Origin of the sequence: Bordetella petrii, from assembly GCF_000067205.1 — a bacterium.
GTDB lineage: Bacteria > Pseudomonadota > Gammaproteobacteria > Burkholderiales > Burkholderiaceae_B > Bordetella_A > Bordetella_A petrii.
Genome location: NC_010170.1, coordinates 1,240,172 through 1,467,440 on the forward strand (window position 1 = coordinate 1,240,172; position 227,269 = coordinate 1,467,440).

At 61.0% G+C, this 227,269-nt stretch carries 218 protein-coding genes, 1 tRNA gene and 12 pseudogenes (2 of these 231 cut by a window edge); 132 read left to right on the forward strand and 99 right to left on the reverse strand.

Features of this window, described 5'->3' with window-relative positions:
• Both BPET_RS05995 and BPET_RS06000 read right to left on the reverse strand, forming a co-directional pair.
• Positions 1–772: the 5' portion of an FAD binding domain-containing protein gene (locus BPET_RS05995; RefSeq protein ID WP_012248176.1), read on the reverse strand. The gene continues 443 nt to the left of window position 1, outside the view; the window shows 772 of its 1,215 coding nt (coding positions 1–772); its start codon is at positions 770–772; its stop codon lies off the left edge, out of view.
• Positions 756–1,241, reverse strand: coding sequence for a VOC family protein (locus BPET_RS06000; RefSeq protein ID WP_012248177.1), 486 nt, complete (start codon positions 1,239–1,241; stop codon positions 756–758). The genes BPET_RS05995 and BPET_RS06000 overlap by 17 nt, the downstream gene beginning before the upstream one ends.
• A 190-nt stretch (positions 1,242–1,431) precedes the next feature.
• On the opposite strand from BPET_RS06000, the gene BPET_RS06005 reads away from it, so the two are divergent.
• Genes BPET_RS06005 through BPET_RS06030 form a run of 6 tightly spaced genes read left to right on the forward strand, consistent with a single transcriptional unit; the run spans position 1,432 to position 6,765 of the window.
• Positions 1,432–2,634 carry an ABC transporter substrate-binding protein gene (locus BPET_RS06005; RefSeq protein WP_012248178.1) on the forward strand — a complete coding sequence of 401 codons (1,203 nt, stop codon included), beginning with the start codon at positions 1,432–1,434 and terminating at the stop codon, positions 2,632–2,634.
• 48 nt (positions 2,635–2,682) lie between these two features.
• Positions 2,683–3,558, forward strand: a complete 876-nt coding sequence (locus BPET_RS06010; RefSeq protein WP_012248179.1) for a branched-chain amino acid ABC transporter permease — start codon at positions 2,683–2,685, stop codon at positions 3,556–3,558.
• A 12-nt stretch (positions 3,559–3,570) separates the two neighbouring features.
• Positions 3,571–4,560, forward strand: coding sequence for a branched-chain amino acid ABC transporter permease (locus BPET_RS06015; RefSeq protein WP_012248180.1), 990 nt, complete (start codon positions 3,571–3,573; stop codon positions 4,558–4,560).
• Complete coding sequence (locus BPET_RS06020) at positions 4,550–5,302, forward strand: ABC transporter ATP-binding protein (protein WP_012248181.1); 753 nt, start codon at positions 4,550–4,552, stop codon at positions 5,300–5,302. Before BPET_RS06015 ends, BPET_RS06020 begins: the two co-directional genes overlap by 11 nt.
• An 8-nt stretch (positions 5,303–5,310) precedes the next feature.
• Positions 5,311–6,015: an ABC transporter ATP-binding protein gene (locus BPET_RS06025; RefSeq protein WP_012248182.1), complete on the forward strand. Its 705-nt coding sequence runs from the start codon at positions 5,311–5,313 to the stop codon at positions 6,013–6,015.
• Between the two features lie 51 nt (positions 6,016–6,066).
• Positions 6,067–6,765 carry a TetR/AcrR family transcriptional regulator gene (locus BPET_RS06030; RefSeq protein WP_012248183.1) on the forward strand — a complete coding sequence of 233 codons (699 nt, stop codon included), beginning with the start codon at positions 6,067–6,069 and terminating at the stop codon, positions 6,763–6,765.
• 4 nt (positions 6,766–6,769) lie between these two features.
• On the opposite strand, the gene BPET_RS06035 is transcribed toward BPET_RS06030, so the two are convergent.
• Positions 6,770–7,693 carry a LysR family transcriptional regulator gene (locus BPET_RS06035; RefSeq protein ID WP_158310074.1) on the reverse strand — a complete coding sequence of 308 codons (924 nt, stop codon included), beginning with the start codon at positions 7,691–7,693 and terminating at the stop codon, positions 6,770–6,772.
• A 126-nt stretch (positions 7,694–7,819) separates the two neighbouring features.
• Here BPET_RS06035 and BPET_RS06040 point away from each other — a divergent pair, with 126 nt between their 5' ends.
• Together BPET_RS06040 and BPET_RS06045 are read left to right on the forward strand one after the other, a co-directional pair.
• Positions 7,820–8,797: a Bug family tripartite tricarboxylate transporter substrate binding protein gene (locus BPET_RS06040; RefSeq protein WP_012248185.1), complete on the forward strand. Its 978-nt coding sequence runs from the start codon at positions 7,820–7,822 to the stop codon at positions 8,795–8,797.
• 16 nt (positions 8,798–8,813) lie between these two features.
• Positions 8,814–10,535, forward strand: a complete 1,722-nt coding sequence (locus tag BPET_RS06045) for a CocE/NonD family hydrolase (protein ID WP_012248186.1) — start codon at positions 8,814–8,816, stop codon at positions 10,533–10,535.
• Positions 10,536–10,586: 51 nt separating this feature from the next.
• Here the strand turns inward: BPET_RS06045 and BPET_RS06050 are convergent, their stop codons facing one another.
• Positions 10,587–11,051 (reverse strand): winged helix-turn-helix transcriptional regulator, encoded by a 465-nt coding sequence (locus BPET_RS06050; RefSeq protein WP_012248187.1) that lies wholly within the window; start codon positions 11,049–11,051, stop codon positions 10,587–10,589.
• Between the two features lie 190 nt (positions 11,052–11,241).
• Between BPET_RS06050 and BPET_RS06055 the strand changes: the two genes are divergently transcribed.
• The 5 genes and pseudogenes from BPET_RS06055 to BPET_RS06075 form a co-directional block, all read left to right on the forward strand.
• Positions 11,242–12,156: an NAD(P)-dependent oxidoreductase gene (locus BPET_RS06055; protein ID WP_012248188.1), complete on the forward strand. Its 915-nt coding sequence runs from the start codon at positions 11,242–11,244 to the stop codon at positions 12,154–12,156.
• Between the two features lie 13 nt (positions 12,157–12,169).
• Positions 12,170–13,123: an AEC family transporter gene (locus BPET_RS06060; RefSeq protein WP_012248189.1), complete on the forward strand. Its 954-nt coding sequence runs from the start codon at positions 12,170–12,172 to the stop codon at positions 13,121–13,123.
• A gap of 101 nt (positions 13,124–13,224) precedes the next feature.
• Positions 13,225–13,956 carry a LysR substrate-binding domain-containing protein gene (locus BPET_RS06065; protein ID WP_081483052.1) on the forward strand — a complete coding sequence of 244 codons (732 nt, stop codon included), beginning with the start codon at positions 13,225–13,227 and terminating at the stop codon, positions 13,954–13,956.
• A pseudogene (locus BPET_RS06070) lies at positions 13,901–14,542 on the forward strand (transposase); the annotation flags it as partial. The gene BPET_RS06065 and the pseudogene BPET_RS06070, both read left to right, overlap by 56 nt.
• A gap of 80 nt (positions 14,543–14,622) precedes the next feature.
• Positions 14,623–15,132: pseudogene (locus tag BPET_RS06075) on the forward strand (ISL3 family transposase); the annotation flags it as partial.
• A 30-nt stretch (positions 15,133–15,162) separates the two neighbouring features.
• Here the strand turns inward: BPET_RS06075 and BPET_RS06080 are convergent.
• From BPET_RS06080 to BPET_RS25800, 5 genes and pseudogenes are all read right to left on the reverse strand, one after another.
• Positions 15,163–16,715 (reverse strand): annotated as a pseudogene (locus BPET_RS06080) (IS3 family transposase).
• A gap of 151 nt (positions 16,716–16,866) precedes the next feature.
• Positions 16,867–17,769, reverse strand: coding sequence for a LysR substrate-binding domain-containing protein (locus BPET_RS25790; RefSeq protein ID WP_012248193.1), 903 nt, complete (start codon positions 17,767–17,769; stop codon positions 16,867–16,869).
• A 93-nt stretch (positions 17,770–17,862) separates the two neighbouring features.
• Positions 17,863–19,236 (reverse strand): efflux transporter outer membrane subunit, encoded by a 1,374-nt coding sequence (locus BPET_RS25795; RefSeq protein ID WP_231852657.1) that lies wholly within the window; start codon positions 19,234–19,236, stop codon positions 17,863–17,865.
• Between the two features lie 85 nt (positions 19,237–19,321).
• Positions 19,322–20,227 carry an efflux RND transporter periplasmic adaptor subunit gene (locus BPET_RS06090; protein ID WP_012248195.1) on the reverse strand — a complete coding sequence of 302 codons (906 nt, stop codon included), beginning with the start codon at positions 20,225–20,227 and terminating at the stop codon, positions 19,322–19,324.
• A 1-nt stretch (position 20,228) separates the two neighbouring features.
• On the reverse strand, positions 20,229–20,342 hold the full coding sequence (locus BPET_RS25800; protein ID WP_081482979.1) for a DUF1656 domain-containing protein: 114 nt from the start codon (positions 20,340–20,342) through the stop codon (positions 20,229–20,231).
• Positions 20,343–20,463: 121 nt separating this feature from the next.
• On the opposite strand from BPET_RS25800, the gene BPET_RS06095 reads away from it, so the two are divergent.
• From BPET_RS06095 to BPET_RS06170, 16 genes and pseudogenes are all read left to right on the forward strand, one after another.
• Positions 20,464–20,955, forward strand: a complete 492-nt coding sequence (locus tag BPET_RS06095) for a transposase (RefSeq protein WP_012247241.1) — start codon at positions 20,464–20,466, stop codon at positions 20,953–20,955.
• On the forward strand, positions 20,952–21,881 hold the full coding sequence (locus tag BPET_RS06100; protein ID WP_012248196.1) for an IS3 family transposase: 930 nt from the start codon (positions 20,952–20,954) through the stop codon (positions 21,879–21,881). Before BPET_RS06095 ends, BPET_RS06100 begins: the two co-directional genes overlap by 4 nt.
• Positions 21,882–21,916: 35 nt before the next feature.
• A pseudogene (locus tag BPET_RS06105) lies at positions 21,917–23,469 on the forward strand (IS3 family transposase).
• A 537-nt stretch (positions 23,470–24,006) separates the two neighbouring features.
• Positions 24,007–24,981 carry a Bug family tripartite tricarboxylate transporter substrate binding protein gene (locus tag BPET_RS06110; protein WP_012248198.1) on the forward strand — a complete coding sequence of 325 codons (975 nt, stop codon included), beginning with the start codon at positions 24,007–24,009 and terminating at the stop codon, positions 24,979–24,981.
• A 138-nt stretch (positions 24,982–25,119) separates the two neighbouring features.
• Complete coding sequence (locus tag BPET_RS06115; RefSeq protein ID WP_012248199.1) at positions 25,120–27,234, forward strand: acetate--CoA ligase family protein; 2,115 nt, start codon at positions 25,120–25,122, stop codon at positions 27,232–27,234.
• A 144-nt stretch (positions 27,235–27,378) separates the two neighbouring features.
• On the forward strand, positions 27,379–28,533 hold the full coding sequence (locus tag BPET_RS06120) for an acyl-CoA dehydrogenase family protein (protein WP_012248200.1): 1,155 nt from the start codon (positions 27,379–27,381) through the stop codon (positions 28,531–28,533).
• Between the two features lie 307 nt (positions 28,534–28,840).
• The gene (locus BPET_RS06125) at positions 28,841–29,617 is read left to right on the forward strand and encodes an enoyl-CoA hydratase/isomerase family protein (RefSeq protein WP_012248201.1); all 777 of its coding nucleotides are present in this window, start codon (positions 28,841–28,843) and stop codon (positions 29,615–29,617) included.
• A gap of 35 nt (positions 29,618–29,652) precedes the next feature.
• On the forward strand, positions 29,653–30,396 hold the full coding sequence (locus BPET_RS06130) for an SDR family oxidoreductase (RefSeq protein ID WP_231852658.1): 744 nt from the start codon (positions 29,653–29,655) through the stop codon (positions 30,394–30,396).
• The gene (locus tag BPET_RS06135) at positions 30,393–31,577 is read left to right on the forward strand and encodes an acyl-CoA dehydrogenase family protein (RefSeq protein ID WP_231852659.1); all 1,185 of its coding nucleotides are present in this window, start codon (positions 30,393–30,395) and stop codon (positions 31,575–31,577) included. Before BPET_RS06130 ends, BPET_RS06135 begins: the two co-directional genes overlap by 4 nt.
• Positions 31,574–33,742 carry an acetate--CoA ligase family protein gene (locus BPET_RS06140; protein WP_012248204.1) on the forward strand — a complete coding sequence of 723 codons (2,169 nt, stop codon included), beginning with the start codon at positions 31,574–31,576 and terminating at the stop codon, positions 33,740–33,742. The genes BPET_RS06135 and BPET_RS06140 overlap by 4 nt, the downstream gene beginning before the upstream one ends.
• Positions 33,739–34,731: an NAD(P)H-dependent flavin oxidoreductase gene (locus BPET_RS06145; protein WP_012248205.1), complete on the forward strand. Its 993-nt coding sequence runs from the start codon at positions 33,739–33,741 to the stop codon at positions 34,729–34,731. Before BPET_RS06140 ends, BPET_RS06145 begins: the two co-directional genes overlap by 4 nt.
• 190 nt (positions 34,732–34,921) lie before the next feature.
• Entirely contained in the window at positions 34,922–35,404 is a 483-nt protein-coding gene (locus BPET_RS25430; protein ID WP_158310076.1) for a TRAP transporter small permease, read from the forward strand.
• The gene (locus BPET_RS06155) at positions 35,397–36,716 is read left to right on the forward strand and encodes a TRAP transporter large permease (protein ID WP_012248207.1); all 1,320 of its coding nucleotides are present in this window, start codon (positions 35,397–35,399) and stop codon (positions 36,714–36,716) included. Before BPET_RS25430 ends, BPET_RS06155 begins: the two co-directional genes overlap by 8 nt.
• A 49-nt stretch (positions 36,717–36,765) precedes the next feature.
• Positions 36,766–37,872 carry a C4-dicarboxylate TRAP transporter substrate-binding protein gene (locus BPET_RS06160; RefSeq protein ID WP_012248208.1) on the forward strand — a complete coding sequence of 369 codons (1,107 nt, stop codon included), beginning with the start codon at positions 36,766–36,768 and terminating at the stop codon, positions 37,870–37,872.
• A 96-nt stretch (positions 37,873–37,968) separates the two neighbouring features.
• Complete coding sequence (locus BPET_RS06165; RefSeq protein ID WP_012248209.1) at positions 37,969–39,165, forward strand: CaiB/BaiF CoA transferase family protein; 1,197 nt, start codon at positions 37,969–37,971, stop codon at positions 39,163–39,165.
• A 49-nt stretch (positions 39,166–39,214) separates the two neighbouring features.
• Positions 39,215–40,348 carry a CaiB/BaiF CoA transferase family protein gene (locus BPET_RS06170; protein ID WP_041862746.1) on the forward strand — a complete coding sequence of 378 codons (1,134 nt, stop codon included), beginning with the start codon at positions 39,215–39,217 and terminating at the stop codon, positions 40,346–40,348.
• 40 nt (positions 40,349–40,388) lie between these two features.
• Here BPET_RS06170 and BPET_RS06175 read toward each other — a convergent pair whose 3' ends face one another.
• From BPET_RS06175 to BPET_RS06235, 12 genes are all read right to left on the reverse strand, one after another.
• Complete coding sequence (locus BPET_RS06175; protein WP_012248211.1) at positions 40,389–41,144, reverse strand: enoyl-CoA hydratase/isomerase family protein; 756 nt, start codon at positions 41,142–41,144, stop codon at positions 40,389–40,391.
• Positions 41,145–41,263: 119 nt separating this feature from the next.
• A complete protein-coding gene (locus BPET_RS06180) occupies positions 41,264–42,469 on the reverse strand; it encodes a CaiB/BaiF CoA transferase family protein (protein WP_041862747.1) in 1,206 nt (401 codons plus the stop codon).
• 36 nt (positions 42,470–42,505) lie between these two features.
• Positions 42,506–43,366, reverse strand: coding sequence for a MaoC/PaaZ C-terminal domain-containing protein (locus BPET_RS06185; protein ID WP_012248213.1), 861 nt, complete (start codon positions 43,364–43,366; stop codon positions 42,506–42,508).
• A gap of 13 nt (positions 43,367–43,379) precedes the next feature.
• Complete coding sequence (locus BPET_RS06190) at positions 43,380–44,360, reverse strand: Bug family tripartite tricarboxylate transporter substrate binding protein (protein WP_012248214.1); 981 nt, start codon at positions 44,358–44,360, stop codon at positions 43,380–43,382.
• Between the two features lie 62 nt (positions 44,361–44,422).
• Positions 44,423–45,403: a Bug family tripartite tricarboxylate transporter substrate binding protein gene (locus BPET_RS06195; RefSeq protein ID WP_012248215.1), complete on the reverse strand. Its 981-nt coding sequence runs from the start codon at positions 45,401–45,403 to the stop codon at positions 44,423–44,425.
• 76 nt (positions 45,404–45,479) lie between these two features.
• Complete coding sequence (locus BPET_RS06200) at positions 45,480–46,781, reverse strand: CaiB/BaiF CoA transferase family protein (protein WP_012248216.1); 1,302 nt, start codon at positions 46,779–46,781, stop codon at positions 45,480–45,482.
• A gap of 54 nt (positions 46,782–46,835) precedes the next feature.
• Entirely contained in the window at positions 46,836–47,306 is a 471-nt protein-coding gene (locus tag BPET_RS06205) for a MaoC/PaaZ C-terminal domain-containing protein (protein ID WP_012248217.1), read from the reverse strand.
• 65 nt (positions 47,307–47,371) lie between these two features.
• Positions 47,372–48,550, reverse strand: coding sequence for a thiolase C-terminal domain-containing protein (locus BPET_RS06210; RefSeq protein ID WP_151208941.1), 1,179 nt, complete (start codon positions 48,548–48,550; stop codon positions 47,372–47,374).
• An 8-nt stretch (positions 48,551–48,558) separates the two neighbouring features.
• Positions 48,559–48,972 (reverse strand): Zn-ribbon domain-containing OB-fold protein, encoded by a 414-nt coding sequence (locus tag BPET_RS06215; protein WP_012248219.1) that lies wholly within the window; start codon positions 48,970–48,972, stop codon positions 48,559–48,561.
• Positions 48,969–49,784: an enoyl-CoA hydratase/isomerase family protein gene (locus BPET_RS06220; RefSeq protein ID WP_012248220.1), complete on the reverse strand. Its 816-nt coding sequence runs from the start codon at positions 49,782–49,784 to the stop codon at positions 48,969–48,971. The genes BPET_RS06215 and BPET_RS06220 overlap by 4 nt, the downstream gene beginning before the upstream one ends.
• A gap of 428 nt (positions 49,785–50,212) precedes the next feature.
• A complete protein-coding gene (locus BPET_RS25435) occupies positions 50,213–50,914 on the reverse strand; it encodes a DUF4286 family protein (protein WP_012248221.1) in 702 nt (233 codons plus the stop codon).
• A 171-nt stretch (positions 50,915–51,085) separates the two neighbouring features.
• Positions 51,086–52,075: a Bug family tripartite tricarboxylate transporter substrate binding protein gene (locus BPET_RS06235; protein ID WP_012248222.1), complete on the reverse strand. Its 990-nt coding sequence runs from the start codon at positions 52,073–52,075 to the stop codon at positions 51,086–51,088.
• A 387-nt stretch (positions 52,076–52,462) separates the two neighbouring features.
• On the opposite strand from BPET_RS06235, the gene BPET_RS06240 reads away from it, so the two are divergent.
• Together BPET_RS06240 and BPET_RS06245 are read left to right on the forward strand one after the other, a co-directional pair.
• Positions 52,463–54,103, forward strand: a complete 1,641-nt coding sequence (locus tag BPET_RS06240) for a sigma-54 interaction domain-containing protein (RefSeq protein WP_041862750.1) — start codon at positions 52,463–52,465, stop codon at positions 54,101–54,103.
• Positions 54,104–54,337: 234 nt separating this feature from the next.
• A complete protein-coding gene (locus BPET_RS06245) occupies positions 54,338–54,802 on the forward strand; it encodes a PaaI family thioesterase (protein ID WP_012248224.1) in 465 nt (154 codons plus the stop codon).
• A 14-nt stretch (positions 54,803–54,816) separates the two neighbouring features.
• On the opposite strand, the gene BPET_RS06250 is transcribed toward BPET_RS06245, so the two are convergent.
• Entirely contained in the window at positions 54,817–56,013 is a 1,197-nt protein-coding gene (locus BPET_RS06250; RefSeq protein ID WP_109433485.1) for an ABC transporter substrate-binding protein, read from the reverse strand.
• A 347-nt stretch (positions 56,014–56,360) separates the two neighbouring features.
• Entirely contained in the window at positions 56,361–58,064 is a 1,704-nt protein-coding gene (locus BPET_RS06255; RefSeq protein WP_109433486.1) for a sigma-54 interaction domain-containing protein, read from the reverse strand.
• A 149-nt stretch (positions 58,065–58,213) separates the two neighbouring features.
• On the opposite strand from BPET_RS06255, the gene BPET_RS06260 reads away from it, so the two are divergent.
• From BPET_RS06260 to BPET_RS06300, 9 genes are read left to right on the forward strand one after another with little or no spacing between them, the layout of a single operon-like run.
• Positions 58,214–59,461 (forward strand): CaiB/BaiF CoA transferase family protein, encoded by a 1,248-nt coding sequence (locus BPET_RS06260; RefSeq protein WP_012248227.1) that lies wholly within the window; start codon positions 58,214–58,216, stop codon positions 59,459–59,461.
• 40 nt (positions 59,462–59,501) lie between these two features.
• Positions 59,502–61,208, forward strand: coding sequence for a class I adenylate-forming enzyme family protein (locus tag BPET_RS06265; protein WP_012248228.1), 1,707 nt, complete (start codon positions 59,502–59,504; stop codon positions 61,206–61,208).
• Entirely contained in the window at positions 61,205–61,975 is a 771-nt protein-coding gene (locus tag BPET_RS06270) for an enoyl-CoA hydratase/isomerase family protein (protein WP_012248229.1), read from the forward strand. Before BPET_RS06265 ends, BPET_RS06270 begins: the two co-directional genes overlap by 4 nt.
• 54 nt (positions 61,976–62,029) lie before the next feature.
• The gene (locus BPET_RS06275) at positions 62,030–62,725 is read left to right on the forward strand and encodes an SDR family NAD(P)-dependent oxidoreductase (RefSeq protein WP_231852660.1); all 696 of its coding nucleotides are present in this window, start codon (positions 62,030–62,032) and stop codon (positions 62,723–62,725) included.
• A gap of 43 nt (positions 62,726–62,768) precedes the next feature.
• On the forward strand, positions 62,769–63,944 hold the full coding sequence (locus tag BPET_RS06280) for an acyl-CoA dehydrogenase family protein (RefSeq protein ID WP_012248231.1): 1,176 nt from the start codon (positions 62,769–62,771) through the stop codon (positions 63,942–63,944).
• A complete protein-coding gene (locus tag BPET_RS06285) occupies positions 63,941–64,816 on the forward strand; it encodes a 3-hydroxyacyl-CoA dehydrogenase family protein (protein ID WP_012248232.1) in 876 nt (291 codons plus the stop codon). The genes BPET_RS06280 and BPET_RS06285 overlap by 4 nt, the downstream gene beginning before the upstream one ends.
• Positions 64,813–65,475 carry a 3-hydroxyacyl-CoA dehydrogenase family protein gene (locus tag BPET_RS06290; protein ID WP_231852661.1) on the forward strand — a complete coding sequence of 221 codons (663 nt, stop codon included), beginning with the start codon at positions 64,813–64,815 and terminating at the stop codon, positions 65,473–65,475. The genes BPET_RS06285 and BPET_RS06290 overlap by 4 nt, the downstream gene beginning before the upstream one ends.
• Positions 65,472–66,605: a CaiB/BaiF CoA transferase family protein gene (locus tag BPET_RS06295; RefSeq protein ID WP_012248234.1), complete on the forward strand. Its 1,134-nt coding sequence runs from the start codon at positions 65,472–65,474 to the stop codon at positions 66,603–66,605. Before BPET_RS06290 ends, BPET_RS06295 begins: the two co-directional genes overlap by 4 nt.
• The gene (locus BPET_RS06300) at positions 66,602–67,591 is read left to right on the forward strand and encodes an NADPH:quinone oxidoreductase family protein (protein ID WP_012248235.1); all 990 of its coding nucleotides are present in this window, start codon (positions 66,602–66,604) and stop codon (positions 67,589–67,591) included. Before BPET_RS06295 ends, BPET_RS06300 begins: the two co-directional genes overlap by 4 nt.
• Positions 67,592–67,652: 61 nt before the next feature.
• On the opposite strand, the gene BPET_RS06305 is transcribed toward BPET_RS06300, so the two are convergent.
• The 6 genes and pseudogenes from BPET_RS06305 to BPET_RS06325 all read right to left on the reverse strand — a co-directional run bounded on the left by BPET_RS06305 (position 67,653) and on the right by BPET_RS06325 (position 72,771).
• A complete protein-coding gene (locus tag BPET_RS06305) occupies positions 67,653–68,462 on the reverse strand; it encodes an enoyl-CoA hydratase/isomerase family protein (RefSeq protein WP_012248236.1) in 810 nt (269 codons plus the stop codon).
• 714 nt (positions 68,463–69,176) lie between these two features.
• A pseudogene (locus BPET_RS25805) lies at positions 69,177–69,404 on the reverse strand (transposase); the annotation flags it as partial.
• On the reverse strand, positions 69,392–69,706 hold the full coding sequence (locus tag BPET_RS27005) for a hypothetical protein (protein ID WP_012248238.1): 315 nt from the start codon (positions 69,704–69,706) through the stop codon (positions 69,392–69,394). The gene BPET_RS27005 and the pseudogene BPET_RS25805, both read right to left, overlap by 13 nt.
• 316 nt (positions 69,707–70,022) lie before the next feature.
• Positions 70,023–70,982: a Bug family tripartite tricarboxylate transporter substrate binding protein gene (locus BPET_RS06315; protein WP_012248239.1), complete on the reverse strand. Its 960-nt coding sequence runs from the start codon at positions 70,980–70,982 to the stop codon at positions 70,023–70,025.
• Between the two features lie 68 nt (positions 70,983–71,050).
• Positions 71,051–71,650 carry a GAF domain-containing protein gene (locus BPET_RS06320; protein WP_012248240.1) on the reverse strand — a complete coding sequence of 200 codons (600 nt, stop codon included), beginning with the start codon at positions 71,648–71,650 and terminating at the stop codon, positions 71,051–71,053.
• Between the two features lie 155 nt (positions 71,651–71,805).
• Entirely contained in the window at positions 71,806–72,771 is a 966-nt protein-coding gene (locus BPET_RS06325; protein WP_151208942.1) for a LysR family transcriptional regulator, read from the reverse strand.
• Between the two features lie 121 nt (positions 72,772–72,892).
• Between BPET_RS06325 and BPET_RS06330 the strand changes: the two genes are divergently transcribed.
• Complete coding sequence (locus BPET_RS06330) at positions 72,893–74,728, forward strand: gamma-glutamyltransferase family protein (protein WP_012248242.1); 1,836 nt, start codon at positions 72,893–72,895, stop codon at positions 74,726–74,728.
• A gap of 25 nt (positions 74,729–74,753) precedes the next feature.
• On the opposite strand, the gene BPET_RS06335 is transcribed toward BPET_RS06330, so the two are convergent.
• A complete protein-coding gene (locus BPET_RS06335; RefSeq protein ID WP_012248243.1) occupies positions 74,754–76,580 on the reverse strand; it encodes a CocE/NonD family hydrolase in 1,827 nt (608 codons plus the stop codon).
• A 278-nt stretch (positions 76,581–76,858) separates the two neighbouring features.
• Here BPET_RS06335 and BPET_RS06340 point away from each other — a divergent pair, with 278 nt between their 5' ends.
• Positions 76,859–77,827, forward strand: coding sequence for a Bug family tripartite tricarboxylate transporter substrate binding protein (locus BPET_RS06340; RefSeq protein ID WP_012248244.1), 969 nt, complete (start codon positions 76,859–76,861; stop codon positions 77,825–77,827).
• Here BPET_RS06340 and BPET_RS06345 read toward each other — a convergent pair.
• From BPET_RS06345 to BPET_RS06415, 15 genes are all read right to left on the reverse strand, one after another.
• A complete protein-coding gene (locus BPET_RS06345) occupies positions 77,824–78,762 on the reverse strand; it encodes a LysR substrate-binding domain-containing protein (protein ID WP_012248245.1) in 939 nt (312 codons plus the stop codon). The genes BPET_RS06340 and BPET_RS06345 overlap by 4 nt on opposite strands.
• 157 nt (positions 78,763–78,919) lie before the next feature.
• On the reverse strand, positions 78,920–80,068 hold the full coding sequence (locus BPET_RS06350) for a tripartite tricarboxylate transporter substrate binding protein (protein ID WP_231852662.1): 1,149 nt from the start codon (positions 80,066–80,068) through the stop codon (positions 78,920–78,922).
• A 24-nt stretch (positions 80,069–80,092) separates the two neighbouring features.
• Positions 80,093–81,673 (reverse strand): aldehyde dehydrogenase (NADP(+)), encoded by a 1,581-nt coding sequence (locus tag BPET_RS06355; RefSeq protein ID WP_012248247.1) that lies wholly within the window; start codon positions 81,671–81,673, stop codon positions 80,093–80,095.
• Positions 81,670–83,196 carry an alanine/glycine:cation symporter family protein gene (locus BPET_RS06360; RefSeq protein ID WP_012248248.1) on the reverse strand — a complete coding sequence of 509 codons (1,527 nt, stop codon included), beginning with the start codon at positions 83,194–83,196 and terminating at the stop codon, positions 81,670–81,672. Before BPET_RS06360 ends, BPET_RS06355 begins: the two co-directional genes overlap by 4 nt.
• A gap of 111 nt (positions 83,197–83,307) precedes the next feature.
• Positions 83,308–84,549: an NAD(P)/FAD-dependent oxidoreductase gene (locus BPET_RS06365; protein ID WP_012248249.1), complete on the reverse strand. Its 1,242-nt coding sequence runs from the start codon at positions 84,547–84,549 to the stop codon at positions 83,308–83,310.
• Positions 84,550–84,586: 37 nt separating this feature from the next.
• Entirely contained in the window at positions 84,587–85,621 is a 1,035-nt protein-coding gene (locus BPET_RS06370; protein WP_012248250.1) for an Ldh family oxidoreductase, read from the reverse strand.
• Between the two features lie 17 nt (positions 85,622–85,638).
• On the reverse strand, positions 85,639–86,637 hold the full coding sequence (locus BPET_RS06375; RefSeq protein ID WP_012248251.1) for a 4-hydroxyproline epimerase: 999 nt from the start codon (positions 86,635–86,637) through the stop codon (positions 85,639–85,641).
• A 49-nt stretch (positions 86,638–86,686) separates the two neighbouring features.
• Positions 86,687–87,943, reverse strand: coding sequence for a metal-dependent hydrolase family protein (locus BPET_RS06380; protein ID WP_012248252.1), 1,257 nt, complete (start codon positions 87,941–87,943; stop codon positions 86,687–86,689).
• An 11-nt stretch (positions 87,944–87,954) separates the two neighbouring features.
• On the reverse strand, positions 87,955–88,494 hold the full coding sequence (locus BPET_RS06385) for a hypothetical protein (protein ID WP_012248253.1): 540 nt from the start codon (positions 88,492–88,494) through the stop codon (positions 87,955–87,957).
• A 25-nt stretch (positions 88,495–88,519) separates the two neighbouring features.
• A complete protein-coding gene (locus tag BPET_RS06390; RefSeq protein ID WP_012248254.1) occupies positions 88,520–89,902 on the reverse strand; it encodes an MFS transporter in 1,383 nt (460 codons plus the stop codon).
• Positions 89,903–89,947: 45 nt separating this feature from the next.
• Entirely contained in the window at positions 89,948–90,673 is a 726-nt protein-coding gene (locus tag BPET_RS06395; RefSeq protein ID WP_012248255.1) for an amino acid ABC transporter ATP-binding protein, read from the reverse strand.
• The gene (locus tag BPET_RS06400; protein WP_012248256.1) at positions 90,666–91,328 is read right to left on the reverse strand and encodes an amino acid ABC transporter permease; all 663 of its coding nucleotides are present in this window, start codon (positions 91,326–91,328) and stop codon (positions 90,666–90,668) included. Before BPET_RS06400 ends, BPET_RS06395 begins: the two co-directional genes overlap by 8 nt.
• 3 nt (positions 91,329–91,331) lie before the next feature.
• On the reverse strand, positions 91,332–91,997 hold the full coding sequence (locus tag BPET_RS06405; RefSeq protein ID WP_012248257.1) for an amino acid ABC transporter permease: 666 nt from the start codon (positions 91,995–91,997) through the stop codon (positions 91,332–91,334).
• Between the two features lie 63 nt (positions 91,998–92,060).
• The gene (locus tag BPET_RS06410) at positions 92,061–92,900 is read right to left on the reverse strand and encodes an ABC transporter substrate-binding protein (RefSeq protein WP_012248258.1); all 840 of its coding nucleotides are present in this window, start codon (positions 92,898–92,900) and stop codon (positions 92,061–92,063) included.
• Positions 92,901–92,983: 83 nt separating this feature from the next.
• Positions 92,984–93,886: a dihydrodipicolinate synthase family protein gene (locus BPET_RS06415; protein ID WP_012248259.1), complete on the reverse strand. Its 903-nt coding sequence runs from the start codon at positions 93,884–93,886 to the stop codon at positions 92,984–92,986.
• 382 nt (positions 93,887–94,268) lie between these two features.
• On the opposite strand from BPET_RS06415, the gene BPET_RS06420 reads away from it, so the two are divergent.
• Both BPET_RS06420 and BPET_RS06425 read left to right on the forward strand, forming a co-directional pair.
• Positions 94,269–94,895, forward strand: a complete 627-nt coding sequence (locus BPET_RS06420) for a GntR family transcriptional regulator (protein WP_231852694.1) — start codon at positions 94,269–94,271, stop codon at positions 94,893–94,895.
• A 253-nt stretch (positions 94,896–95,148) separates the two neighbouring features.
• Positions 95,149–96,039, forward strand: coding sequence for a LysR family transcriptional regulator (locus BPET_RS06425; RefSeq protein ID WP_012248261.1), 891 nt, complete (start codon positions 95,149–95,151; stop codon positions 96,037–96,039).
• Between the two features lie 24 nt (positions 96,040–96,063).
• On the opposite strand, the gene BPET_RS06430 is transcribed toward BPET_RS06425, so the two are convergent.
• A complete protein-coding gene (locus BPET_RS06430) occupies positions 96,064–96,357 on the reverse strand; it encodes a helix-turn-helix domain-containing protein (RefSeq protein WP_012248262.1) in 294 nt (97 codons plus the stop codon).
• A gap of 107 nt (positions 96,358–96,464) precedes the next feature.
• On the opposite strand from BPET_RS06430, the gene BPET_RS06435 reads away from it, so the two are divergent.
• Positions 96,465–97,109, forward strand: a complete 645-nt coding sequence (locus BPET_RS06435; RefSeq protein ID WP_012248263.1) for a substrate-binding domain-containing protein — start codon at positions 96,465–96,467, stop codon at positions 97,107–97,109.
• A gap of 52 nt (positions 97,110–97,161) precedes the next feature.
• On the opposite strand, the gene BPET_RS06440 is transcribed toward BPET_RS06435, so the two are convergent.
• Entirely contained in the window at positions 97,162–99,087 is a 1,926-nt protein-coding gene (locus BPET_RS06440; RefSeq protein WP_012248264.1) for a tyrosine-type recombinase/integrase, read from the reverse strand.
• A 226-nt stretch (positions 99,088–99,313) separates the two neighbouring features.
• Positions 99,314–99,389 (reverse strand) — tRNA-Gly (locus tag BPET_RS06445).
• Positions 99,390–99,591: 202 nt separating this feature from the next.
• Here BPET_RS06445 and BPET_RS06450 point away from each other — a divergent pair.
• Positions 99,592–100,188, forward strand: coding sequence for a DUF2478 domain-containing protein (locus BPET_RS06450; RefSeq protein WP_231852663.1), 597 nt, complete (start codon positions 99,592–99,594; stop codon positions 100,186–100,188).
• Positions 100,185–100,979 (forward strand): methyltransferase domain-containing protein, encoded by a 795-nt coding sequence (locus tag BPET_RS06455; RefSeq protein WP_012248266.1) that lies wholly within the window; start codon positions 100,185–100,187, stop codon positions 100,977–100,979. The genes BPET_RS06450 and BPET_RS06455 overlap by 4 nt, the downstream gene beginning before the upstream one ends.
• 18 nt (positions 100,980–100,997) lie before the next feature.
• On the opposite strand, the gene BPET_RS06460 is transcribed toward BPET_RS06455, so the two are convergent.
• Positions 100,998–101,648, reverse strand: coding sequence for a glutathione S-transferase family protein (locus BPET_RS06460; protein ID WP_012248267.1), 651 nt, complete (start codon positions 101,646–101,648; stop codon positions 100,998–101,000).
• Between the two features lie 84 nt (positions 101,649–101,732).
• On the opposite strand from BPET_RS06460, the gene BPET_RS06465 reads away from it, so the two are divergent.
• Complete coding sequence (locus tag BPET_RS06465; protein ID WP_012248268.1) at positions 101,733–102,641, forward strand: LysR substrate-binding domain-containing protein; 909 nt, start codon at positions 101,733–101,735, stop codon at positions 102,639–102,641.
• Between the two features lie 12 nt (positions 102,642–102,653).
• Here BPET_RS06465 and BPET_RS06470 read toward each other — a convergent pair whose 3' ends face one another.
• Both BPET_RS06470 and BPET_RS06475 read right to left on the reverse strand, forming a co-directional pair.
• Positions 102,654–103,367: a glutathione binding-like protein gene (locus tag BPET_RS06470; RefSeq protein WP_012248269.1), complete on the reverse strand. Its 714-nt coding sequence runs from the start codon at positions 103,365–103,367 to the stop codon at positions 102,654–102,656.
• Between the two features lie 117 nt (positions 103,368–103,484).
• Positions 103,485–104,234: an IclR family transcriptional regulator gene (locus tag BPET_RS06475; RefSeq protein WP_012248270.1), complete on the reverse strand. Its 750-nt coding sequence runs from the start codon at positions 104,232–104,234 to the stop codon at positions 103,485–103,487.
• Between the two features lie 103 nt (positions 104,235–104,337).
• Here BPET_RS06475 and BPET_RS06480 point away from each other — a divergent pair, with 103 nt between their 5' ends.
• From BPET_RS06480 to BPET_RS06500, 5 genes are read left to right on the forward strand one after another with little or no spacing between them, the layout of a single operon-like run.
• Positions 104,338–105,327, forward strand: coding sequence for a Bug family tripartite tricarboxylate transporter substrate binding protein (locus BPET_RS06480; protein WP_012248271.1), 990 nt, complete (start codon positions 104,338–104,340; stop codon positions 105,325–105,327).
• 20 nt (positions 105,328–105,347) lie between these two features.
• A complete protein-coding gene (locus BPET_RS06485; protein WP_012248272.1) occupies positions 105,348–106,853 on the forward strand; it encodes a class I adenylate-forming enzyme family protein in 1,506 nt (501 codons plus the stop codon).
• A complete protein-coding gene (locus BPET_RS06490) occupies positions 106,850–107,635 on the forward strand; it encodes a citryl-CoA lyase (RefSeq protein WP_012248273.1) in 786 nt (261 codons plus the stop codon). The genes BPET_RS06485 and BPET_RS06490 overlap by 4 nt, the downstream gene beginning before the upstream one ends.
• Positions 107,636–107,637: 2 nt before the next feature.
• Complete coding sequence (locus BPET_RS06495) at positions 107,638–108,390, forward strand: SDR family NAD(P)-dependent oxidoreductase (protein ID WP_012248274.1); 753 nt, start codon at positions 107,638–107,640, stop codon at positions 108,388–108,390.
• The gene (locus BPET_RS06500) at positions 108,387–109,229 is read left to right on the forward strand and encodes an SDR family NAD(P)-dependent oxidoreductase (RefSeq protein WP_050978214.1); all 843 of its coding nucleotides are present in this window, start codon (positions 108,387–108,389) and stop codon (positions 109,227–109,229) included. The genes BPET_RS06495 and BPET_RS06500 overlap by 4 nt, the downstream gene beginning before the upstream one ends.
• A gap of 22 nt (positions 109,230–109,251) precedes the next feature.
• On the opposite strand, the gene BPET_RS06505 is transcribed toward BPET_RS06500, so the two are convergent.
• Positions 109,252–109,866 (reverse strand): hypothetical protein, encoded by a 615-nt coding sequence (locus BPET_RS06505; protein ID WP_012248276.1) that lies wholly within the window; start codon positions 109,864–109,866, stop codon positions 109,252–109,254.
• A gap of 718 nt (positions 109,867–110,584) precedes the next feature.
• On the opposite strand from BPET_RS06505, the gene BPET_RS06510 reads away from it, so the two are divergent.
• The 18 genes and pseudogenes from BPET_RS06510 to BPET_RS06595 all read left to right on the forward strand — a co-directional run bounded on the left by BPET_RS06510 (position 110,585) and on the right by BPET_RS06595 (position 128,415).
• Positions 110,585–111,484, forward strand: coding sequence for a LysR family transcriptional regulator (locus tag BPET_RS06510; RefSeq protein ID WP_012248277.1), 900 nt, complete (start codon positions 110,585–110,587; stop codon positions 111,482–111,484).
• 479 nt (positions 111,485–111,963) lie between these two features.
• The gene (locus tag BPET_RS06515) at positions 111,964–112,176 is read left to right on the forward strand and encodes an AlpA family transcriptional regulator (RefSeq protein WP_012248278.1); all 213 of its coding nucleotides are present in this window, start codon (positions 111,964–111,966) and stop codon (positions 112,174–112,176) included.
• A gap of 37 nt (positions 112,177–112,213) precedes the next feature.
• Positions 112,214–113,077 (forward strand): ParA family protein, encoded by an 864-nt coding sequence (locus BPET_RS06520; RefSeq protein ID WP_012248279.1) that lies wholly within the window; start codon positions 112,214–112,216, stop codon positions 113,075–113,077.
• Positions 113,061–113,318, forward strand: coding sequence for a hypothetical protein (locus tag BPET_RS25810; RefSeq protein ID WP_012248280.1), 258 nt, complete (start codon positions 113,061–113,063; stop codon positions 113,316–113,318). The genes BPET_RS06520 and BPET_RS25810 overlap by 17 nt, the downstream gene beginning before the upstream one ends.
• Positions 113,311–115,035, forward strand: coding sequence for a ParB family protein (locus tag BPET_RS06525; RefSeq protein ID WP_012248281.1), 1,725 nt, complete (start codon positions 113,311–113,313; stop codon positions 115,033–115,035). The genes BPET_RS25810 and BPET_RS06525 overlap by 8 nt, the downstream gene beginning before the upstream one ends.
• 11 nt (positions 115,036–115,046) lie before the next feature.
• Positions 115,047–115,607 carry a DUF2857 domain-containing protein gene (locus BPET_RS06530; protein WP_012248282.1) on the forward strand — a complete coding sequence of 187 codons (561 nt, stop codon included), beginning with the start codon at positions 115,047–115,049 and terminating at the stop codon, positions 115,605–115,607.
• Complete coding sequence (locus BPET_RS06535) at positions 115,604–116,800, forward strand: STY4528 family pathogenicity island replication protein (RefSeq protein ID WP_081482981.1); 1,197 nt, start codon at positions 115,604–115,606, stop codon at positions 116,798–116,800. The genes BPET_RS06530 and BPET_RS06535 overlap by 4 nt, the downstream gene beginning before the upstream one ends.
• Before the next feature lie 602 nt (positions 116,801–117,402).
• Complete coding sequence (locus tag BPET_RS06540; RefSeq protein WP_012248284.1) at positions 117,403–118,224, forward strand: PFL_4669 family integrating conjugative element protein; 822 nt, start codon at positions 117,403–117,405, stop codon at positions 118,222–118,224.
• Positions 118,221–118,751 carry a DUF3158 family protein gene (locus tag BPET_RS06545; RefSeq protein ID WP_012248285.1) on the forward strand — a complete coding sequence of 177 codons (531 nt, stop codon included), beginning with the start codon at positions 118,221–118,223 and terminating at the stop codon, positions 118,749–118,751. The genes BPET_RS06540 and BPET_RS06545 overlap by 4 nt, the downstream gene beginning before the upstream one ends.
• The gene (locus BPET_RS06550; protein ID WP_012248286.1) at positions 118,748–119,707 is read left to right on the forward strand and encodes a DNA-methyltransferase; all 960 of its coding nucleotides are present in this window, start codon (positions 118,748–118,750) and stop codon (positions 119,705–119,707) included. The genes BPET_RS06545 and BPET_RS06550 overlap by 4 nt, the downstream gene beginning before the upstream one ends.
• A 44-nt stretch (positions 119,708–119,751) precedes the next feature.
• A complete protein-coding gene (locus BPET_RS06555) occupies positions 119,752–120,195 on the forward strand; it encodes a single-stranded DNA-binding protein (RefSeq protein WP_012248287.1) in 444 nt (147 codons plus the stop codon).
• Between the two features lie 405 nt (positions 120,196–120,600).
• Positions 120,601–121,785 (forward strand): annotated as a pseudogene (locus tag BPET_RS06560) (DNA topoisomerase 3); the annotation flags it as partial.
• A 66-nt stretch (positions 121,786–121,851) separates the two neighbouring features.
• Positions 121,852–123,026, forward strand: a protein-coding gene (locus tag BPET_RS06570) for an IS3 family transposase (protein WP_085970191.1) whose coding sequence is annotated in 2 segments (ribosomal slippage) — positions 121,852–122,101 and positions 122,101–123,026 — 1,176 coding nt in all. Because the reading frame shifts where the segments join, the coding sequence is not laid out codon by codon here.
• A 23-nt stretch (positions 123,027–123,049) separates the two neighbouring features.
• A pseudogene (locus tag BPET_RS06575) lies at positions 123,050–123,910 on the forward strand (DNA topoisomerase); the annotation flags it as partial.
• Positions 123,911–124,463: 553 nt separating this feature from the next.
• On the forward strand, positions 124,464–125,033 hold the full coding sequence (locus tag BPET_RS25815) for a DNA cytosine methyltransferase (protein WP_012248290.1): 570 nt from the start codon (positions 124,464–124,466) through the stop codon (positions 125,031–125,033).
• 136 nt (positions 125,034–125,169) lie between these two features.
• Positions 125,170–126,378, forward strand: coding sequence for a site-specific integrase (locus BPET_RS06585; RefSeq protein ID WP_012248050.1), 1,209 nt, complete (start codon positions 125,170–125,172; stop codon positions 126,376–126,378).
• Positions 126,378–127,373: a tyrosine-type recombinase/integrase gene (locus BPET_RS06590; protein ID WP_012248049.1), complete on the forward strand. Its 996-nt coding sequence runs from the start codon at positions 126,378–126,380 to the stop codon at positions 127,371–127,373. The genes BPET_RS06585 and BPET_RS06590 overlap by 1 nt, the downstream gene beginning before the upstream one ends.
• The gene (locus BPET_RS06595; RefSeq protein WP_012248048.1) at positions 127,366–128,415 is read left to right on the forward strand and encodes a site-specific integrase; all 1,050 of its coding nucleotides are present in this window, start codon (positions 127,366–127,368) and stop codon (positions 128,413–128,415) included. Before BPET_RS06590 ends, BPET_RS06595 begins: the two co-directional genes overlap by 8 nt.
• Here BPET_RS06595 and BPET_RS26540 read toward each other — a convergent pair.
• Complete coding sequence (locus BPET_RS26540; RefSeq protein WP_151208944.1) at positions 128,369–128,857, reverse strand: hypothetical protein; 489 nt, start codon at positions 128,855–128,857, stop codon at positions 128,369–128,371. The two genes, BPET_RS06595 and BPET_RS26540, sit on opposite strands and share 47 nt — an antisense overlap.
• A gap of 3 nt (positions 128,858–128,860) precedes the next feature.
• Here BPET_RS26540 and BPET_RS25450 point away from each other — a divergent pair, with 3 nt between their 5' ends.
• On the forward strand, positions 128,861–129,733 hold the full coding sequence (locus BPET_RS25450) for a DNA cytosine methyltransferase (RefSeq protein ID WP_231852664.1): 873 nt from the start codon (positions 128,861–128,863) through the stop codon (positions 129,731–129,733).
• A 102-nt stretch (positions 129,734–129,835) separates the two neighbouring features.
• On the opposite strand, the gene BPET_RS06605 is transcribed toward BPET_RS25450, so the two are convergent.
• The 3 genes from BPET_RS06605 to BPET_RS27010 are packed head-to-tail and all read right to left on the reverse strand — an operon-like array spanning position 129,836 to position 131,357.
• Entirely contained in the window at positions 129,836–130,351 is a 516-nt protein-coding gene (locus BPET_RS06605) for a GNAT family N-acetyltransferase (protein WP_012248293.1), read from the reverse strand.
• Entirely contained in the window at positions 130,351–130,629 is a 279-nt protein-coding gene (locus tag BPET_RS06610; protein WP_012248294.1) for a type II toxin-antitoxin system TacA family antitoxin, read from the reverse strand. The genes BPET_RS06605 and BPET_RS06610 overlap by 1 nt, the downstream gene beginning before the upstream one ends.
• Positions 130,527–131,357 carry a hypothetical protein gene (locus BPET_RS27010; RefSeq protein ID WP_151208945.1) on the reverse strand — a complete coding sequence of 277 codons (831 nt, stop codon included), beginning with the start codon at positions 131,355–131,357 and terminating at the stop codon, positions 130,527–130,529. The genes BPET_RS06610 and BPET_RS27010 overlap by 103 nt, the downstream gene beginning before the upstream one ends.
• A gap of 75 nt (positions 131,358–131,432) precedes the next feature.
• Here BPET_RS27010 and BPET_RS06620 point away from each other — a divergent pair, with 75 nt between their 5' ends.
• The 15 genes from BPET_RS06620 to BPET_RS06690 all read left to right on the forward strand — a co-directional run bounded on the left by BPET_RS06620 (position 131,433) and on the right by BPET_RS06690 (position 144,201).
• Positions 131,433–132,146, forward strand: a complete 714-nt coding sequence (locus BPET_RS06620) for a DUF5983 family protein (RefSeq protein ID WP_012248295.1) — start codon at positions 131,433–131,435, stop codon at positions 132,144–132,146.
• A gap of 157 nt (positions 132,147–132,303) precedes the next feature.
• Positions 132,304–133,275 (forward strand): hypothetical protein, encoded by a 972-nt coding sequence (locus BPET_RS06625; protein WP_012248296.1) that lies wholly within the window; start codon positions 132,304–132,306, stop codon positions 133,273–133,275.
• Positions 133,276–133,528: 253 nt separating this feature from the next.
• Positions 133,529–134,341: a hypothetical protein gene (locus BPET_RS06630; RefSeq protein WP_012248297.1), complete on the forward strand. Its 813-nt coding sequence runs from the start codon at positions 133,529–133,531 to the stop codon at positions 134,339–134,341.
• A 321-nt stretch (positions 134,342–134,662) separates the two neighbouring features.
• The gene (locus BPET_RS06640) at positions 134,663–135,028 is read left to right on the forward strand and encodes a DUF3085 domain-containing protein (RefSeq protein ID WP_012248298.1); all 366 of its coding nucleotides are present in this window, start codon (positions 134,663–134,665) and stop codon (positions 135,026–135,028) included.
• Positions 135,029–135,133: 105 nt separating this feature from the next.
• Positions 135,134–135,475, forward strand: a complete 342-nt coding sequence (locus BPET_RS25820) for a hypothetical protein (protein WP_012248299.1) — start codon at positions 135,134–135,136, stop codon at positions 135,473–135,475.
• A 407-nt stretch (positions 135,476–135,882) separates the two neighbouring features.
• Positions 135,883–136,431 (forward strand): STY4534 family ICE replication protein, encoded by a 549-nt coding sequence (locus tag BPET_RS06645; RefSeq protein WP_012248300.1) that lies wholly within the window; start codon positions 135,883–135,885, stop codon positions 136,429–136,431.
• 106 nt (positions 136,432–136,537) lie between these two features.
• Positions 136,538–137,146: a DUF3275 family protein gene (locus BPET_RS06650; RefSeq protein WP_012248301.1), complete on the forward strand. Its 609-nt coding sequence runs from the start codon at positions 136,538–136,540 to the stop codon at positions 137,144–137,146.
• A 77-nt stretch (positions 137,147–137,223) separates the two neighbouring features.
• A complete protein-coding gene (locus tag BPET_RS06655; protein ID WP_012248302.1) occupies positions 137,224–137,565 on the forward strand; it encodes a hypothetical protein in 342 nt (113 codons plus the stop codon).
• A gap of 234 nt (positions 137,566–137,799) precedes the next feature.
• Positions 137,800–138,627: a DUF932 domain-containing protein gene (locus BPET_RS06660; RefSeq protein WP_012248303.1), complete on the forward strand. Its 828-nt coding sequence runs from the start codon at positions 137,800–137,802 to the stop codon at positions 138,625–138,627.
• A gap of 137 nt (positions 138,628–138,764) precedes the next feature.
• Positions 138,765–139,415, forward strand: coding sequence for a hypothetical protein (locus BPET_RS06665; RefSeq protein ID WP_012248304.1), 651 nt, complete (start codon positions 138,765–138,767; stop codon positions 139,413–139,415).
• Between the two features lie 14 nt (positions 139,416–139,429).
• On the forward strand, positions 139,430–140,587 hold the full coding sequence (locus BPET_RS06670) for a DUF6094 domain-containing protein (protein ID WP_284070600.1): 1,158 nt from the start codon (positions 139,430–139,432) through the stop codon (positions 140,585–140,587).
• Positions 140,588–140,666: 79 nt separating this feature from the next.
• The gene (locus tag BPET_RS06675) at positions 140,667–140,993 is read left to right on the forward strand and encodes a hypothetical protein (RefSeq protein ID WP_012248306.1); all 327 of its coding nucleotides are present in this window, start codon (positions 140,667–140,669) and stop codon (positions 140,991–140,993) included.
• 89 nt (positions 140,994–141,082) lie between these two features.
• Entirely contained in the window at positions 141,083–141,388 is a 306-nt protein-coding gene (locus BPET_RS06680) for a hypothetical protein (protein WP_012248307.1), read from the forward strand.
• Between the two features lie 125 nt (positions 141,389–141,513).
• Positions 141,514–141,825, forward strand: a complete 312-nt coding sequence (locus BPET_RS06685; protein ID WP_012248308.1) for a hypothetical protein — start codon at positions 141,514–141,516, stop codon at positions 141,823–141,825.
• A gap of 102 nt (positions 141,826–141,927) precedes the next feature.
• Entirely contained in the window at positions 141,928–144,201 is a 2,274-nt protein-coding gene (locus BPET_RS06690; RefSeq protein WP_012248309.1) for a DEAD/DEAH box helicase family protein, read from the forward strand.
• A gap of 15 nt (positions 144,202–144,216) precedes the next feature.
• Here BPET_RS06690 and BPET_RS06695 read toward each other — a convergent pair whose 3' ends face one another.
• The gene (locus BPET_RS06695) at positions 144,217–145,092 is read right to left on the reverse strand and encodes a helix-turn-helix transcriptional regulator (RefSeq protein ID WP_012248310.1); all 876 of its coding nucleotides are present in this window, start codon (positions 145,090–145,092) and stop codon (positions 144,217–144,219) included.
• Positions 145,093–145,247: 155 nt separating this feature from the next.
• Here BPET_RS06695 and hemA point away from each other — a divergent pair, with 155 nt between their 5' ends.
• Genes hemA through BPET_RS06720 form a run of 5 tightly spaced genes read left to right on the forward strand, consistent with a single transcriptional unit; the run spans position 145,248 to position 151,161 of the window.
• On the forward strand, positions 145,248–146,489 hold the full coding sequence (hemA, locus tag BPET_RS06700) for a 5-aminolevulinate synthase (protein ID WP_012248311.1): 1,242 nt from the start codon (positions 145,248–145,250) through the stop codon (positions 146,487–146,489).
• On the forward strand, positions 146,490–146,990 hold the full coding sequence (locus BPET_RS06705; RefSeq protein ID WP_012248312.1) for a GNAT family N-acetyltransferase: 501 nt from the start codon (positions 146,490–146,492) through the stop codon (positions 146,988–146,990).
• Positions 146,987–148,054: a Gfo/Idh/MocA family oxidoreductase gene (locus tag BPET_RS06710; protein WP_012248313.1), complete on the forward strand. Its 1,068-nt coding sequence runs from the start codon at positions 146,987–146,989 to the stop codon at positions 148,052–148,054. Before BPET_RS06705 ends, BPET_RS06710 begins: the two co-directional genes overlap by 4 nt.
• A gap of 38 nt (positions 148,055–148,092) precedes the next feature.
• Positions 148,093–149,937 (forward strand): asparagine synthase (glutamine-hydrolyzing), encoded by a 1,845-nt coding sequence (asnB, locus tag BPET_RS06715; protein WP_231852695.1) that lies wholly within the window; start codon positions 148,093–148,095, stop codon positions 149,935–149,937.
• Positions 149,938–149,991: 54 nt separating this feature from the next.
• Complete coding sequence (locus tag BPET_RS06720) at positions 149,992–151,161, forward strand: MFS transporter (protein ID WP_041862760.1); 1,170 nt, start codon at positions 149,992–149,994, stop codon at positions 151,159–151,161.
• A gap of 730 nt (positions 151,162–151,891) precedes the next feature.
• Here BPET_RS06720 and BPET_RS27155 read toward each other — a convergent pair.
• Positions 151,892–152,080 carry a hypothetical protein gene (locus BPET_RS27155; RefSeq protein ID WP_059391517.1) on the reverse strand — a complete coding sequence of 63 codons (189 nt, stop codon included), beginning with the start codon at positions 152,078–152,080 and terminating at the stop codon, positions 151,892–151,894.
• 34 nt (positions 152,081–152,114) lie between these two features.
• Here BPET_RS27155 and BPET_RS06730 point away from each other — a divergent pair, with 34 nt between their 5' ends.
• The 5 genes from BPET_RS06730 to BPET_RS06750 all read left to right on the forward strand — a co-directional run bounded on the left by BPET_RS06730 (position 152,115) and on the right by BPET_RS06750 (position 157,691).
• Positions 152,115–153,200, forward strand: a complete 1,086-nt coding sequence (locus tag BPET_RS06730; protein WP_231852696.1) for an FAD-dependent monooxygenase — start codon at positions 152,115–152,117, stop codon at positions 153,198–153,200.
• 22 nt (positions 153,201–153,222) lie between these two features.
• Positions 153,223–154,962 carry an FAD-dependent oxidoreductase gene (locus BPET_RS06735; protein WP_012248317.1) on the forward strand — a complete coding sequence of 580 codons (1,740 nt, stop codon included), beginning with the start codon at positions 153,223–153,225 and terminating at the stop codon, positions 154,960–154,962.
• Between the two features lie 65 nt (positions 154,963–155,027).
• Positions 155,028–155,654 carry a TetR/AcrR family transcriptional regulator gene (locus BPET_RS06740; RefSeq protein ID WP_012248318.1) on the forward strand — a complete coding sequence of 209 codons (627 nt, stop codon included), beginning with the start codon at positions 155,028–155,030 and terminating at the stop codon, positions 155,652–155,654.
• An 81-nt stretch (positions 155,655–155,735) separates the two neighbouring features.
• A complete protein-coding gene (locus BPET_RS06745; RefSeq protein WP_012248319.1) occupies positions 155,736–156,947 on the forward strand; it encodes an MFS transporter in 1,212 nt (403 codons plus the stop codon).
• 18 nt (positions 156,948–156,965) lie between these two features.
• Positions 156,966–157,691 (forward strand): DMT family transporter, encoded by a 726-nt coding sequence (locus BPET_RS06750; RefSeq protein WP_012248320.1) that lies wholly within the window; start codon positions 156,966–156,968, stop codon positions 157,689–157,691.
• Positions 157,692–157,701: 10 nt separating this feature from the next.
• Here BPET_RS06750 and BPET_RS06755 read toward each other — a convergent pair whose 3' ends face one another.
• Together BPET_RS06755 and BPET_RS25830 are read right to left on the reverse strand one after the other, a co-directional pair.
• A complete protein-coding gene (locus BPET_RS06755) occupies positions 157,702–158,616 on the reverse strand; it encodes a lysine exporter LysO family protein (protein ID WP_041862764.1) in 915 nt (304 codons plus the stop codon).
• Positions 158,613–159,035, reverse strand: a complete 423-nt coding sequence (locus BPET_RS25830; protein WP_012248322.1) for a 2OG-Fe dioxygenase family protein — start codon at positions 159,033–159,035, stop codon at positions 158,613–158,615. Before BPET_RS25830 ends, BPET_RS06755 begins: the two co-directional genes overlap by 4 nt.
• 78 nt (positions 159,036–159,113) lie before the next feature.
• Between BPET_RS25830 and BPET_RS06770 the strand changes: the two genes are divergently transcribed.
• A protein-coding gene (locus BPET_RS06770; protein WP_085970191.1) for an IS3 family transposase occupies positions 159,114–160,288 on the forward strand; the annotation gives its coding sequence in 2 pieces (ribosomal slippage) (positions 159,114–159,363 and positions 159,363–160,288; 1,176 coding nt in all).
• A gap of 38 nt (positions 160,289–160,326) precedes the next feature.
• Here BPET_RS06770 and BPET_RS06775 read toward each other — a convergent pair.
• From BPET_RS06775 to BPET_RS06790, 4 genes are all read right to left on the reverse strand, one after another.
• Positions 160,327–160,662 (reverse strand): hypothetical protein, encoded by a 336-nt coding sequence (locus tag BPET_RS06775; RefSeq protein WP_012248323.1) that lies wholly within the window; start codon positions 160,660–160,662, stop codon positions 160,327–160,329.
• 64 nt (positions 160,663–160,726) lie between these two features.
• On the reverse strand, positions 160,727–161,383 hold the full coding sequence (locus BPET_RS06780) for a LysE family translocator (RefSeq protein WP_012248324.1): 657 nt from the start codon (positions 161,381–161,383) through the stop codon (positions 160,727–160,729).
• Position 161,384: 1 nt separating this feature from the next.
• Complete coding sequence (locus BPET_RS06785; protein ID WP_231852665.1) at positions 161,385–162,176, reverse strand: 2OG-Fe(II) oxygenase; 792 nt, start codon at positions 162,174–162,176, stop codon at positions 161,385–161,387.
• A gap of 78 nt (positions 162,177–162,254) precedes the next feature.
• The gene (locus tag BPET_RS06790) at positions 162,255–162,887 is read right to left on the reverse strand and encodes an alanyl-tRNA editing protein (RefSeq protein ID WP_012248326.1); all 633 of its coding nucleotides are present in this window, start codon (positions 162,885–162,887) and stop codon (positions 162,255–162,257) included.
• Positions 162,888–162,982: 95 nt separating this feature from the next.
• On the opposite strand from BPET_RS06790, the gene BPET_RS06795 reads away from it, so the two are divergent.
• The 9 genes from BPET_RS06795 (at position 162,983) to csrA (ending at position 170,558) form a co-directional block, all read left to right on the forward strand.
• Positions 162,983–163,969: a LysR family transcriptional regulator gene (locus BPET_RS06795; protein ID WP_012248327.1), complete on the forward strand. Its 987-nt coding sequence runs from the start codon at positions 162,983–162,985 to the stop codon at positions 163,967–163,969.
• Positions 163,970–164,059: 90 nt separating this feature from the next.
• Positions 164,060–164,644, forward strand: a complete 585-nt coding sequence (pilL2, locus tag BPET_RS06800; protein WP_012248328.1) for a PFGI-1 class ICE element type IV pilus protein PilL2 — start codon at positions 164,060–164,062, stop codon at positions 164,642–164,644.
• Positions 164,641–165,288, forward strand: a complete 648-nt coding sequence (locus BPET_RS06805; protein WP_012248329.1) for a hypothetical protein — start codon at positions 164,641–164,643, stop codon at positions 165,286–165,288. The genes pilL2 and BPET_RS06805 overlap by 4 nt, the downstream gene beginning before the upstream one ends.
• 9 nt (positions 165,289–165,297) lie before the next feature.
• A complete protein-coding gene (locus BPET_RS06810; protein WP_012248330.1) occupies positions 165,298–166,038 on the forward strand; it encodes a TIGR03759 family integrating conjugative element protein in 741 nt (246 codons plus the stop codon).
• Entirely contained in the window at positions 166,023–166,607 is a 585-nt protein-coding gene (locus BPET_RS06815; protein WP_012248331.1) for a transglycosylase SLT domain-containing protein, read from the forward strand. Before BPET_RS06810 ends, BPET_RS06815 begins: the two co-directional genes overlap by 16 nt.
• Positions 166,604–167,155 carry an integrating conjugative element protein gene (locus BPET_RS06820; protein ID WP_012248332.1) on the forward strand — a complete coding sequence of 184 codons (552 nt, stop codon included), beginning with the start codon at positions 166,604–166,606 and terminating at the stop codon, positions 167,153–167,155. The genes BPET_RS06815 and BPET_RS06820 overlap by 4 nt, the downstream gene beginning before the upstream one ends.
• Positions 167,156–167,165: 10 nt before the next feature.
• Positions 167,166–169,334, forward strand: a complete 2,169-nt coding sequence (gene traD, locus BPET_RS06825; protein WP_012248333.1) for a type IV conjugative transfer system coupling protein TraD — start codon at positions 167,166–167,168, stop codon at positions 169,332–169,334.
• Positions 169,331–170,080 (forward strand): TIGR03747 family integrating conjugative element membrane protein, encoded by a 750-nt coding sequence (locus tag BPET_RS06830; RefSeq protein ID WP_012248334.1) that lies wholly within the window; start codon positions 169,331–169,333, stop codon positions 170,078–170,080. Before traD ends, BPET_RS06830 begins: the two co-directional genes overlap by 4 nt.
• A gap of 280 nt (positions 170,081–170,360) precedes the next feature.
• Entirely contained in the window at positions 170,361–170,558 is a 198-nt protein-coding gene (gene csrA, locus BPET_RS06835; protein WP_012248335.1) for a carbon storage regulator CsrA, read from the forward strand.
• Between the two features lie 50 nt (positions 170,559–170,608).
• Here csrA and BPET_RS06840 read toward each other — a convergent pair whose 3' ends face one another.
• Together BPET_RS06840 and BPET_RS06845 are read right to left on the reverse strand one after the other, a co-directional pair.
• A complete protein-coding gene (locus BPET_RS06840; protein ID WP_012248336.1) occupies positions 170,609–171,898 on the reverse strand; it encodes a type II toxin-antitoxin system HipA family toxin in 1,290 nt (429 codons plus the stop codon).
• Positions 171,895–172,368, reverse strand: coding sequence for a helix-turn-helix domain-containing protein (locus tag BPET_RS06845; RefSeq protein ID WP_331386526.1), 474 nt, complete (start codon positions 172,366–172,368; stop codon positions 171,895–171,897). The genes BPET_RS06840 and BPET_RS06845 overlap by 4 nt, the downstream gene beginning before the upstream one ends.
• A 249-nt stretch (positions 172,369–172,617) precedes the next feature.
• Here BPET_RS06845 and BPET_RS06850 point away from each other — a divergent pair, with 249 nt between their 5' ends.
• Genes BPET_RS06850 through BPET_RS06890 form a run of 9 tightly spaced genes read left to right on the forward strand, consistent with a single transcriptional unit; the run spans position 172,618 to position 180,323 of the window.
• Positions 172,618–172,974, forward strand: a complete 357-nt coding sequence (locus tag BPET_RS06850) for an integrative conjugative element protein, RAQPRD family (protein WP_012248338.1) — start codon at positions 172,618–172,620, stop codon at positions 172,972–172,974.
• A complete protein-coding gene (locus BPET_RS06855; RefSeq protein WP_012248339.1) occupies positions 172,971–173,204 on the forward strand; it encodes a TIGR03758 family integrating conjugative element protein in 234 nt (77 codons plus the stop codon). The genes BPET_RS06850 and BPET_RS06855 overlap by 4 nt, the downstream gene beginning before the upstream one ends.
• A 13-nt stretch (positions 173,205–173,217) precedes the next feature.
• Positions 173,218–173,586: a TIGR03745 family integrating conjugative element membrane protein gene (locus BPET_RS06860; RefSeq protein ID WP_041862767.1), complete on the forward strand. Its 369-nt coding sequence runs from the start codon at positions 173,218–173,220 to the stop codon at positions 173,584–173,586.
• Positions 173,587–173,595: 9 nt separating this feature from the next.
• Positions 173,596–173,997, forward strand: coding sequence for a TIGR03750 family conjugal transfer protein (locus tag BPET_RS06865; protein WP_012248341.1), 402 nt, complete (start codon positions 173,596–173,598; stop codon positions 173,995–173,997).
• Positions 173,994–174,686, forward strand: a complete 693-nt coding sequence (locus BPET_RS06870; protein ID WP_012248342.1) for a PFL_4703 family integrating conjugative element protein — start codon at positions 173,994–173,996, stop codon at positions 174,684–174,686. Before BPET_RS06865 ends, BPET_RS06870 begins: the two co-directional genes overlap by 4 nt.
• Complete coding sequence (locus tag BPET_RS06875; RefSeq protein WP_012248343.1) at positions 174,683–175,591, forward strand: TIGR03749 family integrating conjugative element protein; 909 nt, start codon at positions 174,683–174,685, stop codon at positions 175,589–175,591. Before BPET_RS06870 ends, BPET_RS06875 begins: the two co-directional genes overlap by 4 nt.
• Positions 175,581–177,029, forward strand: coding sequence for a TIGR03752 family integrating conjugative element protein (locus tag BPET_RS06880; protein ID WP_012248344.1), 1,449 nt, complete (start codon positions 175,581–175,583; stop codon positions 177,027–177,029). Before BPET_RS06875 ends, BPET_RS06880 begins: the two co-directional genes overlap by 11 nt.
• Complete coding sequence (locus BPET_RS06885; RefSeq protein WP_012248345.1) at positions 177,010–177,444, forward strand: TIGR03751 family conjugal transfer lipoprotein; 435 nt, start codon at positions 177,010–177,012, stop codon at positions 177,442–177,444. The genes BPET_RS06880 and BPET_RS06885 overlap by 20 nt, the downstream gene beginning before the upstream one ends.
• The gene (locus BPET_RS06890; protein ID WP_012248346.1) at positions 177,444–180,323 is read left to right on the forward strand and encodes a conjugative transfer ATPase; all 2,880 of its coding nucleotides are present in this window, start codon (positions 177,444–177,446) and stop codon (positions 180,321–180,323) included. The genes BPET_RS06885 and BPET_RS06890 overlap by 1 nt, the downstream gene beginning before the upstream one ends.
• 55 nt (positions 180,324–180,378) lie before the next feature.
• Here BPET_RS06890 and BPET_RS06895 read toward each other — a convergent pair whose 3' ends face one another.
• Positions 180,379–182,490, reverse strand: coding sequence for a putative bifunctional diguanylate cyclase/phosphodiesterase (locus BPET_RS06895; RefSeq protein ID WP_012248347.1), 2,112 nt, complete (start codon positions 182,488–182,490; stop codon positions 180,379–180,381).
• A gap of 526 nt (positions 182,491–183,016) precedes the next feature.
• Between BPET_RS06895 and BPET_RS06900 the strand changes: the two genes are divergently transcribed.
• Positions 183,017–183,772, forward strand: a complete 756-nt coding sequence (locus BPET_RS06900; RefSeq protein ID WP_012248348.1) for a DsbA family protein — start codon at positions 183,017–183,019, stop codon at positions 183,770–183,772.
• Positions 183,773–183,799: 27 nt separating this feature from the next.
• Here BPET_RS06900 and BPET_RS06905 read toward each other — a convergent pair whose 3' ends face one another.
• The 5 genes from BPET_RS06905 to dosP all read right to left on the reverse strand — a co-directional run bounded on the left by BPET_RS06905 (position 183,800) and on the right by dosP (position 189,723).
• A complete protein-coding gene (locus tag BPET_RS06905; RefSeq protein ID WP_231852698.1) occupies positions 183,800–184,420 on the reverse strand; it encodes an IbrB-like domain-containing protein in 621 nt (206 codons plus the stop codon).
• Positions 184,311–184,862 carry a GNAT family N-acetyltransferase gene (locus BPET_RS27290; RefSeq protein WP_231852666.1) on the reverse strand — a complete coding sequence of 184 codons (552 nt, stop codon included), beginning with the start codon at positions 184,860–184,862 and terminating at the stop codon, positions 184,311–184,313. The genes BPET_RS06905 and BPET_RS27290 overlap by 110 nt, the downstream gene beginning before the upstream one ends.
• On the reverse strand, positions 184,859–186,085 hold the full coding sequence (locus BPET_RS06910) for a phosphoadenosine phosphosulfate reductase (protein ID WP_041862769.1): 1,227 nt from the start codon (positions 186,083–186,085) through the stop codon (positions 184,859–184,861). The genes BPET_RS27290 and BPET_RS06910 overlap by 4 nt, the downstream gene beginning before the upstream one ends.
• A gap of 25 nt (positions 186,086–186,110) precedes the next feature.
• A complete protein-coding gene (locus BPET_RS25460; RefSeq protein WP_050978219.1) occupies positions 186,111–186,845 on the reverse strand; it encodes a TetR/AcrR family transcriptional regulator in 735 nt (244 codons plus the stop codon).
• Between the two features lie 298 nt (positions 186,846–187,143).
• Entirely contained in the window at positions 187,144–189,723 is a 2,580-nt protein-coding gene (gene dosP / locus BPET_RS06920; protein ID WP_197535837.1) for an oxygen-sensing cyclic-di-GMP phosphodiesterase DosP, read from the reverse strand.
• A 618-nt stretch (positions 189,724–190,341) separates the two neighbouring features.
• Between dosP and BPET_RS06925 the strand changes: the two genes are divergently transcribed.
• Positions 190,342–192,018: a methyl-accepting chemotaxis protein gene (locus BPET_RS06925; RefSeq protein WP_202966717.1), complete on the forward strand. Its 1,677-nt coding sequence runs from the start codon at positions 190,342–190,344 to the stop codon at positions 192,016–192,018.
• Between the two features lie 49 nt (positions 192,019–192,067).
• On the opposite strand, the gene BPET_RS06930 is transcribed toward BPET_RS06925, so the two are convergent.
• A complete protein-coding gene (locus BPET_RS06930) occupies positions 192,068–193,003 on the reverse strand; it encodes a LysR substrate-binding domain-containing protein (RefSeq protein WP_331386527.1) in 936 nt (311 codons plus the stop codon).
• A gap of 66 nt (positions 193,004–193,069) precedes the next feature.
• On the opposite strand from BPET_RS06930, the gene tdo reads away from it, so the two are divergent.
• The 8 genes from tdo (at position 193,070) to BPET_RS06970 (ending at position 200,053) form a co-directional block, all read left to right on the forward strand.
• Positions 193,070–193,846, forward strand: a complete 777-nt coding sequence (gene tdo, locus BPET_RS06935) for an L-threonine 4-hydroxylase Tdo (RefSeq protein WP_012248355.1) — start codon at positions 193,070–193,072, stop codon at positions 193,844–193,846.
• A 56-nt stretch (positions 193,847–193,902) separates the two neighbouring features.
• Positions 193,903–194,520, forward strand: coding sequence for a LysE family translocator (locus tag BPET_RS06940; protein ID WP_012248356.1), 618 nt, complete (start codon positions 193,903–193,905; stop codon positions 194,518–194,520).
• A 12-nt stretch (positions 194,521–194,532) separates the two neighbouring features.
• Positions 194,533–195,162, forward strand: coding sequence for a bifunctional phosphoserine phosphatase/homoserine phosphotransferase ThrH (thrH, locus tag BPET_RS06945; protein WP_012248357.1), 630 nt, complete (start codon positions 194,533–194,535; stop codon positions 195,160–195,162).
• Between the two features lie 214 nt (positions 195,163–195,376).
• A complete protein-coding gene (locus BPET_RS06950; protein WP_012248358.1) occupies positions 195,377–195,826 on the forward strand; it encodes a TIGR03757 family integrating conjugative element protein in 450 nt (149 codons plus the stop codon).
• The gene (locus BPET_RS06955) at positions 195,823–196,767 is read left to right on the forward strand and encodes a TIGR03756 family integrating conjugative element protein (RefSeq protein WP_012248359.1); all 945 of its coding nucleotides are present in this window, start codon (positions 195,823–195,825) and stop codon (positions 196,765–196,767) included. Before BPET_RS06950 ends, BPET_RS06955 begins: the two co-directional genes overlap by 4 nt.
• Before the next feature lies 1 nt (position 196,768).
• On the forward strand, positions 196,769–198,175 hold the full coding sequence (locus BPET_RS06960; RefSeq protein ID WP_012248360.1) for an integrating conjugative element protein: 1,407 nt from the start codon (positions 196,769–196,771) through the stop codon (positions 198,173–198,175).
• Positions 198,172–198,522: a hypothetical protein gene (locus tag BPET_RS06965; RefSeq protein WP_012248361.1), complete on the forward strand. Its 351-nt coding sequence runs from the start codon at positions 198,172–198,174 to the stop codon at positions 198,520–198,522. The genes BPET_RS06960 and BPET_RS06965 overlap by 4 nt, the downstream gene beginning before the upstream one ends.
• A 13-nt stretch (positions 198,523–198,535) precedes the next feature.
• The gene (locus tag BPET_RS06970; protein ID WP_012248362.1) at positions 198,536–200,053 is read left to right on the forward strand and encodes a conjugal transfer protein TraG N-terminal domain-containing protein; all 1,518 of its coding nucleotides are present in this window, start codon (positions 198,536–198,538) and stop codon (positions 200,051–200,053) included.
• Positions 200,054–200,061: 8 nt separating this feature from the next.
• On the opposite strand, the gene BPET_RS06975 is transcribed toward BPET_RS06970, so the two are convergent.
• The 4 genes from BPET_RS06975 to BPET_RS06990 all read right to left on the reverse strand — a co-directional run bounded on the left by BPET_RS06975 (position 200,062) and on the right by BPET_RS06990 (position 201,483).
• Positions 200,062–200,439 (reverse strand): DUF3742 family protein, encoded by a 378-nt coding sequence (locus BPET_RS06975; protein ID WP_012248363.1) that lies wholly within the window; start codon positions 200,437–200,439, stop codon positions 200,062–200,064.
• Between the two features lie 62 nt (positions 200,440–200,501).
• Positions 200,502–200,912 carry a PIN domain-containing protein gene (locus BPET_RS06980; RefSeq protein ID WP_041862772.1) on the reverse strand — a complete coding sequence of 137 codons (411 nt, stop codon included), beginning with the start codon at positions 200,910–200,912 and terminating at the stop codon, positions 200,502–200,504.
• Entirely contained in the window at positions 200,905–201,138 is a 234-nt protein-coding gene (locus tag BPET_RS06985) for an AbrB/MazE/SpoVT family DNA-binding domain-containing protein (protein ID WP_041862774.1), read from the reverse strand. Before BPET_RS06985 ends, BPET_RS06980 begins: the two co-directional genes overlap by 8 nt.
• Positions 201,139–201,234: 96 nt before the next feature.
• A complete protein-coding gene (locus tag BPET_RS06990; protein ID WP_012248365.1) occupies positions 201,235–201,483 on the reverse strand; it encodes a hypothetical protein in 249 nt (82 codons plus the stop codon).
• 488 nt (positions 201,484–201,971) lie between these two features.
• On the opposite strand from BPET_RS06990, the gene mobH reads away from it, so the two are divergent.
• Positions 201,972–203,801, forward strand: coding sequence for a MobH family relaxase (mobH, locus tag BPET_RS06995; protein WP_012248366.1), 1,830 nt, complete (start codon positions 201,972–201,974; stop codon positions 203,799–203,801).
• A gap of 45 nt (positions 203,802–203,846) precedes the next feature.
• Here the strand turns inward: mobH and BPET_RS07000 are convergent, their stop codons facing one another.
• The 19 genes and pseudogenes from BPET_RS07000 to BPET_RS07085 all read right to left on the reverse strand — a co-directional run bounded on the left by BPET_RS07000 (position 203,847) and on the right by BPET_RS07085 (position 222,002).
• Positions 203,847–205,430, reverse strand: coding sequence for a dynamin family protein (locus BPET_RS07000; RefSeq protein ID WP_012248367.1), 1,584 nt, complete (start codon positions 205,428–205,430; stop codon positions 203,847–203,849).
• Positions 205,427–206,701, reverse strand: coding sequence for a GTPase (locus BPET_RS07005; protein WP_012248368.1), 1,275 nt, complete (start codon positions 206,699–206,701; stop codon positions 205,427–205,429). The genes BPET_RS07000 and BPET_RS07005 overlap by 4 nt, the downstream gene beginning before the upstream one ends.
• Positions 206,698–207,879 carry a benzoate/H(+) symporter BenE family transporter gene (locus tag BPET_RS07010; RefSeq protein WP_012248369.1) on the reverse strand — a complete coding sequence of 394 codons (1,182 nt, stop codon included), beginning with the start codon at positions 207,877–207,879 and terminating at the stop codon, positions 206,698–206,700. The genes BPET_RS07005 and BPET_RS07010 overlap by 4 nt, the downstream gene beginning before the upstream one ends.
• 27 nt (positions 207,880–207,906) lie before the next feature.
• Complete coding sequence (locus BPET_RS07015) at positions 207,907–209,265, reverse strand: MFS transporter (RefSeq protein WP_012248370.1); 1,359 nt, start codon at positions 209,263–209,265, stop codon at positions 207,907–207,909.
• 80 nt (positions 209,266–209,345) lie between these two features.
• Positions 209,346–210,476 carry an NAD(P)-dependent alcohol dehydrogenase gene (locus BPET_RS07020; protein ID WP_012248371.1) on the reverse strand — a complete coding sequence of 377 codons (1,131 nt, stop codon included), beginning with the start codon at positions 210,474–210,476 and terminating at the stop codon, positions 209,346–209,348.
• Between the two features lie 10 nt (positions 210,477–210,486).
• Entirely contained in the window at positions 210,487–211,959 is a 1,473-nt protein-coding gene (locus tag BPET_RS07025; protein WP_238589621.1) for a benzaldehyde dehydrogenase, read from the reverse strand.
• A gap of 70 nt (positions 211,960–212,029) precedes the next feature.
• Positions 212,030–212,405, reverse strand: a pseudogene (locus BPET_RS25840) (tripartite tricarboxylate transporter substrate-binding protein); the annotation flags it as partial.
• Positions 212,406–212,523: 118 nt separating this feature from the next.
• Positions 212,524–212,802, reverse strand: a complete 279-nt coding sequence (gene catC / locus BPET_RS07030; protein ID WP_012248374.1) for a muconolactone Delta-isomerase — start codon at positions 212,800–212,802, stop codon at positions 212,524–212,526.
• Between the two features lie 33 nt (positions 212,803–212,835).
• Positions 212,836–213,648, reverse strand: coding sequence for a 3-oxoadipate enol-lactonase (pcaD, locus tag BPET_RS07035; RefSeq protein ID WP_012248375.1), 813 nt, complete (start codon positions 213,646–213,648; stop codon positions 212,836–212,838).
• A gap of 10 nt (positions 213,649–213,658) precedes the next feature.
• Positions 213,659–213,925 (reverse strand): annotated as a pseudogene (locus BPET_RS07040) (3-oxoadipyl-CoA thiolase); the annotation flags it as partial.
• Between the two features lies 1 nt (position 213,926).
• Positions 213,927–214,115 (reverse strand): annotated as a pseudogene (locus BPET_RS07045) (CoA-transferase); the annotation flags it as partial.
• A gap of 23 nt (positions 214,116–214,138) precedes the next feature.
• Entirely contained in the window at positions 214,139–215,500 is a 1,362-nt protein-coding gene (locus tag BPET_RS07050) for an MFS transporter (RefSeq protein ID WP_012248378.1), read from the reverse strand.
• Between the two features lie 37 nt (positions 215,501–215,537).
• The gene (locus tag BPET_RS07055; RefSeq protein ID WP_012248379.1) at positions 215,538–215,954 is read right to left on the reverse strand and encodes a RidA family protein; all 417 of its coding nucleotides are present in this window, start codon (positions 215,952–215,954) and stop codon (positions 215,538–215,540) included.
• A 56-nt stretch (positions 215,955–216,010) separates the two neighbouring features.
• Entirely contained in the window at positions 216,011–216,784 is a 774-nt protein-coding gene (gene benD, locus BPET_RS07060) for a benzoate diol dehydrogenase BenD (protein WP_012248380.1), read from the reverse strand.
• A 12-nt stretch (positions 216,785–216,796) separates the two neighbouring features.
• The gene (benC, locus tag BPET_RS07065) at positions 216,797–217,822 is read right to left on the reverse strand and encodes a benzoate 1,2-dioxygenase electron transfer component BenC (protein ID WP_012248381.1); all 1,026 of its coding nucleotides are present in this window, start codon (positions 217,820–217,822) and stop codon (positions 216,797–216,799) included.
• 17 nt (positions 217,823–217,839) lie between these two features.
• Complete coding sequence (gene benB, locus BPET_RS07070; protein WP_012248382.1) at positions 217,840–218,340, reverse strand: benzoate 1,2-dioxygenase small subunit; 501 nt, start codon at positions 218,338–218,340, stop codon at positions 217,840–217,842.
• The gene (locus tag BPET_RS07075) at positions 218,337–219,701 is read right to left on the reverse strand and encodes a Rieske 2Fe-2S domain-containing protein (protein WP_012248383.1); all 1,365 of its coding nucleotides are present in this window, start codon (positions 219,699–219,701) and stop codon (positions 218,337–218,339) included. Before BPET_RS07075 ends, benB begins: the two co-directional genes overlap by 4 nt.
• Positions 219,702–219,827: 126 nt before the next feature.
• A complete protein-coding gene (catA, locus tag BPET_RS07080) occupies positions 219,828–220,763 on the reverse strand; it encodes a catechol 1,2-dioxygenase (RefSeq protein WP_012248384.1) in 936 nt (311 codons plus the stop codon).
• A gap of 42 nt (positions 220,764–220,805) precedes the next feature.
• Positions 220,806–222,002: a muconate/chloromuconate family cycloisomerase gene (locus tag BPET_RS07085; RefSeq protein ID WP_041862778.1), complete on the reverse strand. Its 1,197-nt coding sequence runs from the start codon at positions 222,000–222,002 to the stop codon at positions 220,806–220,808.
• A 141-nt stretch (positions 222,003–222,143) separates the two neighbouring features.
• Between BPET_RS07085 and BPET_RS07090 the strand changes: the two genes are divergently transcribed.
• On the forward strand, positions 222,144–223,100 hold the full coding sequence (locus BPET_RS07090) for a LysR family transcriptional regulator (protein WP_041863662.1): 957 nt from the start codon (positions 222,144–222,146) through the stop codon (positions 223,098–223,100).
• Positions 223,101–223,523: 423 nt separating this feature from the next.
• Positions 223,524–224,287 (forward strand): IS5 family transposase gene (locus BPET_RS26555; protein ID WP_151208946.1). Its coding sequence is split into 2 segments (ribosomal slippage): positions 223,524–223,839 and positions 223,839–224,287, totalling 765 coding nucleotides; the frame shifts between segments, so codons are not numbered across the junction.
• On the opposite strand, the gene BPET_RS27545 is transcribed toward BPET_RS26555, so the two are convergent.
• The 3 genes and pseudogenes from BPET_RS27545 to BPET_RS07110 all read right to left on the reverse strand — a co-directional run.
• Positions 224,284–224,442 carry a phage integrase central domain-containing protein gene (locus BPET_RS27545; RefSeq protein ID WP_371916051.1) on the reverse strand — a complete coding sequence of 53 codons (159 nt, stop codon included), beginning with the start codon at positions 224,440–224,442 and terminating at the stop codon, positions 224,284–224,286. The genes BPET_RS26555 and BPET_RS27545 overlap by 4 nt on opposite strands.
• Positions 224,436–224,564 (reverse strand): annotated as a pseudogene (locus tag BPET_RS07105) (transposase); the annotation flags it as partial. The pseudogene BPET_RS07105 and the gene BPET_RS27545, both read right to left, overlap by 7 nt.
• Before the next feature lie 73 nt (positions 224,565–224,637).
• A pseudogene (locus tag BPET_RS07110) lies at positions 224,638–224,859 on the reverse strand (IS3 family transposase); the annotation flags it as partial.
• A 101-nt stretch (positions 224,860–224,960) separates the two neighbouring features.
• On the opposite strand from BPET_RS07110, the gene BPET_RS07115 reads away from it, so the two are divergent.
• The 3 genes from BPET_RS07115 to BPET_RS07130 all read left to right on the forward strand — a co-directional run.
• Positions 224,961–225,152, forward strand: a complete 192-nt coding sequence (locus BPET_RS07115) for a DUF5372 family protein (RefSeq protein ID WP_012248391.1) — start codon at positions 224,961–224,963, stop codon at positions 225,150–225,152.
• Positions 225,153–225,383: 231 nt separating this feature from the next.
• Entirely contained in the window at positions 225,384–225,839 is a 456-nt protein-coding gene (locus BPET_RS07120) for a helix-turn-helix domain-containing protein (RefSeq protein WP_012248392.1), read from the forward strand.
• Positions 225,840–226,149: 310 nt separating this feature from the next.
• Positions 226,150–227,269, forward strand: partial view of a recombinase family protein gene (locus BPET_RS07130; RefSeq protein WP_012248393.1) — the 5' portion only. The gene runs 971 nt beyond the window's last position; 1,120 of the gene's 2,091 nt are visible here — the first part of the coding sequence; the start codon lies at positions 226,150–226,152; its stop codon lies beyond the right edge, outside the window.

Consider the following 227,269-nt stretch of genomic DNA (forward strand, 5'->3'; position numbering starts at 1 on the left):
GCCGGATGAGGGGTGGGGGGATGCCGTCCATCCAGACTTGGCCCTGGCTGTCGGTCACCATGTCGCGAAAGGTGGTCTGGGCATCTGCGGGGCGATACCAAACGAAATTGAAACGGCGCGCGCCTGCCTCGGCGTCGGCGGATCCCGCTACGGGATACGCGATCATCTGTTCGTGCGGGGGCAGCCCGAACGCAAAATAGGGGCAGAGTTCTTGTCGGGTGCGGGGACTTAGGGCGGACTCTTCCACCAGGCCGCGCCAGGCGATGTACCCGGCGTACTCGGGTCGAACCTCAGGAAGCAGCGCTTGGCGGATAGTTGATCGAAGCCCGTCCGCGGCAATTACCAGATCAGCCGAGACGCGTGCGCCGCCAACGAACACCAGGGTCGCCGTGTGCTCATCCTGCGTGATGCGCTCCAGGGCGTGACCCCGGTGATAGCGGGACTCTGGGAAACGCGCTTTCAGAATGCTGTACAACCGTCCCCATGCCGTCAGCAATTGAGGCAAGGGCCGGCTTGCCAGGACGCTTCCGTCAAGGGCCAGCGTAACGCGCTCGGCGACCTCGATGCCGACCGATTCGTCCGACTCGACCCCGATACGGCCGAGCACGTCGAGCAATTCGGGATGTGTCACGATGCCCGCTCCGCGTCCCGCCAACTCATCTCCGACGCGTTCGTACACGTCGACGTCCCAGCCTGCACGCAATAGCAGGTTCGCAGCGAACAAACCACCGAGCGATCCCCCGACCACCGCAGCCTTACGCGTCGTCGCCATGTTTGGCCTCCATCGGTTGTGCGGAATTTGCCAGCGCGATGGCCTCCGCGGCAGGGTAGTTGAGTTCGATCGTGACGCCCGATGGGTCTTCGACGAATACCTGGTGTAGACCGAGACCGGGCACCGTCCGTTCGCGGAAAGGAAGGTCGGCACCGGTCAGGCGCTCCCGCATGTCGGCGAGGTCGGAGGCCAGAAAGGCCAGGTGGTCCACGGCGCCGCTGCCTTGAAGGCTGGACGCTTCTTTATCGCCGAGGTAGTCAGACAGCCCCTGAGGATCGTTGGGGTCGATGCCGATGATATGGACGACGCCGAAATCCGCCTCGTCGCCGCCTTGGTAGAGCCAGATGCCGGGAAAGTTGAACGCCGGCCGAAAGCCCTCCTTGAATCCCAGGACCGTGGTGTAGAAATGGCGCGACGCCTCAAGGGAGGTGGTTCGCACCGAGTAGTGGGCAAGCTTGCGGATAGGCATGTTGCTCCTCCTTTTTTAGTGATCGGTTGATAAATACTAATGATCGAACGATCAATAAACAAGCTCAATTCAGCGAAAGGACCACTGGGGTTTTCCCCTTAATGGATTTCGTTGACATTGGCCATGTCCTGGATCAAAGTTATCGAACGATAAACAACGAATTTCAGATTCGTGAGACGAGGAGACTTCGATGACCATGCGAACGTCGGGCATGCTTGGATCTCTGCTGCTGGGTGCGATGCTCTCAGCCGCGGTGGCACAGGCTCAGAACATCAAGATCGGCCTACCAGTTCCCCTGAGCGGCCCGTATGGCGCGGAGGCGCAGGACCAGGTTCGTAATGCCGAGCTGGCGGTCAAGCAGTTCAATGACGCGGGGGGGCTCAACGGCCAGAAGGCCGAACTGCTGGTGCGTGACGACCGGTTGAATCCTGCGGAGGCCGCGACGCGGGCGCTTGAGCTTATCGAGAAGGACGGAGTCAACTTCATTGTGGGCGGCCTGTCTGCGGCGACGCAGTTGTCGATCAACAATGTGACCCGGCAGCGCAAGAAGCTCTACATCTCCATCAGCCAGTCCGACGCGATCAACGAGGCAAGCGATGCCAGCCCGTATACGTTTCATGAGGCGCTGAACCCGCACATGACGACACAGGCGGTGGGCAAATATGTGTTTAAACCGGGCATGAAAGTCGCATTCCTGACTGCGGACTACGCCTATGGCCATGAGATGACGCGTGGATTCACGGAAGTCGCGCGGCAGCAGGGGGCCGTCGTGGTCGGAGAAGTCAAGCACCCCTTGGGCGCGAGCGACTATTCCGCTTTCCTGCCGCGCCTGAAGGCATTGAACCCCGACGTGCTGGTATTCAACAACTTCGGCGCCGACAACCGTATCTCGATCAAGCAGGCGGCCGACTTTGGCATGAAGCGCAACATCAAGTTCGTGACGCCGATTCTGACCTATACCGCGCGAATCTCTGGCGGGCCGTCGACGTATCAAGACGTCATTGGTGGCACGCAGTACTACTGGGCCATCCAGGACGGCGTCTCGTCCGCCAAGGCATTTAACGCCGCCTTCCAGGCTGAGAATAAGGGACGTTTCCCATCGGACTACGGTGCGATGGCCTATTCGGCGGTTAAGTCGCTCTTGCTGGCGGTGAAAGCGGCGGGCAGCACGGATACCGACAAGGTGGCGGCAGCACTCCGCGACTTGAAGTACGACACCTACAAGGGGCCTCAGTACTACCGCGCCTGCGACCAACAATCGGTGCAGTCGGTGCTGGTGATCCAGTCGGTGGGCAAGGACAGCGCGCATCCTGACGAGGTGTTCAAAGTTTTGCACACCGAGGCTCCGAGCGAGCAGATCTTGCGCAGCTGCGAAACGCTTGGGTTCAAGTAAGAACAACTCTCCGCCGAGGCCTGCGCTTCGGTGGAGCAGGGGATACGTATGACTCTCGATCTTGTGCTGCTCCAGCTGTTCACCGGTCTTGCGCTTGGAGCAATCTATGTGCTGCTGGCGGTGGGCCTGTCGCTGATCTTCGGCATGCTTACCGTCGTCAACTTTGCCCACGGTGCATTTTTCATGCTCGGCGCCTATGCCGGTGTGCTGGTGCTGGACTGGACACAGAACTTTTGGGCGGCAATGCTACTTGCGCCGATCGCCGTCGCGGGCATCGGAATGATCTGCGAGCGGTGGTTGATCCGGCCGCTCTACGGGCGTGGCATCGATTACCCGCTGTTGCTGACCTTTGGTCTTGCCTACATGCTCGTGGAAGCGGTGCGCATGGTGTTCGGGCGAGCGGGTCTGCCGTTTGATGCACCCGAGGCCCTGAGCGGTTTCACCAACCTCGGATTCTTCGACTTTCCCACCTACCGACTCTTCATCATCGCGGTCACCGCTGTACTGCTGCTGGCGCTTTGGCTTCTGCTCGAGAAGACGTCCTTCGGCTTGATCGTCCGGGCCGGTGCCCGTGATCCGGTCATCGTGCGGGTGCTGGGTGTCGATGTGTCCCGTGTCTGGTTGCTCGTCTTCGGCCTTGGAACGGGTATCGCCGCGCTGGCAGGCGTACTCGCCGCACCGCTACAAGGGGTGTCGCCGGAAATGGGAACGTCGGTGTTGATCGTCGCCTTTGTCGTGACGGTTGTCGGCGGTATGGGCTCCTTGATGGGCGCGGTCGTAGCCGGCCTGCTGGTCGGGGTCGCGGAAAGCATTTCTGTGCTGTTCTTCCCGGAAGCCGCAAAGGTGTCGATGTTCGTCATCATGGCCGCGGTGTTGCTCTGGCGGCCGCAGGGGCTGTTCGGACGCTCTGGTCTGATGGCATAAGGAATGAAAATCATGAATTCACTGTCATTCGCTGCCGAAAAGCCGGCAGCCCGCAGCACCGGTCTCGTCGCGGCGGTGTCGCGGCACCGCGTGCTGGCGTCGATTGCATTCTTCTGTGTGTTCCCATGGATCATGCCGTACCAGTCCGTCGCCATCAACGTGCTGATTTTCGGTCTCTACGCGTTGGGCTTCAACCTGCTCTTTGGGTACATGGGCCTGCTGTCATTCGGACACGCCGCCTTTCTGGGTACCGGCGCGTACACGGCCGGCATTCTGATCTCGCAGTACGGAGCCGGCTGGTGGTGGGCCGTTCCGGCGGCCGTCGCAATGTCTGCCGTGATCGCGCTGATCATGGGCCTCTTGGCCATAAGAACGCGCGGAATCTACTTCGCGATGGTGACGCTGGCTTTATCGCAGTGTGTCTACTTTTTTGTCTACCAGCTGCCGGCATCCGGAGGTGAAAACGGCCTGCGCGGCGTAAACGTGGCAGAAGTGTCCCTTTTCGGCCTGAAGTTGAATCTGCTTGATCCCATGCATAAGTACTACTTCATCCTTGGCTTCGTGGCCATTGCCATGGCCGTGCTGTCACGCATCCTGGCGTCACCCTTCGGCGGCGTGATTGAGGCCATCCGGGAGAACGAATCCAGGGCGCGCGCCTGCGGCTTCGACGTCGACCGCAGCAAGCTGCTGACGTTCGTTCTGTCGGCGGCGTTCTGCGGACTGGCTGGCGCCCTGAATGCCATTCATCTCTCCAGTGTCGCGATCGAAACGCTTGCGTACACCACATCCGGCATGGTGGTCATGCTCTGCTTATTGGGTGGCATGGGCACGTACTTTGGTCCGTTCGTGGGCGCGGCGTTGTTTCTGTTCATTCAGGACGTGGCCTCGGAATACACGGAAAACTGGCAGCTCTACGTGGGGGCCGTCTTCGTTTTCTTCGTTCTCTTCTTCCCTAAGGGTGTCTGGGGAACGCTGTTGGAAAGGATTCGTCATGAACGCTGATCCCATTATCGAGACCCGGGCCGTAAGCAAGCGGTTTGGCGACTTCGTAGCACTAAAAGACGTTTCGGTGCGGATTCCTCGCGGTCAGCTCACCTCGATTATTGGCCCCAATGGCGCAGGAAAGAGCACTTACTTCAATTTGTTGTCGGGTGCGTTCTCGCCGACCGAAGGCCAGATCTACTTCGAAGGGCGCGATATCACCGGGCTGCCTGGCCATCGCTTCGCGCACAGCGGGATCGCCAAGTCCTTCCAGATCACCAATCTCTTCCCGAGTTTCAGCGCGCTCGAGAATGTCCGGATTGCGCTCCAGGCGCACGTCTCACGCTACAACCTCTGGAGTCGCCGTGACAGCCTCGCGCAACTGCGTGATCGCGCCATGTCCTTGCTCGAGACCGTCGGCCTGGCCGAGAAGAGCCGTGTGCCGGCTCGGGAGCTCGCGCATGGCCAGCAGCGGGCGCTGGAGATCGCCGTTGCCCTGGCAGCGGATCCATCGTTGATGCTGATGGACGAACCCACCGCGGGCATGAGCCCAGAGGAAACGCGGGCCATGATGGCCCTGATACGCCGCCTGGTGGAGGAGCGAAGCGTGATCCTCGTCGAGCACAAGATGAAATTGGTGATGGGTATCAGCGACAGGATCGTCGTGCTCCATCACGGCGAATTGCTCGCTGAAGGCACTCCGGACGACATTCGCGCCAATGACACCGTGAAGCGTGTCTATCTTGGCCAGGGAAATCATTGAGGTCGATCATGCTGAAAATCGAAAACTTGCATGCCTGGTATGGCGGCAGCCATATCTTGCAGGGCGTCAATCTCGAAGTCGGGGCAGGGGAGTTGGTTTGCCTCGTCGGGCGCAACGGCGCCGGAAAAACCACCACGGTAAAGAGCGTCGCGGGTCTCATCCCCAAAACCCGAGGCACCGTGCGATTCGAGGGCAAGGATATCCTCGGCTTGCCAGCGCATGCGCGTTACGCCATGGGCTTGGCGTATGTTCCGGAGGAACGGCGCATCGTTCCGGGCTTGACCGTTCGGGAGAATATTCAACTGGGTTTGATGCAATCTCTGTTGCATCGGCGTGAAAAAGAAATCATCGATGAAATCGCCGAGACCTTTCCCCGGCTCAAGGAGCGGTTGGACCAACAGGCCGTAACCATGTCCGGCGGCGAACAACAGATGCTTGCCATTGCACGCGCCACCGCATCGCGGCCGAAGTTCATCATGCTGGACGAGCCGTCAGAAGGCATCATGCCGGTACTGGTGGACGAGATGTTCCGCTACTTCGAATCGTTGAAAGCCTCCGGGGTCACGATTCTGTTGATTGAGCAGAACGTCGAGCTTGCACTGAAGATTGCGGATCGCGCCTACATCCTCGATCAGGGAGAGATCGTGCATACGGATACCGCACGATCAATGCTCGCGGACGAAGCGATGCAGGAGCGCTATTGTTCCGTTTGACGCGAGCTGCAGCCCGCCGCCCGGGGCGGCGTGGCGGATTGCTAGAATCGCATGACACCTCGGAGGTCACGCTCCGAAAGATGCCTAAGGAGACAGACCCTGGACGCACCAAGCAAACAAGGCCGCCGCCTTCAGCCCGAAGAGCGCGAGCAGCAGATTGTCGAAAAGGCGATCGAACACTTCACCCGAAACGGGTTTGAAGGCAGCACGCGCGAGCTGGCCAAGCAGATCGGCGTCACGCAGCCGCTTCTTTATCGCTATTTTTCAAGCAAAGAGGCGCTGATCGAGCGGGTGTATACCGAAGTCTTTCAATGGCGGCGCGAATGGGAGGCGCAGATCAAGGACCGATCCGTGCCCCTGCGTGATCGGCTGCATGCGTTCTATATGGATTATTCCACCGTCATCCTGCGTGAGGAGTGGATCCGTATTTTCATTTTCGCGGGCCTGACGCGCGACGGCATCAACAACCGATACCTGACCCGTCTGCGTACGCAGGTTTTCTTGCCGGTGCTGGCCGAATTGCGTGCCGAATTCGGGGTGGATGAGCCACGGGACCGCGCAGAAGTGGACGCGGAGATCGAGATGATCTGGAGTCTGCACGCCGCGATTTTCTATCTTGGCGTGCGTAAGTGGATCTACGGCTTGAAGGTCCCAGCCGACCTGGACCAGGTCGTGCGCCAGAAAGTAGACATGTTCCTGCATGGCGCGCCGCCTGCGATGCGTGCGCTACGGGCCAGCCGCAACGCCTGACCCGTCATTTGGTCCGAATTATGTCTGGGGCGCTCGACCTGAGAGCGCCGACCTCATCCTGTAACGCAATGGTGAACTTTTGCTGCGCAAGTGTCATGGGCCGGTCTACCCGGCGAGCCAGACTGCGTGTCACCCACAAACCATCGATTTGCCGGCCCGCTAGCGTACCCGTCGCAAGGTCGTCCTGTAACGCTGTGTAGGGCGACACATGCGCTCCGGCCGCATTGGCGAGCAGGCCCCGGGTGACGGCAAGTGATTCGGATTGCATGATGACGTTTAGCGCAAATCCCTCCGCACGCGCCGCGTGCTCGAGCAGGCGCCTTAAAGTGTTGTCCGGGCTTGGCTGAATGAGAGCCAGGTCGCGCAACGATCGGACCGCCAGGCTCGTTCGACGCGAACCCGCAACCTTATGGCCGGGATGATAGAACACCCACAGGCTCTCTTCATATAGGGGGTTTTGATGCAGCAGCGGGTTCGCCGGCGCGTCGGTCAGGACCGCCATATCCAGCCGATCCGACAGAAGCGCATCCCGCAGTTGCGTGCTGTACCCCTCGTCCAGCACCAGGTCGGCCATCGGATGCGCCTGCCGGAACGTCGTGGCGGCCTGCGCCACGAGCGACGCGCCGACCGATGGGGGAAAGCCCACGCGCACCGTGCCGACCACCTGCTGCGAGCTTGCCTGCACCGTGGAGCGGGTCTCAGCCGCAAGCCGCAGCATCGCCGCCGCGCCGGCCTGTAACTGTAGCCCCGCCTCGGTGGGTTCTGCGCCCCGGCTATGCCTGAGGAGCAGTTCAACGCCAAGTTCCTCCTCGAGTTGACGGATCTGACGGGTAATGGCGGGCTGCGCGATATGAAGGGCTTGAGCCGCCTTGGTCATGCTCCGCAGTTCCACCACTTTCAGAAAATACTTCAGTTGGGTCAGGTCCATGGGCTCGGCAACGCGGCGATGCAAGTCCGTCATGCCGCTATGTTATGGGTTCGATCGACAAATGATATTTCATTTATGGGGGTAAAGCCCGTACGCTCCTGGTCATAACTCGAGGAGACTTAGATCGTGAATGTTCTGAAGACGCGGCTCGTCGTTGCCGCAGGCGCCATGATGGCGATCACAGGCGCGGTTCCGGCGGTAGCGCAATACCCTGAGCAGCCCATTCGGATCGTCGTGCCTTTTCCGGCAGGCGGGCTAACAGATACCTATGCGCGAATGTTTGCCCGCAATCTGACGGAACAATTGGCGCAGCCCGTCATCGTGGAAAACGTGGCGGGCGCCACCGGTCAGATCGGTTCAGACCGCGTGGCGCGTGCCGCGCCAGATGGCTACACCTTGCTCTATACATCCAGTAGCGCACAAGTCCTGGCGCCATTGATGGCGCGCAAACCGGCATTCGATCCGGTCAAGGATTTCACGCCCATCACACGAGTGATCGAGTATCCAGTCGTGCTGTACAGCCACCCGGGACTGCCTGTGACGTCGGCCACGGAGCTGGTCGCACTCGCGCGCAGCCGAGGTACTCCAATGACCTGCGCCAGCGTTGGGATAGGAAGCGTGGGGCATCTGGCCTGCCAGCAGTTTGCGCTGGCAAACCGCATCGAGCTTCTTCATGTTCCCTACAAAGGCGCGGCGCCGGCGCAAATGGCCGTGATCAGCGGCGAGGCGGACGTGACGTTTGACAGTGTGGGAGGCAGCCAGAAGATGGCGGACGCGGGCAAACTGCGCGCATTGGCCGTTCTGGGAGACCGCCGCACCGACGGAGCTCCTAACGTGCCGACAGTCGCCGAGGCCGGATTGCCGGCGGTCTCTGCGTACGTGTGGACTGGAGTGCTCGGACCCGCGGGTCTGCCACGGCCGATCCAGATCAAGTTGAACGAGGCGCTGGCCAAGGCGCTGAAATCTCCCGAGTTTTCGGCGCGCATGAAGCAGGACGGCGCCGACAACGCCGCCGGCTCTCCCGCGGAGTTCGCCGAGCGCATCCGTCAAGAGCAAGCGCAATGGCGCGACGTGATCCGAGTGAAGAACCTGCAGATCGACTAAGCGCGAGGAACAGACTGTGCAGAACCAAGAACAAATGATTGTGGAATGGGACGTCGCCATCGCGATGGACGATGGATTGACGCTGCGCGCAGACGTGTTTCGCCCGCGCGGAGACGAGCGCGTTCCCGTACTTCTGAGCTACGGTCCGTACGGCAAGGGGCTCGCATTCCAGGAGGGATACCCGACGGCCTGGGAGATCATGGCCAGGGAACATCCCGACACAGTCACAGGCACGAGCAATCGTTATCAGAACTGGGAGACCGCCGATCCGGAGAAATGGGTTCCGCATGGCTACGCGCTCTTGCGCATTGACTCAAGGGGCGCCGGCCGCAGTCCGGGCTACCTTGATCCTCATTCGCCGCGCGAGATCGACGACATCGTTCAGTGCATCGCCTGGGCGGCGCAACAGCCGTGGAGTAACGGCAAGGTCGGGATGAGCGGAATTTCGTATTACGCGTCCAACCAATGGCGTGCCGCCGCGCGGCGTCCGCAGGGTCTGGCGGCAATCTGCGTGTGGGAGGGCTATCACGATCGCTATAGAGATGCGACACGCCACGGCGGCATGTTGTGTTCTTTCTCGCGAAACTGGGCTGAAATGCAGGTCCGTACCGTGCAGCACGGCCGTGGCGAGCGGGGAGCCCGAAGCGCAATTACCGGCGAACTCGTGGCAGGGCTCGAGACGCTCGCTGAAGACGTGCTTGCGGTCCAACGCGCCAACCTGTGGCCGGCGTTCCAACGTGAACATCTCGATGGGCCGGTCTATCAGGAGCGAACGGCAAAGCTCGAAGATATCGATGTGCCGCTGCTGTCGTGCGGCAACTGGGGAGGGCAGGGCTTGCACCTGCGGGGCAACGTCGAGGGCTTTTTGCAGGCTGGAAGTCGTCAGAAATGGCTGGAAATGCACGGTGGCACGCGTTGGGCGGTCTACTACACGGACTATGCTGTCGAACTGCAACGCCGCTTCTTCGATCATTTCCTTAAAGGCGCGGATAACGGCTGGAACTCCACACCGGCGGTACGCCTGCAAGTGCGCCATATTGATCATTTCGTCGAACGATTCGAATACGAGTGGCCTCTGGCGCGTACGCAATGGCAGCGTCTCTACCTTCATCCCGACGGCAGCCTGCGGGAAGACATGCCACCTGGCATGGCTCGGCTCGATTACGATCCACAGGCCTCCGGCCAGCGGTTCGTTTCGGCGCCTTTCCGCGAAACGACGGAGATTACTGGACCGTCCGCAGTGAAGCTATTTCTGTCCTCGCAAACCGAGGACGCAGACGTTTTCATCGTGCTGCATCTGATCGATCCCGCCGGCGAGGAGGTCACCTTCCAGGGTGCGCTCGATCCTCACACGCCGATTGCTCAAGGTTGGTTGCGAGCGTCACAGCGTGAACTCGATATACAGCGCAGCCTGCCGTATCGCCCGTATCACACGCACGCGAACGTTCAACCACTGGAACCAGGCGTGCCCGTGGAACTCGACGTGGAAGTCTTGCCGACGTCCATCGTGGTGCCTGCGGGCTACCGTATTGGTTTATCCGTGCTCGGCAAGGACTACGAACACGCCGGGGAGGGGGCTTCGTTGTCGAACATGAAGAACGTCATGCGCGGCTGCGGACCGTTCCTGCACGACGATGAGGGAGACCGGCCAGCGCACATTTACGGTGGGCGCTGCAGCCTGCACTTTGACGGAGAAGCCGCACCGTATGTGCTGCTTCCGTTCATTCCTGCGGCCTGATGCGCCGGATACCCGCGAAATGAGTCGCCGGCCGCCAGTCGCAGCGGCCGGCTACAGCGCGATCTTGGAGGTGGATTTCACGACCTGCATCGGAATTTCGGTTTTGACGCTTTGGACGATGGGCAAGACCGTGAGGTGCTTCACCTGGAACTCGCGATAGGCGGCCAAGTCCGACACCACAACGCGCAACAAAAAATCGCAATCGCCGGCCATCAGATGGCATTCGGTGATTTGATCCATCAGCGCGACCTCTCTGGTGAACGCCTCCACCGTTTTTTCATCCTGACCCGTGAGCCAGACGCGTACGAACACCGTCAGCGCGGCATCCACCATGGAGGGATTGAGAATGGCAGCGTACCGCTGGATGTAGCCGGCATCTTCAAGCAGTTTGACGCGGCGCAGGCAAGGGGAGGGCGAGAGGCCCACGATCTTTGCCAGTTCCACGTTCTGGAGCCGGCCGTCGTCCTGCAGGGCGTTGAGGATCTTTCGGTCGATCTTGTCGAGCGTGGGAGTCATGGCGGGAGCGGGGCTAAAGATATTGGCGTTCCCGCGCGGGCGGGAATCGTACTGGTATTTGGAACCAATGATCAGTAATTGAGTGGCATGAAATGTCAATTATAAAGATTTTACGAGCACGATAAGACGGCAAATTCTATTGCGCTTGGCGGATAATTTTTGTCTCTTCACGACTCAACGGATTGTGGTCATGCAGCATGAACAACTCGACTCCACGCGCGCAGCGTCGCTGGTTGGCTTCATAGGTTTGGGCGTCATGGGTCAACCCATGGCGCTGAATCTGGCGCGCGCCGGTGTGCCGCTGATCGTGTGGAATCGCAGTCCGGAGCGCACGGCGCCGCTGGCGGCCGCCGGCGCCCACGTTGCGCCCGACGTCGACACCTTGCTTGGTCAGGTTGAACTGGCCATTGTCATGCTGGTCGACAGCGCGGCGATCGACGCCGTGTTTGGAAGAGGTACCCCGGCGTTTGCCGCACGCGTCGCAGGCAAGACGATTGTCAGCATGAGCTCCGTTGCGCCGGATTACGCGCGAGGCCTTTGCGCGGACATCGAGGCCGCCGGCGGTCGCTATGTGGAGTGTCCGGTCTCCGGATCACGCAAGCCCGCCGAGGCCGGTCAACTGGTGGGGCTGATCGGCGGCCGGGAAGAAGACGTCGAGCGCGTTCGCAGTTGGATTGCGCCCATGTGCCGGGAGATCGTTGCCTGCGGTGGCGCGGGCGATGCGCTTCTGATGAAGCTGTCCGTCAACCTCTACCTGAACACGATGCTGGCCGGCCTGGCGGAAGCGGTGAACTTTGCCGAAAGGCAGGGACTTGATCTTGCCGTGCTCCAGGCCGCCATCGACGCCGGTCCCATGGCATGCGATGTAACGCGGGTGAAGATGCCCAAGCTGACCGCGAACGACTTTTCCGTTCAAGCGGCATCGTCGGACGCCTGGGCGAGTTGCCAGCTCATTGCCGAGGCTGCGCGGTCTAAAAACATCGCATCGCCGCTCCTGAACCTGAGTCTGGCGCTGTACGGGGAGACGGTGACTCTGGGTAACGGCCGCAATGACATGGTGTCCGTGATTGAGGCCATCCGACGCCGGTCTGACGAACTCGGATGATCGAAAGGCCGACATGTTGGTCGCGATGTTCGCAACGTTCCTGGCGAGCCTGCCTGTTTTTGGTCTGATCGCTGCGGGTGCAATCGCTGCGCGCACCAAGGTTCTTGCCGATGAGGCGGGTGATGCGCTCAATCGATATGTGACCTGGCTGGCGCTGCCGGCCCTCTTGTTCAAGACCGTGGCCGATGCCCGCTGGGATGCCCTTTGGCAACCAGGGTTCATTGCGTCATTTTGCTTGAGCGGCCTCGTGACGCTAGCCGTTGCAATGCTGGCGGCCCGAATCTTTGCCCGCCGCGCGTTGGCTCAGTCGGCGATCGACAGTCTCAACGCGAGCTACCCTAATGTGGGTTTCATGGGATTCCCGTTGGCGGTGGCGCTACTCGAGCCTGCAGCGCTGGTTCCGACGACCATCGCCGCCATTCTCACGATGTGCGTGTTTTTCGCCTTGACCATCGTATTGGTCGAGCTCGGACTGAATGCGGGGGCCGGGGTGTGGATTGTGGGCAAGAAAGTTACGAAAGCCGTTTTGCGACACCCCTTGATCGTGGCGCCGGCTTGCGGCCTGCCATTCGCGCTGGCGGATTTGGCTGTTCCGGGTCCGATCGCTTCTCTGGCCAGCCTGCTGGCGGCCTCGGCGGCGCCCTGCGCCTTGGCTGCAATTGGACTGTTTATGGTTCGGGCCAAAGGCGAAAATGGCACCAACGAGACCACCGGCGTTGCAGCACTGATCGGTGGCAAGCTCCTGCTGCAGCCTTTGCTCGCCTGGCTGTTCGCGCGATACGTCTTTAATCTCGATGCTGAGACCGTTCTGGTTGCCGTACTGATGGCCGCGTTGCCTACGGGCACCGGCTCGTTCATGCTGGCGGGGCATTACCGATTCGATGCAGCGCTGCCGGCTCGGGTGATCGCTGGCTCGACCTTGCTGTCTATCGTGGCCATCGCCCTCGTCGTGGCGCTCTTGCGCTAGGCGTGACGCCTTGTTCGGAGGGTCAATGCGATGGCGCAGGGCGCACCGATGGCGATCTTTTAGAATTGCAGGCGCAGGTTTACACTTTCCCGGAGCGCAGTATGGACCGATTCGCGGCATTGGCCGCCTTCATCGCTGTTGTCGAAAACGGCGGCTTCTCGCCGGCCGCGCGACGGTTGGGCGTCGCTCCGTCATCGTTGACGCGGCAGGTCAACGCGCTCGAGCGCTCGCTGGGTACGCAATTGTTGAACCGTTCGACTCGGGCGCTTACGCTGACTGAAGTGGGGGAGCAGTACTTCGACGATGGCCGCCGTGTTCTGGGAGACCTGGAGCGCGCGGATCAATCGGCTGGTGAGCTGACCGGCCCTCCAAAAGGAGTGCTTAGGCTGAGCGTACCCGTCGCATTCGGGCGCCTGCATGTGGCCCCATTCCTTCCCGCGTTCCTGGCCGCGTACCCGGGAGTGCGTTTGGACATCCAATTGACCGATGCGGTGGTGAATCTTGCCGAGCAGCGGATGGATATGGCGATCCGCTTGGGCGCCCAGCCGCCTGATACGACGATTGCGAAGCGTCTGGCTCCGCATCGTCGGGTAATTTGCGCGAGCCCGGCCTACCTCGAAGCGCACGGTACGCCGGCGGAGCCCCACGAACTGAGCGATCACAATTGCCTCTTGTTCGACTACCTTGCCGGTCGGGCCGCCTGGACATTGTCCAAAGGCGACGCGTCGCACGAAATGGAGGTGCGGACGAAAACTTGGACTCCTTTGGAGATAGTTCATGTATTCGTACGCAGAACGCATGCAGGCCGTGCAGCTCTATATCAAACTGGGTAAGCGCATAGGCGCTACCATTCGTCAGCTCGGCTTCCCGACAAAGAATTCACTCAAGCAGTGGTATCGTGAATATGAACGTCATCTCGACTTACCGGCAGGCTATGTACGCACCGTGCCATGGTATTCGGATGAGCAAAAGCGAGTCGCTGTGGAGCACTATCTGAGCCACGGCCGTTGCCTGGCACAGACCGCGAAGGCGCTGGGTTATCCTTGCCGCACAACGCTCTCGGCTTGGATTGATGAACATGACCCTGACGCCAGGCGACGCGTCGTTGGAAAGGTCGGAACCGCCAAACCGCGATCAGAGCAGCAGAAGCAGGCCGCAGTGATCGATCTGTGCTCCAGGCGCGAGAGTGCGCGTGATGTGGCTGAAAAAGTTGGCGTGAGCCGCCAGACGCTGTACAACTGGAAGGATCAGCGACTTGGCCGCGAGGCCCCTGCATCCATGACACGCCATCGCGATTTACCACAGACAGCCGACCGTGAGGAACTGCAACGCGAACTTGAGACCTTGCGTAGAGACGTTCAGCGCCTGCAGCTTGAGCACGACTTGCTAGAGAAGGCCAATGAACTGCTAAAAAAAGGTTCATCGCAGAATAGCGTGGAGCGATTTGGCCAGATTTCGTACTCTTGAGGCCAGTTTCTGGTGTTCAGGAGGATCGGACGATGCTGGATCGCAAGCTGTTGGAGTCCCTGGGTGGCTGGGACGGCTATCGGGTGGATCGCGTGGTGTGGCCTGAAGGCGATGGGCGCACGGTGTCGCTGTATCTCAAGCCCACGGCCAAGGCCATGCATTGCGAGCAGTGCGGCGCGCGGTGTCGCCAGGTGCACGAGACGACGGTGCGACGCGTGCGCGACCTGCCCTTGTTCGAGTATCGGGTGGTGCTGCATGTGCCGCGACGGCGGCTTTGGTGTGAGCGGTGCGGCGGCCCGCGTCTGGAGCGGCTCGGCTGGCTGGGACGCTATCAGCGTGTCACGGATCGGCTGGCACAAGCCTGCAGCCAACTGCTGCAATCGAGCAACGTGCAGGCGGTGGCCAGGTTCTTTGATCTGGGCTGGCACACGGTCAAGACGGTGGATAAGGCGCGACTGCGTGCATCGATCCCGGAGCCGGACTGGTCGCGTATCGAATACCTGGCAATGGATGAGTTTGCCCTGCACAAGGGCCATCGGTATCGGCGTCTGTCAAGGCAGTTGGAACCTGATTCATGCGGCCTCTAATACTGGATCGGTGTCTTGCTCATGTTGATCCGGCTCGGGGTTGAGCCAGACGCTGCCGATGGGCTGCCAGTTGCGTAGTTTTCCCGACCATCGTGCTGGGTGGCGTTGCCTGGCTTGTTGGTACAGGCGCTGTCGGGCTTGCAGAATGGGGGCATCCAGGCCCGCATGACGCTGCGCCGGAGCCAAGTAGCGAATGGCGCTGTGGCGATGCTCATGGTTGTACCAGTGGATGAACTGATGCACCCACAGGCGTGCGGCCTGCACGCTTGCAAAGCCGTCGATCGGGTAACCGGGCCGGTACTTGCAGGTGCGGAACAGGGCCTCGGAATACGCGTTGTCGTTGGATACCTGGGGTCGGCTGTGCGAGGCGGTAATGCCCAGCTTCTCGAGCGTGACCTGCAAGGTCGAGCCTTTCATGGCGCTACCATTATCGGCATGCAATACCAGGGGTCGGTGCTGACACTGCTCGCGCAGCACGGCGCGCTGGATGATGGTGGCACTGTTGGCCATGTTCTCCGATTCAAACACCTCGGCCCCGACGATTTTCCGGCTGTAGATGTCCAGGATCAGATACAGGTAATAGAACCGGCCGCGGATACGCGTATGCAGGTACGTGACGTCCCAGCTCCAGAGCTGGTTGGGTGCGTCGGCACAGTGGCGCCGTGGTGCTCCAGCGTGACGTGGCGCGCGCGCCCGGCCACGGCGGTGCTGCTCATCGGCTTGGCGCAGCACGCGATAGAAGGTCGACTCCGACGCCAGGTACCGGCCCTCTTCATCGAGCAGCCGTACCACGATCTGCGCCGGCGGCAGGCTGGCGAACTCGGGACGGTGGCAGGCCTGCAGCACGGCCTGGCGCTCGGCGTCTGTCAGTGCATGCGATGGCGTGGCATGTATGGCGTGCGGGCGTCTGTCCTCATCGCCCGTCGCCCAGCGACGATAAGTGTTCAAGCCGATACCGAGTTCGATGCATGCGCTCTGCAAGCGTGCACCGGCCTGGCGAGCCTCATCGACCAACGCTACAGCTTGACGGCGATCCTGGGCATTGGTCATTCTTCCTCGTCCCCCCAGATCGCCCGGGCTTTTTTTCGCAAGGTCAGCAATGCTGCCGTCTCAGCCAGCGCGGCGTTCTTGCGGCGCAGCTCGCGCTCCAAATCGCGCGTGCGGCGACGTTCAGCCTTGAGCGCGTCGGCCTCCTGCCGGGCGGCGCTCTGGCTCTGCGCGTTGGCCTGCTCGCAACTCGTTCGCCAGCGGCGCAACTGCTCGGCATACAGTCCCCGGCGCCGGCAGTACTCGGCCAGCTCCACTTCGGACAGCGCAGCGCTTTCCAGCACGGCGTTGAACTTGTCCTGCGAGCTCCAGCCCTCGCTGTCCGACGCCTGGTCTGGCAACAAACGGCCCTGGCCGCGGGCCTGTTTGCGCCAGTTATAGATCGTGGCCTCGGAAATGCCTTCTTCGCGTGCCAGGTCGGAGACCGTGCGGTTGTGCGGGGCCAGTAACTTCTTCAGGATGGCTTCCCGGCGTTCTGCGGAATACTTCATCGGAACCTTCTCTTTGCCCCCAATGGTTTGGGACTCTAACAGCAACTGAGGTTCCAACTATTCTGACAGCGGGGGCAGCTCAGATGTCGCATGTCATCGACGTTGCCTCAGGATTTTTATGCGTTCGCATTTATTCATCTTTAAGAGCGCCCTATGTTAATCCACGGAACGTTTCCGCAAGAAAATCCACGAATGCTCGAACCCGTGCAGGTAACAGGCGCGACGCCGTAAGAACATATAGGGATTGCGGATCGAGCTCCCACTCTGGAAGTACGGCGACAAGGCTGCCCGTACGCACCAATGCAGCTGCGTAGCTGCGACTGAGTTGGCCAATTCCTATTCCATGCATTACCAACTGCCGTATGACCGCTTGACTATTTATCATCAACAGCGGACTGGGATTCACATGAATAACCTCTGGACCATTTCGCATTAACCATCCACCACCGGACTCCACTGGCGGGGGAAACAGGCAAGTGTGGCTGTTCAATTGCTCAGGTTTTGCTGGTACACGATGACGCTCCAGATATTCTGGGGCAGAATAGAGATGGCGATGCACCGTACCAATTCGTCGAGCGATGAGTCGTGAGGCGCTCGGTGGATCCCCGATTAGAATACTTACATCATAACGGCCGACCATAAGGTCCACTTCATCCGACGTCAGAAAGAATTCATAGGTTATTGAAGGATAGGCTGCTCGAAGTTCGTCGAAATGTACGTCAGCAAGGTATGCGCCGAAATCGGCGGGCATGCTGACTCGCAATTGGCCCCCTGGGGTCGATGTTTCGCTATCCAATTCATCATTAACATGTCGAACTTGTTGAAGAATGTCGTCTATTTGCTGGTAGTATCTCGCTCCAACTTCCGTCAGGGTGGTCTTCCTCGTAGAGCGGTGAAACAACTTAACGTTGATACCTTTTTCAAATTCAGAAATTCTTCTTGATAGTGTAGACACCGGGACACCAAGAGTCTCAGAGGCCTTGACGAATGTTCCCTCTCTAGCCACCTCCGCAAACAAAGCCATATCGCGGAGTCTGTCTATGTCCCTGTTCATTCCCGTCTCCTATACGCTGCGACACCAGCAGCCATATCTCTGAATCACCGGCAAATACTCTTTTCCGATCGCGGCACCTTACATACCGTGCATTTATCTCAGACTCACGCCTTCGGCGACTGATGCAGCCTTCTCCCATCCTCCTCCCAGTGCCAAAAATATGCGAACTCGGTCGGTGGCCAATGCTGTGTCGGAAGTCGCAAGCGCACTTTCTGCAGTTGCCAATGTTCTCTCGACATCCAATGTTTCCAAGCTCGATATCGTGCCGCCTATCGCCAGCTTTTTTTGCAGATTCAATGCCTCGCGATTGCGATCTCTCGCCTCTCGAAGTTGGCGATTTTCTTGCATATGCTGCGAGTACATCGTGAGCGCACTTTCCGCTTCTCGTAGAGAAGCCAGCACTACACCGTCGAATTTCGCCAATGCGGCCCGCGCATCGGCTCCCGCTTGGTCAATGCGGGCATGGGCAACCTGACGATTTGGAAACGTCCACGAAATAAGTGGCCCAAGGCTGTAATTGAACGCGGAACCACTCAAAGGCTTGCCACCCGTTCGAAAGGTGGTACCAATGTCGGCACCCAGGGTAATCGTGGGATAGAGCGCTGCAGTTTCAACGCCGATGGAAGCAGTGGCTGCGGCCAACTCCCGCTCGGCCTGGCGGATGTCGGGCCGTCGGCGAATCAGCGCTGCGCCATCTCCAACAGGTAAGGCTTTGGTTATCGTGGGAATGATCGAGCATTGTGCCAATGCAGGATCGAAATCGGTAGGTGCATGCCCCGTCAAGACGGCTAAACCGTAGAGCGCCGCACGACGGGCCCCTGATAATGAAGGCACGGCGGACGATAGCTGCGCGAGCAGTGCCTGCGAACGTACTTGGTCAATCGGAGCATAGATCCCGGCCCTTACCCCTTTTGCTGTCAGGGCCAGGCTTTGTCTTTGCAGTTCGACAGACTGCCGTGCGACAACAAGACGCGCTCCTGCCGCACAGGCATCCGTGTAGGCTCCCGCGACATTGGCTGCAACTGTTATCTGGGCTAAGTCATATGCCGCAATTTGGGCCTCTTCGCTGGCGGTAGCAGCTTCGACGGAGCGTCTGATACGCCCAACAACGTCAATTTCGTACGACACGCCCAAACCTGCATCGACCAAGCCGTGTGAACCGTCGGCGGCTCCGATGCCTAGCGTGGAGCTCTGTGCCAGGGAAACGCTCGTCTGGGCGTTGGGTTGTACACCATAAGCGGCACGAACCTCCTGCACTACCGCCCGAGCATGTTCCAAATTTGCTGCGGCGACGCGTAAGTCGGCATTAGCGCGCAGCGCTTCGCCAATCAGTGCGTTTAACCGGGAATCCGAGTACAGTTCCCACCATCGAGCCGGCAGTGGGCTCGATGAAAGTCCTGCTGTGCCCGACGCCTCAAACTCATTATCAGCTTGTAGCGATAAGCCGGCGGGCAATGCGGGGGTCATATAGTCTGGTCCCACCGATGCGCACGCGCAGAGCAATCCGCTCGCTGCCAACAAGACTGCCCATCGAGATTGACCGGCGCGCATATCAGTGCCGCTCCGCAGTGGGTAGAAAAGGAACGCTATCATCTACGACGACTGTTGCGGTTCGACCAGCAATCAGTGTCGCGCCTTTAGGCACCTCGTCAATGGCAATCCGCACTGGAATTCGCTGAGCTAGCCGTACCCAACTGAAGGTAGGGTTGACGTTTGCCAATAGCGTTCCCGTCGAAGTGACGCGCTCTCTATCCTCGATACCTGCCGCAAACCCCTCTACATGCCCTTTGAGAGACCGACTTTCTCCCATAAGATGAATAGTCGCGGGCATGCCTACTCCCATGCGCGACAGTTTCGTTTCCTCAAAGTAACCTGCGACGTAAAAACTGTCTTGATCGACGAGCGCCATGACGGGCTGTCCAGCTATAGCGTAAGCGCCAGGTAGCAACGAAAAGTTCGTGATAATGCCGTTTACTGGCGATCGGACTTCCGCGCGCTCCAAATTAATACGGGCGCGGTCCAAGCTGGCAATCGCTTGTTCATACTGCGCTCTAGCGGTTTCGGCTGCGGTTCGCCGGACATCTAATTCCTGGGGGGCCACGACGTCAGCCAGTCCGCGATACCTCTTATCCTCCCGCTCCGCTGCGGCTAACTGCGCCTTAGCTGTTGCCACGGACGCTTTAGCCTCGGCCAAATCATTGGCAAGTCGAACGCGGTCAATGACGAATAGGACGTCTCCGTGCTTGACTACCTGATTGTCACGCACGCGGACTTCATCGACTCGTCCGGATACATCCGCCGCTAGCGCTACGACGTCAGCCCGCACCTTTCCGTCTCGAGTCTGAGGGGAATAGGTATAGTACGCATATAGGTGCCATAACGTGAAGGCGCCAAGTACAGCCAACGCCAAAGTAAGCGCAATCTTCAGCACTCTTGAGGATTGTTCCCAAGGAATCATTTCAGAAATTCTGCCTAGTGATGGAGTTCAGCAGTATGAAAACCACGCCGATCAGGATAAAGAATAGTGATGTGTCAAACAGAGGCCGGCTCCAGATGTGCCGATAAACACCCATTAGCTCCAATAAGCGAGAAATCACTACACGAGCAATCAGTGCAATGCCCCCGCTGTCAGAATAGTTGGAACCTCAGTTGCTGTTAGAGTCCCAAACCATTGGGGGCAAAGAGAAGGTTCCGATGAAGTATTCCGCAGAACGCCGGGAAGCCATCCTGAAGAAGTTACTGGCCCCGCACAACCGCACGGTCTCCGACCTGGCACGCGAAGAAGGCATTTCCGAGGCCACGATCTATAACTGGCGCAAACAGGCCCGCGGCCAGGGCCGTTTGTTGCCAGACCAGGCGTCGGACAGCGAGGGCTGGAGCTCGCAGGACAAGTTCAACGCCGTGCTGGAAAGCGCTGCGCTGTCCGAAGTGGAGCTGGCCGAGTACTGCCGGCGCCGGGGACTGTATGCCGAGCAGTTGCGCCGCTGGCGAACGAGTTGCGAGCAGGCCAACGCGCAGAGCCAGAGCGCCGCCCGGCAGGAGGCCGACGCGCTCAAGGCTGAACGTCGCCGCACGCGCGATTTGGAGCGCGAGCTGCGCCGCAAGAACGCCGCGCTGGCTGAGACGGCAGCATTGCTGACCTTGCGAAAAAAAGCCCGGGCGATCTGGGGGGACGAGGAAGAATGACCAATGCCCAGGATCGCCGTCAAGCTGTAGCGTTGGTCGATGAGGCTCGCCAGGCCGGTGCACGCTTGCAGAGCGCATGCATCGAACTCGGTATCGGCTTGAACACTTATCGTCGCTGGGCGACGGGCGATGAGGACAGACGCCCGCACGCCATACATGCCACGCCATCGCATGCACTGACAGACGCCGAGCGCCAGGCCGTGCTGCAGGCCTGCCACCGTCCCGAGTTCGCCAGCCTGCCGCCGGCGCAGATCGTGGTACGGCTGCTCGATGAAGAGGGCCGGTACCTGGCGTCGGAGTCGACCTTCTATCGCGTGCTGCGCCAAGCCGATGAGCAGCACCGCCGTGGCCGGGCGCGCGCGCCACGTCACGCTGGAGCACCACGGCGCCACTGTGCCGACGCACCCAACCAGCTCTGGAGCTGGGACGTCACGTACCTGCATACGCGTATCCGCGGCCGGTTCTATTACCTGTATCTGATCCTGGACATCTACAGCCGGAAAATCGTCGGGGCCGAGGTGTTTGAATCGGAGAACATGGCCAACAGTGCCACCATCATCCAGCGCGCCGTGCTGCGCGAGCAGTGTCAGCACCGACCCCTGGTATTGCATGCCGATAATGGTAGCGCCATGAAAGGCTCGACCTTGCAGGTCACGCTCGAGAAGCTGGGCATTACCGCCTCGCACAGCCGACCCCAGGTATCCAACGACAACGCGTATTCCGAGGCCCTGTTCCGCACCTGCAAGTACCGGCCCGGTTACCCGATCGACGGCTTTGCAAGCGTGCAGGCCGCACGCCTGTGGGTGCATCAGTTCATCCACTGGTACAACCATGAGCATCGCCACAGCGCCATTCGCTACTTGGCTCCGGCGCAGCGTCATGCGGGCCCCCGCTGTCAGAATAGTTGGAACCTCAGTTGCTGTTAGAGTCCCAAACCATTGGGGGCAAAGAGAAGGTTCCGATGAAGTATTCCGCAGAACGCCGGGAAGCCATCCTGAAGAAGTTACTGGCCCCGCACAACCGCACGGTCTCCGACCTGGCACGCGAAGAAGGCATTTCCGAGGCCACGATCTATAACTGGCGCAAACAGGCCCGCGGCCAGGGCCGTTTGTTGCCAGACCAGGCGTCGGACAGCGAGGGCTGGAGCTCGCAGGACAAGTTCAACGCCGTGCTGGAAAGCGCTGCGCTGTCCGAAGTGGAGCTGGCCGAGTACTGCCGGCGCCGGGGACTGTATGCCGAGCAGTTGCGCCGCTGGCGAACGAGTTGCGAGCAGGCCAACGCGCAGAGCCAGAGCGCCGCCCGGCAGGAGGCCGACGCGCTCAAGGCTGAACGTCGCCGCACGCGCGATTTGGAGCGCGAGCTGCGCCGCAAGAACGCCGCGCTGGCTGAGACGGCAGCATTGCTGACCTTGCGAAAAAAAGCCCGGGCGATCTGGGGGGACGAGGAAGAATGACCAATGCCCAGGATCGCCGTCAAGCTGTAGCGTTGGTCGATGAGGCTCGCCAGGCCGGTGCACGCTTGCAGAGCGCATGCATCGAACTCGGTATCGGCTTGAACACTTATCGTCGCTGGGCGACGGGCGATGAGGACAGACGCCCGCACGCCATACATGCCACGCCATCGCATGCACTGACAGACGCCGAGCGCCAGGCCGTGCTGCAGGCCTGCCACCGTCCCGAGTTCGCCAGCCTGCCGCCGGCGCAGATCGTGGTACGGCTGCTCGATGAAGAGGGCCGGTACCTGGCGTCGGAGTCGACCTTCTATCGCGTGCTGCGCCAAGCCGATGAGCAGCACCGCCGTGGCCGGGCGCGCGCGCCACGTCACGCTGGAGCACCACGGCGCCACTGTGCCGACGCACCCAACCAGCTCTGGAGCTGGGACGTCACGTACCTGCATACGCGTATCCGCGGCCGGTTCTATTACCTGTATCTGATCCTGGACATCTACAGCCGGAAAATCGTCGGGGCCGAGGTGTTTGAATCGGAGAACATGGCCAACAGTGCCACCATCATCCAGCGCGCCGTGCTGCGCGAGCAGTGTCAGCACCGACCCCTGGTATTGCATGCCGATAATGGTAGCGCCATGAAAGGCTCGACCTTGCAGGTCACGCTCGAGAAGCTGGGCATTACCGCCTCGCACAGCCGACCCCAGGTATCCAACGACAACGCGTATTCCGAGGCCCTGTTCCGCACCTGCAAGTACCGGCCCGGTTACCCGATCGACGGCTTTGCAAGCGTGCAGGCCGCACGCCTGTGGGTGCATCAGTTCATCCACTGGTACAACCATGAGCATCGCCACAGCGCCATTCGCTACTTGGCTCCGGCGCAGCGTCATGCGGGCCTGGATGCCCCCATTCTGCAAGCCCGACAGCGCCTGTACCAACAAGCCAGGCAACGCCACCCAGCACGATGGTCGGGAAAACTACGCAACTGGCAGCCCATCGGCAGCGTCTGGCTCAACCCCGAGCCGGATCAACATGAGCAAGACACCGATCCAGTATTAGAGGCCGCATGAATCAGGTTCCAACTGCCTTGACAGACGCCGGCTGCGTCCTTGCGATTGCTGAAGGACGTCATTTCGCGCGCCGCAGATCTTTTGCATATTGAGCAATCGCCGTGCGCAGCACCCGGACCCGCGCCGGTCAGCTGCTTCCCGAGCCCGTTCCTCGAATATTTACCGCATTGGCGCAAGCACCCGATGGCGTGCGGTGGCTAGTGGCGTTCATAGTCAGTTGCGAAGCGTCCGCTCGGTTGGAATTGCGCTGCTACTTTTTTACTTTTTTTGGCGGTATGTCCTCAAGGGGAACCAGAATCGAGGCTCGTTTATCTCAAGTTCTGTTGTCATGGCAGCAAGTACCGAAAGTCCTGCCCTGAGTGTCTCTGGCGAGAGCAGCGCCGTGTCTGCCACATCAACACTGCGTTTCCTTGCGCCGCGGCTTGAGGTGCCCTTTGGGCGGCATAATAGAAAAATTCCACGGCATAAAGATGGCATGAATATTGCTTAATCTTCGTTGCGGTATCGCGATGTGCGATAGAAAGAACGGAGACAACAATGAGAATAGCTGGATTCTCGGCTGCGATGGCGGTCGTCTGCGCGGTCGGCATGTCGTCCGCGAGTTTTGCGGACAGCTTTCCGAACAAACCCATCAGGTTGATCGTGCCTTATACGGCAGGGGGCCAGACCGACATTCTGGGCCGTGCTTTGGGAAAAGAATTGTCGGCGGCGCTGGGGCAGCCAGTCGTGATCGAGAATCATACCGGTGCGGGAGGAAACATCGGCATGGACATGGTGGTTAAGGCCACCCCTGACGGCTATACGCTTGGACTTGGAACGAATGGTCCACTGGCGGGCAACGCTACCCTGTACAAAGACCTGCCTTACAACCCCGCGAAAGATTTCTCGCCGGTGACCCGTATTGCATTGGTCCCAAATGTGCTGGTTGTTCATCCATCGCTGCCGGTACGCAACGTGAACGAGCTCATCGCGCTCTTGAAGGAGAATCCCCAAAAGTACTCCTATGCGTCCGGCGGCAGCGGCACGACGCAGCATCTCGGCGCCGAGCTGTTCAAGCTCATGACGGACGCGAGCATGGCACATGTTCCATATCGCGGAGAAGGCGCCGCCATGAGCGATGTGCTGGCGGGACGGGTTCCGATTTTCTTTGTCGGCCCGGTCGTCGGCGTGCCGTATGTAGAAGCGGGAAAATTGCGGGCTTTAGCGGTCACTTCGAAAGAGCGGAGTCCCGCGCTGCCGGATGTGCCCACGATGATCGAAGCAGGCGTTCCGGATTATGTGCTGACCGCCTGGTATGGCTTGGTCGCGCCTGTCGGCACGCCGGACGCGGTCATCAAGAAACTCAATCTGGCCAGCGTAAAAGCCCTGAACTCCTCCGCGATACAGGAACGGCTGGCGGCTTTGGGTGGTACGCCGGCGCCTGGGACGTCGCAGGAATTCGGCGATTTCATCCGTTCGGAGATTCTCCGCTGGGCGGATCTCATCCAGCGTACGGATGCCAGATCCGACTAGCGTGTCGAATAAGCGGACAACGCCCGCGGCGCCGGGCGCAGGCATTGCCGCGCTTTACCGATCACGGCAGGCGAACCGGGACATGACCGGAAGCGGCCCGACAGCTCACATATTCTTTCGTTCAATTAAAGGCTTTCAATGTCCAGCATGATTCTCGGAGCCCGCGCGCGGCCATTTCTGAACCCTCTCTCCATTGCGGTAATCGGCGCGTCGGCGGACGAAGATAAGATCGGCGGGCGGCCGATAAAGTATCTCAGGCTCGCCGGCTATTCCGGGCCGATTTATCCGATCAATCCAAAGCGCGACGCTATCCACGGACTGAAATGCTATCCCTCGATTACCGCCGTCGATGATGATATCGATCTTGCGATCATTTCCGTTCCCGCCCAGGAGGTGCTGTCGGCGGTCGAGTCATGTGTGGCGAAGCGCGTGAGCGGCGTGCTCATTTTCTCCTCTGGGTTTTCCGAGGTCGATGAGGCGGGACGTATTTTGCAGGAACGCATTGTCCAACTGGCGAGCGAAGGAGGCGTTGCGCTGCTGGGACCCAATTGCGCAGGCACGTTCAACACGCGGGCCGGATTGCTCGCCACCTTCAGCAGCGGAATCCTTGACAAGCCGCCGCAGCCCGGTTCCATCTCCTTTGTCAGTCAGTCTGGAGCCTTCGGAATCAACATGTTGGTGCTCGCCGGAGAGCGAGATCTCGGACTGAGCATGTGCCTGACCAGCGGCAATCAGGCCGATGTGGATGTGGCGGAAGCCCTGGCTTACATGGCGCAGGACCCGGAGACCGAAGTCATTGGCGTATGCATCGAAGGAATTCCGGACTTCGATCGCTTTCTTGCGGCCATCGAACTGGCTCGTCGCAATCGCAAGCCGGTGATCGTGCTGAAACTGGGGCGCTCCGAGGTCGGCGCGCGGGCAGTGGCTTCGCATACCGCGAGCATCGCCGGATCGGACGAGGTCTTTGACGCAATTCTTCGCCAATACAGCGTCTGCCGCGCCCACTCCATTGAAGAGCTGCTGGATATTGCCTATGCCTGCTCGCTTCGGCGCCACCCGCCGAATGATAAGTTGGGAATCATCACGGTATCAGGCGGCGTCGGCATATTGACTGCCGATCAGGCGTCGGCGGCCGGGCTGGATGTTGCGGAGCTGCCGGCGCAGCCTCAGGCCGCCATCAAGGCGCTGCTGCCGTTCGCCGCGGCCGGTAATCCTGTGGACGTCACAGCGCAGATTACGACTCAGCCCGCATTGGTTGAGCCGATGTTCGAACATATGCTGGCCGGCGGCTATGGGTCTTCGATCGCGCTATTTACCTATCTTCCCCGCAACAGGGTTCTGTTCGAGAAGATGCTCTTCTACTTTGAGAGGGTAGCGTCCAGGTATCCCGGCCATTTCTTCGTCATATGCGCCCTGACCGACTCGGAGATGCGCACACGCCTGGAAAGTATGGGCTATGCGGTATTCGACGATCCGGGCAGAGCGGTCAGGGCAATTCGCGCGCTGGTCGATTTCCAGAAGGCGTTCGACCTACCGTCCGCGGTGCGCGAGGCAGTTGTCATGCTCGGGGCGAAGAGCGTTCGACGCGGGGCCGTGTATGACGAATTTCAGGCCAAGAAGTTGCTGGCGCTTGCGGGAATTCCCGGCTTGCCGGAGGAACTCGTGTCGTCCGTCGACCAGGCGCTGGGCGCCGCCAAGCGCATAGGCTATCCGCTGGTCATGAAGATCGTTTCACCCGAAATTAAGCACAAATCCGAAATCGGCGGCGTGCTTCTTGATATCAAGGATACGGAACAGGTTCGACAGGGCTACGAAACCCTGCTGCGGCGGGCTGCCGACGCGGCGCCGAACGCGGAGGTGAGGGGCGTCCTGATGGCACGACAGGTGAAGGGTGGTGTCGAAACCATTCTTGGCGTATTCCGCGATCCCGTAATCGGCCCCATTGTCATGTTCGGCTTGGGCGGCGTGCTGGTCGAGATCCTCAAAGACGTCACCTTCCGAAGAGCGCCCATTTCTCGCGACGAAGCATATCGCATGATTCGTGAAGTGAAAGGACATGCGCTGCTGCAAGGCGTGCGCGGAGTCCCCGCGGCCGATGAGGACGCGCTGATCGTTGCCTTGGTCAAGCTGTCCATCTTTGCCGCATCCCAGATTGATTCGATTGAATCTATTGACGTCAATCCTTTCGTCGTCTTGCCCGCGGGCAACGGTGCATTCGCCCTGGATGCATTGATCGAGGTCCGCAGCGCGTGAGCAGCGGAGGCGTTTCGCATTGTTCGTAGCAGCGCATGGTGGATACGCCGATCTCGTCGGATGATGTCATGCGGTGACAGGCGCCTTTGCCACGTTGCTCAAAAGTTATGAAATTGAATATACCGAGGAGGTTGAATCTGCGTTATGAGAAATCCCAATATTGATTATGGTCTATCCGACGAACAGAAAATGATCCGCGAAAGTGTGCTTTCGCTTCTGGAAAAGGCCATGCCTCGAGAGAGGATCCTGGAAATGGACGAAGCGCGCCAGTTTCCCATCGAGGCCTATATGGCGTTGGCCGAGGCCGGTTGGATCGGGTTGCCGCACGAGCGTGAATACGGGGGCTCGGAAGGCTCGTGCAAGGACTTGGCCATCTTTGTCGAAACGGTTTCTTATCATAATGCTCAACTGGCGTCCGCCTATCTGACTACCGCCATCTATGGCGGCATGCAGGTCAAGTACGGGGCAAGCGCCGAAGTCAAAGCGGAAATCTTGCCGAAGCTGGTCTCCGGCGCTCTGCGCCTGGCGCTTTGCATCACCGAACCCGCGACGGGTTCGGACGTTGCGTCTATTAGTACGCGCGCTGTCCAGGATGGGGACGACTACCTCATCAGCGGGCAGAAGGTGTACATCACTTGCGCTCATATGGCGGACTACTTGGTTGTGGCAACCAAGACCAATCCCGATGCGCGGCACAAGGGAATCACATTATTCCTGGTCGATGCTCATGCGCCGGGCGTTGCCGTTCGACCGCTCAAGGGATTGGGGCGGCGAATGATCCACACCAATGAAGTCTTTTTCGATGACGTGCGGGTATCGTCCGCTCGCATGCTTGGCGAACTCAACGGAGGCTGGCGGGCTTTGATGCGCGGGCTGAACATCGAGCGTCTGTGCCTTGCCGCGGCGGCGTGCGGGAACATGATGCGCATCATCGATGACGCTCGTGATTTCGCCACGCAACGCGCGCAATTCGGCAACCCCATTTCGAGCTATCAGGCGATCGCCCACAAATTCGCCGATATGCAGATCATGGCGACCAGCGCGAGAGTCATGACCCTTCATGTCGCGGAAATGCTGGACGCGGGACAAACCCCCACCATGGAGACAGCGATCGCAAAAGTACAGGCGACCGAGAGCAACTCTCGATGCGCGGATATGGGAATGCAGATCATGGGCGGCGCGGGATACATGATGGAGCATCCGATGCAGATGTATTTTCGCGATGCAAGGGTTGGCACTATCGGAGGCGGTACGAGCGAAATCATGCGTTCGATCATCGCCAAGCAAATGGGCCTGTGATCGGTTGCCGCAGTCGGCGCTACTCATGTCGCACGGTGAGGCGATGAAGCGTCCCGTGCTCGGCGCAGTCTCTGCCTGTCTTGTGCACAGGCACTGTCGTGTATGTGGTGCAGACAAATGGCCCGCGTCGATCTCTGCCTCGCCAATCGATAGCGGGATTGCCGGCCTCGATCGGCCGTCATGACGACGGCCGATCTGCGCATTTCATGCCGTTGGCGTATTCGAAATCGTTGGCACAGATATTGCTTTGTTGTCTTTGTGTCGCGGGTTTTTATGCGACATCCATAAATCTCGTTTGTTGAAAGCCATGCATACTGAAAAATCAGAGACTGTTCTGCTCGGCAAAGAAGAAGGCCTGGCAACGATTACCTTGTCGCGGCCAGAGAAGCGCAATGCGCTGTCGACTGAAATGCGACTTCGGTTCGGAGCGTGCATTGCCGACGTGTCAAACGACCCGGAAGTCAAGGTCGTGCTTATACAAGGCGAAGGCGAAGCATTCTGCGCCGGCGCGGATCTGGACAAGGCGCCGGATTCACCGCTGGCGTGGCGAGACCGTATTCTGCTTGCGCAAAAGCATCATATCGCTATTGCAAGAATGCAAAAGCCCGTCGTCGCCGCCGTTCAGGGAATGGCGGTCGGCGGAGGCGCGTCAATCGCCCTTGCCGCCGACATTCTGGTGATGGCGGAAGACGCCAAGCTGGTTTTTCCCTTTGTGCGATTGGGCCTGGTTCCGGACGGAGGCCTGAGCTATCTGCTGCAGGCCAAGCTGACTGCCGCGGTCTCCATCGATTTGCTGTTGGCGGGTGGAACGCTGACCGCAGCGCAAGCCCTGCGATTGGGTTTGACACGGCGCGTTGTGGCAAATCAGGAACTGGGTTCCGCTGGCCTCGAACTGGCCCGGGAACTGCGGCGTCTGCCGTGGGAAGCGGCAATGCTCACGAAGTCACTGTGCGCACAGCATTGGGCGGCGGGACTGGAACGTGTGCTCAGCCATGAAGCGGATGCTTTTGCGCTCGCTTCGTCGACTGAAGGGCACGCGCGCGCCCTGGCGGCCATGCGCGAGAAACTCAAAAAGGACAAATGATGTTTGCACCAGACATTCTTCAAGGACGAGTCGCCATGATCACCGGCGGCGCCGGCGGCATAGGCCTGGATATTGCCAAGACCTATGGCCGGCTGGGCGCGCGGGTGGTGCTGGCCAGCCGAAACCAGGATAGATTGGACCACGCCGCGGCCCAGTTGAGCGAAGAGGGCATAGACGTCCTGGCGGTGCGTGCCGACGTGCGCAACTACGACGAGGTCAAGGCGGCCGTGGAGAGCGCAGTGACGCATTTCGGCGCGCTCGACATCCTGGTGAACAATGCGGCGGGAAATTTCTATTGTCCCACTGCGGAACTGTCGCCGAATGGCTGGCGGACGGTTATCGACATCGATCTCAACGGCACGTTCTATGGTTGCCATGCGGCATACAAGCATTTGAAGCAGTCGCCGTTCGGCGGCTGCATCATCAGCATCGTCACGATGCTCGGCCTGAGCGGCTGGCCAGGCGCCGCCCATGCGGGCGCGGCCAAGGCAGGCATCCTGTCTTTGTCCCGGACGCTGGCAGTCGAATGGGGAGCGGACAACATACGCGTCAATACTATCTCTCCCGGCCCCATCGGCGACACGGAAGGGGTACGCCGCCTCTATCAGGAAACGGGGCGAGAGGAGCTGGAGCGCAAGAAGACCGCTCTGGGCCGATTCGGGCGAAAGACGGATATCGCCAACGCCGCGACCTATCTGGCGTCCGACATGGCTGCATACATCACCGGGGAAAACATGATCGTCGATGGCGGCCGGTGGCTGAAATATGTGGCGGCTTGAAATACATCGCACAAAAATCTGAACATCGAGAAGACAGAATGGATTTCGAACCAACCGAAGATCAAGTCCTGCTGCGACAGGCGATCTCGCGTCTTGTGAAGGCCGAGTGCCCTTCTGAAAAGGTTCGCCGCTGGGACAGGGAAGGCATTTTCCCCGAGGACGTCTATGCCGCGATGGCCGGTGCGGGCTTTGTATCGATGGTGGTGCCCGCCGAGTATGGCGGACTGGGCAGTCCCATGTCGGATTGCATCATCCTGTACGAGGAAGTCGCCCGGCCTGCCGTCGACTTCGCCACCCGAATCGCTCTGCAGGCCTGGGGATCGATGATTCTGGCGGATTTCGCCAGCGAGGAGCTCAAGCGGGACATCCTGCCGCGCGTGGCAACAGGCGAGCTCAAGCTCTCTTTCAGCCTGACGGAGCCGAGCTCGGGATCGGATGCCGCTTCGCTGGCCACCAGTGCGCGCCGCAGCGGCGACGATTGGCTGCTGCGCGGCCAGAAGCTGTTTTCCAGCGGTGCGCATGCGCCGGACAACATGATCATCGTTGCCGCACGCACGGCCACGGGGAAAAGCCGTCACGAAGGGATATCGCTGTTCCTGGTGCCCAATGATCTTCCAGGCCTGCACATTCAGCGTCTGGACGTGATCGGCCGCCGTATCCTGGGGCTGACGGAAATCTTTTTCGATGACGTGAGAATTCCTTCGCGCTATCTGATCGGCGCGGACGGCAGCGGCTGGGAATATGTCGGCCGTCATCTCGAGCGGGAACGCATCACGCTGGCGGCCAACTATATCGGCAGTGCAAGCAGCGCAGTGGATGATGCGGTGGCCTACGCCAAAGAGCGCCGGCAATTCGGCAAGCCCATCGGAAAATTTCAATCGATCGCCCATCGGCTCGCGGACATGGCAACGGAGCTGGAGGTCGGCAGATGGATCACCGCGATGGCTGCCTGGCGCTACGACAACGGTCTGCCGTGCCGCAAGGAAGCCAGCATGGCCAAACTCTATGTCTCGGAGATGCTGCAACGCGTAACGGCTAGCGGCATGCAGATTCTCGGCGGGCACGCCTACACCGCCGATCACGATATGCAACGTTATTGGCGCGACGCCCGCAACGCGACGGTAGGCGGCGGCACATCGGAAATACAGCGCCAGCTCATCGCGAGAGACCTGGGGCTATGAGTTCATTGTCTGGGTTCGTCGCCGACCGGCAGCGGTTGTTCGGCCAGAAAGAGATGCGGCGGCTGATCGATCCTTCGAGCGTCGCCGTCGTCGGCGCTTCGGACACGCCCGGGTCGTTCGGCCGCCATACGTTGGAGAACATCCGCGTCGGCTATCAAGGACGCCTGTACGCGGTCAACCCCAAGTATCGGAGCGTCGCGGGTGTCCCCTGCTATGCCTCGCTGGAGGATCTGCCGGAAGTGCCGGACTGCGTCATCGTGGCGGTGCCCAATGACGCGGTGTTGCCGCTGGTGGAACAGGCCGCGATGTGCGGGGTGGGTGGGGTGATCGTATTCTCCTCCGGCTTTGCGGAAGTCGGCGATATCGAGAAGGTCCGGATCCAGCATCGCATGGCGACCATCGCCGCTGAAACGGGAATGCGGATCATCGGTCCGAACTGCGTGGGGATTGTCAATTCGAACAGCATGGCCGCCTTGACGTTCATGCCCAAGTTCAATGAGATGTGCTGGGCGCGTGGCGACATCGGCCTGATCTCCCAGAGCGGCGCGCTGGGATATTGCGTGCTGCAGGGCATGGAGCGCTGGATAGGGTTTTCTCATTACCTGTCGCCGGGCAACTCGTGCGACGTCGACGTCTGCGACATGATCAATTATCTGGTCGACGACGAATCGACCAAGGTGATCGCCTGCATGTTTGAAGGCGTGAGAGACGGTGCGCGGCTGTTGCGGGCGGCGCGGCGCGCGCTCGAGGCGGACAAGCCTCTCTTGATATACAAAATGGCGACGAGCGCCATCAGCCGGCGCACTGCGCTTTCTCATACGGGAACCATGGCCGGGTCGGAGCAGGCCTATGCAGCCGCCTTCGAGCGTACGGGGGTGGTGGTCGTAGACGACTGGGAAGCCATGCTGGAAACGGCCGTGTTCTTTTCCAAGGCGGGCCGGCCGAAGGCATCCGGGGTAGGCGTGATCGCCAGCTCTGGCGGCGCGGCCGTGATGGCTGCCGACAAGGCGGAAAATCTGAACGTTCCCCTGCCGGCACCCGCGCCGGGAACCGCCGATATCTTGAAGGCTGTCATCCCGGATTTCGGCGCAGTCGACAATCCATGCGATTTGACCGCGGAGTCCTTGAAAAGCCTGGATCTCTATGGCGAATGCATACGCGCGTTCGCGAATGACCCGAGCTATGCCGTGGTGGTGGTTCCGATGATGTCGGCGCACCGTCCAGCGACGGTGGAACGCGCCCGATTTATTTCGCAATTGGCGGAAACGGTGAATAAGCCGATCTGCATCGTGTGGATCAATGAGTGGCTGAATGGCCCGGGTAGCGAAATCTATGATTCCTCGCCGCGTCTATCGATGTTTCGATCGATGCGGCGCTGCATCAGTGCGGTGAGAGCCTGGCTGACGCACTACCAGCGCCGCGACACCTTGCTGCGGCAACCATCCCGATCGCCCGGGCGGCCGCCGGCCGGCCGCATTGGGCCGGCGCATGCCGCGCGCAGCCGTACTTTGAGCGAAAGCGAATCCAAACGCCTGTTGGTGGCTTTCGGCGTGCCGGTGACCCGGGAGAGGTTGGCGGACGGAGTTGATGCCGCCGTACTGGCGGCTACGGAAATCGGTTTTCCTGTCGCCTTGAAGCTGGACTCCGCCGACATTCCGCACAAGACAGAGGCGGGTGTCATCCGGCTCGGCCTGCGCGACGAGGCAGAAGTGCAGTCGGCTGCCGAAGCGCTGCAAAAGATCGGCGCGGCCTTTCCCCACCGCCCGGTCATCAACGGCATTCTGGTACAGGAGATGGCAAAGGCGGGCACGGAATTCATGGTGGGCATGCGCCGCGACCCGCAGTTCGGCTCGCTCGTGCTGTGCGGCTTCGGGGGCGTAGATGTCGAGCTCGTGCGCGATGTCGCCGTTCAGTTGGCGCCGGTCGATCGCGAACAGGCGCGCGATCTGATTCTGTCGCTGAAAAGAGCACCGATTCTGACAGGGTACCGGAATCGGCCCGCCCTGGACCTGGAAGCGCTGATCGACGTAGTCTGCCGGGTTTCCGATCTGGCGATAGACATGCAAGGCATCGTCGAGATCGATATCAATCCTTTCATATTGCATGAGCATGGCGGCGTAGCCGTCGATGCACTGATCGTTTCCACAGACCGGGAAAAAATATGACACCGCACTCAACGACGTCAGAATCCGTGCGGCGTTTTGAAACGGCCGCGACGCGAACGCTGGGCATCCGCTACCCCATTGTCCAGGGAGGCCTTGCGCGCATTGCGCGGGCGGAGTTGGCGGGGGCCGTATCCGCCGCCGGCGGCTTGGGGCAATTGGCGGCGGCGGGGCTGGGGACGCCCGAATTGTTGCGCGCCGAGATACGGAAAGTCCGGCGGCTTACCGAAGCGCCTTTCGGCGTCAATTTTCCCGTGGGGCATATGCCGATCGACGTGCTGATCGACGTGGTCCTCGAGGAGAAAGTGGCGGTGGTCTCGTTCACCGGCGGCAACCCAAAGCCATATATCCGGCGGATGGAGGGATCCGGCATCGGTATCCTGGTGCTCGTGGCTGGACCGGAACAGGCGATCAAGGCGGAGCAGGCGGGGGCCGACATCATTGCGACGGTGGGTTTTGAGGGCGGCGGACACATAGGCCGGAGCGATCTCACGACCATGGTCGCGGTGCCGCTGGTCAAGCGCGCCGTCGGCATTCCGGTTCTGGCCGGAGGGGGGATCGCGGACGGAAGCGGGCTGGCCGCCGCGCTGGCGCTGGGGGCCGACGGCGTAGAAGTGGGAACGCGCTTTATCGCCGTGAAAGAAGCCTATGCCCACGAGGGGTATAAGGCGGCGGTCGTGCAGACAAAAAGCGACGACACCGTTGTCATAAAACGGTCGCTCGGCACGCCGGGCCGCGCGCTGTCGAACCGCTGGACCGAACGCATTCTTGCCGCGGAGGCACAGGGAAAGCCGCGAGACGAGGTGCTGGCTCTGGTCCGGGCCGACGCGAACGAGCGGGCCGTGCGCGACGGCGACATGGAAACCGGCCTGGCATGGTTGGGGCAGTCGGCTGCTATTGCGTCCGATATCCCCGGCGCGGGCGCGCTTGTGGAGCGCATGGCGGCGGAAGCCAGAGACATTCTGAGAGGGTTGGCGCAGACCATGACATAAAGACGCGCTTTCCGGCGGAAAGCGCAACAACAGAGAGGAGACCACGCAAAATGACAAGACAAGACCCTCAACGGCCTGCCTATGCGTCGCGGATGCTGGCGAGAACGGCTGCATCCGCGCACAGGACGCCTGGCCGGGACGTTCGTGCGAATCAAGAGTGGACGGGTGGTTCATGGACCTGATCAATAAGGTGCTGGACTGGCTGACCCGCGCGGCCACGACGCTGGCCGCCATCGGGCTGTTCTGCATGATGGTGATGGTCGTGCTGGACATCGTCCTGAAGTATGTGCTGCACCAGCCCATTCCGGGGACACTGGAAATGGTGTCGTTCTATTTCATGGCGGTATGTGCGTTTCTTCCATTCGCCTATGTCCAGAAAACGGAACATCACATCGTCATGACGCTCGCGACCGATCTCATGCCGCCGAATGTCCAGCGCGTTCTGATCGCCGTGGGTTATCTGGTCGGTGCCGCCTACTTGGCGGTGATGACCTGGGCCTCGGCCGGCGAGGCCCTGCGCATGACGCTCATCGGCGAAGCCACGGGCGCCACGCATTTCGACGTGCTGATCTGGCCGGGGCGCTGGTGCGTTCCGGCGGGTGCCGGATTGATGGCTTGCTGGATGATATTGCAGGCAGCCAAGGCCTTCTCGAAGGAAAACGATCATGTTTGATATGAGCCCCGTGGCGATCGGGTTCTCCGGCCTGATCATCCTGGTTGTCCTCATGGCGCTGCGGGTGCCGGTGGGCATTGCGCTCGGCCTGGTCTCGGTGGGAGGCATCACTGTTCTGCGCGGCTGGGGCGCGGCAGTTGCCGCGCTGGCGGGCCTGCCGTTCGAGTTCGTGGCGCATTGGTCGCTTTCCGCCGTGCCCATGTTCCTGCTCATGGGGGCGGTTGCCTATCACAGCGGGATGACACATGGATTGTTCAGCGCCGCCAAGAAATGGCTGGGCTTTCTGCCCGGGGGCCTGGCCGTGGCGACCAATTTCGCCAGCGCCGGATTTGCCGCCGTGTCCGGTTCCAGCCTGGCGACGGCGGCTGCCATGGGCCGTATCGCTATTCCGGAAATGCTCAAGGCCCGCTATGACCCGGGCCTGGCCGCGGGCGTCGTGGCGGCGAGCGGGACACTGGGTTCTCTTATCCCGCCGAGCATACTGTTTGTGCTTTACGGCGTCTTCACCGAACAGCCGATCGGCAAGCTGCTGATTGCGGGATTGCTTCCGGGATTGCTGACGGCCTTCGTGTATGCCTCGATGATCATCGGCCGGTGTGCGGTCAACCCGCGGCTGGCGCCGGTTCCCGCGGAGCGCTATGGCCTGGCTGAGCGCCTTGCAGAATTGCGCTCGATCTGGCCTGTGCCGCTTCTGATTCTTGCCGTGGTCGGGGCCTTGTACAGCGGCTTTGCCACCACCACAGAAGCCGCCGCGTTTGGGGCGTTCATGGCCTACGTCATCGCCCTCGCGCAGCGCCGGCTGAATTGGCGGTCTTTCAAGGAAAGTCTTCTGGAAACGCTGACGAGCACGGCTTCGATCTTCTTTGTCGCCGTGGGAGCGATTCTGCTGACTCGCTTCCTGGCATTGAGCGGCGTGCCGTCTTATCTGGCAGGGCTGATGGGCGACTGGGCGCTCGACCCGATACTGGTGGTGCTCGGCGCATCCTTGATCTATCTGTTCCTGGGCATGTTCCTGGATCCCGTGGGATTGATGCTGATCACGCTTCCCGTGCTGATGCCGATGTTCCGCGCCCTGGACCTGGATCTTATCTGGATCGGCGTGCTGGTGGTCAAGTACCTCGAGATCGGCTTGTTGACGCCGCCTGTCGGATTGAATGCCTATGTCGTCAGCGGCGTCGTGGGAAAGGCTGTGCCGTTGTCGACCATCTTCCGCGGCCTGCTCTGGTTTGTCGCCGCGGAGGCCGTGATTGTTGCCCTGTTGATCGGGTTTCCGCAAATCAGCTTGTATTTACCGTCCTTGATGGATTACTAGGCGGAACGACCCAGCGTCTGTTCCGGTACGAAACTTGGAGATATGTCTGATGAAAGCCTTGATTTCTTTCCTGAGCAAGTTTTCCGTGGCGATGGTCATGGCCATGCCGGCGGTGGCGCAGCAACTGAGCTACACCAATTATCTTCCACCTACGCACGCTACCAATCGCTATGCGCTCGAACCGCTGTTCGAGACGGTGAAAAAAGAGACGAACGGCAGCCTCACGTTCCAGCTTCATGCGGGAGGATCCATGGTGGGGGGAAAAGGGACGATCTCGGCGATACGCGACAGCCTGGTCGACGGCGGATTCGTGGTCAGCCTGTATCACCAGAACGAGATTCCGTTGAACACAGTAATCAGCGATATGGCGTTCTTTGCCAAGGATCCATTGGTGGCCATGGGCGCGGTGAACGAGACAGTGCTGCTGGATTGCAAAGAGTGCCTGGACGAGTATCGCAAGTACAAGATCGTCTATATGGGCGCCTATGCGACGACCCCTTATATGCTGATGTGCAAGAAGCCGGCGCAGGGCTTGGCGGATATCAAGGGGCTGAAGATGCGTGCCGCCGGAACCGTATACGGAAGATGGGCGACCCGCATGGGAGGGGTGCCGGTCAATATCCCGAACTCGGAAGCCTATGAAGCGCTCGAGCGCGGCCAGCTCGACTGCCTGATCGGCTCTATGAGCTGGCTGAAGACCCTGTCTTTGTGGGACATGACCAAGAATGTGGTCGATCTTCCCATGGGGGCTTTCCTGGGAGGCGCCTTCATTTCCTTCAATGAAGACAGTTGGAACAGCGTCAAGAAAGAAGACCGGGATGTGTTCGTGAAGCATCTGCCCGCGGCGATGGCGCGGCTGGCCGTGGGCTACGCCCAGGACGATATGGATGTCGCGAAAGAGGCCAAGAGCAAAGGCGTGCAGATCCTGGAACCGAAACCGGAACTCACCCAATTGCTCGATGCCTATCGTCAAGACGAGGTGAAAAACACGATCGAAGCGGCGAAGTCGCGGGGTGCGAAGAATCCCGAGAAAGTGGTCGAGGCGCTGCTCAAGAACCTGGAGAAATGGCAGACGATCGTCGACAAGATCGGCCATGACGAAGCCAAGTACGAGCAAGCGCTTCGCGATGAGATCTATTCCAAGGTGACGTTCTGAAATAAAAAACCCCCACGCTGCGCCTTCGGCTTGCTGCCCCCCGAGGGGGCGCTTTTACCTTGGGGCGGCCCGGCGGTAAAAAAAGGCCTGAGCATCATGAATGCATCAATAGCTGCCAAGCCCTACTCGGGACTGAAAGTACTGGATTTGAGCCAGGGCATTGCCGGGCCGTACTGTGCGGAGATTCTGCTTCAGCACGGCGCGGACGTCGTCAAGGTCGAGTCGATGGACGGGGACTGGGGGCGCCAGATCGGCTACGCGCGCGACGGCATGAGCGCCATTGCGATTGCCTATAACCTCGGCAAGCGTTCGATTTGCATCGACGGGGCGAAGCCGGACGGACGGTCGCTGCTGCGCCGATTGGCATTGGACGCCGATATCGTCATTGAAGGCTTTCGGCCCGGTGTCATGGCTCGCTTGGGGCTTGCCAGGTCCGATCTCGTCCGCGAGCGGCCGGATCAGATTTATGTATCGGTCTCCGCATTCGGCCCCGACGGGCCCTACGCTAATCGTCCAGGCACCGATTCCACAATGCAGGCGGTGACGGGGTTGATGGTGGCGAACCGCGATGATGCCGGCAACCCGCGCAAGATCGGGATTCTGCTCGTGGATGTCGCGTCGGGCGTCTATGCCGCGCAGGCAGTCGGCGCGGCGTTGTACCAGCGAGCCATGAGCGGAAAAGGCCAGCACATACAGTTGTCGTTGATGGAGGTCGGCGCGGCGCTGCAGAGCAACGCTATGGTCGACGAATTCATGAGACAGGGAAGTCCGACCCGGCCCTTGACGGTTCCGGGGGGAACCTATGCCACGTGGGACGGGTATATCAACGTTACCGCCTTGCATGATCGCATGTTCGAGGGAATTTGCCGGGTCATCGGGAAACCGGAATGGCCGGGCGATCCCCGTTATGCCCGCGCGGAGGCCCGCTGGGAAAATTCGAAGACCATCAATGCCGTGCTGAACGAGGCGTTCGGCAAAGAGCCTTCCGCCCATTGGCTGCGCTTACTGAGCGAGCAGGGAGTCGTGTGCGGTCCGATCAGCGATTACCGGGATTTTCTCGATGATCCGCAGGCGCGCCATTGCGGCATCTTCCGGACGATTTCCCAGCAAGGCATGCCTCCGCTTCCCGTGCCTCGGTTGCCGGGCCTCTCTGCGCCAGTTTCGTCCGAGTCCGCGCCGAGGGCCGGCGAGAATACGCGCGCTATCTTGGCCGATCTCGGATTGGACAGCGCCGAGATCGACCGGCTGTTCAGGCAAGGCATCGTCGCCTGGCCCGGAATGCCGGTTCCCTGAGACAGATCCAATACTGCCTTGTTACAGAACCTTTTATTCAAGGATGAATATGGAAAAAACAAACTCTCCCGCGGGCGTGCTGTCCGGTGTTCGCGTGCTGGATTTCAGTACGCTGCTTCCCGGCCCTTACGCGACTCAACTGCTGCTGGAGGCAGGCGCCGAAGTCATGAAAATCGAGCGCGTGGACGGTGGCGACGAATTGCGGTCGGCGGAGCAACGATTCGGTCGATCGAGTTTGAACTTCGCATTGCTGAACGGCGGCAAGCGCAGCATCGCCGTGAACCTGAAAGACGAGGCTGAGCGCGCGCGCCTGCTGCCCTTGCTGAAGGATGCGGATATTCTGGTGGAACAGTTCCGTCCCGGCGTCATGGATCGATTGGGGCTGGGATACGAGAAGCTGAAAAGCATCAATCCCCGGTTGATATATTGCTCGATCACGGGCTATGGGCAGGATGGGCCGCTTTCCCATGTGGCGGGCCATGACTTGACGTACATGGCGGAGACCGGACTGCTTTCGCTGACCAAAGGCGCGGACGGCGCTCCCGCCTTGCCGCCGGTACTGGTGGGGGATATAGGCGGCGGGACGCTGCCGGCAGTGATCAATATGCTGCTGGCGTTGCGTCGGCGCGATCAGACAGGCGAGGGATGTCATATTGATGTTTCGATCACCGATAATCTGATGGCTTTTCCCTACAATGCCACGGCAAGCGGCGTCGGATTCGGAAAGTGGCCCCAACCGGGGCAGGAACGCCTTACCGGCGGCACGCCCCGTTATCAGATCTACCGTGCCTCGGACGGAAAATATCTGGCCGCGGCGCCCCTTGAGCAGCGTTTCTGGAAGGTATTCTGCGAAACCATAGGGCTAGACGAGGCATGGCGCGACGACAAACAAGATCCGGCGGCCACCCGGCAAGCTGTCGCTGCGCGGATTGCGGCGCATAGCAGTGATTTCTGGCGCGACGCTTTCGACGGCAAAGACGCCTGCACCGTCGTGGTCCGCTCGATAGAAGAGGCCGCCGCGCATTCGCACTTTCTCGCCCGCGGCTTGCTCGACAGAACGATCAGCGCGGACGGCTTGACTGTACCGCTGCCTCGCGCGCCGCTGGCTTCGCCGTTCTTGCGAGCCGTGCCAGACCAGGCGCCTCCGGAACTCGGCGAAGCGAACGATCTGTTGCCGGCCTGAGCCGCATGCATGGCGGGCTCGATTCCTCGAGCCCGCCTGTTCAGTTTCCGTGGAAGACGGCGGGCCGCTTCTCGAAGAATGCCGCCCGGCCTTCGAGATGATCAGAGGAACTGAAGAGCATCGTCTGGATCTCGCGCTCTCTGAGGAGTATGTCGTCCAGCCCCGCGTTCAGAACGGAGCGCGTCAAGGCGATAGGAAGCGGCGGCTTTTGCGCCAGCCGCAGCGCCAGGGACCGTGCCTGCTCCACTGCGCCGCCGGTTTCCACGACATGGTCGACGACGCCCAGCGCTCGGGCCTGTTCGCAATCCATCACGTCGTTGTAGAGCAGGATCTGCCTGGCTGGACCGATCCCTACGCGCCGCGGAAGCGTGAACAGAATGCCGGTATCGGGGGCCATGCCGATCTCGCCGAACCCGGCCTTGAAGCGGGCGCTGCGACCGGCGACAACCGTATCGCAGAGCATGGCCAGAGAGAAGCCTCCGCCGACCGCCCAGCCTTCGACGGCCGCAATCAAAGGCTTGCTGCTGTATGCCATCAATCGGACGATTTCATGAAGTACGCGCATTCTGTCGAGCGCCTCGATTTTCGGCTGCTCGCCCATGGCGGTCACATCGCCGCCAGGGCAGAAGAATTTATCGCTGCCGGTCAGGACGACCGCGCGCACCGTGGTATCCGCCTCGATCTCGCGCAAAGTATCCAGCAAGGCGAGTCTCAGCGGCATTGACAGGGCATTTCGGCGTTCGGGATCGTTCAGGCGCAGCAGGACGACGGCTCCGTCTCTCGACATATCAATCATTGTTGGTTCCTTAAGATGCAGTGTGCAATGCAACTAATGTGTCCGATTTCGGGCCGTCAATAACATCGCCAGTGTCACGGCCAGCACAGGCCGCCTATAAAGACCGAGTCCTGTGCCTATTACGGCGGTGCGCCGAATGCGCCGGTCTGGCGCAGCGCCGCAATCTGGTCGTCGGATAAACCGAGCATATGGCGCAGCACCTCATCGTTGTGTTCACCCAGTAACGGGGCCGCCGTGCGAATGGCTCCTGGCGTCTTGGAAAGGCGTACCGGCACCCCGACCATGCGGATCTTTCCTGCTCGCGGGTGATCGACCTCGACCAGTGAGCCGCGCGCCTTGACCTGCGGATGATTGACCAGTTCTTCCATGTTGTTGATGGCACCCACGGGAATACCCTTGTCGGCCAGGATCGCTTCCCATTCCTCGTAAGTCTTAGTAAGCAATATTTCCTGCAGCCGATCGATGAGCGTCTGTCGGTTCTGGTTGCGCGCGCGGTTGTTGGCGTAGCGGGGATCGTTGGCCAGTTCCGGGCAGCCCATGGCCGGGCAGAAATCCTTCCACAGTTTTTCGGTGCCGACCGCCAGTGCCAAGTCGCGCGATTTGGTGCGGAAGGTCTGGTAGGGGAGAATGGGCTTATAGGCCGTTCCCATCGGTCCGGGAACTTCGCCGGTCACCAGATAGGCGCCGAGGATGGTGCTCAGCAGCGACATCTGTCCTTCCATCATGGAGATGTCGACTGATTGGCCTTCGCCGGTCTTCTCTCTGACGCGCAAGGCGAGCAGGACCCCGATCATGGCGTTCAAGCCGCCGGTGAGGTCGGCGATGGATACGCCGGCCCGTACGCCCCGGCCACCGGCTTCGCCCGTCACGCTGATCATTCCGCTTTCTGCCTGGATGATCAGGTCCATGCCGGCGCGGTCGCGATAGGGGCCGTCCAGCCCGAAGCCGGATATGCTGCAGTAGATAATGCAGGGATTGCACTCACGCGCTTGTTCATAGCCCAGCCCCATTTTGTCCAGCGTGCCAGGTCGGAAGTTCTCCAGCACGACGTCGGCCTGCTCTATCATGCGCATGAGTAGCGCCTTGCCTTCTGCGTGTTTCAGATCGAGCACTATGCCTTTCTTGTTGCGGTGCAGGCTGGTGAAGTACTCGTTCTCCTCACCCCCAGGCAACGGAAAACCCCATGAGCGCGAGATCTCGCCACCGCCCGGCGGTTCGATCTTGATGACGTCGGCGCCGAAATCGGCGAGCAGGGTAGAGCAGTAGGGACCCGCCAGCGCATGCGACAGGTCGAGCACCGTGAGTCCTTCGAGCGGATATTTCAATTGTTCCTCCAGCGTTCTGTTTCCAGAAAGGGAAACTCAAACATTCAGCGTTGCGTTTCCGTGATCCAGCACCACGACATTTCTTTCAACGGACCAGGTTCGGAAGGCCACCGACTCGTCGCTGCGCCATATTTCCGTGCGCAGTGTCTCTCCCGGGTATACCGGGTTGGAGAAGCGCACCGACAAGCTGGCCAGTCGCAGCGGGTCGTACGCGCAGCAGCGACCGAGCACGGCATGTGCGGCGACACCAAAGCTGCACAGGCCATGCAGGATCGGACGTGCGTATCCGGCCGAACGCGCCAGCTGTGGATCGGCATGCACCGGGTTCGGATCCGCGCACAGGCGATAGAACAAGGCGGACTGGGGTAGCGTCGGAAGGTCGCATACCGAATCGGGGGCGCGGTCCGGCATTTTTGGGGGCGGTTTCGGCGCCGAGTCGCCTGCGCCGAAACCGCCGTCGCCTCGACATAGGGTGGTCTGTTCGAGGGTGGAGAGCAGCGTCCCGCTGATTTTCTCCAGGATTTGTCTTTCCTGCACTACCAACGCCCCTTTCTCCGCTCCTTTGTCGATGATCGCCTTGACGCGGGTGCGGCCCACGACCATGCCCGCAGGAGGAATGGGAGCGTGCAATTGCAAGGCTTGCCCCACATGCAGTAGTTTGACCCAGTCGATTCCGGCCGCTGGATCCTTCATCCAGAAGCCCGGGTAGCCCAGAATCACCGGCATGCTGGGCGCCGTCTTCAGGCCCTTTTCATAGACGAATGCCAATTGGTCTTGGTCCACAGGGTCATGCCCGTAGCCCACGCTCAACGCATAGAGCATGCTGTCTTTCTCGCTATAGGCCTGCTCGACGTCCGGAAAGAGCCAGTTCTTGATCAGGTCGTAATTCAGGGGCATGGCGATCCACCGGTTAATTGATGGGCGCGACGCCAGCCTGCTTCACGAGCTTGGCCCAGTGCGGCACTTCCTTCTGAAGAAAAGCCGAGAATTCTTCCACCGTCTTGTTGGCCGAGACGTTACCCACGGACGTGAACCGTTCGGCGATATCGGGGGATCCAACACTGCTTCTCAGCGCGGCATTGAGTTTGTTGATGATGTCGCGAGGCGTGCCGGCCGGCGCGAATACCCCTTGCCAGGCGGTGACTTCGTAACCGGGAAAACCGGACTCGGCCAGAGTGGGGATGTCGGGTAATGCCGGATTTCGATGCAGCGATGTCACCGCCAGCGGCCTGAGCAGGCCCCGTTTGAAGTTGGGTAAACCGGTGCCGACGCTGATGAATATGATGGGCACGTGGTCGCCTAGGACGTCGATCGTTGCCGGTCCTTCGCCTTTGTATGGAATGTGATTCATCTTCAGGCTCGCCATATCTTTCAGCAGTTCGCCCGACAGATGCTGGGTGGTGCCTTCTCCCCCCGACGCATAGCTGTATTTGTCGGGATTGGCCTTGAGGAGAGAGATGAGTTCGTCGATATTCGCGGCGGACACGTTCGGATTTACTGCTAGCACGGAAGGCGCAAACGATATGAGAGAGATTGGGGCCAGATCCTTGAGCGGGTCGAATGGCATATTGCTAAAGATATGGGGATTTACCATCAAGGGGCCCGTACTGGAAAACAGCAGCGTGTATCCATCCGGTTTGGCGTTGGCCACCATGCCGGCGCCAATATTCCCGGCGGCCCCGGCGTGGTTCTCCACGATCACGGATTGCTTGAGAATCTCGGAAAGCTTTTGCCCGATCAGCCGCGCCTGGGTGTCCGAAGGGCCACCCGCGGAATATGGAACGACCATGCGTATGGGATGGGATGGGTAGTCCTTCGCGCTCGAGGGAGATGGGAACAGCGCAATGACCGCAGCGATGGCCACGCTCAGCGTGTCGATGATTTTCTTCATGGGTGTCTCCTGGTTTTCACGCGATGTGTCCGCCTTCCATAGCTGGAAGAGGAAGGCGGACACTATTCGGCCTGGATGCCGACCTTCTTGATGACGTTGCTCCAGCGCTGGATCTCGTCTTCGATGAGGGTTTCCAGTTCGGCCGGCGTGCTCCCGATGGACTCCATGCCGCGGTCCCGCATCGCTTTCTGGAATGCAGGATCCTGGCTGATATCCCTGAATGCCTTGGCAAGGCGATTGACTACCTCGGAAGGGGCTTTCTTTGGCGCAAGGATTCCGTACCAGCCGAATACGTTGAAGTCCTTGACGCCGGCTTCTTCGATGGTGGGCACGTTCGGCATCAGCGGATTGCGTTGCGTATCGACGATGGCCAGGGGGCGGAGCTTGCCGCTCTGAATCAAGGGCAAGGCGCCGCCGACGGTTCCGAACAGCACGTCGATGCGGCCGCCTATGACTTCCGTGAATGCGGCCGATTCGCCTTTGTACGGGACGTGTACCATTTTTATGCCTTCTTGATCGTTCAGCATTTCGGTCATCAGGTGCGCTGTCGAGGCATTGCCTGCCGAGCCGAAGTTCAGCGAGCCTGGTTTTTTCTTTGCCATGTCGATCATCTGCGCGACGCTTTCGGGGGGGCGCTGCGGATTGCCGACGAGCACCATGGAGAATTTGGCGATCATCGAGATCGGGGCGAAGTCCCTCAGTGTGTCGTAGGGAAGATCTTTGTGCAGCGTCGGATTGACCGCGGCCAGGCCTTGGCCCACGAGTGCGAGGGTATAGCCGTCGGGATCGGATTTCGCGACGTAATTGGTGGCAATGATGCCGCCTGCCCCGGTGCGATTCTCGACCACGACAGATTGGCCCAGCCGCTTGGCCAATTCATTGGCCAGCGTCCTGGCGAGAATGTCCGACAGCCCGCCGGCGGCGTAGGGGGTAATCAGGCGAATGGGTCGATCCGGGTACTGCGCCGCCTGGCTGGGCAGGCCGTAAGCCAGGCCGATTACCGTGACGATCGTCGACAACAGTCTATTTATTGAAAGCCGCATGATTACGTCTCCTGAGTGGGTTTGTTTTTTCAATGTTGTCCGGCATAAAGGGAGGCCGGGATTGCAAGGCCGGTTTTCACGTGGATCCGAAGGCGCCATCGAGTTTCAGTTTCCGGATCGCCGCGTCGTCGTATCCTAGCCAGTCGGCCAGCACGGCTTCTGTCTCTTGGCCTATCATGGGCGCGGCAACGGGGTCGACCAGCGGCGTGTCCCGGTACTTGATGGGGAGCGCCACATTGGGTATCCAGCCGATGGCCGGATGCGGAATACGAGTGACGATGTTGCATTCTCGTGCTTCCGGCGAGCGTATGGCGTCTCCCACGCTGCGGATTTCTCCGTTTGGCACGCCGATCTCGCGCATGCGTACCTTCCAATAGTCCCAAGGCTGTTTCGAGAATTGTTCTTGCAGCAAGGCAAAAATTTCCTCTTTCTTTTCCAATCTGTCCTTGTTCGTGGCGTAGGCGGGGTCGGCCGCCATTTGAGGCAGATCCATCACCTGGGTCAGCAGGCGCTGAAATATTGCCGTACTGCCGCAGTTGATGAAGAAGGGACGGTCACTGGCATGAAACACACCCGATGGGCAAGTGTCCGGGCTGGTATTTCCCGGACGTTGGGGTTCCCTGCCTGTGAACAGGTGCTGCAGCGGGGCGTAGCCCGTCATCAATACGGCATTGTGGAACAGGGGCACTTCCACAAATTGTCCCTTGCCCGTCCGTGTTTTGTAGACCAGTGCGCCGAGGATCGCATTGGAGGCCATCATGGCGGTACTGATGTCCATGACGGGAGAGAGCGCGCGCACGCCATCCCGGTCGGGGTAGCCATTCATCGAGACAAAGCCGCTTTCCGCCTGGGCGATCGGGTCGAAGCCCAGGCGATCCGCGTAGGCGCCTTCTCTTCCGTAAGCGGAAATCGAGCAGAAGATCAAGGCCGGGTTGAGTTTCTTGCACGTTTCATAGCCCAGCCCGAGTTTTTCCATGACGCCGGTCGAGAAATTCTCGACGACGACATCGGCTTTGGCAATCAAGTCCATGGCCACTGCCTTGCCGTGCGGGGATTTCAGGTCGATGGCAATACTGCGCTTGTTGCGATTGCACCAGAGAAAGGGCGCCCCGCCGCCTATTTCCGCGTTGACTGGCGGATACTGGCGAAAATCGTCGCCTTTGCCCGGAAACTCGATCTTGACGACGTCGGCGCCCATATCGGCCATGATAGCCGTGGCAAAAGGGCCGGCAATGTAATGCGTGAAATCGACCACGCGTATATTCTGCAACGCCGAATCGGCGCCGGGCGGGCGCGGCGTGTGTTCGGGAAAATCGTCCAAGAGAGCCTTGGACATGTCATAGTCGTCCAGCGGGCTCGTACTCTGATTGATAGTCATCTTTGCTCGAAAAACGTGTGTGGCGCCGCGTGGCAGGCGGTGACGGGACTGCGATCAGTTCGGGCGGCGGCGATACAGCAGCGTGGCGGTCATTTCCTGCGCGACGACGCCGTCCTGCTTGATGCACTGGCGCCGGAAGGTCACCACGCCGCGGTCTTGCTTGCTGGTTTCTTTCTTGGCCAGCACTCGCGAATGAAGGCGAATGGTGTCGCCATGCTGTACCACGTTCAGCATCTTCCAGTCGGTGATTTGCAGCAGCGCCAGCAGGGTGCCGTCATTGATGCCGCTTGCATATTGCAGCCCGCCCATGATCGCGTACACCAGCGGGCCATGTGCGATAGGCGATCCGAACTGCGTCGTCTTGCAATATTCGAAATTGGTATGGACCTCGTTGAAATCGCCGGACAGGCAGGCGAAATTGACGATGTCGGTCAGCGTTACCGTACGCGCAGGGCTGACGAATTCCTGGTCGACGCTGAAGTCTTCAAAATACAGGCCACGCGGAGCGGGAGAAGGGGTGCTCATGATGCATTTTCCTTTGACGTAAAAGCGTTTCCGTTACTGGCGTGCGCGGGACGCGAGCCGGCGTCTCAGCCTTTTTCGTTGGCGAGAATCAGTGTGCAGTGCGAAGACAGGATGCCGCCTTCGTTGTGGACCAGTGCGACTTCCGCATTCTCGACCTGGCGCGGACCGAGGCCGCCGCGCAGTTGCCGCACAGCTTCGACGATGCCGAACAGCCCCCCGGCGGCACCGGCGTGCGCATGCGACAGCATGCCGCCGTGAGTATTGATGGGCAGTTTTCCGCCGATCCGCGCGTGCCCCGCTTCAAAGAAGGCGCCGCCCTCGCCGGGCTTGCAGAACCCCAGTTCTTCGAGTTCGAGGATGGGGACGATCGTGAAGCAGTCGTAGAGTTCCGCCAGGTCGATATCGCCCGGTGTCAGGCCGGCCATCTCGTATGCCGTCCGGCCGGATTCGGTTGCGCCGAATTCTGTCAGGCTCGGCGCGCACATCAGATGTTCGTGCGTGTGGAATTCACCTATCCCCTGCAGATAAACGGGTTTGGCCTTGAGATCGGCCGCCCGTTCCGCGGAAGTGACGATAAACGCCCCCCCAGCATCGGAAATCAGGCAGCAGTCCAGCATGCCCAGCGGATCGGCGATCGGCTTTGCCGTCAACACCTGTTCCAGGGTCGACGGTTTTTTCATATGGGCATTGGGGTGCAGCAAAGCATGGTTGCGCGTGTTGACCGCCACATGGGCCAGTTGTTCGCGCGTGGTGCCGTATTCGTGCATATGGCGTTGCGCGATCATGGCGTAGAACCCGGGAATGGATGTTCCGTAGGGCTGCTCGAAATACGGATGGCCGACCGCCATCAACGTGGCGATCGTCGCGTCGCGCGTCTGGCCGGTGGCGCGGTTCTCGCCCGCACACACCAGAATCGTTTCGGCCTGCCCGCTTGCAATGGCTTCGGCGGCATGCTTGAGCATGATCGCCGGGCTGGCGCCACCCACGACCATCGAAGCGTTGAACCGCGGGGTGACGCCGAGGTATTCGCACAAAACGGAGCCCAGCATGAAATAGGGCTCGGTAAACGAATAGGCGGTCAGCACGCCGTCGATGTCCGAGACTTTCAGGCCCGCATCGTCCAGCGCCCGCTTGGCTGCCTGGGCGTTCAGTCCAAGGCCGGTCATGTGGGGAACGTGGCCGATATCCGATTCGCCGACGCCGACGATGGCGACTTTGTTCTTGAGAGAAGCTGGAGTTTTCATACCGGGATTCATCCGCCGTAGAGTTCAAACTGGGGAACCATGGCGCCGTCATCGCCACGTGCTTCAAATACGACACGCACTTTGTCGCCGATTTTCACGGACAGCGCGTTTTCGCCAACGATGTTGGCCACCATGCGGGGACCTTCGTCCAGCGCGATCAATGCGGTGACGTAAGGCGCCTTGTCTGCGAAGGCCGGCAGCGGAGCGCGGCGGATGATGGAAAAGCTATATACGCTTCCGGTGCCTTTGCTTTCCACCCATTGAAGATCGTCGGACCAGCATTCGGGACATAAATGCCGGGGCATGAAATGAAAGGCGCCGCATGCCTTGCATTGGCGTATCAGCAGCTTCTGTTCGCGCGCGGCATTCCAATAGGGAAGCGAGTCCGCATTGGCTACGGGTTGTGGGAGATTGCTGCTCATTGTTCACCTCGGCTGAGTACTTGTGTTGTTTCGGGAGCACCGATGAAATCGGCCGGACGCCGCTCGATGAGGGCGTTCAGGCCTTCCCGGAATTCAGGATGGGACATGGCGAGCGCCTGTCCCAGGCCTTCGGCGGCGAGCATGTCTGTCATCGTCGTTTCGAAGCTTCGGGCCATCAGCGTCTTGGCCAGGCCCATGACCGGCGCGGGGCCTTCCGCCAGCCGCCGCGCTTCTTCCAGGCCCGCGTTATAGACGTCGGCGTCCGGTACGACCCGGGCCACCAGTCCCAGGTTCTCCGCTTGCCGAGCGGTAAACGTGCCGCCGCTGTACAGGAATTTCCTGGTTTGCGCCATGCCGATCAGGCGGGGCAGCGTGTACATGATCGCAATATCGGGAACCGCGCCGACACGGAAAAATCCGGACATGAATTGAGCGCTTTCCCCGGCCAATATCACGTCGCCCGTGAGCGCCAGTCCCATGCCGCCACCTACGGCATGCCCGTTCACGCCCACCACCACCGGCTTGTCCAGCGTCATGAGGGGGATCAGCCAATGACTGAATCCGCGGAAACGTCGATGGACGGTCCACGGATCGCAGGCGGTCTTCAGATGCTGCAGATCTCCTCCCGAGCAGAAGGTCGGTCCTTCTCCGGTAAGGAAAACGGTGCGCACACTGGCGTCCTGTTCGGCCAGCGCCACGGCCTGTCCGATTTGCGATCGCATTTCCAGCGTCAATGAATTACGGCTCTTGGAATTGACGAGCCGAATGATCAGCACTGCGCCGTCCCGTTCCGTTGTGACAAGATCGGTCATATTCTTCAGTCTCCGTTGGGCATCTGTTTGCCGGTTTTCTGAGGCAGGCTCGAAAGTACGGCGGTGTTCCATTGAGCCTGCCCGCTTACCCTGCTAGAAAGCAAGATGCGTGCCAACATTGCCGGAAGCCGATTCCGTGCGGAAACCCAGGAGAATCGCCGATACGAAGCCGTGACGGCATCCACGACGTGTCTCCGTCAGAGACATGTGACCTTTCAGTTGCTTATGGCGGAGTCAGTTCGCGTACCGGCAGGCCGCCGCGTGCGCGCGGCGAGGTAACGGGAAGAGGGGGGAATCGGGAGAGCGCAGTAGAAAGGCTTGAGCAGGCGCTGCGTACGCGAGGAAGGCTCCGGGGAGCAGGGCGGGAGAGCGCCCGCTGGGGTCACGGCAAGCGGGTCGCGCCCTGACGCCGGCAGCGGGCAGGGCAATCAAGACTGTGCGTGATAGATGCACATGAGGTTGTATCGTTTCAGTGTGCCGATCAATAGCCCATCGCGCTTGCTGTCGGATTGCAGGGCCTCGCTGTGCAGGGCCAGAGAAAGGCGAGCCGTATCGTAGCCCTCGATCATCAGCACCCAGTCGACGTAGTGATCGGGCCCGGTTCGCTGCGCCGTGTCCGATGTGGTGGCCAGGGTGATTTCCGGGTCGGCCTCCCACAGGGAAAGCGAGACCATGCTGCCGTCTTCCCTTAAGCGCTGAGCCAGCTGTTCTTGTATGAAACGGCGAGCCCGGTCCTGCTGGCCGTCCACCGCCTTGCATTGCGCCACGATCGCCGTGCCGCCTATGTTCCTGCCCGTTGTCCAGGTTTCCCGGCAAGCCGCCCGGATGACCTGCCGCATGCGGGGCATGATCTCCAGTGTGGATTTCGTCGGGTTGTCGATCAGGTGACGGTATTCCGGCGTTATCAATGCATCGATACTGTCGCATTTGTATACGACCATGTACGAGGGCTGGTTTTCCGTCGCCTGATAGCGGCGCACCGACTGGAATCCGGGCAATCCGAGCCGCTCGGAGAGATGTTCGCTGTGATACCAATGATTGAGCGCTGAATCCAGTTCCGCTGGAATATCATGCATGACTATCAGCAAGCCGGGCGGTTTGCCGGAGTGATCGGCGTGTACTTCGTTCATGGTTGCCTCATGTGTGTTATCGGCTGCCGCATGATGCCATGGCAACAGCGGAACATCGGCTTGGTTTTTCGTTGATCGGCAAGATCAATTATTGTAATGACCAGACGGGCGGCGGTGGCCGCGCGCCTGGTCCGGGCACGAGAACAAGTTCAAGACCGCCTCCGGCATCGGTTATTGCGCCTTGATGCCGGATTCCTCGACCAGCTTGGTCCACTTGGGTATTTCCGACTGAATAAAGTCTCCGAATTCCGCCGGCGTGTTGGCATTGGCAGGGATGCCTCCCATCGATTCGACGGTGTTTCGGAAGTCCGGCATCTGCAGAATGTCGACGATAACGCTGTTCAGCTTGTCCACAATCGGCGTGGGGGTTCCGGCGGGGACGGCAATACCGTACCACGCCGTCAAATCGTAGCCGGGCAGTCCCATCTCGGCCATGGTGGGGATATCTTTTACGATGGGTACCCGGCGCTTGGAGGTCACGGCCAGTCCTTTCAGCAAGCCCGGGTCGATATAGCGCTTGGTTGCGAAAACGCTTCCGAACACGATGGGAATTTGTCCGCCGACCGCATCGGGCATGGATCCTCCATCGCCCTTGTAAGGAATATGCGTCATCTTGACGCCGGCCATCGTTGAGAACAACGCGCCGGAAAAATGGGAGCTGGTTGCCGTACCGCCCGATCCATAGCTGTATTTGCCAGGATTCTTCTTGAGCAATGCGATCAAGGACGGGACATCGTTGGCGGGAACGCTCGGGTGCACGGCGAGGATATTGGGCAGCAGCGAGACGAGCGCGACAGGCGAGAGCTCCTTCTGCGGGTCGTAGGAGGTGTCTTCGAAAATCAGCTTGTTGACAGTCAGAGGGCCGTTCGTTGCCACGACGATGGTGTAGCCGTCGGGCGTGGATTTCGCCGCCATCGCCGTGCCGATGTTTCCTCCCGCGCCGGGTTTGTTTTCGACGATGACCTTTTCGCCCAGTTTCTGGGACATCTTGTCCGCCAAGGCCCGGGCCAGCGCATCCGTCGGGCCGCCCGCCGCAAAGGGAACGATCAGGCGAACGGGTTTGCCGGGATAATCGCCCGCGGCTTGCGAGGCGGGGATGGGCAACAGCACCCCCGCCACTGTCAGCAGGTTGGCAAGTGTCCTTGTCAATGAAATCGTCATGTCGTGTCTCCTCAAAGCGGGCTGTCGCTCATGGTCTCGAGACGGCATTGGGCGCCCGTTATTTGTTTTGGAATGAAACGTTTCCCGTGGATGCGCGGTGGCGCTCGGAGCACTCCACGCAAACTTCATGCCAAGGTGCCTCGGCAGCGGCGGTTTGACAGGAGAGCGGGGTTTGCCGGGGTCTTGGGCCCGCAGGGGAAATCCGGTTACGGGCGAACGTGATCTGTCTTGGTCCCGAACAATTTGCCGTGTGATGTCTTTGATAAAGGCAATGTGAGCCGAATGAGCGGTGTGCCGTCCGAAGTCAAAGAACAATGAAGAGGCTGGCGTTGCGGCCGAATGCTATGTATCGTTGGCAGACATTACAAAAAAAGCATTGGAGACGACATGGCTGGTGACCACGCGGATACCCTTGGTCTGCTGATTGTGGACAGAAGAGGGGTGGCAATACTCGCAACCGGCTGCGCAGAAAGTCCGGCGATCTGCGATGCGTTGTTGCGCGACCTGGACGAAAAGCGGGCTCAAGGAGGAGGAGTCATCGCACTCGAGGCCGGGATGGACGCCATTGCCGTTTATCGCGCCTTCGGCGACATTCTCGCTTTCTTTGTGCAGCCCACGCGCAAGTCGTCGACGCTCTTCAATTTGGTGGCGACGGTGGATTTCGCCGACGCGATTCTGGACTATTTTCTGGAGAGCCCTTATTTCTCCATGGTGGTCGTGGACGATGAGGCGCGGGTGAAATTCATTCCGCCGGTCCATGAGAAATTTTTCGGAATAGAGAAGGGCGGCGCGATCGGCAAGCATGTCACGGAGGTCATCGAAAATACAGAACTGCATGAGATAGTCCGCTCGGGAAAAGCCGAGATCGGCAAGCTGCAGAAAATGGGCGATGTGACGAGAGTGGTCGCCCGCATACCGATCGTAAAAAACGGAAAGATCGCGGGCGCCATCGGGCGGGTGATGTTCAAGGGGCCGGAAACGCTGCAAAGCCTTTCGCAGGAGGTGACAAGCCTTCGCTCCGAACTCGCTTTCTATCGCCGAGAATACTCGGGAGCGCATCCCTATCCGAACGAGCTGCAGCAAATCGTCGGCGATAGCGATGCGATACGGCAGTTGAAGTCGGACATCGTCAAGGTCGCGCCGTTGAACGTGCCCGTGTTGATCATCGGCGAAAGCGGAACCGGCAAGGAATTGGCGGCGCGTGCGATCCACGAGCTCAGCCCGCGCAGCAAGAAACGCATGGTCTTCGTCAATGCGGCCGCATTGCCGACCAGCCTGGTGGAAAGCGAGCTGTTCGGCTACGAAGGAGGCGCCTTCACCGGGGCGGGGAAAGCCGGGCGCAAGGGTAAATTCGAAATGGCGGATAGCGGTTCATTGTTCTTTGACGAGATCGGCGACATGCCGATCGAAATCCAGGTCAAGCTGCTTCGTATTTTGCAAGATGGCGTGTATGAGCGGCTTGGCGGCAATCAGGTGGGCCATTCCGATTTCCGCCTCATCTGCGCCAGCAACAGGAACTTCCAATCGATGATCAGAGACGGGCAGTTCCGGCTGGATCTGTACTATCGGATCAGCGGCGTCACGATACGCATGCCGAGCCTGCGCGAGAGGCTGGATGATATTCCCGTCCTGGTGCAAAGCATTCTGGTTTCGTTCGCCGACAGGCATCGGGCATCGGTCAAGCTCGTGTCGCCTCGCGTCTATGATTTTCTGCGCGAACAACCCTGGCCGGGAAATGTCAGGCAGCTGCTGCACGAAGTCGAAAAGGCCGCGATATTCTGCGATGGCCCGGAAATATCCATTGAGAACTTCAGGTTGACTACCAAGATTCCCGCCCCCGGTACGGCGGAAATCCGTCCATGGGAAGAACAGCAGACCATCCCGGCTGCCATCGAGTCGCTCGAAAGAAACATGGTCAAGGAAGCCTTGCTGCGTCACCGGGGCAACAAAAAGAAGGCGGCCGAAGAGTTGGGCATATCGCGGGCCTATCTGTATAAAAAACTGGCCACGGGATCCGACCTGGAATAGATCCGTGGCCCGCCGTGCCGCGCATAGATAGGTTCAGCGGGGCGGCGCATGATCGACCGGTGCGTGTATCGCGGACACATATGTGCTCGATACAGACGTTTGACGCGGCCCGGAGTGCCTTTTCCGGACGGAAAGCGTCTCCGGGGCGTGGCATGGAATTTGCATGGTTATTTTGGGATTATCCGCCTTGGCGCATGTGCCAAAGGCTGAGCAGACTCATCAAGGAGAGGCAGCATGACGCAGGAGCATCGAGGGATCGAGGGTATTGAGAACGAGGCGAACGAAGACAGGCCTCATTTCGGCGCCATCCTGGGGTTTGTCCACGAACAGGCGCCGGAAGGCCAGGCGGTGATCGAACTTGTCGTGCGGCCCGAGCACTGCAACCGGCGAGGCGTGATTCATGGCGGCGTGCTGATGTCTTTGATCGATGCCGCCGGACTGTGGGCGGGCGTGGAAAAAAACGAGGGATTGCCGAGCGCGGCAACGGTGGGCTTGAATTGCAGCTTTTTGCGGGGAGCGAAACTGGGCGCTACCACGTCGTTGCGCGCGGAGGCGGCCGTGACCAGGCGAGGGCGATCCATTCACTTCGCGTCGGTTTCGGTCTATAGCCTGCCGGAGAATAACCTGGTCGCGACCGGGCAGGGTATTTATAGCTGGAGTGCTTCCCCCAAACCCGACACCAGCGCGACCACGCAGTGAAGGAAGGCGGCTTGCTACTTTTTGCCCTGTTCCGTCACTAAAGGGCACTCGCTTTTACTCAGCGGGCGATAGGCTTCGTCGCCGGGGATCGTGTCCAGGATCTTCAGAAGATCCCAGTCTCCTTTGGATTCGGCCGGTTTCTTGGCTTGTGCCAGGTACATGTCGTAGACCATGCGGCCATCGGGCCGGATCTTGCCGTTCTTGGCGTAGAAATCATTGATGGGCGTCTCTTTCATTTTGGCGGCTACCGCGTCGGCGTCGTCGGAGCCGACAGCCTGCACGGCATTCAGATAATGCAGCGTGGCAGAGTAGGCGCCGGCCTGTACCATCGAGGGCATGGCTTTCTGCCGCTCGAAATAGCGCTGCGACCATTTACGGGTTTCGTCATTGCGATCCCAGTAGAACCCCGTGGTGAACTGCAGCCCTTGCGCCGCCTGCAGGCCCATGCCCTTGATGTCGTGCAAGAACACCAGCAGCGTGGCAAGCGCCTGTCCGCCTTGGGTGATGCCGAATTCGGAGGCCTGCCGCACGGAGTTCTGCGTGTCGGTCCCCGCATTGGCCAGGCCTATGACTTTGGCTCGGGATGCCTGGGCCTGCAGCAAGTAGGACGAGAAATCCGGGCTGGATAACGGCGCGCGCACCTGGCCGAGTACTTTGCCGCCGTTCTCTTCAATCACGGCCCTGGTGTCGCGTTCCAGCGAATGCCCGAACGCATAGTCGGCGGTGATGAAGAACCAGGTGTTTCCGCCGGCACGAGTGACGGCCCGTCCGGTGCCGTGCGCCAGGGCATAGGTGTCATAGACATAATGCACGCCATAGGGCGAGCATGATTTGCCGGTCAAATTGGAAGAGGCCGACCCGGCGAAGATCGTGATTTTCTTCTTTTCCTGGCCCAGGGCTTGCAAGGCCAGCGCGGAAGCGGAATCAGTGGATTCGATGATGGCGCTGACGTTCTCGCGGTCATACCATTCGCGCGCCCGGGTGGCGGTGATGTCGACCTTGTTCTGATAGTCTGCCGACAAGATCTCGATGGGCCTGCCGAGGACTTTACCGCCGAAATCTTCTACTGCCATTTTCACCGCGGTCACCATGCCGGGACCGCCATGCGCGGAATAGACGCCGGTCATGTCGACAATGGCCCCCAGGCGGAATGGCCGGCTATCCTGCGAATAAGCGGTTGCTGCGACCAGCATGCTGCCTGTCAGCGCCATCAGGCGCGAAATTCCATTCTTCACGACGTTGTCTCCTTATCATGAGGCTGTTTTTGTATGCGCGGTACTGCGGCACTGGGGCCGTTGCCGGATATCCTGGTGGAATATCCCTGGATTGCATACGCAACTTTCGTGCCAATTCATGAGAGGCGCCGTTGCCGCCGGGCGAGGCGTCGGGCGGCGCTTTTTCTGTATGCGGAGTGTCTTTTGATCGGACACTTTACCGGATACGGAAACACAGTCGAGGACGGGGAAGGTTGGGTTCGCGTGCAAGCCCGGATCCGGACGGCGGCGCCGCCGCACGGTCGAGGCCGCGGGCCGGTTCGGGGTTATCCGCGCCGGCAAGCCTACAACGTGGAAGAGTCTGTTTCGGACAGTATCTTGTACAGGTGGGAGCGAGAGATGCCGAGATATTCCGCGGCTTTTTTCTTGTTGCCCTCGAACCGCTGCAGCGCTTCGCGGATCATGCCCAGTTCGATGCGGGACTTCGCCTGGTGTACGCTGGGCAGCTTGCCTGGCGACAAGCTGTCGTCCGGCATGTTCATTTCTCGCAATGTGCCGGTGATGCCTTGGATGCCCGGTCCCGAATCGACTTCCAGGGGGACTTCGCAGTCTTCGCAGGAAATTTCGTCCTGTTCCGAAAAGATCGCGGCGCGCTCGACTGTGTGTTGCAGTTGGCGCACATTGCCGGGCCATGGCAGCGATTGCAGATAGGCCATGACGCCCGGTCCGAAATGCTTGCCCTGCACGTTGTGGCGCTGCATGAATCGTTCCAGAAACGTATGGGCCAGCAAGGGCACGTCTTCCAGCCGTTCCCGCAAGGGCGGAACCCGGATCGTGACGGCACTGATGCGATAGAAAAGATCCAGCCGGAAGTCGCCGGTGGCCAGCATGCGCTGGAAATCGCGATTGGTGGCGGATATCAGGCGGAAATCGGAGTGGCGTTGCGCGGCGCTGCCGACGCGCTGAAAAGTGCCGTCCTGAAGCGTGCGCAGAACCTTGACCTGTATATCGAGCGGCATGTCGCCGATTTCGTCCAGAAACAGGGTGGTCTGGTCCGCCTGTTCGAATTTTCCTGTCCGGCCGCGCTTTTCCGCGCCGGTGAAGGCGCCGCCTTCATAGCCGAACAACTCGGCTTCCACCAGATTGCCCGGGATGGCGGCCGCATTGACCAGGACCATGTCCCTGGCCGCACGGGGGCTGAGTTGGTGGATCGCATGCGCAACCAGATCCTTGCCCACGCCGCTTTCGCCGACCAGCAAGACGGAAACGTCGAGCCGCGCAATTTTCTTGATGCGCTCTTTCAATTTACGGATGGCGTCGCTTTCACCGACAATGAATTCCATTCCCTGCATGTTGCCGGACAGGCGCGGCAAGGAGCGTTGATAGAAACTGATCTCTTGCTGCAGCCGCTTGATTTCGTCCCCCATGGCTTGCACTGCGGCGGGGCTCTTGAACATGACCTGGCCGATGGCCCCGACAATGCGGCCTTCGGGATTGACGATGGGGGTGCGGCTGACCACCCGGCTGGTGCCGCGCATTTTCTGGATCTGTCCGATTTCTGTCTTGCCGGTGCGCAGCACCGCGGCGAGCCGGCTGTTTTCGATGACGGTGGTGACTTCGGCTCCCGTGGCCTGTCCGCGCTCGACGCCGAAGAATTTTTCGTGGATCGGGCTCATGTAGCGGATACGCGCCTGGTCGTCGACCACCGTAATGGCCTCGTATGGGTTGGTCACGAAGTGGCGCAGGATGTCCGCCGAGAAATCCACGCTGCTGACGAATTCGTACAGCGGATCCCCGCTGTCGTGGCGGTGCAGGACAAAGCAGGCCGTGCCCGCCGAGGCGAAGGAAACCACCGTCATGGGTTCGCTCGTGTCCTCGAGGGTGAACATGGCGGACAGCGGCCGTGTGGCGCGTTTTTCCCACAAGGCGCGAAGCTTTCCCTGTATGTGGGTGTCCAGGCCTGTTCCCGAGGCAAAGACGATGGTTCCTTCGGAGTCGATCACCAGCACACCGCTGCGGGTGTCCTGGGCTTGTCTGCCTTTTGTCATGTACATGTATTCGTTCAACACACGAATGGACAATTTTCGGACACTTTACCACTGCTGCCGGGCGTGCCGAGAAGGAAAATCACCTGGCACGAATCGTGCTTGATATCCGGACGGAGTCTTTAACCAACCGCCAGGGCAGGATGACAAGCATGCAGAAAGAGACAGGCGACCCGCCGTTCGCCGAGTTACCGAAGATAGAAGAAAAGAAGGGACACCTCCTGCTGGAGGGGATGTGTGTCGTGGATCTGAGCACGTCGATCGCGGGCCCGTATGGCACCCAGTTGCTTGCCGACCTGGGAGCGACGGTGATCAAGATCGAGAAGCCGGGAATGGGAGACGATGCCCGGAATTGGGGGCCTCCTTTCATCAATGGCGAATCCCCGTGGTTTCTCAGCGTCAACCGGAACAAGCACAGCCTGATGCTCGACCTTGCCCGGCAGGCGGGCCTGGAAGTGCTGGAGAAGCTGCTGGCGCAGGCCGACGCGCTGGTCGTCAACATGAACGATCAGGTGCAGAAAAAACTGGGTATCGACTATGAACGGCTGGCGCCGAAATTTCCCCGCCTGATTCATGCCTCGCTGACCGGTTTCGGACTGCGGGGACAGCGTTGCCACTTGCCATGCTATGACCTGATTGCCGAAGGTTATTCGGGCGTCATGGATTTGACGGGAGAAGCGCAGAACGATCCTCAGAAGGTCGGAACGCCGGCCGCCGACCTGCTGGCGGGCCAGGACGTTGCCATGGCCGTATTGGCGGCGTACGTCGCCCGCCAGCGGACCGGACGCGGGGCGCAGATCGACGTATCCATGCAGGCCAGCATGACGCGCTTCATGACCCCGCGCCTGACGTCATACCTGAGTTCGGGCGAATTGCCCCGGCGTTCCGGAGGCAAGGACTCCGTCATTGCCATCTACCAGGTATTCGATACGGCCGATCGGCAGATCGCGCTCGGCCTGGGCAACGATGCGATCTGGCGCCGCTTCTGGGTGGCTGTCGGGACGCCGGAAGTCGGAGAAAATCCGCGCTACGCATCCAACGCCGATCGTCGTGCGCACCGGGACGAAATCGTGGAAAAGATCGCCGGAATATTGTGTTCCAGGCCCAGGGACGAATGGCTCGAGCTGCTGGGTGAAAACAGGATACCGGCCGGCCCTATCAACCGGCTCGACGAAGTGGCCAGGGATGAGGACTTGCTGGATCAACGCTTTCTGTATCAGGCGCAGGCGGCGGGCGGCCTGATCCCGCAGGTCGGCCTGGGCATTGCCATCGATGGCCAGACTGCTGTACACCGGAAGCCGCCGCCGGTATTGGGGGAAGACACTGACATGATTTTGAGCGGGATGCTGAATCTGTCTCCCGACGACATCAATAAATTAAAGGACGCGGGGGCGGTGTGACTCTCGCAAGGCGATTGAATCCTATCCACGGAGGCGTGTGGTGAACACGATTCTGACATTGCATGATCCGCAGACTGCCCGGGAAAATTATCTGAGCGGCGTGTGGCATCAGGACACGCTTTATTCTTTGGCCCGGGAACACGCCCGCATACGGCCGAATGCATGTGCTGTGCGAGATCCGTACCGCCGATTGACTTGGCGCGAAGTGATTGCGAGCGTCGACATCATTGCCGAGAGCCTGTTTCAAGGAGGGCTGAGGCGCGGCGACCGGGTGGCGGTCTGGCTGCCGAACCGGATCGAATCAGTGCTGGTTTTCCTGGCATGCTCGCGCAATGGATATGTCTGCTGCCCTTCATTGCATCAGAACTACACGAACGCGGAGATAGTCCGGCTGCTCTCGCGCATTCGCTGCAAGGCGCTTTTCGCGCAACCCGGCTACGGCGCGGACTCGGATCGTTATTCGATCTTCGAGGAATCCGCCGCCGTGGCTTCGATCAAGCAGCTGTATGCCCTGGCGCCGCAGGGCATCGAGCCGGGCAGCAGCCCGTCGCCGAAAGGGACGCTGCCGTTTCCGGATCATGCGAGCGGCATGAGCATCACGAGCGCGCCGGTGCTCGACCCCGACAAGGTGGTCTATCTGGCGTTCACGTCCGGCACGACCGGAGAACCCAAAGGCGTGATGCACAGCGACAATACGCTGCTGGCCAATGGCAGAGCCCTGGTCACCGACTGGAAACACGACTCCTCGACGATCGTCCTGGCTCTGAGTCCGATGAGCCATCACATCGGCACGGTGGCCCTGGAACAGTCGCTGGTGGCGGGCATGGAACTGGTCCTGCATTATCCGGGGGCGAACCGGTCCGCGCTGGACTGGGTGCTGGAAACCGGCGCGACGTATGTGATGGGCGTCCCCACTCATGCGATGGACATGCTGGCCGCGCTGCGCGAGCGGGGACTCAGCCGCCTGGGGAATGTGAATGTTTTCTACATGGCCGGGTCGCCCATTCCGCGTGAAGTCGCCCAGCGATTTCTGGACCTGGGCGTCAAGCCTCAAAATGTGTACGGCATGACCGAAAACGGCTCGCACCAATACACCTTGCCGAGCGACCATAGCAATACCATCGTGTCGACCTGCGGCCGGGCATGCAAAGGCTACGAGATCAGAATCTTCAATCAGGAAAATTCCGATATCGAAGCAGGCCCCGGCGACACCGGAGAGATCGGTGGCAAGGGAGGCGTATTGATGCTTGGCTACTATGACAATCAGGACGCGACAGAACAGTCCTTCAATTCGTCGGGGTGGTTCCTGAGCGGAGACCTGGGCAGGCTGGATGAAAACGGCTGCCTGCATGTCATGGGGCGGAAAAAGGATCTCATCATTCGGGGCGGCCACAATATTTATCCGTCCCGGATCGAAGACCTGGCCCATCGCCACCCGTCCATCGTCAAGTCGGCGGCGTTCCCGGTCCCCGACGCCCGGCTCGGCGAGAAGGTGTGCCTGGCCGTGATCTTCGCTCCGGGAACAGCGCTCGATACCGGGCAGGTATTGAAGCACCTGCACGATGCGGGCCTGTCGAAATATGACATGCCCGAGTACTTTATTGCAATGGATGCCTTTCCCCTCACGCCCAGCGGGAAGATCCTCAAGCGCGACCTGGTCGCATGGCTGAAAGACGGGAAGATCGCGCCCGAGCCCGTGCGCTGGAAAGCGGAACAGAAACCCGACAATGAAGGGGTATCGGCATGACGGTTCGACTGGAATACGATGGCGGGTTCGCGCACCTGACGCTCAGCCGCCCGCAGGTCCTGAATGCGCTCAGTTTCGAGCTGCTCGCCGAGTTGAGCCGGGCGCTTGCCGGCGTCGCCGAATCCGATGCGCGCGCCCTGATCGTCACGGGCGAGGGCGACAAGGCGTTCTGCGCCGGCGCGGACATTCCCGAGCTGATGAATCGGCCGCTCATGCAAGAGCTCGAAGGGGCCGCGAAAGGCCAGGCGGTGTTCAGCCGGATCGCCGAGCTGAAGATTCCGTCTGTCGCCGTCATCCAGGGTTATGCCTTCGGCGGCGGGCTGGAGCTTGCCCTGGCATGCACATTCCGCGTTGCCACTGATCGCGCCCGCATGGGGCTGCCCGAGGTCAAGCTCGGCCTGATCCCGGGTTATGGCGGAACGCAGCGTCTGCCGAGGCTGATCGGCGAGGGGCGCGCACTCGACCTGATCATGTCCGGCCGCACGATAGACGGCGGGGAAGCCGAGCGAATCGGCCTGGTCAATCGCATAGACAACGAGGGGACGCCCCTGGAGATCGGCAAGCGGTTTCTGGAGCCTTATCTCAAGCACAGTCTCTGCGCCTTGTATTTTGCCCGCGAGGCCGTGCAGAGGGGAGGCGGTGTCGCCATTGCGGATGGCCTGCGCATCGAGCGGGATCTTTCCACGCTGGCTTACCGGAGCCAGGATGCGGCCGAGGGGCTGCGCGCTTTTGTGGAAAAACGGCCCGCGTCTTTCAAGGACTGCTGAATCATGAGTCGAGAATTGATATACGTGACGGGCGCCAGCCGCGGCATAGGCGCCATGATCGCCTGCCAGCTTGCCCGGCGCGGTTTCGAAGTGGGCTGCCTTTCACGTTCGGGCCACCGGCCCCAGGTCGAGAATGTTCCCGGCGAGATCGCCGCGCGCTGGCATACCGTGGCCTGCGATGTCACGGACGGCGAAGCGCTGAAGGACGCCATGTCGAAGCTGCGGGACGATCTGGGAATTTCCGTCAGGGGCCTGGTCAACAATGCCGGCCTGCATACCGAGGCGCCCAGCGTCGACTTGCCCATGGACGAATTCCGCCGGTTGATGGACATCAATGCCGTTTCGCTGTTGCGCGCCTGCCAGATCGCGTATCCGATGCTCAAGGAAAGCGGCGGGGGCCTGATTGTCAATATCGGTTCGTTCTACGACAAACTGGGCGTCAAGCGCAATATCGCCTACTGCGCATCGAAAGCGGCGGTCGGCGCCATCACGCGCTGTCTTGCGGTGGAATGGGCCAGGGATGGCATCCAGGTGATAGACGTTGCGCCCGGATACATCGAAACGGACTTGAACCGGGAAGCGATGCAAGCCGGTCCGTTGCGGGAATATCTGGAAAAGCGGATCCCGCGTAAGAAACCGGGCGAGGCCGGCGACGTGGCGGTGCTGGTCTCCAGCCTGTTTCAGCCCGGCATGGAATTTCTGACCGGGGAAACCATTTACATCGACGGCGCGCAGAGTGTGTCGGTATGACGCATCCGCCGGCACATGATCGACAATATCTAAAGGAGCAATCGTGAACATACTGGAACGCCTGGATGCCGGGCTGTCCCTTGCCGACGAGGAGCGCATGCTCCTGGACTCCGTACGGGATCTGGCCGTGGCCGAGCTGGCGCCCAGGGCCGCCGCTTATGATCGGGATAGTCTTTTTCCCTGGGAAAACATCAAGGCGATCAATGCGCTTGGATTGAACGCGATGTTCATTCCGCAAGCCTACGGCGGCATGCCCTTGTCTTATCGCTGCTATCTGGCCTGCGTGCGCGAGGTATCGAAAGCCTGCGCATCCACAGGCATTATCTGGGCCACGAATTTTCACGCGATCAAGCCGGTCATACAGTATGGCTCGGAAGACCTCAAATCGCGTATCCTGCCGCGCATCGCGGAAGGCGGCATCGCATCCCTGGTCATCACCGAACCCTCCGCGGGATCGGACGCCACGGGCATGAAGACGCAGTTTCGCGAGGACGGCGACGAGATCGTCGTGGATGGCCAGAAGATATTCATCAGCAACGGCGATGTCGCGGATGTCTATGTGGTGTTCGGTAAATGGGCGGGCGTGGACGACGCCAAGGCGTCCATAGGCGCGGTCGTCATCGAAAAGGGAGCGCCGGGCCTGGCCGTGACGGGAACGGAGCACAAGATGGGAACCCGCGCGTCAGGCACGGCCTCTCTGTCCTTCGAGCAATGCCGTATTCCGCGCGGAAATGTGCTGGCCGGTCCGGGAGACGGGCTGTCCGTGCTGCTTGCGTCACTGAACAAGTCCCGTCCCAGCGTGGCGGCCCATGCGCTGGGCATCGCCCGCGCGGCTTTCGAGGATGCCGTTGCCTATATCAATGATCGGCGCCAGTCCGGCCGCCGCATTCTGGAATTCCAGGGCGTGCAATTCATGGTGGCGGATCTGGCGGCCGAGCTGGCCGTCTGCGAGAACTGGCTTTGGCATGTGGCGGACCTTGTCGATCAGGGCGTGGATGACATGGGCGTGGAAGCTTCCATATTGAAGCTGAAAGCCACGGACCTGGCCATGCGCGTGACGACCGATGCGGTGCAATTGCACGGCGGCTATGGCTATTGCCAGGATTTCCGGGCGGAACGGCTCATGCGCGACGCGAAGATCACCCAGATCTGGGAAGGAACGAACCAGATACATCGGCAGCTCATCGGGCGCAGCTTTCTGAACAAGGAGAAAAAATGAGCGGGATCAAAACAGTAGGCGTGGTCGGCAGCGGAACGATGGGTACCGGCATTGCCATCGTCGTGGCGCGCGCCGGCCTGAAAACGATCGTGCTGGATGCCAGCCAGGAAGCGCTCGATCGCGCGCGTGGGCAGGCCGCGGCATTCCTGGCCAAATCGGTGGCGCGAGGAAAGCTCGCGGCGGGGCGGGACGAGGCCATCATGGCACAGTGGCAGGGTACGAACCAGGCCGAAGACCTGAAGGAATGCGACCTGATCGTCGAGGCCGTATTCGAGGACCTGAAGGTCAAGCACGATCTGTTTGCCCGCCTGGACAAGATCTGCCCGCCGCACACCATTTTCGCTTCCAATACCTCGACCATATCGATCACGGAGATCGCGGGCGGCAGCGGGCGCGCGGACCGGGTGGTCGGCATGCATTTCTGCCTACCCGCCCAGCTCATGAAGCTGGTGGAAATGTCTCCCGGCCTGACCACGTCGGAAGAAACCTTCAACACCTCCTGGGCCTTCTGCGAAGCGCTGGGACAGAAGCCGGTCAAGACGCGCGACACGCCGGGATTCATCCTGAACTACTTCCTGATTCCATGGCACAACGACGTCATCAATATGGTCGACCAGGGCGTGGCGGAACCATCGGATATCGACCTGGCCGTCAAGACCGCCTTGGGATATCCGCTGGGGCCGCTGGAACTGCTCGACATGGTGGGCATGGATACCCAGAAACTGCTGTCCGACGCAATGTACGGGCTGACCCATGAGCCCAGAGCCGCTTGCCCGCCCCTGGTCAAGCGCATGATCGGCGCCGGCAAGCTGGGGCGCAAGAGCGGCGCGGGTTTCCATGTCTATGGCGACGACAAGATCTTTGGAGCATGACTGCGATGACTTATCAGATCATTCAACAAGGCGACAGTGCTTCCTTTCCCGATACGCATGCGTTTCTCGAGGCGGCTGCCGGCGAGGGCGATGGTGTCGTGTTGATCGGCACCGAAGCGGGGCGGGCGTGGCGACAGGGCATCGAGCGGGCGGCGGAGCGATCCTTCATCGCCATCGAACTCGACACAGAATGCCTCGGCATACATACCGGCGAAGACGAAGGGCCCGCCAATGTGGTCGGTTTCGCCCGGTTTCGCCTGGGCGACGATGCCCCCACCGCATTGGTCGAGTTGGTGAAAAAGCCCTATACCGATGCCGCCGCGGTACAGGCCGCGCGCGCCGCCTTTGAATCGGCGGGGTTGAAAGTCGCGGTATGCAATGATTTTCCCGGGCGCATTCTGAATCGCCTGGTGCGCCCGTACTACAACGCCGCCTTGCGGCGCCTGGATGAAGGGTTGGCGACCGCTTCCGATATGGACAAGACCCTCTGCCTGGGCCTGGGCTATCCCGAGGGGCCGATCGCGCTGCTCAAGCGCACCGGGCTGCATCATCACTACCGGGTCTCGCAAGCCCTGTACCAGGCGCTGGGCCAGGAGCCTTATGCCCCGGCCCGCAGAGCGCGGGTGGCATGGGAGCGTCACCAGAAGGACATATCATGAGCCAGCCTCTCAAGGGTATCAAGGTTCTGGATTTCAGCACCTTGCTTCCGGGGCCGATGTGCACGCTGATTCTGGCCGAAGCGGGCGCGGACGTCATCAAGCTGGAGCGCGCCTCCGGCGACGAAATGCGCGGCTATTCACCCCGATTCGGCGATGACAGCGTCAACTTCGTGTTGCTCAATCGAGGCAAGCGTTCCGCATGCCTGGATCTCAAGGCCGACGCCGATCGCGCTCGGGTGCTGGAGCTGGTGCGGGACGTCGACGTCGTGGTGGAGCAGTTCCGGCCGGGCGTCATGCAGCGCCTGGGGCTGGACTATGAAAGACTGTCGCAGATCAACCCCGGGCTGGTCTATTGTTCCATCACGACTTATGGGCAGCATGGCCCGAAGGCGCTCAGGGCGTCGCACGACCTGAACTTCCAGGCGGAAACCGGGATGCTCGCCCTTTCGGCCGACGCGAACGGCGCTCCCATCGTGCCTCCGACGCTGACGGGAGACATCGCGGCAGGCGCTTACCCCGCCGTCGTCAACATATTGCTAGCCCTGCGCCAACGCGACATGGACGGGAAGGGGCAGCATCTCGACATCTCGATGACCGACAACCTGTTCACCCTGATGTACTGGGCGCTGGGCAACGGATGGAGCGAAGGAAAATGGCCGAGGCCCGGCAAGGAACTGGTTACGGGCGGGTCGCTGCGATATGCCATCTATCGGACTTCAGACGGCCGGTACCTGTCGGCGGCGCCGCTGGAAGACCGGTTCTGGAACAATTTCCTGACGCTGATCGGTGCTGCGGATCTGGTCGGCGAGAAAGACGAAGAGGCCATGCGCGCTGAAGTCGAGCGCATCATCGCATCCGAGCCGGCCTCGCATTGGCTGCGAAAATTCGATGGACACGACGTGTGTGTATCCGAGGCCGTGAATATCGAGCAGGCTGTGCAAGACCCGCATTTCAAGGCGCGGGGCATTTTCGATTGCGAGGTCGTCAACAGCAGCGGGCGATCCATGCCGGCGTTGCCCGTGCCCGTGTGCCGGTCCTTCAGGTCCGGCGAGCTTCGTGTTGCCGCGCCCGCGCTGGGCGAGCATACGAATGAAATAGCGGGTCATACAACAGGAGACCACAACAGATGAAAGCCGTCGTCATCCGTGAATTCGCGGAACCCGAACACTTGAAGGTCGAAGAAATCGCCGATCCCGTTGCGGGCCCGGGAGAAGTGCTGATCAATGTGACGCACGCGGGCATCAACTTTCCCGACGTGCTGGTCATGACGGGAAAATATCAGAATCTTCCTGACCGTCCGTTTGTTCCGGGCAAAGATGCCGCGGGCAGTGTCGTCGCCGTCGGGCCCGGGGTCGTGGGGCTGAAAGAGGGTGACCGGGTGGTTGCCCAGGTCGAGCACGGCGCTTTCGCCGAGCGCATGGTTGCGCCTGCCGCCTCGTGCTATCCCCTGCCCGCCAGTATCTCTGACAGAGACGCGGCCGGCATGGGGCTGGTGTACCAGACCGCGTTCTTTGCGCTGGTGGAGCGCGGCCAATTCAGCGCGGGCGAGACCGTCCTGATCAATGGCGCCGCGGGCGGGGTGGGCGGAGCCGCCGTTCAGCTTGTCAAGGCGCTGGGAGGCACGGCGCTGGCGGGCGTGGCGGGAGAACAGCAGGCGGCCGCCACGCGCGCGCTGGGCGCGGATCACATCATCGATCTGGCCGCACCCGATTTGCGCGATTCCCTCAGAGAGCAGGTTTTCGCCTGCACCGGCGGCCGGGGTGCGGACGTGGTTCTGGATCCCCTGGGCGACGAGATATTCGACGCGTCGATCAGGGCGGTAGCCTGGTGCGGGCGGCTGGTCTGCATCGGGTTTGCGGCGGGGCGTATTCCAACCTTGAAGGTCAATTACCTGTTGGTGAAGAATATTGCGGTGTCTGGGCTGCAATGGAGCGATTACCGGGACCGCCAGCCAGAGAAGGTGCGGGACGTTCAGCAGCGGCTGTATGACTTGCATGCCAAGGGGTTGCTGCGGCCGCAAATCACAGAAGTGCTGCCATTGGCCCGATTTGCCGAGCCACTGCGGATACTTGCAGATGGCAAGGGCAGCGGGAAATACGTTCTGCAGTTCTGCTGAGCGTCAGCCATGGCAGTGACGGTCGGCGCCCTCACCGCGCGGGCGCCGGCCCGGGAATGAGTCAGAACGGGCAATTGGGGTCGAATTTCGGGCTGCGCTTTTCCAGGAAGGCATCTATGCCTTCGGTCCCTTCGGGGCCGGCAAACCCGGTGAATTCCAGCGCCAGCGACGCATCGAAGATCGGCTGGGCCTGCCTGATCCAGTGATTCAGCATCATCTTGGTCCAACGTTGCGCGGCAGCCGCTCCCTGGGCCAGACGGGAAGCGACCTCGAGGGCGCGAGCCTCCACCTCTTCATCGGGCACGGCAACGGAGACTAGGTTCATGCGCTCCGCCTCTTCGCCGGTGAGCGTTTCCGCCGTCAGCAGATAGTATTTCGCCTTGGCCATGCCGCAGAGAATTGGCCAAATAATAGCGGCATGATCCCCCGCCGCCACGCCGATCTTCAGATGGCCGTCGGAAAATTTGGCATCCTTGGCCACAATGGACACATCGGCCAGCAACAACGTGGCCAACCCGGCTCCCACCGCCCAGCCCCGCGCTGCAGTGATGATCGGCTTGCGGCAGTCCAGCATATTGGTAACCAGATCGCGGGATTCCTTCATCGCCCGCATCCGCAGCGTATAGTCATCGCACACTTTTCTTTCATGCTTCAGGTCGCCCCCCGCGGAGAACGTCTTGCCATCGCCAGTGAAGATGACGACGTTCACGCTGTCGTCGGCATCGACATCCCGCCAGATCTCGGATACTTCACGGTGCATGAGGGCATCCATGGCTCCCATTTTCAGGGGCGAGCGCATCGTAATACGCAATACCCGGGGAGCGGGGTGGTCAAAAGCGAGTCTTTCGTAACGTCCGTATCGGTCAGTCATTTTTCTTCCTTCGGAAATGCGACATATGGAAAAGGCACGTGGATAAGCCACCATGAATGGATGACCCAATCCCATTTCTAGTTGCAAAAACCATGCCATGTATAGGCGATCTCACTACGTTCGATTCAGAGATCGGGGCCGGCGCCTATCTCGGTTTGCAGAAGAAAAATGCAGCGTATGGCTACGCAAAGGACATTCCTTGCCGTTGATGTAGCCGACGTGTACACCGCGGATCAGCCAGAGACAGCCGGCTGCCTGCAGCGCGAGGCGTCGCTTGGATACGAAGCGACTGCGACCCTGGCTGCCTAATTGCGCCGACTTGCCCCCAAACTGTTATATCCGTCGATTCGCCTGCAAGATGGCGTCAATATTGGTGCGATCGTGAGGTATGACGGAATCGATCTACATTGAGATTCGGCCATATTAGGTCATTGCCAAGATCCATGGGCCGCAAGTGCGATTTCCGGCCCCTATTTGACCATGTAGCGGCGTGAGCGGTGCTGGCATTGTCTTATAACTGCAGCCACGCAGGAGTCAACGTGTGGGCTATTGCTGTTTGCATACATTTTGTCGCAAAACCAATGCCAATACCGCCTGGATCGGCAGCGCATTCGCGAGTATGAAGAAATCGAGTAGAGCGTGATAACGGCCGCCAGGTAGAACAGGCTGGTCGAGCCTGTCCGGATTTTTGTGGGCGAGGCGTTTTAAAAGTTGTTATCTAGCAGCAGTAAATCGGTCTCCGAACAGGATAGCAAACTGGTTCATGGCGGCTTTCCAGTCGAAGGTCGCCCTTACGGACTTGGCCAGCACGTTGCGTAGCGCCAGCCATAGCAGCTTGATGGCAGCCTCGTTGGTCGGGAAGTGCCCGCGAGTCTTGATGATCTTGCGCAGTTGCATGTTCAAGCTCTCGATGGCGTTGGTCGTGTAAATCACGCGCCGAAGGTCATGCACAACAGGGCGCCAACCGCAAAGCCGATGCCGATGTTAGAGGGCCTGGCCGGCGTCAGGCTTTGATAGAGCACAAGCGCCAGCCCGCTCAGTGCCATGACCAATCCCAGCAGCCTTGTTTTCGAGAAGCGCCGTTCGGTCAAAAGCGGCGTCAGGATCGGTTGCATCCCAATCAGGGTGGCCAATAGCCACGGCGTGACACCGTGGCTATTGCTTGGACGTAATACACCGAATAGGCGCCGATGAGCAAAAGCCCAGAGCCAGCGACCTGCCAGGCTGTCCCCGGCTTCGGCCACCAAGTCTGGTTAGGTATGCCAATCGCGGCCAGCGCGGGCAATGCGAGGATGAAACGCAAAACCAGAACAGCGAAAACCGAGCCATGGTCAAGCGCCCAGTGTGTGAAGATGGCTGCGCCGCCCCAAAGCAACACGAGACTGATACTGGTACCAAAAGCTGTTGTCGACGCTGGCCTGACTGTGGTCATATCGATTGGGAAGCATCTTATCGCCCAGCGGTTATCAATAGCGCAGTGTGTATTGAGTCAGCCGCACCTGACCAGTCTGGGACGCGACCACCAAGGCGTCGTACGCAGTTCAGCTTGCCTGCGCTGACTCATTCCATCTTGATGTTCAGCTCCTTAATCAGCTTGGCATACTTCGCTTCCTCGTCGCGCAACACTTTCCCGAAGGCTTCTGGCGACATCGATACAGGTTCAATGCCCATCCCTTCGAGCCGTCGTTTGACCGCGGGAACGGCGAAAGCGTTGTTTATCGCTTCGTTCAGCCGTGCAACGATCTGAGGCGAGGTGCCGGCAGGGGCAAATGCGCCATACCATACCGTGGTCTCATAGCCAGGGACGGTTTCCGAGACTGTCGGCACGTCGGGTAAGAGAACGGACCGTTTTGCTTCGGTCACCGCCAGCAAACGTAGCTTCCCCGCCTTGACCTGTGGGAGCGTCTGCGTGCCGGCGCTGATGAAAAGCTGCGTCTCGCCAGCCGAGGTTGCCAGCACGGCTGGCGCGCCACCGCGGTAGGGAACATGGTTAATCTTGATGCCGCTCATTTTCTCTAGCATCAGGCCGCCTATGTGGTTGCTGCTGCCGTTGCCCCCGCTCGCATACATGATCTTGCCGGGATTGGCTCTCGCATAGTCGATCAGCTCCTGCATGTTCTTGACGGGCAGCGATGCGTTGACCACCACGGTATTGAGAACGTTGGCCAGATAGGCAACAGGGGTGAAATCGTCCACGCCTTTGAAAGGAGTGGATGGCATCAGCACGGGATTGACGACATGGTTGGTCATCGATCCGATCAAAATGGTGTAGCCATCGGAACGCGACTTGGCAACATAGGCGGTGCCGATGTTGCCACCCGCGCCTGAGCGGTTTTCCACCACGAATGGTTGTCCGAATGTAGCTGCCAGTTGTGCGGCCAATTCTCTGGCGAGTATGTCGGTTGTGCCGCCAGGCGCAGCCGGCACGATCAATGCAACGGGCTTCTCAGGCCAGTCAGCTTGCGCATTGGTACATGCCATTGCCAAGGCTGCGATAGCGCAATAAAGGTACTTCCTCATGACTTACCCCTTGTAGTAGATGTGTGTGAAAATCTATGGTTGCGGTGCAGAATGCTACGAACGTTGCATTAGGTGCCCGAATGGCCAACATTTTGAGTCGAGGGCAATTGGCTGCACTCGCGAACGATCCAGCCGTGAGCCAGCAAAGCCAAGAGCCGGATGAACTGGATCTCCTCATCGGCCCAGCGCTGGCGTGCCGTCAGAACGTTCAAGGTCGCGATGCAGCGCTTTTGCTGACAGACGGGGATGTTGACAATGGCGTGCAGGCCGCGGCCCTGGATCATTGCGTGGTCGCTGAAGGCGTCGGCGATTGCCTGATCGCCGTTGCCGATGAAAAGCTCTCCATCTTGTAGAACCTGGCGCGTCCAGGCTGTATCGTCCTTTTGCTTTTCGCCGCCCACCGGGTCGTGCGCCGGCAAGGACGACCATAAGCGTTGCAGCATGTACGGTGGTTTGACGCGGTGCGAAGTCGTGTTCGCGTTGACTGTCAACTGGCCTGGCCCGAGGCGATCTTCACGGACCTGATCCAAACGCCCCATGAACGAAGCAAAATCGCCCGCATGAGACAGCCTCGAGATCAAGTAATCGGCTTGTTGAGCGTTGAGGACAGCGCCTTCGTCAACATTCCGTGTTCGGGAGCGCGAACCGCCCACTCGGTCCATTTGCATCGGTGACGACTCCAGAGAAATGATAGGAGCCTAAATGGTAGAAACCGTTAGCCAGATCGACGTAGCGATTTCCTGATGCAGCGATAAGCGATTGCTTATTGCCATCGCGGTACGACGTGTCCCACTTGGTTCTCGCGGGCCGTCTGTGGGCCCAGCTAGGCCTCCGGTGAGGCCTGCGCTGATTGCATGTCCTGTTGACGTAGGGCGGTCAGCGTCGCCGCGAGATGTGCTTCAGCGGCGAGTGGGGTCTCGCGCTGGGCTGAGATGAGGTGGATGGCCGGCAGTGCCCAGTCAAAAGCCATAGCGAGGCGCAATACTGCGCCCGTCGCGTTCATCTCAACGGCCAGATCCTCGGGCACCAGGGAGACTAGCGCGTCGTCGGTGGCCAACATATCCAGCACGACCTCGGCCGAATCCGTCTCCAAAACTGGCACGGGCGGCGCGAGCCCCTGTCGGCGGAACGCTTCGTTAACACGCTGGCGCGTCGGTGTGTCCGGCAAGGGCAATATCCATCTGGCTTGTCGCAGATCCCCGAGGGTCAATACACGTTGCTTTAAGTGCCGTGCCAGCGAGCGATTGGCGACCAAGGCAGGCCGCTGCTCGTAAAGTAGCCGATGACTCAGCCCGCACATGTCTTCGTCGGCGGGGACCCTGCAAATGGTGCAATCGACCCGTCGTTCACGCAGCAATCGTAGGAGATGGCGAGTGTTGCCGCGGTGCAATGTCAGGCTCATTCCATGGTCTTGGACGAGCATGCGGACCGTTCGCGTCAAAAGGTGGCCCGAGACGTGTGGCACCGCACCGAGATTCAAATGCGCACGATGGCCAGCCTGCATGGCGGTAACGTCTCTTTCCCAAAGGTCGATGTCTTGCAGCATGCGTTTCGCCCGGATCAGGGCCATGTTGCCCAGTTCTGTCGGCAAGACTCCGCGCGACGTACGCGAGAACAGGGGCGAGCCAAATATCGACTCGATCTCGGCCAGTGTCTGGGTCAGCGCCGACTGAGAGACGCCTAAGTCGTCGGCCGCGCGCGTCACCGACCCATGCTCGGCAATGGCCACTAGAACGGTGAGGTGGCGCATTTTCATGCGCCGGACCAGATGCAAAGAAGAGGTATTCACGGGATCGTATCCGCCGTTATTAGTGGCAGCTTATACCTCCATTGGAAGATCAGGCAATCGGGGTTTATAGGGGGCCTATGATGTGGGTCACGCAATCCTTTCAACATCAATGGGACCCGTCATGGCCGAATCGTTTACCACCCGTCCAGAGATCAAGGGCACGATGGGTGTAGTCTCCAGTACCCATTGGCTCGGCTCACAGGTTGCGATGGGGGTCCTGGAGAAGGGCGGCAATGCCTTTGATGCGGCGGTGGCGGGCGGCTTTGTCCTGCAGATCGTTGAGCCTCATCTGAATGGCCCTGGCGGCGAGGTGCCGATCCTGTTCTGGAGCGAGCAGGAGCGCCGTGCCCGTTCCCTGTGCGGTCAAGGCACCGCGCCGGCGCTGGCCAGCGCACAGTACTTCCGCGACAGGGGCCTGGAACAAGTGCCCGGCATCGGCTCGCTGCCCGCGGTTGTGCCGGGTGCATTCGGCGCTTGGCTCACCCTGCTGCGTGACTATGGGACGTTGGAACTGGCAGACGTGCTGCGTCCGGCGATCGACTACGCGCAGCACGGTTTTCCCGCCGTGCCTCGCTTGTCGGCAGCCATCCTCGCTGTCGCCCCGCTGTTTCGCAACGAGTGGACCAGTTCGCACGCGGTGTGGCTCCCGGACGGCAAGGTGCCCAAACCCGATGAACTATTGCGCACGCCCGCGATCGCCGCTACGTATCGGCGTCTCATCGACGAGGCGCACCAACATGCCTCGGATCGGGTCGGGCGCATCGATGCGGCGCTGGATGCTTGGTACCGGGGATTCGTTGCCGACGAGATCGACGCGTTCTTTCGCAATGAGGCAGTGCGCGATACGACAGGCGAGCGCAACACCGGCTTGCTTCGCAAATCCGACCTCGAGCAATGGCAGCCGGCCTACGAGGCGCCGATGCAACACGATCACGGACGGTATTCCGTGCTCAAATGCGGGGTCTGGTCGCAGGGGCCGGTCATGCTGCAGCAACTGTCGATGCTCGCGCAATTACCCATCGATACTTGCGACCCCCTGTCGTTCGACTTCGTGCATACGGTGGCCGAAGTGGCCAAACTGGCGTTCGCTGACCGGCTGGCTTGGTACGCGGATCCCGCATTCGTCGACGTCCCGCTCGATGCCTTGCTCAGCCCCGGCTATGCCGCCGAACGCATCAAGCTGCTTGCCTCGACGGCAAGCCGGGTTCTGCGTCCCGGATCGCCGCGCGGCCTGTCGCCCGTCTTGCCCGATCTGTCGGTGGGCGAGCGCACCCTCGGCGCAGCCGACACGCGCTATGGCGTGGGCGAGCCGACGTTCGCCCAACTGCCTCCCGTCGACCAATGGCTCGAACAGGAGATTTTTGTGGGGGATACGTGCCATATCGACGTCATCGACCGTTGGGGCAACATGGTGGCGGCGACGCCATCGGGCGGCTGGCTTTCTTCCAGTCCCGTGATTCCCGGTCTGGGCTTCTCGATCAGCACCCGACTGCAGATGACCTGGCTGGACGAGGGCGTGCCCGGGGTGTTGACACCGGGCAAGCGCCCAAGCACCACGCTCTCGCCCGGCTTGGTATTGCGCGACGGCGAGCCCTACATGGTCTTCGGTACGCCTGGGGGCGACCAGCAGGACCAATGGGCGACCACATTTTTGTTGCGCCACATGCGAGGGATGAATCTGCAGGAGGCGATCGATTGCCCCTCATGGCATATTGACCATTTCCCCGGTTCGTTCTGGCCGCGTACCCTGAAACTGAATCGTTTGATCATCGAGTCGCGCTTTCCCGCCGAGATCCTCGAGCAGTTGCGCGTAGCTGGCCATGACGTGCAAGTGGGGGGCGCATGGTCCGAGGGGCGGATCAGCGTGTGTACGCAAGAGATGGCGCGGGGAGGAGCACGCCTGCTGCGTGCTGCAGCAAATCCGCGGGGGATGCAAGGCTATGCAGTCGGGCGCTAGGAGGAAGCGCCCCCCTAGCGCGATATCAGTTCACCACAGGCAGTGTCAAGGCGCTGGTGGATTGTCCTAGATGCAGCGCTAGGACGGGTGGCCGACCGGGCGGGACTTGGGGAAAGTGCCCCTGATCGGCGCCGGAAATTGAAAGGCGCAGGCGGCTGCCCTCAGGCAAAGTCCAGCCAACGGGAAAGAGACTGACTTCTACCGTTTCCGGCTTGTCCACTGTGAGCGGACGCGCATCGGCACGACTGAAGGTGCGAAACGGTTGGTCGATCTTGTAGTTCGCTGGAGGCTGCGACGTCTGGCGATGCGACAGGCGTAGCATGCCCTCGGTCATGTACCGTACTTGGCCATCGCTTTGCACCTCGGATAGGAACAGGAAAACCGCTGCGTCTCCTTCCGATGCACTCAGGTTCAGCGTGGCAAGCACGCTGCCACAGATCGACAGCGGCTCGGTCAGCACAGGAGTGTCGAAACTCAACAGTTCCGATTCGCGCTGCTGCCAGTCGTGATAATAGTTCTCGATATTGTAGCCGCCCAGGCGTTCATAGCGTGTGGAGGCGCCGCTGCTCCAGTCAAAGCGCGTTCGCGCCTGCAGGGTGGCTGGCCGGGTCGGCGCCTGGCGATCGAGCTCGCCCTCGGCCGTCAGATGCAGGTGGCTCGCCTGCGCCACGGGCCATTGCCCGGCAGCGTGCCAGGTATTGGCGTGCACGCTGTAGTAATGTACGGGCGCTTCTGCTTGCAAGTCGGCGTCGATGCCCATCAGGTGCTGGTCGAAAAAGCGTAGCACCTCGGCCATCAGCGGAAAGTCCGAAGCGGGCTTGTCACGCCAAGGCGAGACGTTGGTGCGGGCGCCGTGGTCCCAGGGGCCGAGCAGCAGCCGATTGTGTTTGTTTTGCAGCGTCAGGAAGCGCGCGATCGCGCCATTGGCGTAGCCGCCGCCGTCATACCACCCCGAGATGGAGTAAACGGCCACCTCGGGACGAATGCCGGCGTAGTAGTGAAAAGGACTGCAGGCGCTGGTGTTCAGGTTCGGGTCATGCAATGTCGATTCGTCGCGAAACAGGAACTGGGGCGCCAGTTCGGCCATCTTGAAGTTGTTTCGGTGCTCGGCGATGGCTTGCGCCAGCAGCGTGCCGTCCGGATCCTCATCGACAGGCTGCGGGCCCGCGTACCCGGGGTTGTTGAAGTAGCCGAACTTCTGAATCAGTTCCCGATCGTCCTGGTCCAGCGCGACCATCATGTCGTCATAGTCCGATACCCAGACGGTAGACAGCAGCCCGCCGATATAGAGCTGCTCGCTGTAGATATCGGAAACTGCGAACAAGGGCGCGATCGCCTTGACGGCCGGATGGCCGGAACCGGCCAGGAAGCAGGCTGCCGCGCCCAGGTAGGAAATGCCGGTCGACCCGACCGCACCATTGGACCAGGGCTGCCGCGAAATCCAGTCGGCAATTTCGGCGAAATCGGCCGTTTCGTTGGGCGAGCGCAAGGCGTCTCGTACTCCGAAGCTGGCGCCAGTCCCTCGCACGTCGACCACGAGCACGGCGTAGCCCGCCGGCACGAACGCGTCCCGATAGCGCGCCGCATTGGGGGTGGGTTCGATGCCGTCGCGCATCAATTTGAACCGGCGGTTGTAGGGGGTGAAGATCACGACCGTCGGAAAGGGTCCCGCAGCGGGAGTGTTGGCCACCGCCTGCGGCAGGTACAGGTCCATCGCGATGCGGCAGCCGTCACGCATTGGGACATAAAACGAACGTGGTGTCGCCGGCACGCTGTATGGCCGCGTGCGTGCGGAAAAGTAGCTGCTCGGCGGGACGGTCCAAGCGTTTCCCTGAATATCACTGTCAGACATGGCGGTTCGATGTTGGCTGGATGAGTATGGAATAGTAGGCGTGCTGCCCACGATGCAGCCAAGACGACTTTGCGATACAGGGTATGCATTTTCAGCATGTGTCCGCCCCACCTTCTGGCCTGCGGATTGATACGCGATCGAGCCTATGCTTTTTTACTATGGACCGTATCGTCACGAAGTATTTTCCATGTGAGAACGCCTCGCCTAGCATAAGTCCACCACAAACTAGGGCCGGCGAGCACTATTAGCTGCGTCGGCACAACAAGGGGAGCGCTTCCATGCGTGCATTTGCAGTTATCGCGACACTGTGTACGGCTATAGCCATGACGCCAGCGGCCGCACAGACCGACTATCCCAATCACCCGATTCGTATGATTCTTCCGCAGTCGCCGGGCTCGGGTAGCGATCTCGTCGCCCGGTTGATATCGGAAAAAATGGGGCAGGCGCTGAAGCAGCCCGTGGTGGTCGAGAATCGGCCAGGCGCCAACGGCAACATCGCCGCCGCATTCGTGGCCAAGGCTCCTGCCGACGGCTACACCATCCTGATGGCCGGCGTATCCCAGATCGCTTTCAATCCTTCTCTGTATGAGAAGCTTCCCTACGATCCGGCGCGGGACTTCAGCTATATCTCGCCCGTGACGAGTAACGGATTTCTCCTGGTTGCAAGCAAGCAAAGCGGTATCACCTCATTTAAGGATCTGGTCCAGAAGGCCAAAGCTAAGCCCGCACGTTATACCTATGCCAGCGGTGGCGCGGGCAACTCCACTCACCTGTCAACGGAGATGATCGCTCAGACCGAAGGGTTCGAGTTGATGCACGTCCCGTTTAACGGCACCGGCCCGGCCTTGAACGCGGTCATCGCCGGACAGATCGACCTGATGTCCAGCGTAGTCGGTACGGCCCTGCCTCAAGTGTTAGGTGGCAACGTCGTGCCGCTGGTTGTGCTGGCACCCGAACGCATCAAAGAACTGCCCGATGTGCCGACCCTGGCCGAGACCGGCTCAAAGGCAGCAGCGATGGACGGCTGGTTCGCTCTCGTGGGGCCGGCTGGACTCGACCCGCAAGTTGTCAAGGTGCTTAACGACGCGACACAGCAGGCGTTGGCCGACCCGGAAATCAAGAAGCGGCTCGATGGCGCCTACCTCGTACCCATGAGTGGCAGTGCAGAGCGGATGAGGCAGCGTGCCGAAACTGACGCCAAGGTATGGGGTGACTTTATTCGGCGAGCGCAGATTCAGGTTAATTAACTTGCTGGCAGGGTCAGACGAACGCCGTGCCATTGGCGTTCATTGACCAGGGTGTAAATAAGCTCGAGGATGATTTGGCGTACCACCGTGCCGGCCAAACTGTTCTGAGATGCATTGGACACACAGAGCATGACCTGCCGCTGCAGCCCGGCACCGGTGATGGAACGCACGCTCAACTTGGCCGGTATGTCAGGACCACCTGCCAGTGCGCACCAGGGCAGTACGGTATGGGCCAAGCCCTGCCGGGCGGCAGCCAACATGATATCTGCAGCGCTGGACTCGGCTACTAAGCGCAACTCCTTATTGGCCGAGGCCATCAGTTTGGTCAGCAAGGAGCGAACGGAGTTCGGAAACTTCGGTAGGATGAATGGCAACGTCGCCAGCTCATCAAGGCTGGCCGGACTAGCATCTGGCATCAAGCCCTGTTGACCGAACAGGAACAATTCTTCTTCGAACAGCGGAATCACTTGGATGTTGGAGTGAGCATACAGCTCGGTTGTGATCGCCATATCTAGTTGCTGGGAGATAACCGCCTGGCCCAGATCGAAAGTCGATCCATCGACAAAGGCAATGGTCACCTCGGGGAACTGTTCGCGCACGCGGGCCAGCAGGGGCATGGCGAATATGCGTGCCGTACTGGTAGGCAGGCCCACGCTCACACAGCCTGACGGCACATCGCGCCCGTGGTTCAGTGCGGCTCGGGTTTCTTCCAACTGCCTGAGCATGATCTTGGCATGCCGGTAAAGAATTTGTCCTGTGGGCGTGGGTTGGGTGCCCGAGGCGTTGCGCACCAGTAGTTGGATGCCCAATTCGGCTTCCAGGTTGGCAACGTGCTTGCTCAACGACGGCTGGGCCGTATAGAGCACGTCCGCCGCCGCACTGATGCTGCCGACTTCTACAATGCGCGTGAAATAGCGCAACTGGCGTAGATCCATGGCAGGCTCATCCTTGCTCTTTATGGAGTGGTGCTGGTTTAGGCTGTAGCGTCCGTAGTTTTGTCTGGCCCGTAAATGGCAACGGCGCGTGGCCTCTGGCACGCAGGGGCAGCGCGCCAGAGGTTGTCGGTCGCCGTGTGGCTGTCCAGCGACAGCGTTATGGGCGTAGTCCCAGCTTGGGGACCAGTTGCTTGAACGTCTCATTTTGCCGAGCGATATCGGCAGCGAATTCTGGGGTATCGGCCCATGACAGCGTCAGGTTCTGCGAGACGACTGATTTCTGGAACGTTGGCGTTTCGTAGACCTTTCGAGCGACCTCACGCCAAATGTCCAACGCCTCTTTGGGAGCGCCCTTGGGCAAGCCGATTCCACGCCATACACTAAATTGCAGATCGTGGCCGCGCTCTTTGAAGGTCGGAATATCGGCCAATCCCTGCAGACGTTCGTTTGCCATGACAGCGAGCGTGCGCAACTTGCCGCTTTCGACATGTTGCTTCAGTTCGGCATACGCGACCGTGGTGGCGTTGACGTCACCGGCGAGCAGACCCAAGATGGCGGGCGAGGAGCCTTGATAAGGCACGTGGGTGAACGTCGTGCCGATACTGTCGGCCAAAGCTGCGGCGGCCATGTGGGGGATAGTGCCTGTTCCTGCGTTGCTCACAGTAACCGACTCGGGGTTGGCCTTGGCATGGGCCATGAACTCCTCGATCGTCTTCCACGGCGCATCGGCCCGAACAGTGATGGCAGATGCATCGTCGGTAAACCGAGCAACGGGCTGGAAATCCTCGATCGTCGCTTTGCCGATGCCCATCAAAGGGACCACGAGCATCTCGGGATTCATCAGCAACAGTTTGTAGCCGTCGGCCTTTCCGGCGATCACATAGGACCAACCGATCGAGCCGCTGGCGCCGGGTTTGTTGGTCACGTAAATCGATTGGGGAAAGTGCTGGCGCGCAATGTCGGCCACGGCTCGCGCGGTGTTGTCGCTGCCGCCACCGGGCTGATAGGCCACGACCAGTTCGACCGGTTTGGTGGGATAGGGCGGCGTCGCCGCGGTGGGTGCGGCCGCGCTGATGAGCGGGGCCAACCACAGGAAACACAATATAGAGCGCAGGTTTTTCATGATTGATGGAGCTTCCACTTGGGGGGGCACCGATAATGCTGGTTCTGCCGCGGTGCCGGTCCGGCAAAACCTTTGGAGTTCCTGTTGCTGCAAGAGATCGGGGCGGAGTGAGTTTGTTGTTTCGGCGTACTTGACCGGGCTCGCCTGGCCAGCAATGCCGTGCGAAAGGGTGCTGCGTTGCATGGCGCCGCACCCTTTGGCTACGGATCAGGCGTACGCGCCGTCGATCAAACGATGCAAATGCAATGGATTGCTTTCTTTAAGCGCCTCGGGACGCAGTGCGTCAGGCAAGTCCTGGTAGCAAACGGGACGCAGGAAACGCTCAATCGCCGTGGCGCCCACGGAAGTGAACATCGCATTGGAGGTCGAGGGGAAGGGGCCGCCGTGAACCATGGCATGGGAGACTTCGACTCCCGTGGGAAAACCGTTGGCCAGAATCCGGCCGGCCTTGCGCTCGAGCGTAGGAATCAGGCGCGCGGCCAATGCGTAATCCGCTTCGTCGATCTGCAGCGTGGCAGTCAATTGACCTTCCAGGTGCTCGGCCACGGCCAGCAATTCTTCGACATCCTGTGCGTGTACGACGACCGATGCCGGGCCGAACATCTCCACTTCGAGTTGTGCACTGTTCAGCAAGCGATGGGCATCAGTCACGTACAGTGCGGGCTGCGCGGCATTCGGCGAGCCATCCGGCGCCTGACCTTGAGCGACTTTGTGCACGCCTTCGACGGCCTCGGTTGCGGCCAGCCCTGCCAAGTAGGCCTCGTGGATTCCAGGGGTGAGCATGGTCTGCGCGCTCTTTTGCGCCAGAGCGGCGCTTGCGGCATCGATGAAGGACTGCAGATCCGGCCCGTCGATGGCCAATACCAGCCCAGGATTGGTGCAGAATTGACCAGCGCCGAGGGTGAGTGACTCGACAAAGGCTTTACCCAGCGCCTGGCCGCGGTTGGCCAGCGCGGCAGGAAACAGGAAAACCGGGTTGATGCTACTCATTTCAGCGTAGACAGGGATGGGTTCGGGACGGGCATTGGCGGTCTTGACCAGCGCCAGGCCCCCTTGGCGCGAGCCGGTAAATCCCACCGCCTTGATTGCCGGGTGAGCGACCAGCGCTTCGCCTATCTTGCGGCCGGCGCCGATCAACAGCGAGAACACGCCCTCGGGCAGGCCGTGCGTCTGGACCGCTTTCTGAATGGCGCGTCCCACCAGCTCGGACGTTCCCAGGTGCGCGCCGTGGGCCTTGACGATGACCGGAGCACCGGCCGCCAGCGCCGATGCCGTATCGCCGCCGGCGACCGAGAACGCCAGTGGGAAATTGCTGGCGCCGAAGACGGCGACCGGGCCCAGCGGAACTTTCGCCAGGCGCAGGTCAGGACGCGGCAGCGGCTCGCGTCCCGGCTGGGCCGGGTCGATCGTGGCGGCCAGGAAGTGGCCGTCTCGAACTACCTTGGCAAACAGATGCAACTGCCCGACCGTGCGGCCGCGTTCGCCCTGCAGCCGCGCAATGGGCAGGCCAGTTTCGCCGTGCGCGCGTTCGATCAACTCATCGCCCAGATTCAGGATATTCTGAGCAATCGTCTCGAGGAAAGCCGCGCGCTCGGCCAAGGGCCGGCTGCGGTATACATCGAACGCCTGCGAGGCCAAAGTGGCCGCTTGTTCGACCTCAGCGCGGCCTCCTTGTCCGAAGACAGGGTGATCGATCTCGGCATTGGATGTGGGATTGAAGGCGCGTTGGCTGCCTTCCTGCCCGAGGACCGAGGAGGCGCCGATGAGCATTTTTCCGGAGAGAGTCATAGTGATTTCCTTTGTGCCACGGGGTGGGGTGCGGTCGAGCGCGTGCCATGCAAGGCGGTACTCCGTATGTTCAAACTGCTGCTCGGAGTGGTTTGAGCGCCTGCCAGGCCTGCCTTGGGCCAGCAAAGCGTGTTGCCGATGCCCAATGGCGACGGGTCGAAGGAGGGGTCCTGACCGGTTCTGCGTTGCGCTTCGTAGTCTCTTAGCGCGGCCAGGGCGGGTCTGGTGAGTAAAACCAGACTGATCATATTTACCCAGGCCAGACTGGCGTATCCAATGTCGCCAAAGGCCCAAATCAGGTCTGTGTGTTCGATCGCGCCAAATAGCGTTGTGCCGCAAAGCAGTACCTTGAGCACGAAAGCGGCGGAGCGCCGATGGCCCCCAAGCAAATAGGCCAGATTTGTCTCTGCAATGTAGTAGAACGAGACCAGCGTGGTAAAAGCGAAAAGCCCGATCGATACTGCCACGAAGGGAGCGCCCATTCCGGCGAAGACCGAGTCCACAGCCGCTTGCGCATACGCTGGACCAGCGGTTACACCGACCAGGTTTTCGGCCAGAAAGCCCCCGTCAGGTGCTGCAACGTTGTAGGAGCCTGTAATCACCACCATGATGCCCGTGGCAAGGCACACGAGGATGGTCAGGTAGATCGAAAAGCACTGTACCAACCCTTGCTTGACCGGGTGGGTGACATCGGCGGCCGCCGCACCATAGGTGCCTTCGCCCACGCCTGCGACCGTGGCAAACAGCGCGCGGCGCACGCCCCACGACACAGCCGATCCGACAATGGCACCATAGATCGCGTGGGTGCCAAAGGCGCTGGCAAATACCAATTTGGCGGCCGGCACGATCTGGTCGAAATGAAAAAAAACGACGGCCAGCATCGCCAGCAGATAGCCGATCGCCATGAACGGGACCACATACTCGACGAACCGGATCAGTTTGGCGCGGCGGCCGAAGATGATGAACGCCAACAGCGCCACGGCTGCCAGACCGGTGGTCCATGGCGACAGGCCGAACGAAGCCTGCAGGCTCAGGGTGATGTTGTTCGATTGCACACCGGGGGCAAAGACGGCATACATGGCTATCGCCACGAATGCGGCCAGGCACGCCAGCCACCGCAGGCCAAGTCCCCGTTCGATGTAGTACGGGATGCCGCCGGCGTAGACGCCGTCCACACGCGACTTGTAGATCTGTGCCAGCGTAGATTCGAGAAACGCCGCGGCCGCACCAAGCAGAGCCATGACCGCCATCCAAAATAGCGAGCCCGGGCCGCCCGCGGAGATGGCCGTTGCGACACCCGCTATGCTGCCCACACCCACGCGGCTGGAAAGTGTGAGGGCCAGTGCCTGGAATGAGGACAGGCCGTCGTCGCCGCTCTTGCGATGTAGCGTTAAACGCAGCATGTCGCCGAGCAAACGCAGTTGCACAAAACGGGTCTTGATGCTTAGGTAAAGCCCGAAGCCAAGCACGAAGGCCACCAGCGGGGTCCAGAGATAGTCATTGATGCGCGTGAGTATTTCCATCGAGTGTCTCGTCTTCCCTGCTCGGCTTGGCGGCGCCGTCGTGGCGCCGCCAAGCGGGGCGAGGGTTATTGTTCAAGTCGGTTCTGCAGCTCGCGAGAAAAAGGGTTCGTGCTAAAAGCGGCTGATCGAATAGGGCGCCAGATCGATGGACGGCTGACCATCGTCGAGCAGTTCGCCAATCAAGTGCGCCGTGGTTGCCGACTGGGTCAAGCCCAGATGGCCGTGGCCAAATGCGTAGAGAATGCGTTTGCTGTGCCGCGACGGCCCGATCACGGGAAGCGAGTCTGCGGTCGTGGGCCGGTTTCCCATCCATTGCTGAGCATTCGCTTCGTTCAAACCTGGCAGATATCGATGGGCGAGCTTGAGCAAGGCCGCGCTGCGTTTGTAGTTCGCCGGCGCCTGCAAGCCTGCGAACTCGGCCGCCCCGCCGATGCGCAGGCCAATGGCCAGGGGTGTGGCCACGAACATGCGCTCGGCAAAAATGACTTCGCGACGCAGATGTTGGGCGCTGGCGGGCAGTGTGGTGTTGTAGCCACGCTCACTCTCGAGTAAGGCGCGTTCGCCAATGCTCTCGGCCAAGCGTGCCGACCATGCGCCCGTTGCCACGACGACGCGATCACCCAGAATGCGTTGGCCTCCTGATAGCATCACGCCAGCTCTATCGCCGAGAGCCTCCACGTCCAGCTTCACCGCTTCCCCCGTCACGAGCTTGACCTGGCGCGCAATCAACTGTTCGCGCAGGACGTCGACGATCCGCTTGGGATCGTCGATGTGTGCCCAATCCTCAAGCATGACGGCATGCTTGAATACTGGCGCGAGACCGGGTTCGAGTGCGCGTAGCTCGGCTTGGTCCACCACACGCCAGCGCACACCGCGTTCGCGCTTGAATTGCCAGGACGCCTGGTCGGCCTCGAACGCCGCGCTGGTTTCATAGACGGTCAATGCCCCGAGCTTGTGCAGATCGCCAGACAGGCCGATCTCGGCAAGCATTGCCTCGAAATCTGCCAGCGAGCGCCGATTCAGCGCAGCCAGCGCATCGCCGATACGCGCATAGTGTTGCGGCTGCGACACCTTGCGTAGCGCCAGATACCAGGGCAGAAGGCGAGGCGCGTGGGCGGGGCGTACCGCCAGAGGACCCAGCGGATCAAGCAGCCAGCGCAGGGGTTTTAATCCCATCCCCGCCAGGCTCAGCGGGACACATTCGCTGACGGCGATGCCGCCCGCGTTGCCGTGAGAGGCGCGGTCGCCTTCGAAATCCCGGTCAACGACCGTGACGTCCCAGCCGCGGCGCCGAGCCGCCAGCGCGCAACTCAAGCCGACGATACCGGCGCCGACAATGATGACATGGGGCATGATTGAATACTCTCCGTACAACTGTGATGGGAGTGCGCTACTGCCCTGCGGGCAAAAGAGACATCACTTCCGAGTAAAGCTTGCGAGGAATCGCCACGCCATCGCGCTGACTGCGGGCACGGGCTTCGAAACGGCGTTGCGAAGGCAGGCGTGCGCCTTGGTCCGTGATCGTTGAGAACAGCCGTTCGGCACGCGCGTCGTCGGCGGCGCTGTCGCCCAGTCCTAGATGAGCAGGGTCCAATGCGATGATCAATTCCCCATGGCAGGGCGTGCCCCCGACGCCCGCGTCCAACGCGAGCGAATCCAGGCTGGTCAGATCTCCAATCAAAGGGCCTGCCATGAGTTCGATCATGGTCGATAGCGCCGACCCTTTATGCCCGCCAAAAGTCAGCATCGCCCCGCCGTTGACCACTGCGCTGGCATCCGTGGTTGCATTCCCGGCGCTGTCCACGCCCCAGCCCAACGGAATCGGTTTGTCCGCGCGGCGATGCAGCTCCAAGTCCCCACGCGCGGCCGCGCTCGTCGCAAAGTCAAAAACGTACGGGTTCTTGCCCTTGCGCGGCCAGCCGAAGGCCAGCGGGTTGGTCCCCAGCGCCGGACGAGTGCCACCGGCGGGCGCTACCCAGGCGTGGCTGGGTGTCAACGCCAAGGCAGCCAGTCCTTGTTCGGCCAAGGATTCCACTTCCGGCCAGAGCGCCGAGAAGTGATAGCAGTTGTTGATCGCCAGGGCGGCAATACCGACCTCGCGCGCCTTTTTGACCAGTACTTCGCTGCCGAGCTCGAAGGCAAGTTGCGAGAACGCAAACTGCGCATCTACCTTGACGATGGCCGGACCGTGGTCGTTGATCAGAGGCAAGGCGGTGCCGGACACCTTGCCTTGGCGCAGCGTGTGCGTGGTGACTAGTAGACGATACAGGCCGTGCGACTGGCAGTCGTCACGCTGTCCGGCGGTGATGACGCGGGCAATTGCCTTGGCGTGCGGCTCGGCCATGCCCGCGTGCAACAGCACGCGGGTAGCCAGATCGAGAACCTCATCGATGGGCAGAATGAGGGATTTTTCGGTGTTCGACATCGGTGATACTCGCTTGCTTACTTGAGCAGGAAGCCCTTGTACAAAGGATCCCGCTCATTCACGAAAATGGTGTTCAGGCCCGTGACGCGTGCCCAACCTTCGACGGTTGGGCGGATGGCATCGAAGTCGCCCACCTTCACCGCTTCGCTGGGCACGCCAACGAATGTGGTGCCTATGATGCTTTCATGCACAAATTTCTCGCCGATGGCCAGTTGGCCCTTGGCGGCAAGCTGCGCCATGCGCGCTGAGGTGCCCGTGCCGCAGGGCGAGCGGTCGATGGCCTTGTCGCCATAGAACACAGCGTTGCGCGCTGAGATACCCGCCTTCTTGGGCTTGCCCGTCCACATGACGTGCGACAGACCGTGGATGGCGGGCGTCTCAGGATGCACGAACGGGTATTTCTCGTTGGCCTTGGCGCGCAGGACCGGGCTCAGCCGCTGGATGTCCGAAGGCGTCAGGCTATCGAGATCGGCATAGTTCGGCTGGCTTTCGACGATGGCGTAGAAGTTGCCGCCATAGGCTACGTCGAACCGGATCTCGCCCAGGCCCGGCACCTCAACCGACAGATCACGCGAGTGCAGGAACGAGGGCACGATGGTCAAACGGACCGACTCGACGTGCGGGCCGTCCATCTTGTAATGCGCCAGCACCAGTCCGGCGGGGGTGTCCAGGCGAAGCACGCCGGGTTCGCGCGGCGTAACCAGTCCGTGCTCGATCAGGAACGTGACCGTGCCAATCGTGCCGTGGCCGCACATGGCCAGGCAACCGCTGACCTCGATGAACAGGATAGCGACATCGCAGTCAGGCCGCGTGGGCGGATAGATGATCGTGCCCGACATGACCTCGTGGCCGCGCGGCTCAAACATCAGGGCGGTGCGCACCCAGTCGAAGTCGCGTTCGAAATGCGCACGGCGCTCGATCATGTTGCTGCCCTGCAGGGCGGGCGCGCCGCCCGTGACCAGGCGCACTGGGTTGCCGCAGGTGTGTCCGTCGATGCAGAAGAAGGTGTGGTTCATGGTGTGATGTCAGCCAGAAAATGGAGGGGATACAAAGAGCAAGGCGCGCTTACTGTTGTGCTTCGGATGCGTTCGCGGGCGCTGCAGCGGGAGACTTGGCCCACTGGCCGTCCTTCATGATCCCGACGATCTTCTCGCCCTGGTTGTGCACGAGGACCGCGATGTCTTGCAAGGGATCGCCATCAACAATCAGGATGTCCGCCAATGCGCCTTCGGCAATCACGCCCAGTTCGCCTGCTCGGTCGAGGATCTCCGCGCCAATCACGGTCGCTTGCCGCAGTACCTCGGCATTTCCCAGCACCGCCGCCCGGATGGTCAGCTCTTCGGTCTGGTACTGCTGCATGTCACCAAGCAGGTCCGAACCGATGCCCATCTTCACCCCGTGACGGGCAAGGATCTCCAAGGCCTTCAAGCCTTGCAGGCGGACGTTCTCGTTCTTGGCCAGGGTTTCAGCCGAAAGCCCTTGCTGCTCGCCTACCCGCTTCATGGCGTCGTAAGTCACCAGCGTCGGCACCGCATACGTGCCGTGTTCGGCCATCGTGGCGGCAGCCTCATCGTCGACGAGGTTGCCGTGCTCGATGGTCTTGACTCCCAGGGCCGCGGCGCGCATGATGGCCGCGGGCGTATAGGCATGTGCCATCACGTAGGTCTGATGCGACTGTGCCTCTTCGACCACGGCTTTGATCTCGTCCACGGAGAACTGCAGGTTGCCGATCGGGTCGGTGGGCGAGGCGACTCCCCCTGAAGCCATGATCTTGATCTGGTTGGCGCCGGCGCGCATTTCTTCGCGCACTGCCTTGCGAATGGCGTCTACACCGTCGACCACGCGGCCGATAGCGCCTGCATTGCGGTTACAGCCACATGGGTCAGGATCGGAGAAATCGAAGCGGTCGCGGAAATCCGCATGGCCTCCTGTCTGCGACAGGGCCTTGCCGCTGATGAAAAGGCGTGGCCCCTCGATCGTGCCGTCTTCGATGGCGCGGGTCAGGGCGTAGTCTGCGCCACCGGCGTCGCGTACCGCGGTGAAGCCGCGGGCAAGCATGCCTTGCAGGATCGGGACCGCGCGCAAGATGGCCAGCGTGTTCGGCAGGCGCCCATTGGCGCCCAGATTGGCGACCGAGGCGATGACGTGCACGTGGCAGTCGATCAGGCCCGGCATGACGGTCTTGCCGCCCACGTCGATGACATCGGCGCCAGGTACGTCGATCTGCCCCGCCACGACTTTGGTGATGCGGTTGCCTTCTATGATGACACTGTGGCGGTCATCGGCGCCGTCCAGCAGTTTCGCATTCTTGAGTACGATCACTTTTCTCTCCTTCAAACCGTATCGAGGTCATCGAGGTTGGCAGGCACCTTGAAACCCGCGGCGTGCGCCTGTAGCCGGGGGGCCAGCAGTTGGGCAACGACGCATCCGGCCGAACGATCCACCCGGTCATAGTGTCCTGCTTCGTCCAACAGGTTCAGGGATCCGACCACCTCGCCACCGATGCGCACCGAGATGTTCATGACGCTTGCCAGCCCATGAGCCAGGAGCGTGGCATGATCGGAGAAGACCGATCGCAAGTCATCGGCACTGGAGCCCAGGTAACCCTCCCCTTGTACCAGCACCTGCTCCACCCAGCGCGACTGCGTGACGCGCTTGATGCCACCGACTGCATTGATGTCAGGACGGCTGCTGTAGACGCGCTGCATCAAGCCAACACGCTTGTCGTAGGCCAGGATCGTGAACAGGCGGTGGCCGTAGCACTGACCCAGCGCTACGTCGGCTCTGTGCCAGGCGGCCGCATCCGGCACGTCCAGGGCGAGTTGCCGCGCTACGGGCAGAATCAAAGAAAGCTCAGTCGTCTTCCCTGTCATGGGGTCGCTCCTGCAAGTCTGGTTTTCAAGAATGCGCCTGCTCCTGCCTGGTGCGGGAAATATCCTCGAGCGTGCGGTTGTTGGTGTTCACGCCGAAAAACAACACGACCACTGCACCTGTCAGCAGGACGACGGTGGTCATGCCGAACACGCCGCCAAAGCCCAGGATGGGATAGATGGCGCCCACCAGCGTAGGCGAGGCGATGGCGCCCAAACGAGCGAACGACGAGGCCGCACCCATGCCGGTCGCGCGCATGCTGGTCGGATACAGCTCGGGGGTGTAGGCGTACTGGCCCGCGTTCACGCCGTTCATGCCGAACGACAGCAAAACCGAGGCGATCAACACGTGGGTCGGGTCCTTGACGAAGACCAGCGCCATCGCGCTGGCGCAGGCAAACGCCATGTACATGACGATCGTGTACTTGCGGCCGATCTTGTCGTTGAAGTATGCGGCCGAGTAGTAGCCGGGAATCTGGGCAAGATAGATGGCGATGGAGTAGCCGAAGCTCTTGGTGATAGTCATGCCTTGCTGCACCAGCAGGCCCGGGATCCACGTGAAGAAGGCGTACGAGCAGAACGTGATCGACAGCCAGAAGGTCCAGGTCATGGCCGTCACGCCGCGCCAGGCGGGCGACCACAGCGTTTTTAATTGTGCGCTGAACGATTCCTTTGCTCGGGCGACCGGCACCTGCGTCTCGGCCTGCGGTGCCACGGCGGGCAGGGCCCTTCCCAGTGCGCGTTGGGCACGGGCTTCGAAACGGCTGACGACCGCGTCGGCCTCATCATGTCGGCCCTGGCTCTCCAGCCAGCGCGGTGACTCGTCCAGCGCATGGCGCCACCACAGTAGAACCACCACGGGCACCGCGCTGATCACCAGGACCCAGCGCCAGCCGTTGTCCGACAGCGGCACGATGAAATAGCCCAGCAGCGCGGCGATCACAAAGCCGAAGGAGAAAAAGCCCGCCAGTGAGCCCGTGAAGCGGCCACGGTAGCGGCTGGCCACGAACTCGGCCAGAAAGGGCGCGATGATCGCGCCTTCGGCGCCCATGCCGATGCCGGCCAGCATGCGGAACAGGAAGAACAGGTGCCAGTCGTGCGTCATGGCATTGGCGATGGACATGACGCAGAAGATCGCCAGCGCCCACATCATCACGCCGCGTCGCCCGAAGCGGTCGCCCAAGAGGCCCGCCAGCAGCGCGCCGATCAGAAAGCCGATATAGGTGCTGCTGGCCAGGAAGCCCACTTCCAGGCTGCTTAGGCTCCACTGGGTGCGCAGCACGGGTAGGATGAACGCGATGATGCCCGCGTCCAGCGCTTCGAACGCGAAGCCCAAGCCGCCCATCAGCAGCAGTTTGAAGTGGGGCCGGCAGAACGGAATACGTTCGAGTCTTGCAGCGACATGCGACATGGTCTTTTCCCTTGTATTGGTATGGAGCGTCGACTGTGACGGCGTTTAATGAAGTACGCGTTGGAGGAACTGTTGTGTGCGCTCTTCGCGCGGCGTGTTGATGACTTGGCGCGCTTCGCCGACTTCGCATAAGGTGCCTTTGTCGAAGAACGCCACGCGATCAGCGCTTTCCCGCGCGAACGCGATGTCGTGCGTGACCATGACCATGGTCATGCCGCTTTCCTTGAGCCTTCGGATCGTGTCCAAGACTTCTCCCACCAGTTCCGGATCGAGGGCCGAAGTCACTTCATCGAACAGCATGTAGTTCGGCTTCATGGCCAAGGCACGCGCGATGGCAAGGCGCTGTTGTTGTCCACCGGACAAGCGAGGTGGCAACAGATCCGCTCGGTCTCCCAGACCGACGTAGTCGAGGTGCTCGCGCGCCAGCGCTAGCGCCCGAGTGCGGGACAGCCCCTGCACAACCTGCGGGGCGAGAGCCACGTTCTGCAGCGCCGTCAGGTGAGGAAACGCGTTGTATTGCTGGAAGACGATGCCTAGCTTCTGACGCAGTTTGTTCAAATCGGTCGATCTAGCGTGGACATCGATGCCATCAACCACGATGCGGCCAGACTGGATGGGTTCCAGACCATTGATGCATTGCAGTAAGGTCGACTTGCCCGAGCCCGACGCGCCGATCAGGCAAAGCACCTCGCCTTTATTGACGGTCAAGTCGATGCCCTTGATGACCTCGACCGGTCCATAGGACTTGCGAACGTTCTGGATTTCAATCATGGCTGAGCCTTCTTTCGATTTTGCGGCTGTAGCGCGATATCGGGTAGCAGATGATGAAATAGGCCAGGCCTACACCGGCCAAGATCATCAATGCCTCATTGGTGCGAACGATCAGGATCTGCGCCGCGCGCAGCAGCTCGACATACCCGACCACGCTCACCAGCGCGGTGTCCTTGGTCAGGGCGATTAGCGTGCCGATCCAGCTCGGGAAGACGGTTCGAACTGCCAGCGGCGCACCGATGTGGCGCAGTTCCTGCCAATAGGACATGCCTAGTGAGCGCGAAGCCCGACGCAGTTCTGGCCGCACTGACCGCAAGCCCGAACGCACGAGTTCGGAGGTCAGCGCGCCCATGTACAGCGATAGGGTCAATACCCCTACTTCGAGCGGGTCCAGCGGCGAGCCCAGCGCTGCAAACGCGCTGTTGACCAAGATGAACTGGATGATCAGCGGGATGCTGCGCATCACGTCGACGTAAGACGCAAGTAGATATGAAGCGGTCGTGGAACTTTCGCGCAGCCAACCCACGATCGCCCCGACAACGGTGCCAAACGTGCCGGACAGCAAGGTGAGCAAGAGGGTGCGGCCCAGGCCGTCGAGCACGAAAGGCAGGTCTGACCATTGAAGGCCAGAGTAGACGGAAAACTGAAATTGCATCCCTCACGTCCTCTTGTAAAGCCGCCAGGTCACCAGGGCGGCCACGATGCTGATCAGCTTGGAAATCACGTAGTACATGCCCGCGGCCACGATGAAGAACTCAAAGGTCCGGAACGATTCGGACTGTGCGGCCTGCGTGGCCCCCGTCAACTCGCGCACCCCGATGATTGACCCCAGTGAACTGTTGAGCAGAGCCCAGTTGAGCTGATTCATGTACGGCAAGAACACCAGAACGAAGACTTGGGGGAAGATCACGTGCACATAGGCTTTGGTGGGTGACATCCCCAGCGAACGCGCAGCGGCCATCTGGGTGGGTGGCACTGCCGACAATCCGCCTCGGAAGGTCTCGGCCAGGTACCCGGCGTTGTTGAACGTCAGCGCGATCAGCAGGGCCGTGAAACTGGGAATGTCAACACCGACCGCACCCAGCCCGAAGTACGCCATGTAGATTTGGAACAGAGCTGGCGTATTGCGCGACACCTCGACCCAGGTGGTAGCGAAGTAGTAAGGGGTTCCGGACTTCGAACGGCGCATCAGTGCCAGCGGCAGGGCAAGCAGAGTGCCCAACAGCATCGATAATGCGGTCACCTCAAGCGTCTGGCGGGCACCCTCTAGCAGGGCCGGCCATTTATCCCAGACTTGGGACCAATAGAACGTGTAATCGAGCATGCGTGCTCCGGCTGGCGTGCGAGCCGTCGGCGGCTGGGGGGCGACGGGGTTGGTCGATGTTGCTCAGTAGTCCACGCCAGGCACGTTCAGTGCGGGCGCCTGCCCTTCACCGAAGTAGGTCCGGTACAACTCTTGATAGCGACCGGTTCTGACTTGGTTCCATACGAACACGTTGATCCAGCGCAGAAAGTCCGCGTCGCTCTTTCGCACTGCAATACCAACGAGGTCGGCCGGGGACGGGGCCTCACCTTTGATCTGCAGTGCGGGGAATTGGCCACTCTTGACCAGTGCACCGGCCGTGCCAGCGCTTACGATCAACCCATCAATCTTGCGTTGGTTCAACGCCAAAAAGGCTTCGGATTCGCTGCCATAGGAAATGAACTTGCCTTTCGGATCATTCCATTTATTGAAGATCGCACGCAGCTCTTGTTCAGTCGTGCTGCCGGTCACACCGCCGATTGTGCGGCCTTTGAGGTCGTCGAACTTCTGCACGCCGGTGTCCTTGTGAGTCATCGCGACATTGATGAAACTCACGTAAGGCTGGGAGAACGCCACGCTCAGCGCACGTTGAGGCGTGATGGACGTCGAGGCGATCAACACGTCGATGCGGTTGGAGACCAATGACGGAATGCGCTCGGCCGATGGCGTCTCGACGATCTGGGCCGTTGCACCTAACGCCTTGGCCATGTCTTTGCAGTAGGCGACGTCGTAGCCTTCGGGTTCATTCTGCGGGGTGCGAAAGCCTGCTGGGGGATAGTCCAGCTGGATGCCGCAACGCAATGTCTTGCTGTTGATGACGCGGTCGAGCGTGGAGGAGGACTGCGCTTGCGCTGTGCCAGTTAAGGCAATGAGCGCAAGCGCGGCGGCAACGAACGCCGTCTTGATCGATAACAGTTTTCCCATGAGATATCTCTTTGTGTGATTCTTCGTGTTCAGAGGGGTAAGCAGGCCGAGGCCCACCAAGGGGCCTCAGCCAACCGCCGGGTTTAGTAGCCCAGAGCCTTGAGGTCTTCCAAGGTCTTCTTGGTGATGGCGATGGTCTTCTCGCGCTCGGCCCCTTCCAGATTCAGGCGAGGCGGTTTGACGGTTTCGGCAACGCCACTGATGATGTTCTCGGCCAGCTTGATGTGCTGTACCAGCTTGACCACCGTATCCAAGTGAAACAACGGAGTCAGGGCACGGTACAGCTTGCGCGCCTTGTCCAGATCGCCAGCCACCGACAGGTTCAGCAACTCGACCGATTCCTTGGGCAGTGCATTGGCCATACCCGAGACCCACGCGGTCACACCCAGTGCGGCGCTTTCCAGGATCAGGTCATCCACGCCGCACACCACGTTCAAACGATCACCGAAGCGTGCGATCAGGTCGGTGACGCGCGTCGTGTCGTACGACTCTTCCTTGATCGCGGTGATGGTCGGTTCGCTCAACAGCTCGGCGACGGTGTCCGGCGTCAGGTCCACGCCATAGCCACGCGGGTTGTTGTAAAGCAGGATCTCGAGCTTGGAGGCACGGGCCACGGTTTTGTTGAACTCGATCGTCTCGCGCACATCGGACTTGTAGGTCAGCGCCGGGAAGAGCATCAGGCCATCAATACCCAGCTTTTCAGCTTCCTTGGCAAAGGCCACAGCCTTTTCGGTGCTGGTCTCGGCCACGCCCGAGATGATGGGCACTCGGCCGTTGATAGTTTCCTTGGCCGTGCGCAGCACCGTCAGCTTCTCTTCGGGCGAGAGTTGAGCGTTCTCGCCCACCATGCCCATCATCACGACCCCGCTCACGCCGTTGTCGATCAGGCGTTCCAGGCCAGCACGGATCGCCTCGATATCCAAAGAGAAATCGGCGTTCAGCTTAGTGGTGACGGCGGGGAATACGCCCTTCCATTGAATTGTCATATCGGTCCTTTCAAGTCATGCCCGCAGGCCTGCATACAGTGTGAGGATAAAGTTCACTTTATATTGGATCCAAAGTTTCAGCGCGCACAAAATCTCGCGTTGACTACCTCAGGGCAAACATCTAGTCGGGAGATCTTGGATCCAATATACTGATCATAAGTTGATGCGTGTCAGCCTGTCTTTACGGGTTTACCCTTTGACTTGGGCGGGCGTAAATCCATTGAAGACCCTATACGATGCCGAAACTGCGCCCCGCATGCCTGTCCCAGTAACAATTTGATGAGGCCCTTATTCTGTGCTGAAACTTTCCTCCGCTGTGAGCGCGTCTATTGAGCGGCCGAGCAGGCACAAAAGAATCGTCCGACAAACTACCACCGAGTTGGTGCTAGCTGCGCTGCGTGATCGGATTCTTTCTGGTGAGGCTGCGCCTGGGTCGCCTTTGCGACAGGAGTCGTTGGCCGACGAGCTGGGCGTTAGTCGAATTCCAGTGCGTGAGGCCCTTCGGCTGCTCAGTGCCGAGGGACTCGTTGACACTATTGCGCATCATGGGGCCTTTGTCTCGATGATATCGAAGGCAGAGGTTCAGGAGTTTTTTGACATCCGGAAGAGGCTGGAGCCTTGGATCTTTTGCGAGGCGATTCCCAATCTATCGGAGGTCGAACTGAAACGTGCCGAGCAACTGGTCGACTTGATGGACACCGTCGAACCCGAGCGCTGGGGCAGCCTGAATTGGGAGTTGCACGAGACGCTGTATCGGGCTGCGGGTCGGCCCGCGGCACTGAGCGTTGTGCGCACATTGCACGAGAAGTCCGAGCGCTATTTCCGCTTCCAGATAGTCAATGTTCCTATTCGAAAGCAAGCGCATCATGAACACGTCGCCCTGATCGAGCTATGTCGATCTGGGGAGGTAGATAGAGCCGCAATCATGCTGGAGCAGCATATCCAGGGAGCGGCGTGCCAGATACTGGCCATTGTCGAGCGGATTCTGGACAGCAACGCTAGACAATGAGTGTGTACAGACATGTACTCGGCCAGAATATAGGCCTCTAGATGTGAGCTGCTCCAATTGCTACTTTTCTGTATCAACAGAAACCAAAGGACTACAGCGTTAGCTTGGTGTTGGAACTTGGGCGAACTCCCCGGCCTGTTTCACACAGTTCGTGCCGCCTGCAATAAAACGGCAATCCATGCAGCGATGGGCTTGTGGCGGCCATGGAGACGAAGCACACGGAACAGGGTGGGCAGTGTTAGGAGGGTGCCCTATGGAACTTCGCCATCTTCGCTATTTTTCCATCTTAGCCGAGGAGTTACATTTCACACGGGCAGCTGAGCGCTTACATATCGAGCAACCTCCTCTGTCTCGGGCCATCAAGGAACTTGAGAGTGAATTGGGGGTGTTGCTCTTCGATCGGAACCGCCGAGGAACCGAGTTGACGGCAGCGGGTGCCACGTTCTTGCAAGACATTCGTAGGCTGTTCACCGTCTTGGAGCAGGCACGAGAGAATGCCAAGGCCGTTGGGTCGGGCTTGCGAGGAAGCATTCGCATCGCGGTATCTGACGGAGCGATCGATCCACGGCTATCAGCGTTTCTTGCCCGTTGCCGCGCAGAAGAGCCCGAGATCGAGATACGTCTGTCTGAAGTGCCTTTGGCCGAGCAGTTGCGCGGGCTGCGCTCGGGCGACTTCATGATCGGGTTCGCTCATACGGCTGACGTCGGTGATGGCGTTGTTGCCGAACCTATCTGGAGAGACCCGCTGGTGATCGCGGTGCCGGCCCGGCATGCACTGCTCGCCTACAAGGAGGTTCCGCTCCATGAGATCAGGGGCCATCCACTTGTTTTGTGCGATCCGCATGTGTGCGAGGGCTACTGCCGTGAACTGGCTCGGCTTTTACAGACGCTGGAGCACAAGCTGAACGTCGTGGAAGAGGTGTCCTCGCTGGACATGATGCTCACCCTGGTCGGTGCAGGCTATGGTGTCGGCTTCATGACGGCGACCAAGATTCCGGTGAGCCAGCGGCCAGACGTGATGATCCGTCCCTTGGCGTTGGATTCAGCCGTGATGACCACCTATCTGCTTCGGCCTGACGGCAGCGATTTGTCGGCCTCGCTGGAGCGATTTATCGATCGCCTGCGCGACCTTTCAGGTAGCTGACGAAGCCATCCTCAGCCGGTTACCTCACGCCTCGGTGTCGGCCTGAAGATTGCGTTCAGTCGCAGCCATCAGTTCGGCTGCACTGATCCTGAGCGCAACGGAGATTTTCAGAATCAAGGCCAGCGTGGGCATATGTTCTCCACGCTCGATCTTGCCCATGTGAGAGCGCGCGATGCCGGCCATAGCTCCCAGTTCTTCCTGAGCAATCCCTTGCTCTACGCGCGCAGCGCGCACGGCTTTTCCGAAGGCCAGAGCTGGCTCGGCTTCAAATGTGGTTGTGCCCGAGGGACGGCCTCGTTGAACGGTACGCTTCTGCATTAACAGAAGCGTCGAGCAGTCGAGAGAATTTAACCACGTTAAACTTAACGTATGTTGGCTATCATGTCGGCTCGCCTTTTTGACCCGATCGCTTCTTGGGGGCTCTCATGCACGACGCCACCAGTCAGACTTCCAGCCTCAAGCTTGCTATTGCGCCTGGCGTACCCTCATCGCATCTCTCGGCATTGCTTGCGCTACAGCGTGAGGAAGAGCCGGAAGTCACCATCGCCTTTTTCGAGGTCGCAGGCGACGAACTGGTTGCGGGACTTCGTGACGGCCGCTACGACGCAGGCATATCGCTTGAGGGTTTGAGCGATCCGCCCTTGAAAAGCCAACCTCTGTGGAGTGAGAGCATGGCCGTTGCCATGCAGATGCGGTCCCCCTTACTGGCCCAGGCGAAGCCCACGGTCGCCGAGCTACTGGACTACCCCATTTTTCGCTGGCAGGCGGAAATCTGCCCTCTGTTGGATCAGCGGCTGTCCTCCCTCATGCCGGCGAACCAAACGAACACTGTTCAGAGCGTAACTTCCTTCGAGATGATGGCGCTATGGGTCGCCGCTGGCTACGGCGTCGGGGTATCCGCGCAATCACGCATTGGGCACGCGCATGGATGGGGGATCGGCATGAGGCCGCTTTTTGACGGCCCCTACGAAATCGTGACGCACCTTCAGCGACTCGACGGGCAAGTCAACCCTGTTTCTGATCGGTTCGAGCGCAGAGCGCTGCAGATTGCCAAAGTCGGAGCAACGTAGAGAGCCCTATGGCTTGGGACGTTCGCCCAGCCATAGGGCGGCAACATCGGGGCTAGGCCCCTTCAGCCACCACAGCACTATCCAGCAGCCGGCGAACACTCTGCCGCACATCTTCGGAGATGGACAGCGGCGGCGAGACAGCCTGCTGGCCGCCCGCGATGACCTGGACGACCACACCCAAATTCGCGGGCGTCACCACATCGATGGCCCCGCGATCACCCAGGTCCGGGTGCGGCTGGGTCAGCATGCGGTAAAGCTCCCACGAATCCGCGTGCGGGCACTGGTTCATGAGCACCTGGGCCAGCTTGTGCTTGAGCGGCACCAGTTGCCAATCGGGAACACGCTGCCCCCGATTGCCCAAACTGATGGACAGCAACTTGCCCGCTTTCAGTTCGCGGTTGATCTGGTCCTTGGACTTTCCGGCCAGCTTGCCGAACAGCGGGACCGGCAAGTTGCTTGGCGACTCGTAGATGGTCAGCATTTCCTCGCGCTCGCGCTGGATCGCGGACACTTCCGGCTCCGGGGCATGCGTCGGAGGCGGCGGCACCTGAGACAGCCGCTGGAACGTGATCCCGCCGCTGCTCGGGGTTACGACAATAGGCGTGGCCACGACGGGCGGGACGCCGGGAGGAGTGGGCTCGGCCATCGTGAGGGTCGCATCCACCGCTTCCTCCACTTCTGCCATCGCCGGCACCCCGTCGATACGGATGGTCAGGTGCGCGCTCGCGGCTTCCACTTCGCCCTGTTCGAGCAGGTCGAGCCGATCGGCCCAGTCCTGCATCATCCGGCGGCGCGGTTCCACGTACTTGGCGTGGTTGTAGGCCGAACTCACCTTGTTGGGGTCGGAGTGCGAAAGCTGCGCGTCCACCCAAATCTTCGGATAGCCGATCTCGTTGAGCGCCGTCGAGATAGTGCCGCGGATGCCGTGGCCGGTCAGGCGCCCCTCATAGCCCATGAGCTGCACGGCCTTGTTGAGGGTGTTCTCGCTGATGCGCTTCTTGAGTTCGCTACGGTGCGACAGCAGGTACTTCTGCGCCGGCCGCATCACGCCCAGGAGGTAACGAACGATCTCTATGGCCTGCAGGGACAGAGGCACGATGTAGGGCGGCACGTCCTGCGGCCGCTTGCCGGCCTTGCGCATCTCGTCCTGAAGCTGCTTGACGACCTGTGGCGGGATGATCCACAAGCCCCGGTCGAGGTCGAACTGTTCAGGTTCCGCCAACCGCAGCTCGCCCGTGCGCACCCCCGTCAGGAACAGCAGCCGGATTCCAAGCTGGGTCTGCCAGCCACGAGGGTTGTAGAGCCGGAGCTTCTGGAGGAACTCGGGCATCTCGGGCAGGTGCAGGTAGGGGTTGTGGGTCACGGGGGGCTTGGGCTCGGCAACCACGTCCAGGTCGGCGGCCGGGTTGACCTCCAGCCCCTCGGCGATGACCAGGGCATAGCGGAACAACTGGTTGAACCAGGTACGGACCTTCTCGGCGGTGGTGAACGCCTTGCGTTTCTCGATCGCTGCCAGGACGCCCAGGAGCTGGGGGCGGCGAATGTCGTAGATCGACATCTTTCCAAGGGTAGGCAGCACGTCCTTGTTGAAGATGCGCAGGATCTGCGACATCGTGCTCTGCCGGCCTTCCTTGAGTTCCTTGCGGCGATGCTCGACCCAGGCGTCGAAGACGGTCTTGAAGGTGTATTCGCCGGCCAGCCTGACCGCATGCCGCCGCTGGTCACGCTCGACCTGGGGATCGATCCCCCTGGCGAGCAGGGCTTGGGCCTTGTCCCGCTCGGCGCGGGCCTCGCGCAGGCTGAGGGCGGGATAGCCGCCTAAAGACATGCGCTTCTGCTTGCCCAGCCGGTAGTAGCGGAATTGCCACGACTTGCCGCCTGCGGCGGAGACCATCAGGCCCAGGCAGTCGTTGTCGGAGATGGTGTAGCGCTTTCCGGTGGTCCTTGCCTGCCGGACGGTCAGATCAGAGAGTGCCATTTCGAGGCTCCTAAGTTATGACTTAGGCCCTATGCTCGTCATGGTCCCCGCTCAGCCCCAGCAACTATCCGGTAGCCGACCCACCCGCATTCTTGTGCCTCATTTGGCGACTCAAAAACGCTGGCTGTGGGTGGATTTCCGTGGCGCTCGCTGGAATGAAAAAAGGGGCCGAAGCCCCTAATTTCAATGACTTACAGACGTCAGTGGAAGTCTGTAGATCGTAAATTGGAGCGGGAGACGAGTCTCGAACTCGCGACCTCAACCTTGGCAAGGTTGCGCTCTACCAACTGAGCTACTCCCGCGTATCTGGTGTTTTGCTTAAGCTTTTGCTTAAGCTTTTGCTTATGCTGCTATGCCGCAAAAATTACGCGCGGCCACCAAAGACAAAAATTATATCATCGTTTTTTAAGTCTTGCCATAGGTAGGCCATACTAGGCCAAGGGCCGGGCTTTCGGGACGGGGGCGGCGAGTATAGAGTAGGCACGTATTTTCACGCATTGCGCCGTGGCGCCTGGCGCCGCGGCCCGCTATACGATGGTCTTGAACCCTGTTGTTTCCGTTCCTGTCGCCGCGCTGGTGTATGGCAAGTCGTCGCGCGGCGCCGACGCCTTGCTGGCCGATTTTGCCCGCGATCAGCTGGCGCGGGGCCGGCGGCTGCATGGCCTGCTGCAGCACGAAATTACACCGACCGATGGCGGCCGCCCGCAGCGCCGCTTAAGCGATTTGCGCTCGGGGCGCCTGTACCGGCTGTCGCAAGACCTGGGGTCCGGCTCGCAAGCCTGCAGCCTGGATGCCGGCGCATTGGCAGTTGCCAGCGAGGTGCTGCGCGAGGCCCTGGATGCCCACGCCGAGCTGGTTATCGTCAACCGCTATGGCGCCATCGAGGCTGCCGGCGGAGGCTTCGCCCAGGAGATGCTGGCCTTGATGAGCAACGGTATCCCGCTGCTTACCGTAGTGTCCGCGACGCTGCTGCCCGAGTGGCGCCGCTTCACGGGCCAGGCCGGCCTGGAATTGCCGGTGGCCCGCGCGCCCCTGCAGGCCTGGTTCGAGCAAGTGGCTGTGCCTCGCCAGGCCGCGCGCACAGGGGGCGCTTCCGCATGACATTGGCAGACATTGATTTCGCTCAACGATATCGCCAGCACCTGGCGGCGGCGCGCGGCCAACCCAAGCCGCCGCAAGTCTGGGACCAGCGCGCAGGCGAACTGGGGCAGCGCGCCCCCCACAGCCGCTATGCCGACGATTTCATTGCCCACATGCGGCTGGACGGCGCGCGCACCTTGCTCGACGTCGGCTGCGGCGCTGGCGCGCTGGCGTTGCCGCTGGCGGCTCGGCTGGAACGGGTAGTGGCGCTGGATTACAGCCGGGGCATGCTCGAGGCGCTGTCGCGCAATGCGCAGGCGCAAGGGCTGGACAATATCCAGCCTGTGTTGCGCGCCTGGGAAGATGACTGGTCCGATGTGCCGGCCTGCGACATCGTGGTGGCGTCAAGATCCACCGTGGTCGAAGACATGGCCGGCGCCCTGGCCAAGCTGCATGCCAAGGCGCGCCTGCGCGTCTACCTGACGCACCTGGCGGGCGGCCATTTCATCGATCCGGCGATCCAGCAGGTGGTGGGCCGCACGCGGCCCGCCATGCCCGACTACATTTACCTTATCAACATTCTGCACGGCATGGGCATCCAGCCCTCGCTCGACTACATCAGCGTGCCCAGCCAGCTCGCGGCCGCGTCCGGCTTTGACGACTACGCGCGCCGGGTGGCCCGCTCGATGGGCGGACTGGACGACGATGAACACGCGCGCCTGCGCGCCTGGTACGAACGCGCCTCGCCGCAAGAGCGCGCCGGCGCGCCGTTGCGCTGGGCATTGATCCACTGGCAGAAAGACGGCGCCTAGCCTGCGGGAGCCGGCCCGTCAGCCGTCCAGCGACACGCCTTCGCGTTGCAGTACGCCCTGCACCGCGGGGCGCTGCGCCAGGCTGGCGCTGGCGGCGCTCCAGGCGGGGCAGTCGGCGCGCATGTCCAGCCCGATGCGGTTGCCCCAGCGGTACAGCACCAACAGGAACGGATCCACTACCGAATAGCCACTGGCCAATGCATGCGGGCGGCCGTCGGCGAACTGCTGTTCGATGGCGGCATAGGCATCGATGACGGTGCGCCGCCCCTGGGCGCGGATGCCATCGTAGTGGTCGGCGTTGCCGCTGAAGCGTTCCGGACGCCAGATGGCGCCGTAGCCGGCGCTGTGCACCCAACCCGACAGCCAGGCCAGCCACTCCAGGCAGCGCGCGGTCTGCACCGGGTCGTCGGCCGGCAGCAGGCCCGCCTGCGGGTGCTGTTGCGCCACGTGCACCAGGATCGCCGGCAGCTCCGTCAGCACCCGCGCCTGGCCGGGAATGCCGAGCGCCGGCACGCGCGCCTTGGGGTTGATGGCCAGGTACTCTGGCCGGTAATGCGCGCGCGTCGACAGGTCGACCAGCCGCAGCGTATAGGCGGCCTTCGCTTCCTGCAGGGCGATATGCGCGGCCATCGAGCACGCGCCGGGAGAGTAATAGAGTTGGTAGTCCATGACGGCGCAGTGTGCGGGCAGCGCGCCAGCGCGGCAAACCAAGATTTGTATGGGCTGGGCATTAGTGATATTAATGAGTGCACCATGGCAGCTGGCCGACACCTTCCTCCCTTGCAGACCCTGCGCGCCTTTGAGGCCGCGGTGCGGCTGCGCAGCTTTACGCGCGCGGCCGACGAACTGGCGTTGACGCAGGGCGCGGTCAGCCAGCACATCCGGCGGCTCGAGTCCGCGCTGGGCGTTTCATTGTTCGATCGCGAGCACCAGGGCGTGGCGCCCACGGCCCGCGCGCAGGCGCTGGCGCTGCAAGCCCGGCAGGGCCTGGCGCTGCTCGAACGCGCTTTCGGCAGCCCCGAAACCCGTCCGCGGGTGAGCGCTGCCGCGCCGCCCGTGCGGCTGGGGCTGAGCGTGCTGCCCGCTTTCGCGCAGCGGTGGCTGGCGCCGCGCGTGCCGGGCTTGCGGGCCAGCCACGCCGGCATCGAACTCGACGTGCGGCCCAGCGCGGCGCTGGCCCGGCTGGATGGCCGCGACGGCATCGACCTGGCGGTACGCTACGGGCCGGGCGCGTGGCCGGGCCTCAAGAGCGAACGGCTGATGGATGAGGAAGTGTTTCCCGTTGCCAGCCCGGCCTACCGGCGCGGCCGGCGGTTGCGCACGCCGCACGACCTGGCGCGCTGCACCTTGCTGCGGTACGCGTGGCAGCCGTGGGAACCGTGGTTCCAGGCGGCCGGCCTGGATCTGGTCGAGCCGGCGCATGGACCGTGCTACGACGACGTCGACGCGCTGTTGGAAGCCGCCGCCTCGGGCGCCGGCGTGGCGCTCGCGCGGCGTTCGCTGGTAGCGCCCGACCTGGCGGCGGGCCGGCTGGTGCGCCTGTGGGACATCGGCATTGCCGATGTGCATGCCTACTACCTGGTATGGCGGGCCGACAGCGGCAAGCTGCCGGCTATTGCCGCCGTGCGCCGCTGGCTGCGCCGCGAGGCCGCGCGCGGCTGAGGCGGCCGGCTGTCAGCGCGCGCCCGCCGGCTGGACCTGCTGCGCGGTCTGGCCAAACAGGATTTTCTTGCCGGCTTCGGTCACGGCGGGGCGATGCGTGTACGGGTCGCCCTGCGCATAGGCGCGCACCGTGGCGGGGCGCTCGCGCACCGCGTCGAACCAGCGCCGCAGGTTGGGGAAGTCGTCCAGGTTCTGCTGCTGCTTTTTCCACGGCACGATCCACGGATACGAGGCCATGTCGGCGATGGTGTAGTCGTCGCCCGCAATGAATGGCCGCTGCGCCAGGCGGCGATCCAGCACGCCGTACAGCCGGTTGGTTTCTTTCACGTAGCGGTCGATGGCGTAGGGCAGCGGCTCGGGCGCATACTGCCCAAAATGGTGGTTCTGGCCGGCCATCGGCCCCAGGCCGCCCACTTGCCAGAATAGCCATTCCAGCACGGTTTTGCGGCCGCGCGCGTCGGCCGGCAGGAACCGCCCGGTTTTCTCGGCCAGGTACAGCAGGATGGCGCCCGACTCGAATACCGTCACCGGCTCGCCGCCATCGGCGGGCGCGGTGTCGATGATGGCGGGCATGCGGTTGTTGGGCGAAAACGCCAGGAACTCAGGCTTGAACTGGTCTCCGGCGCTAATGTCCACGGGATGGATGCGATACGGCAGCTCAGCTTCTTCCAGGAACAGGGTGATTTTGTGTCCGTTGGGCGTGGGCCAGTAATACAACTCGATCATGGCTTTTCCTTGGTGAAAGGGCGTGCGCTTATTTTAGATCGATCGTTTTAAAATAGCCAGCACGCAGCGCGGCTTGCGGGACTGTGCGCGAAACGTCCCGCGGAGGTGCTCGCGTCGTCAGCCGTCGGCGCCGATTTCGCGGCGGATCAGGTCGGCGATGCTGCGCTGCCGGCTCGCCGGCATGCGATCGAGAATGCAGGAAACACTGACCGCCAGACGGGGGTAGCCCGAGCGGTCGCGCAGCGCCACGCCTACGCCCAGCACGCCCGGCACCGCCGCGTTGCCCACCGCGGCCCAGCCGCGATTGCGGGTTGCCTCGACCAGCAGCCGCATGCGCGCCACGGTCATCTGCCCATACGATCGCAGCGCCTCTCGGTTCTGCTGCATCAGGGCATCGGCCTCGTCGGCGGGCAGGGCGGCCAGCAGCGCCAGGCCCGCCGCGCCCACGCCCAGCGGCTGGCGATGCCCGATAGTTACGGCCAGCACCTGCACCGGGTAGCCGCCGATTTCCCGGTGCAGGCACAGTGAGTCGGAGCCAACCCGGCAGATCAGAAAAGAAGAATCGCCAGTGTGGTCGCTGATGCGGCGCATGGCGGGCGCCAGTTGCGCCACGGACAAGGCCTGCTCATCCACCAGGTGACTCCCGGTCAAGGCGGCCCGATAGCGCCCGGTCTGCGGGTCGCGCACGGCATAGCCTTCTTCGGCCAGGACGGAGATATAGCGGTACACGCTGGTGCGTTGCATTGCCAGCGCGCGCGCTATGCCGGCGACATCGAGGCCTTCCGGGGCGCGGCGCAACGCCGCCAGGATATGCAGCCCGCGCCGCAGGGTGCTGGCGCCGGGCGGGCCTTTCTCGGTGGTGTTCATTATTTAGACACGTTGCCTTTCTAGGTTGGCGTACAGCACCGATGATATCTCCGACGCGACGTGAGCGTGCGTCCAAATAATGAACAAATGATAGGAGACTCTCATGCATTCTGTTATGCGACGTTTTGTTCGGCCCGCGGCGCTGCTGCTCGCCGGCCTGGGCCTGATTCCGGCGGCCGGGGCGGCCGACAACTATCCCCAACGGCCGGTGACCCTGGTGGTGGGCTATGCGGCCGGCGGCGCGACGGACATCGTGGCGCGCCTGATCGCCAAATCGCTGTCCGATTCGCTGGGTCAGGCGGTAGTCGTCGAGAACCGCACGGGCGCCAACAGCAACATCGGCGCCGAAGTCGTTGCGCGCTCCAAGGCCGACGGCTACACCCTGTACATCGGTTCGATCGCAAACACCATCAACCGCACTCTGTACGAAAAACTCAACTACGACTTCAAGAAAGACTTCACGCCTGTGGCGCTGCTGGCCACTATCCCGAACATCCTGGTGGTCCATCCCAAGCTGCCGATCCATTCGGTGCAAGAGTACGTGGCTTACGCCAAGAGCCACCCCGGCAAGCTGACCTGCGCCTCGTCGGGCAGCGGTTCGTCCATTCACCTGTCGTGCGAGATATTCAAGATGACCACCGGCACCGACATCCTGCATGTGCCGTATCGCGGCAGCGGCCCGGCGGTGGCCGATCTGCTGGGCGGGCAGGTGGATTCGATGTTCGACAACCTGCCGTCGTCGCTGCCGCATGTGCAGGCGGGCAAGCTGCGCGCGCTGGGCGTCACGTCGCTCGAGCGGGCGCCGTTCGCTCCCGATGTTCCCACGCTGGCGGAATCGGGTTTGCCTGGCTTCTCGGTGCAATCCTGGTTCGCGGTGATGGCGCCGGCCGGCACGCCCGAGCCCATCGTCGCCAAGCTGAACCAAGCCATCAACCAGGGCCTGGCCGGCGACGCGCTGACCCAGGCCTACAAGGCGGCCGGCTTCGTCCTGCCCGCCACGCCGAACACGCCCGCCACCTTGCAGCGCTTGATCGATAGCGAAATCGACAAATGGGGCAAGGTCGTCACCCAGGCCGGGCTCAAGGTGCAATAGCAGAACTCCAGGAGCCGTTCGTGTATCCCATTGATTTTTTCCACCGGGCCGCCGCCCGTTTCCGCGACCGCGTCGCGCTGGACACGCCCGAGGGCGCTTGGACCTACGGCCGGCTGCACGGCGAGGTGCAGGCGCTGGCGGCCGCCCTGCAGGCGCTCGACCCGCAGCCGCAAAGCCGGGTGGCGATCTGCGCCGGCAACACCGCGCAGCATGTGGTGGCGCTGCTGGCCGTGATCGCATCGGGCAAGATATGGGTGCCGTTGAACTACCGCAGCACGGCGCCGGAAATCGGCCGCATCCTCGATGCGACCGAGCCCGGCATCGTCATCACCGACCACACCGGCGACGCGCTGGTGGATGCCGGGCGGGCGGCGCACGTCCGCCTGGACGGTGACGCCGGCGGGCACACGCTGGCCGGCCTGCTGCAAGCCTATGCGGGACGCGAGCCGGCGCGCTGCGAGCCGGGCGTCGACGCCGTGCAGGCGATCAAGTTCACCGGCGGCACGACCGGCCTGCCCAAGGGGGTAATGCAGCCCTACCGGGCCTGGACCGCCGTCATCATCAACCAGATCAATGCGTGGCGGCTTACCAGCGAAGACCGCTATGTGGTCGCCGCGCCCGTCACGCATGGCACCTCCACCTACCTGTTGCCGGTGCTGGCGCAGGGCGGCGCCCATGTGTTCCTGGAGGAATCGTCGCCGGCCACCATCACGGCGGCGTTCCGCGAACGCGGCGGCACGCTGGCTTTCATGCCGCCCACGCTGATCTACATGATCATGGCGCAACCCGGCGTGTCGCGCGCCGATTTTCCACGCCTGCGCAACCTGATCTACGGCGGCGCGCCCATGCCTGTAGAAAAGTTCGAGCAGGTGCGCGCGTTCTTCGGCCCGGTGGTGGGAGCCACGTACGGCCAGACCGAATCTCCGCAGATCGTCACGGCCATTACCGCGGCCGAGCTGGACGAGCCCGCGAACCTGGGGTCGGTGGGCAGCGCCACCTGGTTCTCTGAGTTTGCCATCATGGACCGCGAAGGCCGCATTCTGCCGCCGGGGCAGGCGGGCGAAGTAGTGGTGCGCGGCGACCTGGTCATGGCCGGTTACGGGCGCCTGCCCGAGAAAACCGCGGAAACTATCGTCGACGGTTGGCTGCACACCGGCGACGTGGGCGTGGTGGACGACCGCGGCTACCTGACCATCAAAGACCGCCTGCGCGACGTCATCATTACCGGCGGCTTCAACGTATACCCCATCGATGTCGAGAACGCCCTGGCCCAGCATCCCGCCGTGTACGAATGCGCGGTGTTCGGCGTTCCCGACGACAAATGGGGCGAGGCGGTGCAGGCCGCCGTGCAGTTCCGCAGCGGCGCGTCCGCCGCGCCTCAGGAGCTGATGAAGTTCGTGCGCGACCGGCTAGGCCCCGTGCATACGCCCAAGAACGTACACGTTTTCGAGAGCCTGCCACGTTCGTCGGTGGGCAAGGTGCTGAAGAACGCTGTCCGGGATTCCGTCATCAAGGAGATTGCATGAACCGCCCCGTTACCCGCCTGTGCGCCCATCACCTGGAGGGAATGTCGTATCGCGATGCCGACTTGGTTGAAGACCTTATCGGCAAGAAGACCTTCGCCGAGGTGATGTTCTCGCAGATTATCGGCCGCGACGCGCGCCCGGTCGACCTGCGCGTGGTCGATGCCGTATTGATCACCCTGATGGAGCACGGCCTGACGCCCAGCGCCATCGCCACCCGCGTGGTGTACATGAGCGCTCCCGAGAACCTGCAAGGCGCGGTGGCCGCGGGCCTGATGGCCGTGGGCAGCAGCTTCGTGGGCACCATGGAAAACTGCTCGTTGCTGCTCGACCGCATTCTCAAGGCCTACGACGCGCAGGCCGAGGCGCGCGCCATCGTGCAGTCCCATCGCGACGGCAAGAAACCGTTGCCGGGGTTCGGGCACCACCTGCACAAGCCCGACGACCCGCGCTCGCTCAAGTTGCTGGCGCTGGCGCGCGCCGAGCCCGATCTGCCAGGCAAATGGCTGGACGCCCTGGAACTGCTGGCCCGCACTGTCGACGAGGTGTATGGACGGCACATCACCATCAACGCCACTGGCGCGGTGGCGGCGCTGCTGGGTGAAATCGGCATTCCTACCAAGCTGATGCGCGGCTTCGCGGTCATATCGCGCGCCGCGGGCCTGGTGTCTCACGTTGCCGAAGAGCAGCAATGTCCTTCCGGCCGCTTCATCTGGGAAACCATCGACCGCGAGATTCCTTATGTGGGCGCGGGCAAGTCGGCCCATCGCCACCCGGAGGGCTGACCATGGCCGCCTCTCGTCCCACCGCCGCGCAGCCGCCCGTTGCGCTGGTTACCGGCGGCAGCGCCGGCATTGGCCGCGCCATCGTCGAGCGGCTGCTGCAGGATGGCTACGAAGTCGTCAATTTCGACCTGAAGGCGCCGGCCGGGTGCCTGGCGGGCGAAACGCATGTCGCGGTCGACCTGTGCAACGCCGACGCCACGCGCCAGGCCGTGGCCGCGCTGGCGGGCGAGCGCGACGTCCTGTACCTGGTCAACAACGCCGGCACGGTGCGTCCGGCATTGCTCGACCAGGCTTCGCCGGACGACCTGGCGTTCGTCATGGCGTTGAACATCCAGGCACCCATGCTGCTGATGCAGGGGTTGCTGCCGTCCATGCGCCGCCGGCAGTTCGGGCGCGTGGTCAATATTTCCAGCCGAGCGGCGCTGGGCAAGACCGAGCGCACCGTGTATGCGGCCAGCAAGGCCGGCCTGCTGGGCATGACGCGCACCTGGGCCTTGGAAACGGCGGGCGACGGCATCACCGTCAATGCCGTCGGGCCGGGGCCGATCGCCACCGAGCTGTTCGAACGGGTCAATCCGCCGGGTGCGCCGCAAACGGAGAAAATCCGCGCCAGCATCCCGGTGCGGCGCATGGGCACGCCGGCCGACATCGCGCATGCGGTGGCGTCGCTATTGGACGATCGGGCCGGCTTCATCACCGGCCAGGTGCTGTATGTATGCGGCGGCATGACGGTGGGCCTGGGAGCCGCGGCATGAGCAACGATCTTGCGCAGTTGCAGGCCTTGTTGCCTGCCGCCAGCGCCCGGCTGGCCGGCAAGGTGGCGCTGGTATCGGGAGGCGGGTCCAGCGGTCCCGGCTGGAGCATCGGCAAGGCCAGCTGCGCCACGCTGGCGCGCCATGGCGCGGTAGTGTGCGTGCTGGACGCCAGCCTCGAGGCAGCGCAGGACGCGCTGGCCGCCGTGCAGGCCCTGGGCGGCCAGGGCCTGGCGCTGCAGGCCGACGTGGCCGACGCCGTAGCCATGGAGCGGGCCGTGCAGGCTGTCATGGACCGCTACGGCAGGCTCGACATCCTGCAGGCCAATGCCGGCATCGGCAAAGTGGGCGGCCCCGAAGACACCGCGCTGGCCGACTGGGAACGCATCCAGAAAGTGAACGTCGACAGCCTGCTCATCGCCAGCCGCCTGGTCTTGCCCATCATGAGCCAGCAGGGCGGCGGCGCCATCGTGACAGTGTCGTCGGTGGCCGGCCTGCGCTACCTGGGTTATCCGCACCTTGCTTACAACGTCACCAAGGCGGCGGTCATCCACTTCGCGCGCATGATCGCCCAGCAGTACGCCGGGCAGGGTATTCGCGCCAACACCGTGGTGCCTGGCCTGATCGATACGCCGCGAGTGCGCAACACGGTGGCGCGCATGTTCTCGGCCGACGATTTTGAGCAGGCCCGCGCCGCGCGCGACAGACAGGTTCCCATGGGGCGCATGGGAACCCCCTGGGAAGTCGCCAACGCCGTCGCCTTCCTGGCCTCGGACGAGGCGTCCTATATCACCGGCACCGAACTGGTGGTCGACGGCGGACTGATCGGCAAATACGCCTGAGCCGCCAATCCGGGCGGCGCCCTCAGTGTTTACCGATGCCCTGCCATCTCAGATAGGCCGAGCGGGTCCCGGCAGACACTGAATCCAGGACTTTCCGATGATCGACCTGATGCCGCAGTACCAGCCGCGCATCGGCCACGGCACGGGACTTGCAGAACCAATGGCAGCTATGCTGCAGCAGATATAACTCTGCCGAGAGATGGTACGCGCGTGTTCGTGCGTCCCAACCCTCTTCGTTGTCCACCACATGGCGCAGGCCGTTGGCGTGGATATGCAGCAGCTCTCGAAAATCCCGTGTCATGGCAGGAAGAAAGCGCTCGATGTACGGCACGCAGAACGAGAGCCTGCCCACCCTGGTGGCCAACGGGTTTTCTTTTTGCATGGAATCGGCAAGCGACCGTGCCTGCGCCGCCACGGCGCGTTCGGTCTGGGCGTAGGTCTGCAGCACCTGTAGCTGGCGTGCTTCGGTTTCTTCGTGGATGGCCCGGGTGTAGCCCTGCGTGAGCGTTTCCATGTGGCGCTCAAGCTGCAAACCGCCTAAATGGCGCCCCAGCAAGGCAATGCGCGCGCGCTGGTACTGCGCGCGCAATAGTTGCCACGCCACGACAATCATCAGCAGGGTTAAAGCAATATCCATTACCCGCATTCCCTTGTTGCCCAACCGCCCAGGCTGGCACACAAAAAAAAGCCCGGACTTCGGTTTGGCGAAGTCCGGGCTTTTTTGAATCTGGAGCGGGAAACGGGACTAGAACCTTGTCCGTAACTCTTTGATTAGAAAAGAGTTTTCGTTTTTCCCGCAACAGGAATGGACATGATTATGGACTTATTCTTTCGCGATGGCAAGTGTTATGCCAAATTTTTTTCCACCCTAGGCTGCTGACGTCCATCAACATCTGGGGCTCGCATGACCTCTGCCCCCTAGTCCTCACGATCGTACCGGAACAGACCGTTCGCGCTACGCTCATATAACCAGACCCGGCTTTGTACAAGCCAGGCAGAACGACAGCCCTCTTCGCCTCATGGGCGACGCTGCGGATCGCAGCGCAGGGCTCGTACGAAGCACTCTGTCTGCACGAGCTATTTCTGATCGCGAACACCACATCAGTGTTCGGCCGGCGGTCGGCACACGAACCTGCGCCACCTGGCAACTGTGGTCAACTGTCGTACCTTCGTGAGGCAGGCCGATTCGTTGGTCCTATGCGCAGGCATGAGGAACAGTCGGGCGTCAATGATGGAAGCATCCAACATGGGAAACCTTCTCAGCATGGTGGCTTTTCCGGTTCGTTTTCAAGCTCGAATTGCAGCGTTCTGTCCGCTGTCGGAGAACCATTCCAACAACAAAAGGAAGACACACCATGAGGATACGCCACCTGCACTATTTCTTAATCGTCGCCGAAGAGCAGAGCTTTGCTCGCGCCGCAGCCAGGGTCCATATCGAACCCTCGCCACTGTCCCGAGCCATCCAGGAGCTGGAGAACCAGCTTGGCGTCAGGCTTCTCCACCGCGCCAAGGGGCGGATACGGTTGACCTGGCCAGGCGAGGTGTTCCGGGAAGAAGCACGACGCATGCTTTCTTTCATGGACAATGCGAAGTCTCGCGTTCACGCAGCCTCGCAGGGCTACCGCGGTCGGCTGCGTATCGGCCTTGCCGATAGTCTTGCTCAGCCACGGCTCACGCAATTGCTCGCACGCTGCAGAGAGGAGGAACCTCGCACCGAAGTTCGGATCTCCGAAATGACGGTCAACGAAATGCTTCAGGCTCTCCGCCATGATCAGATCGATGTCGGCTTCACGGTAGACGGCGAAGCGACCGATGGATACGTCAAGGAGATGGTCTGGGCCGAGCGCCCCGCGATCGCCATCCCCACCCACCATCCGTTGCTTGCCTTCGACAAGATCCCTCTGGCCGAAGCTCTCCGCTATCCACTGATCCTTTGCCATCCGGAGCGGTGCGCGGGCGGCCATAATGTCATTCGTCGCTGGTTCAATGATGGCGCATTGCCCTCACCCTCAGTTGCCGAGTATGTTTCAGGGCATGAGCCGATGATAATGCTCGTCGCCGCAGGCTATGGCATTGGGATCGGCCTAGAGTCGCAGATCGCGCTCTACAGTCATCCCGATGTCATCATCAGGCAGGTCGTGGACGAGGTTCCCAATACAGCGACGTTCATTGTGGTGCCAGAGAAGCCGGCCTCCATAGAGCTGGAGCACTTCATAAAGCGAGCGCAGGAAATCGGCAAAACATCGGCCGGCTGATGCTCATGTCGGCACCATAACGCATGGCATCGTCACTGGCGCCATGCTTTTTTGTCGGCTCAACGACAAAAAAAGTCGCTCTCGCCCACAGCAACGGGCGGGTCATCTTGCTGCTCGATGACATGAGCCGAGCGTTTCTGGCGACCGCGGCATAGCAGCCACATGTCAATGCCTTTCAGCAAAATTCGTCGGACATTTTTGGTCGTCCGAACGACGAAAACCGACACCACCTGTCTGCACATTGAATAGGCAGAGAGGTATCGGCTGTTCCTGCACTTTATCAAGTCGGCTGAATTCCGAATATTGGCATTTCCAAGGATCGAGTTGACAGCGATGAGTTCTGAAACAGCACCAGGTTAATTGCAACCCATGAATGCGGTGGTCAGCACGATCCTATTGATTGATGTGTTCTGACGGTGACGCTCTTCTAATGCGGTTCAGACCCAAGAAGATCCACCGAGCATCAAGGAGTGACCATCATGTTTCAACAGAACCCCGCTCCGGCACCGGAGCGGCGCATACTGCGCCGTGCAGAAGTTGAGGCAAAGACGGGCTTCAAACGCGCCCACATCTACAGCCTCATGAAAGAGGGCAAGTTTCCCAAGGCCATGCGACTTGGCGTTCGCGCTGTGGGCTGGGACTCTGCCGAGATCGACCAATGGATCACCGACCGCCTTAAAGAGCGCGTCTGACCCTGCTCCCCATTTCCTTCACGAAGAGGAGCACGTCATGCAGGTGATTTCCGTCATCTCTACCAAAGGCGGCGTTGGCAAGACGACGATCGCCGCAAACCTCGGTGGCTTCATCGCCGACGCGGGGCTGCGGGTGCTGCTTCTCGATCTCGACATACAGCCCACGCTCTCGTCGTACTACGAATTGGCTGACCGCGCGCCCGGCGGCGTCTATGAGTTGCTGGCCTTCAATGAGCGCGACATCGCGCAGCTGGCTTCGCGCACGGCGGTCGAGCGCCTGGACATAGTTCTGTCCAACGACCAGCACCGGCAATTGAATACGCTGCTGTTGCATGCCCCTGATGGCCGGTTGAGGCTGCGAAACCTCTTGCCGGCGTTCGAGCCGCACTACGACCTGGTTTTGATCGACACCCAGGGTTCCCGCAGCGTGCTTCTCGAAATGGCGGTACTGGCATCCGGGTCCGCGGTTTCGCCGATCACGCCCGAAATCCTTGCCGCTCGCGAAATGCGTCGTGGCACCGTGCAACTCATCCAGGATATCGGCCCGTATCGCCATCTCGGCATTGAGCCACCGCCCTTGCAGTTGCTGATCAACCGGGTGCCCGCCGTGTCATCCAATGCCCGCCTGATCCGGCAGACATTGCGGATGATCTTCCGTGAGCAAACAGGCGTCCAGGTTCTTGAGACCGAAGTCCCCGCGATAGAGGCATTTCCACGTGCGGCAACGCAGAGTCTTCCGGCTCACCGTGTCGAACACCGGCGCCCGACAGGCAGGCTCGCCCCTGCCGCACTCGACATCATCCGCTCCCTGGCCACCGAGTTATGCCCGCAATGGCGTGAGCGTTTCAACTTGGTCACCGGCAAGATCGGGAGGAGGCATTCTCATGTCGAACGCCCATGAGCTTGCGCGAGGCCACAAGCAACTCCTGCCTCTTATTGAATTTGCATTGAGCGAAGGCTGGGCTGTTTCGCGCACGTCGGGCGGGCACCTCAAGTTCATAAAGCCGGGATTGCCGCCGATATTCACGAGCTCGACAGCCAGCGATCACCGCGCCGGGCGCAACGCCCGCGCAATGTTGCGCCGCGCGAACCGCCAGAGCGCCGAAGCCCGTCCTTATGGAAAGGAGACCGGCCATGGCTGATATCTCCGAACAGGAAATGGCGGCGAAGCTGATGAGCGATGGCTTCGGCCGCGCTGGCCCGGTGGCCGGCGCACTGACCGATCCGGTCTCGGATACCCCGATGGTCGTAACGCTTGATGAGTTGCGTCCGTACGAGCTTGACCCGCGCCTTACCCGCAACCCGCTCTATGACGAAATCAAGGCCTCGATCCGCGAACGCGGCCTGGACGCACCACCGCCGATCACCCGCAGGCCTGGTTCAGCCCACTACATCATTCGCAATGGAGGCAACACCAGGCTGGCCATACTGCGCGAATTGTGGACCGAGACCAGGGATGAACGCTTCTTCCGTATCGGTTGCCTGTTCCGCCCCTGGCCTGAGCGCGGCGAGATTGTCGCCCTAACTGGGCACCTCGCAGAGAACGAATTGCATGGCAGTCTGTCGTTCATCGAACGCGCGCTCGGCGTGGAAAAAGTTCGTGAACTCTACGAGCAGGAAGACGGTAAGTCGCTGTCGCAATCGGAGCTTGCCCGGCGTCTCAAAGCCGACGGCTATCCTGTTCCACAGCCGCATATCAGCCGCATGCAGGAGGCCATCCAGTACCTGCTGCCGGCAATCCCGAACGTCCTCTACGGAGGGCTGGGCCGCCATCAGGTCGAGCAACTGACCGGCTTGCGCCGGGCCGGCGCCAGGATCTGGGAGGCACGCGCCGCGACCAAACAGGTGGATGTTGATTTCGCCACACTGTTCCAGGACGTTCTTGCCGTCTTCGATGGGACGCCCGGCAACTTCAACATCCAGCGCGTTCAGGACGAACTGATCGGCCAGATGGCCGACCTGCTCGGTGTGGTGTATGACACGCTCGCTCTCGAAATCGTCGACTCCGAGAAGCGCTGGCAAGTTTTGACCAGTGAACCCGCCGCGGCACCACCGGCCACGCCTGCCGTGGCGACATTACCGCAGACCGCGCCTGCGCAACTTTCCCCGCCCACACCCTCGACGCCACCGCAGCGTGAGACGCCAGTCGCGGCATCAGAGTCCAGCCTGCAGACGAAGCCTTCCCCGATGCAGCCTCCTGCATCTGACGATCAGCCGGACGATGAAAGCCAGCGGTCTGCGCTGCTTCAGGAGCACATTATCTCGCCTGCTCCAACGACCGATCGCCTCCAGTCGATCCAGCGCCTGATTGCCGACCACACTGGAGAGGCGCACAACGACTTCGAAAGCAACGTCCTTCAGGCTATCCCCGTGCAGGTCGGCGGCCTGTATCCGATCTCGGATGTATGGCACATCGATCCCGGCCTGGACGAACCCAACCGTTTGCGTACGCATATTGCGCAGTTCGCACTGGAAATTGCCAGTGAAGCTGGCGTGGGAGACCATATCGTCCCGTCCGATGACGGTATCGGCTTCTCATGCGCGACCGATATCGAGCGCATGGACTCGGCCGGCGCAATGGCGCTCCCCGGTGCAACCCTGACGCTGCTGCACGTCCTGAGCGCGCCTTATCTGTCGGCCAGTGCCTCCCCTGCGCGTATCGACACTTCGCAATTGGCAGGAGATTTGGCCGTCCTGCTGCTGGGGATGGCACAGCGGGCTACCCCCTCTCGGGGCCAGTCCCATGTCCTGACCGACAACGGCCTGGTGAAACTGTTCCGGCTGGTGCGGCTCTCGCGTCGACTGCTGGAGATTGAGGCAGGCACCATGGATGGCGATAGCGCCATGCCTGGGTCATGAGGGGAGGCGCCATGTCGAATCCTCATCCTCTCAATCAGGCAGTAATCGCGCAGGCGCTCCACGATTTGCGCAACGGTCAGTTGCGCCGCGCCAAGTCCATGGGATTTGACGACGCGGATCTCGATGCACTTAAACATCCCGCATTGGCCAGCGTGCTGGCCAATGCCCTGGTCTCCTGGTGCTGCGTAACGGTCAATCGCGATGTCGTGCAACGCCTGCTGCATCAGGCCGAGGACGTGAGCCAGGAGGTGGTCAGGATCGACAGGTTGCTGCGCCTGGGCGCCAGTACGGAACTCATCAGCAAGTTCTTCGGCCTGACCCACCAGGAGATCGCCTTGCGCCGCAGTATCATTGGCCTGCCGAAACGCAAGGGGCGTCACCCTGTCCTGACAGAAGAGCAGGATTGCGATCTATGGAACCGCTGGTCGGAAACCGTCAAAGAGCGCGGTGTGGCGCTGACCAACGAAACGGCGATGCTCGACATTGCCGCAGACCTTGCCGAAAGCATGAATCTGCCCATCTCAGTCATCTGGAGCGCCATCGGCAGGTGGATCGATGAAGGGCTGGTTTGAGCATGGACCGCTCACGCCGATCAAGCGGTCCCGTATCGCTGGGCGACCTTTTCGATCAGGCGCTTCAGCGAATGCAGGTTCAGCAACCGCAGCCCGCACCGGCCCAGACAGCCCCATCGCGCCAGACTGACGGTTTCATTTTCAGCGGCAATCGCCATGACTCCGTGCCTCGCGCCTTGCTCACGGACAATCGCCTGACGCCGCTGGAACGCAACGCCTGGCAAGTGTTCCGGTTGTTGCTCAACGACGATGGCATCACGGCTCTCCCGACCTACGACCAGCTTGCCCCCTGGCTGGCCTCTATGCCGTGCGCCACCCGAGCCTCGCATGAAACCGTGGCACGCGCGCTGACTCTGCTACGCCTCACACGCTGGATAAGCCTGGTACGATGCCGGCGTGACCCCAGGACAGGGCGCATCCAGGGCAACCTTTATGTCCTGCATGACGAGCCACTCACTCCCTACGAAGCCATTCAGCTCGACGCCGATTATCTGGGGCTGGTCAGCCAGTCACTGGCGCATGCCAGCAAATCCATCCAACGCGTCGGCGTCCACACGCTCAAGGAAATGAACGATGACCCGCTGCTCAGCGGCAGGGAACTGCCGAGCCGGCTGCAGGTGATATCGCAGCGTCTGGCAGCACAAGGATGGACGAAGTCCGCGACTTATCCACAGCCTGTGGATAATTACGAATCCGAAGACGGAGAAAACGGCCTTCTTCGGAATCGTGACGCACCTTCTTCGGAATCCGAAGTGGGCGAAAAACCCCGGAAAACCGGCTCACTTCGGAATCCGAAGACCGATAGTACAGTACGTAAAGAAAAAGAAATAAAAGAAGTACGTACAGTACCGCGCGGGTTGGGCATGCTTCGCCTTCCCGAGCGCTTCATGTCGCTCAAGGCAGAACAGCAATCGGGTGCATTGGCCGCGTTGCAGCCGGTTGATCCCGACCTGCATCAGGCTGTTCTCGATGAGTGGGATGCACGCTGCCGAGCGAGCACCGTGCGCAATCCGGCCGGTTACCTGTTTGGCATTATCCAGAAAGCCATGCGCGGTGAGTTCCGTGCTTGGGCTGGACAGAGGACGCTGCCCGATAAAACGGCCACACCGCCCCAGGAACCACGGCAACCTGTAGATCCGGAAGTCGCTCAGGCTCACATCGCCCGGCTACGCTCGATGCTTCGCTTGTCGTAGAACTCGCCTCTATCGACGAATAGTCGTGGCGATGTCAGGCAATTCGCCGCCATCGACCATGACGAGAGATTCCACCCAGTTCCATAGTCGCCTATACCCCGGGTATAGCGAAACATGAAGCCTTCCAGCCACGGGTGATAAAGCGCTTATCGTGGTTGACGGGCTGAGCGTCCACCGAGAGCCATGGACGCCTATACCTTGGGTATAGCGCAACACACAGCCTTCCAGCCATTGCATCCAGATCTTTGCCCTGGCTGACGAGGCTGAAAGTCCACTGAGAGCCGTGGACGCCTATACCCCGGGTATAGCGCAACACACAGCCTTCCGGCCCTGGATAGCTATGCGCCGGCCCAACAGGTAATTCGGGTGTCCACCGAAGGCCGTGGGCGCCTATACCACTGATATAGAAGAACAGCCTGCCTTCCCGATCCGGGTAGATTTCGTGAACCTCGCTCCCACGAATAGATTCCCGGTTCCGATACCGGGCCAGCCATCTCGCCGCCTGCTCACAAACAGGCGCTGCTCCGGTGCGGTTTGATGACTGACGGCCTTCCGGCCAATGGCGATGCTGACCTCTCGTTCCAACACCGGGAGTCGTCAACATGGCCAACGAAACAGAATCTCTGCAATTGAACCTGGGGTCCCTGCGCAGCGCGATGTCGCTGACGCTGCACACCCATCATGCCTCGCGCATCTGGCACGGGCGTACACCATCCGAAGGCAAGCCCGGCATCATCGGCCTCAACGGCTTTGTCGCCATCATGAACAAGCTGAAGCGCGGAGCCGAGCAGGACGATCCCTATTCGGACTGGTGGATGCTGCGCATCGAAGACAAGCTCAGCACGACCAAGGAGCAGCTTCAGACCCTGCGCGAGCAGGTGGACCAGGCGCTCGCCGACATCCCGCAGGCGCTCAGCCTTGGCGAAAACCTCAATGTCCAGCCGGTCAAGTTGCCGCTGTTTGTTTCCTCGCAGCTCGGCTTCATGGCCGTGTACCTCCTGGCCGACTATGACGATCTTGCCCGGCGTTTGATCCTGGCGCATCACACGGCCCTGATCGACCGCAGCACGCTCGAACGCTGGCTGGGCGAAGGCGCGCATTCCCTGCGCAGTCTGTTCAGCCTGGCGCAGCAGTATCGCTACTCCGGCACGAAGCGCGACGACTTCGCAGCCAACAACGCCGCAGCACGTGCAGCCGTGGAGAAATATGGCGAACTGCCGCAGGACGTTCTCGAAGGCGAACGCCGCTCCCGCTTCGCGCCGCCGCTTATCCGGCGTTCGCCACCGGCCTCAGCGACCAGCCGGTCCGGTACATCGGCTGTCGTGCCGGGCAGTGACGCCGACCAGACTGCGCCAGCCGATTCCGATGACGAAGCCGAGGGTGAAGCATCCGCGTCTTCGGACGAAGAGGATGCATCAGCATGAACGCGCCAAGCCGCTTTGAGGCGCTGGAACAGGCTGACTTCCAGAAGCTGGAACACGCAGCCTACCTAAAAGGCCTTTTAAGACCCTTTAAAGGTAATGGGGAGCTTGCGACCTGGGCCAGCCAGTGCGAAGCGCTGCGGGACGACCTGATTGGATTGGCGCAGCGCAAGGTGCTGGCGCAGGCCCGCAGCCATCCCTTCAACCTGCTGCCCGTTCAACTGGCCCAGCAGACCACTGGCGCAGGGACAACCTTTCTTCGCTGGCGCAACCTCGACCGTTCCAGCATGGGCGTGGCGCTGTGGGAAGGACTGATTGCCAGCCCCGCCACGCCGATCGGCCTGATTGACGACCTCCTTGCGCTGGAACAGCAGCGCATCGTGCTGAACATGCAGATCAGCCTGTGCCACACCATTGCCCGGCAGGGGGTGGAATGCGCCAGCAAGTTGGTATCGGCGCAGGCGGCTCACCAACGCCGCGCCGCCGGCGGGACCGGAACTGGTCCATCGAATGGCGGGTCATCGTCATGAGCAGGCCTGTCAATGATGCGGGTCGCTGGCTCGATCGCACCCATGCCGGCGATTGCCGCCAGTTGTTGAAACGGATGTACCAGGACGGCGTACGGGTGCAGATGTGCGTGACCAGTCCTCCGTACTTCGGCCTTCGCAGCTACCTGCCCGCAGGACATCCGGACAAGCGCCTGGAGATCGGACGGCAGATCACCGTTCGGAAATACATCCGCGATCTGGTAGACGTGTTCCGCGCGGTTCGCCAGGTGCTCGCCGATGACGGCACGTTGTGGGTCGTCATCGGGGATACCTACGCCGCAACCCGGACATGGCAGGCGCCGAGCACCCGCGGAGGCCCCAAACACGCTGCTGCCCAACAGGCCGCCGGCGGCATGCGAACCGGGGATGGGCTCAAACCCAAGGACATGATGGGCATTCCCTGGGCGCTTGCTTTCGCCTTGCGCAGGGATGGCTGGTATCTGCGCCAGGACATTGTGTGGGCCAAGCCCAATCCGATGCCTGAAAGCGTGGCAGACCGTTGCACCCGCTCGCATGAATATCTGTTCCTGCTCGCCAAGAATCGCCACTACTACTTCGATCAGGACGCGATCCGCGAACCCTCTACCGATCCTCGCGGCCCCGGAAACATCCGCCCTGTCAGCGCACCGCCTGGCGAACGCGCTTCCAGCGGCAACGCCAATCTGCGCGGTAGCCTGCACAAGATCGGCGCGCGCAGCACCCGCAACAGGCGCGATGTCTGGACCATCGCGAGCAAGCCATTCCGCGGGGGCCATTTCGCTGTGTTCCCCGACACCCTCGTGACGCCGTGCATTCTCGCCGGCTCTCGCGCTGGCGACACCGTACTCGATCCATTCATGGGCAGCGGCACGACCGCCGTGGCAGCACTACGCCTGCAACGGCATTTCATCGGCTGCGAATTGAACCGGTCGTTCATCGACCAGCAGCGCCTGCACTGATGCCCATCGGTTCAGGTATTTCCCACCAGCAAGGAGTTTTCACTATGAGCACGCACTACTACGGCGAAGGCAACATCGGTTCTGCGCCGGACTATCGGGAGTTTCCGAACGGGAACGACGAACCGCGCAGGCTGCTGCGCCTGAATGTCTACTTCGATAACCCGGTGCCCACCAAGGATGGTTTCGAGGATCGCGGCGGCTTCTGGGCCCCTGTGGAAATCTGGCACCGCGACGCCGAGCACTGGAAGGGCCTGTACCAGAAGGGCATGCGCGTTCTGGTCGAAGGACGCGCCGTTCGCGACGAGTGGGAGGATGCGGACGAAAACGAGCGCGTCACCTTCAAGATCGAGGCCCGGCGGATCGGCATCCTTCCCTATCGGGTCGAGGCCGTGACGCTCGGCGCGAAGCCACAGGAGATCGAGGGCGAAGCGGAGACGAAGCCGAAGGAGACCAGGGGACAGAAGGAACCGAAGCAGGGTAAGGCGTAAGAATAGGCAGCACCGAGGGCGGCTGCGCCATCCCCAGCCGCCCTCAATCTTTGCTGTTCGCGCAGCAGGTTACACGTCTTGCGGGGCGACTGTAGCAATCAACATGCGCCCTCAATGCGCCAGTACGCCTACCCAGCGATGATTACCGCCTGCACCTGCAGCAGCCACGTTCGGGCCAATCCCTGATGGCGAAGTCCACTGGATTCCACTGAGTTCCGCGCGCACCGATGGCTAAGCCTCAGTACATCATCCCTTTCCCACGATCGTTACTCACTGCCGCAACGATGCTCCGAGCGTGCAAAAAGCCGGTCAGCATGTAGTCCACCTTGTTTGCTGCCTGCCGCTGATCTCCCCGGCATTCTGGTGCTTATTCGACGATCACCATGCCATTTCCGGGGAGGCTGCATGCGACTGTATCTGTGCGAGAAGCCTTCGCAAGGAAAGGACATCGCCCGAGTGCTGGGCGCCAGGCAGCGTGGTAACGGCTGCTACAACGGACCCGGTATCGTCGTGACCTGGTGCATCGGCCATCTGGTCGAAGCGGCGCCACCGGAAGCGTACGGGGAGCAGTACAAGCGCTGGTCCATCGAACAGCTTCCGATTCTTCCAGAGCGCTGGCGCAACGAGGTCAAGTCCTCGACTGCCACGCAATTCAAAGCGGTCAAACAGCTGATCGGACAAGCCACCGAACTGGTGATTGCAACCGACGCGGACCGTGAGGGCGAGATGATCGCCCGCGAGATCATCGACCTGTGCGGCTACCGTGGCTCCATTCAGCGGCTCTGGTTGTCGGCGCTCAACGATGCGTCCATCCGTAAGGCGCTGGACGCCCTGAAACCGTCGAGCGAGACATTGCCGATGTACTACTCGGCGCTCGCCCGTTCGCGTGCGGACTGGCTGATCGGCATGAACCTCAGCCGCCTGTTCACCGTGCTCGGCCGGCAGGCCGGCTATCAGGGCGTGCTGTCGGTCGGCCGTGTGCAGACCCCGACGCTGAAGCTGGTTGTCGACCGCGATCGCGAGATTGCGCGTTTTGTTTCCGTGCCGTTCTGGGCTGTCGAAGTGCAGTTGTCCCATTCGGGTCATTCATTCTCCGCCAGTTGGGTGCCACCCGAAGGTGCCAGCGATGAAGCTGGAAGATGCCTGCAACAATCCGTGGCATTGCATGCGGCAGATCAGATACGCGATGGCCGCGAGGCGCTGGTGCAATCGGTGGAAACCGAGCGCGTGCGCGAAGCACCGCCACTGCCGTTCGATCTCGGCACGCTGCAGGAAACATGCTCCAGGCAGTTCGGCCTCGATGTCCAGGAAACGCTGGACATTGCCCAGGCCTTGTACGAGACGCATAAGGCGACGACCTATCCGCGCAGCGACTCCGGCTATCTGCCGGAAAGCATGTTTGCTGAAGTGCCGGCAGTGCTCGACGCAATTGTCGCCACCGATCCCAGCCTGCGCCCGTTGATCGACCGGCTCGATAGAAATCAGCGTTCACGCGCCTGGAACGACGCGAAAGTGACGGCGCACCACGGCATCATCCCGACGCTGGAGCCCAGCAATCTTTCGGCCATGTCGGAGAAGGAACGGGCGGTCTGAGCTTGCCCGCAAAAAATGGATCCCTTGCTGAGTGTGTAAAACTCACGCAAGGAGGGAGGAAAGATGGGTAATCCGAGAGCTCGATATACGCAGGAATTCATGCTGGAAGCCGTGCGCATGGTCCGCGGCGGCCAGAGCATGGCGGCGGTGGCGAAGATACTGGGCATCAGCCCGAAGACGCTGCACAACTGGGTGAAGGCCGATGCCGCTGGGAAGCTGAACGGCGCAGGCAAACAGGTTTCTCCAGAACAGATGGAGATTGCCCGGCTGCGCGCGGAGTTGGCACGCGTGAAGATGGAGCGCGACATATTGGGAAAAGCCACGGCGTACTTTGCGAAGGTGTCGGCATGAAGTACGCCTGGATCGAGCTTCACAGCCGACAATGGCCGGTGTCCCTGAGCTGCCAGGTGCTGGGTGTCAGCCCCAGCGGTTACCACGCGCGCAAGGTGCGGGATGTCGATACTGACCGACCGCGCCGACGCATCAGCAACGACGCTCTGCTGGTGCACATCAAGGCCGTGCACGCTGAATCCAAAGGCGAGTACGGCTGGCCGCGCGTGTGGAAGCAACTGCTGGTCCAGGGCATTCGCGTCAGCAAGGATCGTGTCCAGCGGCTCATGAAGCTGCACGGCATCAAGGCGAAGACCAAACGCCGGTTCAAGGTCACGACCGACAGCAAACACAGCCTGCCGGTCGCACCGGACCTGCTGCAACGAGACTTCTCTCCCGCGCGTCCCGACCAGGTCTGGACTACGGACATCACGTACATCTGGACGGACGAGGGTTGGCTGTTTCTGACCGTCATTCTCGACCTGTTCAGCCGTCAGGTGGTGGGCTGGTCGATGCAGCCGCACATGCGCACGGAGCTGGTGTCTGATGCGCTGCGTATGGCGTGGTTTCGCCGCCGTCCGCAAGCGGGCCTGATCCTCCACAGTGACCGTGGCAGCCAGTATTGCAGTCATGACTTCCAGGACCTGCTCAAGGGCTACGGCATGCGCAGTTCGATGAGCCGTCGAGGCAATTGCTGGGACAACGCACCGACCGAGAGCCTGTGGGGATCGCTCAAGCGTGCACGCATCCTCGGCCAGCGCTTTGCAACGCGTCGCGAAGCGATGGACGAGGTAATCGACTGGTTGAGCTTCTACAATCATTCGCGCTTGCACTCGACGTTGGGCTACGTCAGCCCGATGCAATTCGAGCGGGACTGGTACGCCGCCCAGAACCAACGGGTGGCATAATCTCGCTCAGTTAAGGGATCCGAAATTCGCGGGCAACGTCAGTCTATGGACTGATCCGCGCGCACTTCATTGCGCAGTTCATGCCCCACCACGAGTTCGATCGGACGGTCGCGCGATTGTCGGCGAACGGCCAATCGCTGCAGGCGAACGGCAAACAGGTGATCGTTCCGGGCTGGCGGCTCGCGCTGATCAACAGCGAACCCGAGACACAAGACGGCAAGGACGACGAACCCGCTCAGCGGAGCCAGATCCTGCCGCCTCTGAGCAAAGGCACCCGCTGCGGTGTCGAGCAGGTCGAGTTGAAGGCGCTGAAAACGATGCCGCCCAAGCCCTATACCCAGGGCGAATTGATCAAGGCCATGAAAGGCGTCGCCAAACTGGTGACCGACCCGCGGCTGAAGCAGAAACTCAAGGAGACGACGGGCATCGGCACCGAAGCCACGCGCGCCAGCATCATCAACGGCTTGCTCGGCCGGAGCTATCTGGTCAAGAAAGGCCGTTCCATTCGCGCTTCGGATGCCGCGTTTACGCTCATTGACTCTGTGCCGTCCGCCATTGCCGATCCGGGTACGACCGCTGTGTGGGAACAGGCCCTGGACATGATTGAAGCTGGCCAGATGACGCTGGACACGTTCATCGAAAAACAATCCATCTGGATCACGCAGTTAGTTCGGCAATACGGAAGTACCAGCTTGTCCATCAAGGTTCCCGAGGGACCGGCTTGTCCTGTGTGCGGCGCCGCGACCCGGCAGCGCACCGGCAAGACCGGCGTCTTCTGGTCATGTAGCCGTTACCCCGACTGCAAGGGCACCGTGGCGATCGAATCGTCCGGTGGCAAGCGTCCGGCCGCCCGCAAGCGGCGCGCACCCCGCAAGACGTCCTGACGTCAGACACGTCCTGCCCATACCGCGATTTCCAGCGGTTGTCAGGCATTGCCCCGCCAAAGGCGGGGTATCCCGAGCATGTCTCCGCCTTCTGCAAAGGCATGTTCCCCTCCAGCGGTTCGTGTCGCCGGAAGGGATGAAGGTGTTTTCCTGCCCGGTTGCGTAAACGCAGCCTGTTGATCTGCGATTTCTACGTCCGATCCGAAGGGTCTCCTGGCGCCTTGCGTGCGAAGCGCCAGGAGACCCTTCGGGGACGACGGTGTTCGATTCCGGTGCCCGCCGGTGAAACAACGGGTTCCTTTTGTGCGCGGATGTGCGCCGAACGATGCCGGCCCCAGCCACGAAACGGGTCGGGTGCGACCGCTGACACAGCGACAGGCTCATGACGACGGCCAGGTCCCTGCGACAGCCCACAGGTGGTTTCCTTGTCAGTCGCTGGAGGCATTCAGCCTCCAGCGCCCTGTTCCTCTCCTTCCTCGCTTCGCACCACCGCCGACCCCTTCGGTCGCGCGGCCATGGGCCATCGCGCCCCAACCAGAACAGGAGATGCGACATGAACCATCCCAACCTTCAATACGGCAGCGTCTGCAGCGGCATCGAGGCCGTGAGCCTGGCCTGGAAACCGCTCGGCTGGCATCCGGCCTGGTTTTCGGAAATCGATCCGTTCCCGAATGCCGTACTCGCCCACCATTACCCCGACGTCCCCAACCTCGGCGACATGACGGGGATCGCCGATCAGATTCTCGCCGGCACCGCGCCTGCGCCCGACATTCTGGTCGGGGGCACGCCTTGCCAGGCGTTCAGCGTGGCCGGTGCGCGCGGCGGTCTGTCCGACCCGCGTGGTGCCCTGACCCTCAAATACACGGAGCTTGCAAGTGCCATCGACCAGACCCGTCAGCAACAGCATCAACAGCCCTCGGTCATCGTCTGGGAAAACGTCCCCGGCGTCCTCTCCGACAAATCCAATGCTTTTGGATGCCTTCTGGGAGCACTGGCCGGCGAAAGCCGCGAACTGCAACCAGCAGGGGCCAAATGGACGAACGCAGGTTGTGTGTCTGGACCCCGCCGCCGCATCGCGTGGCGGGTACTCGACGCTCAATTATGTGAAGCTCCACATAATTGAGCTTATGGATAGCACTGCGTTATGCGCAGTAACTGCACTCAGGCCCCAAAACTCAAACATCTCCCGAGCTATTGCTCAACATAATCTCCGATGATGATTTTCGTGGCATGTCGCCACGCAAATCGGAGATATGAGCATGAAGAACGGAAATGTCGTACAGGACACGGCTCGGCTGGTAGAAGAACTGACCGGGAAGCTGGAAGTGATGGGCTACAGCGGCGCCACTATCACCCGCCTTAATTCGATCTGGAGAAATCTGGTTCCCTATGCCAACGAGAACGCTTGCGGTGCGTTTTCGATGGAAGTGGCTCGCGAGTTCATCCAGAGCCACTATGGACACCGCCTTGATGACCCCGACGCTTCCCACAACATCCATCGGGCAATCCATCTTCTCAGCGACTTCCAACGGTATGGGACCGTTTTCAAGCAATCACACGCCACGTTGAAGGGTTTCACCAAATCCTATCGTCAAGTGTTCGAAGGCTTTCTGCAGCACCTGTCCGCCCAAGGGGTTGCCCCTGGGTCGCTCCGCACGTGGCGAAGTCGGCTGTTTCGACTTGAGTATTTCCTGCTCCATCACGGCATTGAAGAATTCCGACTTATCCGGATTCAACACATCAACTCGTACATTGAGTCGTTGGCCGGATTCTCATCGAATACCGTCGGCTCGACGCTGCGGATTCTGAAGCAGCTCTTTCAGTACGCTTGCTCCAACGGATTTCATGTCGAGAGCTTCGACAACGCGATACCCATTGTCCGACGCCAAAGACGTCAGCGACTGCCAACAGTGTTCTCAGTTGGTGAGACCGAGAAGATCCTGTCTGCGATTGACAGGAGCAATGCGCTGGGCAAGCGCAACTATGCGATCTTTCTTCTGCTGGCAAGAATGGGGCTGCGGATCAGTGATGTTCGTGGACTGATGTTCCATCACTTTGACTGGTCAAGAAATGTCATCTCCATCGTCCAGCAAAAGACAAAAAAGCCAGTTGATCTTCCGATCATGGATGAAGTTGGATGGGCAATTATTGACTACCTGCGGAACGGGCGGCCGCATTCGGAATGCCCACTCGTATTCATAAAACATATCGCCCCGTTCGATGGTCTGACGTCTGCTTTACATCAGCAAATGCTTCAATACCTTCGCAGGGCGGATATCCATGTTCCGGCGAACAAGCCCCGAGGCGTTCATTCACTGCGACATAGTCTGGCGACGACTTTGCTGCAGAAGCAGGTTCCAATTCAAACCATCTCTCATACCCTGGGCCATCTCGATATTGGCAGCACCAGCGGGTACGTTCAGGTCAACCTGCCGCAGCTGCGCCTGTGCGCTCTGGAGGTGGCCTGATGTCTACATCAATAGCTTACTTCACTGGCCCTTTCGCACCGATGTGCGATGCGTTCGTGACCCAGATGCGCTCCCTGGGGCGGGCGTATAAGCAGCAGGCAATGCTCCTGCGCATGTTTGATAACTTCAGCAAGGGCTACAGCATTCAGGGTTTCACCATCACTGAAGAACTGGCTTCGGCCTGGAGCAAGAAACGTCCAAACGAAGCCGAATCCACTCGGCATTCTCGTGTGGGTGAGATGCATCGTTTCGCCAGGTTTCTTGAAGGACAAGGCCATTCGACCTTCCTTGTTCCAGGCAAGATTCCGCGAAAGAGTTTGCACCACCCGTACATCTTCAGCAGCGGGGAGATCAGTCGCATATTCGACTACACGAGTGCCTTGAAGCCAAGTCCTGTGTCACGACTGATGCATCGCTCCACCCCCACGATGATCAAGATCCTATATGGGTGCGGACTGAGAATTTCGGAGGTCGTTGCGCTACAAGTCCGCGATGTCGATCTGGAGCAAGGTGTTTTGCATGTCAGGCATGGAAAGAACGACCATGAGCGGCTTGTCCCCATGTCGAGCACACTCACCGACGTATGTCGGGAATATGCAGCACAAGCGTTGACAGGTGCGAATGACCTTGCCCCTTTTTTCTTCAATCGCAAGCGCGAACCTTGCAGTCCGGGCGACTTTGGAAGACGCTTTAGACAAATGCTGTGGGAGGTGGGGATACCGTATTACGGCAAAGACCGTGGTCCACGGCTCCACGATTTACGGCACACGTTCGTCTGCCATCGGCTTAACAGATGGGCTAAAGAGAACGCAGATCTGAACACCTTGTTGCCTGTTCTCTCGGCCTACCTGGGACACGCCAATCTCACTTCGACCTACTACTACCTGAGGCTGACAGCCGAGGTGTATCCGGACATAACCTCGAAGCTTGAGGCGAGACTCGGACACATCTTCCCTGAGATCAATCATTTGACCGAGGGGGCCCTGGATGACTAAGCATCGGCAGCCAACTGACTTCGCATACGCCCTGTCAAAATTCCTGGGAGAGCATCTGGCCGCGCACCGCGGAATGAGCGCGAACACTGTGGCGTCCTACAGAGATACGTTCTCCATCCTCTTGCGATTCATGGAGCATCAGGCCGGCGTGAAGATCGAGCGGATTTGCATTGCGGACCTGCATCATAAGCAAATACAAGCGTTTCTTCTGTGGCTTGAGCAGGACAGGGGCAATTCCGTTAACACCAGGAATCAACGCCTCAGCGCGATCACGAGCTTCTTTCGGTTCGTGATGTCGATCTATCCAGAGCACATCCTCCTGTGCCAACAAATCCTCAATATCCAGTTCAAGAAGCGGCAATCTTCAACGGTGGACTACCTGTCCATTGAAGCTGTAGAGCTGCTGCTCCAGCAGCCCAACGCACGGAAACCTATGGGTCGAAGAGATCTGGTTCTGCTCAGCGTACTGTATGACACGGGGGCCAGAGTTCAGGAGCTTGCGAACATGAACGTGAGCGACTTGAAACTGACAGCACCGGCAACCGCAAGGCTGTTGGGCAAAGGAGCCAAAGTCCGTTTGGTCCCTCTGCTGGCGCCGACGACGGCTCTTTTAGTTTCATATCTGCAGGAGCATCACGGGCAGTACCTGGAGCAGAAAGACAGGCCATTGTTCTGCAACAACGTCAGGAAGCGACTAACAAGAGCAGGCATCTCCTACATTCTGCAGAAGTATGCCAGGGAGGTCTCGCAAGGAAATCCGGGTCTACTGGGGACAAAAATCAGTCCGCATACATTGAGACACAGCAAAGCCATGCACCTGCTGCAGGCTGGCGTGAATCTTATCTATATCCGCGACCTACTCGGCCATTCCGATATTAAAACGACAGAGATCTATGCGCGGGCAGATCTGGACAGCAAGAAGGCTGCTTTGGAAATGGCCTATCCAGGCACGTCAAGAACCCCATATCCGGCATGGGGCCAGGACGGCGAACTGCTCAGTTGGCTGCAATCACTGGGAAAGGATCACCGGCCCGCTGGTTGATTATGTGAAGCAAGTTCGGCGCAAGTGCCTGCGATCCCTGGTTGCGTTGCGCCGACTTTTCATAACGCTGCGCTATCCATAAGCCCAACATTTCGGTGTCGCCCAACGCCGCAAGCGCGTGTTTCTTGTGGCAAGTGGTCGTGACGGATTCGATCCCGCAGCGGTACTTTTTGAGCCCGATTGCCTGCACGGGGATTCTTCGCCGGGCGAGCAAACGTGGCAAATCGCTGCCGGACCTTTTGCAGGCAGCCCTGATGGCGCAGGCAGCTTTCCCGGATCTCTGGCCGGAGCCTACCAACGGGTATCCGTCACCGTCTGCTTCGGCGGCGGAAACCGTCAAGGGCCGATCGACAAAGCGGCCTGCCTGACCGCACGCGGGCACAAATGCGATTTCGAGGTCGAAACCTTTGCGGCTCAGTCGGTCACCGGACAGCAAACCCATGCCTTGAACACCGCCAACGGCGGCAAAGGCAGTAGTGAGGATGGAACCGGCCGCGGTGTACCCATTGTCACCCAGCTCACTCCGTGGTCCGGAATGCCCGTGGCTTTCGCGCAGAACAGCCGCAACGAGGTTCGCCTTGAAGCCGGTGATGGACAGATCGTTGGTGCGCTGTCGGTGGGCGGCGGCAAGCCAGGCCAGGGACTGCCTGCAATCGCCTATGTTCCTGCCCGGAACGCCGCATCGGATGACCAGGGCGATGAGAAGACGCCGATGCTGGGATTCACCGCCCAGGGCAGCGGCGCGGATGTTCTCGAAAACCTCGCTCCAACCCTTCGCGCCGGCGGGCACGCCGATAGCCATGCCAATGCCGGCGTCGTGCCGGCGATCGCCTTCAAAACGCTTCGGGCCACCTTCAACTACGGCATCTCCGGCACGCTGATCAGCCACTACAGCAAGAGGCAGGAGAATGCGGACACGATCCTCGGGCCGGATCTGATCGCACGCTCCGTCGCGGTGCGTGGACGGGAGGGCGGCGCAACGGCCGAGCTGGGCGGTGCGGTCGCTGACGCTCTGCGGGCAAGCGGGGGCGGCAGCGATAAGGCCCATGTCCTGCTGCCCTCATTCGAGGCATATTTCCGTGGCGAATTACTTGCGCCGGACGAGAGCGGCTGGTCGCAATGGGCTTGCTGGCGCGTCAGGCGGTTGATGCCTGTTGAGTGCGAGCGCCTTCAGGGAATGCCTGACAACTACACCTTGGTGCCGTATCGCGGCAAGCCTGCCGCCGACGCGCCGCGCTACAAGGCGATCGGTAATTCGATGGCCGTCCCCTGCGTTGCCTGGCTTGGCCAAAGGCTTTCCAGGTTCATGAACGTGTAGCCTGATGCCACAAGGATCGTGGCATTTCATAGGGTCGGCACGGTAGGCGCCAGGGTGGAGCCTACGTGCTCCCGTCCATGCCAGTCGCCACTATGAAATCGATCAGGTTTGCGTGCTCTTAGGCAACAGGAGCTTGCGTGCATCCTTCAACAACAGCAGTAGCTGCTGCTCCCGTACGGGTGATGCCTCGAAACCGAAGCGCTGGTAGAAGCGTGCGGCCTCATCATCGATCGGATGCGTCAGCATGGCCCGCACTCCAGCTTGCTCGGAGATGATGACCGTGCGCCGGATTGCTTCCTGCAGCAGCCCCACGCCAATTCCGCGCCCATGCATCCTCTGATCGACAGCCAACCGTGCCAGGATGACAACGGGGACGGGATATCCACCCATTCCCTTTCGCACACGATCAGGCGCTTCGAGGGTATCGATCTGGCCCACTGTCAGGCTGAAATACCCAACGACCCGCTGTTCGTCGGCCACGACATAGGTTTTGGCTGAGCCGCTGGACTGTGACTGCCGGGCATGTCGGACCAGCCAGTCGTTCAAACTGGCTTTGCCGCAATCGAATTCGTCGAGCGCATGACCTGCGGCGAGCGCTGACGGCTCCGTCAATGCCATCAACTACTCCACGGTGCGGGACGCGAGAACAGATCCTTCAGGCCGGCATTGTCCTGTGCCGGCCGATCCAGAAGATCCAGGAGCGCATGCGACTGACTGCCCGAGACCACGAACAGGCGCTGGTCAAGCAATGTCTGTTCAGCCGCCTGATAGGCGCTGTCCAGGATGAAGTCCGTCATCGACTTGTGAGCGACGTCGGCCGCCCGTCGCAGCACGGCTTCCTGCTGCTGCGTTGCGCGCAGCCCGAAGCGCGCGGTTTTCGTTGCTGAAGTACCCATAGGAGCATCTCCGAAAGTTTCATTTTGTACGACACGTTAGCACAACAGGCGTACAAAATCCAGCCCCGCCGCGCAGGACAACAAGGTTGACCCTGCACGCGGATTGGCGCGGGACGGCAGCATCTTCCGCTGCCAGTCTTGCGGCATGTGTTGCTGATCCCGATCAGCACCATGCCAGCAGCCAGGTCTTCAGGCTGCGCCGTGGAACGACCACGTAGACCGATCCAGTCCGCTTCGCATCGTTTTCGCGGACGCACGCCACAGCCGGCGTCGATGCAATTTCTTTCCTTGAAGCACTCGTCGGGCATTTCCATGCCGATCAGGAGGAAGTTCTCGAAAACCTTATCGAACATCATGCGTTTGAAGGTGACGCAGACCTCGAAGCCTTGTTCCTGATCGCCTCTTGCTTCAACGATGGCCATAACCTTGTCGCTATTCAGTTCGAGGGTCGCTGGTACTGCAGCAAACCAAGGCTGTTCGATCTCGGTGGTCACGCCTGCTTCATCAGTCGGGAGATCAGGCTTTTCGGAAATTCCGCTCAGGCGCTGGAACTCGCAACTGATCTGCATAGGGCGCTGCGGGAGGGCGATCTGACTGTAGCAGCCGCCCGTATAACTCTTGAAACGGCAAGACTGCTTGCCGGGGTTCAAGATCAGAATAGCCGCCAAAACCTGCGGCAACGCATAGCCGAGGGTCTGCTCCAAAATCAGGACTGAGCTTTCGACCAAGGCTGCGCATTTTATCCACCCACCGGGGCGTTATCCCCGGTTGGGGCGCTCCGCCTAACTCGCTGGAGAAATCCCATGTCCCAGACACTCAATCCCTTCATTCGCGGCTATCAGAGCCTGCATTTCGTCCGTACCCTCTGCATCACGCATGCAGATGACAGCCCGCCAGTATGGCGGCCACTGCATCCCAGCCAGGAGCATCTGCCTGACGAACAGATCGCACAGTTTCCCTGCCTTCTGTGCAGCGACTTTGCACTGATCACCGAAGGCCAGGAAATCCCGGAGGAACTGGAGAGCCAATGTCAGACCGATGGAATTGTGCGTAACGTAGCCTACGCTGTTACCGGCGATGACTTCGGCCAGGTCGTTCATATCGGAGACACCTACTCCGGAGAGGCTGCGAAGGAAGTGGTCTACCGACTGAGCTTCGAGACCGGCTTTTACAGCCGGTGCTGGGAAATCAGTACGGCACACATTACCGAAGAGGCTTCCCATTATCTGGCCGAGTTGGCAGATATCGCCACTCCGACAGCCTTCCAGTTCATCGCGTTCCGCATTCCTTACAGCCCGGCGATCGGCGTAAAACTTATCGCAACGCCATGGACAGATGAGAACTTGTTGCACGTTGAGGGCATAACCGCTGCACAACTGCGACAGCAACACCTGGACAAGGGTATGCCGGAATCCTTGGCCGACACCCTCCATCTGGCGGCATTGGCCGACATCCGCATCGTGATCTTCGATGCAGATGCCCCGATCCTGGATGGACTGCCGCAATATGAAGAATAATTGTCGTTTGAAATTTGGGCCTCCTCGCGAGGCTCTTTTTTCTTATAGTTCCTTGCCGATAGATTTTGTATCTTACGGAAACCTAGTGACGATGCCATCGGATACCGAAATTACCCCTGCACAGAAGCCTCATGCCGCTTCTACCGAGGTGAAGCTGATGCAAGCCGTCAGAAACATCGTGGCAGCAAAGGACATATTAGACGAATCGCTCAGAACGCCTGCAGCGACTGTTCTTGTTCCAACTGAACTGGCAAATGCAGCCGGCTCCGCTGTCGATGTTTCCAGCTTTACCAGAGCCATCGTGCCTTTCCTGGACTTACAGCAATCGGTCGGCAGCCAGCGCGCTCGCGTCCCGCTCGACAGGTTGCTGGGCGAATCCTGGCGGTGGCGGCAGCCACATAGCTCAAAAAACTCCGCCACCGCGCTTGCCGATTATTTGCTGCAAGATGAACGCTCGGCACCGGGAGACCGCGACCAGGCCGTCGTGTTTGAGATCGCTCCGCTGGGATTGTGGTTCGCCCACGAAGGCAAGAACCGCGTCCACTTCCTGCGCTCCGGTGGTGCAATCGAAATGCCTGCAATGGTGATCACCGTTGATTACCCGGCCGCCAGCCGGCTGGCGATCTACCGTCTGGCAGTCGCTGGCAAGGAGGAGATGTGGTGCGTGTTGGACGACCGCCTGGCAAAGCGTTTAACGCTTCCGAAACTGACCCACACACTTTTGACAGCCTATGGCGTCATCCCCGCGAGCACCTGGCCAGACCACCTGCCGTCGCCTCACATGATTACTGACGCACTTCAGCAGCAGGAGCGCCATTCAGGGAACAGCCCGGATATCGACCTGGACATGCTCCGCGGGCGCATTGCAGGAATAGCCTCCGGGGAAGCGTTCGCCGAACTCAGTCTGCTGGACGCACTGGCAGGCGGTCTGCTCAGAACCCGGTGGCGGTGGATCGCATCCGCCAGCTCGATTTCTCTCGGCTGCCTGGTGTTGAGCATGGCGTTGCCACAGCCCTGGGATAGCGAGATCCGATTTCTGACCACCGGCGTCATTGGCGGGTTTGTCGCAAGCTTAATGTTCCCCTGGATGCAGATTCGTCGCAAGCACCTGCGACGCGACGATCCGTGATCCCACAATGACGTAATACGGTGAAGAGGCAGCTCCGATAGGCGCTAACAATTCGCACGTCCATAGATCAACCTGACGACATGTTTGCTGGCGTTGCCGGCTGCATGCCCAGGCAGTCGAGACCTTCAAGACTGCGGTGCCTCGTTGCACTGGTTGGTCTGTTCTACCGGCGCATTCCGCGCCAATCACTCAACCCACAAGGGACGCCCTCCCTTGTGGCGGGAATCCCTTGCTTTTCCTCAAGGAGTTTCCCGTGGATCGTTCCCTCATCAAGTCCCTGATGCCCTCGCTTGTCGCAGCTCACGTGCCGCGTAATGCGCGAGGTTTCAAGTACCGCGTATTCGACGATCAGCCGCAAGTGTCGGCATTCGGCTTCTCTATCGACCCCGATGCCTTCGACGGCAAAGTGGTCGCGACCACCGGCGATGCCATCATCGTCAAGGTCAAACCTACCGAGTTCGCGGTGCTCGATCCCAGCCTGGTGACTTCCGTCCCCGACGAAGGTGCCAGGGTGCATGTTCAACCCTACGCGCGGCGCCGGTTCGACGGCCTGCGTGCGGATACCCCGGAAGAGCGTACGGAGATGACGTCTGACGGCATCCCCTACACGGTCAAAACGCATGTCCTTGGTTCCGCACCGGCCAAGCTGCCCATCCCCGAGCCACAGTGCCTGGAACTGGGCCAGCTCATCCAGCAGTTGGAGGAAATGCCGGCGCCCGATGGCTTCCGGCGTATCACCCACATGCTGGTCGATGCAGGCGCCCGCGACTTCACCTGGGTCGATCCGAAGCCGTCCAGGCTCATCGAAACACCCCCGGCGATCAGCTTCACGGTTTCGACCGCGAAGTTCGCCGGCCAGGTGACGATCCTCTACGATCGCGGCGGCGACACCTACGTGGTGGAGCTGCATCGTGATGGTGAACTGGTCGATCGGCACGACGAGGTGTATTTCGACATGCTCGGCGAAGTGCTGGAGCGCTTCATCGACGACGGGCGCTGGCGCCTGATCGACGTGAGCGTGATCGACACCAAGCCCGCCCGGCGACGCCAGGCAGTGCTTGTGTGACTTTCACGGCCAGCGGTTCCTGGGTGGTGTATTCGCCCAACGAGTCGGCCGTCAGCGACAGTGCTGGCTTCTGGTCCAACGAGTTCGGTGGGTCCCGCTCGACCAGGCGACGTGTTTCACGACCGATGAGGCCCGTGACGCGGTGCTTCCGATATCGGTCGGCCACGACGCGCTGCTCGTTCCCCAGCTTGAGGCTCAACAGTTCTACGGCTGACCTCAAGACCGCCAGTCCAATCCTTCCATCAATCGGTCATGTACCGCAGCGGCTCCCCATCCAGAAGGTTGGGGAGCCTTCTCTATTCCACACAGGAGATTCCGTCCATGTCCCTACGTTTCAAAGGTGCCGACCTGCGCCCCGTGCTCGCCGAGGCCGCGGCGAACAAATGCCGGGTCGTCCTGGTAAAGGATCACGGCGTCTACTTCCTTGCCGAGCGCGGTGAGCTAACACCAGAAGGGCATCAGAAGGTGCTGGCCTACGCCATCGGCTGTAACCCTGACATCGATCCGTTCGATGACTGGTGGGAGCTAGCCCGAACCGAGTTGGGAGGGGATGATTTCGCAGAACATTTCGAACTGCGGGACAGCGTGTTCGCACGCATCCTTAGCAGCGAGGACGATCTCGAACTATCCGCCACGCCGACACAACTGTTCCTGCAAGTCGTTTCTCCCACTCAGAGCGACGACTGAACAACGAACCGATTGCGCTGCATCGCAGTCGCGATGCTTCATTCATCCGCCGGGGTTCTGTCCCATCGAGGGCGGGCTCCGGTTTTTTTACTGGAGATATCCATCATGCCAGCAATCACCTGCAGCACATCCTCACAACCTATCGGCGATACCGGTCTCGCGTTTGATGAAACCGCCTGGCGGACTGTCTGCGAGAAGGTCGCCGAACAAGCCAGCAACGGCTGCGGAATGTCACACGGCTATTACGTCGAACGCTTCAGTTCAGAGATTGAACGGCACCTTGATCGACTACCCGAAAACCAACGGGCACAAGCTCTGCAGATCGCGCAGGACTGGGATTACGCAACACCTGCCGAGAGGCAGGAAACACACGACTGGAATTCCGAGCATGGCTACTGCACGCACGGAATCGAGCTGGGTTGTTGCCCGGCCGGCTGCGGTTCGTAACACCGCGCCGATCCAGCGAAGCCCCCTGATGGGGGCTTTTTCTTGTGCGGAGTCCTGCATGCGCGACCCGTCAAAGTACGGCGAACGAACAATAGGGCAACAGGCCAGTACCGATTTTGGATGGCCGGTCTCATGGAGAGATGTCACGCTACCGCCATGTTGCGCTGACTCCGGTCAGCAACATGCCCAGGTAGCCACGGTCTTCAAGGCTACGACGCGGTTCCGTCCGCGTGATCACACCAGTTCGCACTCGGCATCCCAGCGCGAACGACCGTCGAGCAATCGACGGTGATGCCAACCTAGTTGTTGCCGGATCTTACGATCCATCAACCCGCGCGGGGGTTACACACCTCCCGTACGGGGTCGGTGTGTCTCCGCTTTCTTGTCCTCAAGTCTGGAGATTCACCATGACCACTTCCACCGAAAAGTCCTTTTTCGACCTTCACATCACCGGCCTCGGCTACCTCAATCGCATCCGCGAAGTGAAGCCGAAGAAAGGTGAACCGTTCCTGGCCTGCGATATCGCAGCGCTCAATGGTCCAAGCAACGATGTCTCGTACGTGCGTTTCGATACACGTGTTTCGGGCACCGATGCCCAGCACCTCATTCGTCGCTGCATCGATGCCGTCGAGGCGGAGAAGAAAGTGATGATCGGGTTCCGCCTGGGCGACCTGTGGACCGACACCTTCACCTACTCCAAGGGGAAGCGCGCCGGCGAACAGGGTGTCAGCCTGAAGGCCCGCCTGCTGTTCGTCAGCTGGATCAAGGTCGATGGCGTCCTGAAGTACAAGGCCGAGCCCAAGCCGGCCGGGTCCGAACAGGATGCTGCGGAGCAATCCGCTGCACCTGCTCCTGCGCCGCAGGAAGTGCCGGTTCCGGAAGCCTCCGAGCCGGTCAACGAACCTGCCGATGAAGCCGCCGATGCGCAAGCAACGGCACTGGCCGAGTCGTTCTGATCCGCAAGGCCCCCTCACAGGGGCCTCGCTCCTTTCATCAACCGAGCATCCCTGACACAGCGTTGTCGGCGGAACCCGGTCGTCCTTTCTTCACCAGGAGCACTCCATGATTACCCTTCCGGGCCAGTTGGCCATCAAGACCATCCACGGTAGGAACGGCGACTTCAATGTCGGTCGCCTGACGACCAGCATTGGCCAGTTCGTCATCAAGAATGCCGAACTGGACCAGTATGGCGAAGGCAAATATGACGGCGACTTCGTTATCGCCGAAATTCGTCCTTCCACCTACAACACCAGTGGGCGGATGGTCATCGAAATTCGCGCCCACCTGGGCGGGATGACCCTCTCGAACATCGATAGCCTGAGCACGGACGAAGCCCAGCGGCTGAGCCCGCAGGAGGTCGATCCCATTGATGAGGAGGCGCAGGCTCCAGCGGCCGCCACCAGGCCTCCGGCCAGAACCAGGAGCCGCACCACGCGCGATCCACTGGTCGATACCACACCCTTCGGTAGCGAACCAGAAACGACATCGCCCTCCAACGCCTCGGCCGAAGAGGACGCAGCACTGTTCGGCATGCTCTGGCCGTTGAGCGAAATCGTGAAACTCGACGCAACCGTCGACCGCCGCGTCCTGCGTCAGCAGCGCGACCGTCTCGGTGCGATGGGCTATCGGTTTGAACCTCTGTCCCAGGACTGGCACCTCGCCACCGCCTGACCGGCCTTGATCTATCACCCATCGGGGCGCTTCCCCGATGGGACGGCTTCCGATGATTTCAAACGAGGAGCTTCATCATGAGTCGACACTACTTCGACACGTCCCACAAGGGATTTCCCATCATCGTTGTGCTCGGATGGGACCGCCCGATGCAATATTTTTTCCTGACCATCGAAAAGCCTGCCGAGCTGATCGACGACGCCATGCAGGTCGAGGACGACCACTTCCTGTACAGCAATCTGCACGAGGCCGATCCTTTCGGCCATGATCTGGACTACTACCGTGAGGTCTTGCGGCATTTTCAGATCGTCGTGCCGGAGAGCCTGTTCAGAGAGGTTCAGTCCGACGCCGAAATGAATGTCGGCAACCGCCTGGCCAGGCATCAGGCAGACGGTTCATTCACCGAACTGGGGCTCTGAAAGGCCCACGCTTTTTATCCCTGATAGGGCATTCACAGCCCTGTGGACCGTGCTGTACGCGCGGACCACGATCACAGACGCGCAGTGCGTTCGGCATCCGCCGTCCCAGTCGTCTGAACTTCCCGTCCACCAGTCTTCGGACTGACCCTGCATCGCAGGTTTTCCACGCACGCGTGCGCGTCTGGCCTTGTGCCAGCCGTCGATTTCGCTTGCCCAATCCTCAAGGAGATAGACATGCAACTCGCATCTCGTTTCGCATCACGTTCCCCGATTCTGCGTGCAGATCATCCCCTGTCGGATGACCAGATCCGCGCAGTCGCTCCTTCCATCTTTGCGGATACACCGCACGAAAGCCGCTCCGAACGGTACAGCTATATCCCGACCTCCGCCGTTCTGGCGAAGCTACGCAATGAAGGGTTCGAGCCCTTCATGGTGTGCCAGACCCGCGTACGTCATGAAGACCGTCGCGAGTTCACGAAACACATGCTTCGCCTTCGCCATGCAAGCCAGATCAACGGAAAAGAGGCGAATGAGATCATCCTCCTCAATTCACATGATGGCACCAGCAGCTACCAGATGCTGGCCGGCATGTTCCGTTTCGTGTGCCAGAACGGTCTGGTGTGCGGCGATATCGTCGGTGACGTTCGTGTGCCCCACAAGGGGAATGTCACGGACCACGTAATCGAAGGCGCCTATGAAGTCCTGAGCGGCTTCGACCAGGTGCAGGATTCCCGCGAAGCCATGCGAGCCATCACGCTCGATGATGGCGAGGCGGAAGTCTTTGCGCGCTCGGCCCTGACGCTCAAGTATGACAGCGACACCAAGGTGCTGCCGATAACTGAAAGCCAGGTTCTGGCTACGCGCCGGTTCGATGACAACCGGCCGGATCTGTGGTCGGTGTTCAACCGGGTGCAGGAAAACCTCGTTAAAGGAGGTCTGTCCGGTCGAACTGCCAATGGCCGCCATCAACGCACGCGCCCTGTGCAAGGCATCGATCAGAACGTCCGTCTCAATCGGGCGCTGTGGCTGCTGGCCGAAGGCCTGCGGCAACTCAAAAACTGATCTGACGCGGACTGCACCCGTTTCGGGTAACGCCTGCGGCTTTCAACTATCGCTCCTGACGGAGCATTCCTCACCCCCCAGGGGCTGTACCAGCCTCACGGGCTGGTGCTGTCCCTGGACTTCCAAAGGACACGACCATGCCCGATACAACATCCTCACAACCGCTTCTTTGCATTGATGAATGCCCCGACCTGATGGCCGACGGCTACATCGGCGACGAAAGCGGCAACCTGATCTTCCTGTCCGTCTGGGCACGAGATACGGCCATTCAACAGTTTCTGGCCCGGCTCACACTGGGTCGTGACGACGATGGCCTGGATCAGTTCCACCTCATCACCGACGAAGGCGGCTCCATTCCGGTTTTCATCGGAAACGTCGACAGGCTGGAGAAGCGCTCCACGCGCCTTTTCCGCCGCACCCTGTTCGGTTCGTTGGTCAACCTGTGGCTCTTTGACCAGCGCTGCGTCAAGCCCGACAAGGCCAACGCCAGCGCGCTGACGCTGTTGCCCAGGGACTCAGACCATCGGCTTGATCGTTTGTGGACGCTGGTACAGGACACGTGCCCGTTGCCGCTCCTCGATCACTGGCGCGACATCGTGCTGGACCTGCTGATGGAGCAATCCATGCTGGCGCGCCTTCCCATGGCTTACGGGCTACTGGAAGGGCACCGTCTTGCGCTGGATGTTCCTGTGCTGACAAAGGCACTCGGCGATCTGATCCGCAACGGCACCCTCAGCGCCACGGCGCATGAACTGGCTTCCGGCATGCCTCTACGGCACGTCGCCTGAAGCCTCGCAAGGGCATGTGCAAGCTGCATGCCCCTCATTTTCCCAACCAGAATCAGGAGATTCACATGGCTCTCATGTTCCCTCGGCTTGCCCGCAATTTTTCGAAAAACGGGTACTACCCAACCGACGAACCCACGCTGGAGCGGGCGCTCAACGCGCTGGCGCCGGCCGCCGGTCAAGTCACCATCATCGACCCCTGCGCAGGCGAAGGCGTTGCCATCGCTGAAGCCGCACATGCGCTCGGCCGTGATCTGGTGTCAGCTTATGCCGTCGAATTCGACGAAGAACGCGCCAGGCATGCCCGAGGTCTTGTCGACCATTGCCTGCACAGCGACCTGATGGACACGCTGATCAGCCGGCAAAGCTTTGGACTGATGTGGCTCAATCCTCCCTATGGGGATCTGTCCAGGGATGCCGATGGCAACATCGGCTACCAGGGACAGGGCCGCGCCAGGCTGGAGAAGCTGTTCTATCAGCGCGTCTTGCCGCTGCTGCAGTACGGTGGCGTGCTGGTCTTCATCATTCCGAGCTACACGCTGGATGCCGAGCTGGTGGGCTGGCTGACACGCCATTTCACCGGACTGCGCATCTACCGTGCGGTCGAACAGCAGTTCAGGCAGGTGGTGATCTTCGGCACCCGCTCACGCCAGCGCGATCTGGCGGGCGATGCCAAAGCCATCCGCAACCGGCTGCTGCAGATCGGCACAGGTGATATCGAAGCGGAAGAACTGCCGGTCGAATGGCCGTTCCTTCCGTATTCTGTCCCAGCCACACAGGCCGAGCCGGAGCAGTTCTACCGGGTCACCATGGAGCCGGAGCAATTCGCGGCCGAAGTTCATCGCCTTCAAGGGTTGTGGCCTTCCCTCGATACGCATCTCGGCGCTTCGCAGCAGTCGCTGCGGCCGCCGGCCCGTGCCTTGTCTCACTGGCATCTCGCCCTGGCACTCGCCGCCGGTGCGATTTCAGGTGTCGTCCATTCCAGAACCGGCAAGGTGATGGTCGTCAAAGGCGATACCCACAAAGAGAAGTCCGCCGCAGTCGAATACAGCGAACGCGACGATGGCTCGATCGCCGAAACGCGCATCCTCACCGACAAGTTCGTGCCGGTTATTCGCGCATGGGACATGACGCCCGGCTCTCCCACTCGGGGAGAAGTGCTGACCATCCGCTGATGCCTCATCCACCCCTGGAAACCAACGCCTGGACCAGGCGCTGGCTTCGCTTTTCGTCAACGCAACAGGAGCTACAACCATGTCCTTCAAACTGTTCCCACGCCAGCGCACCACGCCGGCTTCCATCCCTCTGTTCTCCAGCGGTGCCCTGACGCTCAGCGCCAGGGTGCAATGGCTGGACAGCAAGGGGCTGGTTGATCCCCATCGTTTCCTGCATCGCCACCTGCGTGGTGACTGGGGCGATCTGGATCACACCGAACGTCGCGCGAACGATGCCGCTCTTCAATCAGAAGGAGCTCTGACCTCGCGCTACCAGGTGACACCGCGTCTGTCCTTGTTGGTGATCACCAGCAAGGATCACAGCCAGACCGTGATCCAACTGCCCGAGGAGAACGAGCCGCACTGACGACTTGCATCTTCGGCCTTTTCCACCCAACGGGGTCATGCTGCCCCAACGGGGTGTCATGACCCTCCTCAATATGCAGGAGAAACACCATGACCTCCGACGCGAAACCTCGTGATCACCGCCGTTTGCTGTTCCCGATCGGCGCATTGATTTTCAGCGAAGGCGTAGACCGCCTGATGCGGGAAGGCAGGCTCGACCCGATGCCTTACTTCCAGCGCCACATACGCGGCGACTGGGGCGATGTGACGGACGACAAGTGGCAGGAAAACAATGCCGCATTGAAATCCAACGCGCGTCTCGACTCGCTTTATGCGGTCACCCGCGAACTGAACATTCGCATCTTCACCGAGGCAGATCGCAGCGCGACGCATGTCCTGCTGCCAGCCGAATTCTGACGCGCGAAAGCGTCGTTCCTCCACCGCGACAGCCCAGTAATTTCTGTCGTCCGCATCATCCACCCACCGGGGCCAATCACCCCGACCGGGTGCCATGGCCCTTCATTTCATTTGGAGTCACCACCATGGCACATGAAGCGCTTTTCCTCAGCGTTGTTCCGCAACCGCGATTCCTGACCGGGCAACTGGTCATGACCTCCGGCGTCGATGAACTGGTCCAACAGGGCCTGCTCAATCCCGGCCGATATCTCGCGCGCCATCTCAGCGCCGATTGGGGCGATCTCTCCGATAGCGACTGGCAGTCCAATGACACCGCCTTGCGCACCGGAGAGGATCGCCTGTTTTCGTCCTACCAGGTCGAGCCTGACCTGAAACTCTGGATCATCACCGAATGGGATCGCAGCGTCACCACGCTGCTGCTTCCCAGCGAATACTGATCTTCATCTGGCGGCTCCCGCCGCTTCATATCTTCCCACCCCGGGGCATGTCCATCGCCCCGCAGGCGAAGGTGCATGCCCCGCTTTCTTTGGAGCATCACCATGTCCCTCGATCTTGAAACCATGCCCGATTCCGCCACACAGGGCGACCTGCTCGAAACGGAATCCTCGCCGCTGACCATCAGTCTCAACGACTTCGTTTCCGAATTCGGCGACGAGCTGTTGGACAGCCTCAACCGCGCCAACCCTCCGGTCTACACCGGGCAAGCGCGCCCACACCGGCAACAGGTTCTGTCGCGTCTCAAGCGGCTACCGTTCCCGGCGCAGGCCGAAGTCATCCACGCTGTCAGTGAGTTGCTGATTGACCGCGGCGAGCGCGCCGCGATCATCAATGCGGAAATGGGAACGGGCAAGACGCTGATGGCAATTGCCGTCGCGGCCGTGCTCAATGCCGAAGGCTACCGCCGCACGCTGGTCCTGTCCCCGCCGCACCTTGTCTACAAGTGGCGCCGGGAAATCCTCGAAACCATACCCGGCGCAAAGGTGTGGGTCCTGAACGGCCCCGACACGCTGGTCAAGCTGCTGAAGCTGCGCGAGCAACTCGGCGTACCGGCCACTGGCCAGGAGTTCTTCGTACTCGGCAGGGTCAGGATGCGCATGGGCTTCCACTGGAAACCCGTGTTCACCCGTCGCCGTACTCCCGGTGGATTCGTCGGAGCATGCCCGCATTGCGGTCACGTCATCACCGATCTCGATGGCGAGCCCATCAACACGGTCGAGCTCGAAGCCGAAGAGTCGCGGCGCAAGTGCAGCCAGTGCGCATCTGCGCTATGGACCCTGATACGTCCTCGTTCGCTTTCGGCAACCGACCAGTCCTCGGCGGTGATCAAGGCGCTCAAGCGTATTCCCACCATCGGCGAAGCCACGGCCCAGCGGCTGATGAAAAAGTTCGGCGAGTCGTTCCTGATATCTCTTCTGGGCGACAACCTTTTCGAGTTCATCAACCTGATGGACGAGAACGGCGATCTTGTCTTCAGCGACCGGCAGGCTCAGCGCATGGAACGTGCAATGGCCTCCATGGAATTTGGCTTTGGTGAAGGCGGCTATCAAGCCAGTGAATTCATCAAACGCTATCTTCCACAGGGCTTTTTCGATCTCCTCGTGTGTGACGAAGGCCATGAGTACAAAGGGTCGGGTTCAGCACAGGGACAGGCGATGGGCGTGCTTGCCTCTAAGGCTCGCAGAACCCTGTTGCTGACCGGAACGCTAATGGGCGGCTACGCGGACGATTTGTTCGCGCTGCTGTTCCGGACGCTGACCGGGCGGATGATCGAAGACGGCTACCGGCCCTCCAGGACCGGCAGCATGACGTCGGCCGCGATGGCCTTCATGCGCGAACACGGCGTGTTGAAGGACATCTATTCCGAGAGCACCGGAACCGCGCACAAGACGGCCAGGGGCACCAAGATCACGGTGCGCACCGTCAAAGCGCCAGGCTTCGGGCCGAAAGGTATCCTGCGCTGCGTGCTGCCGTTCACCGTGTTCCTGAAACTCAGGGACATTGGCGGCAACGTGCTTCCTCCCTACGAAGAGGAGTTTCGTGAGGTTGCGATGGAGGCCGATCAGGCCAGCGCCTATCGTGATCTGGCCGGGCGTCTCACCGCGGCTCTCAAGGAAGCCCTGCGCAAGCGGGATACGACGCTTCTTGGTGTGGTCCTCAACGTGCTTCTGGCCTGGCCGGACACGTGCTTCCGTCCCGAGACGGTGACGCATCCCCGCACGCGGGAACTGCTGGCGTTCACACCGTCGCAGTTCAACGAGCTGGAAATCACGCCGAAAGAGCGTGAGCTGATCGACATCTGCAAGGCAGAGAAAGCCGAAGGCCGTAAGGTCCTGGCCTATACCGTCTACACCGGGACGCGGGACACCACGTCGAGGTTGAAGGTTCTGCTGGAGCAGGAAGGTCTGAAGGTCGCGGTGCTGCGCGCAAGCGTGGACACCTCACGGCGGGAAGACTGGATCGCCGAGCAGCTCGACCGGGGCATCGATGTGCTGCTGACCAACCCCGAATTGGTCAAGACGGGCCTGGATCTTCTGGAGTTCCCAACGATCGTGTTCATGCAGTCCGGATGGAACGTATATACGCTTCAGCAGGCTGCGCGACGGTCTTGGCGGATCGGCCAGAAGCTCGCCGTGAAGGTCATCTATCTCGGCTACGCAGCCACGTCGCAGATGACGTGCCTGTCGCTGATGGCGAAGAAGATCCTCGTATCGCAGAGCACATCTGGAGATGTGCCGGAGTCCGGGTTGGACGCACTCAACACGGACGGCGATTCGGTAGAAGTGGCGATGGCAAGGCAACTTGTCGCCGCCTGATCACCATGCAGCACTTCAACGGCCCTTCGGGGCCGTTTTTTTATCGGCAGTAGAGGACGTCAACCATCTGATGAAACCTTGGTCTTGATCGCTTTGATCCAATGCTGCGTAGTAGAGCAGTCGAAGATGACGATCCTCGTCAATCGTAAGCTTCGTGTATTCGAACGCGACATGGCCGTAGCCTGTAAGAGATAAACGCTGCCAACTCATATTCAGATCATGAATGGTCTGTTCCTGCCACCAAGCTTTGAAATCGGGAGAGACCTTTTCCAGGTCCTTGATCAAGGCGCAGATATCAGGCTCTTGCGTCGCCCGGACAAAATCTCGCCGGAACTCAGATAGCAGGTGGAGGGCTTGATCCTCCCAAGGGCTGAACAACGCCTGAGTTGCAGGATCAGCGAATAGCATCCAGAGCAGGTTCCGGCGTTCCGGGGCATGCTTTGAAAAGTGGAACACTCGGTCTGCGGCTTGGTTCCAAGCCAGCACATCCCATCGAAGATTGATCACGTAGGCAGGGCGTAGCGCCAGGTCACCCATCAGGCGGTGGACGACTTGCGGTACGACACACCATGTTTTTCCCGGTTCTGCGGGAGGACGCTGCTGGCTTAGCAGATAGAGATACCGGCGCTCAGCGGCGTCCAGCTTCAGGACCCGTGACAAGTTGTCCAGAAATGTCGCCGATACGCTGATATCACGCCCTTGCTCCAGCCACGTGTACCAAGTCAATCCGACACCGGCCAATGCAGCAACTTCCTCGCGTCGGAGGCCGGGCGTACGGCGGCGTCCACCGGACGGAAGACCAACATCAACAGGGTGCAAGCGCTCGCGCCGACTACGCAGAAAGTCCGCCAACTCCTTTCGCGTGCGCTCCATCGTTCTAGCAGTGCTCATCCCGTCACCTTTAGTAACAGCATAAATGGTTAGATTGTAATAGCCAAATTAATTGCACACAATAGGTGCGACTTGCCCCAAAGGCGTGCAAGAGCCTTCAGGCAACCATTGAAAAAGGATGAGTGGAATGTAACCAAAGCTAAGAGGAAATGACGATGTACCAAACTCTGCTGAGTAAGAAGCTAAGTGATTTGAAAGCATCCGGGCAGTATCGGACCTTTGTGACACTAAACAGAATTTGCGGCCAATATCCGTTAGCCCAACTTGAAGGCGGCGATGAAAGGCCTGTCATTGTCTGGTGCAGCAACGATTATCTCGGTATGTCGCAGCATCTTGTCGTGCGTCAGGCAATGCACGACGCCATTGATCGTTACGGTGCCGGCTCTGGTGGATCTCGCAACATCGGTGGCAGCCATGGAATCTTTAGCCAGTTGGAGCGCAGCCTTGCCGATTGGCACTCCAAGGAAGCTGCTCTCGTATTTCCGACCGGCTTCAGCTCCAATGACGCGACGCTGCAATGTCTGCTGAGAGAAATTCCGGATTGCGTGGTGATCAGTGACGAAAAGAACCATGCGTCCATCATCAACGGTATTCGCGCGACTTCCACAGAACGGCAGGTTTTCCGACACAATGATTTGGATCACCTGGAAGAATCGCTGGCGCGGTATCCGCTCGAACGCCCCAAAATCGTAGTTTTCGAGTCCGTGTACTCGATGGACGGCGACATCTCCCCCATGGCCGAGATCGTAGATATCGCCAAGCAATACAACGCCTTAACCTATCTGGATGAGGTTCATGCCGTCGGCATGTATGGTCCTCGCGGCGCCGGTTTGGCGGCCCAGTTGGGGATTGCCGATAAGGTTGACATTATCCAGGGAACGATGGCGAAGGCTATTGGCGTCATCGGCGGCTATATCACAGGGGCGCAGTGGCTAATCGATGCCGTCCGCTCATTCTCAACAGGGTTCATCTTCACAACCTCCTTGCCGCCTGTTGTGGCAGCCGGCTGCCTGGCAAGCATTGAGCATCTGAAAACTCAGTCGCAGGAACGTGAGCTGCTGCACACGAAAACCCAGCAATTGAGGCAAGCGCTCGACTCGCTGGATATTCCGGTCATGTCGTGTTCTTCAACACATGTACTACCGGTGCTTGTTGGGGACGCCATCAAATGCAAAGAAGCCGCAGAACGGCTCCTCTCCGTTCATGGGGTTTATCTCCAACCTATCAACTTCCCGTCAGTTGCTGCAGGCACTGAGCGCTTCCGGGTCAATGTCACGCCCAATCATACCGATGAACAAGTCACGCATCTTGCTGAGGCATTGCGTGAAGTTTTTGAACATTTCGACATCCCTCTGAAAACGCCTCCGGCCTTTGCCTCTGCCAGGGAGGCGTCCTGAATGCCAATTACGCAATTGAAAATACGCGGCGCTGCACAAGCCGATATCGACGTACTCATATCGTTACGTGCGTACCTTCTGGATGGCAACGAAGGGACGGGGTACGCAAGCCGCAATGCCGATGAAAGTCGTCGCTGGAAAGCTGCCTACAAGGTCTGGTTGTCGCAAGTTCTTGAAGCTGATGATCGCACGCACATTATCGTCGCCGATAACGATGGCGAGGTGGTGGGATGTGCCACAGGCATCATCGATCGCCGAGCTCCAGCACCAGATTGCATCAGTGGTTGGTGCGGCTGGGTGCAGTCCATGGTGGTTTCGCCATCGTGGCGGCGCATGGGCATCGCCGAAAGCCTGATGCATGAGTTGCTGCAATGGTTCTCCCTGTTGGGAGTCACGAAAGTGGTGCTGGAAAGCACCCAGGTTGCTGAAGCGATGTATCAGAAGCTCGGATTTTCGCCCAATTCAGAACGCTTGCTCAGTTTTTCTGGAGGTCGGCCATGAAGGTGCTGATCATCGGGTTGGGCTACGCAGGAAGACGATACCAGCGTGCTTTCTCTCATCTGGCCGGCATGAACAAGGTGGATTTGACGCTAGCTTATGTTGGCCGGAGGTCACGTACGGATCTTAAGCCGTACTACACCCAGGTCGCAACGGCCCTGGCCGAGTTCCGGCCAGACATTGTTGTGGTCAGCGTCAACGATCACAGCCATGTGGCAGTCCTTCGGGAATTGGCTAGTTTCGAAGGCTTCATTATTTGTGAAAAACCGCTCGCGGTGCCCGGCGATGACTGGTCTGTAGTCTGTGCTGGACTTTCTCGCGTCAAGGGATTCGCTCTGGATTTGGTCGAACGCTATTCGGAAACAACCAAGCGGCTGAAAGGAATCGCATCTCAGCGTCAATGGTCGTTGGTCCGGTCCAGCTTCTATTGGGGCAAAGATCGCCTGAACGACTATAGACCAACGTGTGGCGTGACCAGCGAAATCATCCACGCCCTCGACCTCGTGGAATGGATATGCGCCTCTCAAGGATCGTTGCAACTGCAGCAGGCGATAGGAATCGGCTCGGACTTTTCCATTTCCGGAAATTCCGTGCCGGATACGGTTCTCCTCACGGCCACCTTGGGGGACGCCCCGGTTGCTGGGTATAGCAGCTTCGTCAATATACAGCGTCAAAGGACAGTGGACTTTACGTTTGCAGATCCTGACGGTCGCATTTTTCACGCCCGCATCGTGTTCGACACACCGAATTGGGATCACGACCACCTGCGCATCTGGAGTCGTGATGTCAGCGGTCTAGAGGTGCTGGAGGACGAGCATTGGGCCACGCCGCAGCAAGCCGGCCTGGAGACTGTCTACAAACTGTCCTTGCTGTGTGACGACGCTCTACGAGCAACGATAGGCGATCCACCACAGCAACCTTTCGCAGACCTGGAAGTGTCAATGCACTTGCAGCGCTTGCTCGATGCCATCGGTCAGCAGATCACCGTGCTGCCAATCGCTCGCTACGTTCGAGGTCCCGAACGCATCCTCATCCCGGAAAACGCAGACCTCGAAAGCCTGGGCTAGGCCCTGCAACCATTTTAGGAGTGACATTTATGTGTGGAATGACTGGCTGGCTTTCTTTCAGTCGTGATCTTACGGTTCAGCAGGAAACATTACAGCGTATGACCGATACCTTGGCGTTGCGTGGTCCGGACGCCCAAGGAGTGTGGATCGAAGGTCCTATCGGGCTGGGACATCGGCGTCTGTCAATCATCGATCTGGAGGGAGGACGCCAGCCCATGGCGGCTGATCACCACGGACAGCGCGCAGCCTCTATCATCAGCTATACGGGCGAGGTCTACAACTTTCAGGAACTGAAGCACGATCTGCAGGGCCGCGGCCATCGCTTCGAGACGCGTAGCGATACCGAAGTTGTTTTGCGCGCCTACCTGGAGTCGGGGCCTTCGTTTGTCGATCGTCTCAACGGGATGTACGCTTTCGCCATCTGGAATCGCCTCACGCAAGAACTGCTGCTGGTTCGAGATCGGATGGGCGTCAAGCCGCTTTACTATTACCAGACCGATGATGGTGTCGTATTTGGCTCAGAACCCAAAGCACTTCTGGCCAATCCCCTCGTACCGCGCAGGGTAGCCGCGGATGGACTGAGGGAAATCCTGGAAATGGTCAAAACCCCAGGGCATGCCATTTTCTCAGGTATGCATGAAGTCCTGCCGGGGGAAATGATCAGAGTCAACCGCAACGGCCTGATGCGCCATCAATACTGGAAGCTGGAAGCCCGTGAGCATAGCGATACGCTTGAGAAAACCATCCAGCACACTCGCGATCTGCTCGAAGACATTGTTGATCGTCAGATTGTCTCGGATGTCCCGCTGTGCAGCCTGCTGTCTGGAGGACTGGACTCTTCGATCATCACTGCTCTGGCTTCCAAGAAGCTGTTAGCCGCGGGCAAGGAGAACATTCAATCATTCTCCGTAGATTTCCTGGATCACGGAGGCGGTTTTACTGGGGATTCGGTTCGAGGCACCCCCGACGCGCCGTTCGTTCGCGACCTGGTGGAACGCATCCGTTCGTCTCACGGCGAGATTGTCATCGACAGTAGGGAGATGGCCGACTCGGAATTGCGCGCCACGGTGGTCAGGGCACTCGATTTGCCCCCAGCTTTCTGGGGTGACATGTGGCCCTCGTTATACCGCCTGTTCCAGGAGGTCCGCAAACACTCGACAGTAGCTTTGTCTGGCGAATCTGCCGACGAGGTGTTTGGCGGCTATCGATGGTTCCATGATCCCGACGCTATCGCTGCTCAAACGTACCCTTGGTTAACCTCTGTCACGGGAAAATATTTCGACGGAAAGACACTGTTCTCACAGGATCTGTTGAAGGGACTGGAGATGGATAGCTTCCTGCGCGACAGCTATAGCCAGGCAGTGGCCGAAGCACCGGTTCTACCCGGTGAGGACGAGATAAACCGCCGCATGCGGCAAATGAGCTACGTGAATCTGACGCGCTTTGTGCAAACCTTGCTTGACCGCAAGGATCGCATGAGCATGGCCGTCGGTCTAGAAGTGCGGGTGCCATTCTGCGATCACCGCCTTGTCGAATACGCCTTCAACATTCCTTGGGAAATGAAAGCCTTCGATGGCAGGGAAAAGAGCATCCTGCGTGCTGCCACTCGGGATTTGCTGCCAGACAGCATCGCCGAGCGCGTCAAGAGCCCGTATCCCTCCACGCAAGACCCTGCATATGAACAAGGACTGCGAACCTCGCTGACTACGATCATGGCTAATCCGGCTTCTCCGGTATTGCCATTGCTCGACCGTGATCGTGTTACCCAAACCCTGGCGAAACCTCTTGGCAACCTATCTCCCATGTATGACCGCATGGGCATGGAATTGGCAATCGGCCTGAATACCTGGCTGGCGGAATACGATGTGTCGCTTTCTTTTTAAACCGCAACTGTGGGGCGACACATGTGTCGCCCCAATTCTATTAGTTGGAAACCTATGATGTCGAACTACAAAAAAAGTTCACCAGTCTATCTCATATCCTTGGGGGCATTTGCCCTGGGGATGGCCTCCTACGTTACCGCTGGGCTCCTGCCAATGATCGAAACGGCCTTTTCTGTGCCCGTAGCGATTGCGGCGCAATTGGTCACCGCCTTCACGCTGGCCTATGGGCTGGGCTCACCTATCTTTGTCGCGTTGTTACCTGCGCATCAGCAGCGAGCAGGCTTGCTGTTCGCCCTCGGACTATTTGTTCTGGCCAATGCAGCCAGTGCGCTATCCACTGATTTCACGGTTCTGATGGTTTTCCGCGCCATCGCTGGTATTGGAGCAGGTGTCTATCTCGCGATGGGCATTGCCGCCTCTGCGGCGCTTTCCCCCCCTGATCAGCGTGGGAAATCAATCGCCGTAATTATGGGGGGTATGGCTAGCGGAACAGTGCTGGGCGTTCCTTTGAGCCTGCTCCTGGCAGAACAACTCGGCTGGGAATCCGCGCTATGGCTGGTCACGCTGTTGGGGGCCATCGCTTTCGTAGGGCTGATTGCCCGCCTTCCTTCATTGCCAACGGTACAGGCAATCCCACTCAAGGCCAAGATCGCATTGCTCACAGATAGCCATGTGGTGGTCATCCTTTTGGTTTCTCTGCTCGCGGCGATTTCCAGCTTGGGAATGTATACCTTCCTAGCTCCGCTGATAGCTGCCGCTGAACCAAACTCATCTCCCTCAGTTACGCCGTATCTTTGGGTATGGGGTGTTGGTGGGGTGCTGGGCAGCTTCCTGATCGGTCCGCTGGTGGATCGTGTCAAGGGACCGACGCTAACATTGTGGATTATGGCCATTCTGGCGGTGGCGCTGCTTTTACTGCCGGCCTCGTTGTCAACCGGCCCTTGGCTGGTGATGCTTCCGATCGCTATCTGGGGGGCTGTAGGCTGGGCACTGCAGGTCCCTCAAAACAATGAACTGATCAAAGCTCGTGAACAACAGGGAGACGGCAATCTCGCTGTGGCCTTGAACGAATCCGCCCTCTATCTGGGAAGCGCGCTCGGAGCTGCAATGGGAGGGGTTTTACTTCTCCAGCAGTGGCCTGCATGGATGTTAGCGATCAGTGCAGCGGCTGTCGCTATTATTGGTGCAATACTCCAACTACTTAATTTACGCAGGAAGCGATAACACGCATCACTACGGCCCTTCGGGGCCGTTTTTTTGCCAGATCGTGTTCATCTTGATTTTGGAAATGATTTGAACCAAAATCAAGAACAAGTCCCGTCAAGTGGACGTGTCACAACAACCTACAAGGAGTTCATTTCTTATGCGCCGAAGAAAACGAGGCCAGGCACGGACATGGTTGATAATGTGGTTGCTTGCTCTTACTGGAACTGCTGCACAAGCAAGCGACACCTACACTCCGTTCGACTTCCCCGAACTATCGAAGACCGCGAACGAACCGGTTGTGCTCGGCCCGGCGGGCGAGACCTTCGACTTCATCCGCACCGGCAAGCAGACTTGCGGCAAGTACCTCTTTGCCAAACTGGTCGTGCCGGCGCATGTCGGGCCGCCGCCGCATGTTCATCACTGGACGGACGAATGGTTCTATGCGCCCAACGGTGGTTTCATACTTTACATGGGACAGAACCGCTATCCCGACCTGCAACGGGCACCGGGAGAAGGTGCGCCGAAGGACACGTTGCACATCGTGAAGATGCGGCCGAAGGAGCTCTTTTATGGCGAGCGCTACATCGTACATGGCTTCAGCAACGTCACCGATGAGCCTCAGGAACTGTACTTGGTGTGGACGCCCGACACGCCGGATGTCTCCATCCTTCCCTATTTCCTGAAAGCCGGCACCATCCGCGATCCGCACAAACCAGATCAGAGGCCGGACTTCATGTCCAGTATCCGGCTAGTCTCCATGGCCCCGAATTACGGCATCAATCAAAGTGCCAGCTTCTGGCAATACGTCGAGAAGGTCGTCGAAATCGACCATGGCCACCACATGCCGGATAACCGCGAGAAGTTGCTCGAACTGCTCGCCAGCAAGAATGATTGCCGGGCTGATGGGGGGCAGCCAAATGAAGCGCGTGGCCGTCATCGGTTGTGGCCTGGGCGGCGCGGCCACGACTCTGATGCTACAGAGGACGGGGTTCCAGGTGACCGCCTACGAGCAGGCGCCGGCCTTCACGAGGTTGGGTGCAGGCATTCACCTCACGCCCAATGTCGTCAAGGCGCTGGCATGGCCCGATATCGTATCGCCCCTCGTTGCGATGGCCTGCAAGCCAGCGGCCTTCGTCAGCCGGGACGCTTTCACGGGGGATGTGATCGCCGAACTGCCACTCGGGCACGCGGTCACCGAGCGATTCGGCGCCCCGTATCTGACCGTCCACCGAGGCGACTTCCACGCCCTGATGGTTGACGCCCTGCAGCCCGGAAGCGTGCAGTTCGACAAACGCCTCCGATCGGTCCGCGAGGACGGCGACGGCATACGGCTTGGATTTGAAGACGACAGCGAGGTGGTCGCGGATATCGTGATCGGCGCCGACGGCCTTTCTTCAGTGGTGAGAAGCACGGTTTGTGAGAACGCTCCGCCGCACTTCTCCGGGCAGGTCGCATTCCGCGCCCTGGTCGATGTGGTCCAGCTCGGCGAGCACCGCGCCCACCTGAACGACCTCACGAAATGGTGGAGCGATGACCGGTTCATCATTGCCTACTACATGAACGCACACCGCGATCAATACTACTTCGTCGCGGGATATCCGGAGGAATCGTGGCCTGTCGGCGTGCAGTCTCTTCCGGCGTCGCGCGAGGAAATGATGGAGCGCTTCGCCGACTTTCATCCCACCGCCCGTCACGTACTTGCCGCCTCGGGAGAAGTCCGGAAATGGCCGCTGTACGAACGGCCGGCCGAAGCCGCGTGGAGCAAGGGGCGTGTTGTCCTGCTTGGAGATGCCTGCCATCCGATGCGCCCTCATATGGCCCAGGGCGCCGCGATGGCGATCGAGGACGGCGCTGTGCTCGTGAGGTGCCTGATGGTCGCAGGCTTGGAGAATTGGCCTCTCGCTTACGAGCTGTACCAGCAGGCCCGGCATGAGCGGGTAGAACGGGTTCAGGGTATCTCCAGCGAAAACAGCTGGATGCGAACCACCCCTGATCCGACTTGGCTGTTTGCGTCGGATGCCTGGAACGTCCCTTTGCTGGGGCAGCGCGCCCATTGAATTCACTAAACAGGATGGAATTATGTTGGAAACCGATGTTGTGATCATCGGCAGCGGCCCTGCGGGATCGTCGGCTGCCTTGATGCTCAGTTCCTATGGAATAAAGAATGTTGTCATCACGAAATACAGGTGGTTGGCGGATTCACCGCGCGCCCATTATGTCAGCCAGCGGACGATGGAGATCGTCCGGGACCTCGGCATAGAGAGCGAGGTCATCGCCAAGGCTTCCCCGAAAGAAGTCATGGGAGACGTGGTGTTCTGCACGTCCTTGACAGGCGATGAGATCGGCCGATTGCCCTATGGTATGAACGGCCCTCGGCGCGCAACCGAGTATCTGGAGGCAAGCCCCAGCGAACAGTGCGATTTGCCGCAACATCTCTTCGAGCCGATCTTGCTTTCCAATGCGGCTGCCCGCGGCTCCCATGCGCGGTTCGACACCGAGTATCTGTCACATAGGCAGGACCCGGAAGGCGTGACCGTCGAGGTGCGGGATCGCCTGACCGGAACGACTTACGAGATCCGTTGCAAATATCTCATCGGTGCAGACGGCGCCGGCAGCAAAGTCGTTCGCGATCTGAATTTGCCAATGGCCGGGCAAATGGGAAAAAGCGGGAGCATGAGCATCATCTTCGATGCCGATCTCAGCAAGTACATCGCCCACAGGCCCGGCTATCTTTGGTGGATCGTTCAGCCAGGCGCCAACATCGGCGGCATAGGCCTGGGGCTACTGCGAATGGTCAGGCCCTGGAACGAATGGCAAATCGTGTGGGGTTACGATATTGACCAACCCGCTCCGGAACTGACGATCGACGAAGCCATTGCCGTCTGCCGCCAGCTGATTGGCGACCCTGACATCGAGATCAGCATACGCAGCAAATCCTTGTGGACCGTCAATGAAATGTACGCCACGCAGTACGCGAAAGGCCGCGTATTCTGCATGGGCGACGCTGTGCATCGGCACCCGCCGTCCAACGGACTGGGGTCGAATACGTCGATCCAGGACGCCTACAACTTGTGCTGGAAGCTTGCGTTCGTGTTGCGGGGACAAGCAGCGCCGGCGCTGCTGGACACCTACAATCAGGAGCGTGCCCCGGTAGGCGAACGGATCGTGAAACGGGCCAATCAGAGCGTTCGCGACTTTGGCCCGGTATTCGAGGCGCTTGGCCTGGATGGGCGGTACAATGCGAAAGACATGCAGACCCGCATCGATTCGTTGAAGGATACCGATCAGGCGGGGGCCGACAGGCGCGCCAGGCTGCGGGACGCCATCGAATTCAAATCCTATGAATTCGCCGCACTGGGCGTTGAAACAAATGTTCGCTATCAGTCGACGGCAATCGCACCGACACAACCGCTGCAGCCATCATCAGACCGGGACGAAGATCTACACTATTTCCCCTCCTGCGTGCCGGGCCACAAGCTGCCGCACGGCTGGATGGTCCGTAAGGGCAACAAGCTCTCCACGCTGGATCTGATAGGAGGCGGGCGCTTCACACTGTTGTGCTGGCTCCAGGGTCAGCCATGGGCCGATGCCGCCAGAAAGCTCTCCGAAGACGCCAATGTAGTGCTCGAGGTCATCCAGATCGGAACCGGCCAGGATGTGCAAGATGCTTACGGGGATCTGGCGCGCGTCTGGAACCGTGGAGAACAGGCCTGCTTGCTGGTTCGGCCGGACGGCTATGTCGCATGGGAGGGGCTGGATATGACCGCCGCGTACGATGCCCTGCGACAGGGGGTGATGGCTGTTCTCGGCCGCACCTGACACACGCCTTGATGAGGCGCGAGGCTGGTATACTTGATTTGGATTGATTCATATCCTAATATGAAATGATGAGTACATCAGCCGCAGCGCCGCATCATATTTCCCGGGAACGGGGTCGCCCACGGGAATTCGATATCCACACCGCCCTGGATCGTGCCATCCTTTACTTTCGGGAACACGGTTACAACGGCGTGTCCATCGCGGACCTCTCGCAGGCACTGAAACTGTCGGCAGGGAGCATCTACAAGGCCTTTCACAGCAAGCATGGCCTGTTTACCGCTGCGCTGGACAGATATATGGCCCTGCGCGGCCAACAGATTGCAGAGATCACGGCAAGCGCCGAATCGGGACGCGAAAAACTACGCCGGCTTCTGGTGTTCTACGCAGAGTCGTCGCATGCGGCCGAAGGAAGGTATGGCTGTCTGGTCGTTGTCGGTGCCGTCGAACTTTCCAGTACGGACGAGGCGATTGCCGCCAAAGTCGCTTCTGCTCTGAGTGCGAATGAACGACGCCTCAAGGCTATCATCGAGCAGGGACAGCAAGATGGCTCGATTTCCAGGACCGCGGAACCTGGTACAACGGCCAAACTGATGTTGGCCCTGCTTCAAGGAATGCGTGTCCTCGGTAAGGTTGGGCAAAACCGCAAGGCCATGATGGCCGTTGTGGATACCGCGATGAAACTTCTCGATTGACCAGCCTTCTCAAGGCTACCTGAACCACCGCCGCACGTGTGCGGCTTTAATTTGAACATATAGGAAACGAATCAATCCAAAATGGCGAGATCAACAACAACCGGCGCGACAAGCAGCCCCCACAATCCATCCATATCCCGCTGGCTGACCCTGCTGCTTGCGTGTGCGTGCGGCCTGATTGCGGCCAACATTTACTACGCTCAGCCCCTGATTGGGCCGATCAGCGCCCAGCTCAACCTGTCAGAGCAGGCCTCCGGTCTGATCGTCACGCTGACACAGCTTGGTTACGGGCTGGGTCTGCTGCTGGTCGTTCCCCTTGGCGACCTGTTCGAGAACCGCCGGTTGGCCATTTCCATTCTGGCGGTCGGCGCCATCGGACTTTTGATCTCAGGCTTCGCAGGCTCGGTGGAACCGTTTCTTGCGGCGTCGTTTCTGGTCGGCCTGGGCTCCGTCACCGTTCAGATTCTGGTGCCCTATGCCGCCCACCTGGCTCCCGACGCCACCCGCGGCCGGGTCGTCGGCAATGTCATGAGCGGCTTGATGCTGGGGATCATGCTGGCCCGGCCGGTGGCCAGCATGATTACGTATTTCACGAGCTGGCGAGTGGTGTTCTTCCTCTCCTTCATCGGCATGGTATTGCTGGCTGGCGTCTTGCGGTTCGCGTTGCCGACGAGGCCGGTGGTGGCACGGTTGAGATACCACCAGATGCTGGCGTCCATGGCGCATCTGGTGAGGACCACGCCAGCGCTACGCCGAAGGGCGCTTTACCACGCCAGCATGTTCGGGGCTTTCAGCCTGTTCTGGACAACGACACCACTCCTGCTGGCCGGTCCACAATTCGGGTTAAGCCAGAAAGGCATCGCATTGTTTGCCCTTGCCGGCGTCGCCGGAGCGATCGCGGCACCTATCGCTGGAAGAATTGCCGATCGGGGTTGGATCAGGTCCGCTACGGCGGCAGCGATGCTACTGGGCATCGGCGCGTTCGCCATCACCTACATCGGCGACATCGGAACGTCCCTGTCCCTGGCGATGTTCGTCATCGCGGGCGTTGTTCTGGACTTCGCAGTATCCGCCAATCTGGTCCTCGGCCAGCGCGTGATCTTCTCATTGGCGCCGGAAATCCGCGGTCGCCTGAATGGCTTGTACATGACGACGTTCTTCTGCGGTGGCGCCATAGGGTCGGCCCTCGGAGGATGGCTGTTTGCGCACTATGGATGGCACGGCGTCTCAATGGCCGGAATTGCGTTCGTTCTCACCGCCGCCGTGTACTTCATGACCGATCGCAGGCGCTGATACACAGAGAATGTTCGCATGACAAAAGATAAAAATGGAGGCACCGCTTTACTGATCCCCGGCCTCTTTGTGCTGCTCTGGTCCACAGGGTTCATTGTTGGAAGGCTGATCGTAGAGTCAGCCTCTCCAAACATATTCCGGGCTATCAGATTCTTTCTTTCATTTCTGCTTTTCGCGGTTATCGCGATGGTACTCAGGAGGAAGTTTCCCCCTGTTGACGAGTGGCACAAACATGCGCTGGCGGGCGTGTTCATCAACGGCATCTACCTTGGTGGAAGCTATTGGGCCATATCACAGGGGTTTCCTGCGGCGCTCATGGCGCTGCTAGGGGCCTTGCAGCCAGCATTCACCATGGTGATCGGCGTCGCGTTCATGCGCGAAAATGTCAGGCCCATCCAGGCTGCGGGCATCCTTGTCGGTCTGGCTGGTGTTGCGATGGTGCTTTTTCCAACCATCGGCCTGCAAGGAACACAAAGCTACACCTTCGTGGTTCCGCTCATCGCACTGGTCTCCGTGTTGTCCATAACGTGGGGAACCATCATGCAGAAAATGTCTATCGCGAAATCTGAGCTATTGCCGTCCCTGGCGATTCAGAACGCATCGGCCACGGTCACTGCCATTGCGCTGGCATTGCTGCTTGGCGAGTCGCACTATGCCGCCGCTACCGTGGCCGACTTTCGCACCGCCGCTCTCACAGGAAGCGATAACACGCATTACTACGGCCCTGCGGGGCCGTTTTTTTAGAGAAGACATCCTAAGTCAGGATAGCAGAGATGAAAACCGGTGCCAGCAGCGTGAGCAGGAAGCCGCTGACCAGCGCCAACGGCACCGCATCGGGCGAACATGCTTGCTTGATGATCGGCAGTGTGGAATCCAGCGCAGTCGCACCCGCGCTTCCAATACTGACCTGGGGTTGATGCCGACCCAAGGTGTAGAGCACCACGATGGCGAGCAGTTCGCGAAGCAGATCTGTCATGAGCGCCATCGTTCCGTATGTCTGTCCGAGTGCGTCCCCGATCATGACACTGGAGAGCGTAAACCAACCGAAGCCGCTGGAGAGAGCCAGGGAAACTTTCATGCTCTCACCCGTCATCCAAGCGGCTATGGCACCACCGAGCATGGAGCCGATTACCACGGACACGGGCACGATCAATATCGATCGAGAGAACCAGCGAGCATCCAGTTTGATCTGGGTCAGATCAATGCCGACCAGCAAAATCAGGATCGATAGCAGCATGCTGCTGGAGGGCAATGCCAAGCCCCCTCCGGCCATGCGCTCCTGAAAGAGGTAAAGCACGCCACCGAGAGCAACCATCGACAGCGCGATGAGGCATTCCTTGAGCGGTGGCCAGACCAGACTCAGCCGGAATGGCTGGCGCGCGTTGGCTGGAAACTGCCGCTGCCTAGTTCGAAACATAACTATGAGCAAGCACGGAACTGCCGTGGTGCAGACTGAAAAAATGACCGCGGCCTTCATCACAGCGCCTATCGAGTTTGCCGATGAAATCACCTCGCCAAACTCAAACCCGATCAGGAACAGAAGCGCCCAAACCAAAGGGGACAGCAACCGTAGAACAGGCTTGCGGAGCCGATCTGGAAGCATCCTTCCAATCCCGTATCCTGCAAGCAATGCAGCCACGATCGGCAGCAAAGAAGCAAGTATCTTCATATTTTTTGCACCATTGGGGAAAAATCGATCAGAATCATGCACCTTTCGGCATCTTCCGCATGGGCTTCCGATTTGATTATTGGCGTTACATAGTGAGAGACCCGAGGGTCATGAACGGCGAAGCTGTCCATGAAATTGCCAAGCTCGAACTCCGCTAGGATTTCACTGTCCGGAACTTCGCCCAGCGCCATATTTCTCACGCCTGTAGAACCGATATAGTTCACACCGCCATCTGTGCTTTTCGATCGCCGCACCAGATGGGCAAAAGTGAACGGCTCCCCATCCTGATGAAAACAGTCAGGCGAGCTAATTCCACGGTCCGAAATCGAAGAGGATATTATCCTGACAAAATGAACTCCGAAGTAGATGGGAGACTGCAATCCTTTTTCGGGCCAAAAGGTGTCTTTGAAATCTCTCATCACCAAAGACTTTGAGCTTGCCCGCAAAAAATGGATCCCTTGCTGAGTGTGTAAAACTCACGCAAGGAGGGAGGAAAGATGGGTAATCCGAGAGCTCGATATACGCAGGAATTCATGCTGGAAGCCGTGCGCATGGTCCGCGGCGGCCAGAGCATGGCGGCGGTGGCGAAGATACTGGGCATCAGCCCGAAGACGCTGCACAACTGGGTGAAGGCCGATGCCGCTGGGAAGCTGAACGGCGCAGGCAAACAGGTTTCTCCAGAACAGATGGAGATTGCCCGGCTGCGCGCGGAGTTGGCACGCGTGAAGATGGAGCGCGACATATTGGGAAAAGCCACGGCGTACTTTGCGAAGGTGTCGGCATGAAGTACGCCTGGATCGAGCTTCACAGCCGACAATGGCCGGTGTCCCTGAGCTGCCAGGTGCTGGGTGTCAGCCCCAGCGGTTACCACGCGCGCAAGGTGCGGGATGTCGATACTGACCGACCGCGCCGACGCATCAGCAACGACGCTCTGCTGGTGCACATCAAGGCCGTGCACGCTGAATCCAAAGGCGAGTACGGCTGGCCGCGCGTGTGGAAGCAACTGCTGGTCCAGGGCATTCGCGTCAGCAAGGATCGTGTCCAGCGGCTCATGAAGCTGCACGGCATCAAGGCGAAGACCAAACGCCGGTTCAAGGTCACGACCGACAGCAAACACAGCCTGCCGGTCGCACCGGACCTGCTGCAACGAGACTTCTCTCCCGCGCGTCCCGACCAGGTCTGGACTACGGACATCACGTACATCTGGACGGACGAGGGTTGGCTGTTTCTGACCGTCATTCTCGACCTGTTCAGCCGTCAGGTGGTGGGCTGGTCGATGCAGCCGCACATGCGCACGGAGCTGGTGTCTGATGCGCTGCGTATGGCGTGGTTTCGCCGCCGTCCGCAAGCGGGCCTGATCCTCCACAGTGACCGTGGCAGCCAGTATTGCAGTCATGACTTCCAGGACCTGCTCAAGGGCTACGGCATGCGCAGTTCGATGAGCCGTCGAGGCAATTGCTGGGACAACGCACCGACCGAGAGCCTGTGGGGATCGCTCAAGCGTGCACGCATCCTCGGCCAGCGCTTTGCAACGCGTCGCGAAGCGATGGACGAGGTAATCGACTGGTTGAGCTTCTACAATCATTCGCGCTTGCACTCGACGTTGGGCTACGTCAGCCCGATGCAATTCGAGCGGGACTGGTACGCCGCCCAGAACCAACGGGTGGCATAATCTCGCTCAGTTAAGGGATCCGAAATTCGCGGGCAACGTCACTTCAGCAGATCGGTGGCCTTCACCTCGGCGCTCAAGGCGTGAAAGTATCGGATATTTTCATGCTCAGGATTATTGCTGCCCTGGTCATATCCAGACATCCCATGTCCACGCGAATCTATTGTCACGGGCATCCACTCCACGACAGCATCACTACGCCATGGAACGATCACTCCGTTGCCATATCTCCGGAATCTCTTGACCCCACTCGGGGCGTAGAAATCCGATTCCAGTCCGTCAAATTCTTTATGAATCTGCGCAATATCTTGCGCGGAGAAGGCTTCTCTCACCGAGAAGGTGGAGTATCCTTTCTGCAGAAGATCATTCTTGACCATCGTCCCCTCCTATTTTTTGTTTTGATTTGCTGTTTACTCCGCATCGAAGCGGAACAGGTTTTTTTCACCAGGTGAGGAGCATGCCTGCGATTTCCCATAGCAACCGCATCGAAAACGCGATGAGCAGCAGTCCCATGAACCGCTCGAACCAATGACCTATGCGCAGGAAACGCTCGCGGATGCGAGGGCTGGTGAACACCAGGCTGACCAGCACAAACCAGGCTGCATTGACGAAGCACATCCAGCCCCCATAGAGCATCTGAATGCGTAGCGGCGTCGAAGCGCTCACCACCGTCGTGAACACCGCCAGGAAAAACAGCGTCGCCTTGGGGTTTGTCGCATTGGTCAGAAATCCCAACGTGAACGACTGCCGAAAGCTCCGTTCTGTCCCGTCACCAGAGTCCAACGTCAACTCAGCTGTCTGCTTACCTGCTTGTCGGATGAACATGACGCCGAGGTAGAGCAGGTAAGCTCCGCCGACTAATTCTGCCACCCTCAGCAGCCAGGGCGTGGCATGCATCAACGCGCCGACCCCCAGCAGGGTGTAGATCACATGCACAGATATACCCGCACCGATGCCGATGGCGGTGCCGATGCCGGCAGAGCGTCCGAAACGGACGCTCTGCCTGATCGTGACAGCGAAATCCGGCCCCGGCGCCACGACCGCGAGAAAATGAATGGCAGCAAGGGCGAGAAACTCCCGCAAGTAATCGGGCTCCATGTCAGCTCCAGAAGGACAGCGGCATGGCCGGGCCACGGTAGCCGACGAAGCACGACAGGCTGAGTCGGATATTGTCCGATCCCGCCGTCACAGCGTGCATGCGACGAGAGTTGAACAGGATCAAATCGCCGGCATTTGGACGCACCTCCAGCGTCGCTTCTCCCAGCAACGCTGGATCAATACCGTAACTGTCGCCACGCATCTCATCGAAGGCTTCCGCCGACAGTTGCTGATCCCATATCTGCAGAGCGCCGCCCTCGCTGGGCATAGACAGATAGATGTTGGCCGCCATCTGCGCCTGCAGGCTGCGGGCCTGGAAGCTATCTGGTGCATCCTTGGCAAAGATGTCGTGATGCGCGAGGAAGGTCACTCCGGGTTTGACGACACGCGACAGCCCGACGTACATCTTGCGACCATACAGCGTTTCGAGTTGGGCGCCCGCTGGCCACACTTCGTCCAGTACGCACCTAAGCAGGTCGACTGGAGAAACATAAGGTGTGCAGCGTTTTCTCAATTCATCGATATTGTCGAAAACACTCTCGAAGTAATCAGCCATGAGGGGTGGCTGGTTCTCTGCCTCGTAGAAGGCCATCCCGATCCGCCCGATGCTGGGTGCATTCAGGTACTTCTGAAAGCCATGTCCCATAATCTGCCCGGAAAGCTTGGCGGCAATATCCTCATCAACGAAATTGCGCACGCAGACGGCCAGAACATCTCCACCGACAAGTCTCTCGATCGCGCCGTATTCCAGGCGCTCCAGTTCGATCACCATATTTCCCCCGATTGTTTTCATGCCCCGCTGCGGGCCCGAGGCCGGCAAGGCTTATTGGCACCGGAAGCCTCTCCCGCTCCGGGGGAGACTGTTACTGCTTCATTGAATTTCGTATTGAACGGTCAGTTGCCCTTTCTTCAAATGGGCCGATAGAATCTGGAGACCGCTCAGATCCGCCGTGGCTCCAACGTGCGTCCCGCCACAGGCATAGGGCGACAGATGACCGAATCTGACTTGTCGAAACTGGTTTTCATCCACCAGGGCTCTGCACGGTAGATTGCTCGCAATCAGGTCATCACACCGGCTTTGCACGGCGGCCACATCGACAACCTGCGCGCCATCGTCAGGCTTGAAGACCACACGTGACTCCCCAGGCCAGTGGTGTGCCTTGACGGGCCTCCATGCAAGCGGCTCCAGCGCGTGGCCTATCAAATGACCCGCGGAGTGCAGCCTGGAATGCCGCTGGCGTCGCTCCGCATCCACCTTGGCGGTGGTTACACCAAGTGCAACCGCCTGACGGATGTAGTGGAGGATTTCCCCGTTGGACGCTTCCACCTGGAACACCTCCACATTCCCGATCCAGCCCACATCGGCAGGCTGACCGCCGCCTTGCGGATGAAACGGTGTGGCATTCAAGCGCACGCCATATCCGCCGCTAGCCAATTGCTCGCAATTCAAGACCTCGACTTCGGATTCCGTAGCGTTGCTTTCCCAATAGAGTCTTCGCGTCATTTTGTGATGTTCGTTTTGTCTCGACCTAGGTGCCCGATTGTATTAAATGAGAACGACTGCGATAATCCGATGCAAACACAAATAATCTTTGCCTCATGAGCACAAATAAGATGATCGCCCTGATGGGTGAGATGGCCGTTTTCGTCAAGGTGGTCGAGACAGGCAGCTTTTCCGAAACGGCACGCCAACTGGGGGCGACACCTTCAGCAATCAGCCGGTCAGTGGCTCGCCTTGAGAAAGCGCTAGGTACGCGGTTGCTGCAGCGAACGACTCGCAAGCTGCGACTGAGTGAAGGCGGACATGAGGTTCATGCACGATGCCTGGACATGGTGAGCGCGGCGCAGGCGGTGCTGGAGGTGTCCGGGCAGTTCAGTCCTGAACCACAAGGGCTGGTACGGGTCAGCGTTCCGAAGGCAGTGGGCCGATTCGTTATTCACCCGCACATCCCAGACTTCCTGGCGCGCTATCCAAAAGTCGATGTGCAACTGCAACTCAATGACCGCTATGTAGACCTCATCGACGACGAGGTGGACTTGGCGATCCGCATTACTGACCGCCCCTCTCCGGGGTTGATGGGCCGACGGCTCGTCGACATTGACCATATGCTATGCGCGACGCCGGAGTACCTGGCCAACCGTGGGATGCCTGCGCATCCACATGACCTGAAGGCGCACACCTGTGTCTTTTTGGGTGAAGAACCTGGCGATTCTCGCTGGAAGTTCCTGCGGGGCGACAAGCGGGTCAGCGTCAGCGTACATGGTCGTTACGCGGTCAACCACACCGGGGCTCGGCTCGACGCTGTTCTGCATCATCTTGGTATCGGAAGCCTGCCATACTTCACCGCACGGCACGCACTACAACAGGGCCAGATTGTTCAGGTGCTCCCGGAGTGGGAATTCAAAACAAACTACTGCGGAGAGGCTTGGATTCTGTATCCGCCGAACCGACATCTCCCCCCAAAACTCAGCGCTTTCATTAACTTCATGGCAGAACGCCTAAGTGGCGAGCCGACCCTGAGCCGACCGGCGCGAAGGACGGAGCCCGCAGCTTCGCCATACGAGTCGCCGGAGGTCGCCAAATAGAAATAGGGGAAGCCCGCAGTTCCCTTTGTTTGCTGATGCCCCCGCCATGACCGGCGATTGTGACGGTTCAACGCTTCAGAGAACCGACACATGCAACCATTCAGCCACTTCCATCGCCATCTGGCGGGCTGCGGCCTGCTGATCGCAGCCGCACTGATGGCCGGCTGCGCCACGACGACACCTCCGCCGAAGGCTGCACCCATCGCGAAGCCGGCGACCGCACCGGCAAAACAGAAGCCGGAATTTGTTCCTGTCGTTCGCTATGGCCGCTATACCCTGGTCGAACTGGCACCGGCATCGGCACAGCAAGACCTGCTGTTGCAGGTGGTTGATGTCGCCATACCCGACACGCGCACCGCGACCGTGGGCGATGCGTTGCGGCACGTCCTGCTGCGCTCCGGCTACCAGCTCTGCTCGGTGGGCGAGATCACCGCACTCAATTCACTACCGCTGCCGGCATCCCACTATCGGTTGGGGCCGATGCTTCTGCGCGACGCCCTGCTGACGTTGGCAGGCCCCGCGTGGGATCTGAAAGTCGACGATGGCGCCCGCCGGATCTGCTTCACCCGCGCTCCCCAACCAACATCTGCTCTGATCCAATCGGCCTCGAACTCAGCCTCGAAGGCGGCCGGTCATGTTGAAAAACGCCCGCTCACCACGGAGGTCCGGCCATGACCATCATCCCCGGCTCCGGCCGCCGCTCGCGCGTACCGCTGCTGCGCGTGGCCACCATCACCTGGGGCCTGCTGATCAGCGCGGGAGCTGTCGTGAACCATGTGGCGCTGTCCAACCTTGCCACAAAGGCCGGCGGCAGCGCACAAAGCACGCAAGTCGCTGCCCTGGAGACCCGGCTGGCAGAACTGGGGCAGCAGCTCGAAGCGCAGCGTCAACAGCCCGACACGTTGACGACCGCGCAGTTTGAAACCGAGCGCCAGGCCATCGAGCAACGGGTTTCCAGGATCGAGCAGGCACTCGGCGAACGGCTGACGGCCGAAAGCCTTTCCCCATTGCATAGCCGCATCGAGCAGTTGGAGTCCCGCCTGACAAAAGCCGCTCAGGCCGCTCCCTCTCCAATCCGGACGCGGAAGAACCAAACCTCCAAGCCAAAGGCGGCAGTGCCTCCATTCAAGGTCATCGGCCTCGAAATGCGCGGCGGCGAACGCTTTTTGTCGATCCTGCCTACGGGAGCCGCTGCCTCACCCCTGACAGGCGTTCTACGGCCCGGCGAAACGGAGGCTGGCTGGCGACTGGAAACCATCGAAGACCACACCGCTGTGTTCCAGAACAACGGCCAGGTTCTTCGCGTGGTCGCGCCATAGGAGGGGCAGATGAACCGCAGGATCATTTTGCTTGCGTTGGCGACCAGCCTTGCCGTCGGTGCCATCTCCGCGGCAACGGCGCAGAACGCACGAACAGCCACTTCTCCGGTTGTTCCCAGCCAGGAACAGCCGGCAATCACGTCCAACAGCGATGAACAGAACGCACGCGACTGGGGACTTCGCCCGGAGGAATGGACGCGCTACCGGGAGGTGATGCGGGGGCCTCTGGGCATCTTCTCGCCCAATCTCGACCCGTTGACAGCACTTGGTATCGAGGCGCGTTCGGACGACGAACGTCGCCGCTACGCAGAATTGCAGGTGCAGGTCGAAGCACGTCGCGTCGAGAAAACACTGGCGTACCAGCGCGCCTACGACGCCGCCTGGCAACGCCTGCATCCCGGCATGCAGCGCGTCAATCTGCCGGGAGCCAACATCGCTTCCGGTGCGAGTGCCACATCAAGCGATGCGCGCCGTATGGCCGTATTCGTCAAGGACGAATGCGCCCCGTGCGGTCAGCTCGTCCAGCAATTGCAAGCTTCGGGAACCGAATTCGATCTCTACATGGTCGGAAGCCGCCAGGATGATGCCCGCATCCGCGATTGGGCGAAGCGGGCGCGGATCGACCCCTCCCGTGTTCGCAATGGCTCCATCACCCTCAACCATGACGCAGGCCGCTGGTTGTCACTGGGTCTGCAGGGAGATCTGCCAGCCGTCGTGCGGCAGATCGGCGATCAATGGCAACGGCAGTGAACCGCTACGCGCGCCTGCTCGCGCTGCTGGCCAGCTTGATGGCCGGAACCGCCCAGGCTAAGGCCCAGGAGATTCCGCCACCAGCCTACCAGCTCGCAGCGCAGCGCGCCGATATTCCGTCCCCGGTTCTGTATGCAGTGGCCTTACAGGAAAGCGGCCTGCAGCGTGGCGGCCGGCTGATTCCCTGGCCCTGGACTCTGAACGTGGCTGGCGTGGCCCGCCGCTTCAGCAGCCACGCCGAGGCCTGCGAAGGGCTGCGCAAGGCGCTGCGCGAAGTTCCACCAACACGTATCGATGCTGGCCTGGCTCAAATCAACCTGGGCTACCAGAAGCACCGCTACAGCCGCCCCTGCGATCTGCTCGACCCATACCGCAACCTCGCCATCGCGGCCGAAATCCTGCGTGAACAACACACGCCCGGCGAGGACTGGTTGGTCGCCATCGGCCGTTATCACCGCCCAGCCGGCGGCGCACCCGCTGCGCGCTACCGGCGCAGCGTCAGCCAGCACCTGGCGCGCGTGGTCGGTCCTTCCCGTGCTGACGCTTCCACAAGGAGGAATACACCATGAAGCCTGCCTTCGTAGGCGCCGTGAGGCCGATTCTTTGCGCTCTGTTGTGCGCCGCTGGTCTGCCAGCCCTGGCGGCGGGCCAGCCGCCTCTCGTCGTGGTCGAGGACCATGGAGGCACGTCCGCTCTGCCTTACTACCAGGCGCTGGACCTGCCGCCACGCAGGGATCAACCGGGTCCGCCACGGATCTCCGTACCGCCGTCCGGAGGCAAGACCTTCGGCGAAGCCGACATGCTGCCCGTGCGCTCGGAGCGGTTGTCGCCCGGCGATGAGCCTCGCCGGGTGATCCAGGCTCCGGGCCTGACGCCAGTCTTCCTCATCGGCGATGACGAACGCTCACGCGCCTGGCTGCTTGAGCGCAAGGCGGCGTTGACCGAAATCAGCGCCATCGGTCTCGTGGTCAATGTCGGATCGGCAGAGGCACTGGCGGGACTGCGCAAGCTGGCGCCCGAGCTCACCTTGTCGCCCGTATCGGGTGACGACCTCGCTCAGCGGCTCGGACTGCGACACTACCCGGTCCTTATCACCGCCAGCGGCATCGAGCAGTGAGCAAGCCGTCATGGCCCAGCCTCATGCGGTCGAAGTGCTGCTGCGGCCAGCGGTGGAGCTATACACCGTTGCGGTTTGCGCCGGCGCCGCGCTGGTGTGCATGGTGGCACCATGGTCGCTCGCGTTAAGCCCGCTGCTGGGATTCGGCAGCGCTCTGGCATTCCTCGTGTTTGGCGGCATCCGCCTGCGCGACGCGATGGCCATCCTGCGATACCGCCGCAATATCCGCCGCCTGCCTCGCTATGTCATGACCAGTCGCCAGGTGCCGGTCAGCCGGCAGCGCCTGTTCATCGGCCGCGGCTTTCGTTGGGACCAGCGCCACACGCACCGGCTGATGCAGACCTATCGGCCGGAATTCCGGCGCTACGTCGAGCCGACACCGATCTACCGCCTTGCCCGGCGCGTTGAAGAGCGCCTGGAGTTCGCACCGTTTCCGCTTTCGAAGCTCGCCCGGGTGATTGCATGGGACAACCCATTGAATCCCGCGCGGCCGCTGCCGCCAGTGGGAGGCATGCCACGCCTGCACGGCATCGAGCCGCATGAGATCGACGTCACCCTGCCGCTCGGCGAACGGGTCGGCCACTCGCTTGTGCTGGGCACCACGCGCGTCGGCAAGACCCGGTTGGCCGAGTTGTTCATCACGCAGGACATCCGCCGCAAGAACGCCGCCGGCGAGCATGAGGTCGTGATCGTTTTCGACCCCAAGGGTGACGCAGACCTTTTGAAGAGGATGTACGTCGAGGCCAAACGCGCCGGGCGCGAGGGCGAGTTCTATGTGTTTCATCTCGGATGGCCCGACATTTCTGCGCGCTACAACGCCGTGGGGCGTTTCGGCCGCATCAGTGAAGTGGCGACCCGCATCGCAGGGCAGCTTTCGGGCGAAGGCAACAGTGCGGCATTCCGCGAATTCGCATGGCGCTTCGTCAACATCATCGCAAGGGCCCTGGTGGAACTGGGGCAGCGGCCGGACTACCTGCTGATCCAGCGTCATGTGGTGAACATCGATGCCCTGTTCATCGAATACGCCCAACACTACTTCGCCAGCCATGAGCCGAAGGCGTGGGAGGTCATCGTCCAGCTCGAAGGCCGCATCAATGACAAGAACACGCCCCGTCACATGATGGGCAGGGAGAAGCGCGTGGTAGCGCTGGAGCAATATCTCTCCCAGGTGCGCGTGTACGATCCCGTTCTCGATGGCCTGCGTTCGGCAGTGCGCTATGACCGCACCTACTTCGACAAGATCGTCGCGTCGTTGTTGCCGTTGCTCGAAAAGCTCACGACCGGCAAAACCGCGCAGTTGCTCGCGCCGAACTATTCCGACCTGAACGATCCGCGGCCGATCTTCGACTGGATGCAGATCATCCGCAAGAGGGCGGTCGTCTACGTTGGCCTGGATGCGCTGTCGGATGCGGAGGTCGCCGCAGCGGTCGGCAACTCGATGTTCAGCGATTTGGTATCCGTGGCCGGGCACATCTACAAATTCGGGATCGATGACGGGCTTCCCGGTGCGGCCTCCGGCGTGAAATTGCCGATCAACGTCCATGCCGACGAATTCAATGAACTCATGGGCGATGAATTCATCCCTATGGTCAACAAGGGCGGCGGCGCCGGCCTGCAAGTCACGGCCTACACCCAGACCCTCAGTGATATCGAAGCGAGGATCGGCAACCGTGCCAAAGCCGGCCAGGTGGTCGGCAACTTCAATAATCTCTTCATGTTGCGCGTGCGCGAAACAGCCACGGCAGAGTTGCTGACCAAGCAACTTCCAAAGGTCGAGGTCTACACCACGTCGCTGATGAGCGGGGCCACCGACAGTTCCGACATTCGCGGGCAGACCGATTTCACCAGCAACACCCAGGACAGGATCACGACCACCAGCGTGCCGTTGATCGAGCCGGCGCACGTGGTGGCACTACCGAAAGGACAGGCCTTCGCATTGCTGGAGGGTGGAAACCTCTGGAAGGTGCGCATGCCGTTGCCGGCGCCGGACCCCGACGAGGCGATGCCCAGGGATCTGCAACAGCTGGCGGGCTACATGCGTCAGCATTACGTGGAGGCTGGCGACTGGTGGGAAAACCAGGGACTTCCCGGCCTGCAGGATGAACCGCTGCCGGACGACCTGCTGGACGACTTTCGGCACATCACCTCGGCCACGGCCGATGGCGAGGCGGTCATATGAATGATCCGGCCGCCACCGCACAACGCCAGCAGAACCGCCAGCAAGGTCTGATTGCCAGCACCATCACGCTGCCGTTTCGTCTGTTCGGCGTTCTGTGCGGCTCGCTGCTCCTTTGCATCGTCATCGAATGCGTGGGCATGCACCTGTTCTGGCCGGACCAGGGATGGCGGCACGCACAGGGCATGCTCGACTATGAACTTGCCCAGCTCTCCGGTCATTTCACCCGCAGCGCTCTGGTGCAGGAACCGGGACGCACTGCGCATTGGCTGGTCGAACAGGCCTACGAATGGATCTTCATCAAGACAGGCTTACTGGAGTGGATGCGCAACGCCGCGAACCAGGCCAGCGCCCCCAGCCATAGCGGAACACGCGATTTCCGGTACTACATCAGCCAGGCATATGTCTGGATAGAAAGCTACCTGATCGCCGCAGCGTTCACGACCCTGGTGTTCATCGTGCGCCTGATGGTGCTGGTGCTGACATTGCCGCTGTTCCTGATGGCCGCCTTCGTGGGGCTGGTCGACGGCCTGGTGCGCCGCGACATTCGCCGTTTCGGCGCCGGGCGCGAATCCGGCTTCATCTATCATCGCGCCAAAGCATCGCTGATGCCGCTGGCCGTACTGCCCTGGGTGATCTATCTGGCGCTTCCTGTGAGCATCAGCCCCTTGCTCATCCTGCTGCCGAGCGCGGTGCTGCTGGGATTGGCGACGGACATCGCAGCCGGAAGTTTCAAAAAGTATTTGTGACCTTAATCCTCTTCAGATATTTCCGATGCAATTCCCCTCGGAAATATTGATCGGCCATAACGATCAATTTTCACTTATTGATCTGTGAAAACATTTATGAAAAACGAAATACTTCTGCCATGATGGAATTCCGCCCGGTACTTCACAATGAGGAAGCCCGGAGTGGAATAGCGACCAACACCATGGAAACCCCCGCCCGCGCTTTCCTAGCCGGGCTTTTTCGTCTGGTCGCAGAGGGCTTTTCCGACAAACAGCACAAATCGCCAACAAGGAGGGCCATATGCTCATTTTGACGCGCCGCATTGGCGAGACCATCCATATCGGCGACGACATCACCGTCACTGTTCTTGGCATCAACGGCCAGCAAGTTAAATTCGGAACGAGCGCGCCGAGGGAAGTGGATGTTCATCGGCAAGAAATCTACGAGCGAATTCATCCCGGAAGTGCCTCGCATTTCTCCGGCAAGCACCCTTACTAGAAGCTGCGAAAACGGGCGCGTCTATTAGCGCCCATATCCTACAGACTGAATCAGCCGAGAAACGCTTTCGCAAGCGACATCTGCTCATGCTCGAACGCCGGCGCAAAGTCGTCCAGCTCGTTCGAGCGCAGCCCCACCGCCGCACCAAGCGCGACCTGCCGCCAATCCAGCACGGCGGCATGCACCTCCGCCAGCACAGCCAGCGCATCGTTCCTGCTCAATGAAAAATAGGCGCTTCGGGCCAGCAGCATCTCAAGGTCGGTGATCGGTCCGTCCTGCTCCGACAGCCAGGTCTTCGATTCCCGATCCTTGTCGGGGAAGGGATTGATGTCGAAGGCTGGCGCCAACCGCCAAAGTCCGTTTTCAACGTGCAGAAAACCATGGTTCTGCAGGTGGTCATCCACATTGGTGATTAGCAGGTTGAAGACCAGCCGCCGCCACAATTGCTGCACGTCCGCAGTTGGTGAATGTCCCACGGAACGGATGGCGTCGGCGATCTCGGTATAGCTCCGGTCCTCTTCTCGTGAGGCCTGGAGCAAGGATGCAGCGGACTGGTACGGAATGCGTCCATCGACCCCATCGCGATCGAAGCGGCGAATGACCGCGACCGGCGTGCCCTCGATCTCGACGATGCGGGCAGGCGCGGCATCGATGCCGGCGCGCTGCGCCAGGCGCAGGGCCAGCACCTCGCCGCGCGTCACGCTGCGCGCATCCCCCACGCTCGGGAATTTTCCGATCGCCAGCGCGCCATCCTCATCGACCACCGTGCTCTTGGGACGCATGCCGCCAAGCGAAGTGCCCTTGCCTTGCAGGTAGCGCAGATCCTCGGTGCTTTCCTGACCCTGCTCGACCGCGCGGCTCGCCTGGTAGATGCGCTGCAGTTCCAGAAGCGGCGGCGTGCTGCGCCGGCCTTCATCGACCGTCCTGCAATAGCGCCCATCCTGATCACGCAGACGCAACGCGCCCACCCGGCTGAAATCATCGACCGCCAGCAGATAATCCAGCTCGGTCAAGGGTGCGAGGGCCACGTTGTCCTTGCGGCGCTTGGCGTGGTCCCGCGCGATGACCCTGCGCCCCCAGGCGTCCGGAGCCGTATCGGCAATGGCGAAGTGAAAGGCCGAATCGTGCGCTGACGGCGCACGGCGCGGCTGATAGCCAGAGTGAAGCGCAAGGTCGGCGGACACATTGAACCCGTCCGGGTTTGCCAGCCAGCTCTGGTCGTAGGCAAAGGTGGCGTTTTCTCGGCGTCCCTGCTTGACATAGATAAGGGTGCCGACAGGCGTGCCGGCCTTGCCGATGCAGACCTGGATCTGCTGGCGTATCGAAACTGCGGATTTCATAGCGCCCCCGATGTCGGCGGCTTGCTGCGCACGCGTTTGGGAAGGTGTTCGTCCATCAAGGTCAGGCCGATGTCGTCGCGCGCGGTATCCAGCAGCCCGGCCAGGGCCTGTATCTCGCCAAAGACATGCAGGGCGCGGGCGAAGAAATGGATAGGCACGCGCACATCGCCTTTTTCCATGCGCCGGACGGTAGACACGGATGCGCCCATCCGCTCGGCCAGCGAGGCCTGCGAAATCCGGCGGCGCCTGCGCGCCAGCGCGACGTCGCTGCCGAGCTTGCGGATCGCACGCTCGACGGGCAACGGCAGTGGCGCATCTAATTTATCGCTCCCACGGGAGCGCTTGTCGTCGTTATCTGTCTTCATGAGACGGATTATTGCATCACTCGCCCAAACTTTCAATAACCGTTTCCAACAGAGCGAAATTAGCGCATTAGCACTCTCATAGGGACGCTTCTGTGCGCTTTCCACATGTCTTGCCCGCTGCGCGGCGTGCCTGTTTCCAACGCAAGCGTGCAAGCCGCGTTCGATCCCCACACCGCGCTCCAACACCCTGCGGAGCACCCAGAACCGACCGTAGCCGATACCTCATGTGCGCCTCCAGACGCACACACCCCCGGCATCCCAAGAATGTGGTGAGCCGCCAGTTCCCATTGTTTGCGGCTTTCACGCGCTCTCCGCCGCAGCATCAAGCCATTACGCATCAACGGGGAATGCACGATGGCACGGTCCTACCGCTTGGCACTTGCAAGGCGCAGCGCACTCGCGGCGCTGCTGCTTGCCGGCCTGTCGACGGCTCTGCCGGCGACCGCGGCCGACGACAGCAATGAGAAGGAACATCTGGCGGCAGTCGTTCGCCAGCTGGACCTGCTCGATCGCCTCGCGAAACAGTCCGCGGCGACCGCATCGCAGGAGCGCGCCCGCTATCACTTCGACTACACGCGCCTTGCCGCTGACCTGCAGCGCATGCGGGCCGGCATCAACGACTACCTGACGCCGCAGCGCGCCCAGCCGCGCGACCCCGCGGCGTTGCAGGGCGACTACCGACAGGACTCCGAACAGGAGCCGAAGAAATGAATGCCAGCCAGATCGCCGCCTTCCAGGCCAACGGCGGCTTCACCCCATCCGCCGTGTCCGTCGTGCTGGTCGGCGCCGTGTTCGCGGTCCTGCTGCTGTGGGGCGTGTGGTCGCTGCGCACTGCCTATGTCGGCTGGTCGGAGCAGCGGATTTCCCAGCGTCAGTTCCTCGGCGTCGCGGTGCGTTTTGTCGCGATGTACGTCGTGCTGACTTTCTTCCTCCTCTCGTAACGCAAAGGCTCACATCATGAACCCGGTTTTGCATCCCTTCCGCTCCACTCGCATCGCAGCCCTGGCGTCCCTGCCGGCGTTTGCCATGCTGAGTTCACTCGCCCAGGCCCAGGGCCTGCCCACGCTTGAAGACCCGTCGCGCGGCACGGGCTCGGGCATCATGGATACGCTGCGCAACTACGGCTACGACATCGTGATGCTGATCGCCTTGCTGGTGGTCGCGTCGATGTTCGTGGGCGTGTGCTACCACGCCTACGGCACGTATGCCGAAATCCACACAGGCCGCAAAACGTGGGGACAGTTCGGCCTGACCGTTGCGGTTGGCGCCGTCCTCCTGGTCGTCGGCATCTGGCTGCTCACCGAAGCCACCGGCGTTCTGTGAGGGTCGAACATGCCTGAGCATCAGGACGTCCGGCCTGACGGAACGGTAGCGTTCCTGCCGCATCGCCTCAATCGCCATCCCGTGGTCGTGCGCGGCCTCACGGCGGATGAGTTGTGGGTGTGCGCAGGCCTGTCGGGCGCGGCCGGCCTGTCGGTGGGCATTCCGCTGGCGATTGTCTTCTCGATGATCGCCATCGCGCCCACCGCCATCGTGCTCGGCATTGCCGCCGGCGTCTTCGCCGGCGGCGGCATGCTGCGCCGCCAGAAACGCGGCAGGCCCGACACCTGGCTGTACCGGCAGATCCAGTGGTGGATCGCGCGGCGGCATCCTGGCCTGGCCCAATTCATCGGCGGCCGCGATCTGGTGACCCGTTCGGGCTACTGGACCACCAGACGGAGGACCGCCTCGTGAGCCGGTTCAAGAATGAGATCACCCACCTGCAGGCGCACATCAAGACCCTGCGCCTCGGCGCGGGCGCGTTGCTCCTGGTGGCCCTGGTGATGGGGATCGGCTGGTGGAACGCGCCACGCGACCTGACCATCCACGTGCCGCCGGACCTGCGCTCGGGCAGCACCCGGAAATGGTGGGAGGTGCCGCCAGAGTCGGTTTATTCCTTCTCGTTTTATATCTGGCAGCAACTCCAGCGCTGGCCCGTCAACGGCGATGAAGACTACGCCCGCAACATCCACGTGCTGTCGCCGTACTTCACGCCATCCTGCCAGAGCTTCCTGCGCCACGACTACGACTACCGCCGCACGGCCGGCGAACTGCGTCAGCGGGTACGCGGGATCTACGAGATACCCGGCCGAGGCTACGGCGAAGACCCCACGCTGCGGGTAAAGGCGGTCTCAGACCGCGACTGGATCGTCACGCTCGATGTCACGGCGGACGAATACTACGGCTCCGAACAGGTCAAGCGTGCGTTGGTGCGCTACCCCCTCAAGGTCGTGCGCTCGGACGTCGATCCGGAACGCAACCCATTCGGCCTGGCCATCGACTGCTACAGCGGTGCGCCGCAGCGCATCACTACCCCCGACCCCGTGACACCGACCGGTACGACATCCGGCGGGCTCGGCGGCGCTTTGGGAGAGACGCCATGAAACATGTCCTTTATGCCCTTGGACTGCTGGTGACCACGAGTTTGCCGACCACGGTCCAGGCGCTGGAAATCCTGCGCTGGGAGCGGCTGCCGCTGGCGGTGTCCCTGCATGTGGACCAGGAGCGCGTCGTCTTCATCGACCGCAATGTCCGCGTCGGCGTCCCCGCATCGCTGGCCGGCCGCCTGCGTGTCCAGAGCGCCGGCGGCGCGATCTACCTGCGGGCCAGCGAGCCGATCGAGCCCACCCGGCTGCAATTGCAGGACGCTGACAGCGGCGCCTTGATCCTGCTGGACATTGCCGCCGAACCAGCACCGGCCGGCCAGGCGCCGCTGGAGCCGGTGCGCATCGTCGAGGCCGAAGGCGCTCCGACCCGTTACGGTGACCTGGCAGCGGCGGCTAAGAGCGACGACAACGGCACGCAGGAAGCGGTCTCCCGCACGGCTCGCGAGACGCCCGTGCCGGTGGTGCTGACGCGCTATGCGGCCCAGAACCTTTATGCGCCGCTGCGTACCGTCGAGCCGGTATCCGGCATCACGCGCGTCAATCTGAAACGCAACTTGCCACTGGACACCTTGTTGCCGACCCTGCCGGTGCGGGCGCGCGCGCTCGCGGCCTGGCGGCTCGATGGCTTGTGGGTGACGGCGGTACGGCTGAGCAACATCTCGAAGCGCTGGCTCTCCCTCGACCCTCGCGACCTGCAAGGCGACTTCATGACCGGGGCCTTCCAGCACAACACGCTGGGTCCGGCCGGCACGCCCGATGATACCTCGGTCGTCTATCTGGTGACGAAGGGGCACGGGCTGGGTGAATCGCTGCTGCCGACGATCAGCCCGGTCAATGCCGCACTGAACCTGCCGGAACCCAAAACACCGGCTCGCAAGGATGGAGGCCGTCATGAAAGGTAATGGCCTGCTCAAGTGGTTGATGATCCCGATGGCGCTGCTGCTGGTGTTCGTCGGCGTGAAGCTGTTTTCCGGCGGCGGGGGAAGCCAGCCTGGTCGGGACGGCGGAACCCAGCTCACACCGGAAGAAGCCAGGGCGCTTGGCATCGAAGGCGACACGCCACGGGATACGGTGGCCACCCTGGTCGGCCAGGTCCGGCAGCTGCGCACCGAACTGCAGACGGCGCTGACCGACAACAAGACCCAGAAGGCGGAGAACGAACGCCTGCGTCAGCGCGAGGGTGCCATCGATCGCCGTATCCAGAGCGCCCTGGAGACCGAGCGCAACCAGCTGAAAAATGACCGTGAACAGGTCGCCAGCGAACGCCAGCAAACCCAGGGCCTGCTGCAGGACCTGCAGCGCCAGTTCGAAAACCTGAGCGGCAAGAACGGCCATGCCGATCTGCCGGTCGGGCTTGGCCTTGAACCCGGCGATGGCGCCGGGCTCGGAACCGATGGCGTGCGATGGATCGAGCCGGAAGATGCGCGCAGCGACGGCAAGAGCCGCAGCCCCGGCACCACCGGAAGCTTCACATTCCCGAACAGCTTCGGCCCGGCACAGAAGACGTTGGACACCACCCGGGAGACGGTCGCGGATGCCGGAGCCAAGGCGGCCGGCATCTCCACCGCCAGGCCGGTCTATACCGTACCGACCAACGCCACGCTGATGGGTTCGATTTCGATGACGGCATTGATCGGGCGCGTCCCGATCGACGGGACCGTGAACGATCCGTACCCCTTCAAAGTCCTGATCGGCCCGGACAATCTCACCGCGAACGGCATCGACATTCCCGATGTCGCCGGTGCGGTCGTTAGCGGCACGGCGTCGGGCGACTGGACGCTCTCTTGCGTGCGCGGGCAGATCCGCTCGGTCACCTTCGTGTTCCATGACGGCACCATCCGCACGGTGCCGGAGGACGGCGAGCGTGGCGGCAACCGCCAGCAGAACGGCAACGGCAATGGCAATGGCAGCAGTACGCAGGATGGCCTCGGCTGGATCAGCGATCCCTATGGCATTCCCTGCGTGAGCGGTGAACGGCGCAGCAACGCCCAGCAATATCTGGGCACCCAGGCGTTGATCACCGCGGCTGGAGCCGGCGCCGCCTCACTGATCAAGTCCGACAACGGCAGCGTGGCGGTGGTCGCCAACAACAACGGCTCGCTCGGCACGGTCGGCATTTCCGGCAACGAAGCCATGGGCCGCATCCTGGCCGGTGGCGTCCAGGACATGTCGCAGTGGGTGAACAAGCTCTATGGCCAGGCGTTCGCAGCCGTCTACGTCAAGCCCGGCGCCAGGGTCGCGGTTCATCTCGAACAACCCCTCACCATCGATTACGACCCGAAGGGGCGCAAGGTCGATCATCGTCTCGGAGGTGCTTCTGATGCACAGGATCTGGATTAACGGCATGGCGGTGCTCGTCATCGCCGTGGCGCTTGGCGGTTGCTCGACCAGTAAGGAAAAATTGCTGCCTCACGATGGGCAGAGCATGCTGGATATCTGGAACGAGGAAACCGGCGGTAGCGCCCGCGGCGGCCAGACCGCACGGCAGTTGCTAGACGCAAGACAGTCGCTGCGCCGCCCGCTGACCGAAGTCGATGTGAAGGCCGCACCTGCGGTCAATGCCAGCTACACCCGCACGGCGCAAAACGAGATCTACCGGCAGTTCCAGCGCCTGCCGAATCCCGATCTCGTGATGTACGTGTTTCCCCATCTTGTGGGCACCGATCCGGTGCCCGTCCCCGGCTACACCACCGTCTTCCCGCTGTACCAGCGCGTGCAATACGCCATGCCGGGCGAACGGACCGAGGATTACTGATGGGACCGTTCTTCAAACGCCGCGCTACACCGCCCGATACTGACAGCGGCTCCTCGCCAGAGGCTACACCCGACGCATGGGAGCGCTACCTTGCGCAACTACAGGCCCATGGCATCCCTGAACCAGGCAAACAGGACACCAGGCGCAGGCCCGCGACGCTGGCCGACGAGCAGGCGTTGTATGAGGTTTCGCCGTCCTTTGCCGACCTGCTGCCGTGGGTCGAGTATCTGCCGGAGTCCCGATGCATGCTACTGGAGGACGGCATTTCCGTCGCCGCATTCTTCGAGCTGATGCCGATCGGTACGGAAGGCCGGGAAGCATCCTGGCTGGCTCAGGTTCGTGACGCCCTTGAAAACGCGCTCCAGGACAGTTTCGATGAGCTGGACGAGTCCCCCTGGGTGATCCAGCTGTATGCTCAGGACGATGCCGACTGGAACCGCTATCTTTCCACCCTTGAAAACTACCTTCAGCCGCGGGCCAGGGAAAGCGCGTTCACGAAGTTCTACCTCCGCTTCTTTGGCCACCATCTGCGCGCCGTCTCCAGACAGGGAGGGCTGTTCGAGGACCGCACCGTCACGCGCTTGCCCTGGCGCGGGCAGACGCGGCGTGTTCGACTGGTCGTCTACCGGCGTGTCGGCAATGCGCCAGCCCGCCGCGGACAATCCCCCGAACAGGCATTGAATGTCGCCTGCGAACGCCTGGCCGGCGGCCTAGCCAATGCCGGCGTGCAGGCGCACCGCCTCGATGCCGCTGCCATCCATGCCTGGTTGCTGCCTTGGTTCAATCCTGGACCAAGCTTGCTGGGCCCGACAGACGAAGACCGTGAGCGGTTCTATCGCCTGGCTTCCTATCCGGAAGCGACCGGAGAAGACGAACTGGAACTTGCCAGCGGCACCGATTTCGCGCAGCGGCTGTTTTTCGGCCAGCCGAGATCCGATGTCGACAACGGCCTCTGGTTCTTCGACGGCATGCCCCATCGCACCATCGTGCTTGATCGCTTGCGCACGCCGCCTGCAACCGGCCACCTGACCGGCGAAACCCGCAAAGGCGGTGACGCCATCAATGCCCTGTTCGACCAGATGCCCGAAGACACGACCCTGTGCCTCACCCTGGTGATCACGCCCCAGGACATTCTCGAAGCCCATCTGAACCATCTGGCGAAGAAAGCGGTCGGCGAAACCCTGGCATCGGAACAGGCGCTGAAGGACGTGCAGCAGGCGCGCGGGCTGATCGGCAGTTCGCACAAACTCTATCGCGCTTCGCTGGCGTTCTACCTGCGCGGCCGCGATCTCGCCGATCTCGATATGCGTGGCCTCCAACTCGGCAATGTCCTGCTCAATGCCGGTCTGCAGCCGGTGCGCGAGGAAGACGAAGTAGCACCACTCAACAGCTACCTGCGCTGGCTTCCCTGCGTCTACGATCCCGGCAAAGACAAACGGCAGTGGTACACCCAGCTGATGTTTGCACAACACGCGGCCAATCTGGCGCCGGTCTGGGGCCGCAGCCAGGGGACCGGCCACCCCGGCATCACCTTCTTCAACCGCGGCGGTGGTACGGTTACGTTCGACCCGCTTAACCGGCTCGATCGGCAGATGAATGCGCACCTGTTCCTGTTCGGGCCCACGGGATCGGGCAAGAGCGCGACCCTGAACAACATCCTCAACCAGGTCACAGCGATTTATCGCCCGCGAATGTTCATCGTGGAAGCAGGCAACAGCTTCGGGTTGTTCGGTGATTTTGCGGCGCGGCTGGGCCTCACCGTGCATCGCGTCAAGCTCTCACCCGGCGCCGGCGTGAGCCTTGCACCGTTTGCCGATGCCTGGCGCCTGGTCGATACGCCGAGCCAGGTGCAGACACTCGATGCCGACGCGCTGGACGAGGACAGCGCCGAAGAGGAATCGACGGAGGGAGACGAACAGCGTGACGTGCTGGGAGAACTGGAAATCACCGCCCGGCTGATGATCACTGGCGGCGAGGATAAAGAGGAAGCCCGAATGACAAGGGCCGACCGCAGCCTGATCCGTCAATGCATCCTTGAGGCCGCACAACGCTGCGTATCGGAGAAGCGCACGGTATTGACCCGCGACGTGCGCGATGCGCTACGCGAGCGTGGCCGCGATCCCACGTTGCCGGAATCGCGCCGCACGCGCCTGCTGGAAATGTCGGATGCGATGGACATGTTCTGCCAGGGAATCGACGGTGAAATGTTCGACAGGGCCGGGACCCCCTGGCCGGAGGCCGATATCACCATCGTTGACCTGGCGACGTTCGCGCGGGAGGGCTACAACGCGCAGCTCTCGATCGCGTATATCAGCCTCATCAACACGGTCAACAACATCGCTGAACGCGATCAGTTCCTCGGTCGCCCCATCATCAATGTGACCGATGAGGGCCATATCATCACGAAAAACCCGTTGCTTGCGCCCTATGTCGTGAAGATCACGAAGATGTGGCGCAAGCTGGGGGCCTGGTACTGGCTCGCCACCCAGAACCTCGACGACCTGCCAAAAGCGGCGGAACCCATGCTCAACATGATTGAATGGTGGGTCTGCCTCAGCATGCCGCCCGACGAGGTGGAGAAGATCGCCCGTTTCCGCGAACTCAATCCGTCACAAAAAGCCCTGATGCTCTCAGCCAGGAAGGAGGCCCGGAAGTTCACGGAAGGCGTGATCCTCTCCAAGTCGATGGAACTGCTGTTCCGCGCCGTCCCGCCAAGCCTGTACCTGGCGCTTGCCATGACCGAGCCGGAAGAGAAGGCTGAGCGCTACCAGCTAATGCAGCAGTTCGGCATCGGCGAACTCGACGCTGCCTTCAAGGTCGCGGAAAAGATCGACCGGGCGCGCGGCATCAACTCGTTGCCGCTGGACGCACTGGACTGAACGGCGAACTGGCCGGCGGCCTCCGAAAGGAGAGAGCGGCCAGTCAGACCTGTTGTCAGACCAGTTCCATTTCATCCGGTGCGGCGGGCTTGTTGTCGGGCAGTTCGCCGTTGTTCGACAAGACAATCACCTCATCCGCCTGCATGGGGTATGCCAGCAGATACCCCTGAAGGGTATCGCAGCCGAGACTGGTCAGGAATTCCTGCTGCTCGGCCGTTTCCACGCCTTCAGCGACCACCCGAAGGTCAAGCGTCTGCCCCAGGGCGACGATGGCCGAAACGATGGCGGCATCCTCTGTGCCGCAGGCAAGGTCATGCACGAAGCAGCGATCGATCTTGAGTTCCGAAGCCGGCAAGCGCTTGAGGTACAGCAGGCTCGAATAGCCTGTCCCGAAATCATCGATAGAAATGCGCACACCGATATCATGGAGCCTCTGAAGGATGGTCTGACTGCTATCGACGTCACGCATGGCCGTCGACTCGGTGATTTCCAGCACCAGCCGATGCGGTTCCAGTCCGTGGCGATCCAGAGCGCCGCGCACGGCCTCGACCAGGCCCGAATGCGCGAGTTGCACCGCCGACAGGTTGACCGCAATGGTCCAGTCCTCTCGCCCATCATCCCGCCACTCGGCCATCTGCCGGCACGCCTCGTTCAGCACCCATTCGCCGATAGGCACGATCAGGCCCGTTTTCTCGGCCAGCGGAATGAAGCTCACCGGGCCGAGCATGCCATGGGCGGGATGCTTCCAGCGCAGCAACGCCTCCAGGCCAGTGATCGGACCATGGGGCGCGGTGAACTTGGGCTGGTAGTAGAGAACCAGCTCGTTGCGCTTGAGCGCCATACGCAAGTCCTGCAGCAGCTGCACCTGGCCGTGTGCATTGGCGGTCATCGATGCCTCGAAGAAGCAGTAGTCGTCGCGGCCTGTACCCTTCACGTGATACATCGCCGCATCGGCATTGGTCAGCAGTTCGTCCTGGCTTTCGCCATTGCCCGGATAGATGGCGATGCCGATGCTCGTGGACACATGAAGCTCATGCCCGTTCACCAGGTATGGCTCTCCGATCGCAGCCACCAGCTTGCTGGCCAGGACTCCGGCATCGGTTGGTTCGTCCACCTGGGCCAGCACCACGAACTCGTCACCGCCAACGCGTGCCACGGTGTCACTTCCGCGCGTGTTCTCGACGATACGGCCAGCGGCGGCCACGAGAAGCATATCGCCCATCAGATGTCCGTAGACGTCGTTGACTGCCTTGAAACCATCCAGATCCATGAACATTAGCGCGAAGCGGATTTTCTCACGGCGAGCCCGCTCCATGGCCTGGCCCAGGCGATCTTCCAGAAGCACGCGGTTGGGCAGCTTGGTGAGGTTGTCGTGAAGAGCAAGGTAGGTCAGTTCCTGATTGGCATCGGCAAGTTCTTTAGCCAGCAGCGCAGTGCGCGACTCCATGCGCTGATCGAGCACCGAAACGATCAACGCGATAGCCAGTATGGCCAGCGTCGCCAGGATGATGGTCAGGCCGAGCCAATAGGTTTGCACCCCGCCTTGTGCCGCACCGCAAATGCTGCCAGCGGGAAATTCCGCCGCGGCCATGCCGATATAGTGCATGCCGGCGATCGTCAGGCCCATCACCGCGGCGGCGCCGATACGAAGCTGGTCCACCTTCGCGGAGCGCCGGCGGAGTACGAAAGCGCACCATATTGCTGCCGCAGACCCGGCAATCGCAACGAGCACGGACAATCCGAGCAGCGTCGTGTCATAGACGATGCCGGGCATCATCCGCATCGACGCCATGCCCGTGTAGTGCATGCCCGCCACGCCAACCCCCATCACAAGGGCGCCAGCGGCAAGCAACCGGTAGCTCAACGTTTCCTGCGTGACGATCCAGAGGGCAAAGGCGGACGCGGCAACCGCGAACAGGAGCGACAACAGCGTGATGAGCAAGTCGTAGCCGAGATCGATCGGTAGATCGAAAGCCAGCATGCCAATGAAGTGCATCGACCAGATGCCGATCCCCATGGTGCAAGCGCCACCCGCCAGCCACCACCGGGCAGGACGACCAGAAGATGTCGCGATACGGCCTGCAACAACCAGGGTGGTATAGGATGCCAATATGGCAACCGCCAACGAGAACAGCACTAATAGGCTGTCATAGCTGCCATCAAGCATCTAAATAATTCCCCTTCTTCAAATCAATTCATCACGGCAATTCAGCTAATTCCGTAATGCCACTACAAAGTCTTCCACTTTAAGAAGGGAGCGAGCACCAACCAAGTGCATTTCCAGCTATCTGAGTGTTATAATAATAAGAACAGGTGATTCTCATCACTCCGCCGCAAGCAGCGGCGGACGCTCCTCAGCGCCGTCTTTCCCTCCTCGCCGTTGTCAGGTTTCAGTGCCGCAAGGCCGCATGACCGGGACTGGATACTCAAAATATATCGACTGGTTCGGCCCGAACTTGAATCGCAGCGCAATCTAATCAGACAGCATCGTCGTCTAATGCCGAGACAGCGGCACCGGGCAATGCAGGCATCGGTCTACTGCATCGTGATCAGATAGACGCACCGGGCCAACCAACAACCCGGTTCGGTCAAGTTCGCTTTGTTTGCATCAGGAGCGCGCCGGTTGTGTTCGACTGTGGCAATGAACCGGCGTGGAGCAACCCGACCTTTCGGCGGGCGATCAGGAACCTGTCATGCAATCCTCTCTTTTCTCTCGTTTTCCCCGTTTTCCCCTTCGCCGCATGGTCGGCCCCCTGGTGGCTCTCACTCTCACCGTGTTGCTTCTGGCCGCCTGGTACTTGGCGAGCCCGTCCGGCTCACCGGCAAAGACCGGCGCGGAAAACGCTGCCTCGCAACAACTCCAGGCGGGACCGCCATGGCGGTACGGCAGGGCCGACGCGCGCTTTACACTGGTTCTGTACGCCGATCTGGAATGCCCTTACTGCAAGAGCTACTACCCGCTGCTCAAGGCATGGGTCGATCGGAATCCGGAGACGAACCTGCAATGGCACCATCTGCCGCTCTCCATGCACGAGCCGGCCGCGACACGGCAAGCGCGACTAGCCGAATGCGCGGGTGAAGCCGGAGGGCACGCCGCGTTCTGGCAGGCGGTCACCTGGATCTACCAGCAAACCCGCAGCGATGGGGCCGGCATACCTGACAACGTGCGTTACCCGGCACTCACGCCGGCAATGCAGACCTGCCTGGACAGCACACGCACCGAGGCAATCATTCAGGCGCAAGCCAACGAGGGTTCGCGTGATGGCGTCACTGCCACCCCCACACTAAAGCTGAGCGACAACCAGAGCGGTCGTACACTTGTCTTGCCCGGTCCCCTGGAAGGCGACGCGCTATTGTCTGCGCTGGATTTGCTATCCGCCGATGGCGATACCGACCAGGGCATGAACGTCGAGACACCCGCCGATGCAGTCAGCAGCGTGCCAAGGTGACCTGGGTTTTCCAAGGCAAAGCAGCCTTTAATCCCATGACCTCGAATAGTCATGGTCCTTGAATAGACCGGGCAAGCCGGACACCTGCTTGAATCGAAGCACCTCGTCATCGTCCATGCCCAGCTCGCGGGCCACGTCGACCTCGCTCCATCCGGCCTGCAAGAGCTTGACCACGATGTCGGTCATCGGCAGCACGGAATGAACCCCGCGGGCGCGGTTGTGACGGATCGTGGCGGCGATCCGGTCGGCCGTCGCGGCGCGCCCGCTCCGGATCGAGACCACCGGCAGATAGCCGTGCAGGCGCTTCCTGATCGGCCCCTGCTTCTTGCCTATCTTCTGACGGTGGAAACCGTCGACCACCACATAGCTTTCTTCCTGTTCGTGCGTGACGATCGGCTGGGTGAAGCCATCGGCATCGATCGACAATTCCAGCAGCTTCATTTCCGGCGCAGCCACGGAATTCGGGTTGTAGTCGTTGGCCTCGACCTGTTCGCCCCGCACCCACTGCACGCAGTCCACCGGCTCATCGGCGAACGGGCTATGCTCGTGCAGCCGCAGGCGGATCTGGTTGATGGCTTCGACTCGCCTCGCCAGTGGCAGGCTGTCCAGTTCGGTGAACAGGGCTTCGGCCCGGTTCGTCAGGTTGATTACTTGTGGCATATTTCTGTCTCTCCAAAGTCACCCAGCTTCCGCGGGAGGACTGAACGTTGAATCCGTGCGGTTCGAGGAACTTTGCAGCAGTCTGCTGCACGCGCGCCGTACAGCTCAGGCCCAGGCCATCGACATGCTCGAGAACCTGGCGGCGTAGCTCACCGAACAAACCCCGGCCGCGCGCCTCGGCGCGCAGGTAGCCTTCGCGCAGGCGCACGATATCGGAGCGCTGCTCGATGCTGATGAAGCCCAGAACGCGAGCCTCGCCCTTGCGGCGGACGATGAACCAGCGGTACAGCGGCCCATCGTTGAGCGGATAGCCGCCGCATTCGCGCCGCACGCTCGGACTGGCGAAGAAATAGCCCATATGGGAAAAAAACGCTGCCTCTCCATCCGCCGAGCGTATCTGGGTGAAATCGTATTTTGCGAAGAGGGTCATGATGATTGCCCCTCAATCAGCGCCAGCGTGTCGATGTCCTGGCGAGCGAAACCGAAGGACAGCGAGCGCGCCATGTCCTGCTTGAGCAGCGACAGGGCAACACGGCGCCAGGAGGGCTGGGCCTTGCGGTTTTCCAGTTCCGGAATACCGGCATCGGGCCAGGAAGCCAGCGGGTAGTTGTGCTTCTCCCACCAGTCGATGAAGACCCCGATCCGGCGCTGGTAGACCTGACGCAGCGGCCCCGGCATGCTGCGCAGCAGGAATTCGCAATATTGCCGCCACGTCTCGAAGGTCGGCGGCAACCCCATCCCCCCGCGATAGCCGAGAAAGCGCTGGCGGCTGTACCGTGCCGCGTAGTTCGCGCCAGCGACACGCTGCACGACACGGAACCAGGTTTCCGGCTCCAGCTTGTGAAACAGATCGAGCCCCTTGCGCTGATCATCGCCATAAGGCTGGCAGATGCGCATCTGCGAAAACGGAACGCCCGCCAGATGCATGCGATCGTAGAGCCGGTTGTAGGCGTGGCCATGCTCGGCGACGTACCGCCAGAGATCCTCGAACCGCCAGTCGTAGATAGGAAAGAAGGTGACAGCGCGGCTGTCTGGCTGGTCCCTTGCGCTCCACTGGACCGGCATATGCGAACCAGGCGGCGTCCAGGCGCGCTTCTTCACCCTGGCACGGCGTTTGACCGCCAGAAAGCGATTGAGCGACTCATCGGACCGGATGCCGACCAGAAAGGCGGTCGGAACATCCTGAGCAAGCCACTCGTCAAACTCGGGAACAAATTCCTCGAACTCCATGCGATGGCGGTAGAAGGGAAACCGGCCAGGATCGTTGATGACGGCCGGATGGGTTGGCATCGGTCTGATCCAGTCCGCCTCGCGCCCGGGTTCCCAGGCGCACCAGTAAGGTTCTTGCAGGCTGGAGGCATTGCGCAGATTGATCGGGAGGCAAACCCACCAGGCGCGCACATCATCGCGGCTGAACATCTCCTCGACGTGATCGATCGTCGCCTGATATTGCCCTTCCAGATCGATGAACAGCGCATCGACCGGCCCGCGGCCCATTTCACGGGCGACCTCGAGCGCGAGGTGCAGTGTGACGGAGCTGTCCTTGCCGCCGGAAAAGGCGACACATACGCGCTCGAAATTCTCGAAGATCAGCCGGATACGGGCCTTGGCCGCATCATAGACATTGATGTCATGGTAGTTCTTGGTGCTCATCCCCGCCCGCGTCTCTCCATAATAGTCAGCTGTTCCGTTGCCGCCGTCTGCCTCCGGAACCGGAAGACTTTCGCATCGGACCATTTGCCGCTTGCTTTTGCCGTGACGGCAGTTCAATTCCTATCAATGCCAGGGCGTCTGCAACACGATCTGCCAAGCTGCCGAACTCATCGCTCTCCTGCTGACCGAACAGGGTCCGCAAATGCAGATCGCTCAGGATCGCCCCGAAGATCGTGCTGGCCAGCCGATTCGCGTCGTACTCTCTCAAGGTCTCGTCGGCGCGCTGTAGCTCCTTCAGGCCATCGACCAGATACGCCTGCACCCGCACCACGATCCGCGACCAGAAATCGACGGCCAGCTCCGGATGGTTTTCGGCCTCTGAAATGATGAGGCGCGTGATCCTGATCTGCCGTTCGGACAATACGAAGCGCGCCATTTCCAGAAGGCGGTCGTGCAACTCCACAATCAGGGCGTCCCGGCCGGCCGCCGCCGGCACATGCGGACGCTTCCCCGAAAAGCCTTCCACGTCGCCAATCACCGCTGTGAACAACTCGCGCTTGTCCGCGTAGAAGGCGTAAAGCGTCCGCTTGGACATGCCAGCCTCGCGCGCCATCTCCTCCATCGTTGCCGCCCCATAGCCGACGCGCGCAAACACCCGTTCAGCCGCCTCAAGGATGCGTTTGCAACGTTCTTCTTCGGAGAAGACGGAGGGACGCCCCGTGCGAGCTTTATCGCCGGGGGCCGAGACAACGGCAGGCATCAGCGGTTCCGATATGGCAGATTGATACTTACAAAACGATACTGTTTTATTATGCTCCATGCAACTGCAACAGGTCGGAGACCCGTGGCTTTCTACCTGGCTGCACCGCCACCCCGCATCGGAATTGCTGCCAGTCGGGCAACAGAAGGTGGCTGAACTTCAGACGAGGCAACAGCGGGTCACCGTTCGGGCAGATTCAGGCAAGGGCCACCCGACGAAGCATTGATGAGACGTGAGGTTTCCGGTGAAATGGACCGGCCGCCTGCCGACGCCGCAGATCGCCGTGGCGTCTTGCGTCTCAGCCCTGCACTTGGGCATCGGCTGCGGTTCTTATCCAGTTCGGAATGTCCGCCGGGGGCAGCGGGCGGGAGAACAGGTAGCCCTGGATCACCGGGCAATGATGGGCCTTGAGCAGTTCACGCTGCGCCTCGGTTTCCACGCCTTCGGCCACGACGGTCAGATGCAGGTTCTGCCCAATACCAATCACCGCCATCACCAGAGATTGAAGGCGGCTTTCCTGCAAGCATTTGTCGATGAAGCTGCGATCGATCTTGACCTCGGTGACAGGCAGGTTCGCCAGATTGGAGAGACTGGAGAAGCCCGTGCCGAAATCGTCCACCGACAGGCCGACGCCGAGCGCACGGATACCGTGGATGACCTCCAGCATGCCGGCAGTCAGCGCCATGGCGGCGCTCTCGGTAATCTCGATGGTCAGGCATTCACCGGGCAATGCATATTGCTGCAGAAGCCCGGCAACGAAGTCCGGCAAATCGGAACCTCGGAAACTGAGAGGCGACAGGTTCACCGATACGACCGGCACCTGCACCCCCTCATCACGCCACACGGCCATCTGCCGGCATGCCTCGCGCAGTGCCCATCGGCCGATGGCTTCGATCTCGCCGATTTCCTCGGCAAGGCTGATGAACCTGCCTGGCGGGATAACCCCGAACTCCGGATCACGCCAGCGTGCCAGAGCTTCCACCCCATATAGCTCTCCGCTGTCCGGTCGAACCTGTGGCTGGTACTCCAGGCGCAGACAGCCCCCGGCGATAGCCCGCCGCAGCGCCGTCCCGAGCAAAAGACGGTCGCGGGCGACCTCATTCATCCCTGAACTGAAAAACAGGAACTCGCCACCGCCTGACGCCTTCACCTGTCCCATCGCGCTCTTGGCGTTGCGCAACAGATCTTCACGATCGCGACTGCTCTCGGGATACTGGCTTATGCCGATGCTGACCGTGGGGTCCAGCGAGAAACCGGAAATGTCGATTGGCGCGCCGGCGACACGCTGAAGATGTGCCGCCACCAGTGCGGCGCGATGGACATCGCAATCGGGCACGACCAGCACAAACATGTCGCCCTCGACACGGGCAAGGAACTGGCCATCGTCCAGGTGAGATTTCAGGCGATTGCCCGTTTCCACCAGCACCAGGTCTCCCGATGCATGCCCGAGCGTGTCGTTGATGTCCTTGAAACGGTCCAGACCCAGATAAAAGAAAGCGATCTCCTGCTCAGGATCGGTCGAGAGCAACTCGTCGATATGCTGGCGCAGCAGGCCTCGGTTCGGCAGGCCGGTGAGGATGTCGTACCGCACCAGTTGATTGACCCGCTGCTGGTTCTCCTCACGCTCGATCGCCAGGGCGCAAAGGTGGACGCTGGCATCGGCGATACGCTCAAGATGCGTGTCCGGCTGACCGCCCTGACGGAAGTAGAACGCGAACGTTCCAGCCACACTGCCATCGCGCCGCTTGACCGGATAGGTCCAGCAAGCCTTGTAGCCATGAGGCAATATCTTGTGCTTGTAGGGCTCCCATAGCGGGTCGGTCTCGATGTCGTAGATCATCACCGGCTCACCGCGATGCGCCGCGGTTCCGCAACCGGCCACGCCTTCTCCGATTTCGATACCTTCCCAATCGGGACCATAGGACGCATGGAAGCTGGGGGCCGCCCAGGGCCTCAACTTGCGCTCGGCCACACGGCAGACCGAGACCAGCACGCCCGGCGCAATCGACTCGATTCGCCGGCAGAAATAGTCACCCAGTTCCGCAAACGACAAGCTACTGGTCAACGCAGTGAGGACGTCGCGTTCCAGATCACGGATCTGCCGCTCCTCGGTGATATCGGTGATGACGTCGACGGAGTACCCCTGGAAACCATCGTCATCATGACCGGCTATGGGGCTGCTGGACACCCGAATCCAGGTTTCCTTGCCGTCCCTGGAGACGACCAGCGCGTCATCCTGCAATCGTTCCCGACCCCATGGCCGGGAATCAAAATGCCTGAATTCGTCAACGGGCATGTTCGGGCTGGTCAGGAACGAAGACGGCTCTCGCCCAAGCACCTCATCCATCTCGTATCCCCACAGTTCGGTGAACGCACGATTGACGTGGGCGATGCGCCGCTGCGCATCCAGAACCAGCACCGGACGGTCGGTATTGTTGACGGCGATCAGCAGCATTCGGTTCTGCTCCCGCATCGCAACTTCGTCCGATACATCGCGCACCAGCGCCAGATAGTGAATTCGCCCCTCAAGGTCGATCTTCGACAGCGAGAACATGGCCCATACCTGCTGGCCGCTCTTGCGCTCCATGAGCACTTCCCGGCTCATGCCGGCTACCTTGGCCTCGCCGCCCACCCGGTTCTTGCGCACGTAGCCGCCATGAGCACCTCGCAGACTCTTTGGCAGCAGCGGCTGCATGTTCTTGCCCAGGACCTCGTGACGCTCATATCCCCATAGTTGCTCCGCGGCCTGGTTGAAAAAAAGGACGCAATCGTTCTCGTCAACAAGTACCGCCGCCACAATCGACTGCTCCAGTGCGGGAAGCAGTATGGAATTGCCGTCAGGAACCAGGCTCTCCATCTTCATCATCACATCCTTCATACAAGACAGCAGCAGGGGCTGAAGATCCCATTTGCGGTGTGCGACCGTGTTTCGTACGAACCGCAGTCATCATGGCCAGGCTCTGCAGGTTGATTTTCGAGTAGGCAACGCCGCGCGAATATCGCAGCCCGCTTGCCCCCCAATAGTGTGCGCCCCTCATGGGCAGAGCAAAGAGACCGTGCGGATCTCGATCTTGAATAATGTATCGGCAAGGCATTGGAAAATCTTGAACCCGATTCGGCTACTATCAAATAGTCGTCTGCGATCCGCTTCCTTTCGTGAGCTTGCCGGAGAAACGAGAGCAATCTTGCGGCGAAGAGGCGTCACCGTTGAAAATTCCCCCTGTACCATAGACAACATTAACTAAATCGGACAAAAAACCTGATTTTTGTTTCGATGATCCGTTGATCATCATGACCTGTTGAAATTAAAATTCACGCTGAAACGGCAGCGACTCAATTCTTATTGACACTAATTGCGTCGACCGAACGCAAAATTGAGTGCTCATAGACGTATCATGACGTCCAGAGCATCCGCCTTTGCGCGTTGCTCCCAAAGCCCGATATCCGAACCCAACGATCCCAGCCCGGTTATTGAATAAAGACCGATAGCAGGCCGTTGTCGTTCTTTGAATTGCTTTGCCCAGAGGACAAAAAAATAACCACTTTAGATACACAGCACTCTCTGCCCGTGCCGGGACAGGACGGTTGGAAGCAAAATTCGATCAACGCATATGTAACCCACGCCAGCGCACAGCAGGAGTTCGAATTTCCCGATGATGTGACGCTGATGTCCACCACCGACACCAGCAGCTACGTCACCTACGCCAATGAGGCATTCCTGCGGGTCAGCGGCTTCGCCCGCGACGAACTTCTCGGTCAGCCTCACAATATCGTTCGACACCCGGATATGCCGAGAGAGGCATTCGCTGACATGTGGGCGACCCTCAAGGCCGGGGATGCCTGGACAGCACTGGTAAAGAACCGTCGGGCGAACGGTGAGTACTATTGGGTTCGGGCAAACGTCACCCCGATTCGGCGCGACGGCGGGATCGTAGGCTACATGTCGGTGCGCACATGCCCCGATCGCGCGGAAATCGAGGCGGCGTCTTCGCTCTACAAGCGGTTTGTCGAAGGTACGGCCCGAGGGCTGGCGTTCCACAAGGGCCTGATTGTTCGCACCGGCCTGCTGGGATTCACCCGTTGGGGGCAGATCATGCCAGTGCGCTGGCGGCTCAGGCTCGGCCTCGCATGTGTCGTGGCGTCGACCGTGGTGGGTGGCCTGATGGCCGGCGGCATAGACAGTCTTTTGACGCCGGTGCTATCCACTGCCGCTGGCGCATGCCTCGCAGGCATCTGGCTGGAAAAGCGGATCGCAAAACCACTGATAGCGGCACTCGATCAGGCGAAGGCCGCTGCAGCCGGGCAACCCGGCGCCAACATGAACATGAACCGCGTCGATGAAATCGGAATGATCATGCGTGCGGTCAACCAGGCTGGCCTGAACCTGCGATCACTCGTGGACGATGTGGCGGCGCAGACTGGCGGCCTGCATCAATCCAGCGAGCAGGTGGCCAACGGTAATGAGGATCTCGCCAGGCGCGTTAGCGATACACAGGCCCGGCTGCATGAGACTGCCGCCGCCGCAGAGCAGATCACGGCGGCCGTCGAGCAAAGCGCCGGCAATGCGCGCTCGGCCAGCGAGTTGTCGACCGGCGCAAAAAACGCCGCTGAACAAGGCAGGGAGGTCGTCGACAAGGTTGTTCAGTCAATGACGGGCATCGCTGCCTCATCTGCCGAAATCGGCGAGATCAACAACCTTATCAACAGCATCGCCTTCCAGACGAACATCCTGGCATTGAACGCAGCCGTCGAGGCGGCGCGCGCGGGAGAGGTGGGACGAAGCTTCGCGGTGGTAGCAGGAGAAGTTCGCAGTCTGGCGCAACGCTCGGCAGTTGCGGCAGCAGACATCAAAGCCCTGATCGACAAAAGCGTACAACAGACCGCCGAAGGCTCAAGGCTGGCGGCGCAGGCCGGCACGGCAATCGGAAATGTCGTTTTAGAGGTTGAGCGCGTCAACACGCTGATAGCGGAAATATCAACCAGTGCGCAGGAGCAGAGCACGGGTGTTGCCCAGATCAGCCAGGCGGTGGTCGATCTGGAGCGAATCGCCATGCAGAACGCGGAATTGGTAGGAGAATCATCCGACTCAGCGCGGGATTTGTTTGCTCATACGGCGATGCTTACCAGCACCATTCACGTTTTCGAGCAGAATCGACACCGGCGGGCGATATAGCGCCAACCGGCGCGTAGACCGGGCGACATGGAATGTCGGTCTTGCCGGTTCACACCCCGATCGCAGAAAGGCTCGCAGCCGCCTCCGCCATCAGCCATGCTTTGAAACGCGCACACTTTTCATCCTGGTCGAGTGGCTGAGGCGACAGCAGGCAATAACCGGACCCATCCCGGATGAAGCCGTAGGGCGCGTGCAACTGGCCGCTCTGCAGTTCGTCCTGCACCATCAGGAACGAGACCATGGCCATCCCCAGGCCCGAAACCGCAGCCTGAACGCACAGGTAGAAGTGCTCGTAGTCAACCCTGATACTGCCCTTCGTGGACACCCCTGACAACCGCTGCCAGGTCGGCCACGCCTTCGGTCGAGTCCCCGAGTGCAGGAGGCGCACGCCATCCAGTTGCTCCTTGCGGCTCTTCTTCGCTCTGCTGACCGGCCCCACCCACTCGTCGCAGATCTTCTCGGCGTGAACGTCCTGATCCCAATGGAAATCGTCGCGGCGTAGCGCCAGGTCGACACCTGCGCGTGCGAAATCGATCGGCCCACCGGCGGCGACCAGATGCAGGTTGATGTCGGAGTTCTGCTTGTGAAACGCGGGCAGCCGCGGGATCAGCCACTTCATGGCGATGGTCGGCTCGCAGGACAAGACCAGCACCTCTTCCCGTGCCGACTGCTGCAAGCGGTATACAGCGCCTTCGAGCTGTTCGAACACCGCAAAAGTGGTCGCGTGCAACGAACGCCCGGCCGCATTGAGGAAGATCGCCCGGTTGCGCCGCTCGAACAGCTCGACACCCAGCGCCTCCTCCAGCAGCCGCACCTGTCGGCTGACCGCGCCGTGCGTCACGTGCAGTTGTTCGGCCGCCTTCACGAAGCTGCCGGTTTGCGCTGCCGCCTCGAAAAAGCGGAATGAAGCCAATGATGGAAGTTTCATATACACGATGAAATCTGACAGATTTCCCTCAAGATAAATCGCTTTTTTCTCCCGCACAAGCACTCAATAATTCAATGGGCACAACACGAGAACCCAATGAAAACTTAAATACCGAGGTGTTATATGGAGAAATCAACGCCTGAAGCCGAAATTGCGCAAACGCAACTGAAGCAGGCCACCGGCAGCGACCGCACGAGCAATCTGTGCGAAATCATCGCCAAAAAGGATTACATCATACTGCCGTCCGCAACTGTCCGGTCGCTGCTCTCTGCTGAGGATGAAAGCGCGCTGGCCGACTGGGCGGAGTTCCAGGAGAGCTGGAACCGCCTGGAGCAGGATCAGTTCATGAAGGACGGCGGGACGTATCGGTTTCGACGTCATGGCGTTTACAGCGCCACGCCGGCTTCCGGCGTTCAGCTTGAGCCGTCGCAACCTCACTACCAGAGCGTCACGTACAACACCCTCAACGGCGGGATTGCCCGACATTTCGCGCCCATCGAACCATCGATCGCGTCGGGCAAGGTCTTGATGTCGGCGCTGGAACTGTGCCGCGCCACGTTCAGCGGCCTGGCGCCGTTCAACCATTGGCATATCGAAGTTCATCAGTTCCGGATCGTCGCCACCAGCGCAGAGGGATTGCCTACTCCCGAAGGCATCCACCGGGACGGTGTGAGCTTCGTCTTCATGATGCTGGTCAACCGTGTCAACGTCCTCAATGGCGAGACCGGTATCTACGACAGGGATCGCCAGGAACTTGCCCGCTACACACTGGCCGATCCTCTCGACGCGGCCATCGTCAACGACGAACGCACGATGCATGGGGTAACGCCCATCCTTGCGGATGACCCAGCCCGGCAGGGCTATCGCGACGTCCTCGTCATCACCTTCAACAAGCGCTGAGACCGCCTGCGGAACGAGCCGATCGTTCCGCAGCCATCCAATGGAGTTCCAAACCTATGAATGAACTGATCGCAGTAGCCACCATCACCATTCTGGCGGTCATCAGTCCCGGTCCTGATTTCGCGATGGTCACCCGAAACAGCTATGCGTTTGGGTCGCGTACCGGCCTGATTTCGGCATTCGGTATTGCCTGCGGCGTGCAGGTCCATGTGATGTACACCGTGCTGGGCATCGCGGTGGTGATCGTCAATTCACCCCTGCTGTTCCTGGGCATGAAAGTGCTGGGAGCTTCTTATCTGATCTATCTCGGATACAAGTCCCTGACCAACAAAACGATGCTGAAGCTGGAGGAAGCATCCGGTTCCGCGCCATCGTCGCTGGCGGCCTTCCGCATGGGCTTCCTGACCAATGCGCTCAATCCGAAGACGATGCTCTTCGTTGTCGCCACCTATACGCAGGTCGTCCATGCCGGCAGCCCGATGAGCCACAACTTCGCTTACGGCCTGTTCATGTCCGTTTCGCACTGGGTCTGGTTCAGCATCGTGGCGCTCTTCTTTGCGGCCCCCGGCATGCGTCGTCGCCTGCTGAACCATCAGCTCACCGTCGACAGGATCATCGGGGTCGCGCTGATCGCGCTGGGTGCATCCCTGGCTTTCACCAACGTCAGCGCTTGAGAGGGGGATGCGATGAGAATTGCCTGTATCGACCTCGAAGGCGTGCTGATCCCGGAACTGTGGCCGCTGATCGCCCTGGCCAGTGGCATTGAAGCCTTGTCCATCACGACGCGGGAAGAACCGGACTATCCGGCGCTGATGCGCTGGCGGATCGACCATCTGCGACAACACGGCCTGCGCCTTCGCGACGTGCAGGCCATCCTTGCCGAGATCCAACCATACCCTGAAGCCCGTGATTTTCTGCACCAGCTCGAACAACACGGCTGCTATCGGGTACACATCGTTTCGGATTGCTTCCAAGAGTTGGCGGGGAGCCTGCTCGATGCGCTGGGCTCTCCGGCGACGTTCTGCCACTCGCTGGAGACAGATCCGGACAACTGGATCACAGGCTGCGCGTGGGCCGATCGCAATGGCAAGGAAGATCATATCGCCCGCCTGCTGAAACAGGGTTCCCATGTTCTGGCCGCAGGTGACGCCTTCAACGATCTTGCCATGCTGCGACTGGCTCATGATGGTTTCCTGGTTCGTCCGTCAGCGGCGACAGCGGAGGCCGCCGAAGACCTGACTGTGGTGGAACATCTGTCCGAAATCATCACGAGGATCGGCCTGTCGTCAGGCACAGGCATGTCATGGCTCGCATGACAATCACCATGGCGCCTACGGTGCCGGTGCTGCGCGACATCACTGCAGGGGTAGCCGTCCCTACCTCGGCATCGACCTCCTTCCGCCGACCATCGTGTTAGACCAGACACGCTAAATACGGGCGCTGCGGGTTTCCGATTGTTGGCTGACCCGCAGGCAGGTTCCGGATGAACTCTGAGACTCCATAACGGCAACATGCTTCAGGAGTCCGGACATGCTCAACCTGTTTCGCACCCAATCCGGGCCTATACGCTTTCCATCGGTAGTCGCCAGCAGCTTCTGCGTTGCACTAGCTCTGGCCAGCCAGGCGGCCAGCGCCGCCGAGGTGACGGTCTTCACCGACCGATCCGTCACGCTGAAATCGGCCGAGAATGCCAATGTCGTCCGCCTCGACGAGGCACAGGAAATCGAGGCCGGCCTCGCGGCCGATCTGCCCGCTGATCCCCATCGCGCCCAGGCCATCGTCCAGGAACGCCTCAAGCAGGGCGGCGCCCGGCTGCAACGCGACCTTGCCTCCGCTTGGCAGGGCGTGGCCGATGCCTGGAGCCTTAGCGTTTCCACCGTTCCCGCTGTTGTGGTCGACAGGCGCTACGTCATCTATGGCGAAACGGACGTAGCCAGGGCGGTTGCCCGCATCGAGGCATACCGGAGGGCTCAGCCATGAAGCGCGCCCGTCGCCTCCGCGCCGCAATTGCGGCCCTCATGCTTGGAACCGCATCGTCGGCCTTCGCGCTCAACACGGCCACGATCACGACTTCGGCCCTGTCTCCGGACTGCCTCGAATACAGGGTCGTCGGGATCTGCTACTGGCTGTTCTGCACCACCTTCGGCTGCTCGGTGCGGACATCGGTGAAAGTGCGCCACTACGTGCCGGACGCCGTGGTATCCAGCTACGCCACTACGGGCGAGAACCCGTGGCTCGAAGTGCGGGCCATGAGCATGCCGAACACCACGGCGCAGGCCGGCGGCGATGGCACGACGAACCAGGACCACGAAAACAACCTGTCGAAGTTCAAGAACGCTGACGTGATCGGCCACCCCGGCGGCGCGGTCCTGGGTCAGCTCGCCAGCGCTTCGGGCTATTCCTGCGAAGGTGCCGGCACGGCTTTCATGCCATACCTGCTGAGCACGCTCGACACGGTGGCCTGGCGCTACAACGTGCCGGAGGCCGTCTATCCGGAAGCGCTGATCCCCGGCATCCGCGAGATCGGAGCGAGGACCTCACTGAACCTGTGGGGTGCCGTCTATCCACGGGGCGGTTTCCTGCACCAGACCGACGATTACAAGAGCGGAGCCGTTGTCGCGCAGCGCGCCGGCGATATCGTCACCCGCCGTGGCCAGATCCACGTCTACCAGCCCCTGCTTGCCACCGCTCGCGACGGCTACTGGCCCGCAGGCGAGCTTGTCGAAGGCGACGCCTCCACGGGCAAGTGGCAGGAACTCACGCCCACGATGTCCAGTTCGTGCGCCGTCTTCCCGCATTCGAACCAGCGCGTCCAGGCCCAGCAGGGTGACTATGCCTGGGCGCTCTGGCGGCCCTACAGCTGCTGCCAGCGCCGGGGTCAGACATTCCTTGGCAGCGTCGACTTCGGTGGAGGCTCCTGAGATGACTTCACGTTCTCCTGCTCCAGCCATTCACAAACATCTGCGCCGGAGCCTGCTCGTTTTCGCCCTGACGGTGGCATGCTCTGGCGCCGTCGCCCAGACGAGCGTCAACGAATACGGCCTGCAACATCGTGGCAGCGTGATTGGCGACGATGTGCTGTACAGCATCGGCGGCGGCCGGGCCGTATCGATGACGGGCGCGGCCAACATGCGCTCGATCGGTGTTGGCGTTGGCTGGAACAGTAACCTCATTTGCGGCGACATGAGCCTCACCACCACGCTGCAGAACCAGTTGAATGGCATCACCAACGGGTTCCAGACCATCATGTCGAACGTGATCCAGAACGCCACCAGCGCGGTGGCTTCTCTGCCCGCGCTGATCATCCAGCGCGCCGATCCTGGTCTCTATAACCTGCTCACCAACGGTGTCCTGCAAGCCAGGCTCGATTTCGACCGCTCAAAACTCACCTGCCGGGCGATCGCGAACAGGATGGCCGACACGGCTGGCGGCCAGCTCGGCTGGGATCAGCTCGCGGAAGGCATGGCGCTCAAGAAGGCCGTCGCCAGTACCGACGCGGTTTCCGCGATCGAGGAGGCGGAGAGCAGCAAGGGCAATGAGGGAGTGCCATGGGTCGGAGGCGACAATGCCGGCGGTTCGGGCCAGGCGCCTATCCGGGTGGTCGCTGACGTGACGCGCGCCGGCTACAACCTCGTCAACGGCCGCAGCGTCGATGACACCTCGTCCATCGATTCCGGCAGTTGCGGCGACCGGCTGACGTGCCAGACCTGGAGTTCTCCGCAGGCTGCTGTCACCTGGGCCACTCGTGTCCTGGGCGAGCAGGAACAGCGCACCTGCGAAAGCTGCACCAAGACGCAGACCACGCCCGGCGTCGGGCTGACCCCGCTCATCCAGGAAGAATACGAGACCAAGCTGGAAAGCCTGCAGGAACTGATCTCGGGCAGCCAGTCGATGAGCTTCGACAATTTGCAGAAAGCAAGCAGCACGTCCCTGCCGATCACACGCGGCGTGATCGAAGCGCTTCGGGATGAGCCGGATCAGGACATCCTCGCAAGGCGTCTCGCTTCCGAGGTTGCGCTCGCCAGCGTGCTGGAAAAAGCCTTGCTGCTTCAGCGCACGTTGCTGACCGGACGGATGGAGCCGAATGTGGCAGCGAACGAAATGGCTCAGGAGGCGGTCACTCAGGAGAGCGACATTCTCGACCGCGAGATCAACAACCTCAAGACCGAGCTCGAACTGCGCCGTGAGTTGGCCAACAACTCCCCAATGCAGATCATCCAGCGCCACAGCACCCGGGCCGCAGGTTCGCGCGGCGTCTACCAGGGCGATCCCATCCCCAATCGCCTCGACGAGTTGCAGCGTTCGCAACCGGGAGGAAGCAATCCATGATCCCGGCCTGGCTTCGCATGCGGTGGCTGTTCAATCGCCGTGTCAGTTACGCACTGCTCTGGACGGTCCTGCTGCTCTTTGTGGCGATCGCCGTCAACGTGGTCGGCATCCGTGTGCTGGGCAGCATCGAGAGCTGGGAGCGCTGGATGGACGACCATACCGGATATTTCCTGGCCTGGCGCCTGTTGCTCTACGTGGGCATTGCCTGCGGATGGCGATGGATGCGCAAAAGGGTCCTGGCGCGCGAACCCGATACGGAATCGCATGAACGCCTCATCCGTGTCGAAATCGCCGGTGTGGCGGCTCTGGCCGTTCTCGAAGGCAGCTTGTTGCTGCAATCCATTTAGGGCGGAGGACACGATGACGCTCTACACGTCCGACTACCTGGAGTATTACCTCACCCTCGTCGGGTGGATCGTTCACAACGGCATCTGGTCAGTTCTGGTCGCCAGCGGCCTGTTCGCGCTTCCGTTTCTCGCCATCGTGATTCAGGAATGGCTGAAAGCGCGCGCGGAAGGGGCCGACGAAGGCAACAAGGGCGTGCTCTCCTCGATGCGAATAGAAAACAGGGTGTTCGTCGCCATCGTCGTGATCATGTTCGCCGGCATTCCTTTCATCGATGTGGATCTCAACACCATCAGCTTCGACCAGTCCCGCTCCAGTCAGTGCCAGGTGAACGTTCCTGCGCCCAGCGATACCGGCTGGGGCCAGTCATTCACCACGCTCAACAACCAGTCCGCCAAGGTGCCGGTCTGGTGGTTCTTCATGCACTCGATCTCCAAGGCGGTCACCAGCGCCGCCGTCGCGGCGATCCCGTGCGGAACCGACCTGCGGCAGATGAGGATGGACATCGACAACACCCGTATCGACGATCCCCTTCTGGCCCAGGAGGTGACGGATTTCGCGCTCAACTGCTACGGCCCGGCGCGGGCCAAGTTGTTCATGAACCGGCCGAACCTCAGCGAGGAGCAGATGGCGGACGTCAGTTGGATCGGCTCCAACTACTTCGTCGACACGCCTGGATACTACGACACCTATCGTTCCAGCACGCCTCGCGAACCCTGGCCCTACGATGACAGTCGCGACGCCGGATTGACCGAGGTGCCGAGCGGCGCCGGATACCCGAACTGCCGGGAATGGTGGTCGGATGGCTCAACCGGACTGCGTGCGCGCTTGCTGGCTCAGGTCGATCCCAATCTGCTTTCGCGCATGGCGAACTGGGCTGGCTTCATCTCCAGGACCGAACTGGACGATTCCGTGATCCGCGCCATCGCCGCCCCGCGGCAGCAGAAGCTGAATCAGGGCGCCGTCTACACCGATTACGGTGGACAGATCGACAAGACCTTGCCGAATGTCGTTACGCGGGCTGCAGGAGACGTGGGAATGGCGGTCGGCGCCATCGGGCTTTTTCCTGCGATGGATGTCATGCGCCAGGCGTTGCCCATGTCGTTGTCGCTGCTCAAGATGGCGCTGGTGATCTGCATTCCGCTCGTGCTGGTGATCGGCACCTACGACCTGAAAACCCTCGTCACGGTGAGCGTGGTGCAGTTTGCACTGTTCTTCGTCGACTTCTGGTTCCAGCTGGCGCGCTGGGTCGATTCCACGATCCTCGACGCGCTCTATGGCTGGGGATGGGGCTACAACCGTCCGATGACCAACTTCGATCCGGTGATGGGGCTGAACAATGCGTTCGGGGATCTGCTGTTGAACTTCGTCATGGCGACGATGTTCCTGGTGTTGCCTGGGTTCTGGCTCGCCGCGTTGACATGGGTTGGCGTACGCGCGGCTGGAATAGTCTCCGCCTTCTCGAACAGCACCAAAGACGCGGCATCGGCTGGAGGGAAAGGACCTGCCATCATCTCAAGCAAGCTCAAGTAGCCTGGCGTTCAAAGGTCCTTTTCATCGGGAAAGTCTGGGTGGTCAGCATCGTTGTAGGGCACCGGATCGTACCCCGGTGTCTCTCGGAGATCTTCCTGGGTGGTAAATACCCCCATCTTTTCCTCCGTGGCGTCATCATGTCCGGCCATCCACGCGGCTGCGACAGCGAACAGGAGCAACAAAGCCAGCCAGAACGCGGCGTAGAGGAGAATGCCCAGAACGGCGAGCTTGACGACCCACACCAGAGCGGTTGCGACAGCACTTGGCGCGCCAACCGAAATCAGCCACGCGACGACCCTACGCTCGCAGTGCCGATAAGCACGCGAGGTACGGCCGAGCTTGTGCCCGAAACGTTCTGCGGTACTGCTGCGAGTTGTCGTATTCATGTTGATCACTTGTTGTCTACGTTATACGGTTGCTCCAGCTGCTTCCTTCTTGCCTGCTGCATTCATTTCACTACGAACGGATTTCTGATGGTCAAGCTGTCTTCCAGTATTTGCCCGTGGTCCATGTCCTCACTGTAGAGCGTGCTGCAATTGGCTGCTGCTGCGGCCGCCACGATGCAGGCGTCGTAGAACGAAAGGCGATGCTGTTCGGCCACCCATCGGGCCTGATCGTGAATCGTCTCCGTGAGCGGAATGACCCGGCAAAAGCTGCGCACCAGTTCCAGGAACCGGGCGATCTCGTCCCAGCTCATCTGAAGCTTGCGCAAGCACACGTTCGTCACTTCGTTGAGCACCTGCACGCTGACGACCGGGGAAGCCTTCAGCAACGCCTCCGCGTTGTCGGCCTTGTCGGTATCGCTCGACAGAAGGTAAAGCACCACATTGCTGTCGAGGAAGTGCTTGAACTTAGCCACGGGCGTTGGCTTCGTCACGGCTGAAGCGGAAATCTGCCGGCAGCTTGCCGCGGAAAGCGCGCAGGCGCTCCAACAAGGCATCCGCACCGGGCTTCTTGCGAACCGCGAAGGTGCGCGGATCATCCACAATGATCTCGATGTCGTCGCCTTCACGCAGTTCCAGCGCTTCCACCAGCGTGGCCGGGAGACGAACGGCGAGACTGTTGCCCCATTTTGCGACCTGCATGCTGAACCTCCTTCATGGATATACATATTCATTGTATATCCGGCGAGCAAAAATGCAAGGCCCTGCCAGGTATCGCCGCTCCAACGAAGTCGAACCTTAGTGCTGCGTTGCAGGCATCAAATCGCCAGCCACATCGAGATCGATACGCTTCAGCTTCTCCAGCAAATCATAAAATTCACGCTCACCGCCCAGAATACGAGTGAACACCGCGCACTGGCAGATGAGAGAGTCGAGCAACAGACGCTGGTCCAGCGCAGTGTCGCATTCGGCTACGCCCGACAGGATAAGCGAGTACGCACGCTGCGCATGAATGCTGGTTTTCTTGTTGCTGTCCGAGTGATCCATGCCGTCCCCTCCATGGTTTTAATCTCCGCGCCATTCGGAATGGAATCCGACAGATGGCGGCGACCCGCAGGGGTGAGAAACCGGCTGATACCAGACCGACCAGACGCATGCGTCTGCCCTACGGATCGCCATAACGCGACCCGCTGGTATCAGCCGGGTTCTCACACCCGGCGCCGATGAGCGGCGCACAGCAAGGATTGCACATCACAATTTGCTGGATCAATCAAAAGATAAGCTTTTTCCGATAGATAACTCCGTCACAACCCCGTTGCCTCAGCGAGGAACGCACGAGCCTAACCATTAGCGCAGGAAGACAAAGGGACGCCTCCAGTACCGCATTCTTGCTCGCTGGCACTGGCCCACAGGGCTATATCAAAGGGCTCGGCAAGGGCAAAAGGTCGGCAAGGGGCAAGGGAATGGGGCCCAAGGGGAATGGGCCTACCTGAAAAGGAAAAGGCTCTCTTGCGACCGCAATTTCAGGTGCTTACATGTTCGCGCTGTTCCAACGAAAACGACCCGTGCAGGCCGCTACCGTATCGCCTGCTACGGCAACAAAAGGCAAAGGGCTGACGCGGCCGGAATCGCCCGCGTCTCTGTTGGCGACCTCTCGGCGTCAGAAGTTGGTGGAACACATCTGGCAGCGGACATCACTCTCGCGTCAGCAGTTCGCGGCGCTATACCTTGCTCCACTAGAACGCTACGCCGAGCTGGTCCAGCAGTTCCCTGCGTCGGAATCTCATCATCATGCCTATCCCGGGGGGCTGCTCGATCACGGGCTTGAAATCGTCGCTTATGCGCTCAAGCTGCGTCAGTCCCACCTTCTTCCGGCGGGAACGACACCCGAGGACCAGGCCGCACAAGCCGAAGCCTGGACGGCTGCAACGGCCTATGCCGCGCTGCTCCATGACATTGGCAAGATCGCCGTCGACCTGCATGTCGAAGTAAGCGATGGCAGTGTGTGGCACCCTTGGCATGGGCCGTTGCAGCAACCATACCGTTTTCGCTATCGCAAGGATCGCGAATACCGCCTGCACAGCGCAGCGAGCGGATTGCTCTACAACCGATTGCTCGATCGCGACATCCTAGACTGGCTCAGTGGCTACCGTGAACTATGGGCGGCACTGCTTTACGTGCTGGCCGGACAGTACGAGCACGCCGGCGTGCTTGGCGAGCTGGTCACGCAAGCCGACCGCGCCTCAGTCGCCCAGGAGTTGGGTGGCGATCCCGCCAAGGCGATGGCCGCGCCGAAGCATGCGTTGCAGCGCAAATTGCTGGAAGGGCTTCGCTACCTGCTCAAGGAAGAGCTGAAATTGAACCAGCCTCAAGCCTCTGATGGCTGGCTGACGCAGGACGCTTTGTGGCTCGTTTCCAAGACGGTTTCTGACAAGCTGCGCGCACATTTGCTGTCTCAGGGAATCGAGGGAATTCCGGCCAACAACACGGCCGTCTTCAACATCCTGCAGGACCACGGAATGCTCCAGTCCACGCCGGACGACAAAGCGATCTGGAAAGCGATTGTCACCAGCGACACTGGCTGGACCCACACGTTCACTCTGCTTCGGCTTGCACCGGCGCTGATATGGGAAGGCAGTGAGCGTCCGCCGGCGTTTCAGGGAACGGTGGAGGTGGTTCAGGAGGAGGACACATCGGCAGCAGCATCCCCCGCTACATCGACCGCCGCCGAGCCGCCTTCGACTACCAGCGTGACGCCCACTCCCGTGATCTCCCCACGTTCACCAGTCGCACAAGCAGTCAGCAACGATGGCGTCGACGCCTTACTCGATTTGCTCGGAACGCCAGACATTGAGCCACCGCCTATCGAGGCACCATTGAACGAACCAACCGTGCCTGATCAGCCTCTTGAACCGATCGATCCCGAACCTACAGCGCCGCAGTCGGAGATCGAGGCGAAAGATGCCCGAACGTCTCCATCCGGGGAGCATTTCATTGCCTGGCTACGGCGGCATATCGAAGCCCGCAAGCTGATCATCAACGATGCCAAAGCCCTGGTGCATACGGTGGCCGATACGGTGTATCTGGTCAGTCCCGGCGTATTCCAGCGCTACGCTCAGGAGCACCCGCAGACAGCGTTCCTGGCCAGGCAGGAACAAATCGCAGACTGGCAGTGGGTGCAGAAACGATTCGAGCGACTGCAACAGCACCGCAAACAACCAAACGGCCTGAACATATGGACATGCGAGGTGACGGGGGCGCGCAAGTCCCGGCAGTTGCATGGCTATCTGCTTCGTGAGCCGCACTCCTTATTCGGCGAGGTGCCACCCAATAATCCCTATCTTTCCATCAAAGATAGCGTGTAAACGCGCTCGATGCCGTTATTTTCATCGCTGATTAATCAAGCCGGCTCATGCGCGCAAAGCCTGCTCGATGAAGCGCAACTGCTCGCCTCTGGACACCAACAATTCCTCCATGCGCCGGGCATTCTCGTCCAGACTACTCAGCGTTGCGCTACACGCTTGCACGGCGCCAGCCGCCATGTCCATCAGGCGGGTACGAACTGCGCGCTCCAGAGCGTTGTACATGCGCTCGTGGTCCAAAGCCTCCATGGCGAGTACTTGCTGGGTTGCCTCATCAGTCTTGCTTACAAAAGACGTCTGGCCTGCGACGGAAAGCCGTTCGCGGCCGATGCATTCAGCGAGCGTAATGCTCGCAGGCGTTGGGAGAGACAGCACGTAGTCGGCTAGCTGCTCATTGACCTGCCGCAAAAACGCGGCTTCGAGCCAAGCAGTCACCTCGTCGCATGCTTTCTGAATCTCGCCAGTATTGGCGTGGCGTTCCAGCAAGGCAGGTAGTTTGGGAATGACCTCACGCCAGGCTGACTGCACGATGCGCGCCTGGCGCCGTGCAAGCTCTGCATCCTCCACCTTCACCGCTTGCCTCAGGTCTTCCAGGGCAGGCACGGTCTCGGCATTCAGCCCGCCCAGCACATGCTCCTGTAGATGGTGCAGCAGTACCTCGGCGGGCTTGCGCTGCTTGTAGGCAAGCGCCGGTTCAGTGATGTCCAGCAGCGCACCATAGAGCCGCCCGAAGCCTGCGTCGGCCATGGCTGCATCCGTTTCCTCCTGCTCGCGTGCCACATGCACCGACACGGACACCGGGGCTCTCAGCAGTTGCGGTGGCACTTGCAGAGCCAACAGCTTCTCCTTCGCCCGCTCATGGACATCCGCCTCTTGCAATGCACGGTTGGGGCCAGTCTTGTTGCGCAGACGCTTGACGATGGCACCATCGACTTCGTCCTCCTCGATGAAGTCGCTGCGGGTCACGACGGGCAACAAGGGTTTGCTGCGGCGCAGTTCGCGCGCCAACTCGTCGAGTTCCTGCACCTGGCCAGGCGATGTCGAACTGGACAACCACAGGACGCCATCGGCGCTGTCCAGAAACCGCTGCGTCAGCGCCGCATTTTTATCGGTACCGGAGTGCAGGCCAGGCGTATCTAGCAGCACCAGCTTCGCCCCCAGGCACACGCCCTGAAGCCGCGCCGTGGTCTCAACGGCTCCCTCCCGAAAGCGCTGCCCGGTCTCCACGATCTGCCCGGCCTCCAGATGGAAGTAGCGCACGCTGCGCCCCCTCCGCTGAAATCGGCCGGCCAGGAAATTACAAAGCGAACTCTTGCCCGCGTTGAACTTGCCGAAGACCAGCAGCATGGCCTTGTCATCGAACGTCTGCGCCAGCGCTTGAGCGGGCCGCAGCCTCTCCCATTGGTCGGCCCAACGGCGCTCGTCCGCCTTCACATTCGCATTGATGGCTTGCACCTGGCGCGCCAGGGCGCTGGCGGGTTGCAGGCCATCCTGCTTAAGCGAACGATCGTGCAAGGCTTGCACCAGCCCGGAAAGCCAATCTTGCATCTGTTGCAGAACAGGCCGCAGGTTGCGCTCGCCGATGCCGAAAGCATCCGCTGCATCCATGAATTGCTGCTCGACGGTACTCATGCTGTCTCCAGCGTGGCCAACGCTTGCAGCGCCTTATCGGCCGCAACCCGTTCCGCCTCGCACTGAGCGATCCGGGATGCCAATGCCTGGCGATCATCCGACAACTCGAAGTAGCGCGCGAAATCCCGGCCCAGTCTGTCGCGTCCCTCCGGTTCGCAGAAGATTCTTCGCAGGTCTTCGCGGTATTTGACCGACACCCCCATCACCGCGACCATGACCGTGTCCAGGCTGGTGACCGAGGTCTGCTGCGCCTGCGGCAGTCCCACCACAGCGTGCTTGACCAGATGGGCATTGATGGCAATGCAGGCGCGTGAATAGGCGACCTGGATGCGCGCACGCTCCTGCTTGCCGGCCGTGAGCTTGAATGCATTCTCGAAAGAGTCGGGCACCAGCGCCTGGTCGGGACCGCTGACCTCCAACACGGGCTGCAGGTCGATCTGCACCTTGTCGAGCACTTCGATCAGCCCTTGCTCGAACGCTTGGCGCTGCTGGTGCTGGGTACCTTGCAGCGATTGCAGGCGCAACCACGCATCGGACTTCGCCGATTGCAATTCGCGCCGGATTTCACCGAGAAGCAGCGCTGTCTCGTGCACCCGTGCCGCCGGTACTTCGGCGATTGCCTCACGCAGCACCGCATGAAGAGCGGGAATTCCGCTTTTCTCGATCAGCAGTTTCTTGCCCCCTTCCACGCCTTGACGATGCCGTGTGGAGGAAACCTGGTGCAGCGTCAGTTCCGGTGCCTGCGCGTGGATGGCGGTCACGACCTTGTCCAGATGCGCATCGTCGGCCATCTGGTCCACTTGCGTCAGCACGAACAGCGTGCGTCGGCGCGTGCGCTGCTGGTCCGCGTCGAGGGTGTGAAGCAGCGTGCGTTCCGCGGCGTCCAGTTCCCCTTCCTTGGCCGCATGGACGAACAGGCGAATGTCGGCCTGAAGCCAGGCGGCGTGGTAGGCATGGCCGTCATCGGCCAGCCCGACATCGGCATCCAAGCCTGGTGCATCCAACCAGCGCACGGCCGACTGGACGTGCTCGGCCAATGCTACGGTCTCGCGCTTGTCCGCCACGGCAAAGGTATCGCTGCCCACGAGTTCGTTGAGCAAGCGGCTTTTGCCGTGGTTGTACTTGCCCATCACCGTTACCGTAGGCTGCGGTTGCTGCTGGACCAGAACGCGCAAACGCGCCAAGTCCTGTGATCGTGCGGGAAGAACTGCCAGCACATCACGCTCGGCAAGATCAAAAGTCTCCGTATCCATCGTTGCCACCTTCGTCATTGTTCTTTCCTTTTCGCTCCCTGTGGCTGAGCGAACAGCCAATACGAGGCCATGCCGAACACCACGCCCCAGAAAGCCGCTCCCAGGCCGAACAGCGTCATTCCCGAGGCCGTTGCCAAAAAAGTGATGACCGATGGCTCCACATAGGCGTCCTCGCTGACGAGAATGCGGATGTTGGAGATGATGGCACCGATCAGCGCCAGGCCAGCCAACGCCGCGATCAGCGCCGACGGGAATGCGGTGAACACCTGCACTATCGTTCCCGCGAAGGCGCCACCGATGAGGTAGAACACCCCATTGGCAATGCCTGCGATATAGCGCTTCCCGGGGTCCGCGTGCGCGTCCCTGCCAGTGCACAGCGCGGCGGTAATGGCTGCCAGGACGATGGTGATGCCGCCAAAGCACGCTGTCAGCAGCGATGCCAACCCCGTACCCGCCACCACGGCGCGGGACGGCACGCGGTAGCCGGCAAGCTGCAACACGGCCATGCCGGGCAGGTACTGTCCGGTCAGGCTCACCAACACCAGTGGTACGGTGAAGCTCAGGAACACACCGATATTGAATTGCGGGACAACGAACACCGGTCTTGCCAGCTCCAGTCCGAGCGCCTGCAGATGGGTCGTGCCCATGGCGAATGCGACGGCAAAGCCGGTCAGTGCCACGATGACGATGGCGTAGCGCGGCCACAGCCGCTTGCTGATCAGGTATGCCGCCAGCATGGCGAAGAAGACAATAGGCATGTCCACGCTGGCGCGAAAGGCTTGCACGCCGAATTGGAACAGGATGCCCGCCATCATCCCCGCCGCGATGCCCTTGGGGATGAATGCAACGATCTTCTCGAAGTACCCCGTGACGCCAATCGCGATGACGATGGCCGCGGCCGTGAGATAGGCGCCCACCACTTCCGGCATCGAGATGTCGGGAAACAGGCTGAGCAGCAAGGCGGTTCCGGGAGCGGACCACGCCGTGATGACAGGCAGCTTGAGCCACCAGCTCAACAGCAGGCCACTCACGCCCGCTCCGATCGAGATGGCCCAGATCCAGGACGTCAGTTCGACATTCGAGATGTGGCCCGCTTGCGCCGCCTGGATGAAGATGACCAGCGGCCCTGCGTAGGAAATCAGAACCGCCAGAAATCCGGCTACCCAGGCGGTGAGAGAACGATGCTTGAACTCCATGAATGGTTGCCGACCGAGAACAGGCGTTCAGTGAGAAGCCAAAGGCCGGACTCCTCCTTCGGTTGGTTTGAGCTTGAGGCTCAGGACGGCAAGCCCCGCAACGATCAAGGGCACGGCCAAGGCGATGAAAAAGCCCCGCGGACCGCCCCTGGCCAGGAAGCTGCCACCGATGGCGGAGCCCACGATGGCGCCCGCGCGCCCCATGCCGATGGACCACCCAGTGGCCGTCGCGCGCAACGCGGTGGGATAAGCGCCCACGATGAGGTAGTTCAGGGCGATCTGCTGCCCACCGACGCCGAAGCCCGCAGCCCCCGCCAGCACGAATACCAGCGTCCAGTTCTGGCCGGCAAAGCCCAATCCCAGTGCCACGACGATGCCGACCGCGAACATCGCGGCCAACAGGCGGCGCGTATCGACACGCGACAACAGCAACGACAGCGGTATCGCGCAAATGATGAACACCGCGTTGACGATCACCGTTCCCAGCGGCGCGTCCGCTGCCGGCAAACCTGCGGCCCTGAGCACGGTAGGAAGCCACGACAGCAGCATGAACCACGCCATCCAGTTCAGCAGGTAGACGGCCCAGATGGCGACGGTCTTGCGTGCATTGCCATCGGCGAACAGCGCGCGGACGCCCGCGCGCGCGACAGCGGACTCCGGCACAGTGAAGTGCGCTTCGGGTGGCAAAGGGCGGGTCACGATCTTGGACAGCACCTTGGCGATATAGCGCTGCCCCAGGGCATCGCCTCGCGTGGCCCGGTAGTACAACGATTCAGGCAGCACAACCGCGATCAACACCAGCATCGCGAGCGGCACGGCACCGCCAACGATGAAGATGCCTTCCCATCCGATCTGGGGCAGCATACGCGCAGCGAGCAAACCGCCCAGCATCGCACCGGCAGGCAAGCCCAGTAGCACTCCGGTCATGATCGCACCCCGCAGCCGGGCGGGCCCATATTCGGCCGCCAGCGCCAGTAACACAGGCGTGCATCCGCCCATGCCCAGGCCTGCGATGAAACGCAGCGCCAGGATTTGCTGGTGGTCGGCAGCCCAAGACGTCGCCAGTGTCGCTGCGCCGAAGATTGCCAGGCTCAGCATGATGGTCGGCCTGCGGCCGATCCGGTCCCCGACCATGCCCAGTGTCATCGCCCCGATCGTCATCCCGACAATCCCGGCCGTGAGGATCGGGGCAAGTGAGCCAGCCGGCAGATTGAAGGCCGAGAGAATGGCCGGGCCGGTGAACGCGATGGCCTGCGTGTCAAAGCCATCGAACAAGGCAATGGCGAAGCAGAGAATGAATATCCGGCACTGGAATGCACCCAGCCGTTCGTTGTCGATCAATGTTGGAATCGACCATTGAGAATCAGAATTCATCGATGTGTCCATGGCGCGCGGCACAGGGATACCTGGCCGCCGCCATACCTATGCAAATGAAACAAGCCGATACGCCGACGTTGGATTTGCGGTCAGGCGTCGGCGATGCGCAGAATGGGCTTGAGCGTGATGCCCTTGGTGCTGTCTTCGGCGGCCTGGTTGATCTGCTCCAGGGGATAGAACTTCACCAGCCGGTCAAATGGGAAGCGGCCCTGCTGGTAGAGCTTGACCAGTTGCGGGATGAAGACCTGGGGAACGCTGTCGCCCTCGACAATGCCACGGATGCTGCGTCCCCCCAGCAGCAGGCTGTTGATGTCGAAACTGGCCCGGGTGCCCAGTTTGGGCGCGCCGACGATGCCCATGGTTCCCAGCCCGCCCAGGGCATCGATGCCGGCTTCGAGCACTTCCGGCCGCCCGGTGGATTCGAGCGCGAAATCAGCCCCCCCATTGGTGATTTCGCGCACGGTCTCGATGACATCGACTTCTTTGCTGTTCACCGTGTGGGTGGCGCCCAGTTCCTTTGCCAGTTCCAGCCGTGACGGCACGACGTCGATAGCGATGATGGTGGTCGCACCGGCCACGCGGGCCGCCATGACCGCGCTCAGGCCGACGGCCCCGGCGCCATAAGCGGCGAAGCTGCTGCCCACGCGCACCTTGAGCGAGTTGATCACGGCTCCTGCGCCAGTCTGGATGCCACAGCCCAAGGGACCAAGCAGTTCCAGTGGCGCATCGGCCGGAACCTGGATCGCATTGTTTTCGCGCGCCAATGCGTACGTGGCGAACGAGGATTGCGCAAAAAAGTGATCGTGGAGCGGCACGCCGTCAGCGGTTTGCAGCGCTGTATCGCCGTGGATATCGCAGCCGCCGAAGTTGAGCGGATAGAAGTCCTTGCAATAGGCTTCGTGGCCACTGGCGCACGGGTTGCAATGGCCGCAGGCACCATAGGTCAGCACGACATGATCGCCGACCTTCAGGTTCTTGACGTTGGGGCCAACTTCTTCGACGACACCGGCGCCCTCGTGGCCCAGCACCGCGGGAAGAGGCACCGGATAGTACTGATCGCGCACGATCAGGTCGGTGTGGCACAGGCCGGTGGCCACCACCCGCACCAGCACCTCGTCTTTGCGTGGTGCACGGATGCGTGCCGCCTCGATGGTGAAAGGCTGCTGCGGGGCACGCACCACGGCTACCGTGATGCTGCGCAATTCCGTCTTTGCATTCATGGTGTCTTCCTCAAAACGGATAGGCGGGGGCCTGTCCCTTGACTGTGAGCCACTGCCACTGGGTGAACTCCTCCCAGTTGGCCGCGCCGCCGATGCTGCTGCCGTTGCCGGAGGCGCCGACGCCGCCGAAAGGATTGACCACCTCGTCGTTGACGGTCTGGTCGTTGATGTGCAACAAGCCGGTGCGCAAGGATTCGCCCAGCTTGAGCGCGCGTCCGACGTCGCGCGAAAGGACTGCCATCGACAGCCCATACTCGGTGTCGTTGGCCAGCCGGATCGCGTCCTCGTCGCTGTCGAACGGGATCACCACCGCGACGGGGCCGAAGATCTCCTCGTGGAAGGCCGGATTGTCCGGCGTCACGCCGCTGAGCACCGTCGGTGCGAGGAACAGCCCTTCATGCGTGCCGCCTGTTTCCACTACGGCGCCCGCCTGGGTGGCCGCGTCGATGATGCGCAGGGCGTTGTCACGCTGAACGGCATTGATCAGCGGGCCGATGCGCACGTCGCCATGGACGGGGTTGCCCACCTTGAGGCTGCTGGCCTTGGCGATGAGCTTTTGCACGAAGCTGTCGTAGATGCCGCGTTGCACCAGCACGCGCCCGGCGGACATGCAGATCTGCCCCTGGTGCAGATAGACGCCCCAGGCGGTGTTGGCGATGGCCAGGTCCAGATCGGCGTCATCGAGGACGATCAGCGAGTTCTTGCCGCCCAATTCCAGCGAAACCTTCTTGAGATGACGACTGGCTGCTTCGCCCACCTTGCGCCCGGCTGCGGTGGAGCCGGTGAACTGGATCATGTCAATGTTCGGATCGCTGGTCATCGCCGCGCCGGCCGCGCCATCGCCCGGCAGCACCTGCAGCACTCCGGCGGGCAGTCCGGCGAGTTCGAACAGGCGCGCGATTACCATACCGCCACACACGGCCGTGCGAGGGTCGGGCTTGAGGACGACGGCATTGCCCAGCGCCAGCGCGGGCGCCACCGCGCGCATGGCCAGGTACAGCGGGAAATTGAACGGCGGAATCACGCCCACCACCCCGAGCGGCCGCCGACGCGCCAGGCTCAACCGCCCCGGCTCGGAGGGCAGAACCTCACCGGCGCTGCGCGAGGGCAGGCCCGAGGCCTCGTGCAGCGCCTTGATGGTCACGGCGACTTCAAAGCCGGCCTTCATTTGAATGGAACCGCTCTCGCGGACCACCCAGCCGGCGATCTCGTCCGCGTGGTCCTCGGCAAGCCGCGCCGCCTTGCGCAGGACCTGGGCGCGTTCATCGTAGGGCAGTGCTGCCCAGGCCCGCTGCGCGTGTGCGGCCTCAGCGGCCTGGCTGGCGATCAGCGCCGGATCGGCCAGCGCAACGCGACCCAACTCGGTGCCGGTGGCGGGTTCCAGCACGGCGGCTGTCGTGGCGCCTTCACGCCACCGGCCGGCAAACAGGCGGCCACTCCAGAGTTCGGCGGGCAGGAATGTCTGTGACTGACTCACGGCTATCTCCTTTCAATCGGGTGCTCGGGTATGCGAGCAATGCAGGTTCGGACAACCTTTCAGGTGAAACTGGGCTTCAATCCATGTGGATGCCCCGCTCCTTGATGAGCTGACCCCAGCGATCCATTTCCTTGTGCAGATACGTTGCCAATTCCGGCGGTGTGCTGCCTATGGGTTCGGCCTCCACCCCCTTCGAGCTTCTTCAATGTCTCGGGCTGCCACATGGCGTCGTTAAGCACCTTGTTCAGCTTTGCCACCACATTGGCGGGCGTTCCCGCTGACGCGAACACCGCGAACCAGGGCGAGACTTCATAGCCAGGCACACCGGCTTCAGCCATTGTCGGCACATCGGGCAGTGCAGACGAACGTCTGGCAGTGGTCGCGCCAAGGGAGTGCAATTTGCCTGACTGGATGCGCGGTCGCGCCGATGTGATGCTATCGAACATCAGGTCCCACCTGACCGATTTGGGGCCAAGGCGCCGCCGACTGGGCCATCGCCGCACCCGGCAACGCCAGGGCCGCGGCCAGCCGAGCAAGCGTTCGCCAGTTCAGCAACATCCCGCGCCCGCGTCACTTGATGGAGGACGGGTGCTTGGCCAGCGGCGTCACCGAAATCTTCATGAACGGAAACAGCGGCAACTTGCTGAGCGTTTCGTGCAGTTCGTCGTTGCTCTCTACATCGAACACGCTGTAGTTGGCGTATTCGCCCACCACGCGCCACAGGTGCGGCCACTTGCCAGAGCGTTGCAGCGCTTGCGAGTAAGCCTTTTCCTCGGCCTTGATGCGCGCGGCTTCTTCGGCCGGCACGGTGGATGGGATATCGACGATCATGTGAACCAGATAAAGCATGAGATCTCCTTTCTGTATGAAGAATTCGTGGAATCAGGCCACAGCGGTACCGGAGATGAAATCCAGCACTACCTGGTTGAACGCCCGAGGCGCTTCCAGATTCGAGAGGTGGGAGGCCTGCACCACAGCCACGCGCGAGCCTGAAATGCTGGCTTGCATGGCCTGGGCGTCGGCCACCGTCGTCACTGGATCGGAGGCGCCTGCCAGCAGCAGTGTGGGTACGGAAATGCGGCCGATATCGTTCCGCAGGTCTGAAGTCGCCAGCGCCTCGCAGCACGCCGCATAACCTTCGGGATCGATGCCGGCGATCCCCTCCTGCGCGCGCTGCACGGTCGCGGGCTGAGCCTGGATGAAGCCGTCGGTAAACCAGCGGCCCGGTGCGGAATCGGCCAACGTCCGCATGCCAACCGTGCCGCCGCCGCGCACCATGGCGGCGCGCTCGCGCCAGGCCGCATCGGCGCCGATCCTCGCGGCGCTGTTGCAGACCGCGATGGCACTGAGGCGCTGGCCCGCATGAATGCCCAGCCACAGTCCGGTGTGGCCGCCCATCGATATGCCGCAGAACGCGGCCCGCTCGATGCGCAGCGCATCCAGCACGGCGAGCACGTCCTGGCCCAGCTCATCGAAGCTGTAAGAGCCGGCCGTGATCGGGCTGCCGCCGTGGCCGCGGGCGTCGTATCGGATCAGACGGTAGCCAGCGGAGAACGCCGCGACCTGCGGCTCCCACATCTCCAACGTCGTGCCCAGGGAGTTGCTCAGAATCAGCGCCGGGGCGGCGTCATCGCCATCGACGGCCACCCTGAATTCACCGCGGGAGGTTTTCAACTGAAAGGCTTTATTGCTCACGGTACTCTCCTCAAACACGCTCGATGACCAGAGCAATGCCCTGGCCAACGCCGATGCACATAGTGCCCAGCGCATAGCGGCCTCCGCTGCGGTGCAGTTGGTTGATCGTCTTCATGACCAGGCGTGCCCCGCTGGCACCCGGCGGATGCCCGAGTGCGATCGCGCCACCGTTGGGATTGACCCTCGGATCGTCGTCGGGCAAGCCCAATTGGCGCAGCACGGCCAGCCCCTGGGGCGCAAAAGCCTCGTTCAGCTCGATCACGTCGATCTGCTCAACCCGCAAGGTCATGGTCTCCATTGCCGGCGTTGTTGTTGAGGATGATTAGGTCTTTGGCGCCTTGCTCGATCAGACCGTCGATCAGTTCGCCCGGAATACCGGCAGTGCCAAACCCGCCCATCAAAACCGTGGCGCCGTCCTGCACATCGTGCAGCGCCGGGGCCGTGCTGCGAATACGCTTATCAATCATGGGTTTCCTCTTTCTTCTTTTCCTCACACCGTGCCGGAAGCGGCAGGCCGTGTAGCCGGTGCTGTTGCATGGGTACTTGCCAAGTCGCGGCCGTACCAGAGAATGAAAACGCCGATGGCGAGCGCCGCCACCAAGCCTGGCGCAGCAAACACCAGGAAGTTCATCTTAAGCGACAAGGCTGCGGCCATCAGGGAGCCGCCCAGCAGTGGGCCGACGATGGCCCCCGTGCGGCCGATCCCGGATGCCCAGCCCAACCCTGTCGAGCGCATGGACAGCGGATAGAACTGCGCCGTGTTGGCATACAGCAGAATCTGGGTGCCGATGGTGGTGGCGCCTGCAATGGCGATCAGCAGGTACAGCACGGGCATGGGGCTGTTGAAACCGAGCAGCGCGATGGACACCGTGCCCAGCGCGAAGAAAGCGACCACCACCTTGGGGAGGCTGAACCGATCACCCAGCCAGCCGCCCATAATGGCCCCCATCACACCGCCGAAGTTCAGCATTAGCAGGAACGACAGGCTCGACCCCAGGCTGTATCCCGCGTTGGCCATCAGCTTGGGCAGCCACGAACCCAACGCATACACCATCAGCAGGCAGCAGAAGAACGACACCCAGATCATGAGGGTGCCTACCGTGCGGCCTTGCTTGAACAAATCGAGCATCGGCACGCCGGCGCCCTTGGCGTCGGCCATTACCAGTTGCGCACCCGCAGGCAGCGGAACGTCCGGTGCCACCTTGCCCAGCATCTCGCGCGCCTTGGCGTGCTGCCCCTTGCGCAGCAGGAAGCCCACGGATTCAGGCAGTTTCCACACGATAACGGGCAGCAGCACCAAGGGCACGGCCGCAGCGAAGAACATGGACTGCCAGCCATAGCGCGGCAGCATGTAGATGCCCAGGCCCGCGCACAGCACGCCACCGAGCGAATAGCCGCTGAACATGATGGCGACCAGGGTACTGCGGGCGCGTTTGGGCGCGTATTCATTCATCAGTGCCACGGCATTGGGCATCAGGCCGCCGCAGCCCAGGCCCGCGATGAAGCGGTAGATGCCGAACTCGTTGGGCGTGGTCGCAAAGCCGCTCAGGAGCGTGGCGACGCTGAACAGCACGAAGCTGAGCGCCACCCCCTTCTTGCGCCCGATCCGGTCGGCCAGCGGGCCGAACACGAAGGCGCCGAACATCATGCCGAAGAGCGCGTAGCTGCCCAATGCGCCGGCCTGCACCGGCGTCAGCCCCCATTCCTTCATCAGCACGGGCAACACCGCGCCATAGATGAACAGGTCATAACCGTCGAAAATCAGCAGCAGGCCGCACAGGCACATCACCATCCAGTGAAATCGGGTGAAGCGCGCGTTGTCGATGATCTGATTGACTTCCAGCGTTGTCATGTCTCTCTCCTTGTTTGTTGCCGTGAGGGCGAATGTCTCAGCCGTTTTGCGCAGTCGGATCGCGCAGCACGGCCACCGCCTTGATCTCCACGATGTAGCCGGGCGTCCCGCACAGCATGTGCGCGCCGATGGCGGTCCATGCAGGCCTGGGGTGGGTGGTGAAGTAGCGGTCGCGCACCTGCATGAACAAAGGCTGGTCGCGCAGATCGGTGTGGTAGCTCGTGAGGTCGACCACGTCTGCCAGCGACGCGCCTGCCGTCTCCAATACCTGCCGCAGGTTTTCAAATGCCTGCGTGATCTGCGCTTCGCGGCCCTCGACCAGCTTCATGGACGCATCGCGCCCGATCTGGCCGGAGACGTAGATCGTCCGGCCGACCTTCAGCGCCGGCGCATAGCCGATCTTTTCGTACACAGACGCCATTCCGGGAGGAATGATGGCTTGGCGGTCATTCATGAAGTCTCCTTATCGGCGTCACGGCGCCTGTATTGTTCTGTTTGCGTGAGCAGTGGTCAGCCGTTGTCGCCCCCGGCCACTGGCAGCACCGTGCCCGTGATGTAGGCAGCTTCGTCTGAGGCCATGAACAGGATTGGCCCGACCTGGTCGTCCAGACTGCCGTAGCGCTTGAAGAAGTTCGATTCGGTCACCTGCTGGACCGCCTCGCGCATCCACGCCTGTTCCTGCTGGCTGTCGCCGGCCGCGTTGCGCGGCACGCGCCGCGGCGGCGCATTGGTGCCGCCTGGCGCGGTGGCCACCACACGGATGTTGTACGGCGCGTACTCCATCGCCAGAGACTGCGTCAGCGCATTGACGCCACCCTTGGCCGTCGAATACGGCACACGGCGGATGCCGCGTGTGGCGTTGGACGATACGTTGACGATGGTTCCGCCTCCGCGCGCCAACAGGTGCGGCAGCACAGCGTGGCAGGCATAGAGCGTGGGCATCAGCGATCGGCGGATCTCGGCATCAATCTGCTCCGGTTCGAACTCGGCATACGGACGCATGCGGATGGCACCGCCCACGCCATTGATCAGGATGTCGATGCCGCCGAATTTCTCTGCGGCAAAAGCCATGGCCGATCGAGCGCCTTCGTAGGTTTCGAGATCGGCAATGAGTCCCACGGTATTGCCGCCCGGTGCCTCGGCCGCCACCTCGGTGACGAATTCGGCGCGATCGACGAAAAGCACCCGGCCGCCTTCGGCCGCGGCACGTAGCGCCACGCCGCGGCCGATGCCCTGGGCCGCGCCGGTCACGATCACGACCTTGCCTTCAAAGCGTTTTGTCATGCTTCGCTCCGTTCAAGCTGCTGGCTGGTTCGGGGTGAACTTCTCGTAGTGGAAGTTCGCGGGCGTGATGCCTTCGGCCTTGAAATGCTTTTGCACGGCCTCCACCATGGGCGGCGGGCCGCACAGGTACACGTCCACATTGCCGCCATGCAGCGCTTGCGCGGGCATGTGGTTGGTGACATAGCCCTGGCGTTCGTGCGACGTCGCGGGGTCTGCCACGCAGGTGGTGAACGTGAAGCCGGGAATGCGCTGGGCGTACTCCTGTAGCCGCTCCACCAGCACCAGATCCTGGTCGCGCGTCGCGCCGTAGATCATGTGCACGGGCTGCGTCGCGCTCTGGTTCGCCAGCACCTCCAGCATCGCGAGGAAAGGCGCCAGTCCCGTGCCGCCCGCAAGAAACAGCAACGGGCGAGTCACGGCACGCAGGTAGAAGCTGCCCAGCGGGCCGGTCATCTCCAGCGCGCCGCCGGACGCACCGGATGCCGCGCCCGCGAGCCAGCCGCTCATCAGGCCACCGGGCACGTGCTTGATCAGAAACGTCATGCGGCGTGCGCCCGGCGCAGAGCTGAACGAATACGAGCGATGCTGCCCGCTGCCCGGCACGTTGATGTTGACGTACTGCCCCGGCAGGAACGCCGGCGCATCCTCCGACACGTCAAGCGCGAGTTCGTAGGCCGCGTCGCTGAACGGCGTGATGGCCGCGACTGTTCCGCTGAACTGGGCCGTGCCCGTCTTGCATGTGGTGGAGGGCACGGGCACCGCAATCACGCAGTCCGACTTGGGCACCATCTGGCAGGTCAGCACCAGCCCCTCGGCGGCTTCGTCTTCGGTCAGCGCGTCCTCGATGTAGTCATCGCCCAGGTCGTAGGTTCCGCTTTCGGCGCGGCATTTGCAGGTGCCGCACACGCCGTCGGAACAGTCCATGGGCAGATTGATGCGGTGGCGGAATGCGGCATCCAGCACTTTTTCAGTGACGCCGCAGTCCACGAAACGGGTGACACCGTCCTCGAAATTCAGGGCTATTCGAAAGCTGCTCATCGTCGTCTCCTTGGCCGTCAGATGTGGTAGATGTCGATCACCTGACGGATGTAGTCGTTCTTGAGAACGATCTTCTTGCGAGCGATCAGAAAGCCCCTCTTCACCTTGCGCAGCGTCACGTAAATCGTGCCGAAGAAGTGATCGGTGAGTTTGTAGCGATGGCTGAGGGTGTGAAAGTTGTAGCGAACGTCCACGGCGTCGTCGCGCTCGTCCAGCACCTCCACATTGGTGAGCATGTGGTTGGTGCGCGGCTCGGGCATGGAGGCGCTGGAGCGTTCGGTCTTGATACGAAATACCCGGTCTTCCAACCCGTTGCGGTTGGGGTAATAGATCAGCGAGATCTGGCTTTGCGGATCCACGGTCAATTGGTCGTCGTCGTCCCAGGCCGGCATCCAGTACTCGGCATCGGGGGCGTACAGATCCAGCCAAGGCTCCCACTCTCGCTCGTCCAGATGGCGTGCCTCGCGGTAGAGAAACGCGCAGATCATGCCGTAGTCGGCTTGGCTTCCCGTACTCATGGCTGTGCTCCTTCGCGCTCTTGCTGCACGGCTTTGCGCATCTCTTGCGTCCAGTAGTGGTGCTGGCAGACGAACAAGCCTTCGTCCTCGCTGCGCTCGCCGGACAGCAACGGGTTCATGCCCATCTTTCGGGCGTTCTCATCCGGCCCTTCAATCCACAGCGGCGCGCCGCGGCTCAGGTCGTTCCAGCGCACGGCCGATCCGGCATAACCGGCCTGGCAGGCACGGAACTCCTCCAGGTCGTCGGCCGTGCCCATGCCCGAGACGTTGAAGAAGTCCTCGTACTGACGGATGCGGATCGCGCGGTCTTCGGCGCTTTCCCCCTTGGGGCCGAAGCAGAAGATACTGACCTCGGTCTGGCCCACGCTCATGGGCCGCACGACACGGATCTGCGTGCCGAACTGGTCCATCAGGAACACGTTGGGGTACAGGCACAGGTTGCGCGTCTGGCCGACGATGAAGTCGGCGCGTTGTTGGCCCACGCGCTCGGCCAGCGCCTCGCGTTGATTCCAGATCGGGCGCACCTCGGGGTTGAGCGTGTTGGTCCACAACAGAATGTGGCCGTTCTCGAAACCATAAACGCCCGCCTTGGCCTTGCTCCAGTTGTTGGCGTCGGTAGCCTTGACGCCGCCTTCGGCACGGCGGCCCATGGTGGCCGCGTAGTTCCAGTGGACGGTGCTGACGTGGTACCCGTCGCAGCCGTTTTCCATCTGCATCTTCCAGTTGCCGTCGTAGATGTAGCTGGAGTTGCCGCGCAGCACTTCCAGGCCATCGGCTGCCTGGTCCACGATCTGGTCGATGATGACGCGGGTTTCGCCCAGGTAGTCTTCCAGCGGTTGCACGTCGGCATTGAGGCTGCCGAACAGGAAACCCCGGTAGCTCTCGAATCGCGCCACCTTGGTCAGGTCGTGCGAGCCGTCTTTGTTGAAAGCCTCCGGGTATTCGGTGGTCTTCTCGTCCTTGACCTTGAGCAGCTTGCCGCTGTTGCTGAACGACCAGCCGTGGAAGGGGCAGGTGAAGCTGCCCTTGTTGCCGTGCTTGCGACGGCAGAGCATGGCGCCCTTGTGTGCGCAGGTGTTGATCACGGCGTGGAGCTGGCCCGCCTTATCGCGGGTGATGATGATGGGCTGACGGCCGATCGAGGTGGTGTAGTAGTCGTTGAGGTTGGGAATCTGGCTCTCATGCGCCAGATAAACCCAGTTCGCCTCGAAGATGTGCTTCATCTCCAGCTCGAACAGCTCAGGATTGGTGAAGATGTCCCGACGGCACCTGAAAATGCCTTTTTCCTTGTCGTCCTGCAGCGCGTCTTCGAGCAGCTTCTCGACGTCTTGATACTTGTCTGCGCATACGGCGGTGTTCATGATGGGTCTCCTTGGTGTGCAGCCGTCCCCCGCGATCCACGTCGCGGTTCTGTAGGGGAGAGATAAATCGACCACCCGACCATGGCGCGCGCAGCGCCACGGCGGTCATGGCGTCAGGCGGGCCGATCAGGCCGCAAGGCGGGGGCGGTTGACGACCTGGTTGTCAACGCCGTTGACCAGGGCGGTCAGCGAGATGTCGAAGACGATCTCGGCGAAAGGACCATCGAGCCCTTCGGCCTGGATGCTGGCCTGGTCGGCGTGCTCGACCAGCGGAGGGACGAGCCCTTCGCGGGTGGCATAGGCGAAATCGTCGAAGACCAGCGGATCACCATCGATGTTGATCTGCGTCGTCAGCTTGCGGTGACCCTCGGCGGTGACGAAGAAGTGGATGTGAGCGGGGCGGTTGCCATGCCGTCCCAGTTCGTTGAGCAGGCCTTGCGTGGGACCGTCAGGCGGACAGCCATAGCCCTTGGGCACGATGCTCTGGAACTTGTAACGTCCCTGGGCGTCGGTGATGATGGTGCGGCGCATGTTGAACGGCTTTTGCTCGCCCGTGGGGTCATAGTGGGAGTAGAAGCCCTTGGTATTGGCGTGCCAGACCTCGACCTGCGCGCCGGGCAGCGGCTTGCCATCCGCGCCGCGGACCGTGCCGTGCATGATCAGCGTGTGGCCGTCCTTGTCGCTGCCATCGTCCAGCCGCGCATAGCCGTGCTCGACAGGCGCGCCGGCCACGTACAGAGGGCCCTCGATGGTGCGCGGCGTGGCGTCCGAGATCCCGAGGGCGGCATCTTCGGCATCCATGCGCATGTCCAGGTAACGATCGAAGCCCAGGCCGGGCGAGAGCAAGCCTGCTTCGCCGCTGGCGCCGAGCCGGTTCAGATACGCAATGCCCGCCCAGTACTCGTCAGAGGTGACCTTCAGATCTTCGATGGTCTTGTACAGATCGGACAGGATGCGGTGGACGATCTGCTTGACGCGCGGATTGCCACCGCTCTGGTCCAGGCCACTGGCCAAACGCAGGAAGTCCTGCACCTCGGGAGTATTGAAAATTTGGACGCTCATCGCTGTCTCCTTCCTCGGATCGTCGTGGGTTAAAAACGTGGGTCAATTGAAGGTCGCGACGGGCTGGGCTGCCGCCACGACGGCGCCCTGCTTCCTGTCGCGGCGGAAGAACTGGACGCGGTCTTCATCCAGTGCGATGCCCAGGCCCGGCCCCGTCGGCACTGCGAGCTGGAAGTCCGTGTACTGCAGGGGCTGGGCCAGGATTTCTTCGGTCAGCAACAAGGGGCCGAACAGTTCGGTACCCCATTGCAGATCGCGGAAGCTAGCGAATGCATGCGCCGAGGCGATCGTGCCGATCGCGCCCTCCAACATGGTTCCGCCATAGAGTTCGATGCCCGCTGCGTCGGCGATCGCCGCCACCTGCTGGGCTGCCCGCAGGCCGCCGGACTGTTCGGTTTTGACCGCGAATACGTCGGCACCGGCGACACGCGCCAGGGCGAATGCCGAGGCTGGACCCGTCAGCGATTCGTCGGCCATCACGGCAATCGCAAAGCGGCCTTTCAGGCGCGCCATTGCGTCGGCACAGGCCACGGGCTGTTCCACCAGCTCGCATCCCGCGTCGACCAGCCCGGCCAAGCCGCGCTGGGCTTCGAGTTCGCTCCAGGCCATGTTCACGTCCACCCGCACGGCGCCGCGATTGCCCAGTGCTTTCTTGATGGCGGCGACGTGGGCTACGTCGGCATCCACGGCGCGGCGGCCGATCTTGAGCTTGAAAATGTTGTGGCGGCGCTGCGCCAGCATGCGCTCGGCCTCGTCAATATCCTTGGCCGTATCGCCCGAAGCCAGCGTCCAGGCCACCGGCAGGCTGTCGCGCACCCGGCCGCCCAGCAGTTGGGACACCGGCAGACCCGTGCGCTGCCCCAGCGCGTCGAACAGCGCGGTCTCCACAGCGCACTTGGCGAAGCGGTTGTCGTGGATGGCCTTGTTGAGCCTGGCCATGATGGCGGGCACGTGGCTGGCATCCGCGCCGATCAGCAGGGGCGCGAAATAGGTATCGATGGCCAGCTGCATGCCCTCGGGCGATTCGGCGCCATAGGCCAACCCGCCGATCGTCGTCCCTTCGCCCACCCCCACTGTGCCGTCCGAGCAGTAGAGGCGCACGATCATCAGCGTCTGGCCGTTCATCGTCACCATCGACAACTGATGGGGACGGATCGTAGGCAGATCCAATAAGAAGGTCTCCACCCGCTCGATGAGCGCCGGAGCCGCGCAAACTTGAAAGCGTTGTGTGTTTTCCATGGCCCCGATTGGACGCCAAGCCATGCGTTCCGCCCAACACTAAATTTGTCTAATTCAATACCCTGAAGGTATAATTTTACTAGCGAGTCATATAAATCAATGACTTACAAAAAAGCCCATGCCTATATATGGTTTTCCCTTATGGATGTCCGCCAGCTTAGATACTTCGTTGCCGTAGCCAACACGCGCAACTTCACACGCGCCTCCGAACAGCTTCACATCGCCCAGCCCCCGCTGAGCCGGCAGATTCAACTGCTCGAAGAGGAACTGGGCGTGCAGCTCCTGCTGCGCAACAGCCGGCCGCTGCGCCTGACCGAGGCCGGACGCAGTTTTTACGAACAAGCGCTGCAAATCATCAACCGCCTAGACCAGCTCAAGAACACCACCCGGCAGATCGGCCTTAATCAGCGCCAAACCTTGTCCATCGGCTTTGTCGCTTCCACCCTGTACGGCGGTCTGCCCATGCTGGTGCGCAAACTGCGACAGCGCTATCCCGAAGTGGACATACAACTTGTGGAACTGACTTCGATGCAGCAGTTCGCCGCGCTGAAGTCGGGGCGCATCGACGTGGGTTTCGGGCGCATTCGCAGTAACGACTCGTCGGTGGAACGCATCGTCCTGCGCGAGGAGCGGTTGGTCCTGGCGCTTCCGCCGGGTTCGCCACTGACTGAAGGCGACGAGCAAGTCACCCTCAAAGCCCTGGAGGGGCAAAAGCTCATCGTGTATCCCAAGGAGCCGCGCCCGAGCTTCGCCGACCACATTCTGAGCCTGCTCAATGACCAGGCGATCCGGCCCTCGGAGATCCACGAGGTGCGCGAGATCCAGACCGCGCTGGGTCTGGTCGCTGCCGAGTCGGGGATCTGCCTCATTCCCGCTTCCGCCCGACTGCGCAACGACCTGCACTACCGCCTGATCGACGACACGCGGGCCACCTCGCCGATCATTCTGACCCACCGAATCAACGACAACGGCTGGTACATCGACGCCGTCAAGCAAGTGGTGGCCGACATGTATGCGGAAAAGCCGGCTTGGCTGGACGTAGAGCACAACATTTTTCCGAAAGTCGATTTGCCGAAACCTACCTCGCACGAACGTTGACCGCACGCCGCTGAAGATGCGGCGCGGCCCATGTCGGTTAGCACTGGCGGCGAGCTGCGTACCAGGGACACAGGGTGCCTGTGACAGGACGGCCAGGCTTAACGATGATGTCGACCTATCTGGTGGATATTGAAGGAACAGTACGCCGGAAGGTGTAGCGTCGGAACGTAATCCAACTGGACCCTCGGGTTCCCGGTTCAGGCGGTGGCGTATTGTTTCTTGTGTGATTACCGCAGACGGCGCAGCATTGTGAGACACATTGCCCCGTGGCGGAATCACCGATTACAACCTGCGGTTTCGATTATCGCTTCCGGCATCCACCCTCAGAGGGAGGGTATTTGTTGTCCTCCTCAGCTTGGAACTTCAACTAGGGCGTGTTAACACTAATAGCGATTGCGTCCACTGCGGCGGATACTTCGGGGCATGGAGATCACACCCGAGCAATTCGCCACGATTGAGCACTGCCTGCCCAAGCAGCGTGGCAACGTCAGCCTGAGCAATCTGCAGGTGGTCAATGCGATCCTCTACGTGGCCGAACATGGTTGCAAGTGGCGCGGACTGCCCAAACGCTTCGGCAACTGGCACACGATTTACACGCGCATGAATCGCTGGACCAAAGCTGGCGTCCTGGATCGCATGTTCGAGGAGTTGCAGCGTGCGCAAGTCGTGCGTATCAGGATCGAAGCCGTCTCGCTGGACTCCACAAGCATCAAGGTCCATCCCGACGGCACAGGGGCACTAAAAAAAACGGTCCGCAGTCCATCGGAAAGTCCCGAGGTGGATGGAACACCAAGATTCATATGGTTGCCGCGGATGCTCGAACGGCCGTGACGTTTTCGCTCTCGCCTGGGCAGGCGCACGACGCACCCGAAGGCCGGCGCCTGCTCAGCAGTCTTGGGCCGACCAGCAGACCGGTGCATTTGTTGATGGACCGTGCCTACGAAGGCAACGAGACACGGCAGCTGGCACTGGATCTGGGTTTCATTCCGGTGGTGCCACCAATGAAGACGCGGATCGAACCGTGGGACTACGACCGCGAGATGTACAAGCGCCGCAATGAGGTGGAGCGGTTGTTCCGTCGACTCAAAGGCTATCGCCGTATCTTCTCGCGGTTCGAGAAACTCGACCTCATGTTCCTGGGCTTCATCAGCTTCGTGCTCGTCGCTGATGGACTGAGGATGTGTTAACAGGCCCTAGCCCAACCAAAAATTCGTTCAATGCGCCCACGCACCCGGCTCGTGGTTTCGTCCTTGGTGTTCCAGATCGGCTTCAGGATCCGGCGAATATGGTCGACGGTAATGTCATCGACTGGTAGCTTTCCAATGATTGGATGGGCATCCATTTGTACAGGCTGTGGGTGCTCACGCCCAGGCGGTTGGAGACATCGGCCACGCTGTGGCCCTGGTCAAGGATTTGTTTGACCGCCTCGGTCTTGAATTCTTCGGGGTAACGTTGACTGCTCATACGGGCTCCTATTGGACAGGAAATAGGAGGCTCTTGAACCGCCCCGGGAATCGTGGAGGCCGGTTGGTTTAAGTCAGGCCACCACCATGGAGGCCTGATTGGCGAGTTGCCGGTAGTAGTTTGCCTCAGCCTCGGCCGGCGGGATGTAGCCGATGGGTTCGAGCAGCCGGTGGTGGTTGAACCATGACACCCATGGGAGGGTAGCCAGCTCCACCGACTCCTTGGTCCTCCATGGGGCTCGCCGATGGATCAATTCGGCCTTGTACAGCCCGTTGATCGTCTCGGCCAGCGCGTTGGAGCGAGCAGGCAACTGCGCCGCATGGTGACATTGAGAGTCGACCTTTTCGGGTGACGCATCCGCACCATCCATTGTTTGGCCAGGAGTTTGATCTGGTCATGCGCGGCGTGAACTGGCATGAGGACAGGGCCTTCTTCCATGACTGTGCCGGCCGCGTGCGCTCGCTACCGACGAGCTGGACTGACCTTGTCGCCGAGGATCCCTTCAACGCAGTGGCCGCCGGACGAGCCGCGTTCCGGCTCCGGGAACTGCTCGATCTGGTGCAGCTCATCGGGAGCTTGAAGCCATGAACCGATGCCTTCGATGTAAGGACAAATATGTTCATGTTGTAAAGTCAATCATGTGCATGCCACTGATTGGGTCTAGGCGCTCTCGCTCGGACTCTTCCATGCTCGTTCACGTAGTTGTCTATGAGAGACTGGTCAAATTGATGAGCAAGCCGATAAATTGCCTTGACATCGACGTCGACCTGCTCATAATCATATTTACAGTAAAACGTCTGTCAGATCTGAGGAGCTTGCATGCCAGAGGATCGAAGCAAGCAAGATGCCTTGCGCCAACACGCCACGCTCAACCCACGTCCTGCCGGCGTCACTCACGCGCTGTTCGGAACCAGCGAGTTCTTCGATCCCCACGACCTGTTGCAGGTCAAGTACGAGATGCTGCGGCTCGTCAGCGTCGACAAGCGCTCGATCAGCGAAGCGGCCAAGTCCTGCGGCTTCTCGCGTCCCTCGTTCTACCAAGCCCAGGCCGCCTTCGAGCAACACGGCTTGGCGGGCCTGATCGCGAACAAGCCCGGACCGCGCAGCGCCCACAAGCTCACGCCGGCGGTGATGCAGTTCCTGACAGAGGCGCGCGCCGCCGACCCGGGCGTGCGGGCCGAGCACTTGGCCGCGTGGGTGCGCAAGCGCTTCGGTGTACAGGTCCATCCGCGCAGCATCGAGCGGCAGCTGCTACGCAAAAAAAAACCGCGCTGAATTCATCGTGCGCTTCGCCCACGCGTGCGCCGCGCAACGATGGCCTGATCGCCCGCTACGAAGAACTGCGACGCCAGGTGCTCGGGCGCTCCGGCGCGCAGGGGCATGGCTTGGCGCTGCTCATGCGTCGCGGCGTGAGTGCCTGGATGCAGGCGTGGAGTCAGTGCGTGGCGCCGCCGTCAGTGACGGTGGTGCCGCTCGCGCCGGTGCAAGGGCTCGATGACCAAGGCATTTGCCCTATGCAACTGCACACGGAGGTGGCAACGCTCTTGGCCAACATGGTTCTGTTCGCCCGTCAGGAGGTCCCCGCATGATGAACGATCCGCATCAGAAGGTGCAGGCCAGCCACCTCAAGCGCAATGCCTACGTGTACGTGCGTCAGTCGACGCTGCGCCAAGTGTTCGAGAACACCGAGAGTACCAAGCGCCAGTACGGGCTGCGCCAGCGCGCCGTGGCGCTCGGCTGGACCGAAGAACGCATCATCGTGATCGACAGCGATCTCGGCCAGTCAGGGGCCTCATCGGACCGGGAGGGCTTCCAGCGCCTGGTGGCCGAGGTCGGCATGGGGCATGCCGGCATCGTGCTCGGCTTGGAGGTCTCGCGCCTGGCGCGCAACTCCATGGACTGGCACCGGCTGCTGGAGATCTGCGCGCTGACCGGCACATTGATCTGCGACGAAGACGGTGCGTACGACCCGGCGCACTTCAACGACCGCCTGCTGCTCGGTCTCAAGGGCACCATGAGCGAGGCCGAGCTGCACGTGCTGCGAGCACGCCTGCAAGGCGGGATCCTGAACAAGGCGCGCCGCGGCGAGTTGGAGATGCGCCCGCCCGTGGGGATGGTCTACGACAGCGAGGGTGTGCTCGGCCTGGATCCGGATCGGCAGGTGCAGCATTGCCTGAGGTGGTTGTTCGCCACCTTCGCCCGCACGGGGTCGGCCCGCGCCACCGTCAAGGCCGCGCAGCGTGAGCACCTGGCGTTCCCACGACGCTGCGGCAAGGGCGCACACAAGGGAGAATTGCTCTGGGGCGAGCTCTGTCACGATCAGGTGCTGCGCGTGCTGCACAACCCAAGATATGCCGGCGCCTTCGTCTATGGTCGCAGCCATACGCGCCGCAGCGTCGACGGCGTCGCCCGTTTGCAGCGCATGCCTCGGGAGCAATGGATTACGTTGATTCCCGAGACACATGCGGGCTACATCTCCTGGGACGAGTATGAGCACAACCAGCGTCGTCTTCACGAGAGCGCGCAGGCGATGGGTGCCGATCGACGCCGTGGGCCGGCGCGCGAGGGGCCCGCATTGCTGCAAGGCCTGGTGCTGTGCGGGCGCTGCGGCATGCGCATGACGGTTGGCTATCACAGCCGCCATGGCCAGCTGTGCCCCGAGTATGTCTGTCAGCGCGAGGGCATCAGTCGTGGCGAAGCGGTGT

What these genes read in the sequence shown, in the direction of transcription:
- BPET_RS06000 (WP_012248177.1), bottom strand. Translation starts at nt 1,241, where the DNA reads ATGCCTATCCGCAAGCTTGCCCACTACTCGGTGCGAACCACCTCCCTT.
- BPET_RS06005 (WP_012248178.1), top strand. Translation starts at nt 1,432, where the DNA reads ATGACCATGCGAACGTCGGGCATGCTTGGATCTCTGCTGCTGGGTGCG.
- BPET_RS06010 (WP_012248179.1), top strand. Translation starts at nt 2,683, where the DNA reads ATGACTCTCGATCTTGTGCTGCTCCAGCTGTTCACCGGTCTTGCGCTT.
- BPET_RS06015 (WP_012248180.1), top strand. Translation starts at nt 3,571, where the DNA reads ATGAATTCACTGTCATTCGCTGCCGAAAAGCCGGCAGCCCGCAGCACC.
- BPET_RS06020 (WP_012248181.1), top strand. Translation starts at nt 4,550, where the DNA reads ATGAACGCTGATCCCATTATCGAGACCCGGGCCGTAAGCAAGCGGTTT.
- BPET_RS06025 (WP_012248182.1), top strand. Translation starts at nt 5,311, where the DNA reads ATGCTGAAAATCGAAAACTTGCATGCCTGGTATGGCGGCAGCCATATC.
- BPET_RS06030 (WP_012248183.1), top strand. Translation starts at nt 6,067, where the DNA reads ATGACACCTCGGAGGTCACGCTCCGAAAGATGCCTAAGGAGACAGACC.
- BPET_RS06035 (WP_158310074.1), bottom strand. Translation starts at nt 7,693, where the DNA reads ATGGACCTGACCCAACTGAAGTATTTTCTGAAAGTGGTGGAACTGCGG.
- BPET_RS06050 (WP_012248187.1), bottom strand. Translation starts at nt 11,051, where the DNA reads ATGACTCCCACGCTCGACAAGATCGACCGAAAGATCCTCAACGCCCTG.
- BPET_RS06055 (WP_012248188.1), top strand. Translation starts at nt 11,242, where the DNA reads ATGCAGCATGAACAACTCGACTCCACGCGCGCAGCGTCGCTGGTTGGC.
- BPET_RS06060 (WP_012248189.1), top strand. Translation starts at nt 12,170, where the DNA reads ATGTTGGTCGCGATGTTCGCAACGTTCCTGGCGAGCCTGCCTGTTTTT.
- BPET_RS06065 (WP_081483052.1), top strand. Translation starts at nt 13,225, where the DNA reads ATGGACCGATTCGCGGCATTGGCCGCCTTCATCGCTGTTGTCGAAAAC.
- BPET_RS25790 (WP_012248193.1), bottom strand. Translation starts at nt 17,769, where the DNA reads ATGAACAGGGACATAGACAGACTCCGCGATATGGCTTTGTTTGCGGAG.
- BPET_RS25795 (WP_231852657.1), bottom strand. Translation starts at nt 19,236, where the DNA reads ATGACCCCCGCATTGCCCGCCGGCTTATCGCTACAAGCTGATAATGAG.
- BPET_RS06090 (WP_012248195.1), bottom strand. Translation starts at nt 20,227, where the DNA reads ATGATTCCTTGGGAACAATCCTCAAGAGTGCTGAAGATTGCGCTTACT.
- BPET_RS25800 (WP_081482979.1), bottom strand. Translation starts at nt 20,342, where the DNA reads ATGGGTGTTTATCGGCACATCTGGAGCCGGCCTCTGTTTGACACATCA.
- BPET_RS06095 (WP_012247241.1), top strand. Translation starts at nt 20,464, where the DNA reads ATGAAGTATTCCGCAGAACGCCGGGAAGCCATCCTGAAGAAGTTACTG.
- BPET_RS06100 (WP_012248196.1), top strand. Translation starts at nt 20,952, where the DNA reads ATGACCAATGCCCAGGATCGCCGTCAAGCTGTAGCGTTGGTCGATGAG.
- BPET_RS06110 (WP_012248198.1), top strand. Translation starts at nt 24,007, where the DNA reads ATGAGAATAGCTGGATTCTCGGCTGCGATGGCGGTCGTCTGCGCGGTC.
- BPET_RS06115 (WP_012248199.1), top strand. Translation starts at nt 25,120, where the DNA reads ATGTCCAGCATGATTCTCGGAGCCCGCGCGCGGCCATTTCTGAACCCT.
- BPET_RS06120 (WP_012248200.1), top strand. Translation starts at nt 27,379, where the DNA reads ATGAGAAATCCCAATATTGATTATGGTCTATCCGACGAACAGAAAATG.
- BPET_RS06125 (WP_012248201.1), top strand. Translation starts at nt 28,841, where the DNA reads ATGCATACTGAAAAATCAGAGACTGTTCTGCTCGGCAAAGAAGAAGGC.
- BPET_RS06130 (WP_231852658.1), top strand. Translation starts at nt 29,653, where the DNA reads ATGATCACCGGCGGCGCCGGCGGCATAGGCCTGGATATTGCCAAGACC.
- BPET_RS06140 (WP_012248204.1), top strand. Translation starts at nt 31,574, where the DNA reads ATGAGTTCATTGTCTGGGTTCGTCGCCGACCGGCAGCGGTTGTTCGGC.
- BPET_RS06145 (WP_012248205.1), top strand. Translation starts at nt 33,739, where the DNA reads ATGACACCGCACTCAACGACGTCAGAATCCGTGCGGCGTTTTGAAACG.
- BPET_RS06155 (WP_012248207.1), top strand. Translation starts at nt 35,397, where the DNA reads ATGTTTGATATGAGCCCCGTGGCGATCGGGTTCTCCGGCCTGATCATC.
- BPET_RS06160 (WP_012248208.1), top strand. Translation starts at nt 36,766, where the DNA reads ATGAAAGCCTTGATTTCTTTCCTGAGCAAGTTTTCCGTGGCGATGGTC.
- BPET_RS06165 (WP_012248209.1), top strand. Translation starts at nt 37,969, where the DNA reads ATGAATGCATCAATAGCTGCCAAGCCCTACTCGGGACTGAAAGTACTG.
- BPET_RS06170 (WP_041862746.1), top strand. Translation starts at nt 39,215, where the DNA reads ATGGAAAAAACAAACTCTCCCGCGGGCGTGCTGTCCGGTGTTCGCGTG.
- BPET_RS06175 (WP_012248211.1), bottom strand. Translation starts at nt 41,144, where the DNA reads ATGATTGATATGTCGAGAGACGGAGCCGTCGTCCTGCTGCGCCTGAAC.
- BPET_RS06185 (WP_012248213.1), bottom strand. Translation starts at nt 43,366, where the DNA reads ATGCCCCTGAATTACGACCTGATCAAGAACTGGCTCTTTCCGGACGTC.
- BPET_RS06190 (WP_012248214.1), bottom strand. Translation starts at nt 44,360, where the DNA reads ATGAAGAAAATCATCGACACGCTGAGCGTGGCCATCGCTGCGGTCATT.
- BPET_RS06195 (WP_012248215.1), bottom strand. Translation starts at nt 45,403, where the DNA reads ATGCGGCTTTCAATAAATAGACTGTTGTCGACGATCGTCACGGTAATC.
- BPET_RS06200 (WP_012248216.1), bottom strand. Translation starts at nt 46,781, where the DNA reads ATGACTATCAATCAGAGTACGAGCCCGCTGGACGACTATGACATGTCC.
- BPET_RS06205 (WP_012248217.1), bottom strand. Translation starts at nt 47,306, where the DNA reads ATGAGCACCCCTTCTCCCGCTCCGCGTGGCCTGTATTTTGAAGACTTC.
- BPET_RS06210 (WP_151208941.1), bottom strand. Translation starts at nt 48,550, where the DNA reads ATGAAAACTCCAGCTTCTCTCAAGAACAAAGTCGCCATCGTCGGCGTC.
- BPET_RS06215 (WP_012248219.1), bottom strand. Translation starts at nt 48,972, where the DNA reads ATGAGCAGCAATCTCCCACAACCCGTAGCCAATGCGGACTCGCTTCCC.
- BPET_RS06220 (WP_012248220.1), bottom strand. Translation starts at nt 49,784, where the DNA reads ATGACCGATCTTGTCACAACGGAACGGGACGGCGCAGTGCTGATCATT.
- BPET_RS25435 (WP_012248221.1), bottom strand. Translation starts at nt 50,914, where the DNA reads ATGAACGAAGTACACGCCGATCACTCCGGCAAACCGCCCGGCTTGCTG.
- BPET_RS06235 (WP_012248222.1), bottom strand. Translation starts at nt 52,075, where the DNA reads ATGACGATTTCATTGACAAGGACACTTGCCAACCTGCTGACAGTGGCG.
- BPET_RS06240 (WP_041862750.1), top strand. Translation starts at nt 52,463, where the DNA reads ATGGCTGGTGACCACGCGGATACCCTTGGTCTGCTGATTGTGGACAGA.
- BPET_RS06245 (WP_012248224.1), top strand. Translation starts at nt 54,338, where the DNA reads ATGACGCAGGAGCATCGAGGGATCGAGGGTATTGAGAACGAGGCGAAC.
- BPET_RS06250 (WP_109433485.1), bottom strand. Translation starts at nt 56,013, where the DNA reads ATGGCGCTGACAGGCAGCATGCTGGTCGCAGCAACCGCTTATTCGCAG.
- BPET_RS06255 (WP_109433486.1), bottom strand. Translation starts at nt 58,064, where the DNA reads ATGACAAAAGGCAGACAAGCCCAGGACACCCGCAGCGGTGTGCTGGTG.
- BPET_RS06260 (WP_012248227.1), top strand. Translation starts at nt 58,214, where the DNA reads ATGCAGAAAGAGACAGGCGACCCGCCGTTCGCCGAGTTACCGAAGATA.
- BPET_RS06270 (WP_012248229.1), top strand. Translation starts at nt 61,205, where the DNA reads ATGACGGTTCGACTGGAATACGATGGCGGGTTCGCGCACCTGACGCTC.
- BPET_RS06275 (WP_231852660.1), top strand. Translation starts at nt 62,030, where the DNA reads ATGATCGCCTGCCAGCTTGCCCGGCGCGGTTTCGAAGTGGGCTGCCTT.
- BPET_RS06285 (WP_012248232.1), top strand. Translation starts at nt 63,941, where the DNA reads ATGAGCGGGATCAAAACAGTAGGCGTGGTCGGCAGCGGAACGATGGGT.
- BPET_RS06290 (WP_231852661.1), top strand. Translation starts at nt 64,813, where the DNA reads ATGACTGCGATGACTTATCAGATCATTCAACAAGGCGACAGTGCTTCC.
- BPET_RS06295 (WP_012248234.1), top strand. Translation starts at nt 65,472, where the DNA reads ATGAGCCAGCCTCTCAAGGGTATCAAGGTTCTGGATTTCAGCACCTTG.
- BPET_RS06300 (WP_012248235.1), top strand. Translation starts at nt 66,602, where the DNA reads ATGAAAGCCGTCGTCATCCGTGAATTCGCGGAACCCGAACACTTGAAG.
- BPET_RS06305 (WP_012248236.1), bottom strand. Translation starts at nt 68,462, where the DNA reads ATGACTGACCGATACGGACGTTACGAAAGACTCGCTTTTGACCACCCC.
- BPET_RS06315 (WP_012248239.1), bottom strand. Translation starts at nt 70,982, where the DNA reads ATGAGGAAGTACCTTTATTGCGCTATCGCAGCCTTGGCAATGGCATGT.
- BPET_RS06320 (WP_012248240.1), bottom strand. Translation starts at nt 71,650, where the DNA reads ATGCAAATGGACCGAGTGGGCGGTTCGCGCTCCCGAACACGGAATGTT.
- BPET_RS06330 (WP_012248242.1), top strand. Translation starts at nt 72,893, where the DNA reads ATGGCCGAATCGTTTACCACCCGTCCAGAGATCAAGGGCACGATGGGT.
- BPET_RS06335 (WP_012248243.1), bottom strand. Translation starts at nt 76,580, where the DNA reads ATGTCTGACAGTGATATTCAGGGAAACGCTTGGACCGTCCCGCCGAGC.
- BPET_RS06340 (WP_012248244.1), top strand. Translation starts at nt 76,859, where the DNA reads ATGCGTGCATTTGCAGTTATCGCGACACTGTGTACGGCTATAGCCATG.
- BPET_RS06345 (WP_012248245.1), bottom strand. Translation starts at nt 78,762, where the DNA reads ATGGATCTACGCCAGTTGCGCTATTTCACGCGCATTGTAGAAGTCGGC.
- BPET_RS06350 (WP_231852662.1), bottom strand. Translation starts at nt 80,068, where the DNA reads ATGCAACGCAGCACCCTTTCGCACGGCATTGCTGGCCAGGCGAGCCCG.
- BPET_RS06355 (WP_012248247.1), bottom strand. Translation starts at nt 81,673, where the DNA reads ATGACTCTCTCCGGAAAAATGCTCATCGGCGCCTCCTCGGTCCTCGGG.
- BPET_RS06360 (WP_012248248.1), bottom strand. Translation starts at nt 83,196, where the DNA reads ATGGAAATACTCACGCGCATCAATGACTATCTCTGGACCCCGCTGGTG.
- BPET_RS06365 (WP_012248249.1), bottom strand. Translation starts at nt 84,549, where the DNA reads ATGCCCCATGTCATCATTGTCGGCGCCGGTATCGTCGGCTTGAGTTGC.
- BPET_RS06370 (WP_012248250.1), bottom strand. Translation starts at nt 85,621, where the DNA reads ATGTCGAACACCGAAAAATCCCTCATTCTGCCCATCGATGAGGTTCTC.
- BPET_RS06375 (WP_012248251.1), bottom strand. Translation starts at nt 86,637, where the DNA reads ATGAACCACACCTTCTTCTGCATCGACGGACACACCTGCGGCAACCCA.
- BPET_RS06385 (WP_012248253.1), bottom strand. Translation starts at nt 88,494, where the DNA reads ATGACAGGGAAGACGACTGAGCTTTCTTTGATTCTGCCCGTAGCGCGG.
- BPET_RS06390 (WP_012248254.1), bottom strand. Translation starts at nt 89,902, where the DNA reads ATGTCGCATGTCGCTGCAAGACTCGAACGTATTCCGTTCTGCCGGCCC.
- BPET_RS06395 (WP_012248255.1), bottom strand. Translation starts at nt 90,673, where the DNA reads ATGATTGAAATCCAGAACGTTCGCAAGTCCTATGGACCGGTCGAGGTC.
- BPET_RS06400 (WP_012248256.1), bottom strand. Translation starts at nt 91,328, where the DNA reads ATGCAATTTCAGTTTTCCGTCTACTCTGGCCTTCAATGGTCAGACCTG.
- BPET_RS06405 (WP_012248257.1), bottom strand. Translation starts at nt 91,997, where the DNA reads ATGCTCGATTACACGTTCTATTGGTCCCAAGTCTGGGATAAATGGCCG.
- BPET_RS06410 (WP_012248258.1), bottom strand. Translation starts at nt 92,900, where the DNA reads ATGGGAAAACTGTTATCGATCAAGACGGCGTTCGTTGCCGCCGCGCTT.
- BPET_RS06415 (WP_012248259.1), bottom strand. Translation starts at nt 93,886, where the DNA reads ATGACAATTCAATGGAAGGGCGTATTCCCCGCCGTCACCACTAAGCTG.
- BPET_RS06425 (WP_012248261.1), top strand. Translation starts at nt 95,149, where the DNA reads ATGGAACTTCGCCATCTTCGCTATTTTTCCATCTTAGCCGAGGAGTTA.
- BPET_RS06430 (WP_012248262.1), bottom strand. Translation starts at nt 96,357, where the DNA reads ATGCAGAAGCGTACCGTTCAACGAGGCCGTCCCTCGGGCACAACCACA.
- BPET_RS06435 (WP_012248263.1), top strand. Translation starts at nt 96,465, where the DNA reads ATGCACGACGCCACCAGTCAGACTTCCAGCCTCAAGCTTGCTATTGCG.
- BPET_RS06440 (WP_012248264.1), bottom strand. Translation starts at nt 99,087, where the DNA reads ATGGCACTCTCTGATCTGACCGTCCGGCAGGCAAGGACCACCGGAAAG.
- BPET_RS06455 (WP_012248266.1), top strand. Translation starts at nt 100,185, where the DNA reads ATGACATTGGCAGACATTGATTTCGCTCAACGATATCGCCAGCACCTG.
- BPET_RS06460 (WP_012248267.1), bottom strand. Translation starts at nt 101,648, where the DNA reads ATGGACTACCAACTCTATTACTCTCCCGGCGCGTGCTCGATGGCCGCG.
- BPET_RS06465 (WP_012248268.1), top strand. Translation starts at nt 101,733, where the DNA reads ATGGCAGCTGGCCGACACCTTCCTCCCTTGCAGACCCTGCGCGCCTTT.
- BPET_RS06470 (WP_012248269.1), bottom strand. Translation starts at nt 103,367, where the DNA reads ATGATCGAGTTGTATTACTGGCCCACGCCCAACGGACACAAAATCACC.
- BPET_RS06475 (WP_012248270.1), bottom strand. Translation starts at nt 104,234, where the DNA reads ATGAACACCACCGAGAAAGGCCCGCCCGGCGCCAGCACCCTGCGGCGC.
- BPET_RS06480 (WP_012248271.1), top strand. Translation starts at nt 104,338, where the DNA reads ATGCATTCTGTTATGCGACGTTTTGTTCGGCCCGCGGCGCTGCTGCTC.
- BPET_RS06490 (WP_012248273.1), top strand. Translation starts at nt 106,850, where the DNA reads ATGAACCGCCCCGTTACCCGCCTGTGCGCCCATCACCTGGAGGGAATG.
- BPET_RS06495 (WP_012248274.1), top strand. Translation starts at nt 107,638, where the DNA reads ATGGCCGCCTCTCGTCCCACCGCCGCGCAGCCGCCCGTTGCGCTGGTT.
- BPET_RS06500 (WP_050978214.1), top strand. Translation starts at nt 108,387, where the DNA reads ATGAGCAACGATCTTGCGCAGTTGCAGGCCTTGTTGCCTGCCGCCAGC.
- BPET_RS06505 (WP_012248276.1), bottom strand. Translation starts at nt 109,866, where the DNA reads ATGGATATTGCTTTAACCCTGCTGATGATTGTCGTGGCGTGGCAACTA.
- BPET_RS06510 (WP_012248277.1), top strand. Translation starts at nt 110,585, where the DNA reads ATGAGGATACGCCACCTGCACTATTTCTTAATCGTCGCCGAAGAGCAG.
- BPET_RS06515 (WP_012248278.1), top strand. Translation starts at nt 111,964, where the DNA reads ATGTTTCAACAGAACCCCGCTCCGGCACCGGAGCGGCGCATACTGCGC.
- BPET_RS06520 (WP_012248279.1), top strand. Translation starts at nt 112,214, where the DNA reads ATGCAGGTGATTTCCGTCATCTCTACCAAAGGCGGCGTTGGCAAGACG.
- BPET_RS25810 (WP_012248280.1), top strand. Translation starts at nt 113,061, where the DNA reads ATGTCGAACGCCCATGAGCTTGCGCGAGGCCACAAGCAACTCCTGCCT.
- BPET_RS06525 (WP_012248281.1), top strand. Translation starts at nt 113,311, where the DNA reads ATGGCTGATATCTCCGAACAGGAAATGGCGGCGAAGCTGATGAGCGAT.
- BPET_RS06530 (WP_012248282.1), top strand. Translation starts at nt 115,047, where the DNA reads ATGTCGAATCCTCATCCTCTCAATCAGGCAGTAATCGCGCAGGCGCTC.
- BPET_RS06540 (WP_012248284.1), top strand. Translation starts at nt 117,403, where the DNA reads ATGGCCAACGAAACAGAATCTCTGCAATTGAACCTGGGGTCCCTGCGC.
- BPET_RS06545 (WP_012248285.1), top strand. Translation starts at nt 118,221, where the DNA reads ATGAACGCGCCAAGCCGCTTTGAGGCGCTGGAACAGGCTGACTTCCAG.
- BPET_RS06550 (WP_012248286.1), top strand. Translation starts at nt 118,748, where the DNA reads ATGAGCAGGCCTGTCAATGATGCGGGTCGCTGGCTCGATCGCACCCAT.
- BPET_RS06555 (WP_012248287.1), top strand. Translation starts at nt 119,752, where the DNA reads ATGAGCACGCACTACTACGGCGAAGGCAACATCGGTTCTGCGCCGGAC.
- BPET_RS25815 (WP_012248290.1), top strand. Translation starts at nt 124,464, where the DNA reads ATGAACCATCCCAACCTTCAATACGGCAGCGTCTGCAGCGGCATCGAG.
- BPET_RS06585 (WP_012248050.1), top strand. Translation starts at nt 125,170, where the DNA reads ATGAAGAACGGAAATGTCGTACAGGACACGGCTCGGCTGGTAGAAGAA.
- BPET_RS06590 (WP_012248049.1), top strand. Translation starts at nt 126,378, where the DNA reads ATGTCTACATCAATAGCTTACTTCACTGGCCCTTTCGCACCGATGTGC.
- BPET_RS06595 (WP_012248048.1), top strand. Translation starts at nt 127,366, where the DNA reads ATGACTAAGCATCGGCAGCCAACTGACTTCGCATACGCCCTGTCAAAA.
- BPET_RS26540 (WP_151208944.1), bottom strand. Translation starts at nt 128,857, where the DNA reads ATGGGTTTGCTGTCCGGTGACCGACTGAGCCGCAAAGGTTTCGACCTC.
- BPET_RS06605 (WP_012248293.1), bottom strand. Translation starts at nt 130,351, where the DNA reads ATGGCATTGACGGAGCCGTCAGCGCTCGCCGCAGGTCATGCGCTCGAC.
- BPET_RS06610 (WP_012248294.1), bottom strand. Translation starts at nt 130,629, where the DNA reads ATGGGTACTTCAGCAACGAAAACCGCGCGCTTCGGGCTGCGCGCAACG.
- BPET_RS06620 (WP_012248295.1), top strand. Translation starts at nt 131,433, where the DNA reads ATGTCCCAGACACTCAATCCCTTCATTCGCGGCTATCAGAGCCTGCAT.
- BPET_RS06625 (WP_012248296.1), top strand. Translation starts at nt 132,304, where the DNA reads ATGCAAGCCGTCAGAAACATCGTGGCAGCAAAGGACATATTAGACGAA.
- BPET_RS06640 (WP_012248298.1), top strand. Translation starts at nt 134,663, where the DNA reads ATGTCCCTACGTTTCAAAGGTGCCGACCTGCGCCCCGTGCTCGCCGAG.
- BPET_RS25820 (WP_012248299.1), top strand. Translation starts at nt 135,134, where the DNA reads ATGCCAGCAATCACCTGCAGCACATCCTCACAACCTATCGGCGATACC.
- BPET_RS06645 (WP_012248300.1), top strand. Translation starts at nt 135,883, where the DNA reads ATGACCACTTCCACCGAAAAGTCCTTTTTCGACCTTCACATCACCGGC.
- BPET_RS06650 (WP_012248301.1), top strand. Translation starts at nt 136,538, where the DNA reads ATGATTACCCTTCCGGGCCAGTTGGCCATCAAGACCATCCACGGTAGG.
- BPET_RS06655 (WP_012248302.1), top strand. Translation starts at nt 137,224, where the DNA reads ATGAGTCGACACTACTTCGACACGTCCCACAAGGGATTTCCCATCATC.
- BPET_RS06660 (WP_012248303.1), top strand. Translation starts at nt 137,800, where the DNA reads ATGCAACTCGCATCTCGTTTCGCATCACGTTCCCCGATTCTGCGTGCA.
- BPET_RS06665 (WP_012248304.1), top strand. Translation starts at nt 138,765, where the DNA reads ATGCCCGATACAACATCCTCACAACCGCTTCTTTGCATTGATGAATGC.
- BPET_RS06670 (WP_284070600.1), top strand. Translation starts at nt 139,430, where the DNA reads ATGTGCAAGCTGCATGCCCCTCATTTTCCCAACCAGAATCAGGAGATT.
- BPET_RS06675 (WP_012248306.1), top strand. Translation starts at nt 140,667, where the DNA reads ATGTCCTTCAAACTGTTCCCACGCCAGCGCACCACGCCGGCTTCCATC.
- BPET_RS06680 (WP_012248307.1), top strand. Translation starts at nt 141,083, where the DNA reads ATGACCTCCGACGCGAAACCTCGTGATCACCGCCGTTTGCTGTTCCCG.
- BPET_RS06685 (WP_012248308.1), top strand. Translation starts at nt 141,514, where the DNA reads ATGGCACATGAAGCGCTTTTCCTCAGCGTTGTTCCGCAACCGCGATTC.
- BPET_RS06690 (WP_012248309.1), top strand. Translation starts at nt 141,928, where the DNA reads ATGTCCCTCGATCTTGAAACCATGCCCGATTCCGCCACACAGGGCGAC.
- BPET_RS06695 (WP_012248310.1), bottom strand. Translation starts at nt 145,092, where the DNA reads ATGAGCACTGCTAGAACGATGGAGCGCACGCGAAAGGAGTTGGCGGAC.
- hemA (WP_012248311.1), top strand. Translation starts at nt 145,248, where the DNA reads ATGTACCAAACTCTGCTGAGTAAGAAGCTAAGTGATTTGAAAGCATCC.
- BPET_RS06705 (WP_012248312.1), top strand. Translation starts at nt 146,490, where the DNA reads ATGCCAATTACGCAATTGAAAATACGCGGCGCTGCACAAGCCGATATC.
- BPET_RS06710 (WP_012248313.1), top strand. Translation starts at nt 146,987, where the DNA reads ATGAAGGTGCTGATCATCGGGTTGGGCTACGCAGGAAGACGATACCAG.
- asnB (WP_231852695.1), top strand. Translation starts at nt 148,093, where the DNA reads ATGACTGGCTGGCTTTCTTTCAGTCGTGATCTTACGGTTCAGCAGGAA.
- BPET_RS06720 (WP_041862760.1), top strand. Translation starts at nt 149,992, where the DNA reads ATGATGTCGAACTACAAAAAAAGTTCACCAGTCTATCTCATATCCTTG.
- BPET_RS27155 (WP_059391517.1), bottom strand. Translation starts at nt 152,080, where the DNA reads ATGACGGCCACGCGCTTCATTTGGCTGCCCCCCATCAGCCCGGCAATC.
- BPET_RS06730 (WP_231852696.1), top strand. Translation starts at nt 152,115, where the DNA reads ATGCTACAGAGGACGGGGTTCCAGGTGACCGCCTACGAGCAGGCGCCG.
- BPET_RS06735 (WP_012248317.1), top strand. Translation starts at nt 153,223, where the DNA reads ATGTTGGAAACCGATGTTGTGATCATCGGCAGCGGCCCTGCGGGATCG.
- BPET_RS06740 (WP_012248318.1), top strand. Translation starts at nt 155,028, where the DNA reads ATGATGAGTACATCAGCCGCAGCGCCGCATCATATTTCCCGGGAACGG.
- BPET_RS06745 (WP_012248319.1), top strand. Translation starts at nt 155,736, where the DNA reads ATGGCGAGATCAACAACAACCGGCGCGACAAGCAGCCCCCACAATCCA.
- BPET_RS06750 (WP_012248320.1), top strand. Translation starts at nt 156,966, where the DNA reads ATGACAAAAGATAAAAATGGAGGCACCGCTTTACTGATCCCCGGCCTC.
- BPET_RS06755 (WP_041862764.1), bottom strand. Translation starts at nt 158,616, where the DNA reads ATGAAGATACTTGCTTCTTTGCTGCCGATCGTGGCTGCATTGCTTGCA.
- BPET_RS25830 (WP_012248322.1), bottom strand. Translation starts at nt 159,035, where the DNA reads ATGAGAGATTTCAAAGACACCTTTTGGCCCGAAAAAGGATTGCAGTCT.
- BPET_RS06775 (WP_012248323.1), bottom strand. Translation starts at nt 160,662, where the DNA reads ATGGTCAAGAATGATCTTCTGCAGAAAGGATACTCCACCTTCTCGGTG.
- BPET_RS06780 (WP_012248324.1), bottom strand. Translation starts at nt 161,383, where the DNA reads ATGGAGCCCGATTACTTGCGGGAGTTTCTCGCCCTTGCTGCCATTCAT.
- BPET_RS06785 (WP_231852665.1), bottom strand. Translation starts at nt 162,176, where the DNA reads ATGAAAACAATCGGGGGAAATATGGTGATCGAACTGGAGCGCCTGGAA.
- BPET_RS06790 (WP_012248326.1), bottom strand. Translation starts at nt 162,887, where the DNA reads ATGACGCGAAGACTCTATTGGGAAAGCAACGCTACGGAATCCGAAGTC.
- BPET_RS06795 (WP_012248327.1), top strand. Translation starts at nt 162,983, where the DNA reads ATGAGCACAAATAAGATGATCGCCCTGATGGGTGAGATGGCCGTTTTC.
- pilL2 (WP_012248328.1), top strand. Translation starts at nt 164,060, where the DNA reads ATGCAACCATTCAGCCACTTCCATCGCCATCTGGCGGGCTGCGGCCTG.
- BPET_RS06805 (WP_012248329.1), top strand. Translation starts at nt 164,641, where the DNA reads ATGACCATCATCCCCGGCTCCGGCCGCCGCTCGCGCGTACCGCTGCTG.
- BPET_RS06810 (WP_012248330.1), top strand. Translation starts at nt 165,298, where the DNA reads ATGAACCGCAGGATCATTTTGCTTGCGTTGGCGACCAGCCTTGCCGTC.
- BPET_RS06815 (WP_012248331.1), top strand. Translation starts at nt 166,023, where the DNA reads ATGGCAACGGCAGTGAACCGCTACGCGCGCCTGCTCGCGCTGCTGGCC.
- BPET_RS06820 (WP_012248332.1), top strand. Translation starts at nt 166,604, where the DNA reads ATGAAGCCTGCCTTCGTAGGCGCCGTGAGGCCGATTCTTTGCGCTCTG.
- traD (WP_012248333.1), top strand. Translation starts at nt 167,166, where the DNA reads ATGGCCCAGCCTCATGCGGTCGAAGTGCTGCTGCGGCCAGCGGTGGAG.
- BPET_RS06830 (WP_012248334.1), top strand. Translation starts at nt 169,331, where the DNA reads ATGAATGATCCGGCCGCCACCGCACAACGCCAGCAGAACCGCCAGCAA.
- csrA (WP_012248335.1), top strand. Translation starts at nt 170,361, where the DNA reads ATGCTCATTTTGACGCGCCGCATTGGCGAGACCATCCATATCGGCGAC.
- BPET_RS06840 (WP_012248336.1), bottom strand. Translation starts at nt 171,898, where the DNA reads ATGAAATCCGCAGTTTCGATACGCCAGCAGATCCAGGTCTGCATCGGC.
- BPET_RS06850 (WP_012248338.1), top strand. Translation starts at nt 172,618, where the DNA reads ATGGCACGGTCCTACCGCTTGGCACTTGCAAGGCGCAGCGCACTCGCG.
- BPET_RS06855 (WP_012248339.1), top strand. Translation starts at nt 172,971, where the DNA reads ATGAATGCCAGCCAGATCGCCGCCTTCCAGGCCAACGGCGGCTTCACC.
- BPET_RS06865 (WP_012248341.1), top strand. Translation starts at nt 173,596, where the DNA reads ATGCCTGAGCATCAGGACGTCCGGCCTGACGGAACGGTAGCGTTCCTG.
- BPET_RS06875 (WP_012248343.1), top strand. Translation starts at nt 174,683, where the DNA reads ATGAAACATGTCCTTTATGCCCTTGGACTGCTGGTGACCACGAGTTTG.
- BPET_RS06880 (WP_012248344.1), top strand. Translation starts at nt 175,581, where the DNA reads ATGAAAGGTAATGGCCTGCTCAAGTGGTTGATGATCCCGATGGCGCTG.
- BPET_RS06885 (WP_012248345.1), top strand. Translation starts at nt 177,010, where the DNA reads ATGCACAGGATCTGGATTAACGGCATGGCGGTGCTCGTCATCGCCGTG.
- BPET_RS06890 (WP_012248346.1), top strand. Translation starts at nt 177,444, where the DNA reads ATGGGACCGTTCTTCAAACGCCGCGCTACACCGCCCGATACTGACAGC.
- BPET_RS06895 (WP_012248347.1), bottom strand. Translation starts at nt 182,490, where the DNA reads ATGCTTGATGGCAGCTATGACAGCCTATTAGTGCTGTTCTCGTTGGCG.
- BPET_RS06900 (WP_012248348.1), top strand. Translation starts at nt 183,017, where the DNA reads ATGCAATCCTCTCTTTTCTCTCGTTTTCCCCGTTTTCCCCTTCGCCGC.
- BPET_RS27290 (WP_231852666.1), bottom strand. Translation starts at nt 184,862, where the DNA reads ATGACCCTCTTCGCAAAATACGATTTCACCCAGATACGCTCGGCGGAT.
- BPET_RS06910 (WP_041862769.1), bottom strand. Translation starts at nt 186,085, where the DNA reads ATGAGCACCAAGAACTACCATGACATCAATGTCTATGATGCGGCCAAG.
- BPET_RS25460 (WP_050978219.1), bottom strand. Translation starts at nt 186,845, where the DNA reads ATGCCTGCCGTTGTCTCGGCCCCCGGCGATAAAGCTCGCACGGGGCGT.
- dosP (WP_197535837.1), bottom strand. Translation starts at nt 189,723, where the DNA reads ATGAAGGATGTGATGATGAAGATGGAGAGCCTGGTTCCTGACGGCAAT.
- tdo (WP_012248355.1), top strand. Translation starts at nt 193,070, where the DNA reads ATGGAGAAATCAACGCCTGAAGCCGAAATTGCGCAAACGCAACTGAAG.
- BPET_RS06940 (WP_012248356.1), top strand. Translation starts at nt 193,903, where the DNA reads ATGAATGAACTGATCGCAGTAGCCACCATCACCATTCTGGCGGTCATC.
- thrH (WP_012248357.1), top strand. Translation starts at nt 194,533, where the DNA reads ATGAGAATTGCCTGTATCGACCTCGAAGGCGTGCTGATCCCGGAACTG.
- BPET_RS06950 (WP_012248358.1), top strand. Translation starts at nt 195,377, where the DNA reads ATGCTCAACCTGTTTCGCACCCAATCCGGGCCTATACGCTTTCCATCG.
- BPET_RS06955 (WP_012248359.1), top strand. Translation starts at nt 195,823, where the DNA reads ATGAAGCGCGCCCGTCGCCTCCGCGCCGCAATTGCGGCCCTCATGCTT.
- BPET_RS06960 (WP_012248360.1), top strand. Translation starts at nt 196,769, where the DNA reads ATGACTTCACGTTCTCCTGCTCCAGCCATTCACAAACATCTGCGCCGG.
- BPET_RS06965 (WP_012248361.1), top strand. Translation starts at nt 198,172, where the DNA reads ATGATCCCGGCCTGGCTTCGCATGCGGTGGCTGTTCAATCGCCGTGTC.
- BPET_RS06970 (WP_012248362.1), top strand. Translation starts at nt 198,536, where the DNA reads ATGACGCTCTACACGTCCGACTACCTGGAGTATTACCTCACCCTCGTC.
- BPET_RS06975 (WP_012248363.1), bottom strand. Translation starts at nt 200,439, where the DNA reads ATGAATACGACAACTCGCAGCAGTACCGCAGAACGTTTCGGGCACAAG.
- BPET_RS06985 (WP_041862774.1), bottom strand. Translation starts at nt 201,138, where the DNA reads ATGCAGGTCGCAAAATGGGGCAACAGTCTCGCCGTTCGTCTCCCGGCC.
- BPET_RS06990 (WP_012248365.1), bottom strand. Translation starts at nt 201,483, where the DNA reads ATGGATCACTCGGACAGCAACAAGAAAACCAGCATTCATGCGCAGCGT.
- mobH (WP_012248366.1), top strand. Translation starts at nt 201,972, where the DNA reads ATGTTCGCGCTGTTCCAACGAAAACGACCCGTGCAGGCCGCTACCGTA.
- BPET_RS07000 (WP_012248367.1), bottom strand. Translation starts at nt 205,430, where the DNA reads ATGAGTACCGTCGAGCAGCAATTCATGGATGCAGCGGATGCTTTCGGC.
- BPET_RS07005 (WP_012248368.1), bottom strand. Translation starts at nt 206,701, where the DNA reads ATGACGAAGGTGGCAACGATGGATACGGAGACTTTTGATCTTGCCGAG.
- BPET_RS07010 (WP_012248369.1), bottom strand. Translation starts at nt 207,879, where the DNA reads ATGGAGTTCAAGCATCGTTCTCTCACCGCCTGGGTAGCCGGATTTCTG.
- BPET_RS07015 (WP_012248370.1), bottom strand. Translation starts at nt 209,265, where the DNA reads ATGGACACATCGATGAATTCTGATTCTCAATGGTCGATTCCAACATTG.
- BPET_RS07020 (WP_012248371.1), bottom strand. Translation starts at nt 210,476, where the DNA reads ATGAATGCAAAGACGGAATTGCGCAGCATCACGGTAGCCGTGGTGCGT.
- catC (WP_012248374.1), bottom strand. Translation starts at nt 212,802, where the DNA reads ATGCTTTATCTGGTTCACATGATCGTCGATATCCCATCCACCGTGCCG.
- BPET_RS07050 (WP_012248378.1), bottom strand. Translation starts at nt 215,500, where the DNA reads ATGACAACGCTGGAAGTCAATCAGATCATCGACAACGCGCGCTTCACC.
- BPET_RS07055 (WP_012248379.1), bottom strand. Translation starts at nt 215,954, where the DNA reads ATGAATGACCGCCAAGCCATCATTCCTCCCGGAATGGCGTCTGTGTAC.
- benD (WP_012248380.1), bottom strand. Translation starts at nt 216,784, where the DNA reads ATGACAAAACGCTTTGAAGGCAAGGTCGTGATCGTGACCGGCGCGGCC.
- benC (WP_012248381.1), bottom strand. Translation starts at nt 217,822, where the DNA reads ATGAGCAGCTTTCGAATAGCCCTGAATTTCGAGGACGGTGTCACCCGT.
- benB (WP_012248382.1), bottom strand. Translation starts at nt 218,340, where the DNA reads ATGAGTACGGGAAGCCAAGCCGACTACGGCATGATCTGCGCGTTTCTC.
- BPET_RS07075 (WP_012248383.1), bottom strand. Translation starts at nt 219,701, where the DNA reads ATGAACACCGCCGTATGCGCAGACAAGTATCAAGACGTCGAGAAGCTG.
- catA (WP_012248384.1), bottom strand. Translation starts at nt 220,763, where the DNA reads ATGAGCGTCCAAATTTTCAATACTCCCGAGGTGCAGGACTTCCTGCGT.
- BPET_RS07085 (WP_041862778.1), bottom strand. Translation starts at nt 222,002, where the DNA reads ATGGAAAACACACAACGCTTTCAAGTTTGCGCGGCTCCGGCGCTCATC.
- BPET_RS07090 (WP_041863662.1), top strand. Translation starts at nt 222,144, where the DNA reads ATGGATGTCCGCCAGCTTAGATACTTCGTTGCCGTAGCCAACACGCGC.
- BPET_RS27545 (WP_371916051.1), bottom strand. Translation starts at nt 224,442, where the DNA reads ATGGATGCCCATCCAATCATTGGAAAGCTACCAGTCGATGACATTACC.
- BPET_RS07115 (WP_012248391.1), top strand. Translation starts at nt 224,961, where the DNA reads ATGCGCGGCGTGAACTGGCATGAGGACAGGGCCTTCTTCCATGACTGT.
- BPET_RS07120 (WP_012248392.1), top strand. Translation starts at nt 225,384, where the DNA reads ATGCCAGAGGATCGAAGCAAGCAAGATGCCTTGCGCCAACACGCCACG.